Source organism: Salmonella sp. 32031103-2018-00083-FB-01-SM-01 (assembly GCF_017571995.1).
GTDB classification, from domain to species: Bacteria; Pseudomonadota; Gammaproteobacteria; order Enterobacterales; family Enterobacteriaceae; genus Salmonella; species Salmonella enterica.
The window spans coordinates 114,937-342,304 of sequence record NZ_JAGEQL010000001.1; the positions used below are offsets into that span (position 1 = coordinate 114,937).

The following is a 227,368-nucleotide window of genomic DNA, read 5'->3' on the forward strand; positions in this document are numbered from 1 at the left end:
AACAGCTACACCCGCGAGTTCGATCATCAGATGGACGAGCGCGTGGTCAAGCTGTGGCGCGAAGGCAAATTCAAGGAGTTTTGCACCATGTTGCCGGAGTACGCCGACTACTGCTACGGCGAAGGCAACATGCACGACACGGTCATGCTGCTGGGAATGCTGGGTTGGGACAAATACGACGGCAAGGTGGAGTTCATCACCGATCTGTTCGCCAGCTCCGGTACTGGCCAGGTGAACGCTGTTTTCCCGCTGCCTGCGTAAGGGGTGTTTATGCCGCACTTTATTGCTGAATGTACTGAAAATATTCGCGAGCAGGCTGATTTACCCGGCCTGTTCAGCAAGGTAAACGAGGCGCTGGCCGCCAGCGGGATTTTCCCCATCGGCGGTATCCGCAGTCGCGCCCACTGGCTGGATACCTGGCAGATGGCTGACGGTAAGCATGATTACGCGTTTGTGCATATGACGCTGAAAATCGGCGCCGGGCGCAGCCTGGAGAGCCGCCAGGAAGTTGGCGAAATGCTGTTTGGGCTGATTAAAGCCCACTTCGCCGACCTGATGGAGAACCGCTATCTGGCGCTGTCGTTTGAGATTGCCGAGTTACATCCAACGCTCAATTACAAACAAAACAACGTACACGCGTTATTTAAATAGCACACTCTTTCGCCCGGTGGCGCTGCGCTGACCGGGCCTACAAAAAAAACGATGCGCGAAGCAATACCGAACCGTAGGCCGGGTAAGACGCACCCGCGTCGCCACCCGGCGCAGCAGCACCGCATGACGTAACAGGAAGCAACTATGCTCGATAAACAGACCCATACCCTGATCGCCCAGCGACTTAATCAGGCTGAAAAACAGCGTGAACAGATTCGCGCAGTGTCGCTGGATTATCCCAACATCACTATTGAAGATGCCTATGCCGTACAGCGTGAATGGGTCAATATCAAGATCGCCGAAGGGCGCACGCTCAAAGGCCACAAAATCGGCCTGACCTCAAAAGCGATGCAGGCCAGCTCGCAAATCAGCGAACCGGATTACGGCGCGCTGCTTGACGATATGTTCTTCCATGACGGCGGCGATATCCCCACCGACCGTTTTATCGTCCCGCGTATTGAAGTGGAGCTGGCGTTCGTGCTGGCGAAACCGCTGCGCGGCCCTCACTGCACGCTGTTCGACGTCTACAACGCCACGGATTATGTGATTCCGGCGCTGGAACTGATTGACGCCCGCAGCCACAACATCGACCCGGAAACCCAGCGTCCGCGCAAAGTGTTCGACACCATTTCCGACAACGCCGCCAACGCCGGGGTGATCCTCGGTGGTCGTCCCATCAAACCAGACGAGCTGGATCTGCGCTGGATCTCCGCGCTGCTCTATCGCAACGGCGTGATCGAAGAAACCGGCGTCGCCGCAGGCGTGCTGAATCATCCGGCCAACGGCGTAGCGTGGCTGGCGAACAAGCTTGCCCCCTACGATGTCCAGCTTGAAGCCGGGCAGATCATCCTCGGCGGCTCGTTCACCCGCCCGGTGCCGGCGCGCAAGGGCGACACCTTCCATGTCGATTACGGCAACATGGGCGCGATCAGTTGCCGGTTTGTGTAAGGAAAAAACGATGAAAAATGCTTTCAAAGACGCGTTAAAAGCGGGGCGCCCGCAAATCGGTTTGTGGCTGGGGCTTGCCAACAGTTACAGCGCTGAACTGTTAGCGGGCGCCGGCTTCGACTGGCTACTGATTGACGGCGAACACGCGCCAAACAACGTGCAGACGGTGTTGACCCAGTTGCAGGCGATTGCGCCTTATCCCAGCCAGCCGGTGGTGCGTCCGTCATGGAACGATCCAGTACAGATTAAGCAACTGCTCGACGTCGGCGCGCAAACGCTGCTGATACCGATGGTGCAGAATGCCGATGAAGCGCGAAACGCCGTGGCGGCTACGCGTTATCCGCCTGCCGGTATTCGCGGCGTGGGCAGCGCGCTGGCGCGGGCATCGCGCTGGAATCGCATTCCGGACTATCTCCACCAGGCCAACGACGCCATGTGCGTACTGGTGCAGATTGAAACGCGTGAGGCGATGAGCAATCTGGCGTCAATTCTCGACGTGGATGGCATTGACGGCGTGTTTATTGGCCCGGCGGATCTTAGCGCCGATATGGGCTTTGCCGGCAATCCGCAGCACCCGGAAGTGCAGGCGGCGATTGAGAACGCCATCGTGCAGATACGCGCGGCGGGGAAAGCGCCGGGGATTCTGATGGCCAATGAAGCACTGGCGAAACGTTATCTGGAACTGGGGGCGCTATTTGTCGCCGTCGGCGTTGACACCACGCTGCTGGCGCGCGGCGCGGAGGCGCTGGCGGCGCGCTTTGGCGCAGAAAAAAAGCTGTCCGGTGCGTCCGGCGTCTATTAAGCCTGGCCCGGTAAGCGCAGCGCTACCGGGCAACCGTAGTACCCTACAAAAATTCCCATCAGAGGAAAAAAAATGAGCGACACATCATCTGCACTTCCGGAAAGCCCTGAGTCTGTCAGTTCGCACAACGCGCTCAGCACGGGTCAACAAACCGTCATAAATAAATTGTTCCGCCGACTGATCGTATTTTTATTCGTGTTGTTTATCTTCTCGTTTTTAGACCGTATCAACATCGGTTTTGCCGGGTTGACGATGGGGCAGGATCTGGGGTTAAGCGCCACCATGTTTGGCCTTGCCACGACGCTGTTTTACGCCACCTACGTCATTTTCGGCATTCCCAGCAACGTGATGTTGAGCATCGTCGGCGCCCGCCGCTGGATTGCGACCATTATGGTGCTATGGGGCATTGCATCTACCGCCACGATGTTCGCGGTGGGACCGAAAAGCCTGTATGTGCTGCGAATGCTGGTGGGCATTACTGAAGCGGGCTTTTTGCCAGGAATATTGCTCTATTTAACTTACTGGTTTCCGGCGTTTTTCCGCGCTCGCGCCAACGCATTATTTATGATTGCCATGCCGGCCACCACCGCATTGGGGTCGATTGTCTCCGGCTATATTTTATCGCTGGACGGCATATTCAATCTGCATGGATGGCAGTGGTTATTCCTGTTGGAAGGATTTCCGTCAGTTTTGTTAGGCATTATGGTGTGGTTTTACCTGGATGATACCCCGGCAAAAGCCAAATGGCTGACGGCAGAGGATAAAAAATGTTTGCAGGAGATGATGGATAATGACCGCCTGACGCTGGTTCAGCCGGAGGGGGCCATCAGCCATAACGCCATGCAGCAGCGTAGTCTGTGGCGCGAAGTATTCACGCCAATTGTACTGATGTATACGCTGGCCTATTTTTGCCTTACCAATACGCTTAGCGCCATTAGTATCTGGACGCCGCAAATCCTGAAAAGTTTTAATGAAGGCAGCAGCAATATCACCATCGGCCTGCTGGCGGCGATCCCGCAGATTTGTACTATTCTGGGCATGATTTACTGGAGCCGCCATTCGGACAAACATCAGGAGCGTAAACATCACACGGCGTTGCCGTTCCTGTTTGCCGCCGCGGGCTGGCTGCTGGCGTCGGCGACCGACCATAACCTGATCCAGCTCCTGGGGATCGTGATGGCATCCACGGGTTCCTTTAGCGCGATGGCGATCTTCTGGACCACGCCGGATCAGTCGATCAGTTTACGCGCCAGGGCGATAGGCATTGCGGTCATCAATGCCACCGGCAATATTGGCTCCGCGCTTAGCCCGTTTATGATTGGCTGGCTAAAAGATATCACCGGTAGCTTCAATAGCGGACTCTGGTTTGTCGCTTCTCTGTTAGTCGTCGGCGCTGCCATTATCTGGCTCATTCCCATGAAAGCATCGCGTCCGCGCGCCACCCCTTGAGGAGAAACTATGTGCCAACGTGCGATCGCCAATATTGATATCAGCAAAGAGTATGACGAAAGCATGGGCAGTAACGATGTGCATTATCAGTCGTTTGCTCGTATGGCGGATTTCTTTGGTCGTGATATGCAGGCGCATCGCCACGACCAGTTTTTTCAAATGCACTTTCTTGATACCGGGCAGATTGAGCTACAGCTCGACGATCATCGCTATTCGGTGCAGGCGCCGCTATTTGTGCTTACGCCGCCCTCGGTGCCGCATGCTTTTATTACCGAATCGGATAGCGATGGCCATGTTCTGACGGTACGCGAAGAGCTGGTTTGGCCGCTGCTGGAAGTGCTTTATCCCGGCACCAGAGAGGCCTTCGGCTTGCCGGGGATCTGTCTGTCGCTGGCGGATAAACCCAACGAGCTGGCGGCGCTCAAACATTACTGGCAGCTAATTGAGCGGGAGTCCACGGAACAACTGGCTGGCTGCGAACATACCCTGGTGCTACTGGCGCAGGCGGTATTTACCTTGCTGTTGCGTAATGCGAAGCTGGACGATCACGCCGCAACCGGGATGCGCGGTGAACTGAAACTTTTTCAGCGCTTTACCCTGTTAATTGACAACCACTTCCATCAGCACTGGACGGTGCCCGATTATGCCTGCGAGTTGCATATTACCGAATCTCGTTTGACCGATATTTGCCGACGTTTTGCTAATCGCCCGCCTAAACGCCTGATTTTTGATCGGCAATTACGCGAGGCGAAACGACTGCTGCTTTTTTCCGACAATGCTGTCAACGAGATCGCCTGGCAATTAGGTTTTAAAGATCCGGCTTATTTCGCCCGTTTCTTTAATCGCCTTGCTGGCTGTTCTCCTTCGCAGTTTCGCCAACGTGAAGTTCCCTCTTTTCTCAACTAAGAAGAGTAAAAACATGATGAAAAAAAGCGTCGCTATGCTGGCGGTTTGTATGCTGGCGCAAAGCCACCTTGCTATTGCTGCTGGTGCTCCTGCGCCTCAAGAGATCAACATTGTTTTACTGGGCACCAAAGGCGGGCCTTCTTTGCTCAATACAGCCAGACTACCGCAAGCGACGGCGCTCACTATCGGCGATAAAATATGGCTGATAGATGCCGGCTACGGCGCCAGTCTGCAACTGGTGAAAAACGGCATTCCACTGCGCAACATCAATACTATTTTGCTCACCCATCTGCACAGCGACCACATACTGGATTATCCTTCCTTGCTGATGAATGCCTGGGCAAGTGGTCTGAAAGACCATACCATACAGGTGTATGGCCCGCCGGGAACCCAGGCGATGACGAAGGCTAGCTGGAAGGTCTTTGACAGGGATATCACGCTACGCATGGAAGAAGAGGGGAAACCCGATCCGCGCAACCTGGTTAAGGCGACCGATATTAGCCAGGGCGTCATCTATAAAGATGAACTGGTTACAATAAGCGCGCTGAAAGTGCCTCATTCCCCTTTCCCGGACGGTGAAGCGTTTGCTTACCGTTTTGATACCCAGGGTAAGCGAATCGTCTTCTCTGGCGATACGTCCTGGTTTCCGCCGCTTGCAACGTTTGCCCAGGGGGCGGATATCCTGGTACATGAGGCGGTACATGTCCCTTCGGTAGCAAAACTGGCTAATAGTATTGGCAACGGAAAAACGCTGGCTGAAGCGATTGCGTCGCATCACACCACGATTGAAGATGTCGGTAAGATTGCTCGCGAGGCCCACGTGAAAAAACTGGTGTTAAGTCATCTGGTGCCTGCGACGGTTGCGGATGACGTCTGGCAACAGGAAGCCATGAAAAATTACCCGGGCCCTGTCATTGTCGGTCATGACAATATGACGATAAGCGTACCGTAAGTATCAGGGCAGGGGTAAACCCACGGGCTGACATGATGTCAGCCCGTTATGCTTTTGGCGATCAGCATGACACGCAGAGCTTTTGTCTAAAACATTATTTTTTCTAAACACTACTTGCTGATTTTTATGCACAATAAAGGTAAGATGATTGCTCTGGTGAAATATTACTAAATAAGAATGTCACGGATGGAATTTATACAGTGTTAAAAGCAATGCGTTTCTTTGTCTGCCGGCCATCAGTAATATCCTCTGTACCGGCTCCTCGTTGCCAAAGTGAAGGTTAGATTAAACGAATCAAAAAATATCCGAACTGTACAATTTTTATATCAAACATATTTAACTGCAAAATACTGCAAACGTGCGCGAATACACTTAATCAGTAGTATGGCTAATGCATACTTTATTTCCTAAACTTTCTTATTATCTATTTGAATATTTCTGGTTAAACCAAATGGACAAACGGATACCAGACACTCGAAAGGATAACTGCAGGCTTCTGGTTTAGGATTGCAGTTACCAGGACAGTGGCTATTTTCTTTAAGCGATTTCCATAGAACAGGATTAAACCTGGTAACGTTGTAAACAGTAACGGGATAAAGTTTATCGTTTATTAAGACCCCCTTATTAAAGGGGATGATAATGCTACCTGGAGGCATGTAAACATCTGCCTGATACCATAAGGTCAATCTAAGATTTTTTAGGCTATGTATGCATGAGAACGATACTCCGGTAGAGGGACTTATAACTGTATCAACGACCTTCCATTCCATTACAGAAACCTTTTAAGTGAAATAGTCAATGGTGTAAATTACATTTTCCGCAAGCCTATTCAGGATAGATGAAAATCTGAGAAACATAACTCGTTGAAAACGATCGTTTTTTATTGACCACTCTATTTATATTGATTTTTTAATAAGTTATTTATTTTATGCTCTTATTTTGTTTACATTCTATTACATTTTTGTATTTTATACGTGGTGTAAATATTGGGCGGCAGTGGATGTTATAACGCTCAATTATTAAACTGTAAGTGACTGTTGTATTTCTTATTTATAAATACTGCAACCTGTAAGCGCAGCGGTACATTTTACCCGGCATTGACAGGGAGAAGGTACGTATCAACCAGAGAGTACAAAACAGTGAAAGAATATATTCTTCAGGCAATAAATGATCGCTAACGTGTAAAAATAACCGACGTATCTAAAAAATGTGAACTTGTGGCTGGTCTTTATTTAAACGATGATCTTCGCAATGGCGCATTAATGGCTGACATTGGCGGTTCGTTGATCGGGTTGTGCGCGGTGAAAGGCTATATTTCTTCCGTTGGGGGAAGTATGTCAGAGGCATTCTGGTATTATACCGGGTGCATGTAAATCCGGGGCGGGCAGAAAGCCCACCCTCGGTTTATTGCCTTTATCGTGGATTAGGGATGCGAGATAAAGCGAGAAAGGCGTTGCAGCAGTAACCGGTTTTCTTCGCGCAGCCGTGAATTCTCTTCCAGCAGCGTTAACGCGACCGCGATCCCAGGCCAGTCGAGCGCCAGCTCCTCGCGTAAGCGTAGCGCGCGTTGTACCACGCTCGCTGCGCGATCGTCGAATTGCCAGTCGGCGTTATCGTCTTCGTAAGGCTCAATTACGCCAAGTCCGACGATTTCGTTTAGCTCCTCTTCCGTCACGCCGGTGTGCAAACAAAATTCGGTGATGGTAAAGGTGACAGTGATGTTAGCCATTATGCTTTCCCCCATTGCTGGCGTGGGTCAAAGGACGACTGCGCGTCCGCCAGTTGTTGCCACAGGGCAGCTGTTTTCTCGTCAGGTTTCGGCGGCATAACGATTTTGATGATGGCATAGAGATCGCCAGTGTGCTTTTTACTGGCTAATCCTTTTCCTTTGATACGCAGCCGCTGACCTGCCTGGCTGCCGGGGGGAATGGTCAGCAAAATACGCTCTTTAAGCGTTGGTACAGACACCTTAGCGCCGAGCGCCGCCTCCCATGGGGCAAGCGGAAGGACGACTTCCAGATCCTGATTGACGATATCAAAGAGCGGATGCGGGGCAATATGGATAACGAGCCATAAATCGCCATTAGGTCCGCCGTTTTCCCCCGGCGTGCCCTGGCCTTTCAGTCTGATTCGTTGCCCGTTGCTGACGCCAGCCGGGATTTTCACATTCAATGTTTTGGGAATTTCCCGCTCCACCAGACCGAACGCGTTATAAACGGGGACGGAATAGCTAATCGTACGCTGGTGCTCTTCCAGCGTTTCTTCCAGGAATACCGCCACTTCAATTTCGATATCATGACCGCGTGCGGCGTGGCGGTGGTGCGAATGGCGACCGTGCTGACCAAAAATAGACGAGAAAATATCATCAAAATCTTCGGCGTTATACGGTTGGCCTTCGTGTTGCTGGAACTGGCGATTAAATTGTGGATCGTTACGGTGTTGCCATAACTGGTCATACTCGGCGCGCCGTTGCTCATCACTCAGCACTTCCCATGCTTCAGCAACCTCTTTGAAACGGGCTTCGGCATCGGGTTCTTTGCTGACATCTGGATGGTACTTGCGGGCCAGTCGGCGATAGGCGGTCTTAATCGTCTTGAGATCGTCCGTCGGTTTCACGCCCATAATGGCGTAATAATCCTTAAGTTCCATAGCATCATCTCGCTAAATCAATACATACAGAAGGGACCCCAAAAAGGTTTCTCCACTAAGTGTAGGGTAAACCTGAAAAGTGCGTATGAAAACACCAGTTATATCATTAGTAAGAATAAATTACGCTGTTCGACTATCAGAAGGTTGCGCAGCGCGCCGACATAACTTTACAGGGGAAAGGTTGCCAAAACCGCGCCAGTGGCTAAGATAACTCGCGTTAAACAGTGAGGGCGCAATGGCGAAACAACAACGGATGGGCTGGTGGTTTCTTTGCCTTGCATGTGTCGTGGTAATGGTTTGTACCGCGCAACGCATGGCGGGCCTGCACGCCTTGCAGATGCAGGCGACGGCCTCTGCTGCGGTGGTCAGCGCTCCCTCTTCTACAGATGACGGCTCGCCGGTCACTCCCTGTGAATTAAGCGCCAAGTCGCTGCTGGCGGCGCCTCCGGTACTCTTTGAAGGCGCTATCCTTGCGCTTTGTCTACTGCTTTCCTTACTGGCGCCTGTCCGGGTCATGCGCCTGCCGTTTTCGCCTCCACGGGCTATTTCGCCGCCCACATTACGGGTACATCTACGATTTTGTGTCTTCCGTGAATGACAGACCGGTTATTGCTAACGGTTACTTACTCATTCACGGAGAAAAAATATGATGATTTTGTTCAGGCGGATACTGTTCTGCCTGTTATGGCTTTGGCTGCCCGTCTCCTGGGCGGCGGAAAGCGGCTGGCTGCGTTCGCCCGATAACGACCATGCCAGCATACGGCTACGTGCCGATACGTCCGCTAACGGTGAGACCCGGCTGTTGCTGGATGTCAAACTGGAAAACGGCTGGAAAACCTACTGGCGCGCGCCGGGGGAAGGGGGCGTGGCGCCCTCTATCGCCTGGAAAGGCGACATGCCTGAGGTAAACTGGTTCTGGCCAACCCCCTCGCGCTTTGATGTGGCGAATATCACCACCCAGGGATATCACGACGAGGTGACCTTTCCGATGATCGTGCGCGGTACGCCGCCGGCGACCTTGAGCGGCGTGTTGACGTTATCAACCTGCAGCAATGTTTGTCTGTTGACCGATTACCCCTTTTCCGTGACGCCCACTGTGCAGAATGCCGATTTTGCCCATGACTATGCGCGGGCGATGGGTAAAGTTCCGCTCCGCAGTGGGCTAACGGACTCGCTTGACGTCGGCTATCGCCCGGGAGAACTGGTGGTCACTGCTACGCGAGCGGCGGGCTGGTCATCGCCCGGGCTCTATCTTGACACCATAGATGACGTCGATTTTGCGAAGCCTCGCCTGCGCGTAGAGGGCGACAGGTTACAGGCGACGGTGCCGGTGACGGACAGTTGGGGCGAAAAGGCGCCCGATTTGCGCAACAAATCGCTGACCCTCGTGTTAGCCGATGGCGCTATCGCCCAGGAGAGCACGCAAACCATTGGCGCTGCGCCAGCGCAAACGCCGGACAATGCGGCGCTACCTTTCTGGCAAGTTGTAATGATGGCGCTGATCGGCGGACTGATTCTTAATTTAATGCCCTGCGTACTGCCGGTTCTGGGCATGAAACTTGGCTCTATTTTATTGGTAGAGGAAAAAAGCCGCTCTCACATCAGGCGACAATTTTTGGCTTCGGTCGCCGGTATCATTGCGTCATTTATGGCGCTGGCGGCGTTTATGACCCTCCTTCGCCTGTCAAACCATGCGCTGGCCTGGGGAGTTCAGTTCCAGAATGCATGGTTTATTGGTTTTATGGCGCTGGTGATGTTGTTGTTTAGCGCCAGCCTGTTCGGGCTTTTTGAGTTCAGGCTTCCCTCATCTATGACCACGAAACTGGCCACTTACGGCGGTAACGGTATGTCGGGACATTTCTGGCAGGGGGCATTCGCCACGCTGCTGGCGACGCCTTGTAGCGCGCCGTTTCTGGGCACGGCGGTCGCCGTGGCGCTCACGGCGTCGCTGCCGACGCTGTGGGGGCTGTTCCTTGCGCTTGGCCTGGGAATGAGCGCGCCGTGGCTACTGGTCGCGATACGACCAGGGCTTGCGCTACGTTTACCGCGCCCCGGGCGCTGGATGAATGTCCTGCGCAGGATCCTCGGTCTGATGATGCTGGGGTCGGCTATCTGGCTGGCGACGTTACTCCTGCCGCATTTCGGCTTCACTGCGTCAAAGAGCGCGCAAGATACTGTTCAGTGGCAACCGTTGAGTGAACAGGCAATTCAGTCGGCGCTGGCGCAGCATAAGCGGGTATTTGTCGATGTCACTGCGGACTGGTGTATTACCTGTAAAGTGAATAAATACAACGTCCTGCAAAAAGAGGATGTGCAGGCCGCCTTGCAACAGCCGGATGTTGTGGCGCTGCGGGGAGACTGGACGCTGCCGTCCGATGCCATTACAGATTTTCTGAAAACGCGTGGCCAGGTCGCCGTGCCGTTTAATCAGGTATATGGCCCCGGCTTGCCGGAAGGGGAGGCACTGCCCACTTTGCTGACCCGCGATGCGGTATTACAAACGTTGAAAAAAGCGAAAGGAATAACCCAATGAAATACATGATTGTTTTGCTGCTGGCGCTGTTTTCGACGCTGAGCATCGCGCAAGAAACCGCTCCTTTTACGCCGGATCAGGAAAAGCAGATTGAAAATCTGATCCATGCGGCGTTGTTTAACGATCCTGCCAGCCCGCGGATAGGCGCTAAACACCCTAAGCTGACGCTGGTGAACTTTACGGATTACAACTGCCCGTACTGCAAACAGCTCGATCCGATGCTGGAAAAGATTGTGCAGAAATATCCTGACGTTGCGGTCATTATTAAACCGCTACCATTCAAAGGAGAGAGTTCCGTACTGGCGGCGCGTATTGCGCTGACCACCTGGCGCGAGCATCCGCAACAGTTCCTCGCGCTACATGAAAAACTCATGCAAAAGCGCGGTTACCATACGGATGACAGTATTAAACAGGCCCAGCAGAAAGCAGGGGCTACGCCAGTGACTCTGGATGAAAAAAGCATGGAAACGATACGCACTAATTTGCAGTTGGCAAGGCTGGTCGGCGTGCAAGGAACGCCAGCGACGATCATTGGCGACGAGCTGATTCCGGGCGCGGTGCCCTGGGATACGCTGGAAGCGGTGGTGAAAGAAAAACTGGCGGCTGCCAATGGCGGGTAAACTGCGGCGTTGGCTGCGCGAAGCCGCGGTTTTTCTGGCGCTCCTCATCGCGATAATGGTGGTCATGGACGTCTGGCGCGCGCCGCAGGCGCCTCCGGCGTTTGCCGCGACACCGTTACATACGCTGACGGGAGAGTCGACAACGCTGGCGACATTGAGCGAAGAACGCCCCGTACTGCTCTATTTTTGGGCCAGCTGGTGCGGGGTATGCCGCTTTACTACGCCTGCGGTCGCTCGCCTGGCGGCGGAAGGGGAAAACGTCATGACCGTTGCGCTCCGCTCCGGCGATGACGCTGAGGTTGCCCGCTGGCTGGCGCGCAAGGGCGTTGACTTTCCGGTCGTCAATGATGCTAATGGCGCCTTATCCGCTGGCTGGGAAATCAGCGTGACGCCAACGCTGGTGGTGGTTTCACAAGGTCGGGTTGTGTTCACCACCAGCGGCTGGACCAGCTATTGGGGCATGAAGCTTCGGCTATGGTGGGCAAAAACGTTCTGAATATGCGCCGGGGTTTCCCGGCGCTAACGCGTTTACTGTAAGAAAAACCCCCGTTTTGCGAAATCGTTCCCGGAAAAATGATCCATTTCTGTCACACTCAGAACGATTTGATAACAACAAGAGGTCATAGGGATGAAAAAATCATTACTCGCTGTTGCTGTGGCAGGGGCTGTTTTGTTGTCATCCGCCGTACAGGCGCAGACAACGCCGGAGGGTTATCAATTACAACAGGTGCTGATGATGAGCCGCCATAATCTGCGGGCGCCGCTGGCGAATAATGGCAGCGTACTGGCGCAGTCGACGCCGAACGCCTGGCCGGCGTGGGACGTTCCCGGTGGGCAGCTGACGACGAAAGGCGGCGTGCTGGAAGTCTATATGGGACACTACACACGTGAATGGCTGGTCGCGCAGAGGCTGATACCGTCGGGAGAATGTCCGGCGCCCGACACGGTATATGCCTATGCGAATAGTTTGCAGCGCACCGTCGCCACCGCGCAATTTTTCATTACTGGCGCTTTCCCCGGCTGTGATATTCCTGTTCATCATCAGGAAAAAATGGGCACTATGGACCCTACCTTCAATCCAGTAATTACCGATGATTCCGCCGCGTTCCGGCAACAGGCCGTACAGGCGATGGAAAAGGCGCGTAGTCAGCTACATCTTGATGAGAGTTATAAACTGCTTGAGCAGATAACGCATTATCAGGACTCGCCGTCCTGCAAAGAGAAGCATCAGTGTTCGCTAATCGACGCGAAAGATACCTTCAGCGCGAACTATCAGCAAGAGCCTGGCGTGCAGGGGCCGCTGAAAGTAGGGAACTCGCTGGTGGATGCGTTTACCCTGCAATATTACGAAGGGTTTCCGATGGATCAGGTCGCCTGGGGCGGCATCCACACCGATCGGCAGTGGAAGGTGCTGTCAAAACTGAAAAACGGCTACCAGGACAGCCTGTTTACCTCACCCACGGTGGCGCGCAATGTCGCTGCGCCGCTGGTGAAATATATCGATAAGGTGCTGGTTGCCGATCGCGTTAGCGCGCCGAAGGTGACCGTGCTGGTGGGGCATGATTCCAATATCGCGTCGCTGCTGACGGCGCTGGATTTTAAACCCTATCAGCTCCATGACCAGTATGAGAGAACGCCGATTGGCGGTCAGCTTGTCTTCCAACGCTGGCATGACGGCAACGCCAACCGGGATTTGATGAAAATCGAGTATGTCTACCAGAGCGCCCGGCAGTTACGTAACGCGGAAGCGTTAACGCTCAAATCGCCCGCGCAAAGGGTAACCCTGGAACTGAAAGGATGTCCGGTGGATGCGAACGGCTTCTGTCCGCTGGATAAATTCGATAACGTCATGAACACTGCCGCAAAATAGCCGTATGCCCCCGCGCAGGCGGGGGCGTTTGTGTTATACGTTCTTACGTTCGATGATTTGTTCGCCCCAGAAGAGCGAGTCTTTGTCCGTTTTCTCAAAGGCTTTGATCAGCACCTCATCGCTACCTTCTTCCCATATTTTTTCTGCCAGTTTCTCGTCATAGTGAGCGACTTCAAAAATGGCTTCGGCAATTTCCGGCGACGTATTACGCAGGCTTGCCCATTCGCCGACGCGGTGCGCTTTTGCTTCTTGAGTTGGCATTCGAATCCTCCTGTTGAAGATTAGCCGTTGAGTTTGACTGCCAGACCGGCGACGTATTCCCCCTGATAGCGAGCGATAGAGAGTTCCTCCTGGCTTGGTTGACGTGAACCGTCGCCTCCGGCGATAGTCGTTGCGCCATAAGGCGTGCCGCCGCGAACCTGGGAGACGTCAAACAGTTCCTGTGCGGCATAGCCTATCGGGACAATCACCATCCCATGATGGGCAAGCGTAGTCCAGGTCGAGGTGATGGTCTGCTCCTGGCCGCCGCCCGTTCCGGTAGAACTGAACACGCTGCCGAGCTTGCCGTATAGCGCGCCGGATGCCCACAGTCCGCCGGTTTGGTCCAGGAAGGTACGCATCTGGCCTGACATATTGCCAAACCGGGTTGGCGTACCAAAAATAATGGCATCGTAATCCGCCAGCTCCTGTGGGGTGGCAACCGGTGCGTTTTGTGTTTTACCGCCAGCTTTTGCGAAGATTTCAGGCGGCATTGTTTCTGGCACACGCTTTATAATGACCTCTGCGCCGTCGACTTTCTTTGCCCCTTCCGCCACCGCATGCGCCATGGTTTCAATGTGTCCGTACATGGAATAATAGAGCACCAGAATCTTTGCCATTTGTACTACTCCTCAGATTAATCAGGTGTGTAGCGATTCGCTACGTCTATTTAAAGATATGCTCTCCTGTGAAGAGTGCAAATTTCAGCGCCATTTCTTTGATTTATAACAATAATTAATTTGGCGATCTTTGTTGCAAAATGATACATTTTTAAGCGCTTTGATTTTTCTAAATATAAGAATAACTTATTTATTTCTTATGGTTATTATTCTGCGTATTCGGCTTCCGATGTTGCAGAATATTTCGGTAAGCGGCCTACCACGGCGTTTTTCACTATGCTTAATTTTACGCGGCGTTACTGATGATATCGTTCATACGCTGCGCGAGGAGATACTCCTCATTACCTATGCAATATGATGTCTAATCTATGACGGAGGTCAGTAATGGCAAACCATCGTGGCGGTTCCGGTAATTTTGCGGAAGACCGCGAAAGAGCATCAGAAGCAGGTCGTAAAGGTGGTCAGCACAGCGGGGGCAATTTTAAGAATGACCCGCAGCGTGCATCCGAAGCAGGCAAAAAAGGGGGCAAAAGCAGTAACCGTAATAGCTAGCCTGCGTCACAACAGCAAGACGCTGAGCGTTTCGCGCTAAAAAGCGTCATGCGCCACCGCCGCCGGATTTCCGGCGGTTTTTTTGTTTATAAGCCGGATTTGGTATGCTTGCGTCTTGACAAAAAGGAGAGGGCGCATGTCGCAACGCACAGAGAAAAAAATCGGGAAACGCTCGCAGGCCACCGGTGCAAAACGGCAGCTTATCTTAACCGCCGCGCTTGCTGTTTTTTCCCAGTATGGCATTCATGGCGCGCGTCTTGAGCAGGTCGCCGAGCGGGCAGGCGTCTCCAAAACCAATCTGCTTTATTATTATCCCTCGAAAGAGGCGCTGTATGTCGCGGTAATGCGACAGATCCTGGATGTCTGGCTGGCGCCGCTCAAGGCGTTTCGCGCAGAATTTTCCCCTCTGGAGGCCATCAAAGAGTATATCCGTCTCAAGCTGGAGGTTTCGCGTGATTATCCGCAGGCGTCGCGGCTCTTCTGCATGGAGATGCTGGCGGGCGCGCCGCTCTTAATGGAGGAACTGACCGGCGATCTAAAAGCGTTGATAGATGAAAAATCCGCGCTGATTGCCGGATGGGTGCACAGCGGGAAACTGGCGCCTGTCTCCCCGCACCATTTGATCTTCATGATTTGGGCCGCCACGCAACATTACGCCGATTTTGCCCCTCAGGTTGAGGCGGTAACCGGCGCGACGCTTCGCGATGAAGCCTTTTTCAACCAAACGGTCGAAAGCGTTCAGCGCATTATTATTGAAGGGATTCGCGTGCGTTAACCGGCTGGCGGCAGTGGGCAGCTCAAATCCCCCTCTTCACATTGCAGCAGCGAGGCTAAAAACGCTTCGCGTTCGTTCGTTTTATCGGTCAGGCACTGGCTGGCGATCATGGGTTGCACGCTGCCGCCCTCCGTACCTGAGCGAATCAGAGCGCAATCGGCGTCCCGCAGGGCAATCCATGCCACCTGCGCTTTTTGCAACAGCTCGCGCTGCGGCGGTTGCGCACGCTTAAGCGCGCTTTGATAGGTTTCGTTCAGCTTTTTATCTGCCGCCTGGTATTGCGCGGCGGCGCAGCGATTCATTTCCAGCTGCGTACTGGCGCTGGCACACTCATCGGCCAACGCCTGGCTGCTGAACAACAACGCCGCGCAGGTAAGGAAAATTCGTTTCATACGCTCCTCTGACGCGAGTAAAAAGGCTCCATTGACGGAGCCTTAATTAACCACAGTATTAGCCAATTGTCATCAGGCTGGCATTACCGCCAGCGGCAGCAGTGTTTACGCTCAGCGAACGTTCAATATAGAGCCGTTCCAGCAGCATATTGCTTTCGCCGCGGGCGAACCCCTGTACCGACACTATCGCGCCTTCGCGGGCGGCGACGGCTTCGCACACGGTTCGCAGCTTGTCGGAGTCGCCGTGGAAAATCACCGCGTCAAACGGCTGCGCCATCAGCGTTTCCGCTTTCGCAAACTGGACACGCGCCGCAACGGCGGCGGGGAGACGTTTCGCCAGATCGCGGTGGAAGGCGTCGTCTGACCATAGCGCCTGACTGCCGACGGCGAGAACGGCGGCAAGCTGCGTCAGCGCGTCCTGTTCGTCATCAGCCAGGCATAATACCCGTTCACGCGGCAACAACGTCCAGGTATTGCGCTCGCCGGTCGGCCCCGGTAGCAGGCGCTGCGTGCCGGCCTGCGCCAGATCGGCGAATTGTCGGCAGAGCGTCTGTAGCGCCGGGCGATCCGCCGCCCATTGCGTCAGGGCGGTCAACGGCGCGAGTAGCGTGGTTTTAAGCTGCGCATCCACCGGGTAACGCGCATCCTGACGAGTTAGCGTCGTATTGAGCGCATTGGGCGGGCGGTGTGCCAGCAGGCGGTAGAGGTAGAGCGGCCCCCCCGCTTTTGGCCCGGTACCGGACAGGCCTTCGCCGCCAAACGGCTGGACGCCGACAACCGCGCCCACCATATTACGGTTAACGTACAGGTTGCCGACATGGGCGGAACCGGTGACTTGCGCAATGGTTTCATCAATACGGGTATGTACGCCCAGCGTTAGCCCGTAGCCGGAAGCGTTAATCTGTTCGATAAGCTCCGCCAGTTGGTTACGGTTATAACGCACGACATGCAGCACGGGCCCGAAGACCTCTTTTTCCAGTTCTGCGAAGTTTTCCAACTCAATAAGCGTGGGCATAACAAACGTACCGGTCTGCCATTCCTGCGCGTCATCGTTGTTTTCACGCGCGGCCTGGAAAACCGGGCGGCCTTTGGCGCGCATCGTCTGGATATGACGCTCGATGTTGGCTTTGGCCTCGCTATCAATCACCGGCCCGATATCGGTCGTCAGACGGCCTGGATTCCCCATCCGACACTCCGCCATCGCGCCGCGTAACATTTTCAGCGTATGTTCGGCGATATCGTCCTGCAAACACAGCACGCGGAGCGCGGAACAGCGTTGTCCGGCGCTGTCGAAAGCGGAAGCCAGCACATCCACGACCACCTGCTCGGTGAGCGCGGAAGAGTCGACAATCATAGCGTTCATACCGCCAGTTTCCGCAATCAACGGAATAGGGCGGCCCTGGGCGTCAAGACGCGTGGCGATGTTGCGCTGCAACAACGTCGCGACCTCCGTGGAACCGGTAAACATCACGCCGCGTACACGCGCATCGGCGGTAAGCTGGGCGCCGACGGTTTCTCCCCGTCCCGGCAACAGTTGCACGACGCCCGGCGGTACGCCCGCTTCCAGCAAAATGGCAATGCCCTGGGCGGCAATCAGCGATGTCTGCTCTGCCGGTTTCGCCAGAACGCTGTTACCTGCCGCCAGCGCGGCGGCGATTTGGCCGGTGAAAATGGCCAGCGGGAAGTTCCACGGACTGATACAGACCACCGGCCCTAACGGGCGATGCGTTTCGTTATCGAAATCGTCACGCACTTGACCGGCATAATAATGGAGGAAGTCTACCGCTTCGCGCACTTCGGCAATGGCGTTGCTGAACGTTTTCCCCGCTTCGCGCACCAACAGGCCAATCAACTGCTGCATTTGGTCTTCCATCAATACCGCCGCCCGCTGCAAAATGGCGGCGCGTTCTTGCGGCGGCGTCGCAAACCAAACCGGCGCCTGATTGACCGCGTTTTGCAATGCCTGTTCAACCTCGCTTTCTGTCGCTTCGCGTCCCCAGCCGACAATATCTTTCGGTTCCGCCGGGTTGATAACCGGCGTCATCTCACCGTCGGCCACCGGTTGTTCCAGCACAGGTTTGGCCTGCCATTTCTGCATGGCGTTGCTTAACAGGGCAGAAGAAAGCGAGGCGAGGCGATGTTCATTCGCTAAATCAAGTCCGGCGGAGTTTATCCGACCTTCGCCGTACAGATCGCGCGGCAGCGGAATTTTCGGATGCGGTATGCCAGCCTGACCTTCCTGCTGCGCCAGTTTTTCCACGGCCTCGACCGGGTCGGCCACCAGTTCATCGAGCGGTAGGGTGGCATCGGCGATGCGGTTGACAAAAGAGGTGTTGGCGCCGTTTTCCAGCAGGCGTCGTACCAGATAGGCCAGCAGGGTTTCGTGTGTTCCCACCGGCGCGTAAATACGGCAGGGACGGTTAAGTTTTCCGTCCGCTACTTTACCGGTGACCTGTTCATACAGCGGTTCGCCCATGCCGTGCAGGCACTGGAATTCGTACTGACCCGGATAGTAATTTTGCCCGGCCAGATGATAAATCGCCGCCAGTGTGTGTGCGTTATGGGTCGCGAACTGCGGGTAGATCAGATTAGGGACGGCGAGCAATTTTTTCGCACAGGCCAGATAAGAGACATCGGTATACACTTTGCGGGTATAAACCGGATAACCCTCCAGCCCTTCCATTTGCGCGCGTTTGATCTCGCTATCCCAGTAGGCGCCTTTCACCAGACGAATCATCAGCCGACGGCGGCTACGGGAGGCCAGATCGACTAAATAATCAATGACCAGCGGGCAGCGTTTCTGGTAAGCCTGGATCACAAAGCCAATGCCGTTCCAGCCCGCCAGTTCGGGTTCGAAGCAGAGTTTTTCCAGCAGATCGAGCGAGATCTCCAGACGATCCGCCTCTTCGGCGTCGATATTGAGACCGATATCATACTGGCGCGCCAGCAGCGTCAGGGATTTCAGGCGCGGATAAAGCTCCTCCATTACCCGATCGTATTGCGCGCGACTATAGCGTGGATGCAGGGCGGACAGCTTAATCGAGATGCCTGGCCCTTCGTAAATACCGCGACCGTTAGACGCTTTGCCGATGGCATGAATCGCTTGCTGGTAAGAAACCATATAGGCCTGCGCATCGGCGGCGGTTAACGCGGCTTCGCCCAGCATATCGTAAGAATAGCGGAACCCTTTCTCTTCCAGTTTTCGGGCATTCGCCAGCGCCTGAGCAATGGTTTCGCCAGTCACGAACTGCTCGCCCATTAAACGCATCGCCATGTCGACGCCTTTGCGGATTAACGGTTCGCCGCTCTTGCCGATAATGCGGTTCAGCGAGCGCGAAAGATTGGCTTCGTTATGCGTTGAGACCAGGCGGCCGGTAAAGAGCAGCCCCCAGGTGGCGGCGTTTACAAACAGCGACGGGCTACGGCCAATATGCGACTGCCAGTTGCCATTACTGATTTTGTCGCGAATTAACGCATCGCGCGTAGCTTTGTCGGGAATACGCAGCAGCGCTTCCGCCAGACACATCAGCGCTACGCCTTCTTGCGAAGAGAGGGAAAACTCCTGCAACAGGCCTTGCACCATACCCGCGCGACCGCTGGCGGATTTTTGATTGCGCAATTTCTCCGCCAGTTGATACGCCAGTTTATGCGCCTGCTCAGCGACAGGCGGCGACAGGCGCGCCTGTTCCATTAGCATTGACACCGCATCGGTCTCCGGGCGGCGCCAGGCGGCAGTGATGGCGGCGCGAGAGACGGATTGGGGAAGAATCTGTTCGGCAAACTCCAGAAAGGGCTGATGCGGCTCATCCTGCGGCGCGACCGGCTCCTCGCTTTCATTTGCCGCGCCGGCAAACAGCGCAGGTAGCTCCGGTAGCGTATCGCTATTTTCCAGCTTGTCCAGATAGCTAAAGATTGCCTGTTTTATTAACCAGTGCGGCGTGCGATCGATACGCGAGGCGGCCATTTTGATCCGTTCGCGCGTGGCGTCGTCCAGCTTAACCCCCATCGTGGTGGTTCCCATACCCTCTACTCCTGTTATTCGCTCTATCTGCTAACCAATAGTTAGCGGAAAATATCCACTATGTTGCAACTTTGTGCAACCGCGTTAAATGTGACCTGCGTTGCAAGCTTAAAAATGAATAAATTGTTAAAAAAAGAAAGTGGGAGTCTGACGGGGAAAACCATCTGGATTTATTTTCTCTGCGGTAGTTAACACTTTTAAAAGGTGCAACCGCAAAAAATGTGAGAGAGTGCAACCTGGAGAAAAATAGTATCCCTCTGCAATCAAATTTGATGTAAATGGTGTGTTAAATCGATTGTGAATAACCACCGCTTCCGGCAGGATACGGTCGCCCTGGTAAACATAACACCCTTGCCACGTTCCGGCAGGGTACAAAACGGCACGCTACGGTAGTGCCAATAAATAAATTTGGAGAACCTTGATGGCTATTAGCACACCGATGTTGGTGACATTCTGTGTCTATATTTTTGGCATGATATTGATTGGGTTTATCGCCTGGCGCTCAACCAAAAACTTTGATGACTATATTCTTGGCGGTCGCAGCCTGGGGCCGTTTGTTACGGCTTTATCAGCCGGCGCGTCGGATATGAGCGGCTGGCTGTTAATGGGGCTGCCTGGCGCTATCTTTCTGTCGGGGATCTCTGAAAGCTGGATCGCCATTGGCCTGACGTTAGGCGCATGGATTAACTGGAAGCTGGTGGCCGGGCGCCTGCGCGTGCATACCGAATTTAACAATAACGCGCTCACGTTGCCGGACTATTTTACCGGTCGGTTTGAGGATAAGAGCCGAGTCCTGCGTATTATTTCCGCGCTGGTCATTCTGCTGTTTTTCACTATCTATTGCGCGTCAGGTATTGTCGCTGGAGCACGACTGTTCGAAAGCACCTTCGGTATGAGCTATGAAACCGCACTGTGGGCGGGGGCCGCGGCAACCATTATTTATACCTTTATCGGCGGGTTTCTTGCCGTTAGCTGGACGGATACCGTTCAGGCCAGCCTGATGATTTTTGCGTTAATCCTGACGCCGGTGATGGTTATTGTCGGCGTAGGCGGTTTTAGCGAGTCGCTGGAGGTGATCAAGCAAAAGAGCATCGAGAATGTCGACATGCTCAAGGGGCTGAATTTTGTCGCCATTATTTCCCTGATGGGCTGGGGACTGGGTTACTTCGGTCAGCCGCATATCCTGGCGCGCTTTATGGCGGCGGACTCCCATCACAGCATTGTTCATGCGCGTCGTATCAGTATGACCTGGATGATTCTGTGTCTGGCGGGCGCGGTGGCGGTGGGCTTCTTTGGCATTGCGTACTTTAACAATAACCCCGCGCTGGCCGGGGCGGTGAACCAAAACTCAGAGCGCGTATTTATTGAACTGGCGCAGATCCTGTTTAACCCGTGGATTGCCGGTGTTCTGCTGTCTGCTATCCTGGCGGCGGTGATGTCGACGTTGAGCTGTCAGTTGCTGGTATGCTCCAGCGCGATTACGGAAGATTTATATAAGGCTTTTCTGCGTAAAAGCGCCAGCCAGCAAGAGCTGGTATGGGTAGGGCGAGTGATGGTGCTGGTGGTAGCGCTGATCGCCATTGCGCTGGCGGCGAATCCCGATAACCGTGTGCTGGGGCTGGTGAGCTACGCCTGGGCTGGATTCGGCGCGGCATTTGGACCTGTTGTCCTGTTTTCTGTGATGTGGTCGCGTATGACACGTAACGGCGCGCTGGCGGGAATGATTATTGGCGCGGTGACGGTTATCGTCTGGAAACAATATGGCTGGCTGGATCTGTATGAGATCATCCCTGGCTTCATTTTCGGCAGCCTGGGGATCGTAATCTTTAGCCTGCTTGGCAAAGCGCCGACAGCAGCGATGCAGGAACGCTTTGCAAAAGCGGACGCGCATTATCATTCCGCGCCGCCGTCGAAGCTACAGGCGGAATAACCGACATGTCCGATAGCATTATTGCCATCGGACATATTTTACCAGGCGGCGTTATACGCCCGCCTGGTCCTCTGATAAGTCCCGGACCGATTGACTGAAGATGTTCAGGTAAATGAGGACGCACTCTCAAACTATTTTTAGCCCTTGAGCGCCGTTAACGCGGGCGTAATACATCTCGAGTAATCACTAACTAGCCATATATGAAATCGCCTGTTAATGGTACCAATAGCCTTGACGCAATAGAGTAATGACAAAAATTAAAACAAGTCAGCGTTACTGGCGTAAGTATGCCGCACAAAATTTTGCATAAATAATGCCGTTTTAGCGATGGGAGAGAGGACACGTTAATTATTCCATTTTAACCTTATATATGTTCAATATTCAATGGGTTATGGATGTTTTCAGCATTAATACCCGCAGTAGCTAATGATTATCTTTTTTAGTCTCCTGCCGATGAAATAATCGTGTAATCTTTCTGTAAGAGACTGACAATGACGCAATAATGTTTGGTTAATATTTGGTGAATATATTGTTGCATTATTGATGTTTTGTGTTGTACTTAGTAGTAATAGCGGTAGTTCCCCGGCAGTGATGGTCACTCACTATGGAGATCGCGAATGGTAATGTCCGCACCAGGACACATTGTTTACAGTAGTTACAACACCCTGTACGGACATTCTCTCTCCGGTGGTGGTCTTGTCATCTTAAAAGCTCTCATCATTTCTCTTACTGTCCATACCCATGACGTCATATGTGGTGCGCGTAGCCGTGTGTGGCGTCGTTTCAAAAAGCAAGCTAAGGCTTACAAGGAAGCCAACCCTCAGATGTGTGTGCGCATAATCGCGTTCAAGAGAACGCGGGTGATGTATACCTACAACTCAAGGTGCTATCCATGGGAAGACAAAAAGCAGTGATCAAAGCTCGTCGTGAAGCAAAGCGTGTGTTGAGACGAGATTCGCGTAGTCATAAGCAACGTGAAGAAGAATCGGTCACGTCACTGGTACAGATGGGCGGAGTAGAAGCCATTGGCATGGCGCGCGATAGTCGCGATACCTCGCCTGTTAAGGCGCGAAATGAAGCACAGGCGCATTATCTGAACGCTATCGACAGTAAACAGCTTATTTTTGCGACCGGCGAAGCCGGCTGCGGGAAAACATGGATCAGTGCGGCAAAGGCGGCAGAAGCATTGATTCATAAGGACGTCGAGAGGATCATTGTGACGCGTCCGGTATTGCAAGCTGATGAAGACCTTGGTTTTTTGCCCGGTGATATCGCTGAAAAATTCGCGCCTTATTTTCGTCCCGTCTACGATGTCCTGCTTAAACGGTTGGGCGCGTCCTTTATGCAATATTGTTTGCGCCCGGAAATCGGTAAGGTAGAAATTGCCCCGTTCGCCTATATGCGTGGGCGTACTTTTGAAAATGCGGTCGTGATCCTCGATGAGGCGCAAAATGTGACTGCGGCGCAAATGAAAATGTTTTTGACGCGATTAGGCGAAAATGTCACGGTCATTGTCAATGGCGATATTACGCAATGCGACCTGCCGCGCGGCGTGCGTTCCGGGTTGAGCGATGCGTTGGAACGCTTTGAAGAAGATGAAATGGTAGGGATTGTGCATTTCAACAAAGACGACTGCGTGCGCTCGGCGCTTTGTCAGCGAACGCTTCACGCATACAGCTAATATAGCATTGACTTTCAGAGCCCGGGAAACCGGGCTTTGTTATCTATAAAGCATCCAGCAGACTCATGGACAAAAAAGGAAAATGACGCCTGTACGGGAAAGGAATTATTTTGTCATGTCCAGGGCATTCATTGTCCGTAATTTGCTTTCTCGGGCCTGTTCCGGCGAGGACTGTACAAGAAGGGTATAGAGCAGGTCAAAGACGAAAAGCTGCGCGGCTTTCGTACCGATCGAGTCACCCTGCAACATTCCTTGCCGATTACCATTGATCAGGCAAAAATCGGCCTCTTCACATAATGGAGAACCCAGATTATGGGTAATGGCGACTGTGGTGGCGCCAGCCTGTCGGGCCAATCGGAGTGAATGCACTGTTTCTGGCGATGTGCCCGAGTGACTGACACCCATCGCGACATCGCCTGCTTTTAATAGCGTAGCCTGCATGTACATAAAATGGTTATTGCTTACCGCATCGCCCCGTAAACCAATACGCATTAGCTTGTGTTTCATATCCAGCGCCGTGATCCCCGATGAGCCCACACCAAAGATATAAACTGAGTGACAGTGACGTAGGGCGTCCACGACACCGAGAACCTGTTGCATATCAAGCAGATTTAGCGTTTCAGATAATACATTACTAATGGTGTTCTGCAATTTTAAACCAATGGCGTGGGCATCGTCGGATTCGCTAACTTCGGCATCCAGTAGAGGACTACTGTCATCAGACTCGGTAGTGGCAAGTTCAATGGCCAGGTCCATTTTAAAATCCTGAAAACCTTTATAGCCCAGGGTGCGACAAAAGCGAATAACCGTGGCTTCTCCGGCCTGTGTTTCGCGCGACAAATCGGCAATAGATGACTGTGTCACCTGTCTGGGGAAGGCTAAAATATATTGCGCAATACGCTGGGAGGCACGTGTCAGGCTTTTTTGCATAGCACCCAGAGTATCAAGGATTTTTCCGGGTTTAAGACGTGGGGGTTGAGGCTCCATATAGTTCCTGCTCTTGAGGGCTGATTGCGGCACAAAGCCTGCAATATCGAACAGAGCAGAGCCTATCAAGTCTGCGGCATGAAAAAAAGCGCGATGTAAGTAAAGGAGGGGGAATATTTACATCGCGTTGCCAACTTATGACAGAACATCACTGGAGAGTAATCTGTTTGCTCTTACGGTGTTTATAGCGCGCCATTTGACGGATGGTTTATACCTGGCCCGGTATTGTCGCCCCGGGCGTTGGCGTCACCGTGTGCTGTGTCGGTATAGCGTGGTATCATGAAATCATAATGTCACCTTTGGTTCAGGTTTTTCATCCAGCGTCAATGGCGGTGCCGGGGCAAATAACGGGGCGAAAATAACGCCGCTGATCACCACGCTTAGCGAGCCAATGACCCCATAAAAGAAGAAGTTAAGGTCAGTGGCATAGCGTGCGCCCAGCACGGTAATGACGCTGATAATAATTCCTAAAACCGCACTCCCGGCATTTGCTCGTTTAAAGAAAATGCCCAGCATGAACAGACCGGTCATTGGCCCTCCCATCAGACCTATCAGACTATTAAATGCATCCCAGATTTCTGATTCATCGGCCATGACCAGCCATACCGAGGCTGCGCTACTTATCAGGCCCGCGACCAGAATAACTAACTTAGCTATTTTCATACGGTTTTCTGGCGTTCTTTTTTTATGACTCAAACGCTGATAGATATCGGAATTAAAACAACTGGAAATGCTGTTTAAGCTGCTGGAGATGCTGGACTGCGCGGCAGCGAAAATAGCGGCGATTATCAACCCTGCAATGCCGACTGGCATTTCGGTGACCACGAATAAGGGTAAAATGCCGCCAGTGTTGAATCCCGCCGGTAATAATTGTGGATGTTGCTGATAGTAGACAAACAATGCCGAGCCGATAGCAAAAAAGAAAACAGGGATCACAGCAACCAGTTTGGCATTTGTAAGTAATGTTTTCTTCGTTTCCTCTATGGAGTCAGTCACGATATAGCGTTGGACCACATCCTGACTGGCAGTAAATTGCTGAATATTGGCAAACAGAAAACCAATCATCAATACAGGTACTGTGCTTTCCGTCCAGCTCCAGTGGAACTGCGTAGCCGGAAAGAATTTATCCGCCTGCTGCGTCACCGTAAAAATTTCACCAATGCCGCCCTGGACTTTGAGACATATCACTATAAAAATCAGTATCGCGCTGCCAGAAAGTAAGAGGCCTTGAATAACATCAGTCCATATTACTCCTTCAATTCCACCCATCCAGGTATAAATGATACACATCACGCTAATCAACAGTACCAAAATCACCGGGTCTATAGCGATGAAGGGGCGCAAGGCCAGCACGGTGAGGAAAGTGATAATGGCGATACGTCCGATATGAAACAACATAAATGACATGCTGGCGAATAGACGGCAGCGCACATCGAACCGTGCTTCGAGATATTCATAGGCTGATGTGACTTTCAATTTCCGAAAAAACGGAATATAGAAATAAAAAACCAGCGGTAAAATTGCGATAGCCAGATACTGACCAATGATAAACGTCCAGTCGGAAGTAAACGCTTTGGCAGGAATTGACATAAATGTAATTGAGCTTAACGTAGTAGCAAATACACTGACCCCAGCCGCCCAACCAGGAACCCGGCCACCACCGCGAAAATAATCGTCTGCTGTTTTTTGCCGTCTGGAAAAATAGACACCGACTAACATCATGGCCAGGAGGTAGCCAAATAATACAAGATAATTAACGATGCCGAAAGAATGTGTAATCATAGTTCTTTCCTGCTTATGGTTTTGAGTAGAGTTGCGGTCATCGTCTGTGTATTTTTATCTTCCCATCATTCAGACGATACGATATTCAGATCAAGTAATAGTTTTTGTTAATCTCAATGACGGTAATCATGAGATGTAAAAGGCAGAACATTTATGCTCCACCAATGGTGATGCCCAGACGTATGTCCTGCCGGATACCTGAAATAGCAGCTATCCGATATTGCGTTCAAACAGGTTTCAGGCCTGGGTATCGTATTTGCCGATAGCATTATTAACGTCGGATCATTCTCTGAGACATAAATATCAATAGTAAGCGTGTTCATTTTCTTTTCCTGTTCAGCGTCTTACTGCATGACTGAACCACTGACAGATATGCTCGATACGGGTGATAGCGGAACCAACGGTAACTGCCCAGGCACCATGCTCAATAGCATTGGCCGCCAGTGCAGGCGTGTTATAGCGCCCCTCGGCAATAACACGACAACCTGCATGGCTCAGTTGCGTCACCATTGCCAAATCTGGCTCAACCGGCGTGATGGGGCCGGTATAGCCAGACAATGTTGTACCAATGAATTCGATTCCTTTCTGATGGCAACTTATGCCTTCATTCACGGTTGAACAGTCTGCCATCGCCAGTAATCCATGCAGGCGAATACGTGTCAGTAAACTATCAATATCAACCGGGCGAGAGCGGAATGAGGCATCAAAAGCGATAATATCGGCACCTGCCTGCGCCAGGGCGTCAACATCCTGTAAATAGGGAGTGATACGGACTGGCGACCCTGTAAGGTCACGTTTAATTATCCCAATAATTGGAACAGAAAGATGGGAACGAACAGTCCGCAGATTCTCAATGCCTTCAATGCGCACAGCGACCGCACCCGCCGAAGCCGCTGCCTGTGCCATTGCAGCCACAATTTCAGGTTTATCCATAGGGCTGCCTGGTACCGGTTGGCATGAGACAATCAGCCCACCGTTTTCGTGTACACTTTGTTCCAGCCTGGCTAATAGTGACATCCAGTTCCGCCTTATATATTTTGAAGTTTTGCTCCGTTTTATGTTATGTTGTGGAGTGTTGCTGCATCAAGCAAAAAGATAGAAAAATGTGAACACAGTCATAAGGTATGTTTGTTATTCAATTACTGCGCCAGCGGATTTGAGGCTATAACCTGAAGCTACAAGACAAATACAATTCATTCTGACGGCAGCATGCTGTATTTTATTAACTGCTTCCGGCATAAAGATAAAATGCTCAGAAGGAGCTTATACGCCACGGGATAGCCAGTATGAAATGCATCACATAATTCTTGTTGTATTTATTCAGAATGCTATCACTAATGAGTTTGGCCATAACAGGTCACCCATAATCACTTCTAACATCACCATGGGGTGCTTTTACCTCGCACATGATAACCCCATGTAATTATTTTTAGCGCTTGGTCACATTTTGTCATTATCATTGTTGAAATTATGCGCCATAAGATCACTAATGATGAAGCTTTACTCCAATTGTATTTCTTCGCATGGGGATGCAGATGAAAAACTTTAAGAAAATGATGACGCTAATGGCGCTATGTTTATCAGTCGCTATCACCACATCAGGATATGCAACGACGCTTCCTGATATACCAGAACCACTGAAAAATGGTACTGGCGCTATTGATAATAATGGCGTGATTTATGTCGGCTTAGGTACCGCAGGGACATCCTGGTATAAAATTGATCTTAAAAAGCAACATAAAGACTGGGAGCGTATAAAGTCGTTTCCTGGTGGAGCTCGTGAGCAATCCGTGTCGGTATTTTTAAATGATGAGCTTTATGTTTTTGGTGGCGTAGGGAAAAAAAACAGTGAATCACCGTTGCAGGTTTATAGCGATGTGTACAAATACTCACCGGTGAAAAATACATGGCAAAAAGTTGACACTATATCTCCAGTTGGATTAACAGGGCATACGGGAGTAAAATTAAACGAAACGATGGTACTTATTACCGGAGGGGTTAATGAGCATATCTTTGATAAGTATTTTATTGATATAGCGGCTGCGGCTGCGGATGAAAGTGAAAAAAATAAAGTCATCTATAATTATTTTAATAAACCTGCCAAAGATTATTTTTTTAATAAAATCGTATTTATCTACAATGCTAAAGAGAACACATGGAAGAATGCCGGTGAGCTGCCAGGCGCGGGGACGGCAGGATCGTCATCGGTAATGGAAAATAATTTCCTGATGCTGATTAATGGTGAGCTCAAACCGGGTTTACGTACCGATGTGATTTACCGCGCCATGTGGGATAACGACAAGCTAACATGGTTGAAGAACAGCCAGTTACCGCCATCGCCTGGAGAACAACAGCAAGAAGGGTTGGCCGGAGCATTTTCGGGCTATAGTCACGGTGTCCTGCTTGTCGGTGGTGGCGCGAATTTTCCGGGAGCAAAACAAAATTATACCAATGGAAAGTTTTATTCCCACGAAGGAATAAATAAAAAATGGCGAGATGAAGTCTATGGTTTGGTTAATGGCCATTGGCAATATATGGGTAAAATGAAACAACCTCTCGGCTATGGTGTATCAGTAAGTTATGGTGATGAAGTTTTCCTTATCGGTGGTGAAAATGCTAAAGGGAAACCTGTTTCGTCTGTAACCTCCTTTACCATGCGTGATGGTAATTTATTAATAAAATAATTTTTAAATACAAAAATAAAGTTAATTGATAAGCGGAGTATTTTATGAAAATCAACAGATATCTTCTGGGTATGGTTTCGTTTATAGCATTTTCATCATATCTACAAGCGGCAACCCTTGATTATCGGCATGAATATGCTGATAGAACCAGAATTAATAAAGACCGTATTGCTATAATTGAAAAACTTCCTAACGGCATTGGTTTTTATGTCGATGCCAGCGTTAAATCGGGAGGAGTAGATGGTGAGCAGGATAAGCATTTAAGCGATCTCGTCGCAAACGCTATAGAACTGGGCGTAAGTTATAATTATAAAGTTACGGACCATTTTGTTTTGCAGCCTGGATTTATATTTGAAAGCGGTCCAGACACTTCAATTTATAAGCCTTATTTAAGGGTGCAATATAATTTTGATTCTGGTATTTATATGGCTGGTCGTTACCGCTATGACTATGCAAGAAAGACAGCTAACTACAATGATGATGAGAAAACGAATAGATTTGATACTTATATAGGTTATGTTTTTGATGAGTTGAAATTAGAATATAACTTTACCTGGATGGATAGCGATCAAATTAAATTTGATAACAAAAAAACAAACTATGAGCATAATGTGGCTTTAGCCTGGAAACTGAATAAGTCATTTACACCATACGTTGAGGTCGGAAATGTAGCGGTGAGAAATAATACCGATGAGAGACAGACCCGTTATCGCGTTGGATTACAATACCACTTTTGAGAAAGGTTAAAGAGTTACTGTACTAATCTTTGCTTAGTATTCATATCGATAATCTTATAGCCCGTGGCTACGTTACAGAACGTTAGACTTTGTCTTGAGTATTCACGTCCTTAACGTAGCTACGAATAAGGATGATAAACAATGAATATACGCTTTACATAGCTACGATCTCAGGCGGTTGTCGGAAAGTGCCGGTTGATAGTGTCTTATTCGGCAATTGATATGACTTAAAAATTAATTCCGTAAGCATTTCAGACGGTAACAGCAAATAAGGGTTTTATTGTGATAGCAAAATTCTTCCCGTGGTATAGCGAGATAACTCGTCCACAAAAAAATGCTTTATTTTCAGCATGGCTGGGTTACGTTTTTGATGGCTTCGACTTTATGCTGATTTTCTACATTATGTATCTGATCAAGGCTGACTTAGGATTGACAGATATGGAGGGCGCATTCCTTGCCACAGCGGCCTTTATTGGGCGACCATTTGGCGGGGCGCTATTTGGTCTGCTGGCAGATAAATTTGGCCGTAAGCCGTTAATGATGTGGTCGATAGTTGCCTATTCTGTAGGTACAGGGTTAAGTGGCCTGGCTTCCGGTGTAATTATGCTGACGCTTAGTCGTTTCATTGTCGGTATGGGGATGGCGGGGGAGTATGCTTGCGCTTCTACTTATGCCGTGGAAAGTTGGCCAAAGCATTTAAAATCTAAAGCGAGCGCATTTCTGGTTTCAGGTTTCGGTATTGGTAACATCATAGCAGCCTACTTTATGCCGTCATTTGCCGAAGCGTATGGTTGGCGTGCTGCTTTTTTTGTCGGTTTGCTACCCGTTCTTTTAGTAATCTACATCCGGGCCAGGGCTCCTGAATCTAAAGAGTGGGAAGAAGCCAAACTCAGTGGTCCCGGAAAGCACTCACAAAGTGCCTGGTCAGTTTTCTCTTTGTCAATGAAAGGGCTATTTAATCGAGCTCAATTTCCACTGACATTATGTGTATTTATTGTTCTGTTCTCTATTTTCGGCGCAAACTGGCCGATCTTTGGTCTACTGCCTACATATTTGGCGGGAGAGGGCTTTGATACGGGCGTGGTCTCTAATTTAATGACGGCGGCGGCATTCGGCACTGTATTGGGAAATATCGTTTGGGGTCTGTGCGCAGATAGAATTGGTTTGAAGAAAACGTTCAGCATTGGTCTTCTCATGTCCTTTTTATTCATTTTCCCGTTATTCAGAATTCCGCAAGATAATTATTTACTGCTGGGCGCATGTTTATTCGGTTTAATGGCGACTAACGTAGGTGTTGGCGGGCTGGTTCCCAAATTTCTCTACGACTACTTTCCTCTTGAGGTTCGTGGTTTGGGTACCGGGCTGATTTACAATCTTGCTGCGACATCAGGCACATTCAATTCAATGGCGGCGACCTGGCTTGGAATAACAATGGGGCTAGGCGTTGCGCTAACGTTCATTGTTGCTTTCTGGACCGCAACAATTCTACTCATTATTGGCTTATCCATTCCGGATAGGCTAAAAGCACGTCGTGAAAGGTTTCAGTCAACAAAAGAATTTTAATAGAGGATAAATGATGACGAAATACGGTGTTGTAGGTACGGGTTATTTTGGCGCTGAACTGGCGCGATTTATGTCTAAGGTTGAAGGGGCGAAAATCACTGCGATTTACGATCCGGTAAATGCGGATCCGATAGCGAAAGAGCTGAACTGTGTCGCCACTGCAACGATGGAGGCGCTTTGTACCCATCCTGATGTGGATTGCGTAATTATTGCTTCACCAAATTACTTACATAAAGCGCCGGTCATTGCGGCGGCTAAAGCGGGTAAACACGTGTTTTGTGAAAAACCTATCGCCTTAAATTACCAGGATTGTAAGGATATGGTTGATGCCTGCAAAGAAGCTGGTGTTACCTTTATGGCGGGTCACGTTATGAACTTTTTTCATGGGGTTCGCCACGCTAAAGCGCTCATCAAAGCCGGTGAAATCGGTGAAGTTACACAAGTTCACACTAAACGTAATGGTTTTGAAGACGTGCAGGATGAGATCTCATGGAAGAAGATTCGCGCAAAGTCAGGCGGGCATCTGTACCATCACATTCACGAGCTAGATTGTACACTGTTCATCATGGATGAAACCCCATCCCTGGTTTCAATGGCGGCGGGGAATGTTGCGCACAAAGGTGAAAAATTTGGTGATGAAGATGATGTTGTCCTAATCACTCTTGAGTTCGAAAGCGGTCGTTTCGCGACACTTCAGTGGGGATCATCGTTCCACTACCCTGAGCACTATGTATTAATTGAGGGCACGACAGGTGCAATTCTCATTGATATGCAAAATACGGCTGGTTATCTAATAAAAGCGGGCAAAAAAACACACTTTCTTGTGCATGAAAGCCAGGCGGAGGATGACGATCGTCGCAACGGTAACATATCCAGCGAGATGGATGGCGCAATCGCTTATGGTAAACCCGGTAAACGTACGCCGATGTGGCTCTCATCAATTATGAAACTGGAGATGCAGTACTTGCATGATGTGATAAACGGTCTGGAGCCAGGCGAGGAGTTTGCTAAATTGCTAACAGGAGAAGCGGCGACAAATGCCATTGCTACCGCTGATGCTGCGACGCTTTCCTCAAACGAGGGGCGCAAAGTAAAACTCACTGAAATTCTTGGCTAAAATTGAAAGCCGGATGGTGGTGTTATTACCCGGTGGCGCTGCGCTTATGTAGACCGGATAAGGCGCCCGTGAACTGTGCCGCCATCCGGCAATGGACGGGGGGGCTTAATGCGAAAAAAGCCCGTACTTTCGTACGAGCTCTTTCTTGAATATGGCGGTGAGGGGGGATTGACTCGCTGCGCTCGCCCTTCGGGCAGTCTCCTCGCAGGCTCGTCGTCTGTCCAACTGGCTGCGCCGCTACTCAGCCCATCCCTGGGCCTCGCCCCTTCGGGGCCAGAGCAAGCTCTGTTCAAAAACGCTCCCGGCGTTTTTGTGTCGAACCCCGGTCGGTGGTTCTCATCCCCCCTTGGTTTGGGGGATACATATAAGCAAAAAGCCCGTACTTCTGTACAGGCTCTCAACTTAAATATGGCGGTGAGGGGGGGATTCGAACCCCCGATACGTTGCCGTATACACACTTTCCAGGCGTGCTCCTTCAGCCACTCGGACACCTCACCAAATTGTCGCTCCAGCATTACTGGAACGGGCGCTAATGTAGGGAAATATCCTTTCTACGTCAATCAACTTTTTCAAAAAAAAGCGCGTTTATACAAACTTCCACCAATCTGTGGCTTTAATAAGCGAAAACTGCTTTTTTTGCCCGCGCCGGGAAATTTGCTATGCTGCACATCCCGTTGAAAACGCTGATAACAGGCGCAATCACATTCCGCACCATACTGCTCAGGAGATAACATGGAGATAATTTTTTATCACCCGACATTTAACGCCGCCTGGTGGGTAAATGCGCTGGAGAAGGCCCTCCCACATGCGCGCGTTCGTGAATGGAAGGTCGGTGATAACAACCCCGCAGACTATGCGCTTGTATGGCAGCCCCCGGTTGAAATGCTGGCCGGAAGACGCTTAAAAGCCGTCTTTGCGCTGGGCGCGGGGGTGGATGCAATTCTGAGTAAATTAAATGCGCATCCGGAAATGCTGGACGCCTCCATTCCTCTATTCCGTCTGGAAGATACCGGAATGGGCCTGCAAATGCAGGAGTATGCCGTCAGCCAGGTATTACACTGGTTCCGTCGTTTCGATGATTATCAGGCGCTGAAGAATCAGGCGCTATGGAAACCGCTGCCGGAATATACCCGCGAAGAATTTAGCGTCGGTATCATGGGCGCAGGGGTGCTGGGCGCAAAAGTGGCAGAAAGTCTACAGGCGTGGGGGTTCCCGTTACGTTGCTGGAGTCGTAGCCGCAAATCCTGGCCTGGCGTGGAAAGTTATGTGGGGCGTGAAGAGCTGCGCGCTTTCCTGAGCCAGACGCGGGTGCTGATTAATCTGCTGCCGAATACGGCCCAAACGGTAGGAATTATTAATAGCGAATTGTTGGATCAATTGCCGGATGGCGCCTACGTGCTGAATCTCGCGCGCGGCGTTCATGTTCAGGAGGCTGATCTGCTGGCTGCGCTTGATAGCTGTAAGCTAAAAGGCGCGATGTTGGATGTCTTTAGCCAGGAACCGTTACCGCAGGAAAGTCCATTATGGCGCCATCCGCGAGTCGCCATGACGCCGCACATTGCGGCAGTCACCCGTCCGGCGGAAGCCATCGATTATATTAGCCGCACAATTACCCAGCTGGAGAAGGGAGAGCCGGTGACGGGGCAGGTGGATCGGGCGAGAGGATATTGACATCAACCCGGCGCGGGCCGGGTTTCGCTAAAAAACGCTGGCGATACCTGCTATCCTTGTCGGAAATGACTACAGGAGAGAGCAATGTATCCCGTTGACCTGCATATGCATACCGTCGCCAGCACTCATGCCTACAGTACTTTGAGCGATTATATCGCGGAAGCCAAACGCAAAGGCATTAAACTTTTTGCGATTACCGACCATGGTCCGGACATGGAAGATGCGCCGCATCACTGGCATTTTATTAACATGCGCATCTGGCCGCGTCTGGTTGACGGCGTGGGGATACTGCGTGGCATTGAGGCGAATATCAAGAACATTAACGGTGAAATTGATTGCTCCGGAAAGATGTTCGACTCGCTGGATCTGATTATCGCAGGCTTTCATGAGCCCGTTTTTGCGCCGCATGATAAAGAAACCAATACTCAGGCGATGATCGCGACCATCGCCAGCGGCAAGGTGCATATAATTAGTCACCCCGGAAATCCAAAGTATCCAGTGGAGGTTAACGCCATCGCGCAGGCGGCGGCGAAACACCATGTAGCGCTGGAAATCAACAACTCTTCTTTTCTGCATTCGCGTAAAGGAAGCGAAGATAATTGCCGCGCGGTCGCTGCCGCCGTACGCGATGCGGGAGGCTGGGTAGCGTTAGGCTCTGATTCCCATACGGCCTTTACGCTTGGCGATTTCACCGAATGCCGGAAAATTCTGGATGCGGTGAATTTCCCGGAAGATCGAATCCTGAACGTCTCGCCGCAGCGCTTACTGGCCTTTCTCGAATCACGCGGTATGGCGCCTGTACCGGAATTTGCCGAACTTTAATCGTTATTTACGGGAAGATATCAATGAATGAGTTTTCAATCCTGTGCCGTGTGCTGGGATCGTTGTATTACCGCCAACCGCAAGATCCTTTACTGGTTCCGCTGTTTACGTTAATCCGTGAAGGTAAACTGGCGGCAAACTGGCCGCTGGAGCAGGATGACATGCTGGCGCGTTTACAGAAAAGCTGCGATATCACGCAGATTTCCACTGATTACAATGCGTTATTTGTTGGGGAAGAGTGCGCGGTAGCGCCATACCGCAGTGCGTGGGTCGAAGGCGCGGAAGAGTCTGAGGTGCGCGCTTTTTTAACGTCGCGAGGGATGCCGCTGGCCGATACGCCTGCCGATCACATTGGTACTTTATTGCTCGCGGCCTCCTGGCTGGAAGATCAGTCTGCCGAAGATGAAAGTGAAGCGCTGGAAACCTTATTTGCCGATTATCTGCTTCCCTGGTGCAATACCTTCCTCGGTAAAGTTGAAGCCCATGCCGTTACGCCATTCTGGCGCACTTTGGCGCCGCTAACGCGTGATGCGATAGGGGCCATGTGGGATGAACTTCAGGAAGAAGATGAAGAATAATGTGATGTAAATCACTTTTAACTGCAACTGGTTTTACATCATTGCATAAAATGTGTGCGTGATCTCATTAATGTGCCGCTTTTCTGTTATGATGCGCGCCATGAACATACTTCTTTCTATTGCTATCACTACGGGCATCCTTTCTGGAATATGGGGATGGGTGGCCGTCTCCCTGGGGTTACTAAGCTGGGCCGGTTTTTTAGGCTGTACGGCTTATTTCGCCTGTCCGCAGGGAGGCTTTAAGGGATTGTTGATTTCCGCCTGTACGCTGTTAAGCGGTATGGTGTGGGCGCTGGTCATTATTCACGGTAGCGCGCTGGCGCCGCATCTGGAAATTGTCAGTTACGTGTTGACGGGGATCGTGGCATTCCTGATGTGTATCCAGGCAAAGCAGCTATTGCTTTCTTTTGTTCCGGGAACATTTATCGGCGCCTGCGCGACATTTGCAGGGCAGGGTGACTGGCGGTTGGTATTACCGTCGTTGGCGCTGGGGCTAATCTTTGGCTATGCCATGAAAAATAGTGGGCTATGGCTGGCATCACGCCGCGAGCAACATTCAGCGAATACGGCGGTCACAAAATAAAAAAAGCGTGGGGTCTTCCCCACGCTTTGTCGTATTCATCAGGATTCTGGCGGTACTGACAGCTCACGGTATTTCACCAGAATATCATTTTGCCTGTCCGCTTTATTCTGCAAATCCCACAGTCCACGATCGATACCATCATTAATAAGGAAGATAACGCCGGTTTCAATGGCTGACATCAGACACAGCATCACCGGTTCGTTCGAGGTATAGCCGATTTCGCCTTCCAGTAAGCGCTGGTAATCAATAAAACGGAACACGCCTGCCTGTACTTCATAGGAAAGGATCGTTTTACTGGTGTTCACCGAAGAAAGGATCTCGCCCGTACTGACGTTAACCACGCGCAGGTTGACAGCAATCTGATCCAGCTGATACTGAGTATCGGCGCCAATACCGAAATATCTTGCGCCGACCCCGCCGGATTTGACGTTACTTTCATAACCAATAATAGAACCTTCCACCATGATATTTGCCGCCGTCAGCGACTGAAGCGGGATACGGTTATTCATCGCCACGGTGCCGTTTTCCTGGGCTGCGCGAATAATTTTCCGTTCATTCAAAAGATTCTGTAAGCCTTGTCGTTCCAGCGGGATAAACCAGCGCGAATCTTTCAGCGCGGTGACCAACATAGCGGTGGCGCTCTGCGGCACAGCCGTGGAAAAGTTACTTGCCGGGTAAGGTTTAAATTGGCCCGTTTCATCCTGAATGTTATATACCGAAACAAAGATCTTACCGGTGGGAGCAGGTAAGTGCGTCAAATCTTTGTAACTTTGTGCGCGGGGCATTAATGTCGGTTTCGCAGCTTGTTTCGGCGGGGCAGTTAAGCATCCGCTCAACAATAAAACGGCAACCAAAATAAGTAAGCGCGGCATGATTTATATCCTTTAGTGACTGTAGCTTAAAAATCGGTTGACTGAGTTTGTAAACCTGACACTTCGATGGTCGAGGTTCTTCCCGTTTTTCTGTCCGTGACGTTGAGCTGGAGCTGTCCGTCGCGATTAGCGATATCGATAATAAAATCGTTGGTCACCATACGTCCTGGTTTCCCGGTATTAATATTGGTCAACAAGCCGCCCAGAATTTGCGATTGAATAGCCTGCGTAAAGTTATCCAACGCTGAGGGGGTTTCGATACCAAAATCGTTATCATAAGCGGGGTCTTTATATGAATTTTGCGCCTGGGCGCTATTCAATAAAAAGGAACCGTTATTGGGGTTTCCACCAAAGTTAGGATTACGGAACTGGAACGTCATATTTCCAGCCCAGGTTAATGGCGAAAAAAGCATGAGCAGCACTACTGCATGTTTAACACGCATGACAGCCTCCGGATAAAAATCATGTTTTAGAATTCATCACGCGCTAAATCACTCGTACTTAATAGCGTTTGATCTATTTGTCGGCGATTTAATGCTTCCTCTGTTTGCGCTAATGCGAAGACGACGGTTTTCTCGAAGTCTCTTTTCATTGGAAATAAAAAAGTCTGGAAAATAACGTCCTGATTTACCGTTATGGTGATCCAGCTTCCCCAACGCGCACTGGGTCTTTCATTAATGGTCAGATTGCCGGTGTAGTCGCTTTCCCATTTGTCGCTGAATGCACGATAGAATTCATGTCCTATCGAAGAGACGGTATGGTCGGTTAACAATCCGGGAACCTCGACTTCAACTTCATTGGCATGCAGGTTTCCGGTAGCGAACAGTAACTCTGCTGCTACAATCCAGGTCAGATAGCGTTTCATGGCCTTACCGCCTGAGATTATCGTTTGCCCATGAAACTGCCTGGGTGCGATTTTTGACAGCTATCTTTTTGAAAAGATTATAAAGATGTGTCTTAACCGTATTCTCGCTGATAAATAGCGACCTGGCGATTTCATTATTAGAGGCACCAATACGTAACTTATTGAGGATCTCTTTTTCGCGATGAGTGAGTAATGCGGACTCGGTGCTGTTGTAGCGGTAATTTCCTGAGTGCGTAATCAGGTAACTGGCTAATTTTTGTGAAAAATAGCATTCGCCGCGCAGAATACCCTGTAATCCGCTGACCACGTGTTCCTGGTCTTCAGTGGCGTAAAACACGCCGTTAATATGAGGCCAGTTTTCAATTTCACGGTAGGGATAATCGTCAGGGGTATTTAACAATAATGTTTTTATATTATTGTTTTTGCGGCTTAAATTATCCTGCCAATAGTGGATAAGCTTCTTATCCGCTTCCATCATATCCATTAAAACAATGCAAGCGGCTGAGATATCTTCCAGAGAACGTTGAATATTATGCAGTTTTCCGGTTATGGCCAGCGATTGCTTTAAATGTTGCAATAATGCCGTAGCTTGCAGAGATGGCTTTGTGATCAACAATAGTGTGTGACCATGACTACTATGGACTTCATTAAACATGATGAAACTCCACTTTTTTTAATCGCACATCTGACAGCTGCCCCCATAAAATAAAGGCACCAGAAGTACTGACAGATGTTGCACTGCTGTGGGTTGAAATAGCCCATTATCCAGAAAGAGAAAAATATTTACGAAAATACTTTTAACTGTTTTCAATCTAGCCATTACAAATCTTAAAGCAAGTGTTAAACTTGTAACAAGATGTAAAAATATATATTAAAATGTTGTTTTTGGGTTTTTTTGAAGTTTAGATTTGATAGTAAAGTTGTACATTTAGCTGTTATTGCATAGATTTAAAAAATCATACAAATTATAATAATTCATTGATTTTTAATCATTTTAATTATTGTAAGTCATGTTTTGATTTTATTTTTTCTTAAAATTTGAGACGTGGCATTAACCTGGACAGCACAAAGACAAAAAAAACGAAGTGTGTCACGTCTTGTGCGTATTGCCCCCCATGGGAAGCATAAGAACATCCCCATGGTGGCATAACACACACCAACACTTCATTTTTTGGGTGCGCGATACACTCTCTTCTGTGGCCAAAAATCAATTATAAAAAATCACATGGCTATCGTTTTATTAGCACTTTGGTATGAGCTTAAATAACAAAATACCACGCGTGGGTGAGTTATTAAAAATGTTTCCACGGACATACTCTTCATCGTAACGACGCGTTAACAAAAAACGCATGTCGCTAACAAAACAATAGATAGTTTTCGCTATGTACGACCAGGTCCAGGGTGACAGCATGAAAAACAAATTGTTATTTATGATGTTGACAATACTGGGTGCGCCTGGGATTGCAACCGCGACAAATTATGATCTGGCTCGTTCAGAATATAATTTTGCGGTAAATGAATTAAGCAAGTCTTCATTTAATCAGGCGGCCATTATTGGTCAAGTCGGCACGGATAATAGTGCCAGAGTACGCCAGGAAGGATCAAAACTATTGTCCGTTATTTCACAAGAAGGAGGAAATAATCGGGCGAAAGTCGACCAGGCAGGGAATTATAACTTTGCGTATATTGAGCAAACGGGCAATGCCAACGATGCCAGTATATCGCAAAGCGCTTACGGTAATAGTGCGGCTATTATCCAGAAAGGCTCTGGAAATAAGGCCAATATTACCCAGTACGGTACGCAGAAAACAGCAGTTGTAGTGCAGAAACAGTCGCAGATGGCTATTCGCGTCACCCAACGCTAATACCGTTACGACTTTTAAATCAATCCGATGGGGGTTTTACCATGAAACTTTTAAAAGTGGCAGCATTCGCAGCAATCGTAGTTTCTGGCAGTGCTCTGGCAGGCGTCGTTCCACAATGGGGCGGCGGCGGTAATCATAACGGCGGCGGCAATAGTTCCGGCCCGGACTCAACGTTGAGCATTTATCAGTACGGTTCCGCTAACGCTGCGCTTGCTCTGCAAAGCGATGCCCGTAAATCTGAAACGACCATTACCCAGAGCGGTTATGGTAACGGCGCCGATGTAGGCCAGGGTGCGGATAATAGTACTATTGAACTGACTCAGAATGGTTTCAGAAACAATGCCACCATCGACCAGTGGAACGCTAAAAACTCCGATATTACTGTCGGCCAATACGGCGGTAATAACGCCGCGCTGGTTAATCAGACCGCATCTGATTCCAGCGTAATGGTGCGTCAGGTTGGTTTTGGCAACAACGCCACGGCTAACCAGTATTAATTTAGCGTCTGCGCTAATAAAAAAACAGGGCGTAAGCCCTGTTTTTTTTCGGGAGGAAATTATGCATACTTTATTGCTCCTTGCCGCACTTTCAAATCAGATTACGTTTACCACAACTCAGCAAGGCGATATTTACACGGTGATCCCTCAGGTCACATTAAACGAACCCTGCGTCTGTCAGGTGCAAATTCTCTCTGTGCGCGACGGCGTCGGGGGACAAAGCCATACACAGCAAAAACAAACGCTATCTTTACCTGCTAATCAACCGATTGAGTTGTCTCGTCTTAGTGTAAATATATCTTCAGAGGACTCGGTTAAAATTATTGTTACTGTTTCGGACGGACAATCACTGCATTTATCACAACAATGGCCGCCTTCTGCACAGTAGTTTTTGATGGTGGCGGAAATGGATTGGCTGACCTGGGTATAAAGAGGCGATAAAAGCGTCTCATCGTCTCGGCATGTCGCTAAAAGGTAACGCCGAACCCTCGAGGATGACTAATCATTGAGGAGTTAACATGTCCGTAATCAAGAAAAATATCCCTGCCATAGGTCTGTGTATCTGCGCTTTTTTTATCCATTCTGCGGTAGGGCAACAAACGGTACAGGGCGGCGTTATCCATTTTCGCGGCGCGATTGTTGAGCCACTGTGCGATATTTCTACTCACGCCGAAAATATTGATTTAACCTGCCTGCGTGAAGGTAAAAAGCAAATGCACCGGATTGACCTTCGGCAGGCATCTGGATTACCGCAGGATATTCAGTCCATTGCGACGGTGCGGCTGCATTATCTCGATGCGCAAAAAAGCCTGGCGGTGATGAATATTGAGTACCGTTAACGGCGGTGTCATAGATATAAAAAGAGCGACTCTGTTGAAAGCCCTGCTGTACACTTTGCAGATAAGGTGAGACAAAGGGGGGGGGTTATGACATCACGTCTTCAGGTCATACAGGGTGATATCACTCAACTTAGTGTCGATGCGATTGTGAATGCCGCTAACGCATCATTAATGGGCGGCGGCGGCGTAGACGGCGCGATTCATCGCGCGGCGGGGCCGGCATTGCTGGACGCCTGTAAACTCATCCGCCAGCAACAGGGCGAATGTCAGACGGGACATGCGGTTATCACGCCTGCTGGCAAGCTTTCGGCAAAGGCGGTTATTCACACAGTGGGGCCCGTCTGGCGAGGCGGCGAACACCAGGAAGCTGAGCTACTCGAAGCGGCATACCGGAATTGTTTACTGCTTGCCGAGGCGAATCACTTTCGTTCCATCGCTTTTCCGGCAATCAGTACCGGCGTTTATGGCTATCCACGCGCCCAGGCCGCTGAAGTCGCCGTCAGGACGGTTTCAGATTTTATTACCCGTTACGCTCTGCCTGAACAGGTATACTTTGTCTGTTATGATGAAGAAACTGCCCGGCTTTACGCAAGATTACTTACTCAGCAAGGCGACGACCCTGCCTGATAAAACACGCCTGGAGCGTGCCGTTGAACCGCTATGCGCGCGCCATCCCGGAGAGTGCGGCATTCTGGCGCTGGATAACAGTTTGGACGCTTTTGCCGCCCGCTATCGCCTGACCGAAATGGCGGCGCGGACGCTGGATGTGCAGTATTATATTTGGGAAGACGATATGTCCGGGCGGCTGCTCTTTTCGGTACTGCTGTCGGCGGCGAAGCGTGGCGTTCATGTTCGTCTGCTGCTGGATGATAACAATACGCCTGGTCTGGATGATACGTTGCGCTTGCTGGATAGCCATCCTAATATCGAAGTTCGTCTGTTTAATCCTTTCTCTTTTCGTACGCTACGCGCGCTGGGATATTTGACGGATTTTGCGCGGCTGAATCGGCGGATGCACAATAAAAGTTACACTGCCGACGGCGTAGTGACGCTGGTCGGTGGGCGCAACATCGGCGATGCCTATTTCGGCGCTGGCGAGGAGCCGCTATTTTCCGATCTGGACGTGATGGCCATTGGCCCGGTGGTCAATGATGTCGCCAATGATTTTGAACGTTACTGGCGCTGTAGTTCAGTGTCGACATTGCAGCAAGTATTATCCCTTTCTGAGCAGGAACTGACGCAGCGTATCGAACTTCCCGAATCCTGGTATAACGATGAGATCACCCGCCGCTATCTGCATAAGCTGGAAACCAGTCAGTTTATGGCGGATCTCGATCGCGGAACATTGCCGCTGATTTGGGCAAAAACACGCTTACTTAGCGATGACCCTTCTAAAGGCGAGGGGAAGGCGCAGCGCCATTCGCTTCTTCCGCAGCGATTATTTGACGTGATGGGGTCGCCGACGGAGCGTATCGACATTATTTCCGCTTACTTTGTCCCTACGCGCGCAGGCGTGGCGCAGTTGCTTAATCTGGTCAGGAAGGGCGTGAAGATCGCCATCTTAACTAACTCTCTGGCGGCCAACGATGTGGCGGTCGTTCACGCAGGGTACGCGCGCTGGCGAAAGAAATTACTGCGCTATGGCGTGGAGCTCTACGAACTGAAACCGACCCGCGAACATGAAACCGCCGTACATGATCGCGGACTCACCGGGAACTCAGGTTCCAGCTTACATGCTAAAACGTTCAGTATTGATGGTAGTAAGGTGTTTATCGGGTCGCTTAATTTTGATCCCCGTTCAACGCTTTTAAATACCGAAATGGGCTTTGTCATTGAAAGTGAGACGCTGGCGACGCTTATTCATAAGCGTTTTACGCAGAGCCAACGCGATGCGGCCTGGCAGCTGCGGCTGGATCGCTGGGGACGAATTAACTGGATCGATCGTCAGCAAGAAGAGGAAAAGGTGTTAAAGAAAGAACCCGCTACGCGTTTCTGGCAGCGAGTTCTGGTACGGTTGGCGGCAATTTTACCTGTGGAATGGTTGCTGTGAACCCGCGCGCGGAAAACTACCCGATCGCGGCGCGGCTTTCTTGTTTTACCGGCGGTTTACCTGAAAAGAGAAATTTCAGAAGCGGGATGCGTAAATGAATTTCATACAGAATTAACGCAATACCCATAACAAATATCAGCCCGCACAAGAACCCGATCAGGTTGGAGGAGATATGCGGCGTAATATACGCGCCAAAGAAAAGCGTTAAGGGATGATGCACCAGATAGATAAACAGCGAAGCATTCACGAAATAGGTGACACGCGCGGACTGGAAGTTTAACAAGCGATGCCCCAGTGAAAATACTACGTTCACCATCCACAGCCCCATGACCATCGTAATCACGGATTCGGTTTCGTACATCCAGGCGTCGCCGCTCCCATAACGTTGATTCAGCAGATACGCGATAAAAGCAACGGCAGCGCCTAAAGTGCATCCGCGTGAGGGCGTGGTGAAGCGCGCTTTCAGATCGGGGTGAATGAAGGCCAACGCGCCGAGAATAAAAAATGGCACATAAAATAGCGTTTGCATCACAATAAAATTGAACATGCCGTCACTGAGGATTGCTGGATATACGATGAAAATAATGCGCCTGATAGCGGCGTAAGCGATCCCCAGCAGGAAAAAAATAAGCGAAAGTTTGGCCAGTGAAATAGCGGCGGGACGAGGCTTGCTTGTTTCCTGCCTTTTTTGGAACCAGGTAAAAATCCCGATGCTGACTGTGGTTAATATCACCAGCACCAGTAAAAACCACAGATGTGAAATGAGTTCCCACGCTAACGTATTATATTTTTCATAGGCAGAGAGTGTAGGCCAGTTCTCTGTTTTCTCTTTGACATATTGCAACAGGATAAATTGCGGCAAGGTAAGCAAAGGGATTGCGGTAAGCATGGGAATACCCACACGTTCTACCCGTACTTTCCACCAGCGTTTTAACGGATAACGTAAAAACAACATGTACGAAAAATAACCAGAAATAACAAAAAACACCTGCATACGAAAAGCGTGGATAAAATCGTTAAACAGGGTTAGCCACCATGATGGCGTGGTGCTATTGACATGCCAACTGTGAGTGGAATAGATCAACGAGATATGAAAGGGAATCCCTAACAACATCAGCCATGCGCGGATAGAGTCAAGAAAATATTCGCGCGGCGCGGGTACAGAGCTCATATAAGGTCACGTATTCTCAGATTTTTCACCTTATCCATAAGGCGAATTATAGTTACATTCGGTAGCAACCCTACACCAACTCCGACAACCTGTCTCCAGGATAAGCACGCAAAGTGAAAACAGGCGCGGGAGGTGCTTAATCCATGAGCCAGCGCGCTGAACAAAGCCTGGATTCAGTTGTCGTAATGCCTGATTATCCATTAAAATGGATCGGATCGATATAAGCACACAAAGGGGGAAGTGCTTACTTATTATGAAACATAAACGACAAATGATGAAAATGCGTTGGTTGGGCGCAGCTATTATGTTAACGCTCTACGCATCATCGAGCTGGGCGTTCAGTATTGATGACGTGGCAAAACAAGCTCAATCTTTAGCCGGGAAAGGCTATGAGGCGCCTAAAAGCAACTTGCCCTCCGTTTTCCGCGACATGAAATATGCGGATTATCAGCAGATCCAGTTTAACAGCGATAAAGCCTACTGGAACAACTTAAAGACCCCTTTTAAGCTCGAATTTTACCATCAGGGGATGTACTTCGATACGCCGGTCAAGATTAACGAAGTGACGGCGACGACGGTCAAAAGAATCAAATACAGCCCGGATTACTTCAATTTTGGCAATGTTCAGCATGATAAAGACACGGTAAAAGATTTAGGCTTCGCCGGGTTCAAAGTCCTGTACCCCATTAACAGTAAAGATAAGAACGACGAAATCGTCAGTATGCTTGGCGCCAGCTATTTCCGCGTGATCGGCGCAGGCCAGGTATATGGCTTATCTGCGCGCGGCCTGGCGATTGATACCGCCTTACCATCTGGTGAAGAGTTTCCCCGCTTTCGCGAGTTCTGGATTGAGCGTCCAAAACCCACCGATAAGCGTTTGACCGTCTATGCATTACTCGATTCTCCGCGCGCGACCGGCGCTTACCGTTTTGTGATCATTCCTGGCCGCGATACCGTGGTGGACGTGCAGTCAAAAGTCTATCTGCGCGATAAAGTAGGCAAGCTGGGCGTTGCGCCATTAACCAGTATGTTCCTGTTTGGGCCAAACCAGCCGTCGCCGACGACCAACTATCGTCCGGAACTGCATGACTCGAACGGCTTATCCATTCATGCGGGTAATGGCGAGTGGATTTGGCGTCCGCTGAACAATCCAAAACACCTCGCGGTGAGCAGCTATGCGATGGAAAACCCTCAGGGATTCGGCCTGTTGCAGCGCGGCCGCGAGTTCTCGCGCTTTGAAGATTTAGACGATCGCTACGACCTGCGTCCAAGCGCCTGGATTACCCCGAAAGGCGACTGGGGCAAAGGTAAGGTTGAACTGGTTGAAATTCCGACCAATGATGAAACCAACGATAACATCGTCGCTTACTGGACTCCGGATCAACTGCCGGAACCGGGTAAAGAGATGAACTTCAAGTACACTCTGACCTTCAGCCGCGATGAAGATAAACTTCATGCGCCGGATAATGCCTGGGTGCTGCAAACACGCCGCTCAACGGGCGACGTTAAACAGTCGAATCTGATTCGCCAGCCCGACGGCACTATTGCCTTTGTGGTGGATTTCGTTGGCGCCGACATGAAAAAACTGCCGCCGGATACGCCCGTCGCTGCGCAAACTAGCATTGGCGATAACGGTGAAATCGTTGACAGTAATGTACGCTATAACCCAGTCACTAAAGGCTGGCGTTTAATGCTGCGCGTGAAAGTCAAAGACGCGAAGAAAACCACGGAAATGCGTGCCGCATTGGTGAATGCCGATCAGACGCTAAGTGAAACCTGGAGCTACCAGTTACCTGCCAATGAATAAAACAACTGAGTATATTGACGCACTGCTGCTTTCTGAACGTGAGAAAGCGGCATTGCCGAAAACTGACATCCGCGCCGTGCATCAGGCGCTGGATGCCGAGCATCGGACTTACTCGCGAGAAGACGATTCACCGCAGGGTTCCGTAAAGGCCCGCCTTGAACACGCCTGGCCGGATTCATTGGCGAAGGGGCAGTTAATTAAAGATGATGAAGGGCGCGATCAGTTGCAGGCTATGCCAAAAGCGACGCGCTCTTCGATGTTTCCCGATCCCTGGCGAACCAACCCGGTTGGCCGTTTCTGGGATCGTCTGCGTGGGCGGGATGTAACGCCGCGCTATGTTTCTCGTCTGACAAAAGAAGAGCAGGCGAGCGAGCAAAAATGGCGTACCGTCGGCACTATACGCCGCTATATTTTGTTAATTTTGACTCTGGCGCAAACCGTCGTCGCGACCTGGTATATGAAGACCATTCTGCCTTATCAGGGATGGGCGCTCATCAATCCTATGGATATGGTGGGGCAGGATATTTGGGTCTCCTTTATGCAGCTCCTGCCCTACATGCTGCAAACCGGTATCCTGATTCTGTTTGCCGTGCTGTTCTGCTGGGTGTCAGCCGGATTCTGGACGGCGCTGATGGGCTTCCTGCAACTGCTTATCGGGCGCGATAAGTACAGCATCTCCGCGTCTACGGTTGGCGATGAGCCCCTCAATCCGGAACACCGGACGGCGCTGATCATGCCTATCTGTAATGAAGACGTTAGCCGCGTTTTCGCCGGTCTGCGCGCGACCTGGGAGTCCGTTAAAGCCACAGGCAACGCCGCGCATTTCGACGTCTATATCCTTAGCGACAGTTATAACCCGGATATCTGCGTGGCGGAGCAAAAGGCGTGGATGGAGCTTATTGCGGAAGTGCAGGGCGAAGGCCAAATTTTTTACCGCCGCCGCCGCCGCCGTATGAAACGCAAAAGCGGCAATATTGACGATTTTTGCCGCCGCTGGGGCAATCAGTACAGCTATATGGTGGTGCTGGATGCGGACTCAGTGATGAGCGGCGAGTGTCTGAGCGGGCTGGTGCGCCTGATGGAAGCGAATCCAAACGCCGGGATTATCCAGTCTTCGCCGAAAGCGTCGGGGATGGATACTCTGTATGCCCGCTGCCAACAGTTCGCGACCCGTGTTTATGGGCCGCTGTTTACCGCCGGGCTGCACTTCTGGCAGTTGGGAGAGTCGCACTACTGGGGGCACAATGCCATTATCCGCGTGAAACCGTTTATCGAGCACTGCGCTCTGGCGCCGCTGCCGGGAGAAGGTTCGTTCGCCGGATCGATTCTTTCTCACGACTTTGTGGAGGCGGCGCTAATGCGTCGGGCAGGGTGGGGCGTCTGGATTGCCTACGATCTCCCCGGCTCCTATGAAGAGCTGCCGCCAAACCTGCTGGATGAGCTTAAACGCGACCGCCGCTGGTGTCACGGCAACCTAATGAACTTTCGTCTGTTCCTGGTGAAAGGAATGCACCCGGTGCATCGCGCCGTGTTCCTGACGGGGGTAATGTCATATCTGTCCGCGCCGTTATGGTTTATGTTCCTCGCGCTTTCTACCGCGCTGCAGGTCGTTCATGCGTTAACAGAGCCGCAATATTTCCTTCAGCCGCGCCAGCTTTTTCCGGTCTGGCCGCAGTGGCGTCCGGAACTGGCAATCGCGCTGTTTGCGTCAACGATGGTGCTGCTGTTCCTGCCGAAGCTGCTCAGTATTATGCTGATCTGGTGTAAAGGCACCAAAGAGTATGGCGGTTTCTGGCGCGTTACGCTGTCGCTGTTGCTGGAAGTGCTGTTCTCCGTGTTGCTGGCGCCGGTGCGTATGCTGTTTCATACCGTGTTTGTGGTCAGCGCGTTTCTCGGCTGGGAAGTGGTCTGGAACTCACCGCAACGCGACGATGATTCTACGCCGTGGGGAGAAGCCTTTATGCGTCACGGCTCTCAACTGCTGCTGGGGCTGGTCTGGGCGGTGGGTATGGCGTGGCTGGATTTACGCTTTCTGTTCTGGCTGGCGCCGATTGTCTTTTCGCTGATTCTGTCGCCATTTGTTTCGGTGATCTCCAGTCGTTCAACGGTAGGATTACGCACCAAACGCTGGAAGCTGTTCCTGATCCCGGAAGAGTATTCGCCGCCTCAGGTGTTGGTCGATACCGATAAATATCTGGAGATGAATCGCCGCCGTATTCTGGGCGATGGCTTTATGCATGCGGTATTTAACCCGTCGCTGAATGCGCTGGCGACCGCGATGGCCACCGCGCGTCACCGCGCCAGTAAGGTGCTGGAAATAGCCCGCGATCGTCATGTGGAGCAGGCGCTAAACGAAACGCCGGAGAAACTGAACCGCGATCGGCGTCTGGTTTTGCTCAGCGATCCGGTGACGATGGCGCGTTTACACTATCGGGTCTGGAATGCGCCAGAGAGATACTCTTCCTGGGTAAACCATTATCAGTCTCTCGTCCTGAATCCGCAGGCGTTGCAGGGACGAGCATCGTCAGCGGGATAAGGTCTTCAGGTCTGGAGTGAGGTGAAAAATACCGGCGTGATGCCGGTATTTTTATAGTGAAATGAGGTATCAGGTGCGTATATTCGCGGTGAGCATAATGGTGATTACCCTGAGCGGCTGCGGCAGTATTATCAGCAGAACGATCCCCGGACAAGGACACGGCAACCAGTATTACCCTGGCGTGCAGTGGGATATGCGTGATTCCGCATGGCGCTATATCACGATCCTCGATCTGCCCTTCTCACTGATCTTCGATACATTGCTGCTGCCGCTCGATATTCACCACGGGCCTTATGAGTAATTAACGCTCATCCCATTCGTCTGCCGCAGTACGGCCTTCCTCGGTATCAAGCGGGGATTCAAGCTGGAATTCCCCTTCATCCCATTCATGCAAGGTATTCTCTTCCTGCCACTCCTGGCGGATCTCTATCTCATCATAATCGCCGTCAAACACGCTCTGCGCGGCTTCACCACTCAGCATCGGCAGACATTCGCCATCTTCACCTTCATCGGCGAAAAATTCGACCTGCCACATGATGTCCCCATCCTGCAGTACATATTTCTGAACGTTGAACTGCTGCACATTCGCTTCATCTTGTTCGAGGCCTGGATGGTCAGCCAGAAATTCTTCCCGGGCTGCATCGATAGCTTCTTCCAGCGTGGCATACATGGTCATCAGTGTCTCCCTTTGATTTGACGAGGTATTTAGGGAAAGAATAGCTGATTCTGTGATATTGCAAGTATGAAAGCGCAAAAATCATTCTATTGCCAGTCTGCGCCGTCGTAAGCTGTTCCATGAATAGATAGCATTGAACAACACCACGCCTGCCGTGACGCAGAATACGGCGCGGAAGCCATAGCTCGCGGAAATTGCGGCGCCCATGAGAGGGCCGGTGACGTTGCCGATATCGCGGAAAGATTGGTTGTAACTGAATATGCGCCCGGCTATCTGGTTGGTAGAGTTGTAAACCAGCAGAGTTTGAACGGCTGGCAGCAGCGCGCCATCCGCCGCGCCAAGCAGAAACCGCAATAGCGCGAGCTGCCATGGCGTTTGCACAAAAGACATTGGAATCAGCAGCAGTACGGAAATAATCAGCGCGACGATAAGGATCTTTTCCGGGCCAATTCTGTCGCCGAGCTTGCCGAGCCGGGGGGCGCTAAGTAATGCCGCCACGCCGGGAACGGACGCTATCATCCCGCTAATGAACGCAATATTACTGACATTTCCCGCGAGTTCGCGCACATAGAGTGTCAGGATGGGCGCAATAGACCCCGTCGCCACCTGAATAATCAGCGTGGTGACAAACAGGCTTAACACCAGGCGGGGATTTTTTAACGAGGCGACCACTTCCCGAACGTGAAGCATCTCTTTTTTGCTCACCGGCAGGAAATTCTCGCGAATAAAAAAGAAGGTGAGCAGAAAACAGATAAACAACACGCTGGCGGTAATAAAAAAGACCGGGCGAAGGCCGTAATGGTCGGCGAGCAGACCGCCCGCAAGTGGGCCAAGCAGAGCGCCGCTGACGCCGCCAGTAGAGAGCGTCCCTAACGCCCAGCCGCTTTTGTGGCGCGGCACCTGAGTGGCGATGAGCGCATTGGCGTTGGGAATAAATCCGCCCAGCAGGCCTAATAACGCGCGGAGGATCAGAAATTGCCAGATATTTTGCGCCATGCCCATTAACAGCATCACAATGGCCATGCCGAGAGCGGAACGCAACAGCATGATCTTACGCCCTTTACGATCCGCCAGACCGCCCCAAAAAGGGGAAGCGATAGCTGAAAAGAGGAACGTAATACTAAAGACCAGTCCGGACCACATGTTGAGCGCGCTATGGCCTGTTACGCCGAGTTGCTCAACGTAGAGAGGGAGAAAAGGCATGACCAGACTGAATGCCGCGCCGGTTAAAAAACAGCCCAGCCAGGTAACGGTTAGATTGCGTTTCCAGTTTATGGGGACATCAGAGGGTGACATAGCGTTCCACAGTATGATGCGCGGTTTGCGCTATCATCAATTTAATTATGAGCGTACTAATTATAATTATGCGCCGACCTTACCAGCCTCGCAATGTGGGGAGCTTTTAAAGCTAAAAGAGGGGAAAAATTGCAGCCTGACGGCTGCAATCCTGTCAATAGCGCGACGGTACGCCTTCAGGGCGAGTTTTAAAGCGGCGATGCAGCCACATATACTGCTCTGGCGCCATCATAATGCACTGCTCAACAATCTTATTCATCCATGCGGCAGTCGCTTCTGCGCTCTCCAGTGGAGGCGAATATTCCGCAGGAAGAATGATCAGTTCGTAGCCTTTCCCATCGGGTTTACGGCGAGGCACGAAGGGGATAATACAGGCTTTAGACATGCGCGCGAGCATCCAGGTACCGGAGGTCGTGGCAGCCTGGTCGACAGCGAATAATGGTACAAAAACGCTGGCGCGCGGGCCATAATCGTGATCCGGCGCATACCAGATCAATTCGCCGCTTTTCAATGCCTTAACCATGCCTTTCAGATCTTTGCGATCCAACATCGATTTATTGGAGCGTAAGCGTCCCCAGGTCTGTAACCAGTCGAGCAACGGATTATCATTCGGGCGATAAACTCCGATACCCGGGTTATGCATACCAAACATGCGGGCGCCAAACTCAAGGGTAAGAAAATGTATTCCTACCAGAATGAACCCCAGCCCCTGCGCCTTAACTTCACGGATATGCTCCAGACCGCTCGCTTCCATCCAGCGGTTCACTCGCCGATCGGGCCAGAACCAGGCCATGCCGGTTTCCATCACGCCCATACCGACGGATTCAAAGTTTTTGACCACCATGGTGTGGCGTTCCTGCGCGGTCATTTCCGGAAAGCATAATTCAAGGTTGCGATAGGCGATTTTCGCGCGGCGTTTCATTACGCGTCGCGCCAGGTGGCCCAATGCGCAACCCAATTTATAGATGACCGGGTAGGGGAGTTGCACGACCAACCAAAGCGCGCCTATACCCAACCAGGTTAACCAATAGCGCGGGTGCAGTAAGGCCACGGAGAACTTAGGCAACTTCGTCATTTCTATCCTGTCTTTCAACGAACAATTCCCCGTATTCTCGCATCTTTTTGCGTTGAGCAAAAATATGTAGCAGGAGAGTGGCGATTAAATCGACAATTGTTGTTAATTATTTAGTGTAAAGCAGGAAATGTAGCGCAAAATGTGTGGATGTAAATTGGCGAGACTTGCCTTATCATGCCTGCCCACTTTATTTTTTGCTGATTGCAGGATACGTACACCATGCCAGTGTTACACAACCGCATCTCTAATGACGAGCTGAAAGCCAAAATGCTGGCGGAAAGCGAGCCGCGTACGACAATTTCTTTTTATAAATATTTCACTATCGCCTCGCCGCAACAGACGCGGGACGCGTTGTATCAGGTGTTTACGGCGTTGGACGTTTTTGGTCGCGTTTACCTGGCGCATGAAGGCATCAATGCGCAAATCAGCGTGCCGCAAAGCAAGCTCGAGACGTTTCGTCAACAGCTTTATACGTTCGACCCCGCGCTGGACGGGCTGCGTTTAAATATCGCGCTGGAGGATGACGGAAAGTCATTTTGGGTGCTGCGTATGAAAGTTCGCGACCGTATCGTCGCTGACGGTATTGACGATCCGACTTTTGACGCCAGTAATGTCGGCGATTATCTGAAGGCGGCAGATGTGAATGCGATGCTGGACGATCCTGACGCGGTCTTTATTGATATGCGCAACCACTATGAGTATGAAGTCGGCCATTTCGAAAATGCTCTGGAAATCCCGGCGGATACGTTTCGTGAACAGTTGCCAAAAGCGGTTGAAATGCTGCGGGAACATGCAGATAAAAAGATAGTGATGTACTGTACCGGCGGTATTCGTTGTGAGAAAGCCAGCGCCTGGATGAAACACAACGGTTTCAATAAAGTCTGGCATATTGAGGGTGGCATCATTGAGTACGCCCGTCGCGCGCGCGAGCAGGGGCTTCCCGTTCGCTTTATCGGCAAAAACTTTGTATTTGATGAACGAATGGGCGAACGAATCTCGGATGATATTATCGCGCATTGCCATCAGTGCGGCGCGCCCTGCGATAGCCATACCAACTGCAAAAACGACGGTTGCCATCTGCTGTTTATTCAGTGTCCGCAGTGCGCCAGTAAATTTAACGGCTGCTGTAGTGAACAATGCTGTGAAGAGTTGGCCTTGCCGGAGGAAGAACCGCGCCGACGTCGCGCGGGTCGCGAGAACGGCAACAAAATTTTTAATAAATCGCGTGGTCGGCTTAATAGCAAACTGAGCATTCCCGATCCGGCTGAGTAATATTTTGCCGGATAGCAGCGTAAAGGCCGCTATCCGGCATTTCGCCAGGCGTTACTTCTGCTGAACGCCTTCTACTGAGATGATAAGCTCAACCTCTTGTGAGGCCGGGCCGAGATCGGTAGTTATATTGAAATCCTTCAGCTTAATTTTTCCTTCGGCCTCAAAGCCCGCGCGCTTACCGCCCCACGGATCGTCGCCCTGGCCCATCAGCTTCGCTTCCAGCGTCACCGGTTTAGTCACGCCATTGAGCGTCAGATTGCCGGTAATATCCAGTTCATCGCCCTCTTTTTTCACGCTGGTAGAGGTGAAGGTTGCCTGCGGGAATTTCGCAACATTAAGAAATTCCGCGCTACGCAGGTGTTTGTCACGTTCGGCATGGTTAGTGTCGACGCTATTGGTGTTAATGGTCACGTTCACTTTGTCTGCCGATGGATTTTTTTCGTCAAAAGTGAACGTGCCGTCGAAATCTTTAAAGGTGCCGTATAGCCAGCTGTAGCCCAGATGCTGAATGCGGAAATTGACGAACGCATGTTGGCCTTCTTTATCAATTTTATACTCCGCCGCCACGGCGGAACCGGTCGTGAATAACAAGGATGCGAGGGTGAATCCCAGCAGGTTTTTTTTCATTTTTGAGCTCCATAGTCAGATGACGACATTCCTGTCATACGTTTCAGTGTGTCGTCTTTATCGATGAAATGGTGTTTTAGCGCCATAACCCCATGCGAGAGCGAGATAATGACCAGCGACCAGGCAATCCACAGATGCAGCGTTCCGGCGATGTCAGCCTGCGCACCCGCGTCCGTAAGCGTGGCCGGAATCTCAAACCAGCCAAAGACGCTAATCGGTTTACCGTCGGCGGTGGAAATCAGGTAGCCGCTAATGATTATCGCAAAGAGCAGGAGATACAGGAGGAGATGACCCGCGGCGGCGCCGGCGCGCGTTAAACGGGAATAGCTGGTCAACGCAACGGGCGGCGGAGAATAAAGCCGCCAGATAATACGCACGATCAGCGCCATCATCAGTAACATGCCAATACTTTTATGTATTTCCGGCGCCTGGTGATACCAGCCGTCGTAATAACTGAGCGTGACCATCCATAAACCCAACGCAAACATGCCATAGACCACCAGGGCGGTCAGCCAGTGGAGCGCGGCGGAAACCACGCCATAACGCTGTGGAGTATTTTTAAATTGCATAAACACACCAATGAATATTTCACGAGAGAATGAAAATGGCGTGGAAAAGCGCCGAATGCAACTTATAAATAAGAATTTGAATGATATTTATTTTTATTTCAATAATTTTGATGTTGTTTGCGGTTCAGCTTCAGAAGTTTCGAGATATTTCCCCCTGATAACCGCGCAATGGCAGGAACTGGCATTATTGCCGTGCTTAACGTTATGAAATAAAAAGCGAGGAACTTTCAGAAAGTGTCAGTTAACGTCAATGAAAAGCAATCAAAAGAAAAGGAGATAAACAATATCCATCACCGCCAGCAGCGACCAAAGAATAACGTAAAGCATGAAATGTTCGCGAATATTATTCATCAGAAAATGAAAGAGACGACGCATAGCTTACCTTAATAAACAGCCCCTTTACGGGGCCGACAAATTATTGGCTAAAACGGGAAAGCCGGAACGGCGTCAGATCAAAGGAGGGCGTTTTTCCCAACGCAAAATCCGCAGCGATTTCTCCTAACACCGGGGCGAATTTAAAACCATGTCCGCTGAGTCCAGTGATGACAAGCGTATTCTCATGGCCAGGCAGCGTATCGATAATAAAATCCTCGTCCGGCGAATTATCATAGGTACATGCCGCCCCATGTAAACAACCGCCGATACCCGGCAGTACGTTACGCAGGAAAGGAAATGCTTCCGCGCCATCGCTGGCAACGGAGGCAAAGGGCTTGCGCTCTTCCGGAGCCTGTATTAGCTGTCCGCCATTGTGTTTGCCGATTTTTAACTCGTCGTTCTCCGCCGGGAAACCGTAATATTGATCGCCGTTGGGCATTTCGCCGGCAAAGGCCGGAAAGCGGTTTTTAGTGCTGTAACGCCCATCCGCCTTAAACCAGGCAAAAACTTTACGTACGGGCTGAACGGGCAGCTCCGGTACCAGCGCTTTGACCCAGGTGCCCGCGCTAATCAGCGCTTTGCTGGCGTGGTAGCAGCCTTCACTCGTCTCTATCGTCACACCGTTATCATCATGGTGAATATGGCTTACCGGGCTGTTGAATAGCTGTGCGCAGCCTGCTTCTCGGGCCAGACGAAGCCATGTGGTAATGGCTAATTCGCTGCGCAGGAAACCGGAGTCAGCTTCAAACAGCCCGATATAATTATCGGGCACGCGAATTTCCGGCCAGCGCATCATGAGGGCCGTCGCGTCCAGGCGCTCGACGTTTAATTGCCACTGTTGCGCGCTTCGTGCGACGTTGGCTAAGAAAGCGGAGTCGGCCGGGCCGAGGTTAACGACGCCGGAGCGGACAAAAATAGGCTCTTCATTGTGTGTGGAGAGTTCATCCCAAAGCGCCTGGGCGCGAAGCACCAGCGGGACATATTTTTCGCCTTCACCATAAGCGTGGCGGATAAGTCGGGTATCGCCGTGATGGCTGCCCTGTTGATGAGGCGGCATATGCGCATCGGTCATCAGGACCTTTAGCCCGGCGCGGGTGGCGTAATAACCAGCGGCGGCGCCAACCGAACCGCTGCCGATAATAATAAGGTCGTATTTCATCAGCTTCTCTCTGCTATCGCGATGATTTCAGGGTAAATAACTGCGCTGAGATATACAAGCCAGAAATAAGTGAGGCACCTTACGGTGCCTGAGAGAGGGGGAGCGCGTCACGCTAATGGCGACGATACTCGTTTTCCTGGTAATCACCTGATTCTATTTTGGCGATGCCGGCTTCTAATATTGAAATAAATTGCCTGGCTACATCTGTCGTTAACCAGAGCGTTTGACCAACTTCAGTCCCTTCCGGTTCCGGACGATTTGGGGTCTGGTAGTGCAAACGCAGCATCAGCGCATCATAGCTATCGACGGTGCTGATGTCCCATCCTACAAGCGGATGGGTCTGAATGACTTCATTATTCTTTTCCATCATGCCCCCCTGGTACGTGTTATAAGACAACGGTTCTCGAGGTTCAATGCGTGTTTTTCTTCTGAAGCAACTTCAGTATACCAATTAATAAGGCTATTCACTGCGTTTTTAAAGAGACCGGAGGATAAATTTCTCTTTTTAAGAATTATATGAACAATAAAGCGGCAGTTCATTCATATTTTTTTAGGATGTTGTGCAATTATTTTGACGGTCAGGCGAAATATTCATCAGTTGCGCAAATAAAAAAGCCGGGGCGACCCGGCAAACATACATCACTGCATATCATTTTTTATTCATTGATGAACCAGTCATCAGCGCTCTCCCAGGTCTCCTGGAGAATCTCGCTAATGCGTTCTTTGTCCTCTTTTGATGCGCCAATGACGGACAAGTTGTTGGCGGTAGCGTAACGCACGGTGACGTTACCCAAATTCTCAGGAAAATGATGGCTAATACGGCGGGAGAGTTCGCCCGCCAGCGCATCAATCGCACCGGCAGGCAGAGGTGACGTTTTGGCTATAGTGACTTCAATACGCATAATGGCCCCCTGTTGAATATACTGGATATATATACAGTTAAATCCAATATATAGCAACAAGTAAGCGCATTTTTTATTTTTTTACTGACCAGCGTACTGTTTCACCCGCTAAAAAAGGCACCAGCGAATCATCAGCCAGCGCGATATTTTCCGGTATCTGTTGTTCATCGCGAACCAGTTCCACCCACCCCGTATTCACCGGCAGGCCATAGAATTGCGGGCCATTGAGTGAACAGAACGCTTCAAAGTGCGCCAGCGCGTTCATTTCCTCAAACACGGCGGCATAACTGCCAAGGGCGGAGGGGGCGTTGAAACAACCGGCGCAGCCGCAACTGGTCTCTTTACGATGACGTGAATGCGGCGCTGAATCCGTCCCCAGGAAGGCGCGCGTAAAACCACTGGCGACCAGGTCGCGTAACGCCTGCTGGTGAATATTGCGTTTCAGAATCGGTAGACAGTACAGGTGAGGACGAATGCCGCCGACCAGCATATCATTACGGTTAAACATTAAATGTTGAGGCGTAATGGTAGCCGCCAGGTAGTCGTTGCCGTCACGGACATACTGCGCGGCATCTTTGGTCGTGATGTGCTCAAAGACCACTTTAAGCGCGGTCAGACGCTGGCGTAGCGGTTCCATTACGGTGTCGATAAAACGCGCTTCACGATCGAAGATATCAACCTCCGCATGGGTCACCTCACCGTGGACCAGCAATGGCATTCCGAGTTTTTCCATCCGCTCCAGTACCGGCATGATAGCGTCGACTGACGTTACGCCATGACTGGAGTTAGTGGTGGCATTGGCCGGGTAAAGCTTAGCCGCAGTAAACACGCCTTCATGGAAACCACGCTCCAGTTCATCGGCATCGAGCGAATCCGTTAAATAGCAGGTCATTAACGGCGTGAAATCATGCCCGGCGGGCACCGCATCGAGAATACGCTGGCGGTAGGCGATCGCTGCATCAACGGTCGTGATGGGGGACGCCAGGTTCGGCATCACGATAGCGCGACCATAAATTTCGCTGGTATAGGGTACGACCGTTTTTAACATGTCGCCATCGCGAAGGTGAACGTGCCAGTCGTCCGGGCGGCGGATCTTTAAAACCTGGGATGGTGCAGTCATTAATAAGCTCCGGCTGAGGAATAGTCTTTTTGCCGGAAACAAAGGATAAGCGGAAACGTTTTCGTTTGCACGTAAAAAAAGGGCGCGAGCGCGCCCTCGATATCAATTGGTGAAAGGAATAACGATTTCACCAGGTTTAACTTCAATGCCTTTCGCGAGTTTCTTCGCTAACGCTTCGCCTTTACTGCTGTCCTCACGCAACACGTAAGCGGGGCGCTGGTTAAAGTAGCTACGTAAAGACTGATTTAAATAAGGCAGGAGCGTTTGTAGCACCGATTGCATTTTCTCCGGCGTCACGGTGGCGTCTACTACTTCCATCTCCTGAAGATAGATGGCGCCTTTTTCTTTATCAAAGACCGGCAGGGCTTTTAGCTTGAGTTTCATCGTCGCTTTTTGACTGCCAAACAGGGAATTCATATCCAGCCTGGCATCGCCAGTAAGGGTGACTTTATTAGGCTCTTCCCGACCAATCTGGCTGACAAGGTTAGTCAATACGATATGCGCGTCGGCAATGCCGGGCAGACCAATATCTTTTGAGAAATTATTCCGTTTTTCAAGCGCTTGATTGATTTCTTGTTCGCTAATGGTGTATTGCGTAAGTTGATTACAGCCCACTAACAGGCCGCTAACTACCAGCGCAGCGGCAAAAAAAAACTTTTTCATGGCGTTCCTTAGCATGTTGCCTATGCCCTAATCTTGACACAAAGCAGCATGTCGCGCCAGCGGACATGGCGCCACTAGAAAAAGCTGAAAAAGGCGGCAAGAAAGGGTTGCCGCCTGGCGGGCGTTAGATAGCCATTGAGGAGAGTAAATTAATTTGCGTCTGCTTTGCCATATTATCGCGATAGTCCGCGACTTTTGTCGGCCAGTGGATACCGGCGACCAGCGTCAGATTACGCAGAAGCGGAAACAGATGAATATCATCTTCCGATAATTCGCCGTTAACGGCGTTAGGCTGTACGATGAGTTTATCCAGCAAACGTAAATCATCGCCGATCTTTTTAATCAGTCCGGCAGAGTGCGCAAGATGATTGTCAAAACTGCCAGATGAGGCTTCTTTTTTGCGGATAAAATACTGGCGCGCCGCAGGGGTAGAAAATTCATCGAAAGCGGATTTTGCAAATCGCGGCAGCAGTAGCTGATTAACGTAACCGTTAACTTTGCGCAACCACTCTTCAATGGCTGGATTGCGTTTCCCGGTTAACAGCGGTTTGCCGTCGAGGTTGTCGACATAATGTACAATATCCATACTTTCAGGAAGGTAGCGACTATCATCTTTTTGCAGGATGGGCACCATCTTTTGACCAATCATCCGGGTGGGCGTCGCCTCGTCGTCATTTTGTAACACGTTAAGTTCAACGGGGATGTTCTTCAGGCCGAAAATCATGCGGGCTTTAACGCAGAAAGGGCAATGATCGTAAATATAAAGCTTCACGTTTCTCCTCCATTTGACTGTCGGTTCCTGACCAGTATGGAGGAGATAGCGACAGGTATCAAATCAGGCGCCGGGTTCCAGCATCCGGCGCGGCGTGCGTTTATGACTAAATTGCCAGCCTAAAGCCAAAAAGGTGATAAAGCCGATAATACCGAGCATCATCCACGGTAGTTCAGGCTGCGCAAGCGCTTTACCCATATCAAACAACCAGCCGCCGCCGATATAACCAATCGCGCCGCCAATGGCTAATCCCAGACGGCTAAAGCCCATATAGCTTCCCCGCGCCCTCGCGTCCGCGAGCGACGCGCTGAGCGTTTCGCGCGCCGGTTCGGCGATAACCGAGCCGATGTAGAAAGCGCAAATAAGCGTAAAAAGCTGCTGTAAATTGCCCACCATCCCGATGGGGATCATGCTCAGCGACATGACGAGCAAACCAGCCATCAGCCGATGCTCCAGCCGAAAACGCTTTTCGCTCCAGCGGGCAATCGGGTAGAGCAACGTCAGCGAGAGACACGCTTCGATAGCGTACATCCATTTCACGGCAGCAGGCGAACCGGCGATATCGTTTACCATAATCGGCAGCATTAACATGACCTGTACCGCCAGCATATAATAGCCCGCCAGCGTCAGCACGTAGGTGACAAACCTTTTATCGCTCATGACGCGGCGCATTCCTTCACGCACCGGCGTTCTGACCGTTGATAGCTTCCAGGCCGGAAGCAGCCATGCGTTGAAAAGGGCGCATAATATGAACAAAATAGCGCCTGTCGCGCAGACCAGACGAAAATCGTATTGTAGCAACCAGCTTCCCAGTAGCGCGCCAATCACCGCACCCGCGCTGTCCTGCATCATCAACAGAGAGAAGAAGCGGCCCCGTTGCTCCGGACGAATTAATTTGACCACCAGCGCTGAGCGCGGCGGGTCGAAAAGCGTACCGCCGAGACCGGAAAGAAAGCAGGAAAACCACAAGAGCCAGGGCTCATGCGCGATACCCATGGTGGCAAAGCCGGCGGCGCGCATCAGCATACCGGTGACAATCATCGGTTTCGCGCCAAAGCGATCGGCGATGGCGCCGCCAAAAATGCCCAGACCTTGTTGAATAAACTGGCGCAGGCCGAGTGCGATCCCTACCATTACGGCAGCCCACCCCATTTGATCGACAAAGCGAATAGAGATGAGCGGGAATACGACGAAAAAACCCAGCACCACCAACATGTTATCGATGAGAAGAAAATATTTACCCAGGTTCCTCGCCTGCGAGACGCGCGACATTTCCCCTCCCGGGAAATAATAGATGAGCGTCTTCTATTCTGCGGCGGCGTTTCGTTTTTTCCTACCGTTAGCGGGACAATATTTTTTTATCAAAAGTCCTTTTTAATCGAGAGTTTTCATCAAAATGTGGCAGCAATTCAAAAAATGACGATTTGCGCTTTTCACAGAGCCTGGTTGCGCAGGTATAGTAATGTTACTGGCGTGCTGAAGACGTTACAGGAAGGAGTAGGTATAGAATGTTTGGCTATCGTAGTAACGTGCCAAAAGTGCGCTTAACCACCGATCGTCTGGTGGTACGTTTAGTGCATGAGCGTGATGCCTGGCGTCTGGCCGATTATTACGCGGAAAATCGTCATTTTTTAAAACCCTGGGAACCGGTCCGTGATGAAAGTCATTGTTATCCTTCAGGATGGCAGGCGCGTCTGGGAATGATCGGTGAATTTCACAAACAGGGCTCCGCCTTCTATTTCGCGCTACTTGATCCGGAAGAAAAAGAAATTATCGGCGTGGCGAATTTTTCCAATGTGGTGCGCGGTTCTTTTCATGCCTGTTATCTGGGCTATTCCATTGCGCAAAAGTGGCAGGGGCAGGGGCTGATGTTTGAAGCCTTAACCGCTGCGATTCGCTATATGCAGCGCACTCAGCATATCCACCGTATCATGGCGAACTATATGCCGCACAACAAACGTAGCGGCGCGTTGCTGGCGCGGCTTGGCTTTGAAAAAGAAGGCTATGCGAAAGATTACCTGTTGATTGATGGACAATGGCGCGACCATGTCCTGACGGCGTTAACCACGCCGTTATGGACGCCGGGGCGTTGAGCGGCTTACGGAATGAGAGGCAAAGGGAGAAAACGATGAAATATGAATTAACCGCCACTGAAGCGCGAGTGATTGGCTGTCTGCTGGAAAAGCAGGTGACAACGCCGGAACAGTATCCGCTTTCCGTCAACGGGGTGGTGACAGCCTGTAATCAGAAAACCAACCGTGAACCGGTGATGAACCTGACGGAACAAGAGGTACAAGAACAACTCGATAACCTGGTGAAACGCCACTTTTTGCGTACGGTCAGTGGGTTTGGCAATCGCGTCACCAAATATGAACAGCGTTTCTGTAATTCCGAATTTGGCGATCTGAAACTTAGCGCGGCGGAAGTGGCGCTCGTCACTACGCTGCTGCTGCGCGGCGCGCAAACGCCCGGCGAGTTGCGTAGCCGGGCGTCGCGGATGCATGAATTCAGCGATATGGCGGAAGTTGAATCCACGCTGGAACGGCTTGCCAGTCGTGAGGACGGCCCGTATGTCGTCCGTCTGGCGCGTGAACCGGGTAAGCGCGAAAGCCGTTATATGCACCTTTTTTGCGGCGACGTCGATGAACTGTCTCTCCAGACGTCTGCGCCGGAAAGTGCGTCGGGCGATCTTCAGTCGCGCGTCGAAGCGCTGGAAAGCGAAGTGGCGGAGTTAAAGCAGCGGCTGGATTCTTTGTTAGCTCACCTGGGGGAGTAATGTGAGAACATTACGGATTGGCATTGTCGGATTAGGCGGTATTGCGCAGAAGGCCTGGCTGCCGGTATTAACCAACACCGCCGGATGGACATTACAGGGCGCCTGGTCTCCTTCGCGGGATAAAGCCTTACGTATCTGCGAAAGCTGGCGCATACCGTATGTGGATTCGCTGGCGAATTTAGCGTCCGGCTGCGATGCGGTCTTCGTCCACTCCAGTACCGCAAGCCATTATGCCGTGGTCAGCGAACTTCTCAATGCCGGCGTGCATGTTTGCGTGGATAAACCGCTGGCGGAAAATCTACGTGATGCCGAACGGCTGGTGGCGCTGGCGGCGCAAAAAAAATTGACGCTGATGGTTGGCTTTAATCGCCGTTTCGCGCCGCTGTACCGCGAACTGAAGACGCGCCTCGGCACTGCGGCATCACTGCGTATGGATAAACATCGTACCGATAGCATCGGGCCGCACGACTTACGTTTTACTTTGCTCGATGACTATCTGCATGTCGTGGATACCGCTCTGTGGCTGGCGGGCGGCGAGGCGCGCCTTGCCAGCGGCATGTTGCTCACCAGCGAGTCCGGCGAAATGTGCTATGCGGAACATCATTTTTCCGCCGACAAACTACAAATTACCACCAGTATGCACCGGCGCGCCGGAAGTCAGCGTGAATCGGTCCAGGCCGTCACCGACGGCGGGCTGTATGACGTGACGGATATGCGTGAATGGCGCGAAGAGCGCGGGCAGGGTATTCTCATCAAACCCATTCCGGGTTGGCAAACGACGCTTGAACAGCGTGGTTTTGTCGGATGCGCGCGGCATTTCATTGACTGCGTACAAAATCAGACGGTTCCGGAAACGGCGGGGGAGCAGGCGATTTTGGCCCAGCGCGTCGTGGAGGCGCTGTGGCGGGACGCCATCAGCGAATAACCCTCTGTAACATCTGGCGGTAGTAATTCATCGTAATCCAGGTACTATACCCTCAATAATTCGAGTTGCAGAAAAGCTAACGCACATGCAGCTCGAAGTATGGCGGGTATATATGCCCACTCTACATAATACCTCTTTTCACAGTGAATAATGGCAAACCGTGGGGAGTCTGTAAGGCCTGATAAGACGTTTTAACGTCGCCGTCAGGCGCGGTGATACAGCCGGATACGGCAGAAGTTGCGTTATCCGGTCGATGGATCAGCCATGCAGGAGTTTTACGCCAGGGTCTGGAATACAAAAGAAATGAATTTATTGAAATCGCTGGCTGCCGTCAGCTCGATGACTATGTTTTCACGCGTGTTGGGCTTTGCCCGTGATGCGATTGTCGCCAGAATTTTTGGCGCAGGGATGGCGACCGACGCCTTTTTTGTGGCGTTTAAACTCCCCAATCTACTACGCCGGATCTTTGCCGAAGGCGCTTTTTCTCAGGCCTTTGTGCCTATCCTGGCGGAATATAAGAGCAAGCAGGGTGAAGAAGCGACGCGGATCTTTGTCGCTTACGTTTCCGGCCTGTTGACGCTGGCATTGGCCGTCGTGACGGTAGCCGGTATGCTGGCCGCCCCGTGGGTGATTATGGTAACCGCGCCGGGTTTTGCCGATACTGCGGATAAATTCGCGCTGACGACGCAACTGCTGCGGATTACGTTTCCCTATATTCTGCTGATCTCGCTGGCTTCACTGGTTGGCGCCATTCTCAACACCTGGAATCGCTTCTCTATTCCCGCTTTTGCGCCGACATTTCTTAATATCAGCATGATCGGTTTTGCATTATTCGCCGCGCCATACTTTAATCCGCCGGTGCTGGCGTTAGCCTGGGCAGTCACCGTCGGCGGCGTGCTGCAACTGGTGTATCAACTTCCGTATTTGAAAAAGATCGGTATGTTGGTGCTGCCGCGCATTAACTTTCGCGACACCGGGGCGATGCGGGTGGTCAAACAGATGGGGCCGGCGATTTTGGGCGTATCCGTCAGTCAGATCTCCCTTATCATCAATACCATTTTTGCCTCGTTTCTGGCCTCCGGCTCGGTCTCATGGATGTACTATGCCGATCGGTTGATGGAGTTCCCGTCCGGCGTGCTGGGCGTGGCATTGGGGACCATCCTGTTGCCGTCATTGTCGAAAAGCTTTGCCAGCGGCAATCATGATGAGTACTGCCGCCTGATGGACTGGGGGCTGCGTTTGTGCTTTTTACTGGCGTTGCCGAGCGCGGTAGCGTTAGGCATTCTGGCGAAGCCGCTGACGGTCTCGCTGTTTCAGTACGGTAAATTCACCGCCTTTGATGCGGCAATGACGCAGCGGGCGTTAATCGCCTATTCGGTGGGGCTGATTGGCTTGATCGTCGTAAAAGTGCTGGCCCCGGGCTTCTATTCTCGCCAGGATATTAAAACGCCGGTGAAAATCGCCATCGTGACGTTAATCATGACTCAGTTAATGAACCTGGCGTTTATTGGACCGCTGAAACACGCCGGACTGTCGCTCTCTATTGGTCTGGCGGCATGTCTCAATGCGTCGCTGCTGTACTGGCAACTGCGCAAACAGAATATCTTTACGCCACAACCGGGTTGGATGTGGTTCCTGATGCGTCTGATCATTTCCGTACTGGTGATGGCCGCCGTATTGTTCGGCGTGTTGCATATTATGCCGGAGTGGTCGCAAGGGTCGATGTTATGGCGTTTGCTACGTTTGATGGCGGTAGTGATCGCGGGTATCGCGGCCTATTTCGCCGCGCTTGCCGTGCTGGGCTTTAAAGTGAAAGAGTTTGTTCGCCGGACGGCGTAAATTCAGTGCCTGATAGCGCTGTGCTATCAGGCCTACAAGGCATTCAGGCCGGAAAGGCGCAACGTCGCCATCCGGCACTGATTAGATAGAAATTTTTTTACCGCCGCGGTGAGAGACGGAAGTCTGACCGTCAGCCCCGTACAAGGTCGGCTCCTGGTGAGGTTTCAGCACCTCCAGCGCCTGTTGATTACGCTCAATTTGCCCTTCCAGCAGCCAGCCGTTGTGCTGGTTGAGGTCGCGAAGATGCTGCGTTTTTTCGGTAATCGCCTGCCAGCGCTCTGCAATGTCATCGTTTGCGCTACGCTGCGCGTTCTGCTCCAGACGGCGCTGTTGTTCCAGATAATCCAGCGTCGCCAGCAACGAGCTTTTTTCTTCTGTAATACGCTGTAGCTGGCTGCCGTTAATCTGGCCTACGGAAAGCTGTTGTTGCTCGGCGTCCATCACCGTCTTCAGGTCATTCAGGACGGTGGTCATCTGGTCAAGTATTTCTGACAAACGAGTCATACGCTTATTTACTCTGTAAGTAGCTCTGCGCCTCGCGAATGAGCGAGTCTGCTATTTTTCCCGTATCCATTTTTAACTCACCGTTACGGATAGCTGTTTTTAATGCTTCGACGCGTTCCATATTAATGTCGCTGACGCCTGGCTGCATGAGCTTCGCTTGCGCGTCGCTTAACGTTACGCTGGCGCTCGTCGCGGCGGACGTTTTTTCCTGACGCGTTTTTTGTACCGGCGTATCGCTGGTTTCGCGCGTCTGGACAGTGCTAACGGGTTTCAAAGGTGAGGTACGGTCAATGCTCATTTATTTATCCTCATCGAGGGTTACGTTGTAGCGGCCAGCTACCATCATGGTTGAATATCTCATCGGCAGCCGCGACAAAATCTTTACACAATTATAGGTTAATAAGAATATTCCCATCAGAATCGACGGTTCCACTCACGATTTGACCCGATGTCATGCGCACGCGCGCATTTTGCGCGACGGCGGCATTATTCATCGCCTGACCTTCCGCATTGACGCTAAACCCCTCGCCATTGGCGATGACCTGTACTCGTTGCCCCGCTTTGACGCGCCAGGCCTGACGTATCATCGTAAGCTGTACCGGCTGCCCAGGAGCGAGATCGCGCAAACTGACGGCATCCTGAATCTGACGGATATCCAGTACCGTCCGCGGCGGTAACTGATCCAGCCTGCCACGTTTTAGCGTGACGTTGGCCGGCGTCAATTTTCCGCCGCGCGCGACGGGCGCGGCAACGGCGACATAATTGCCGGTCGCTTGCACATTCACCTGCAAATAACGTTTTTCATTGGCGCAGCGCGCCACCACATTGACGTTGCCCCACAGCTTCGCGCTGCCCGTCATGCTGAAGGCTGGCTGCTCGCAGCTCGGTAGCAGATTGGGCGATGAACGGAGCGTGACAACCACCTCGTCGCTGAAGCCAGACAGACGCTGGGAAAACCACGTGGTCAGCTGGGCGTTGATGTCCTGCGCCATTGTCAGGGGGCTGAACAGCAAAGCCGCCACGGCGAATCCTCGTTTTAACGTTTGCATGGTACTTCCCCCTGGTTGATGTCATGACAGGATTCTACCCGTGTGAAGCAAGCATCAACGCAATAAATAGCGACGCATTTTGCGTTTATTCCGGCGATAACGCGCGCGTGAAGGCATTTAAGCTGTCGGCTGAATTTTGCCATTTGCGGAGGAGATATGCTCGACAGGCTCGATGCCGCCTTACGATTTCAGCAGGAAGCGCTAAATCTGCGCGCGCAACGTCAGGAAATATTAGCGGCGAATATCGCCAATGCCGATACGCCGGGGTATCAGGCGCGCGATATTGATTTTGCCAGTGAGTTAAAAAAGGTGATGGTGCGTGGACGGGAAGAAACCGGCGGCGTCGCGTTAACGTTGACTTCCTCTCACCATATTCCCGCCCAGGCGGTCTCTTCTCCCGCAGTGGATCTGCTTTACCGCGTACCCGATCAGCCTTCTTTGGATGGTAACACCGTAGATATGGACAGGGAACGTACGCAGTTTGCGGATAACAGTCTCAAATATCAGATGGGGCTTACCGTTCTGGGTAGCCAACTCAAAGGCATGATGAATGTGCTACAGGGAGGAAACTAATTCGTGGCGCTGTTAAACATTTTTGATATTGCCGGATCGGCGCTTGCCGCACAGTCCAAGCGGTTGAACGTTGCGGCCAGTAACCTGGCGAATGCGGATAGCGTCACCGGCCCGGACGGACAGCCTTATCGCGCCAAACAGGTGGTTTTTCAGGTGGACGCCGCGCCGGGTCAAGCCACTGGCGGGGTAAAGGTCGCCAGCGTGATTGAAAGTCAGGCACCGGAAAAGCTGGTTTATGAGCCAGGCAATCCGCTGGCGGACGCTAATGGTTACGTCAAAATGCCCAACGTCGATGTGGTCGGCGAAATGGTCAACACGATGTCAGCCTCGCGCAGCTATCAGGCAAATATCGAAGTCCTGAATACCGTAAAAAGCATGATGCTTAAAACGCTGACATTAGGCCAGTAAAGGAGGCGCGTATGTCTATTGCCGTAAATATGAATGACCCGACCAACACGGGCGTCAAAACGACGACCGGCAGCGGGTCGATGACCGGAAGCAACGCTGCCGATCTGCAAAGCAGTTTCCTGACCTTACTGGTCGCGCAATTGAAGAACCAGGACCCGACTAACCCATTACAAAATAATGAGTTAACGACACAGTTGGCGCAAATCAGTACCGTGAGCGGCATTGAAAAACTGAATACGACGCTGGGGGCTATTTCCGGGCAAATCGATAATAGTCAGTCCCTACAGGCGACCACGCTGATTGGGCATGGCGTTATGGTGCCTGGCACCACAATTCTGGCGGGTAAAGGCGCGGAAGAAGGGGCCGTGACGTCCACGACGCCGTTTGGCGTGGAATTGCAACAGCCTGCGGACAAAGTGACGGCAACCATTACCGATAAAGATGGCCGGGTGGTACGGACGCTGGAGATCGGTGAGTTGCGAGCCGGGGTACACACCTTTACCTGGGATGGTAAGCAAACGGACGGAACAACGGTACCGAATGGTTCTTACAACATTGCGATTACCGCCAGCAATGGCGGGACGCAACTGGTGGCGCAGCCGCTGCAATTCGCTCTGGTACAGGGCGTGACGAAGGGCAGTAACGGCAACCTGTTGGATCTGGGTACCTACGGCACCACCACACTCGACGAAGTTCGGCAAATAATCTAAGCCCTTACACTTATCAGGAGTCAGTCATGTCTTTTTCTCAAGCGGTTAGCGGCCTGAACGCTGCGGCCACCAACCTTGATGTTATCGGTAATAACATCGCCAACTCCGCCACCTATGGCTTTAAGTCCGGTACGGCATCATTTGCCGATATGTTTGCCGGTTCCAAAGTGGGGCTGGGCGTAAAAGTGGCGGGGATTACCCAGGATTTTACCGACGGTACGACAACGAACACCGGGCGCGGGCTGGATGTCGCGATTAGCCAGAACGGTTTTTTCCGCCTGGTAGACAGCAACGGTTCCGTGTTCTATAGCCGCAACGGCCAGTTCAAACTGGACGAGAACCGTAACCTGGTCAATATGCAGGGGATGCAGTTGACCGGCTATCCGGCCACCGGTACGCCGCCGACCATTCAGCAGGGGGCGAATCCTGCGCCGATCACCATTCCGAACACGCTGATGGCGGCGAAATCGACCACCACCGCGTCAATGCAGATCAACCTGAACTCAACGGACCCTGTACCGTCTAAAACGCCCTTTAGCGTGAGTGATGCGGATTCGTATAACAAAAAAGGCACCGTCACCGTTTATGACAGCCAGGGTAATGCCCATGACATGAACGTCTATTTTGTGAAAACCAAAGATAATGAATGGGCCGTGTACACCCATGACAGTAGCGATCCTGCAGCCACAGCGCCGGCGGCACCATCAACCACTCTGGTATTTAACGCAAACGGGACACTGCAATCCGGCGGTACGGTGAACATCACCACCGGTACGATTAATGGCGCGACAGCGGCCACCTTCTCCCTCAGCTTCCTTAACTCCATGCAGCAGAACACCGGGGCTAACAACATCGTCGCCACCAATCAGAACGGCTATAAGCCGGGCGACCTGGTGAGCTACCAGATTAACAACGACGGCACCGTAGTTGGCAACTATTCCAACGAGCAGGAGCAGGTGCTGGGGCAGATAGTGCTGGCTAACTTCGCCAACAACGAAGGTCTGGCATCCCAGGGCGATAACGTCTGGGCGGCGACGCAGGCCTCCGGGGTAGCGCTGCTGGGGACTGCCGGTTCCGGCAACTTCGGTAAGCTGACGAACGGCGCGCTGGAAGCCTCTAACGTGGATTTGAGTAAAGAGCTGGTGAATATGATCGTCGCGCAGCGTAACTACCAGTCGAATGCGCAGACCATCAAAACCCAGGACCAGATCCTCAATACGCTGGTTAACCTGCGCTAAGCGCCTGACGGGATAGCTTAATGGATCACGCAATTTATACCGCCATGGGGGCGGCCAGTCAGACGCTTAACCAGCAGGCGGTAACGGCCAGCAACCTGGCTAATGCCTCAACGCCGGGCTTTCGCGCGCAGCTTAACGCGCTACGCGCGGTGCCCGTTGATGGCCTCTCTTTAGCGACGCGCACGCTGGTTACGGCGTCGACGCCGGGGGCGGATATGACCCCGGGTCAGTTGGACTACACCTCCCGCCCACTGGATGTCGCGTTACAGCAGGACGGCTGGCTGGTGGTGCAAGCGGCGGATGGCGCTGAAGGATATACCCGTAACGGGAATATCCAGGTGGGGCCGACCGGGCAGTTAACCATTCAGGGACATCCGGTTATCGGCGAAGGCGGCCCGATCACCGTTCCTGAAGGGTCGGAAATCACCATCGCGGCAGACGGCACGATCTCCGCGCTCAATCCCGGCGACCCGCCAAACACGGTGGCGCCCGTTGGGCGACTGAAGCTGGTCAAAGCGGAAGGCAATGAGGTGCAGCGGAGCGATGACGGTTTATTCCGCCTTACCGCCGAGGCACAGGCTGAACGCGGGGCGGTACTGGCCGCCGACCCGTCAATTCGCATTATGTCGGGCGTGCTGGAGGGCAGTAACGTCAAGCCGGTTGAAGCCATGACCGACATGATCGCCAACGCACGTCGTTTTGAAATGCAGATGAAGGTTATCACCAGCGTAGATGAGAACGAAGGGCGAGCTAACCAACTGCTGTCGATGAGTTAATACAGGACATTTTATGATCAGTTCATTATGGATCGCCAAAACCGGTCTGGACGCGCAGCAAACCAATATGGATGTGATTGCCAATAACCTGGCAAACGTCAGCACCAATGGTTTTAAGCGTCAGCGCGCGGTATTTGAAGATCTGTTGTATCAGACCATCCGCCAGCCGGGCGCGCAGTCGTCCGAGCAGACGACGCTGCCTTCCGGGCTGCAAATCGGTACCGGCGTGCGTCCGGTCGCCACGGAGCGTCTGCACAGTCAGGGGAACCTGTCGCAGACCAACAACAGTAAAGATGTGGCGATTAAAGGGCAGGGCTTTTTCCAGGTCATGCTGCCGGATGGTACGTCTGCCTATACCCGCGACGGCTCTTTCCAGGTGGATCAGAATGGTCAACTGGTGACGGCGGGCGGTTTTCAGGTGCAGCCGGCAATCACCATTCCGGCCAACGCGTTAAGCATCACCATTGGCCGCGACGGCGTGGTCAGCGTGACCCAGCAGGGGCAGGCCGCGCCGGTTCAGGTCGGGCAGCTTAACCTGACCACCTTTATGAACGACACCGGGCTGGAAAGCATCGGCGAGAACCTCTATATCGAAACGCAATCGTCCGGCGCGCCGAACGAAAGCACGCCGGGGCTCAACGGCGCGGGGTTGTTGTATCAAGGGTATGTCGAAACGTCGAACGTTAACGTGGCGGAAGAGCTGGTGAACATGATTCAGGTTCAACGCGCCTATGAAATTAACAGTAAAGCAGTATCGACGACCGATCAGATGCTGCAGAAACTGACGCAACTCTAAGGGGCCGCCGGTGGGGATACGCCACCGGCTCCCTGATTTTGAAGATGAAGGTAATGCAAAAATACGCGCTTCACGCTTACCCAGTTATGGCCCTGATGGTCGCGACGCTGACAGGATGCGCCTGGATACCCGCTAAACCGCTCGTGCAGGGGGCGACCACGGCGCAGCCGATACCTGGCCCGGTACCGGTGGCGAATGGCTCCATATTTCAGTCTGCGCAGCCGATTAATTATGGCTATCAGCCGCTTTTTGAAGATCGTCGACCGCGTAATATCGGCGATACGCTCACGATTGTGTTACAGGAAAACGTCAGCGCCAGTAAAAGCTCGTCGGCAAATGCCAGTCGCGACGGCAAAACCAGTTTTGGTTTTGATACGGTACCGCGTTATCTGCAGGGATTATTCGGTAATTCCCGCGCGGATATGGAGGCCTCCGGCGGCAACTCTTTTAACGGCAAAGGCGGCGCGAATGCCAGCAATACCTTTAGCGGCACGCTGACCGTGACCGTCGATCAGGTTCTGGCCAATGGCAATTTACACGTCGTGGGGGAAAAACAGATCGCGATTAATCAGGGAACGGAATTCATCCGCTTCTCCGGCGTGGTAAATCCACGCACCATCAGCGGCAGCAACTCCGTTCCCTCGACACAAGTGGCGGATGCGCGGATTGAATATGTCGGGAACGGCTATATTAACGAAGCGCAAAATATGGGCTGGCTGCAACGTTTCTTCCTTAATTTGTCGCCGATGTAAGCGAGGTGTATGTGTTTAAAGCTCTTGCAGGAATCGTTCTGGCACTGGTTGCCACTCTGGCGCACGCCGAGCGTATCCGGGATCTGACCAGTGTCCAGGGGGTACGGGAAAACTCGCTGATCGGCTACGGGCTGGTGGTCGGGCTGGACGGTACGGGCGACCAGACGACCCAGACGCCATTTACCACCCAGACGCTGAATAACATGCTGTCACAACTGGGGATTACGGTCCCCACTGGCACCAACATGCAGTTGAAAAACGTGGCGGCGGTGATGGTGACGGCGTCGTATCCGCCTTTTGCGCGACAGGGACAAACGATCGATGTCGTCGTTTCCTCAATGGGGAACGCTAAAAGTCTGCGTGGCGGGACGTTATTAATGACGCCGTTAAAAGGGGTGGACAGCCAGGTGTATGCTCTGGCGCAGGGCAATATTCTGGTCGGCGGCGCGGGCGCTTCCGCAGGCGGCAGTAGCGTGCAGGTTAACCAGCTTAATGGCGGGCGCATCACTAATGGCGCGATTATCGAACGCGAGTTGCCGACTCAGTTCGGCGCTGGCAACACCATTAATCTGCAATTGAACGACGAAGATTTTACGATGGCGCAGCAAATTACCGATGCCATCAACCGCGCCCGCGGTTACGGCAGCGCCACTGCGCTTGATGCGCGAACGGTACAGGTACGTGTGCCCAGCGGCAACAGCTCGCAGGTGCGTTTTCTGGCGGACATTCAAAATATGGAAGTCAACGTGACGCCGCAGGATGCAAAAGTCGTGATCAACTCGCGTACCGGTTCGGTGGTCATGAATCGGGAAGTCACGCTGGATAGCTGCGCTGTGGCGCAGGGCAATTTGTCAGTGACAGTCAATCGCCAGCTCAACGTCAACCAGCCGAATACGCCATTTGGCGGCGGGCAGACCGTGGTGACGCCACAGACTCAGATAGATTTGCGTCAGAGCGGCGGATCGCTACAGAGCGTGCGTTCCAGCGCCAATCTGAACAGCGTAGTGCGCGCGCTGAATGCGCTTGGCGCGACGCCGATGGACCTGATGTCGATTTTGCAGTCCATGCAGAGCGCGGGCTGTCTACGCGCCAAACTGGAAATCATCTGATGATCGGAGACGGTAAATTGCTGGCCAGCGCGGCCTGGGATGCGCAATCTCTGAACGAACTGAAAGCGAAAGCGGGCCAGGACCCGGCGGCGAATATCCGTCCTGTGGCCCGTCAGGTGGAAGGGATGTTTGTGCAGATGATGCTGAAAAGTATGCGCGAGGCTTTACCCAAAGATGGTTTATTCAGCAGCGATCAGACGCGTCTGTATACCAGCATGTATGACCAGCAGATCGCCCAGCAGATGACCGCCGGCAAGGGACTGGGGCTGGCGGATATGATGGTTAAACAGATGACCAGCGGGCAGACGATGCCTGCGGATGACGCGCCGCAAGTACCGCTTAAATTCTCCCTGGAGACGGTAAACAGCTATCAAAATCAGGCGCTGACCCAACTGGTGCGCAAAGCCATCCCGAAAACGCCGGAGAGCAGCGATGCGCCGCTCTCCGGCGACAGTAAAGACTTTCTGGCCCAGCTTTCGCTCCCGGCGAGGCTGGCCAGCGAACAAAGCGGGGTGCCGCATCATCTGATTCTGGCGCAGGCGGCGCTGGAGTCCGGCTGGGGGCAACGGCAAATCCTGCGGGAGAATGGCGAACCCAGCTATAACGTATTTGGCGTGAAAGCGACCGCCAGTTGGAAAGGGCCGGTGACGGAAATCACCACCACTGAATACGAAAATGGCGAAGCGAAAAAAGTGAAAGCGAAATTCCGCGTCTATAGCTCGTATCTGGAGGCGTTATCGGATTATGTCGCGCTGTTAACGCGTAACCCACGCTACGCTGCCGTGACCACTGCCGCCACGGCAGAGCAGGGCGCAGTGGCTCTGCAAAACGCCGGATACGCCACTGACCCGAATTACGCGCGTAAATTGACCAGCATGATTCAGCAGTTGAAAGCGATGAGTGAAAAGGTCAGCAAAACCTACAGCGCGAATCTCGACAATCTCTTTTAAATTGCTCAAGTCCACGTAGTCGCTGCCGATAACAACGAGTATTGAAGGATTAAAAGGAACCATCATGTCCAGCTTGATTAATCACGCCATGAGCGGACTTAACGCCGCGCAGGCCGCGTTAAATACGGTCAGTAATAACATCAACAATTATAACGTTGCGGGTTATACCCGGCAGACAACTATTCTGGCGCAGGCAAACAGTACGTTAGGGGCTGGCGGCTGGATAGGTAATGGCGTTTACGTTTCAGGCGTACAGCGCGAATATGATGCGTTTATCACTAATCAGCTACGCGGCGCGCAAAACCAGAGCAGCGGCTTGACCACGCGCTATGAACAGATGTCGAAAATCGACAACCTGCTGGCTGATAAATCCAGCTCGCTGTCTGGTTCGTTGCAGAGTTTTTTTACCAGCCTGCAAACGTTAGTCAGTAACGCGGAAGATCCTGCGGCGCGTCAGGCGCTGATTGGTAAAGCGGAAGGGCTGGTAAACCAGTTCAAAACCACCGATCAGTATCTGCGCGATCAGGATAAACAGGTCAATATCGCGATTGGCTCCAGCGTGGCGCAAATCAACAATTACGCGAAGCAGATAGCTAACCTGAACGATCAAATCTCCCGTATGACGGGCGTAGGCGCGGGCGCATCGCCGAACGACCTGCTCGATCAGCGTGATCAGTTGGTCAGCGAGCTTAACAAGATCGTTGGCGTCGAGGTGAGTGTACAGGACGGCGGCACCTATAACCTGACGATGGCCAATGGCTATACGCTGGTGCAGGGGTCGACGGCGCGTCAGTTGGCGGCGGTTCCCTCCAGCGCCGACCCGACGCGAACGACTGTCGCTTATGTCGATGAGGCCGCCGGTAACATCGAAATTCCGGAAAAGTTGCTGAACACCGGTTCGCTCGGCGGATTACTGACATTCCGTTCTCAGGATCTGGATCAGACTCGTAATACGCTGGGCCAGTTGGCGTTGGCGTTTGCCGATGCGTTTAACGCGCAGCATACCAAAGGTTATGACGCCGACGGCAATAAAGGGAAAGACTTCTTTAGCATTGGCTCGCCGGTGGTATATAGCAACAGTAATAATGCCGATAAAACGGTATCGCTAACCGCTAAGGTGGTCGACAGCACGAAGGTTCAGGCGACGGATTATAAGATTGTTTTTGACGGTACAGACTGGCAGGTTACTCGCACTGCGGATAACACCACCTTCACGGCGACAAAAGATGCTGACGGAAAACTGGAGATTGACGGTCTGAAAGTGACGGTAGGGACCGGCGCACAGAAAAACGACAGTTTTCTTCTCAAGCCGGTCAGCAATGCTATCGTCGACATGAACGTTAAAGTGACAAATGAAGCCGAGATTGCGATGGCGTCTGAGTCAAAACTCGATCCTGATGTGGATACCGGCGACAGCGATAACCGCAATGGTCAGGCATTGCTGGACTTACAAAACAGCAATGTAGTGGGCGGCAACAAAACCTTTAACGATGCTTACGCCACGTTGGTCAGCGATGTGGGTAACAAAACGTCAACGCTGAAAACCAGCAGCACCACGCAGGCGAATGTGGTTAAACAGCTTTATAAACAGCAACAGTCGGTTTCCGGCGTTAACCTCGACGAAGAGTACGGCAATTTGCAGCGTTATCAGCAGTATTATCTGGCGAATGCGCAAGTATTGCAGACCGCGAATGCGCTGTTTGATGCGTTACTGAATATTCGCTAAAGGAGAAGGATGACATGCGTATCAGTACCCAGATGATGTACGAACAAAATATGAGCGGCATCACTAATTCTCAGGCCGAATGGATGAAGCTGGGCGAGCAGATGTCTACCGGTAAGCGCGTTACCAACCCATCTGACGATCCGATCGCCGCGTCGCAGGCGGTAGTACTCTCTCAGGCGCAGGCGCAGAATAGCCAGTACGCCCTGGCGCGTACGTTTGCCACCCAAAAAGTGTCGCTGGAAGAAAGCGTACTCAGTCAGGTGACGACGGCGATTCAAACCGCGCAGGAAAAAATCGTCTATGCCGGAAACGGCACGTTAAGCGACGATGACCGCGCGTCGCTGGCGACGGATTTACAGGGGATCCGCGATCAGCTGATGAACCTGGCAAACAGCACTGACGGCAATGGTCGCTATATCTTTGCCGGGTATAAAACGGAAGCGGCGCCATTCGACCAGGCGACAGGTGGTTATCATGGCGGCGAGAAAAGTGTTACCCAGCAGGTGGATTCCGCACGTACGATGGTAATTGGCCATACGGGAGCGCAAATTTTTAATAGCATCACCAGCAATGCGGTGCCGGAACCGGATGGCTCGGACTCCGAAAAGAATCTGTTTGTCATGCTCGATACGGCAATTGCCGCACTCAAGACCCCGGTGGAAGGCAATGACGTGGAAAAAGAAAAGGCCGCTGCCGCCATTGATAAAACCAATCGCGGCTTAAAAAATTCGCTTAATAACGTCCTGACCGTTCGTGCGGAACTGGGAACGCAACTGAGCGAACTCAGTACGCTGGATTCACTGGGAAGCGACCGTGCGCTGGGACAGAAGCTGCAGATGAGCAACCTGGTAGATGTGGACTGGAACTCGGTCATCTCCTCCTACGTCATGCAACAGGCGGCATTACAGGCGTCCTATAAAACGTTTACCGACATGCAGGGAATGTCGCTTTTCCAGTTGAACCGGTAACGCCTCTTTTTGAAACATATCACGAAACTGGATATGTTTTGTCTGCCCGCGCCATCCACCCCGGCGCGGGCATTTTTTTTAGTCGTCATTGAGTTAGTGGTCATATTGTCGCGCCCGTAGCGACGCCATCCGTACGTATTATCCCGCCCGATCTCATAAACGCCTGGAGTGACTAAAAGACGCCATGGGGTGAAGCATCGCCCTGTAAGGGGCATAAAAAAGCCGACCTGGCGGTCGGCTTTGTATCAGCATTTACATCATTCTACCAGCTGTGGGCGTGTCGCCGGGGCGCTGGCGACACGTGTGGCGCTGTGTCCGCCTGCTGCGCCTTTACCTTCAAAGTGGAAGGAAGGACGCTGCCAGTCGCTATGGTGCGGGGTTTCCGGCACATATTCCGGCGCTGGCGCACGCGTCATCGGCGCGCTGGCGTGGTTGTGATCGTCAACACAGACAACGTCCTGCGGCTTTTCCACCACCTGGGCCGGTGCGATAACGGTTTCTTCTGCCGTGTGCTCCACAACAGCCGCTTCCGCTTTTGTCTCTTCTTCTGGCTCGACAACGACAACATCAGCTACGTTTTCAGCCACCGTAATGGACGCGTCGGCGGTTTCTGCTACCGGTTCGGCGTCAGCAATAACCTCTTGCGCTTCCGGCGTATCGCTTTCGGCAATCAGTTGCGGCTGTTCATCAACCGGCGCGGCAATCACTTCCGGATGCGTTGTCTCGACCTCGACGACTTCCGGCGCCTGTGGTTCGGCGACGGTCTGCGGCTCAACGGCAACGTTTTCTACTGCCTGTACCGACGCTTGTGGTTCTAACGCTACGGTCGCAGCGATAACCTGCGGTTCAGCGACAACCGGTTGTGGCAGCGCCAGATCTGCTTCACGCTGCTCTTCAACAACCTGCGTTTCCTGAGGACGGACAATCGGGTAGCGGATCCAGACTTTACCGGACGCCATTTCCGGCGACGCGCAGGCGACGGTTAACGGCATCGGCGATTGTGTCGGGTAGCGCTCGTCACGATAGCGACGACGACGCTGACCGCTAACGCGCAGGTGGCGCGGAGAACGGCGGGAGCGACGCGGCATACCAGTATTATCGCGAGGTTCTACGCTATCATCCTGCTCCGGCGCGATATCGGCAACGACAGGTAAATCAACTTTCGCCAATTCGGTACGCGGCGCTGGAACGGGCTGTTCAACGTTTTCAACCGGGCGCGGTTCGTCGACGACGACCGGCGTGTCAACCGTTTCAACCACTGCGCTGTTGGTAAAGCGGACTTTCTGATTAAGCTGACGCTGCTTGCGGCGCGGCTGAACCTGCTGAACGCGTTCTTCCTGCTCGGTCTCCTGGACAGGCAGTTCTTCGCGGTTAAGCGCTTTTACTTCCTGCTGCGCCTGGCGTTTGTCATCATTGCGGCGGCGGCTGCGTTCGCGACGCGGCGTCTGTTGCTGCTCATCGCCGGTTTTCACTTTTTCCGCCGTTTCCTGCTGGCGGGTATCGCGCGCTTCCGCATTTTGCTGCTGCGCCTGGCGACGGTTACGACGATTATCGTCGCGGCTCTCGCCGCCGTCACGTCCGGCACGGTTATCACGGGTGTCGCGGCGTTCGTTACGATCGCGACGGTTGTTCTGCCGTGGCTTGCGACGATCCTGCTGACGCTCCGCTTTTTCTTCCGCTTTCGGCGCGGCTGTTTCGACGGTTTTCGTTTCTTCACCGCTGAACAGTTGTTTCAGCGCGTTAAGGAAGCGGCTAAACAGACCCGGCTGGGCAGGCTGCGCGGCGGCAACATTATCCTTTTTCGCCGTGGCGACGCTAACCGCCGGTTCGACAGGCGTCGGCGCCGGAGGCACATCTGGCATAGCGAATGTCGCCAGCGCAGGCTGTTCCGGGCGTTTACGCTCGGCGTACTCTTCTTCAGAAGGCAGCGCCATCGCTTCTTCGTGCAGCTTCGGCAGCATGTAGCTCAGGGTCGGCGTTTCTTCCCCTTTGCGTACGCGCAGCACGGAATAGTGCGGCGTTTCCATCTGATCGTTCGGGACGATGACACAGCGGACGCCATCCTGACGCGTCTCAATAGCGTTAACTGCCGTCCGTTTTTCGTTAAGCAGATAAGAGGCGATCGGCACCGGAACAATGGCATGGACTTCCTGCGTATTCTCTTTCAGCGCTTCTTCTTCAATCAGGCGCAGAATGGACAGCGACAGAGATTCGTTATCGCGCACGGTGCCGGTACCGCTACAGCGCGGACACACGTGATGACTGGATTCGCCCAGCGACGGGCTCAGGCGCTGACGCGACATTTCGAGCAGGCCGAAGCGGGAAATATGGCTAATCTGAATACGCGCCCGGTCCTGACGCACCGCTTCACGCAGGCGGTTTTCTACCGCGCGCTGGTGACGTACCGGCGTCATATCGATAAAGTCGATAACGATCAGGCCGCCCAGGTCGCGCAGACGCAGCTGGCGGGCAATTTCATCGGCTGCTTCCAGGTTGGTATTAAACGCGGTTTCTTCGATATCGCCGCCGCGAGTCGCGCGGGCGGAGTTGATATCAATGGCGGTTAACGCTTCGGTACTGTCAATGACGATGGAGCCGCCGGAGGGCAGGCGCACTTCACGCTGGAACGCTGACTCGATCTGCGATTCGATCTGGTAATGGCTGAACAACGGGATTTCACCGGTGTACAGCTTAATTTTGCTGCTAAAATCCGGGCGGCCCAACGCGGCGATATGCTGACGCGCCATTTCCATCACTTTTGGATTGTCGATCAGGATTTCACCGATATCCTGACGCAGATAGTCGCGAAACGCGCGTACGATGACGTTGCTTTCCTGATGGATCAGGAACGGCGCGGGACGGCTTTCAGCGGCTTTCTGAATGGCTTCCCAGTGTTTCAGGCGGAAGCTTAAATCCCACTGCAACGCTTCGGCGGATTTACCCACGCCTGCGGTACGCACGATAAGCCCCATTCCTTCAGGAAGTTCCAGGCTGGCCAGCGCTTCTTTTAACTCGGTACGATCGTCGCCTTCAATGCGACGGGAAATACCACCCGCGCGCGGGTTATTCGGCATCAGCACCAGGTAGCTGCCCGCCAGACTGATAAAGGTGGTTAACGCCGCGCCTTTGTTGCCGCGCTCTTCTTTATCGATTTGAACAATGACTTCCTGGCCTTCGCGTAACACGTCTTTAATGTTCGGGCGACCATGAGCGCTGTAGTTAGCGGGGAAATATTCGCGGGCAATTTCTTTTAACGGGAGGAAACCGTGGCGTTCTGCGCCGTAATCAACAAAAGCCGCTTCCAGGCTCGGTTCAATACGGGTAATTTTGCCTTTATAGATGTTCGCTTTTTTCTGCTCGTGTCCGGGGCTTTCTATATCCAGATCGTACAGACGCTGCCCATCTACAAGGGCGACGCGCAACTCTTCCTGCTGAGTCGCGTTGATTAACATTCTTTTCATCGTAACTTACTCATTATTCTTACGTTGACGACTAAGCTGCGGGCATGGTGACGCCTTACCGGGCATGAACCGATGGCCTCGTGACTATTTCGCGTCGCCAACCTCACGGTTATCGTCAGCTCAAAGAGGCGCAGAGTGTCGGTTGCCTGTATTTCATACGGAAACACAGCGCAATTATCAGGGAAGCAGCCTGGGCATTACTCTCCAGAGAAGATCCTATCTACCGGTAAGGACTGCAACCCGCAGCCCGCTAACTGTCTGAAAAATCAATACGTCTTACGCCATTGCTGCGTTGATGATCGGTCAGACAAAATGGGTTATTCCGCTAAACTTTTTGTTTTAACAAGTTTCGGTGCGGAAACCGCATCATTATTCCACTGCTAACCTTGTTATAGCAAGATGACTTTTACCATTTATCACCCGCTTACTCACAGTTTTTTCACCAGCGTGAGCCAATCGCTTTAATAACCAGCAAAACCGCAGTGAAAAATGTTCATCCACTGGCGTAGACGTCTCTATAAGCATAGAAAAATGTGTGGCGCGAATCTCACAGGCTATTTAGAATCGCCCCCCATGAAAACAGAAACGCCATCCGTAAAAATTGTTGCCATCGCCGCTGACGAAGCGGGGCAACGCATTGATAACTTTTTGCGCACCCAACTGAAAGGGGTACCAAAAAGTATGATTTATCGCATCTTGCGTAAAGGCGAGGTGCGGGTGAACAAAAAACGCATTAAACCGGAATACAAACTGGAAGCGGGCGATGAAGTCCGCATTCCGCCGGTTCGCGTTGCTGAACGCGAAGAAGAGGCCGTGTCGCCGCATTTGCAAAAAGTGGCGGCGTTGGCGGACGTCATTTTGTATGAAGACGACCATATTCTGGTGCTGAATAAGCCTTCCGGCACCGCCGTACACGGCGGGAGCGGGTTAAGTTTTGGCGTCATCGAAGGGCTGCGGGCGTTGCGTCCGGAAGCGCGATTCCTGGAACTGGTGCATCGTCTTGACCGCGATACCTCCGGCGTGCTGTTGGTGGCGAAAAAACGCTCCGCGCTGCGTTCGCTGCATGAGCAACTGCGCGAAAAGGGAATGCAGAAAGATTATCTGGCGCTGGTGCGCGGCCAGTGGCAATCGCACGTTAAAACCGTACAGGCGCCATTATTAAAGAACATTCTGCAAAGCGGCGAACGCATTGTTCGCGTGAGCCAGGAAGGCAAACCGTCAGAAACGCGCTTCAAGGTGGAAGAGCGTTATGCCTTCGCCACGCTGGTGCGCTGTAGCCCGGTCACGGGCCGTACGCATCAGATTCGCGTACATACCCAATATGCCGGTCACCCTATTGCGTTCGACGATCGCTACGGCGACCGTGAGTTTGATCAACAGCTTACCGAAGCGGGAACCGGTCTTAAACGTCTCTTTCTGCACGCCGCGGCGCTGAAGTTCACACATCCGGGAACGGGCGAAGTCATGCGCATTGAAGCGCCAATGGATAACGCCCTGAAGCGCTGTCTGCAGGTGCTGCGTAACGCAAAATAGTTCCTCTTTCGGGCAGGTTATCTGCCCGAATCTCACTTTTCTCATAATATTTTTGTTTTGCTGTATCCGACGCATTTTTACCGTTGTGTACTGTTTATTCTTGCGATCCGGATTTCAGCGTGTTTAAGGACGAACAGATGGCCAATACTAGCTGGATGCGCTCATTTACTCAGCGTTGGGGAAAATACGTTATCGTGCCGCTCGTGATCGCGATGCTGACCGGTTGCGAAGGAAAGGGCGATAGTTCACGACGGGCTTTCGTTGAGTATTTGAATACGCAAATCATTACGTCTCCCGTGGTGGGCGTCTGTGAGTTGACGCCAGCCCAACGTCAGGCTTTTGGTCATTACGCCGATGACTACGATGTACTATTAGCTGCCTACGGGCAAATCTTTGCTGTGGTGTATGAGACCGGCCAGGAGGATAAGATCACCGGTGTTATTCAGTCTGAGCGTGATAATCTGGTTTTCCTGAACGAGCTACGTGTGGCTCGCGACGTAAACAATCGATTTATCCTTCGGTTGAAAAATGTGAGTAGTGAAAACAGAAAAAAACATTCTGCTTTAAAATTCCCCTCTGATGTGAAGCCTGTCTTTGACGCTGCGTGGAATAAAACCGTAACACCGCTGGATGAGACGATGACTCGCTATTATTTTCTGCGCGGAAAGCGGCTCGACCAACTGGTCGCAATGGGCGAGTTTCTGCAAAAACAGGGAAATAAAGTCCGCTTTGAAACGAATGGAAAAGCGGTTTTTGCCGACCTGGCAGCAAAAGAACACTTTCAGGATCAAAAATTTAATTTTTTCATTACGCAGAATGATATAAACCATCTTACTCAGCAGATGGTTGAATTTATACATAGTCAACAAGATGCGGCTGATGCTGACGGCGTTAATTAAAGGAATGTGTTGTGAGGTGAAGCAATGTTAGGGGGGCGTAAACTCATCGCGAGATGGAATTTAACGAGTCGCAAGGGGAAGGTTTCAGGGCAGTAAACGTACTGAGAGTTGCTCGCGAGAAGAAGTTCGTAAGCCGCTTTTGACGCCGTAGAGCGCGTCAGGCGAGTATTGAGAACATGTGTTTTTACAAAACTGAACTGAGATGGGGAATTCATTAACGCGCACGTATACCGCTGTTGATACCCTATGGGATAAAACGCACCGTACATCGGTTCGTAATGCCAATGCTTTTTTTCTGGTCGGTGAATGGATTGACCAAGAAACGGGCCCGCACGAAGAGAGTGAAGATCGGCAGGCGCTAAATTGTTCACAACAAGCGCTTTCCAGTTGGTTAGAACTGGAAGCGGTCGAAACTGCTCCCCAATAAACGGGAGATAACTACCAACACGTGCAGAAACGGCTTTTAGCGGTATTTGAAAAGCCTACAGAATATCCGTTTACTGCAGTAGCGGGTTGAAGCCTTCCCGTCGCAGCATCTGGCACAGAGCAATAAGCGGCAAGCCGATCAGCGTGTTCGGATCGCGACCCTCCAGGCGCTCAAATAATGCAATGCCTAAACCTTCGCTTTTAAAACTTCCCGCGCAGTGCAGCGGATGCTCTTTACGGACATAGTCGTCTATTTCCGCTTCGCTTAAATGGCGAAAATGAACGTCAAAAGGCTCCACTTCGGTTTGTAAGTGCCCGGAGGCGGAGTTATACAGTGCCAGTCCGGTATAAAACGTCACAATATTTCCGCTGGCTTTGGCTAATTGCTGACGCGCTTTTTCTTCCGTCAGCGGTTTGCCGGTGATTTCGCCGTCCAGAACACAAATTTGGTCGGAGCCAATAATCAAATGATTCGGGAAACGCGCGGCGAGCGATTGCGCCTTAGCCTGCGCCAGCCGCAGCACCAACTGACGCGGCGCTTCGCCCGGCATGGGGGTTTCATCAACATCCGGCGCGGCGCATTCGAAAGGAATCGTCAGCTTTTCCAGCAGCGCGCGACGCCAGGGAGAGGTAGACGCAAGGATGAGACGGGGCATATTTTTTCCCTCAGATATAGCGTAATGATGAGAGCCATCTTAAACTATGCTCTTCGGTCTTCAAGCCTGTCATACTGACTCGTCTTGAGCGAAAATAAGTCTGTAACCCGCAATGTGTGCGAATTATTGGCAAAAGGCAACCGCAGGCTGCCTTTTTCTTTGACTATATGACGTTACGAAGTTAATATGCGCGCCCTATGCAAAAGGTAAAATTACCCCTGACTCTTGATCCGGTTCGTACCGCTCAAAAACGCCTTGATTACCAGGGTATCTATACCCCCGATCAGGTTGAGCGCGTTGCCGAATCTGTAGTCAGTGTGGACAGTGATGTGGAATGCTCCATGTCGTTCGCTATCGATAACCAGCGTCTCGCCGTTTTGACCGGCGATGCGGTCGTTACGGTGTCGCTCGAATGCCAGCGTTGCGGGAAACCGTTTACCCATCAGGTTCACACAACGTATTGTTTTAGCCCTGTCCGTTCCGACGAGCAGGCTGAAGCACTGCCGGAAGCGTATGAGCCGATTGAGGTAAACGAATTCGGCGAAATCGATCTGCTGGCGACGGTTGAAGATGAAATCATCCTCGCCTTGCCGGTAGTTCCGGTGCATGATTCTGAACACTGTGAAGTGTCCGAGGCGGACATGGTCTTTGGCGAACTGCCTGATGAAGCGCAAAAGCCAAACCCATTTGCCGTATTAGCCAGCTTAAAGCGTAAGTAATAGGTCTTCCCCGCGGACGCAGGGATAAACCGTAATTGAGGAGTAAGGTCCATGGCCGTACAACAGAATAAACCAACCCGTTCCAAACGTGGCATGCGTCGTTCCCATGACGCTCTGACCGCAGTCACCAGCCTGTCTGTAGACAAAACTTCTGGTGAAAAACACCTGCGTCACCACATCACTGCCGACGGTTACTACCGCGGCCGTAAGGTCATCGCTAAGTAATCGCGCGATACTCGATGCCTTTTGCATCACAGGCGTGCCTGTGGTGTAAAAGCCGAAGAGTACAAGCGTGATAAAGCTTAGTGAGGATTTCTCCGCGTAAGCGGAGAACACCGAACCAGGCAGCGACGATACCTTGACACGTCTAACCCTGGCGTTAGATGTCATGGGGGGCGATTTTGGTCCTTCCGTGACGGTGCCTGCAGCATTGCAGGCACTGAACGCTAATTCGCAGCTCACTCTTCTTTTAGTCGGGAATCCCGATATTATCACGCCATTACTTGCCAAAGCTGACTTTGAACAACGTTCGCGTCTGCAGATTATCCCTGCACAGTCAGTTATTGCCAGTGATGCCCGGCCTTCGCAGGCGATCCGCGCCAGTCGCGGGACATCCATGCGTGTGGCCCTGGAGCTTGTGAAAGAAGGCCGAGCCGAAGCTTGCGTTAGCGCTGGTAATACCGGGGCGCTGATGGGGCTGGCGAAATTATTGCTCAAGCCTCTTGAGGGGATTGAGCGTCCGGCGTTGGTGACGGTATTACCGCACCAGCAAAAGGGCAAAACGGTAGTGCTTGATTTGGGGGCCAACGTCGACTGCGACAGTACCATGCTGGTGCAGTTTGCCGTGATGGGCGCCGTTTTGGCGGAAGAGGTCGTCGGGATCAAAAATCCCCGCGTGGCGCTACTCAATATCGGGGAAGAAGAAACCAAAGGCCTCGACAGTATTCGCGAAGCCTCTTTAATGTTAAAAACAGTTCCAACCATCAATTACATCGGCTACCTTGAGGCGAATGAGTTACTGACGGGAAAAACCGATGTACTGGTGTGTGACGGCTTTACAGGCAATGTCACACTTAAAACGATGGAGGGGGTTGTCAGAATGTTCCTTTCACTGCTGAAATCACAGGGCGAAGGGAAAAAACGGTCGTGGTGGCTGCTGTTATTAAAACGTTGGTTGCAAAAAAGCCTGACGAGGCGATTCAGTCACCTCAACCCCGACCAGTATAATGGCGCCTGTCTGTTAGGATTGCGCGGCACGGTGATAAAAAGTCATGGTGCGGCCAATCAGCGAGCATTTGCAGTCGCGATTGAACAGGCAGTGCAGGCGGTGCAGCGACAAGTTCCTCAGCGAATTGCCGCTCGCCTGGAATCTGTATACCCAGCCGGATTTGAACCGCTGGACGATGGCAAAGGCGTAAACCTGAGGGCGCACAGATAATATCGCTGTCTCCCCGGCGCCGCCAGCGTGCCAGACGTTTACAGGTAACGGTATATAACCGAAAAGTGACTGAGCGTACATGTATACGAAGATTATTGGTACTGGCAGCTATCTGCCCGAACAAGTGCGGACTAACGCCGATCTGGAAAAAATGGTTGAGACCTCTGACGAGTGGATTGTCACTCGTACAGGTATTCGTGAACGCCATATCGCCGCGCCGAATGAAACTGTCGCGACGATGGGCTTTACCGCTGCGAATCGCGCGATTGAGATGGCGGGGATCGATAAAGACCAAATTGGCTTGATTGTGGTGGCTACCACATCAGCAACGCATGCATTTCCAAGCGCGGCATGTCAGATTCAAAGTATGCTCGGTATTAAAGGTTGCCCGGCGTTTGATGTCGCGGCAGCGTGCGCAGGTTTCACCTACGCGTTAAGCATCGCCGACCAGTACGTTAAATCCGGCGCGGTTAAACACGCGCTGGTGGTCGGTTCCGATGTATTAGCCCGCACTTGCGATCCTGGCGATCGCGGTACGATCATTATTTTCGGCGATGGCGCAGGCGCGGCCGTACTGAGCGCTTCTGAAGAACCGGGTATTATCTCCACTCATCTTCATGCCGATGGCCGTTACGGTGAATTACTGACCCTGCCGAATGCCGATCGCGTAAATCCGGATAACCCGATTTACCTGACGATGGCGGGCAATGAAGTCTTTAAAGTGGCGGTCACTGAACTGGCGCATATTGTCGATGAGACGCTGGCGGCTAATAACCTGGATCGCTCAGAACTCGATTGGCTGGTGCCGCATCAGGCTAACCTGCGTATCATTAGCGCGACAGCGAAAAAACTCGGCATGTCGATGGACAATGTCGTCGTCACGCTGGACAGGCACGGCAATACCTCCGCGGCTTCTGTGCCGTGCGCGCTGGATGAAGCCGTGCGTGACGGGCGAATTAAAGCCGGTCAGCTGGTATTGCTTGAAGCCTTCGGGGGTGGATTCACCTGGGGCTCCGCGCTGATTCGTTTCTAGTATAAGGATTTAAACATGACGCAATTTGCATTTGTGTTCCCCGGTCAGGGTTCTCAGAGCGTTGGGATGTTGGCCGAGATGGCGGCAAATTACCCTATCGTAGAAGAAACGTTTGCTGAAGCTTCTGCGGCTCTGGGATATGATCTGTGGGCGCTCACCCAGCAAGGTCCAGCGGAAGAACTGAATAAAACCTGGCAGACGCAGCCGGCGTTATTAACCGCTTCCGTCGCGCTTTGGCGCGTTTGGCAGCAGCAGGGCGGTAAAATGCCTGCGTTAATGGCAGGTCACAGCCTGGGCGAATATTCCGCGCTGGTTTGCGCTGGCGTCATCAACTTTGCTGATGCCGTTCGTCTGGTGGAAATGCGTGGTAAATTCATGCAGGAAGCGGTTCCGGAAGGTACTGGCGGCATGTCTGCGATCATCGGGCTGGATGATGCCTCTATTGCTAAAGCCTGTGAAGAATCTGCCGAAGGGCAGGTTGTTTCGCCGGTTAACTTTAACTCGCCGGGACAGGTGGTTATCGCCGGGCATAAAGAGGCGGTAGAACGCGCGGGCGCAGCCTGTAAAGCCGCTGGCGCGAAACGCGCGCTGCCGCTGCCGGTGAGCGTACCGTCGCACTGCGCGCTGATGAAACCAGCGGCAGATAAGCTGGCGGTTGAATTAGCCAAAATTACCTTTAACGCGCCAACGGTGCCGGTAGTAAACAACGTTGACGTGAAATGTGAAACCGATGCCGCCGCTATCCGCGATGCGCTGGTTCGCCAGTTGTACAATCCGGTACAGTGGACGAAGAGCGTGGAATTTATCGCGGCGCAGGGCGTTGAACATCTTTATGAAGTGGGTCCAGGTAAAGTCCTCACTGGTCTGACGAAACGTATTGTCGACACCCTGACAGCGTCGGCGCTGAACGAGCCGGCGGCGCTGTCTGCGGCACTTACGCAATAAAAGAGGAAAACCATGAGCTTTGAAGGAAAGATTGCGCTGGTGACTGGTGCAAGCCGTGGCATAGGCCGCGCAATTGCAGAGACTCTCGTTGCCCGCGGCGCGAAAGTTATCGGGACTGCGACCAGTGAAAATGGTGCGAAGAACATTAGCGACTATTTAGGTGCTAACGGGAAAGGTTTGATGTTGAATGTGACCGATCCTGCATCTATTGAATCTGTTCTGGAAAATATTCGCGCAGAATTTGGTGAAGTGGATATCCTGGTTAATAATGCCGGTATCACTCGTGATAATCTGTTGATGCGAATGAAAGATGATGAGTGGAACGATATTATCGAAACCAATTTATCATCCGTTTTCCGCCTGTCAAAAGCGGTAATGCGCGCTATGATGAAAAAGCGTTGTGGTCGCATTATCACTATTGGTTCTGTGGTTGGTACCATGGGAAATGCAGGTCAGGCAAACTACGCTGCGGCGAAAGCGGGCCTGATCGGTTTCAGTAAATCACTGGCGCGTGAAGTTGCGTCCCGTGGTATTACTGTCAATGTTGTGGCTCCGGGTTTTATTGAAACGGACATGACGCGTGCGCTGTCTGACGATCAGCGTGCGGGTATCCTGGCGCAGGTGCCTGCGGGTCGCCTCGGCGGCGCTCAGGAAATCGCCAGTGCGGTTGCATTTTTAGCTTCTGACGAAGCGAGTTACATCACTGGTGAGACTCTGCACGTCAACGGCGGAATGTACATGGTTTAATCACGATTGAAAAATATTTGCGTTATTAGGGCGAAAGGCCGCAAAATAACGTAAAATCGTGGTAAGACCTGCCGGGATTTAGTTGCAAATTTTTCAACATTTTATACACTACGAAAACCATCGCGAAAGCGAGTTTTGATAGGAAATTTAAGAGTATGAGCACTATCGAAGAACGCGTTAAGAAAATTATCGGCGAACAGCTGGGCGTTAAGCAGGAAGAAGTAACCAACAATGCTTCTTTCGTTGAAGACCTGGGCGCAGATTCTCTTGACACCGTTGAGCTGGTAATGGCTCTGGAAGAAGAGTTTGATACTGAGATTCCGGACGAAGAAGCTGAGAAAATCACCACCGTTCAGGCTGCCATTGATTACATCAACGGCCACCAGGCGTAAGTGAACATCTCCAGGCGGTCATTCGACCGCCTGAGTTTTATCTTTTTGTCCCACTAGAATCATTTTCCCTCCCTGGAGGACAACCGTGTCTAAGCGTCGTGTAGTTGTGACCGGACTGGGCATGTTGTCTCCTGTCGGCAATACCGTAGAGTCTACCTGGAAAGCTCTCCTTGCCGGTCAGAGTGGCATCAGCCTGATCGACCATTTCGATACTAGCGCCTATGCAACGAAATTTGCTGGCTTAGTAAAGGATTTTAACTGTGATGACATTATCTCGCGCAAAGAACAGCGCAAGATGGATGCCTTCATTCAATATGGAATTGTCGCTGGCGTACAGGCCATGCAGGATTCTGGCCTTGAAGTGACGGAAGAGAACGCAAGCCGTATTGGCGCCGCTATCGGCTCCGGTATCGGTGGTCTCGGTCTGATCGAAGAAAACCACAGTTCGCTGGTAAAAGGCGGACCGCGTAAGATTAGCCCGTTCTTTGTCCCGTCGACGATTGTTAACATGGTAGCAGGCCATCTGACTATCATGTATGGCCTGCGTGGGCCAAGCATCTCTATTGCGACTGCCTGTACTTCAGGCGTGCATAACATCGGCCATGCCGCGCGTATCATCGCCTATGGCGATGCGGACGCGATGGTGGCAGGTGGCGCAGAAAAAGCCAGTACGCCGCTGGGCGTAGGTGGTTTTGGCGCAGCGCGCGCGCTGTCGACCCGCAACGATAACCCACAGGCGGCGAGCCGTCCGTGGGATAAAGAACGCGATGGTTTTGTACTGGGCGACGGTGCCGGTATGTTGGTGCTTGAAGAGTACGAACATGCAAAAGCGCGTGGTGCGAAAATCTATGCTGAAATCGTCGGCTTTGGTATGAGCAGCGATGCTTACCATATGACGTCGCCGCCGGAAAATGGCGCAGGCGCTGCGCTGGCGATGGTTAACGCGTTGCGTGATGCCGCGATTGAGCCTGCTCAGATTGGCTACGTCAACGCACACGGCACGTCGACGCCTGCCGGCGACAAAGCTGAGACGCAGGCGGTTAAGTCAGTCTTTGGCGATGCCGCAAGCCGAGTGATGGTGAGCTCGACCAAATCGATGACCGGCCATCTGTTGGGCGCCGCAGGCGCAGTAGAGTCTATTTTCTCTATTCTGGCGCTGCGCGATCAGGCCATTCCGCCAACCATTAATCTGGATAACCCGGATGAAGGTTGCGATCTGGACTTCGTGCCGCATGAAGCGCGCCAGGTCAGCGATCTGGAGTACGCTCTGTGTAACTCCTTTGGCTTTGGCGGTACTAACGGTTCGTTGATTTTCAAACGTATCTAGTCAGTACTGTTATGAATAAAAAAGCGGAGCGCCTGGCGCTCCGCTTTTTTATGTATTCTTGATCTGAAGGCTACTGGTACGTAAAGTTCAGTTGAACGACAGTCTTGAATTCCCCTGGCGTTACGCGACCCGTCGGTGTGTACATGCGCGCAGAGAGCGGGAAAACGGCCCGGTGGTCATTGCCGTTCACTTTCACGGCCAGCGTATCCGCCGGTGAGATTTCCGTCTGATGATCGCGGGTCATAATTTCCAGTGCCATACCGGTAGCGCTGCCCTGGCTGTTAGCGAATTTGGTGGCATCGTCAGTGTCGGCATCACCGCTGAACAGGGCAGTCACCTGAGTAGTTGATGGCGGGCAGGAGGAGAGGGTCAGTTCAAAATCCTGCCACTCACTGGTATCGCCCACCTTAAGGTAATCAACGGCGCGTGCCTGCTGGAACGTGACCGTCTGTTCCTTTGTGCCCGTATCCACGATGCAGGCAGAAGCAATTACTATACCGCTCAGGTTAATATCGGTTGCCTGCACGGAATAAATACTGCTTACCGCCCATAGACAGGCCAACGTGGGGAGCAGTTTATTTATCTGTTGCGCCATTGTCCCGTCCTGGATTACTGGTAGGTGAAGGTTGCCTGTACTTGGCCCTCGATGGTGCCTGGCATCACGAGGCCTGTTGCCACTGCACGGGAGCGCAGTTTCAGGTCATAGGCATGCGTGTCGGATGGGATTGCGATGTCCTTCAGAGCAGCGCCATTTTTATAGGCGTGCTCGCTTTTGTCATCCGTTAACTCAAGCTTCAGGTTGGTGGCAGTGCCGGTATTTTTGTAGAAGTCTGTATCCGTGTCGGCGGTGCCAGCAAAGGCTACGCTAAATGAGGTGGTGGAGGCCGGGCAATCGGTGAGCGTCAATGTCTTTTCAACCCATGGGGTAGTGCTGCCACTTGTTTCCAGAGTATTGGCCTGAATCCCGGTCCCCAGATTAATAGCGAGAGACTCATCGCCGCCGTTAACCACACAAGGTGAGGCGATAACGGTACCGCTAATATCAATATTGACAGCCTGACTGGATGAGGAAAATAACCAACCAAGCGCAATGATGAATGCCACTGTCTTTTTCCTGTTTGTAACAATCATATATAATCCCTATTAGTTGTAAGTAACTTTAAGCTCAATGGCTGTTTTGACATTACCCGCAGTTACGCTTTCAGCATCATCTATAAAATAAGACACTTTAAAGTCAGGCAACACATAATCCCCGGAGCCGTTATAATTCTGGAGCGCGATCGCTGAATTAATTGTATGAGGCGTACCATCGGTATTCTGTATCTGCACATAAACATTTTTCGCGTAAGTATCACCCGTCACAGTATTAAGAACCCCATTGGCCTCGTCGTGGGCTCCATAGACTGCGGAAAAATTATAAGAGATACCATTGATGGCCCCCGGGCAGTTTGTGAGCGTTATCGTCGGCGCCTGAATACTATTTTGTGCGCCCGTTTTTAGGCTATTCCCATAAAGTGGGTTGAGTTTAATTTCTGTTGGTGCGTTAATTCCACAAGCCGTATACTTTGGCTGACTAGCCACACCAGAACGGGCCACGAAAGTCACATCTCCATACCCGCTATCCGCTGGGTTATGATAAGAAACAGTAACGCTTGGCACCTCAGTAATGGGGCCCGCCGGTAGTTCATCCGTTAAACGCACCAGCATGTAGCGAATAATCAGGTCGCCGGATGCGTTGACATTACTATCGACGTCTAAACGAAATGGAGCCGTATAATCTTTATCCGGGGTTACTACGCCCGCTGGGGTGTAAGTCATTTGATAGGCAATGCCTACACCCGGGTTATTGGTTTTATACACCGTTGCGTCATTAGTAGTCGTTCCCCCTGTCGGTTCGCCATTCACAGTAAAATCAATATAACCTTTTTGGCTGCTAGCTATTATTGGCAATTTCCAGTGTTCCCCCCAGTCGTCAAACCAGGTTGTCCCTCCGGCCGAACTCGGCATAGTAAAGGAGCTGAATTTATAAGGTAAAGTTGATGTATTCGCACTGCTTGTATTTATGATACCTGCAAGAGCATCAACGGACGTTATCAACGGGCACACAGATATTAACAACGCAAGGCCGACTGTTTTTTTCACGAATACGTTTTCCTTATGACGATTATGGTCATCGTTATTAACGACAAGATTCTTGCGTTTCCATCACACCATCAGTCGCATTCAATTCTGTTAAATTGAATGTTACGTGACAGGTGTCATTCGCTGTACGGCCCCACGTTACCTTTAAGGTTCCGCGTTCGGGCGCACCGGTAAGATAGACTTGCCCGTGGTCACCCACGATGAAGCTCTTATCCGCAGGTTGACCTTCTATCGTTGCCAGCGCCCCAAATGGCACCATCCCCGTAGGGGTACGCGACAAATTCATGAGTACCCTTTTACCGATACGGGTATCAAAATGTGCGCGTACAATTGCGCCGCGCGTGGGAGTAATCATCTGGCTGGTCAGGTCGACGTCAGCACCATCAGGCAGCGTTTCGGTATCCAGTGAGACGGCGGTTTCACGGTACGGCGTTACGTAAGGCACCACGGTGTAACCGCGGAAGTCGGTTTTTACACCCGTCTGGTTGCTTATCGTAACACCATTCGCCCCGGGGGCTTCTACCAGTGCTGAGGTTTCGCCCAACGACTGGCTGAGCGTGACACCATGCGCGTGCGCGACAATGCCGCCTTCCATGCCGTAGTTAACGCGTTTCTGGTCGTTGTCATAGCTGTAGGCACCATTCATTCGTGCGTAGGCCCCCTGATAATCGAGGCTGGCGTAACCGCCATTCCCTTCGCCGTGATTCGTTTCGCTCTGCTGGAGACTCCAGTTCAGGTTATTGTCTTCTAATGCTGACCCGTTTAGCCCGACGGTATGGTTGGTATTGCCCCGTTTGCTGGTATTCAGGTTGTAGGTGGCGTAACTGTGACTTAACCAGCGGTCGAGCGGGATGTTTATGCTCAGTGAGAAGACCTGATCTTCATCGTAGATTTTGTCGCTATTGTCACTGTCGGTGGTATTGCGGTTATAGCTGTAATTGATGTTGTACGTCACGCCGCCCCAGCTATTACTGTAACCCACACCGAGAGAGCGCATCTTCCGGTCACTGTTCCAGTAATCTTCGCTAATAGCATTGAGCGACAGTGACCCCAGGTTCTCACCGATACTCTGGTTAAGCTGAAGTTCAGCACGGTTGCGGCGGCGGTCGTTATTATTTTGCGACTCGTCGTCACGCCAGGTATCCAGTACTTCCGGGAGAGTGTAATAACCTGATGTTGAATACCTATAACCGGAAATGGATATATTGGTGCCGGTTTCGAGAATATTTTTACTGTAACGGATGCGCCAGGACTGGCCGCTCTCTTTATCCTGATCTTTTTGCGTTGACCATGCCTGAGTGCCATCCACCGAGACGGCACCCAACTCGCCGAGGTTTTTTCCAAGCCCGGTGAGCAGGGACTTGTAGTGCTGTGAGAACTGGCCCCCGCTATATACCGTAAACCCGGCTGGCAGGCCATAAATCAAGGTGGCCTGGGTAAACATTTTTTTGTCAATATCGCTCTCATAGGGGCGATACTGGCCGCTGGTCACGCTGTACTTCAGCCGCCCTTCGCGCTGCAGAATAGGCAGAGAGGCGAAGGCCACCGTCTGATGCTGTTCGCTACCGTCGGCCTCTTTAATTGTGACGTCAAGATCGCCGCTGCTGCCGGTTGGGTACATATCGGTAATCTCAAATGCGCCCGGCGAAACATAGCTTTGATAAATGGTGTAACCATTCTGTTTGATAATTACCTGCGCGTTAGTACGGGCGATGCCGCGCACCACCGGCGCGTAGCCACGCAGGCTATCGGGCAACATATCATCGTCGGAGGCCAGCTGTGCGCCGCGGAACGGCACACTATCAAACAGCTCGGAGGGCGCGGTGCTGTCGCCGAATGTTAGCTGACTTTTCAGCGCGATAATATTGCGTTGGGCGTAGGTGTAGAGCGAATCCCAGCTTTCATTGGCGCTATCGCCGTTGACGTTGCGATTCCAGGTGCTGTAGTTGCGAATGCGCCAGGGGCCAATATTCAGGCCCGGACGCAGGCTCAGATAATAGCTGTCGGAGTCGGTCATATCGCCGCGGCGCGCTTCGGTGTTGGCGCCGGAAAAGCTATAGTTGAGCAGCAGGGCGTTAATGCCCTCATCGAGCCGTTCCGGGGCGACGTAGCCGCGGGCATGGCTGTCTACGGCGGCCTGCGGAATAGACAGCCGTAGCTGCTGGCGTTCAAAGGCGAACTCGGCGCTGGCCTGCGGGATCGCCGCCAGGTTAGCGCAGTCGCCGTGACCAGCAAGATTTGGAAACGCGTCGGTACGAATACCGAACTCGCGCAGCGAGTCAACGCTGAAGCAGGGCTGCAGAGTGGTGTTGCCTGCCGTATCTTTTTGCATAACAAAATTAACGTCATGCACGCCAGCGGACGATTTATTCACAATGACGTCAACGCGATAGGTGCCAGGCATTTGGCCGATGCCTTCTTCAAAAGCGGAAAGATCGGTAAGCTCTTTTCCCGGCCCGTCGATCCCCAGCAGCGCTGGGTTAAAATATTCGCGGGCAAACGCAGTGTTACCGGCTGGCAGTGCGCACTGCAGGGCGATAAAGCAGGCGATTCGACTGAGCGTCATTATTTTTTTGTATGCGTCTGCATTCATCCCGATATCCTTTCGGTGTGGTCTTACAGGCGTGTGTGGTGTTCAGACCCGATAGAGCCGAAATCGTTAATAAGTGTCCAGGTTACGTCGCCGCTGGCTTCGGCGGGCGCGGTAAAGCTGGCGGAACTCATCGGCGCGACATAGGTAGCGTCTTTCACGGTGCTGGTTCCTATCTTCACCGTGCTGAAGTTCATGTAGTAGGCTGTGGGATTGGTCACGGTAAGACGGTTACCGCTGTGCTGCCAGGTCAGCTTCGCGGTGACGTTTTCCGGTTGCTCCGTCAACGCCTGCGGACGGTAAATTAATTTAATGCGGGTTTTCACCGCAATTTGCAGAGTGTTAACGTTATCCTGCTTTTCTGCCGTCGATGGGATCGACTTAATATTCATCCAGTAGAGGGACTCACGATCTTCCGGCAAATTGCCGCCAGTACGGAGAATTCGCAGATTATTTTCCTGCCCTGCGCCTAAACGAAAAAGCGGCGGCGTGACCATAAACGGCGATTTATCGCTGCTTTTTTCCCCGGCGTCACTCCATGACTGAATGAGATAAGAAGATTGGTCCGGATTTTTAACGCTAATCGACGTTTCTTTTTTATCGCCGTTATAAATAATACGGGTTCCGCCGATAATAACACCGGCCTGTACGGTTGCCGTAGTGAATATAAGCGTGGCGGCAGTGAGTAAACTATATTTATTCATGGAGTATCTCCAAAGCAAAGCCGGGTCCATCCGGCTTTATTGGTTTACTAAAACGAGAGAATAAATTCCGCGCGATTAGTTGTAGGTCAGGGTAAAGTTAACGACGCCGTTGGCATCGCCGCCTGATACGCTATCTTCTGTCGCGATATAACGGGCGAAAAAGTCGAGGTTCGTTTCTTCTGCCGCATCGGAGGCAATGGTAACGGATTTAGACTCAGTACCCAGCGGCAGTTCGCTGGTATCGCTATTCAACAACTGGATAGCGACACCTTTAGCGACGCCGGTAGTACCGTAACCGGTAATTTGCAGATAGTCGTTATTCAGGGTGTCCGGCATACCGTCATATTTTACGGAAACCGGTTTCCCCAGCAGATCTGCAGGGCAGGCGGTTAATACCAATGAAAACTTGGTGGTTGCTGCCGTTGAGCCAGCGGCGGTAAACGCTGTTTTAGAGACCTCGCCCAGCTTGACATCCTGAGAGCTGGTAACACTGCCGTTAATTTTGCAACCTGCTTCGATGATTTTGCCGGTAAAATTAACCTGGCCATCCTGAGCCATTGCAGTCGAAGCAAGCCCCATTGCGGTGAATAATACGGCAGCGGCAAATTTTCCTTTCATTAAAAATGTCCTTTCATGGTCGACTCGATACGTAGATATTACTCAGCGCACGATAAATAGGCTTTGAGTAATAAATATATTAATTATGACTTTCTAATTACAGTATTAAATATGATAGGGTAACGTCAGACGATACCCAATTACATTTTGACCATATGTGAAAGTTATGACTATAAATAATATCTAATTAATGTTTTTTGTTTTACTAAATATATTCGCTCAATAAATCAATTTCGTCATTTAAGATGCTGTGATTAATATTATTGCTATAATTTATTTGTTATGGTTGACATAAATATGCCTTTTCTTATTAAAATAAGGAAAACCTGAAAAATAACGTGTTATCTTGCTGGCAAAGTCCTTGCGCGCAGGCCATTCCCCTGACACTCTGATGGGCGGTTATCTGGAGGATGAATGTATCTGATTAACGGCCAATCCACTGAACGACTCGCGGTGAATGACCGGGGGGTGCAGTTCGGAGACGGTTGCTTTACCACTGCGCGGATCGCGGCGGGGGAGATTGCCTTGTTTTCCCGTCATCTGGCTCGCCTGGAAGAAACGTGCTCTCGTTTGGCGATCCCCTTTAACGATTGGGATGTATTAGTAAAAGAGATGCGCTGCCTGGCACAACCGCATCGGGAAGGCGTGCTGAAAGTGATGATTACCCGCGGCGCAGGCGGACGCGGTTACAGCGCCGCCAGTTGTCAATTACCCACACGGATTCTTAGCGTGTCGCCTTATCCTGCCCACTACGCCCGCTGGAAAGACGAGGGCATCACTCTTACCCTTAGTCCCATACCGCTTGGGCGCAATCCTTATCTTGCCGGATTAAAACATCTGAACCGCCTCGAACAGGTGTTGATTCGCTCTCATCTTGAGCAGACGGACGCCGATGAGGCGCTGGTTCTTGACAGCGAGGGATGGGTTACGGAATGCTGTGCGGCTAATTTGTTCTGGCGTACAGGCGACATTGTTTTTACGCCGCGTCTGGATCAGGCCGGGGTGAACGGCATTATGCGACAATTTTGTTTACGCCAACTGGCGCAATCTCCTTTCCAGGTTCTTGAAGTACAGGCGAGAGAGGAGGCAGTCAGGCAGGCGGATGAGGTTATCATCTGCAACGCGCTAATGCCGATTATTCCCATACGCGCCTATCACGGGACGTCGTATTCTTCGCGAACACTGTTTCAATTTTTAGCCCCATTTTGTGAGCATCCGAATTAGTTATGAAAAAATTGTCAGGCGTTTTCCTTCTGCTGTTGGTTGTGCTGGGTATTGCCGCGGGCGTGGGGATGTGGAAAGTTCGCCATCTGGCGAACAGCACATTACTTATTAAAAACGAGACTATCTTTACGCTCAAGGCGGGAACGGGGCGGCTGGCGCTTGGCGACCAGCTTTATGATGAAAAAATCATTAATCGCCCCCGGGTATTTCAGTGGCTGCTGCGCGTGGAGCCTGAGTTATCGCACTTTAAAGCGGGAACTTACCGTCTTACGCCGGGGATGACCGTAAGGGAGATGCTTGAGTTGCTGGAGAGCGGCAAAGAAGCGCAATTCCCGTTGCGGTTTGTGGAAGGGATGCGCCTTAGCGATTACCTGAAACAGCTACGAGAGGCGCCGTATATTCGCCATACATTGCCGGATGATGACTACGCCACTGTCGCTCAGGCTTTAAAGCTTGCGCACCCGGAATGGGTAGAAGGGTGGTTCTGGCCCGATACCTGGATGTATACCGCCAACACCAGCGATGTCGCTATTCTCAAGCGAGCGCACCAAAAGATGGTGAAAACTGTCGATACTGTCTGGAAAGGCCGGGCCGAGGGGCTGCCTTATAAAGATCAGAACCAACTGGTGACAATGGCCTCGATTATTGAAAAAGAGACGGCTGTCGCCAGCGAACGCGATCAGGTGGCCTCAGTCTTTATTAATCGCCTGAGAATCGGTATGCGCCTTCAGACCGATCCCACCGTGATTTACGGGATGGGGACGAGTTATAATGGTAACTTGTCGCGTGCGGATCTGGAAAAGCCGACGGCTTATAACACGTATACCATAACCGGGCTGCCGCCAGGACCGATTGCATCGCCCAGCGAAGCGTCATTGCAGGCGGCGGCGCATCCGGCGAAAACGCCGTATCTCTATTTTGTGGCCGACGGCAAAGGCGGTCACACGTTTAACACCAATCTTGCCAGCCATAATCGGTCAGTGCAGGAGTACCTGAAAGTGCTTAAGGAAAAAAATGGGCAGTAATTATATCGTCATCGAGGGCCTGGAAGGCGCCGGAAAAACCACTGCGCGCGACGTGGTGGTGGAGACCCTTGAGCAACTGGGTATTCGTAACATGATTTTTACCCGTGAGCCGGGCGGTACGCAGCTTGCCGAAAAACTAAGAAGTCTGGTGCTGGATATTCGAGCGGTAGGCGACGAAGTGATTACCGATAAAGCGGAAGTACTGATGTTTTATGCCGCTCGCGTACAGCTCGTCGAAACGGTAATCAAACCCGCGCTGGCGCAAGGCATATGGGTGATCGGCGATCGACACGATCTCTCGACCCAGGCGTATCAGGGGGGAGGGCGCGGCATTGATCAAACCATGCTGGCGACACTACGCGATGCCGTGCTGGGCGATTTTCGCCCTGACCTGACGCTGTATCTGGATGTCACGCCGGAAGTCGGGCTAAAACGCGCCAGAGCGCGCGGCGATTTGGATCGCATTGAGCAGGAATCTTTTGATTTCTTTAACCGGACTCGCGCGCGCTATCTGGAACTGGCGGCGCAAGACTCGCGTATCCGCACCATTGACGCGACCCAGCCGCTGGATGCCGTCATGCGCGACATTCGCGCCACGGTGACGAAGTGGGTGCAGGAGCAAGCGGCATGAAATGGTATCCATGGTTACGGCCCGCCTATGAAAAACTGGTAGAAAGTTACCAGGCGGGACGTGGGCACCATGCGCTACTGATTCAGGCCTTACCTGGCATGGGCGACGAGGCGCTGTGCTATGCGCTGAGCCGTTATCTGTTATGCCAGCAGCCTGAGGGCCACAAAAGCTGTGGGCATTGCCGAGGCTGTCAGCTTATGCAGGCTGGCACGCATCCGGACTATTACACGCTGACGCCGGATAAAGGCAAAAGCAGCCTCGGCGTAGATGCGGTACGCGAGGTCAGCGAGAAATTGTACGAGCACTCCCGTCTGGGCGGCGCGAAGGTGGTGTGGATTGCGGATGCGGCGCTATTAACCGACGCCGCTGCCAATGCGTTGCTCAAAACGCTGGAAGAGCCGCCGGAGCAAACCTGGTTTTTCCTTGCCAGCCCGGAGCCTGCTCGTCTGTTGGCGACATTACGCAGCCGCTGCCGGCTGCATCATCTGGCGCCGCCGTCCGAATCGTATGCGATGTCATGGCTGTCGCGAGAAGTGACGGCGTCACAAGAGGCATTGCTCACGGCGCTACGCCTGAATGCGGGGTCGCCCGGCGCAGCGCTGGCGCTGTTGCAGTCTGAACGCTGGGCGCTGCGTGAGGCGCTGTGTCAGGCGTTAATGGACAGTTTACATACGGGCGACTGGTATGCGTTATTAACGGCGCTCAATCATGAGCAAGCCCCGGCGCGCCTGCACTGGCTGGCGACGCTGCTGGTTGATGCTCTTAAACGTCAGCACGGCGCGTCGTACCTGACAAACGTTGATGCGGACGCGGTTGTTGCCGCGCTGGCGGGGCCGCTATCCCCGGCGCGTATTCAGGCAATCCTGAACGATGTTTGCCATTGTCGTGATCAATTACTTCATGTGACCGGATTAAACCGCGAACTGGTATTAACCGATCTCATTCTCCGCATCGAGCATTACCTGCAACCAGGCACCTTGTTGCCTGTTCCTCATCTTTGAGAGAGACATTATGTTTTTAGTCGACTCACACTGCCATCTTGATGGTCTGGATTATCAATCTTTGCATAAGGACGTGGACGATGTGCTGGCGAAAGCCGCCGCGCGCGATGTGAAGTTCTGTTTAGCGGTGGCGACGACGCTGCCGGGGTATCGCCATATGCGCGAGCTGGTGGGCAAGCGCGATAATGTGGTCTTTTCCTGCGGCGTGCATCCGTTAAATCAGGATGAAGCGTATGACGTAGAAGAACTGCGCCTCCTTGCTGCAGAAGACGATGTGGTGGCGATGGGCGAGACCGGGCTTGATTATTTTTACACGCCTGAGACCAAAATCCGCCAGCAGGCGTCTTTTATTCATCATATCCAGATTGGCCGCGAATTGCATAAACCGGTGATTGTCCATACTCGCGACGCGCGTGCCGATACGCTGGCTATCCTGCGTGAAGAAAAAGTGACGGATTGCGGCGGCGTACTACACTGTTTTACAGAAGACAGAGAAACGGCCGGCAAATTGTTGGATCTGGGGTTTTATATCTCTTTTTCCGGCATCGTAACGTTCCGTAACGCTGAACAGTTGCGTGATGCGGCGCGCTATGTGCCGCTGGATCGGTTGTTAGTCGAGACCGATTCTCCTTATCTGGCGCCGGTGCCGCATCGCGGTAAAGAGAACCAGCCTGCGATGGTACGTGACGTCGCAGAATATATGGCGGTATTGAAAGGGGTTGCCGTTGAAGAACTGGCGCAGATCACCACCGATAACTTTGCTCGCCTGTTCCATATTGACGCGTCTCGCCTGTCATCAATCCGTTAAACGAGTTTTTTTAAAGCTCGTAATTAATAAGCAAAGCGCGTAAAGTTCACCGCCACAAAAGGGGCGGTGAGCGAGCTTATGGAAACATTCGGAAACTCATTTTGGCAGAATGTGATACTTTTTAGGCTATCTGGCGCTGAAACGTGATAGCCGTCAAACAAAATCAGACGTATTTATTTTACTCTGTGTAATAAATAAAAGGGCACTTAGATGTCCTGTCCACGGCGGGGTTCTCCCCCCTCGCCAATGCGTGAGAACGTAGAAAAGCACAAATACTCAGGAGCACTCTCAATTATGTTTAAGAATGCATTTGCTAACCTGCAAAAGGTCGGTAAATCGCTGATGCTGCCGGTATCCGTACTCCCTATCGCAGGTATCCTGCTGGGTGTCGGTTCCGCTAACTTCAGCTGGCTGCCAGCCGTTGTATCGCACGTTATGGCAGAAGCGGGCGGATCTGTTTTTGCCAATATGCCGCTGATTTTCGCTATCGGCGTGGCGTTGGGCTTTACCAACAACGACGGCGTTTCGGCTCTGGCGGCGGTAGTAGCGTATGGCATCATGGTGAAAACCATGGCTGTGGTTGCGCCGCTGGTTCTGCATTTACCTGCTGAAGAGATCGCCGCTAAACACCTTGCTGATACGGGTGTTCTCGGGGGGATTATCTCCGGTGCGATCGCAGCGTATATGTTTAACCGCTTCTACCGTATCAAACTGCCTGAGTATCTGGGCTTCTTTGCGGGCAAACGCTTCGTGCCGATCATTTCGGGTCTGGCCGCTATTTTTACCGGTGTGGTGCTGTCTTTCGTATGGCCGCCAATCGGTACGGCTATCCAGGCGTTCTCGCAGTGGGCGGCTTATCAGAACCCGGTTGTCGCGTTTGGCATTTACGGTTTCATCGAGCGTTGCCTGGTGCCGTTTGGTCTGCATCATATCTGGAACGTTCCTTTCCAGATGCAGATCGGCGAATACACCAACGCAGCGGGTCAGGTATTCCACGGCGACATTCCGCGCTATATGGCGGGCGATCCGACGGCGGGTATGTTGTCTGGCGGCTTCCTGTTCAAAATGTACGGTCTGCCGGCTGCGGCCATTGCTATCTGGCACTCTGCTAAACCGGAAAACCGCGCAAAAGTGGGCGGTATCATGATTTCCGCCGCGCTGACCTCGTTTTTGACGGGTATTACCGAGCCTATCGAGTTCTCCTTCATGTTCGTGGCGCCGATCCTGTACATTATTCACGCGATTCTGGCAGGTCTGGCATTCCCGATCTGTATCCTGCTGGGGATGCGTGACGGTACGTCATTCTCCCACGGTCTGATCGACTTTATCGTGCTGTCCGGTAACAGCAGCAAATTGTGGCTGTTCCCGATTGTTGGCGCCGGTTATGCGATTGTGTACTACACCGTGTTCCGCGTGCTGATCAAAGCGCTGGATCTGAAAACGCCGGGTCGTGAAGACACTACTGATGACGCAAAAGCGGGCGCGACCAGCGAAATGGCGCCGGCTTTGGTTGCGGCGTTTGGCGGTAAAGAGAACATCACTAACCTGGATGCCTGTATCACGCGTCTGCGCGTGAGCGTAGCCGATGTAGCGAAAGTGGATCAGGCTGGCCTGAAGAAACTGGGCGCGGCAGGCGTTGTCGTCGCGGGTTCCGGCGTTCAGGCTATTTTCGGTACGAAATCCGATAACCTGAAAACGGAAATGGATGAGTACATCCGTAACAGCTAAGCAGTAATGATGTTGGGGAGAATTAAGGCAGCCATTCGGCTGCCTTTTTTAATGGCGCTTTATATGCCGCTCTCCGACAGTCTGTCAGAACTGATAATTGGCGGTGAGGCTGACGTTACGCGGCGCGCCGTAAACAATGGAACCATCAATATTGGTGTCGTAGGTTTTATCGAACAGGTTGTTGATGTTTCCCTGTACGGAGAAATTTTTCGTCACCTGATAGCGGGTAAACAGATCGACCAGCGCATAGCTGCCCTGTTCGGCGCGAAAAGTGCCGTACGGCGTCGTGGTATCTTTGTAAACCCGATTCTGCCAGTTCACACCGCCGCCGACCGTCAGCTCCGGTATCGCCGGCAGACGATAGCGGGTGAATAACTTCACGCTGGTGCGCGGGAGATTAGGGTTCACGGCGTTACCTTCATTGTCCTCGGCAACATATCGGGTAGCCCCGAAAGTCATCTGCCAGTTATCGGTAATTGCGCCGTTCACTTCGAATTCGACGCCTTTGCTCACCGTTCCGTCAGTAGACTTCCAGGCAAACTCCCCATTATTGCCAGGGATGGGAATAGTGGTTGCCTGAGCGACGTTATTCTGCTCAATGCGGAACACGGACAACGTGGTGGTGAGGCGGCTGTTCATCCAGTCGGACTTCAGGCCCGCTTCATAGTTATTACCGGTAATCGGAGCCAGATATTGACCCGCTTTGTCGCGTTTATTCTGCGGCTGAAAGATAGAGGTATAACTGGCATAAGCGGACCAGTTGTCGTTGATATCATAAATCAGCCCGGCATACGGCGTGGTATGGTTTTTCTCCATGCTGTAGGTCAGTGTATCAACACGCCAGTTGGTATAACGAGCGCCAAGAATCAGATGCAGCGGGTCGGCCAGCGAAATGCGCGTAGCGGCATACAGCGATTTCATATGCGTGGTATCGTCCTGCGCCAGATTTTGTGGCGCCCAGTGGGTTTGGGGGAAATTACCGTTAAAGGCGCTGAAGTTGCCAATGTCGTCCGGAAAGACGTTCGCCCAGGCGCTAAAATAGCGGTTATTCTGTTTACTATAACTGCCGCCAAACATCATATTGTGCTGACGGCCAAACAGCTCATAAGCGCCATCGGCAAAGAGATCTATGGCATCTACTTTGCGCTTGCCGCTGTTCCAGCCCGTACCGCCGACCACGGGGTAGCTTGCGCCATAAGGACTCACCAGCGTACCTGTCTCTTTATCGACTAACGCATCGATATACATCATTTTACTGTCGAATTTGACCTCAGTATGGGTCGCATTCAGGGTCGCCTGCCAGCTTTCGGCAAAACGCTGCTTAAGCGTGACGAAGAATTTATTTATCTCTTTGTTGTTATAAGCCCAGTCCGGGGCGGTACTACGCGCGCGGTCATAGCTATTTTTGCTGCCATCGGTGTTCCAGCGCGGCAGACCGCCCCAGGTCGGGCTATTGACATCAATTTTTTGATATTCATAACCGGCTGAAAGGCCAGTGGTTGCACCCAGATCGGCATCGACAATTCCGGAAAAGAACGCTTTCTCACTGTTATAGCGGTCCAGCCAGGAATCATTATTCTGATAACCCGCCACGATGCGCCCACGGACATTGCCGTCTGCGGTGAGCGGACTTTGCAGATCCATGACGTAACGCTGCTTATTCCAGCTACCGTATTCTGTGGAGACGTTACCTTTGAACTCCCGACTGGTGGCGTGTTTACGAATCATATTAATTGAGGCAGAAGGATTGCCGGTTCCGGTCATCAGCCCATTCGCGCCGCGAACCACCTCCACGCGCTCATACAGCGCGGTATCCGTTAGCGCATCGCCCAGATTCCAGCGGGACTCAAAATACGTTGGAATACCGTCAACCATATAGTTGTCAATTTCAAACCCGCGCGAGTAATAGCTGATGCGATCGGAGTCAGCCTGACTTCCGCTGATCCCCAGCGTATTGGTCATCACCTCGCCCAGGGTTTGCAACTGCTGGTCTTCCATACGCTGTTGGCTGACAATACTGACCGACTGCGGGATATCGCGCTGAGTCATCGTCATTTTGGTGCCCGCAGCGGTCGTTTTCACGCTGTAATCCTGTTCTTCGCGGTTTACGGCGTCAGCGGTCGTCGCGCCCTCGACAATAACGGTATCCTCAGCCGCGAAGGCGGCAGGCATAAATGCCATCGCCATACCCATAGCTAACAGCGACGGTGCGGCGGTGGACTGAAGGTGTTTGTCCCGGCGGTATTGAATGAAAGACATCTGAAAATCCTTGCTTGTTATTGGGGTAAGTTCAGGACGTATGACGTTGAACCTTTTCATTCTTTGCTAGTTAATGCGCATAAAAATGCAAATGAGAAATATACGCATTTGTATTAAATGTGTAAAACGGTATAAACAGGCAAACTAAAAATATTTTTTAAGCGTACAAAGGCGTCATGGCAGGGGGATATGGCGGTAAGTCCAGCATGTAGTCATTTTTCGCTTAATAAATCGTGGGTTAAAGTTGAAAGAGCGTCGGTAACTCGCTCATACTCTATACTCGCAGTATGGCTCGGCGTAGCATGTGCGCTGCAAGGGCTATTATGAAAAAGGAAAACGTCGTGGCAGAAGAAACTATATTCAGCAAAATTATTCGTCGTGAAATCCCTTCGGATATCGTTTATCAGGATGAGCTGGTCACCGCCTTTCGTGATATTTCACCGCAGGCGCCGACGCATATCTTGATTATTCCCAATATCCTGATCCCAACCGTCAATGACGTGACGGCGGAACATGAACAGGCGTTAGGTCGGATGATCACCGTGGCGGCGAAAATCGCCGAACAGGAAGGCATTGCCGAAGATGGGTATCGTTTAATCATGAATACCAACCGTCATGGGGGCCAGGAGGTTTATCATATCCATATGCACCTACTGGGCGGCCGCCCGCTAGGCCCGATGCTGGCGCATAAAGGCTTGTAAGTATGATCAAAGGATGCATCGCGGTTTCTCTGGGCTTGCTGCTTCTTACCGGTTGCCGGTCACACCCTGAAATTCCGGTAAGCGACGCGCAGTCGCTGGTGATGGAGTCCACGGTTCTGGCGGCGGGCGTGACCGCAGAGCCGCCTGAGCTGACGGCGTCTGATATCCAGCCATCAGCCTCTTCCCGCGTCTATAACGAAAGGCAAGAGCCCATAACCGTTCATTATCGGTTTTACTGGTATGACGCGCGGGGGCTGGAGATGCATCCGTTGGAGGCGCCGCGTAGCGTAACCATACCCGCGCGTTCGTCGGTAACGCTATTTGGCAGCGCCAATTATCTGGGGGCGCATAAGGTCAGGCTTTATCTTTATTTGTGAGGAGTGAATTTTGATGACAAAAATGCATCGCTACGCTGCCATTGCTGCGCTGGCGATATTTCTCTCCGGGTGTATGGCGCAACGTCAACCTGCGCCAGTTGAAGAGGTAAAACCAGCGCCAGAACAACCCGCGCAGCCACCACAGCCTCCTGTTGTGCCGTCTGTGCCAACCATTCCACAGCAACCGGGGCCGATCGAACATGAAGATCAAACGGGCCAGCCAGCGCCTAAGGTGCGCCACTATGACTGGAACGGCGCGATGCAACCGCTGGTCAGCAAAATGTTGCAGGCTGATGGCGTGACGGCCGGAAGCGTATTGCTTGTCGACAGCGTGAATAACCGGACGAATGGGTCGTTAAATGCGAACGAGGCAACGGAAACGTTACGTAATGCGCTGGCGAACAACGGTAAATTTACGCTGGTCTCCGTACAGCAACTCTCGATGGCAAAACAGCAGTTAGGGTTGTCTCCGCAGGATAGTCTGGGAACGCGCAGTAAAGCTATTGGCATTGCGCGCAATGTCGGGGCGCAATATGTACTTTACTCCAGCGCATCCGGTAACGTTAACGCGCCTGCATTACAGATGCAGTTAATGCTGGTGCAAACGGGCGAGATAATCTGGTCAGGTAAAGGTGCGGTCCAACAACAATAATCCCTTAACGCGCGACGAGATCCTGTCGCGCTATTTTCCCCAGTATCGTCCCGCCGTCGCCGCATCGCAGGGGCTAAGCGGCGGGAGCTGTATTATTGCTCACGATACTCACCGTATCGTGCTGCGCCGTCATCAAGACCCCGAGGCTCCACCAGCCCATCTTTTACGTCATTACCGCGCCTTATCCCAATTGCCGGTCAGTCTTGCGCCGCGAGCGCTTTTTTATACGCCGGGCTGGATGGCGGTAGAATATCTGCATGGTGTGGTAAATTCCGCTCTGCCAGATGCCGACGAACTGGCGGCCTTACTGTATCATTTGCATCAACAGCCGCGTTTTGGCTGGCGTATCGCGCTATCGCCACTATTGGCGCAGTACTGGTCGTGTTGCGATCCGGCGAGGCGTACGCCGTTTTGGTTGCGGCGGCTCAAACAGTTGCAAAAAAACGGTGAACCTCGCCCGCTGCGGCTAGCGCCTTTGCATATGGATGTCCATGGCGACAATATAGTATTAACGTCCGCCGGGTTGAGACTGATTGACTGGGAGTATGCCGGCGACGGCGATATTGCGTTGGAGCTGGCGGCAGTATGGGTTGAGGATGAACGCCAGCACCGGCAACTGGCAGACGCTTATGCCGCGCGCGCGCGAATCAACGCCCGGCAGCTATGGCGACAGATACGATTATGGCACCCCTGGGTCATTATGCTAAAAGCAGGGTGGTTCGAATATCGCTGGCGACAAACCGGCGAGCAACAATTTATCAGGCTGGCCGATGAAACCTGGCGCCAGCTACGTATGAAAGGATAAGGAGAGCAGTGTGGGCCCAGTAATGTTGAATGTCGAAGGATGTGAGCTGGATGCGGAGGAGCGCGAGATACTGGCGCATCCGCTGGTTGGCGGGCTTATTCTGTTCACGCGTAATTACCATGACCCGGAACAGCTGCGCGAATTAGTGCGCCAGATTCGGGCGGCATCGCGTAACCATCTGGTGGTGGCCGTCGATCAGGAAGGCGGGCGCGTACAGCGTTTCCGTGACGGGTTTACCCGCCTGCCCGCGGCGCAATCTTTTTTTGCGCTGCATGGGCTGGAAGAGGGGGGACGACTGGCGCAGGAGGCAGGGTGGCTGATGGCCAGCGAAATGATCGCGATGGATATTGATATCAGTTTTGCGCCAGTGCTGGACGTCGGGCATATCAGCGCGGCAATTGGCGAGCGCTCCTATCATGCCGATCCCGCAAAAGCGTTGGCAATGGCAACGCGCTTTATTGACGGCATGCATGACGCCGGGATGAAAACGACCGGTAAGCATTTCCCCGGCCACGGCGCGGTCACGGCGGACTCCCACAAAGAGACGCCGTGCGATCCACGTCCTGAAACGGATATCCGTGGCAAAGATATGTCGGTGTTCCGCACGCTGATTAGCGAGAATAAACTGGATGCGATTATGCCTGCCCACGTGATCTACCGCGCTATCGATCCACGCCCGGCAAGCGGTTCGCCGTACTGGCTGAAAACGGTGCTGCGTCAGGAGTTAGGCTTTGACGGCGTCATTTTCTCCGACGATCTGTCGATGGAGGGCGCGGCGATTATGGGCAGCTATGCTGAGCGCGCTCAGGCGTCGCTGGATGCGGGTTGCGATATGATTCTGGTCTGCAATAATCGTAAAGGCGCAGTCAGCGTGTTGGATAATCTGTCGCCGATCAAAGCAGAACGTGTTACACGTTTGTATCATAAAGGTTCATTTTCACGCCGGGAGCTCATGGACTCAGCACGCTGGAAAACAGCCAGCGCCCAGCTCAACCAGTTACATGAACGCTGGCAGGAAGAAAAAGCAGGTCATTAACTCGAGTTTTCGTGAGGGTGCCAGATGATTATTTATTTACACGGTTTTGATTCAAATAGTCCGGGCAACCATGAAAAAGTGTTGCAATTACAGTTTATCGACCCGGATGTTCGGCTGGTAAGCTACAGTACGCGGCATCCTAAGCACGATATGCAGCATCTGCTGAAAGAAGTGGACAAAATGTTGCAGTTGAATGTGGACGAGCGCCCTTTAATCTGTGGCGTGGGGCTGGGCGGTTACTGGGCGGAGCGGATTGGCTTTTTGTGCGATATCCGTCAGGTGGTTTTTAACCCGAACCTGTTCCCCTATGAAAACATGGAGGGGAAAATCGATCGCCCGGAAGAATATGCGGACATCGCCACAAAGTGCGTGACCAACTTTCGCGAAAAAAATCGCGATCGTTGTCTGGTGATCCTCTCGCGTCATGACGAAGCGCTGGACAGCCAACGCTCAGCGCAAGCTCTTCACCCGTATTATGAAATTGTGTGGGATGAGGAACAGACTCACAAATTCAAAAATATTTCGCCGCATTTGCAACGTATCAAAGCGTTTAAAACGCTGGGGTAACGCCCCCGGCAATATGGCGTTATCAGTGACCGGATAACCAGCCTTGCGGCTGGTTTTTTTATGCTCAATTCTCGCAAGCTGTCTATCTTTTCAGCATGAAAACTTGATGCACATCAATTTTGGTATGACCAATGCACCGTTCATGCTATTCTCATATCAGAAGCTTATTCTCATTAACGTAACTTGTTGTTAATTAAAGGCTATACTAATAACGTTTAATTAACAATTGGTTAATAAATTTAAGGGGGTCACGTTGACTACACCATTAAAAAAGATCGTGATTGTCGGCGGCGGCGCTGGCGGGCTGGAAATGGCGACGCAGTTAGGCCATAAACTGGGGCGCAAGAAAAAAGCGAAAATCACGCTGGTAGACAGAAATCACAGCCATCTGTGGAAACCATTGCTGCACGAAGTGGCGACTGGCTCTCTGGACGAAGGCGTGGATGCGCTGAGCTATCTGGCTCATGCGCGTAATCATGGTTTCCAGTTCCAACTGGGGTCGGTGATGGATATCGATCGCGAAGCGAAAACCATCACCATTGCCGAGTTGCGTGATGAAAAGGGCGAACTGCTGGTGCCGGAGCGCAAAATCGCGTATGACACGCTGGTGATGGCGCTGGGCAGCACCTCTAATGATTTCAACACGCCGGGCGTGAAAGAGCACTGTATCTTCCTCGATAACCCGCATCAGGCGCGCCGTTTTCACCAGGAGATGCTGAACCTGTTCCTCAAGTATTCGGCTAATCTGGGCGCGAACGGTAAGGTCAATATCGCCATCGTTGGCGGCGGTGCGACGGGGGTTGAGCTGTCGGCTGAACTGCATAATGCGGTAAAACAGCTGCATAGCTATGGTTATAAGGGGCTGACCAACGACGCGCTGAACGTGACATTGGTTGAGGCTGGCGAGCGTATTCTGCCTGCGTTGCCGCCGCGTATCTCCAGCGCCGCGCATAATGAACTGACCAAACTGGGCGTTCGCGTGCTGACGCAAACTATGGTCACCAGCGCCGACGAAGGCGGTCTGCATACGAAAGAAGGTGAATATATTCAGGCCGATCTGATGGTGTGGGCGGCGGGTATCAAAGCGCCAGATTTTATGAAAGAGATTGGTGGTCTGGAAACGAACCGCATTAACCAACTGGTGGTGGAACCGACGCTGCAAACCACGCGCGATCCTGATATTTATGCGATTGGCGACTGCGCTTCCTGCGCACGTCCGGAGGGAGGTTTTGTGCCGCCTCGCGCTCAGGCGGCGCATCAGATGGCTACCTGCGCGATGAATAACATTCTGGCGCAGATGAATGGCAAACCGCTGAAAGCTTACCAGTATAAAGATCATGGTTCGCTGGTCTCTCTGTCCAACTTCTCTACCGTGGGTAGTCTGATGGGGAACCTGACCCGCGGTTCAATGATGATTGAAGGACGTATCGCCCGCTTCGTGTATATCTCGCTATACCGTATGCACCAGATAGCGCTGCATGGATACTTTAAAACTGGCCTGATGATGCTGGTGGGCAGTATTAACCGCGTCATTCGTCCGCGCCTGAAACTGCATTAATTTCTCTGCGCCTCACCGGCTGCTCGCGCCGGTGAGCGCTTCTCCATCACTCGCTTCGGAGTTGTCCGAATCCTTCAGCTTTACCGCCTCATCCCGCATTTTTCATCCTCATTCCGATTGGCTTTGTTCGCATACTGGTTGCAAAATTGTTACCAATAGCAACGAAGGAGGAACTCCCGTGAATAAATCAATGTTGGCGGGTATAGGGATTGGCGTAGCGGCTGCGCTGGGTGTGGCGGCAGTGGCCAGTCTCAACGTATTTGATCGTGGTCCGCAATATGCGCAGGTGATATCGGCTAAACCGATTAAAGAGACGGTAAAAACGCCGCGTCAGGAGTGCCGTAATGTCACGGTCACGCATCGCAGACCGGTTCAGGACGAAAACCGTATTGCCGGCTCGGTGCTTGGCGCAGTAGCAGGCGGCGTGATTGGACATCAATTTGGCGGCGGTCGTGGTAAAGATGTGGCGACGGTCGTCGGGGCACTGGGCGGCGGTTATGCTGGCAATCAAATCCAGGGATCAATGCAGGAAAGTGATACTTATACTACCACGCAGCAACGCTGTAAGACGGTGTATGACAAATCTGAAAAGATGCTTGGCTACGACGTGACCTATAAAATTGGCGATCAGCAGGGCAAAATCCGCATGGATAAAGACCCCGGAACGCAAATTCCCCTCGACGGCAATGGTCAACTGGTTCTGAATAACAAAGCATAAAAAAGCTGTACTCTGCAAGTTAGCCCCTCATTCGCTCAGGCTGAGGGGCTTTTTTTATCCGAAGCTGCGTCGTTCAGGACTTGAGCAGTTCAGGCCAGATGCGCAGGGTCGTACGCGTAATTTGCATCAGTTGTTCGAAGGTGGCTCCCTCGCGGGCGCTGATCGACATTCCCTGTAAAATACAGTTGATATATTCCGCGAGCGCCTGCGGGTTACAGTGCGCCGGAATTTCACCGCGCTCCTGACGTTGGCGCAAAAACTGGATGAGCGTCTGTTCCTGCATGGCGTGGCGTGATTTTACCGTGCGAGCGATATCGCGCGAGGAGGCGGCGAGGGTGGCGGACGTATTAATCATAAAGCAGCCAGCCGGCGTGTCCGTACTGGTAAAGCAGGCGGCAATTTCTGTGAAGTAATCTTCCAGCGCCGATTCCACGCTTTTCTCTTCACAAAAGAGCTGGGCTTCGTGCTTTGAGGCAAAGCGAGTGATGTAGCGATCCAGGACAGCGCGAAATAATCCTTCTTTGTTAGTGAATTCCGCATAGAGAGTAGGCGCTTTCGCCCCGGTAGCCTCTACGAGATCGGCAAGCGAAGTTGCTTCATAGCCGTGCTGCCAGAAGAGAGTCATGGCCTTATCAAGCGCAGCTTCCCTGTCGAACACTTTTGGTCGGCCACGGCTTTTCTTCGCGCAACTCGTGGTATCCGTTGTCATGATGCCGTTGTACCTGTTTAAAGAGCGGTCTCTCTATTATAAAAACAAACCACTTCTGGCTCCAGAGTATTCATTAGAAAAATAAATCAATTCTATTCACATGAAAAATAACATCTTTATAAATTATATAACGATCATTATAAAAAGAAGTTGACGTGTGATGTAGATCACATCTATGATTAACTTATCGATCGTTAAGTTAATGCTTACGACACCCATTCATCTGCTAAAGGTCATCACTATGAAAAACGTAAAAACCCTCATCGCTGCTGTGGTACTGAGTTCGCTCTCATTCGCCAGCTTCGCCGCCGTTGAAGTTCAGGCAACGCCAGAAGGTCAACAGAAGTTTGGCACCATTTCCGCGAATGGCGGCACGAATCTGGGCTCGCTGGAAGATCAGCTGGCGCAAAAAGCGCAGGAGATGGGGGCGAAGTCTTTCCGTATTACCTCTGTTACCGGCCCGAATACCCTTCACGGTACGGCGGTAATCTATAAGTAAGCATTAACCCTCATTAATGCCGCTGCGATTGCCACAATAAAAAGAGAAAGCCTCGCGATGCATCGCGAGGCTTTTTTGTCGGTCAGCTATTCACGCTTACAGCGACTGCGGTTTCGCCTCTGATTGACGGGTTACATCCACCGGCATTCCGGAGCGCACTTCCATAACATGTTCCATCACCGCGGCGTCGGTCTGCGGCGCGTCCTTAAAGGTCTGCATCGGGCCATTCAGCACAATCGGCAGCACCTGCGGATCGTCGCCTATGTTTTTAGACAGCGGCTGATGAACTTCCACCAGTCGCACGCCGCCTGGCTCCACCGAGGCTTTAATCGGCGTATTGATAATATTCACTTTGGTTCCCGGCGTGACCTGACGGAACAATGTCTCTATATCACCGTCGCGCAGACGGATACAGCCGGAACTGACGCGCATACCAATGCCAAAATCGGCATTCGTGCCATGTAACAGATAGACGCCGCCGTAGGCCGCTAAACGAATCGCGTGATGCCCCATTGGGTTATCGGGACCGGCAGGCACCACGGCGGGGAGATCGATGCCTTGCGCTTTATAACGGGCGCGAATATTGGCGGTCGGCGTCCAGGTTGGATTGGCGCGTTTATCCGAAATGGTCGTCACCATCGTTGGCGTCAGGGTATCGCCGCCCAGTTGGCCAATCCCGATAGGGTAGACCGTGACCGTATTTTTCCCCGGTTGATAATAGTAAAGCCGTAATTCCGCGAGGTTAATGACGATACCTTCACGTGGCGCGTCCGGTAGCAGCGTTTGCAGCGGAATCGTCAGCACGCTGCCTGCGCGTGGCACGTAAGGATCAATGCCGGGGTTGGCCTGTAACAGGGCTAAAAAGCCCACGTTATATTTTTTGGCGATCGCCTCCAGCGAGCCGCCGTCGTCTTCAACGACATGGAATTTATTTTCTCCCACCAGTCGACTGCCGGGGGGCGGAAGAGGCCACGTATTTGCCTGCGCGGGAAGGGCAAGCATGATGGTCGCGGTAAGCGCAAACAACGCCCACCAGCGAGAGAGTCGCGTATTGTTGAACATTATAATAAACCCATGATTATTATGTGGTTATTTTTATAAAAGAGGAAATAAGAATTATGGCGGCTGGCTGTGTCTGGAACTGCAGGGAAGTGCAAAGAATTTGTAAAGATTAGGCCGGACGCAGGGTAATGACGCCCGGCCTGACGCTTATGCAATAGCGTTTTCTTCCAGTTGCTGCATGAACTGGCGTACCCAGTCTATACGCGTTTTACGTTCGCTTAAATCCTGAATAAACTTGAGGCGCGTCGGGCCATCCAGACGGAAATGCTGCGGTTGTTTTTGCAGCAACCCGATAAGCCAGGCAGGGTCAACGTGGTTTTTCTCGGCGAACTCAATCGTTCCGCCTTTCTCGTTACCCTCCAGTTTTCGGATGCCGAGCTTTTGCGCCTGTTGGCGCAGGCGGGCGATATCCAGCAGATTACGCGCTGGATCGGGCAGCAGGCCGAAGCGATCGATCAATTCCACTTTGATCTCTTCCAGCTCGTTTTCGTTCTTCGCGCTGGCAATGCGTTTATAGAATGACAGTCGGGTATTAACATCCGGAATAAAATCATCCGGCAGTAACGACGGCATTCGCAGCTCGACTTCCGTTTGTTGACTGGTGAGATCTTCCAGCGAGGGTTCGCGGCCTGCTTTCAGCGCATCGACGGCGTTTTCCAGCAGTTCCATGTAGAGTGAGAAGCCGATGGTTTCCATTGAGCCGCTTTGCTCTTCGCCAAGCAGTTCGCCTGCGCCGCGGATCTCCAGATCGTGGGTCGCCAGCGCAAACCCGGCGCCTAAATCCTCCAGCGACGCAATCGCCTCCAGCCGTTTTTGCGCATCGGTGGTCATGGCCTTAGGATGTGGCGTCAATAGCCAGGCGTAGGCCTGGTGGTGCGAGCGCCCTACGCGGCCACGCAACTGGTGCAACTGCGCGAGGCCGAAATGATCCGCGCGTTCAATGATGATCGTGTTAGCGGTGGGAATGTCGATCCCCGTTTCGATAATGGTAGTACACACCAGCACGTTAAAACGTTGATGGTGGAAATCGTTCATGACCCGTTCCAGCTCACGTTCGCGCATCTGCCCGTGGCCTATAGCGATTCGCGCTTCCGGCACCAGTTCCGCCAGCCGCTCTGCGGCTTTCTGAATATTTTCGACGTCATTGTACAAATAGTAAACCTGACCGCCGCGCAGGATTTCACGCAGAATCGCTTCCCTTACTACCAGGCTATCATACTCACGGACAAAGGTTTTTACCGCCAGACGACGGGCAGGGGGGGTGGCGATAATGGAGAGATCGCGCATACCGCTCATCGCCATATTCAGCGTCCGCGGGATCGGCGTCGCCGTGAGCGTCAGAATATCGACATCGGCGCGCATCGCCTTGATTCGCTCTTTGTGGCGCACGCCGAAACGGTGCTCTTCATCGACAATCAGCAGGCCGAGGTCGCGCAGCTTCACATCGCTTTGTAGCAGTTTATGCGTACCGATCAGAATATCGATCTTACCCTCGGCGGCTTCCGCCAGGATTTGCGTCTGCTCTTTGGCGCTGCGAAAGCGGGACAGCATCTCAATGCGTACCGGCCAGTTGGCGAAACGGTCGCGGAAGTTGTCATAGTGTTGCTGCGCCAGCAGCGTAGTCGGCACCAGTACCGCCACCTGTTTATGGTTTTCCACCGCCAGGAACGCGGCGCGCATCGCCACTTCGGTTTTGCCGAAGCCGACGTCGCCGCACACCAGCCTGTCCATCGCCAGCGGTTGGCACATATCGCTCAATACGGCGTTAATCGCCTGTGCTTGATCGGGCGTCGTTTCAAACGGGAAGCTGTCGCAGAATAACTGATATTGCTCACGATCATGCTTAAAGGCAAAACCCTCTTTTGCCGCCCGTTGCGCATAAATATCCAACAGTTCCGCTGCGACATCGCGCACTTTTTCCGCCGCTTTCTGCCGGGCGCGCGACCAGGCGTCGCCGCCCAGTTTATGCAGCGGCGCACTTTCTTCCGCGCCGCCAGCATAGCGGCTAATCAGATGCAATGAGGAGACCGGCACATACAGTTTGGCGTCATTGGCGTAAGTGAGCATCAGATACTCACCCTTGATGCCGCCAGCCTCCAGCGTGGTCATGCCGGCATAACGCCCGACGCCGTGCTCCAGATGCACTACCGGTTGACCGACGTGGAGCTCCGCCAGGTTACGAATCAACGTATCCGGGTTGATCGTACGACGGGAATCCAGGCGGCGACGCGCGACCCGCTCACCCAGGAGATCGCTTTCACAAATCAGCGCCAGATTGCGTTGGGTGTCAATAAAACCATGTTCTGCGGCGCCAATCATCAGATAGCGCCCCGCATCCTGCGCCTCGTCCAGGCGTAATATCCGCTTCGGCGCGATTTTTATGCGAGCCAGGAGCTCTCCCAGCGCTTCGCGGCGTCCTTCGCTTTCCACCGAAAAAATCACCGGGCCGCTGAAAGATTCGAGGAACTTACGCAGCGCGTCCAGCGGCGCTTTCTGCTGCGCCTGGATAGCCAAATCCGGTAATTTCTGGAAACCGAGATTGGTATTGGCGGCTTTTTCCGGCAGATGGTCGGTTTTAAGCTGGAGGCGAGGCCAGCGTTTAAGCTCGGAAAAGAGCTCATCTACCCGTAGCCAGAGGGCTTCCGGCGGCAAAAGCGGGCGCATAGGATCGACGCCGCGATTTTCAAAACGCGCCAGCGTATCGGCCTGAAAGCGTTCGGCGCTGGTTTCCAGCGAGCCGGTATTCACCACCAGAGTATTGGCGGGGAAGTAGCTAAATAATGGCGGTAACGGTTCGCTGAAAAAGAGCGGCTGCCAGTATTCGATCCCGGCGGGCAGGGTGCCTTTGCTGACCTGCTGATAGATGTGCTCGGCGTCGCGTTTTACCTCAAAGGTATCGCGCCACTGGCTACGGAAAAGCTCAATAGCGGCTTTGTCGGTAGGAAATTCGTGCGCGGGCAACAAATTGATGGCCTCGACCTCCTCCAGCGTACGCTGGGTATCCGCGTCAAACAGACGCAGGCTGTCGATTTCATCATCAAAAAAGTCGAGGCGATAAGGCTGTTCGCTGCCCATCGGAAAGAGATCCAACAGCGCGCCGCGCGTCGCGTATTCGCCATGCTCCATCACCTGATCGACATGCCGATAACCGGCGCTGTCAAGCTGCGCGCGCAGAGCGTCGCGGGACAGCCGCTGGCCTTTTTTCATCACCAGCGCATGACCATGCAGATAGCTATGCGGACAAACGCGCTGCATCAGGGTGTTTACCGGTACAATCAAGACGCCGCGCTGCATCGACGGCAACTGGTAGAGTGTGGACAGGCGCGAAGAGATAATTTCCTGATGCGGGGAGAAGCTGTCATACGGTAGCGTTTCCCAGTCCGCCAGGTTCATGACCATCTGATCGGTAAACTGGCGGATTTCATCATGCAATCGCAGAGCATTTTGCATGTCAGGCGCTATGAGTACCACCGGACCGGCATGGCGTTCGGCTATCTCCGCCACCAGCGTAGCGCAGGCGGCGCCGGTAAGTTCGCCCAACTGGCGCTGATCGCCCGCTTTTGTCGGCAGCGTGTAACGTTGTTTTTCAGGCATAACGGTTGTCAGTATCTCTTTTTGTTTTACGCCGCACTCTACGCGTCACCCTTCAGGCTGCTTCATGGTTGGCTGCGCGCCGGGACAGCATGAAGGACTCAGGTATTCAGGGGCATATGACTGATAAGCAATGTTCTTTATTATCCGCGATCGTTGTTTATTAGCAAATTGAATCCGCCGGATAACACGTCGAACAGGTAAAGTATGAACATGTAAGTGACTTGATTTGTCGGCCTTTTTCAGAATAGCGCTGACGAACTCTTACGGTTCAGACATTTACGCATTCCGCTTTCGCTTATATACTCGGGACTTTGCTAACAGCAACCAGACGGATTACATGTATCAACCTGTCGCTCTATTCATCGGCCTGCGTTACATGCGCGGGCGTGCAGCAGATCGCTTCGGTCGCTTCGTTTCCTGGCTTTCCACCATCGGCATTACCCTGGGGGTGATGGCGCTGGTCACGGTATTGTCGGTGATGAACGGTTTTGAGCGCGAACTGCAAAATAACATTCTTGGTTTGATGCCTCAGGCCATCCTCTCTGCTGAACATGGTTCTCTTAACCCGAATCAGATGCCGGAAAAAGCGGTGAATCTGCAAGGCGTTAACCGTATTGCGCCGCTGACGACGGGCGATGTCGTACTGCAAAGCGCGCGTAGCGTTGCGGTTGGCGTGATGTTGGGTATCGATCCGGCGCAAAAAGATCCATTAACGCCGTATCTGGTCAATGTGAAGCAAAGCGAATTACAGCCGGGTAAGTATAATGTCATCCTCGGCGAGCAGCTCGCCGGACAGTTAGGGGTCAACCGCGGCGATCAGATTCGGCTAATGGTGCCATCTGCCAGCCAGTTTACGCCAATGGGACGTCTGCCCAGCCAGCGTCTGTTTACGGTGATTGGCACATTTGCCGCCAATAGCGAGGTCGATGGCTATGAAATGCTGGTCAATATTCAGGACGCGTCGCGTTTAATGCGCTATCCGGCAGGCAATATTACCGGCTGGCGTCTGTGGCTGGATGAACCGCTGCAAGTCGATACCCTCAGCCAACAGACGCTGCCGCAAGGCACGAAGTGGCAGGACTGGCGCGAACGCAAAGGCGAGTTGTTCCAGGCTGTGCGCATGGAAAAGAACATGATGGGATTGTTGCTGAGTCTCATCGTGGCGGTCGCGGCTTTTAACATTATTACTTCGTTGGGCCTGATGGTCATGGAGAAGCAGGGCGAAGTGGCGATTTTACAAACTCAAGGGCTGACGCCGCGACAAATTATGATGGTCTTTATGGTGCAGGGGGCCAGCGCCGGGATTATCGGCGCGCTGTTGGGCGCCGCGCTGGGCGCATTGCTTGCCAGCCAACTAAATAACCTGATGCCGATCATCGGCGCGTTTCTGGATGGCGCTGCGTTGCCCGTGGCGATAGAGCCATTACAGGTGATCGTTATCGCGCTGGTGGCAATGGCCATCGCGCTGCTTTCTACGCTTTATCCTTCCTGGCGCGCTGCCGCCACTCAACCCGCTGAGGCTTTACGTTATGAATAAGATCCTGTTGCAATGCGACAACCTGTGCAAACGCTATCAGGAAGGCACCGTACAAACCGACGTGTTGCACGATGTCAGCTTCAGTATCGGCGAAGGCGAAATGATGGCGATCGTCGGCAGTTCCGGTTCGGGTAAAAGTACGTTGCTGCATCTGTTAGGCGGGCTGGATACGCCTACCTCTGGCGATGTGATTTTTAGCGGCCAGCCGATGAGCAAACTCTCTTCTGCGGCAAAAGCGGAATTACGTAACCAGAAACTGGGGTTTATCTATCAGTTTCATCATCTCCTGCCGGATTTTACGGCGCTGGAAAACGTGGCGATGCCATTATTAATTGGCAAAAAGAAACCGGCGGAGATTGACGCTCGGGCGCGAGAAATGCTGCACGCCGTAGGGCTGGAGCATCGCGCAACCCATCGACCTTCGGAACTTTCCGGCGGTGAGCGCCAGCGTGTCGCGATAGCGCGCGCGTTGGTGAATAACCCGCGTCTGGTACTGGCGGATGAGCCGACCGGTAATCTGGATGCGCGTAATGCCGACAGTATTTTTGAGCTTCTGGGCGAGTTAAATCGTCTGCAGGGAACCGCGTTTCTGGTGGTGACTCACGATTTGCAACTGGCGAAACGTATGAGCCGCCAGCTTGAGATGCGCGATGGTCGCCTGACGGCGGAACTGAGCCTGATGGGGGCTGAGTAATGGCGTCGCCTTTATCATTATTAATTGGGTTGCGCTTCAGCCGTGGGCGGCGGCGCGGCGGTATGGTTTCGCTCATTTCCGTCATTTCTACCATCGGTATCGCGCTGGGCGTGGCGGTATTGATTGTCGGTTTAAGCGCGATGAACGGTTTCGAACGCGAGTTGAACAACCGTATTTTGGCGGTGGTTCCACACGGGGAGATTGAAGCGGTCAATCAGCCGTGGACTAACTGGCGTGAAGCGCTGGCAAAAGTGCAGAAGGTGCCGGGCATTGCCGCCGCCGCGCCGTATATCAATTTTACCGGCCTGGTAGAGAGCGGGGCGAATTTGCGCGCCATTCAGGTTAAAGGCGTCGACCCTAAGCAAGAGCAGCAGCTTAGCGCGTTACCGTCATTTGTGCAAAATCACGCCTGGGATCATTTCAAAGCGGGCGAACAGCAGATCATTATCGGCAAAGGTGTCGCCGATGCGCTGAACGTGAAACAGGGCGACTGGGTGTCCATCATGATCCCCAATGCGAATGCCGACCATAAGCTGCTCCAGCCCAAACGCGTGCGTTTGCATGTCATCGGGATTCTGCAACTGAGCGGCCAGCTCGATCACAGCTTCGCCATGATCCCGCTTGAGGATGCGCAGCAGTATCTGGATATGGGGTCCAGCGTTTCCGGTATCGCGCTTAAAGTCCATGACGTGTTTAATGCGAACAAACTGGTGCGTGACGCGGGTGAGGTGACTAACAGCTATGTCTACATTAAGAGCTGGATCGGCACCTACGGCTATATGTATCGCGATATCCAGATGATTCGCGCCATTATGTATCTGGCGATGATTCTGGTGATCGGCGTGGCCTGTTTTAATATCGTTTCCACCTTAGTGATGGCGGTAAAAGACAAAAGCGGCGACATTGCGGTATTAAGAACGCTGGGGGCGAAAGATGGTTTGATTCGTGCCATTTTCGTCTGGTACGGACTACTGGCGGGCTTGCTGGGCAGTTTGATTGGCGTGGCGATCGGCGTTGTTGTTTCGCTTCAGCTTACCGCCATTATTAATGGGATTGAAAAGGCGATCGGGCATCAGTTTTTGTCCGGCGATATCTATTTTATCGACTTCCTGCCATCCGAATTACATTGGCTGGACGTTGTTTACGTACTGGTCACGGCGTTGTTGTTAAGCTTACTGGCGAGCTGGTATCCGGCGCGGCGGGCGAGCAACATTGACCCTGCGCGAGTATTGAGCGGCCAGTAATCGCGGAATATAAAAACAAGGAGCGGTGATGTATTACGGGTTTGACATTGGCGGAACAAAGATTGCGTTAGGCGTATTTGACTCAACGCGGCAGCTGCAGTGGGAAAAACGGGTTCCCACGCCCCATACCAGCTATAGCGCCTTTTTAGACGCCGTGTGCGAACTGGTCGCGGAAGCCGACCAGCGATTTGGCGTAAAAGGGTCGGTAGGGATTGGCATACCCGGTATGCCGGAAACCGAAGACGGCACGCTGTACGCCGCGAATGTCCCGGCAGCCAGCGGTAAGCCGTTGCGCGCCGATCTCAGCGCCCGACTGGATCGCGATGTGCGTCTGGACAATGACGCTAACTGTTTTGCCTTGTCCGAAGCCTGGGATGATGAATTCACGCAATATCCTTTGGTTATGGGGCTTATCCTCGGCACCGGCGTCGGCGGTGGCCTGGTGCTAAACGGGAAGCCGATTACCGGTCAGAGCTATATCACCGGCGAGTTTGGCCATATGCGTTTGCCGGTTGACGCGCTAACGTTGATGGGGTTTGATTTTCCTCTCCGCCGTTGTGGATGCGGTCAGATGGGCTGCATTGAGAATTATCTGTCCGGGCGCGGGTTTGCGTGGCTATATCAGCATTATTATCATCAATCGCTGCAGGCGCCGGAGATTATCGCGTTGTGGGAGCAGGGCGATGAGCAGGCGCACGCGCATGTTGAGCGCTATCTGGATTTACTGGCGGTTTGTCTGGGGAATATACTGACGATTGTCGATCCCGATTTATTAGTGATCGGCGGCGGACTATCGAACTTTACGGCAATAACAACGCAACTGGCGGAAAGACTGCCGCGCCATCTCCTCCCTGTTGCCCGCGCGCCGCGCATTGAGCGTGCGCGGCATGGGGATGCAGGTGGGATGCGCGGTGCTGCTTTTTTACATCTTACCGACTAATCAAAAAAAGAGGTTGTTATGCAGTCGCGTCGGTTTCATCGATTAAGCCGCTTTCGTAAAAATAAACGTCTGTTGCGTGAACGTCTGCGCCAGCGGATCTTTTTCAGAGACAGAGTGGTGCCGGAAATGATGGAAAACCCAAGAGTATTAGTCCTTACAGGTGCAGGAATTTCTGCAGAGTCTGGTATTCGTACGTTTCGCGCGGCGGATGGCCTTTGGGAAGAGCATCGGGTTGAAGATGTGGCGACGCCGGAAGGATTCGCCCGTAATCCGGGTCTGGTGCAGACATTTTATAATGCCCGCCGTCAGCAGCTTCAACAGCCGGAAATACAACCCAATGCGGCGCATCTGGCGTTAGCGAAGCTTGAAGAAGCGCTTGGCGATCGCTTTTTGCTGGTGACGCAAAACATCGACAATTTGCATGAACGCGCGGGCAATCGCAACATCATTCATATGCATGGCGAGCTGTTGAAGGTGCGCTGTTCGCAAAGCGGCCAGATTCTGGAATGGAACGGCGATGTGATGCCGGAAGATAAATGTCACTGCTGCCAGTTCCCAGCGCCGCTACGTCCGCACGTGGTGTGGTTTGGCGAGATGCCGCTTGGCATGGATGAAATTTATATGGCGCTGTCGATGGCGGATATTTTTATCGCCATTGGCACATCCGGTCATGTCTATCCGGCTGCGGGTTTTGTGCATGAAGCAAAACTGCACGGCGCACATACGGTGGAACTGAATCTTGAGCCAAGCCAGGTCGGCAGCGAGTTTGAAGAGAAGCACTACGGCCCGGCAAGCCAGGTTGTGCCGGAATTTGTTGATAAATTCCTGAAAGGGCTGTAGTGCTGTTTGCCCGGTAACGCCTTATCCGGCCTACATTTCACGTTACGTTCATCTGTAGGCCCGACAGGCGCTTTGGCTGAATTAGCGTCCTGCTTTTAGCTTTTGATAATACTCTTCATAAATGGCGCTGGCGTCGCCGACATCGTTTTGCCACTCGCCTTTGCTGATGGTTTGCGCATCCGGATAGAGCGACTTATCATTGGCGACCTCCGGGCTTAACAGCTTACGCGCCGCCAGGTTGGGGGTAGGGTAGCCGATGGTTTCTGCCACCTCTTTCGCGACGTCAGGACGCAGCAGGAAGTTGATTAGCTTCAGCGCGCCCTCTTTATTTTTCGCGTTCGCCGGAATAGCCAGGCTATCCATCCAGAAAATACCGCCTTCTTTCGGCCAGACGACCTCCAGCGGCGTGCCAGCCTGACGAGCAACGAAGGCCGAACCGTTCCACACCATCCCCAGGTTGACTTCCCCTTCCATATACGGATTCGCCGGATTATCGGAGTTGAAGGCCGCTACGTTCGGCATCAGTTTTTTCAACTCTTCATATGCCGCTTCGATCTCTTTCGGATCGGTAGTGTTACCGGAATAACCTAGCTTGCGCAGCGCCATCTGGAAGACTTCTCGCGCATCGTCGGTTAAAAGCAGGCTGTTTTTATATTCCGGTTTCCACAAGTCAGCCCAGCTGGTAATGGTTTTTGGATCGATAGCATCGCTGTTCACGCCAATCGCCGTTGCGCCCCAGATATACGGAACAGAATAATCGTTGTTGGGGTCAAACGGTTTGTTGAGCATTTCCGGATCGAGGTTGTGGAAATTGGTTAATTTCGACTTATCGATCTTCTGGATCATGCCTTCTTTGCGCATTTTGTCGACATAGTATGTAGAAGGAACAACCAGGTCATACGCGCCATCTTTATAGGTTTTGAGTTTGGCATACATGGTTTCGTTCGACTCGTAGGTCGAATAAATCACCTTAATGCCGGTCTCTTTAGTGAACTGTTCCAGCAGGCCCGGCGGCACATACTCAGTCCAGTTATAGAAATAGAGCGTGTCGTTGTCGGAGGCATGAGCGGCACTCATACCCAGCGCCAGGGCGCCCGCCGCGAGCAGGTGGCGTGACCATTTTTTCATTTAACGTCCCCTGAATTACGGGCCTTATCGGCCCTTGGTTTTATCACGAGCAATAAGCTGGCTGGCAATGACCATTACCAGAGACAGCACCAATAAAACGGTCGCCAGCGCGTTCACTTCTGGTGAAACGCCGACTTTTACCATGGAATAAATCTTTAAGGGTAAAATTTCATAACCCGGCCCGGTGACAAACGACGAGACCACGACATCGTCCATCGACAACGTAAAGCTCAGCAACCAGCCCGCCGCCACCGCCGGCATCGCCAGCGGCAGAATGATTTTGCGTAAAATCGTTACCTCACTGGCCCCCAGGTCTTTTGCGGCTTCCAGCATTCTGACATCAAAGCCTTTCAGGCGCGAATAGACCGTGACGACCACAAACGGCAGGCTAAAGGTGATGTGCGAGAACAGCAACGACCAAAAGCCCAGTTGAATGCCGAGTAACATAAACAGCACCAGCAGGGAGATCGCCATCACGATATCCGGCGACATCATTACTACAAACAGCATCCCGCTGACGAATGGCTTCCCGCGAAAGCGGTAGCGATAAAGCGCCACCGCGGTTAACGAGCCAATCAACGTGGCGAAGGTCGCTGAAAAAATCGCCATCGTCAGTGAATGTTGAGCGGCCTGCAACAGACTGTCGTTATTGACCAGGAGTTCGTACCATTTAGTGGTAAAGCCCTGCCAGTTAATGCCGAACCGCGAACTGTTGAAGGAGTTCACAATCAGAATAATGATGGGAATATACAGATACGCATAGATGGCAGTCATGAAACCGCCACGGAGCAGCCGACCGATCATTCAAGTTCCACCTTCTTATTCAGAGGATGGGGTGCTTTTAGAGTATTGAAAATGATCAATTTTTTCTCTTCTCCAAAATCTCTCCAAAACGTCTCGCGGTTATCAGCAGCCAGGAAGAAGCAAGCTGCCGCTTGAAGCCGCGAATTTTACAACAAATTGCCAGACGAGCGGGAAAAAAAGGCCATTTAAATGACTATTCTCATCCGATCCGGTCATATGCGGCATTATTGCACCAGGCAAGAGGTTACTCTGTAGGCAAACATGGAGTACGTGAGTAAACCCTGAACGTGACGTTTGAGAAAGCGTCGTCTGATTTTATAAAAAACAACATAAACAGCCGCTTTGTTGTTCTGAGCGAACGTGTAGCGTGGTTAACTGTTCTTCCGCCATTTTTTGTATAGCCTGGGGGTTTATTCTAAAAATGGCGTGAAAAACCTGATCAGAGATGGCTTCGATTATCTCAGCTAACATGCTTAGGCTGGCGCTGGGATCCGTTACGAGGAACGCCTGAAACGTCTTATCCGCCAGTAAAACCTCTTCTACCATTTTTTCAATAGGTATGTGGGTATGCGGTGGTGGTATTTCAAGCTGTTTTAAGCCACACATCGTCATTGTTTCTAAAAATGCGTTTTGCTGAGTACTTTCGGATATATTCGCATGCTGTAAAATGCGCGTTGTCTTTTCAATCCCAGACTGAATTTTCGCTGCCAGGTAGGTTACCTTTTCTTGCGTTTTCCACTCATCTAAATTTCCTTTTCTCCATTCAGAATATAAATACCCCTTTATGTTGTCTAATGGAACCGATAATGTCGGCGCGCCAGCAGGATTGAGACATAATGTCGAAGGGAGGGGGTAATCTACGATTTCGCTATATCTTCTATTAATCATGGCCGTCATTTGTGGATGCGGTTTTAAAATATCGGGGCGATCTTTTATTAAAAAATAAGCATTCCCCATGACTTCACAGGTAAAGGCATCGGTATTTTGAGTGATACGTAACAATTCGTTCTCTTCGTTTTGATCCATGATGCGAAGAATAATAGTGTCATCATTTTCATTAGGATTATAAACCTGAAATCTATCTCTTTGTGATGCGCAGGCTAACTCTTTTAACTCAAAAAAAATCTCTGTAAGCCGCTCTCGTGTGGGGGTGCGATCGGCAAACAACATCTCATGTAGACAACTGTCCGCTTTTGCTTTGCCAGTAGAAAAAAAGAAGTCTTTAATTTTTTCCCATAAAACTTTCCACCATGCTTCTTTCGTATTCCTTGGGGAGTTGGTAAGGATTTCACTTTTTAAAAAACCATTCCCTATAGTAATCGGCATATTAATCTCACTTATACTGGAGTAAAAATGACTACATAATTGATTAAATCGGCCCTTTCTATCTCCACTGCGGGCGCATCGGATGTAATATAATTTTTAAAAGAGACTGGCAATCAGTATAAAACCTGAGAGCTTCGCGTATAAACGCATTACTGTCTGTGATAGCGTCGCTACAGGTAAAAATAAAAGAAGGCCTGGCGCGGATGATGCTGTAGATTTGCAATACTGGCGGCAACTGCTTTCATGCGTTTTTTATGCCGGAGGCATGAAGTTTACCCTTGAATAAACTTCATGCCTGAATGCGTATGGATTTGTTAGCGTTGCGCAATTAATCGCTTATATCACTCACCTTCTTATTCAATAAGCGGGAAGCCCGCCAGTAAATCAACAGCATGAGTCCCATCACAATGGTCAGCGTAATGCTGGTAGCCGCGCCAAACGGCCAGTCGCGAATATTCAGGAACTGTACCTTAATGACGTTACCAATCAGCAGGTTTTTCGCGCCACCCATTAAATCGGAGACGTAGAACAGGCCCATTGCCGGTAGCATCACGAGCAGGCAACCGGCGACAATGCCCGGCATGGTTAATGGAATAATGATGCGGATGAACGTTTGCATTTTACTGGCGCCGAGATCGCGTGCGGCCTCCAGTAGTGGTTTGTCGAGCTTCTCAATGCTGGAGTAGAGCGGCATGACCATAAACGGCAGCAAAATGTAAACCAGGCCGATAATAACGGCGCTCGGGGTGAACATGATGCGAATCGGCGTATCAATCACGCCCAGCCACAGCAGGAATTCATTGAGATAACCTTTAGTGCTCAGGAATATTTTCAACCCATAGATGCGGATCAGTGAGTTGGTCCAGAAAGGAACGATCAGCAAAAACAGCAATAACGGACGTATCTTTTCCGGTAACTTCGCCAGAAACCAGGCAAAAGGATAGCCTAGCACCAGGCAGGAGAGGGTGGCGATCAGCGCCATATTCAGAGAGTGCAGGAGCACTTCAAAATAGAGCGGATCGAGCAGGCGTGCGTAGTTATCCAGCGTAAAGACCATCTTAACGAAACTGGCGTCGTCACGGGTCAGAAAGCTGGTGCCAATGATCATCAGGTTGGGCAGAAAAACAAACAACACAAGCCAACCGACGATAGTGACAATCACTACATTCTGGAATTTACTTGTGTTCTTCATCAGCCAGTACGACCTCCCAGCTTTCTACCCAACTAATGGCCATTTTTTGGTCAAGTGAATGGTCGAAGTCAGGATCGTCTTCGTTGAAGAATTCGCTGACCATCACCATTTTGCCATTTTCCAGTTCAACCACCGACTCCAGCGTCATACCTTTATAATTGCGCTCGCGCACGTAGCCGATAAGCCCTTCGATGTGGTTATCATCGTTGATCTCTTCGACGCGTAGATCTTCCGGTCGCAGCAGGACGTTCAGTTTTTGGCCTGGTTCGACAGCGAAATTGACGTATATATTGCACTCCCGACCTTCTACGCTGGCGCGGACGCGCTGTTCATCAAGCCGTTCAATGACGGTTGCGTCAAAGCGGTTAATTTCGCCGATAAAACCGGCGACAAACAGGTTTTTTGGCTCTTCATAGATTTCACGCGGCGTGCCGTCTTGCTCAATCACGCCATTACGCATTACCACGATACGATCGGACATGGTGAGCGCTTCTTCCTGATCGTGAGTGACAAAAACAAACGTGATACCGAGTTTACGCTGTAATGCTTTAAGCTCGTTCTGCATTTGTTTGCGCAATTTATAGTCCAGCGCGGAGAGCGATTCATCCAGTAATAACAGGCGAGGTTTATTCACCACCGCGCGGGCGATAGCCACACGCTGCTGCTGTCCGCCGGAAAGCTGGTGCGGTTTACGTTGTGCAAACTCTTCAAGCTGCACCATACGCAGCGCATCGGTCACGCGGGGCGCAATCTCGGTGGCTGGCGTTTTTTGCATCCGTAAGCCAAACGCGACATTTTCAAACACCGTCATATGCGGAAATAAAGCGTAGCTTTGAAATACGGTGTTCACATAACGATTTTCGGCGGGAACGTGGGTGATATCCTGGTTATCCAACATGATATGCCCGGCATCAACGGTTTCCAGGCCGGCAATCAGGCGAAGAACGGTTGTTTTACCGCAGCCGGAAGGGCCAAGCAGCGTGAGGAATTCGCCATTGTTAATGGTCAAATCCAGTTGTGAAATGACCTCTTTGCCATCGAAACTTTTGCTAATTCCCGACAAAAGCACCAGCGGTGAAAGCGAACGCGGTTGTTTATTCAATTTCTTACTCTGTCCCATGTAAACGCAACGGATGGCTGACCGCTGCGGGGTTTGTGGTTAACCACCTTAATCACTCTTAATGAGGGCGGTCATTCTACGGCAAACCACTGTGATCGCCAATCCTTGTTGCGAATTACTGACTTAGCTTTATAGTCAGAAAGCGTGTCAAAGTGAAATATTCTTGTTTGCAGGGATAAAAGTGACCTGACGCAATATTTGTCTTTTCTTGCTTATTAATAATGTTGTCACGAAAAGTGAGGGTGACTGCATGGATAAACTACTTGAGCGTTTTTTACACTACGTATCGCTGGATACCCAATCAAAGTCGGGTGTTCGGCAGGTTCCCAGCACTGAGGGGCAGTGGAAGTTACTACGTTTGCTCAAACAGCAGCTCGAAGAGATGGGGCTGGTTAACATTACATTAAGCGAAAAAGGGACGTTGATGGCGACGCTCCCGGCCAATGTTGAGGGGGATATTCCCGCCATTGGTTTTATCTCCCATGTGGATACCTCTCCGGATTTCAGCGGTAAAAACGTTAACCCGCAGATTGTTGAGAATTATCGCGGCGGCGATATAGCATTAGGGATTGGCGATGAGGTGTTGTCACCCGTGATGTTCCCGGTACTGCATCAATTACTGGGACAGACGCTGATTACTACCGATGGTAAGACATTGCTGGGCGCGGACGATAAAGCCGGCGTTGCGGAGATCATGACCGCGCTGGCGGTGCTGAAAGGTAATCCTATTCCCCACGGCGACATTAAAGTGGCGTTTACGCCTGACGAAGAGGTAGGGAAAGGCGCGAAGCACTTCGATGTTGAGGCCTTTGGCGCGCAGTGGGCCTATACGGTCGACGGCGGCGGCGTGGGCGAACTGGAGTTTGAAAACTTCAATGCCGCCTCGGTGAATATCAAAATCGTCGGCAATAACGTGCATCCTGGTACGGCGAAAGGCGTCATGGTCAATGCGCTGTCGTTGGCGGCGAGGATTCACGCGGAAGTGCCGGCGGATGAAGCGCCTGAAACCACCGAAGGTTACGAAGGGTTTTATCATCTGGCCAGCATGAAAGGCACCGTTGATCGGGCCGAAATGCACTACATCATTCGCGATTTCGACCGTAAGCAGTTTGAAGCGCGTAAACGCAAAATGATGGAGATTGCCAAAAAAGTCGGTAAGGGACTGCATCCGGACTGCTATATCGAGCTGGTGATAGAAGACAGTTATTACAATATGCGCGAAAAAGTGGTTGAACATCCGCATATTCTCGATATCGCCCAGCAGGCCATGCGCGACTGTCATATTACGCCGGAGATGAAACCGATTCGCGGCGGTACAGACGGAGCGCAACTGTCGTTTATGGGCCTGCCGTGTCCTAATCTCTTTACCGGCGGATATAACTATCATGGTAAACATGAGTTTGTGACGCTGGAGGGGATGGAAAAAGCGGTACAGGTAATTGTACGTATCGCGGAGTTGACGGCGAAGTGCGGCCAGTAGCGAATGTTACGCATTGTGGTGAAGCGTTTTATTATTTATGGCGGGATATTTTCCGCCATAAATTTTTCTGCCTGGAGCGCCGAATATCCGCCTTCCTGGTCTCAGCGCCAGCAACAATCTGCAGCATGTTTTATGACCGGCGATGAAACCTGCATAACGTTTATTGATGATGCGGTGAGGCTGGCCTCGCGGCAATATGGCAAACGCTCAATACAGCTTGTTCGTAGCCTGCTATTACAAAGCGATATTTATCAATGGCTGGGTAAACCGGAGTTAACGCCGCAAATGCTGCTGCGAGCGCGGGCAATCATGAAAACATTTCCGGCGGGCGCTTATCCGGGCGATCGGGCCGATATGTTTGAACACCTGGCGGCCTTTAATGTTTACAGTAACGATCGTTATATAGAGTATTCACCGACAGAGAAGTGGCGATACGAGATCAAGGTTGATTACCGTCAGCAGATAGCCTGGCAAGAGCAGGCATTAACGTGGCGGCTTAAAGACAAAAAGACATCGACGGAGGCATTGGTTTATACCTTAAACAGGATGCGCGACGCTTATTCTGAGGCGCTGGAAGAGTGGGATGTCGAATGTGATAGTGCGCGTAAAGCCTATTATTTGGCGAAGATAGACGCAACGGAGCAGCAGTGGCTGGGCGTTATTTTACGAGATAAAACCTGGGATAATCGTGAGCGCGTCGCCTCTTTTTTGCAGCAGAAAGCAAATATTGCTTATAATGCAGGGCATATTAGCGAGGCGATTAATGCGCTAAGTCAGGCGCTAAAAATTGAGCAAACGCTTTATGGCGCCGAATTCGGCGAAATGACGGTTGACAGCAATAATCTTGCTGGCTTTTATGCACAGGGCCATCATTATAAGGAAGCGAAAGATCTCTACCTTAAACTTATCGCGTATTACCAGAGCCGTTTAACGCCAATGGCGACGGTAATATCACGATTACGCTTTTATTTGCCCGAAAACATCGACCTGGACAGTACTTCCTTCTATCTCCCATTGCTGGAAGAATATAAACGTCGGCAGTCTGACGTATCAATGGTGTTGCATGGTATTTCGCTGCTTTATCAGAATAATCAACAGCTTGAACAAGCAAAATACTTTGCGGAACGCGCCTTTACGCTTGATGCCGTAGCTTATCCAGCAAAGATGCAGTATGAACGATTACAGCAATTGGCTAATATTGCCGAAGGTCTTGGCGATAACGTACTGGCGCGACGTTACCGACAATTGTCATTTCGCCATCGAATGGCCCACTCGATTTACCCAAGCGATCCGCAATATAACGATTTCGCCAAACCTGGCGGCGATCGTTGTGGATAGTTTGCGTCAGCCCGGCGGTCGCCGGGCATTGCGATGTTCTTATCCTTCGAAGAACCAGTACCCGCTATTCACCAGCGCCGCCAGCATGGCGAGGAAGGACGGGTCTTCCAGCGCATCGCCGAAGTTTTCAGCGGTTAGTGCAATATGACTGGCGAGCGCCTCCAGAGCGGGGCGATGCGGGGAGTCTATTTTTTCGCCATTCGCATAGACCTCATCGCCGATACGCAATACGCGAAGCCCGCCGAGACGTACTAATACCTCGCCTTGCTTTAAGGCATCGTAAATCTCATCAGGCTGATACGGCGGCTCCGGCGGCGCAATATCCAGTTCGTGGCGTGACTGAGAGAGAAACTCGCCAAGCCACTGTTGGAAATGCGCGGGTTGATTGATCAAATCGAGCATCATATTACGCAGTTTATCCATCTCCTGCGGCAGGATATCCGCCGGATGCTTGCGGGACGGCATATCCGGATCGCTGTAGTATGTATTGCCCAACTCCCGTTGCAGGACGTAATCGGCAAAACCGCTGATCAGCTCACGGCTATTGGGCGCGCGAAAACCGACCGAATAGTTCATGGCGTTTTCCAGCGCATAGCCTTCATGCGGGAATCCTGGCGGAATATACAGAATGTCGCCCGGCTCCAGCTCTTCATCAATAATGGCCTCGAACGGATCGACTTGTAACAGGTCGGGATGCGGGCAGTGCTGACGCATTTGCAGCTTTTCGCCCACGCGCCAGCGACGGCGACCAGTTCCCTGGATAATAAACACATCATACTGATCCAGATGCGGGCCAACGCCGCCGCCGGGAACGGAAAAGGAGATCATCAAATCGTCGATACGCCAGTCCGGCAGAGCGCGGAACGGGCGCATCAAGGCGGCGGTTGGTTCATGCCAGTGGTTTACCGCCTGTACCAGCAGCGACCAGTTGCTCTCACCCAGATGATCGTAGCTTTCGAAAGGGCCATGGCTGACCTGCCATTTGCCATCCTGATGGCTAACGAGACGACTGTCGATTTCGCTTTCCATCGCCAGCCCCGCCAGCTCATCCGGCGAGAGCGGATCGATAAAGTTGCTAAACCCACGTTTTAACACCACCGGGCGTTTTTGCCAGTGGCGTTCAAGAAAGTCGGGCCAGTTAAGAGTTAATTGGTATTCCATGTTAAGTATCCGCAGGCTGGTATCTGACACCGATTATAACGGATGCTTAACGAGATGCGTGGAAGAACGCATAGAAATGTTTATTCCTCTTTCTGAGTGGGATGCTGTCGGCCAAAAACGACCTCCATACGGGCGCCGCCGAGCAGACTGTCGCTGGCAATGATCTGCCCGGCGTATTGTTCCGTAATCTCGCGCGCGACAGCCAGCCCCACGCCTTGCCCTGGTCGCAGGGTATCGGCGCGCTGACCGCGATCAAACACCAGGGAACGTTTGCTGTGGGGTATGCCTGGGCCGTCATCTTCGACGAAAATATGCAAATGATCGTCGGTCTGGCGAGCCGAAATCTCGACAAACTCCAGGCAATATTTACAAGCGTTGTCCAGTACGTTGCCCATTACTTCGACAAAGTCGTTTTGCTCGCCGACAAAACTGATCTCTGGTGAAATATCCATACTGATATTCACCCCTTTACGCTGATAAACTTTATTTAGCGCAGAAATCAGGTTATCTAACAACGGCGCGACGGGATGCAGTTCGCGGCTTAACAACACGCCGCTACCGCGCATACTGGCGCGATGCAGATAATAGCCGATCTGTTGGGAAATCCGGCTGATCTGTTCCAGCATCACCGGTTCAGCTTTGCTGACGCTCATCTTTTCGTTGCGTAAAGAGCGTAACGTACTCTGCAAAACCGCGAGCGGCGTTTTTAAACTGTGCGTCAGGTCGGTCAGGGTCGTGCGGTATTTGTTATAACGTTCGCGCTCGCTTTTGAGCAGTTGATTAAGGTTGCGCACAAGGCTGGTCAGCTCACGCGTCGTCTCCGGATTGAGCATTTCGCGATGATGATCTTCAAGCTCGCGCACCTCCCGCGCCAGCGCCTCGATAGGGCGTAAGCTCCACCAGGCGGCGATCCACAGTAAAGGAATGACTAACAGTAAATTGGCGGCCAGCACGTATACGAACCAGCTCCACACCATATAGGAGCGTTTTAGCTCTATCGGAATGGTATCGACCACCACGATGGTTAACTGCGGCATCCGCGCTGTGGCAGGATAAATATTTACCGCTACCGAGTGGGTCATCTCCGCATCATCGTCATCTTCACGTACTTCTTTGAGTTTTTCCTGCGCGGAATGGTCTTCGCTCAACAGCGTGCTGGTGGCGTCTACGTTGGTTTCAATTTCATGGAAGCCGTTCGTTTTTAACCATTCCGGTTGAATGCTTTTAATCAACCAGGGGATGTTGCGCTGCGTCCATAATAATTTGCCCGTTTCATCGTAAATAAGGGTCATGGTCGGGCTTTGCATGTCCAGATTTTCAGGCAGCTCAACGCTGATTTTATTATTTTCCCATTTGGCGAGGGTATAAAACAGGTTGCTTTCGCCGCGCAGTAGACGAAAGGTGGTTTTATCAAAACTTACGCTATAGCCGACCAGCGCCACTATGCCATATGCCAGAGAAAGCACCAGCACGACGCCGGCTGTCGCCAGCAAAAAACGAACCCGCAGCGACAGCGGCAGAAAATGGCGAGCAAATTTATTCATTAGCGCAATTCAAAAAGATATCCTTGTCCGCGTACGGTGGTAATGACATCGTGCGGATACTGGGCCTGTATTTTTTTCCGCAGACGCCCCATGAGAACATCAATGGTATGACTTTCCCGCAGTTCCGCATCCGGATACAGCTGAAGCATCAGCGAATCTTTGCTGACCACTTTACCGTTGTTACGGATAAGCGTTTCCATAATGGTGTATTCGAACGCCGTGAGTTTGATGACCTCTTCATTGACGGATAATTCCCGGCGTGAGAGATCCACCTGGAAAGGCGGGATGTTGATCACCTGGGAGGCCAGACCGCTATTACGGCGCATTAACGCCTGCATACGCGCCATTACCTCTTCGATGTGGAATGGCTTCGTCACGTAGTCATCTGCCCCGGAGCTGAGAACCTCGACTTTATCCTGCCAGCCTTCGCGCGCGGTTAACACCAGAACCGGCAGTGAAACATCACTGCTGCGCCAGCGGCGTATTAAGGAAAGGCCGTCTTCATCCGGCAGACCTAAATCGACAATAGCGATATCCGGAAGGTGTTCATTAAGGTAGTAATCAGCTTCCCTGGCATCTTCTGCGGCATCGACCTGGTGACCTGAATCCTGGAGCTGAACCTTCAGGTGGTGGCGTAATAATGCATTATCCTCTACAACCAGTACGCGCATCATCTCTTCTCCCTTGTGTTAACAATAAGAACAGTCTAGCGTTGATTATGGTGCTTTGGGGATAAACAGTTAATAAACCAGACAAATAGTCACCCTCTTTCTGAAGAAAAGAGGGTGAGGCAGGCATTATTTAAGTTCGTCGACCAGAGTCACCGCGCGACCGATATAATTTGCCGGCGTCATGGCTTTAAGGCGCGTTTTTTCTGCTTCCGGCAGGGCCAGACTATCAATAAACTGTTTCATTCCTTCGGCATCGACACGCTTGCCACGGGTCAACTCTTTCAGTTTTTCATATGGTTTTTCAATACCATAGCGGCGCATGACGGTCTGGATCGGTTCGGCTAATACTTCCCAGTTGTGATCCAGTTCGTCAAGCAGATGATCGCGGTTTACTTCCAGCTTGCTGACGCCCTTCAGGGTGGACTGATAAGCGATAAGCGCATAGCCGATGCCGACACCCAGGTTACGCAGAACGGTTGAGTCGGTCAGATCGCGCTGCCAGCGGGAAACCGGCAGTTTGTTTGCCAGATGGTGCAACACTGCATTAGACAGACCGAGGTTGCCTTCTGAGTTTTCAAAGTCAATGGGGTTAACTTTGTGCGGCATGGTAGAAGAACCGATCTCCCCGGCGATGGTTTTCTGTTTGAAATGGTTCAACGCAATATAGCCCCAGACATCGCGATCGAAATCGATCAGGATGGTGTTAAAGCGCGCGATACAGTCAAACAGTTCCGCAATATAATCATGCGGTTCAATCTGGGTGGTGTAAGGGTTCCACTGGATGCCCAGTGAGGTGACGAACTCTTCGCTGAACTGATGCCAGTCAACTTCCGGATAGGCGGCGATATGCGCGTTATAGTTGCCTACGGCGCCGTTGATTTTACCGAGGATCTCCACCTGGTTGAGCTGGCGGAACTGACGCTCCATACGATACGCCACGTTCGCCATCTCTTTACCCAGAGTGGAAGGCGTTGCCGGCTGGCCGTGGGTGCGGGAGAGCAGAGGAATGTCGCGATACTGCGTGGCGAGATCTTTAACCGCGTTAATCACCTGACGCCAGTAAGGCAGGATCACTTCATCGCGCGCGGTTTTGAGCATTAACGCGTGCGACAGGTTGTTAATGTCCTCAGAAGTGCAGGCAAAGTGGATAAACTCGGAAACGTCATGTAGCGCCGGGATCGCGGCGACTTTTTCTTTCAGAAAATACTCAACCGCTTTCACATCGTGATTCGTGGTGCGCTCAATGGTTTTAATGCGCGCGGCATCTTCTTCATTGAAGTTTGCAACAAGCGTATCCAGGTAACCGTTTGCGTCGGCAGCAAAAGCAGGAACTTCCTTGATCGCTGCGTGCGCGGCTAATTTCTGCAGCCAACGTACTTCGACTTGTACACGAAATTTCAGCAAACCGTATTCGCTAAAAATTCCGCGCAGCGCGCTGACTTTATCGCCGTAGCGTCCATCGACAGGGGAAACGGCGGTCAGTGAGGATAATTCCATAGATCATAACTCCGGGGTTAAATGAGCAAGAATTTGTTTTGCCTGAGTCGTCAGGCGATGACGAGAAAACATAAGCTGTAGGCGACCACCGCCTACCTGATGCCAGAGCACGGCTGCACGGATGCCTGCCAGTAGCGAAGCGCGGACTTTGGCCTGAACCTGCGGACTTTGCAGAACGGCCGGGGAGCCCGTCACCTGAATGCGCGGGCCCAATGGGCTAATCACATCCACGTAGATGCCCGCCATGGCGCTCATTAACGTGTCTGACTGTAAATCAAAATGGTCAAGCTGGCGCTGCAGGCCGTTAATTCGATCGCCTAACGTATTCAACGCGCCTTTGGCGGATGACAGCTTGCGCTCCAGCACCATCAGGCTAAGCGTATAACGCGTCAGTTCGGCGTTAAGTCCTTGTCGGCTGCTGGCATTCAGCACGCCGAGCAGTGTTTCCAGACCAAGACGCAGGTTAGCTTCGCTGCCGCCGAACACGCCCAGAGTAGAACTGGGATTCATATCAATGACACTGTTGAGTGAAACGTGCAACGCGTCGGCATCACAGTGCCCCTGGTGCGCCAGTTGTTGCACCAGGCGTGCCGACTGGCAAATGCCAGACAGCGCGAGGGTGATGTCATAATAATTCTTTGCCACAATCACTGCTTCCTTGTATCAAATAAAATACACTTCATCTTTTAAGCCGCTTTGAGGCGACTTGAATGATGTTGTGTATTGAATAATCAGACCGTCAGCGGCAGTCGCTGCTCGATAATGCCGCCGCCCAGGCAGACTTCGCCGCTGTAAAAGACAGCGGACTGGCCCGGCGTAACGGCGGCAACCGGCTCGTCAAAAATGACCTCGATACGATCGTCATCCAGCGCGTTAATCGTGCACGGAATATCGGTCTGGCGGTAGCGGGTTTTTACCGTACAGCGCAGGGTGCCGGTGAACGGTTCGCGATCGACCCAATGTAGCTGCTGGGCGATGAGGCCTACCGACATCAGGCGTGGGTGCTCATGCCCCTGGGCGACAATTAACACATTGTTTTCAACGTCTTTATCCACCACATACCAGGGGTCTTCGCTACCGTCTTTGGTGCCGCCAATTCCCAGCCCTTTACGCTGACCGAGCGTATGATACATCAGACCCTGATGCTCGCCGATTTCATCGCCGTCAACGGTAATAATTTTCCCCGGCTGCGCAGGCAGATAGCGCCCTAAAAAGTCGCGGAACTTGCGCTCGCCGATAAAGCAGATACCGGTAGAATCTTTTTTCTTGGCGGTTACCAGCCCCAGATCTTCGGCGATTTTACGCACCTGCGGTTTTTCCAGCTCGCCAACCGGGAACAGACTTTGCGCAATCTGCTCATGGCCAAGCGTATAGAGGAAGTAGCTCTGATCTTTGTTGCCGTCGAGCCCGCGCAACAAACGGCTTTTGCCGTTTACATCCGCGCGTCGGACGTAGTGACCGGTGGCGATATAGTCGGCGCCTAAATCTTCTGCGGCAAATTCAAGGAAGGCTTTAAATTTGATCTCTTTATTGCACAGAATATCCGGGTTCGGCGTACGGCCCGCTTTGTACTCTTCAAGGAACAGTTCAAAGACGTTATCCCAATATTCTGCGGCAAAATTGACGGTATGCAGTTCAATGCCAAGCTTGTCGCACACGGCCTGCGCGTCAGCCAGATCGGCTGCCGCGGTACAGTATTCCTCACCATCGTCCTCTTCCCAGTTCTTCATGAACAGGCCTTCTACCTGATAACCCTGTTGTTGCAACAGCCAGGCGGAAACGGAGGAATCGACACCGCCGGACATGCCGACGATCACTTTTTTTGGGCTTTCTGACATTGGAATACTCGCGACATTGAACTTCAAGGCGGCGTATTCTATCACGCAGCCCTTTACTTGACACCCTCTGTAAACGGCCAGTTAAATTCGCCCACTATAGATAAGGGGTAACATTGTCCCGTTTGATAACTGCGAATGCTTTCAGCCACCAGCGGAGAACGTAAATTCGGCGCGTTCAGAATCTCGTCGGCGCTCACCCAATGGCAGCAATCGATGTCATTGTCATGGGGGTTGGTCGCGCAAATATGATCAAGCTTGATAGCGAATAAAAAGCGCAGGAACGGGGTTTTATCCGGCGCAATCCACTGATGCATACGGATAAAATACTGTGGTTGCGCCGTGATGCCAGTCTCTTCCCACAGTTCTCGCGTGGCGGCCTGCGCCAGCGTTTCATCTGCCTCCAGGTGTCCGGCAGGTTGATTCCATAACGATTTACCGTTGATGGTCTCTTCCACCACCAGAAATTTATCTTCGGCATGTACGATGCAGGCAACGGTCACGTGCGGCTTGAACATAGGCATCCTTATTAAAGCGGTTTATCAATGTGGTCATAGATCGCGTCAAGCTGTTTCAGACGCTCGTTATAAGCTTTTGTCAGGCAGGTGACGTCGGCCTTGCACTGCTGACGCTGTTTAAGCCAGCTCTGCTGGGCGTCCTGCAGCGCGCCGCGACTGCTCATCGCGAACAACCCTTTCAGAAACTGATATTTGGTGTGCATTTCCACGTCTTTATCATTCAGCGTCAGGTGCGCGCAGATAGCCTTTTCATCCGCAGCCTGCGCTTTCTGGCAGTCGAAGCTGGCCGCATTAACGGATAACGGTGTTAATAAAGCAAAAGCAATGAGAAGCCGTTTCATCTGTCTTTCTCCTGTGCGATCTCGCGCCACTGTCCATTATCGAGGCCGTTGAGCGTGTAGTCGCCCATGCTGTAACGAATTAATCGTAGAGTGGGATGACCGACATGCGCTGTCATGCGTCTTACCTGGCGGTTGCGGCCTTCATATAAGGTGACTTTTAGCCAACTGGTGGGAATATTCTTCCGCTCGCGAATCGGCGGGGTGCGCGGCCACAGCCAGTCAGGCTCCGCGACAATCTCAATACCGGCGGGCAGGGTAGGGCCATCGTTGAGCGTGACGCCAGTACGAAGCGCCTGTAGCGCTTCATTATCCGGGATGCCTTCTACCTGAACATAGTAAATCTTGCCGGTGCGCTTGCCCGGTTGCGTGAGGCGCGCCTGCAGCGCGCCGTCATTAGTCAGCACCAAAAGCCCTTCGCTGTCGCGGTCCAGGCGGCCTGCGGCATAAACGCCTTGCACAGGAATAAAATCTTTTAACGTGCGGCGACCTGCTTCATCCGTGAACTGCGGCAACACATCGTAAGGTTTATTGAACAAAACCACGCGTTTTGGCTGGTTTTCTTTCCGTGATTTAGATGCTTGTCGTGAGCTGAATCGCTTAACGTAGTGATTTCTAAAAGAAGTTTTTTGCATGGTGTTTTCAGAACTTATTAATTGCCGCATTATAGCGCAATAATGAGTGTCTTTCATGGCGGCAAACAATAGGGTAGTATTGACATGCTCATTACAAAACGTTAACAAAAAATTGCTCTAACGCAGTCGTGCAGCAGGACGCCATTGCACATGCAGCGCGATGACAGACGAGCAAACCAGAAGCGCTCGAAGGAGAGGTGAATGGAAAGCAAAGTAGTTGTTCCGGTGGAAGGTAAGAAGATCACCCTGCAAAACGGCAAACTCAACGTTCCTGAGAATCCGATTATCCCGTTTATTGAAGGCGATGGTATCGGTGTTGATGTCACTCCAGCCATGCTTAAAGTGGTCGATGCCGCCGTCGAGAAAGCCTATAAAGGCGAGCGTAAAATTTCCTGGATGGAAATTTACACCGGAGAAAAATCCACACAGGTTTACGGCCAGGATGTCTGGCTTCCCGCTGAAACCCTTGATTTAATTCGTGATTACCGCGTAGCGATTAAAGGTCCGTTGACCACGCCGGTTGGCGGCGGTATCCGCTCTCTGAACGTTGCCCTGCGTCAGGAGCTTGACCTGTACGTTTGTCTGCGTCCCGTTCGTTACTATCAGGGCACGCCAAGTCCGGTGAAACATCCGGAGCTGACCGATATGGTCATCTTCCGTGAAAACTCTGAAGATATCTACGCCGGAATTGAATGGAAAGCTGACTCTGCAGACGCTGAGAAAGTGATCAAGTTCCTGCGCGAAGAGATGGGCGTGAAGAAAATTCGCTTCCCGGAGCACTGCGGTATCGGTATCAAACCGTGTTCTGAAGAAGGCACTAAACGTCTGGTTCGCGCGGCGATTGAATACGCTATTACTAACGATCGCGATTCCGTTACGCTGGTACATAAAGGCAATATCATGAAGTTCACCGAAGGCGCGTTTAAAGACTGGGGCTACCAGTTGGCGCGCGACGAGTTCGGCGGTGAGCTTATTGACGGCGGTCCGTGGCTGAAAATTAAGAACCCGAACACGGGTAAAGAGATCGTGGTTAAAGACGTTATCGCCGATGCGTTCCTGCAACAGATCCTGTTGCGTCCGGCGGAATACGATGTTATCGCCTGTATGAACCTGAACGGTGACTATATTTCCGATGCCCTGGCGGCTCAGGTTGGCGGTATCGGTATTGCACCGGGTGCGAATATCGGCGACGAATGCGCGTTGTTTGAAGCCACTCACGGGACTGCGCCGAAATATGCGGGCCAGGATAAAGTCAACCCAGGCTCCATTATTCTGTCTGCGGAGATGATGCTGCGTCACATGCAGTGGTTCGAAGCGGCGGATCTGATTGTTAAAGGTATGGAAGGCGCGATTGCCGCGAAGACCGTGACCTATGACTTTGAACGCTTGATGGAAGGCGCTAAGCTGCTGAAATGTAGTGAGTTTGGCGACGCGATTATCGCAAATATGTAATATCGATAATTGTTAAAAACAAAAACGGGGACTTAACGTTCCCGTTTTTATTATTAGCATTCGAACGGTTATCAAAATAATTTATCAAAACTCCCTCAATTCAGACCGCAATAGTAATCTATCCTTTACCCCGATCGTCGTGGTAACCTGAGCCCCCCTGAAAGTTGATAGTTACCGGTTTTGATTGTAGTGGTTTTCTTTATGATGTGTGGTTTGGCTATTTTTTGAAAGTGCCTTATCAGATTTGTTGTTATTATCAGGATAATATTTCAATAAAAGGTGATAATTTATAGACTGCAATAGTGGGTAGATTAAGTATTTTATGAAATTATTAGTATGCTTTATTTGCACTTCTACAAGGCGGCTAAGAAGTGTTGAAATATCAGCCTGATAAAGAATACATCAGCGAAAGTGAATACTATTAGTCGTAAAAATTCAGGAGACATATGCTCAAACCTATCTGCTATAGTGGAAGTGTAAAGGTTCCGGAATATCTGGAAACAGATAAGGAAAAAAATGTCGGACATACTCCTCTGTCTTCAGACATTCAGCAAGTTAAAAATGTTGTTGAAGATGTTCCGCCATTTCCAGAAAGCAGAGCGGCGAGAGGTTCTGTAAGCGCAGCGTACAGGCTTTCTTTTGACGAAGTGTTTTGCGGTATCAGCAATGAAGAGCGTAAAAAGGCGTATGGTCGCCTTTTTGGAAAACAAGTACTTGCGCATATTCATTCCAGGTGTCAGCGCGACGCTGACATAATAAGAGAAAAAGCGCTCAGGCGGATAAGCCGTGAGTGTGGTGCCGAAATAGATTGCACTCTTTTGCTAAATAAGATGGTGGATGTTTTACAAAATGCCCGGTTGACAATAAATTTTAATGCAGCAAAAATTGACTTTGTCTCTCTCTTAAAAAATAAAGAATATCTGAACTCTTATGCATTAGGTTGCAGACCAGGCGATTTACCTGCTTATAATGTCGGACGTGATTCAGTTGAAACTAAAGCATTTGAACTGGAGAAGCTTGCAGATTCACCTTATGCCCCATATGGTCAGACAGGCGGTTTTTCCGTAGCATATACTCCCAATAGTAGAACCTTTAGCCCTACAAGCAGACCAATTTATGCTGCACTGGACTTTCTGAACGGTAAAAATGGAGGTGCCAGCGCCTATGGGAAATCATTTTTTGAATTAAATGATAATGTAAAAACAAATTGTACATTCTCACCTTTTGATACCTACGGCCACAGATTTGGTCTGGATACGAGTAAATTATCTACATTTTGGCATATGGAGAACCTGATTGCATCCTGTCAAAATGATTTTTTTGGTTATAATTGCTTTAAGAGTTTGGTTAAAATGGCTAAGGGCGAAAAGTTTTTAGCTCACTCTAATTATGGTACAGGCTATGAAGGGAATTATATAGAGGCTCATATCCATGGTGATGTATGCTTATTTAGAGATATAAAACACGTTTATTTGTCTTTGCAAGAAAATTCTTACTCGAAAAGTCAACTATATGATTATGCAAAACAAATAAACCAGGCGCTTAATAGAGACTGCATAATATTATATTGACAAGCTTATTATCAGGCTCTTTAAAAGAGCTTTAAATGATCATGAGTGCATACTCCTTGAGGTAGGCAGTAGCTGCTATCTGTTTATATTTATTAGCTTAGGAACAATCTGGCAGATACCTGGGTGGCACTCCAGTATGGCCTGGCAAAATAGAGGAATATGGACCAGCAGAAGCGCCTGCTGGCTACTTTTCACTTAAATCGCTGAACTTCACCGGCGCTACAGATGAAGCTACCTTCACAGTCATCAGGTGGCCTGCATTACCACAGGAGTGATTTACTGGCTATCGATATTCCTGCTCATATCAATGACAGTATTGCGCTCTTTCCCGTACATTCCTCTCCCGACCTGTCGCATGGTCCAGTACATGGCAGTCCTCTTCCACTTCGCTACGTCTAATTTTTTGTTTTTAAGTTGCTCTGTTTTATTACGCTGAATTTGTACCTCAAAACAATAATTTCAAATACTTATTTGAATATTTTTTTATGATTTTTTCACGAAATGAGTAAAAAACAAAATGAAGAATGAGATACATAATTAATGCAATAAAAAAGGATATCACACCAATTGATGGTCCTGTTTTGTATACGAATAACATGCATAAAAATATAGCAAATAGATCAAGGGAAATATTCGTGATGAAATCAGTAATTATTTTGAAAAAATTCTTCATATTGCCTCTTTAAACTATCTATCTTATTCGTCATTTTTAGGCCGGGCAGTGCTCGAAATTCTCACGTACAACGTATACGCTCCGGTTTCTGCGCGCTGCCCGGCCTTACACTGGCTCCAACAAGTACGCCCACTGGACTAGGTTCCTGGCGTCACATAACTTCACCTGGTTATCCAAAAAAGACTCAATAAATAAACATCTTGAGTACGAAAAATTACAGTGTCAGAGAATGAAATGGCGATTCGCTGTCTTCAGGCAGTGCTTTAGTACCTGGCACGTGTTCTTTCGCGCTATAATTTTTATCAATGTTTGTATCGCCTACTATTTTTTAAATGTCTGCTGTATTTCGTTCATCTTTTCAGCTGCTTTTTTACGCTGACTTTCAATGTCTTTTCTCGATTGTTCAACAAGTTGCTGTGCTTTTTCGGCTTCTTTTTTGGGGTCGAAAGGTTCTTTGGTCTCATATCCGGCAATAGAACCATCCTTATTTAAGGTCATTACCGCACGTGCTGTATTTTTAGCAGTAATGGTAATGTCATAGACGAATTCGCCATTATGAGCTATCTCTGCTCGTACAATGATATCGCTATCTTCCGTAACGGAAATGATGCCACTGGCGTTAGCGCGTTTAATTGTTTCCTTAATACGCTCTGGTATAATGCTGAAATTGATCGAGTCGAATTTGAATAAAGCTTCTTTTAGTGCTTCTTGTTTTTGCTCCTCGGTTATAGTGCCAAAGATGGTTAAGTTGACAGGCGAAGGTCCCCCCCAGTAGCCGTTGTTAAATTTAAACATCTCTACTTTAGCAGGGGTGTTAACGCTTTGTCGAATGAATGAATACCCGCCCTTGAAGAAACGGACTTCAATAATCGCAAGATTGGCTCCACCTTTTGCGTTGATATTGGCAATAGCTTTTTGCATTTCGGCTTTATCGTAAAAGAACATTGATTGCTGGTGCTCTTTTTGCTGGATTTCTTGCATGTATTTTTCTTGATTTTTTTCAGCTTCCACCATGGCATCTTTATCGTTATCACAGGCGCTAATTAGAGTTGCTGCGATGAAGGTAATCGGAAGTAAGAGATTTTTATATGTAACATGTATTTTATTCATGTGAAGTATTTTCATTATTTATATAAAATAGATGCCTTAACTAGTCAAGGCTATCCTGGAAACATAGTAATAATACGTATGCATCTCTGCAGTAAGTTTTAGTCATGCTGGTTTTATTTCAGATTTTTACCTGTTACTTTTTGTTCGTAAATAGATATTTTACGTATTGATGATCAACTTAGAACCTATCCCAGTAGGCGTAATCGTTAAAGCCAGTTTGGCGAATAAAAGTGACCTTGGCCCAAATTCAGTAAGTGCTAAATCAGAGATCTTCGTCTTTCCGGAGACTTCGGATAAATTCAGCCGGAGTCATGTCATTTAATGATGAATGCGTTCTCTCATGATTGTATTCCCTGCGCCAGTTGCCGAGTTTTTCCTGCGCATCTTCCAGTGACAGGAACCAGTGATTGTTCAGGCATTCATCCCGCAGACTGCCATTAAATGATTCAATAAACGGGTTATCTGTCGGCTTTCCGGAGCGCGAGAAGTCCATTGTGACGCCGTGTTCATACGCCCATTTATCCAGACTTTTTGAGATAAACTCGCTGCCGTTATCCGTCTGGATTCGTACCGGCAGCCGCTTATCCGGCACCCGCAGTGCCTCCATTATTCTGGCAACATCCTCGCCTTTTAACGATTTTCCGGCATGGATCGCCAGGCATTCCCGACTAAAATTATCCACTACAGTCAGCGCCCGAAAACGCCGCCCGTTAAACAGATTATCTGGCACAAAATCCATACTCCAGCACTGATCGACATGCGTCAGGACCAGGCGCTGCTGACGGCGTGCTGCACTGACATGTCTGCGGGGGCGTTTTCTGCGCAGATTCAGGCCTTCCGGACAATAAATCCGGTGGGTTTTCTTGTGGTTAACAGGCCATCCCTCCCGGCGCAACTGAATATGAATACGCGGGCAACCGTAGCGTATCCGGGTTTCCGCTATTTCCCGGATACGCAGGGTTATCGCCCGATCGTCACGACGGCTCTGCCAGTGGTAAACGGTTCTGCTCTGCATCAGCAACCAGCATCCCCGCCGGACGCTGATTCTCATCCTCCAGTTGCCGCAGACGCCGCAGCTCCGTCACGCCCGGCCCGGCAAATTTTTTCTTCCAGTTGTAAAATGTGGCTTCAGAAATTCCCATCTTTCTGCAGACTTCCCCGACGCGGGTGCCAGTTTCAGCCTGTTTCAGGGCAAATACAATTTGTTCTTCGGTATAACGGGTCTTTTTCATGACAATGCGCCTTTCTGTGAGATGGAAGAAAGCCCGGAAACTTCAGTTTAGACTGGTACTGTTTACAGGGGGAAGGTCAACAATAGGGTGACTAAATTGCCTGACACTTTACCTGGAGGGTACAGACTGATTACGCGGGTAGGATCACTACACTGGAAAAAGATTGCCAGTTAATAAGATGTCGTCCATGATTCAGTTGGATGATAATGATTTATTCCCCACTCTTTGATCCTATAATAGTGATCTGATAGTTATCCAGAACGTTCTTGCAAAGAGCGGACTTGTTAAATTATCGTCAATTTCTTAATGAGTTATGTCCTGCTTTGCTGAAAATGAAAACCAGTAGACAGACGACGGCGATCAATATGAGCCGGAAGTACCTGTGTTATTACCGTGGCAGGAATTCTGTAACTGATAAAACAGGTGTGCTTATTATCAGTGATGAAATTTTTATATATGTATCAATTGCTATTCACAAGTAATTTGAGTGTTTGTTGTGGTTGGTAACATTGTGTTGAAGTAAATCATGATAGACTGGATTTAGATGTGATGAGATATAATAAATTTGTGCTTTGTTAATTATTTTAAATGTACAGGAGAGTAGTATGTATATAAATAAGTTTGTGCCTGTTTATACATTATTAATTCTCATTTATTCTTTTAATGCCAGCGCTGAGTGGACAGGAGATAAAACGAACGCCTATTACTCAGACGAAGTTATCAGTGAATTACATGTTGGTCAGATAGATACTGGTCTTTATTTTTGCATAAAAACGGTTAAAGCTAACGGTAGTGGTATACCTGTTGTTGCATGTGCGGTATCAAAGCAGAGCATATGGGCACCCTCCTTTAAAGAACTTCTTGACCAGGCAAGATATTTTTATAGTACAGGGCAATCCGTAAGGATTCATGTTCAAAAAAATATCTGGACCTATCCGCTTTTTGTAAATACCTTTTCAGCAAATGCTCTTGTGGGACTATCATCGTGCAGTGCGACACAATGCTTTGGACCCAAGTAAGAGGGGGGAAGAAATAATGAAAAAGTTAATACTCTTAACCTTATCTATAGTTAGCTTTAATAACTATGCAGTAGATTTTGTGTATCGTGTGGACTCAACCCCGCCGGACGTTATTTTTCGCGATGGGTTTTCACTACTTGGGTATAACCGTAACTTTCAGCAATTTATCAGTGGAAGGTCATGTAGTGGTGGAAGTAGTGACAGTCGCTATATTGCAACAACCTCAAGTGTTAATCAAACATATGCTATAGCCAGAGCGTACTATTCTCGCTCAACATTCAAAGGTAATTTATACAGATATCAGATTCGTGCAGATAATAATTTCTACAGCTTGCTCCCATCCATCTCCTATCTGGAAACGCAAGGTGGTCACTTTAATGCTTATGAAAAAACGATGATGCGATTGCAAAGAGAGTATGTTTCCACATTATCTATTTTACCCGAGAATATTCAAAAGGCCGTGGCGCTTGTTTATGATAGCGCAACAGGTCTGGTAAAGGATGGTGTAAGCACAATGAATTCCAGTTATTTAGGTTTAAGCACTACGTCTAATCCTGGCGTGATACCTTTTCTTCCGGAACCGCAGACGTATACCCAACAACGAATTGATGCATTCGGCCCATTAATAAGTTCATGCTTTTCAATAGGTAGCGTATGTCAATCACATCGAGGGCAAAGAGCTGACGTATACAACATGTCTTTTTATGATGCAAGACCTGTAATAGAACTTATATTTTCTAAATAAATGAAACTTACCTATGTTGCCTATTAAATTAAACAGACCGTTTATTAGTGGTCTGGTTAATATTGTTTATTAAGTTGGCTATCCACTTAAATATAAATTGTTTATATACTTCAATAAGTTTTTTATCAGATTCATTGCATTATCAATCATAGCATTCAGGTACGTATTTTATTAATATTAGAAGGAGTCATTATGACTAAAGATGAAATCTTTGCAGCTATCCTTAGTAGAGAAGGTGGTTACGTTGATCACCCTGACGACAGGGGGGGACCAACGCATTGGGGTATAACCCTGACGACGGCCCGGGCTAATGGCTATATGGGGGATATGCGGAATCTTACCCGTAATCAAGCATTAAAAATCCTTGAGGCAGATTATTGGTATGGTCCACGACTTGATCAGGTTGCCATTATCTCTCACTCTATCGCAGCTGAGCTTTGTGATACTGGTGTGAACATGGGACCCTCAATCCCGATTAAGTACTTCCAGCGTTGGCTTAATGTTTTTAATGATCAGCAAAAAATTTATCCGGATTTGATAGCAGATGGTCAGATTGGGCCACGGACGCTTTCGGCACTAACATTTTTTCTCTCTCACCGGAGAGATGAGGGCGAAATGATACTTATCCGGGCATTGAATTGTAGTCAGGGACAACGCTATCTGGAGTTAGCTGAAAAGCGCCAGGCGAATGAGTCATTTGTTTATGGATGGATAAAGGAACGGGTAAGGTTGTAATCCCCTTACTTACCACTATGGCGGTTTGTGATGATAGCATATAATGATATATTCATACAGAGAACTGGTGAAAGCCACTAAGTCTCATTATTACTATATTAAGGCGTCAGGTTTTTCTATAGTTCTTTGTGTGTTAAAAACGAGAAATTAATCATGTTGTATGGTATGAGAATGATAGTATTTCCAGCCAAATATTCTTACGGCTAAATACATTATTATCCTTTTCCATTTTGGCACGCCCAGAACTTTCATTCCATCCAGGAATATGAGATCGGACTCTTTTCTGTTACGTAATGGATAATGATACAGGTAGTCATGAATGATTGCCGCTTTGGCATATTCACCATCCGGTGGTAATAATGACCAGAAAATACGCGGAACAGTGGCAAGGTCGGTAACGAATCCTACCGGTACTTCAATGACATCATTTTTATCTTCACTGAGATAAAACCTGAATGGCTCATAAACACGCCATTTATAATGACCTAACATTTCCATAATTGCTGGACTGGTAAAACAACTCATAATTTTACCTTATAATAAATATATATTCTGCACCTTACGCTCAAAGTACATGTCGTCAACGCTATTTACTCATTAACAGCTTCGTGCCAAAAAGGCTACGGGATAATGATCAGAAGCGAGTTGTGGATTACGTAATGCTTCAACCCTTTGTGAATAAGGTGCTCGATCGACAATGACCCCATAATCTAAAATACCACCGCCAATTTGCGTGGGTTCTGTAGGTGCGAGTACGGCTACAACTCGTTCCAGATGCTCAGTCATCAGGTCATTTTCAAGTCTGTCTGGGCTGCGATTAAAATCCCCGGCAAGAAACCAGGATAAATGCCGCATCTGAGGTTGTCTAAAAAAATTAATGGTAACCCTGACAATAGCTGCAGCATCCGGACCTCCACTAGCCAGTGCGTGCGCTGTCAGAAAAACATCATTACCCAGTCCGATGCCAATGACGGGGCGAGATGCGACAGTTGTCGGACGCAAGACATAAACATTATCCGCTCTTTGTCTGGAAACTATTGCCAGATTAACACGGCGTGCTCCAACATCAATAGCCGAGTGGTAGATATATCTTATATCCTGACGGCTGGTGGTTCCGAGATTCCAGGTGTATTCATCAATGGGAATACCCACTCCAAAAGGCTGAATATGTCGTCCGGTAGGAACCGCTGAGGTGGGAACAGTACCGGCCTCCTGTACCATAAGAATATCCACACCGGCAGTACCACTTAAAAGCTGTCTGACATTGACATTCCATTTACTTTCTGTAGATGCTGAAGAGCCCTGAAGATTCCAGGTCATAACTTTGTAGTCACTGATATTAGCGCAGGCAAAAGAAATATAGCTGCAGATGATCATGGTCAGAAGGAAAAAAACAGGTTTTTTCATGATATCTACTCTCCCGATTATTACTTTTTTATCTGAATGATATATGTGTTCATAACCCATTGTTTCATGACGTTGATTTTATTCTGGCAATGCCTGACTTGTTTCTGGTTCTATGTCTTATGCAGATAGTAAGATACATAGCCTAACGTCAATAAAACTAAAATAGATGTCTATTACAGAGGTAAAATGATAGTTTATTCAGTACAATCAATTAATTATTGTTAATACCAAAGAAACAACTATAGATAAACAACTAACTGAATTTAAAACTACATTCACTTATCTCATTGTAACTGTATTGGGTTGATTTATATGCGGAAATAGAGATTCGATATCATTAGTACTTTATAAGTAAACATAAATTTTTAATTACCAGGATTATTATATCCCTGTGTGGAAGGTAACATTTCATCTATTCTCATTCTTGTAGTGACACAGTAAATTTGGTCACCTGATTAAAGGTGATATTCTCACCTCAACACAAAACAGGTGACTTAATGAACAAGAAAACCGGACAAATTAATGGATACATCTTGAACGACTACAATAGCGTCAGGCCTCACCATTATAACGGTGCACTGATGCCGGAAGAACCTGAGAACAGGTACCGTTTTTACTGTAAAACCGTGACCAATATTATCGATGCGCAGCAAAACGTATAATTCGTTGATAGGGCTTACAGGCGTGGCACTGGGCAAAACGTTCAGTGGCAAGGACCGGCGCTGGAGCAGTCGGCATTTGGCAAATAGCATATTGACCACGCGATAAACGCCAACTTCCGCTACATGTTCTGAGTGGTGGCGTTTGCGTTATATCGTCACAGACAGCGCCTCAGGGCGCTGTTTTCGATCGGATATGTCGCTTTCGCAGGAGGGGACGTTATTCGGCGACCAGCCACATATCAGCCTCTTCAAACATCTCTTCCAGCATACGGTGCAGCCGTTCTTTCTCGGTTTTTGTACAGTCACTGTTTAATGCGTTCGCCTGCATTGGCTTAACTTTCACTTGCGCATCGGGAAAAAGTTGATGTACACGTTTTGTGAGTTCATTGAGGATGATTTCGCGTGCGCCTGGCAAACCTTCAACATTTCGCTTGTCATAAACGAGTTCGACGAACATCGCCATTTCCTTTTTACTGGTTGGATGACCAGTATTTAAGCTGGGTATATAACCTGTGTCAAGGTTTAGCCGCCGTTTTGTCATCCTGACGTTGCGGGCGTAAAGTAAATTGACCGCACGTGGAAGTAAAGGTCGCTAACCTGTTGTCGTGTCATGAGGTTAGCGGCTCTCTCTTCACAGCGGTGTCCTGCTACCTGATGGTAAATTCCAGGGCACGACTAAAATCGCAATCGGCCAATACAACAGGGTCGCCTTTTCTGACAATAATGCTATTTGTGCCCAGGCATTTTCGGCTCTGTTTCCCCTTAATTTTGTTATCATCAGTGAGCCAGCGCTGGTTATCATTACCCGTGCATGAATAAAGAATGATTGGCGTGCCTTCTTTCGTACCCTGTCCTGCAGCATCCAGACATTTCTCACCCTGCATGATTCTGTCTCGGTGAAATGAGAAAAGCTGAGATTGCACATGCTTACACTCCCGCAGCGTCAAACGATTCTGTTGATCTGGGCCTGTATCAAGGCACAGACCATCAGTTGTCCGAATTTGTTCCGCGTCATTTATGTAATAACCACCGGAATTAATTTGGTTTTGTGTAATGACCGGGAACGACAAATTAATACTATAAGGTGCGGGTAAGCCGTTCGTCGTACATCCAGATAAAATAGAGGAGAGGCAGAGAACCAGTGTAGTTTTTCCTGAAAGCAAAGTCATTCAATTATTACCCTAAAAATAAATAGCGTTACAACTATATTGGCGATTTATACCCACTGAATATGACGTAGCATTGAGCGGCAATAGAGATAATTCCGATAGAATCACATAAATACTTCGGTTAAATGCGCGCAGCCAGCCACTCCTGTGACGATGGGTATATAGCGTTAAATACTTTTGCAATATTAGATGCTATCACAGTGAAAAACGGCTGTACATTTCTTCACGTTAAACAAAGTGAGAAGGGGGCTGACACCCGATATATGATAAGAGAGGTCACGGGAGTCATCAGCAAAATAAATCCTTTAGATTTTCGCCACTGAAAACATTCTGCAGCCTTTCAGGCAAAGCCTCATAGCAGACTGTGGAGGTATACGGGCTCGCTAAATTTTTCTGAAAAAATGCCGAGGGACGAATTATGAAAGATAAACGTTGGCGGCGGTAGGTCCGCGGAGGCCATTAATACGACAAAACTCAACGCGTATACCGGGGATAAGCGCTTCTGTTTCGTGTTGGCGACATGCTGAAATGTGGACCTGAACATCTTTGCGTCCATCGGAGGGGGTGATGAGACCTTTACCGCTCTTACAATCAAAGGTTTTGACAATTCCTGTCATTTTACGAGACAAATAAATTCCTTAATGGGGATAACGAGGCGCACTATACACGTCAGGATAAATAATGCCAGCTATATTTGATGGCAATCAAGATTTCCGGACGGCTAAAAGTAGTCGTTCGGCACCATTGTAGATAAAGAACATTATGTTCTGGAGAAAGTATTCCCTTTCCTGGCGTCATTGACTGGTGCGGACATCATGGGTTTTGCCGTCGGGCAGGATGGTGAACTAATCTGCCTGGCTTGCTTTTTATCGGTACTTGCAGGCGGCTGCGGGGTTTTACTACCAAAATCGTAGATAAAAATTTCCCATGATGCCTGTTGTAAACCAGGATAATGGCCTGAACTGGCCAAAACATGGAATGAAAAAATAAGTAATGACCAAAGTATAAAAGCATGATGTTTCATAACGCCTCCTGTTATACGCAATGACTTGTGAAGTGCATCTCCAGAATTATGGAACGTCATTGGCATTTTTTATTCAACGAAGAGTTAACCATTCTTAATAATAATGGGTTTTATAGAGAAATAGACTTTTTTATCGGGTTTTCAATATTTGCGTCCGTTATTATTTTTCTGGAATGTAAATTCTCTCTCAACACAGGTGATATTTATATTGTAATTGTGGTATTGATTCTATTCTTATAACAAGAAATGTTGTAACTGATAGATATATTAAAAAGGTTAAATCGGAGCGGGAATAAAGCGTGCTGAGCATCATAGTGAATATGGTTACGGCACCAGCGATGGCATATAACGGTATTTCGGCTGGAGCGTCAAGTGAGGGCTGTGAAGCACAATGAGATATGTTCTGGTTATATGGCGAGTTTGCTTACTGATATGTTTCTAGTCGCGCGGCGTCAGTGCTCTTAGCATGGTTGTTGGATTTTTCTTTAAATATCAAAAGGTTACGTGGTGAATTTATTGTTCCATAGTGGCTAAATACTTTATGGTTTCTGTTAAATATATATGCGTGAGAAAAATTAGCATTCAAATCTATAAAAGTGAGATGACATTGTAGAACCGGTTACCTTAAGGAGCGATAGAGAACTTCGGTAGTAAAAATCTCTTTCAGGAAGTAAACGTATCAGGAGCGATAGTGGTGAATTATTCGTGGTTTTGTCGATTCGGCATAGTGGCGATAACTGAATGCCGGATCGGTACCGCAGGTGTTTAAACACACCGTAAATAATAAGTAGTATTAAGGAGTTGTTATGAAAAATATTATTTTATCCACTTTAGTTATTACTACAGGCGTTTTGGTTGTAAATGTTGCACAGGCCGATACTAACGCCTTTTCCGTGGGGTATGCACAAAGTAAAGTTCAGGATTTCAAAAATATCCGAGGGGTAAATGTGAAATATCGTTATGAGGATGACTCTCCGGTAAGTTTTATTTCCTCGCTAAGTTACTTATATGGAGACAGCCAGGCTTCCGGGTCTGTTGAGTCTGAAGGTATTCATTACCATGACAAGTTTGAGGTGAAGTACGGCTCTTTTATGGTTGGGCCAGCCTATCGATTGTCTGACAATTTTTCGTTATACGCGCTGGCAGGTGTCGGCACGGTAAAGGCGACGTTTAAAGAACATTCCACTCAGGATGGCGATTCTTTTTCTAACAAAATTTCCTCAAGGAAAACGGGATTTGCCTGGGGCGCAGGTGTACAGATGAATCCGCTGGAGAATATCGTCGTCGATGTTGGGTATGAAGGAAGCAACATCTCCTCTACAAAAATAAACGGCTTCAACGTCGGGGTTGGATACCGTTTCTGAAAAGCATAAGCTATGCGGAAGGTTCGCCTTCCGCACCGCCAGTCAATAAAACAGGGCTTCTTTACCAGTGACACGTACCTGCCTGACTTTTCTCTCTTCGTCATACTCTCTTCGTCATAGTGACGCTGTACATAACATCTCACCAGCATAAGCACAGATAAAGGATTGTGGTAAGCAATCAAGGTTGCTCAGGTAGGTGATAAGCAGGAAGGACAATCTGGTGTAAATAACGCCAGATCTCACAAGATTCACTCTGAAAAATTTTCCTGGAATTAATCACAATGTCATCAAGATTTTGTGACCGCCTTCGCATATTGTACCTGCCGTTGAACGACTACTGAAAAGTAGCAAGGTATGTATCTTATCCAGGAGAGCACCTTTTTTGCGCCTGGCAGAAGTCCCCAGCCGCCACTAGCTCAGCTGGATAGAGCATCAACCTCCTAAGTTGATGGTGCGAGGTTCGAGGCCTCGGTGGCGGTCCAATGTGGTTATCGTATAATGTTATTACCTCAGTGTCAGGCTGATGATGTGGGTTCGACTCCCACTGACCACTTCAGTTTTGAATAAGTATTGTCCTGCAATACTGTTACAGAATAATTTCATTTATTACGTGACAAGATAGTCATTTATAAAAAATGCACAAAAATGTTATTGTCTTTTATTACTTGTGAGTTGTAGATTTTTCTTATGCGGTGAATCCCCCTTTGCGGCGGGGCGTCCAGTCAAATAGTTAATGTTCCTCGCGAGCCATATTGACTGTGGTATGGTTCACCGGGAGGCACCCGGCACCGCAATTTTTTATAAAATGAAATTCACACCCTATGGTTCAGAGCGGTGTTTTTCTACATCAGGTGGGCAAGCATAATGCAGGTTAACGTGAAAGATATGAGCAATAGCAGAAACCTGTGATTTCGTTTATGGCCTGGGGATTTAACCGCGCCAGAGCGTATGCAAGACCCTGGCGCGGTTGGCTGGTAATCGTTCAATAGTGCGAATATGAATGGTTACCAGCCGCTGTGAATTCTACCTGGGCCACTTAATAAAGCAAAACATTTAAACGCTCAACAACGACAATTAAGACAGTTCGAACTTTTCTTTAAAAATAGGATTAGCCATGTTTAAAAGTGGTTACTAATTAGCCATTATTTTATTGTAGTGATTCACATATTTTTTAACGTTACGTTACAGGAAGGTTGAAGTGGAAATGCCTGATGAGCCTTCAGGCATTTCTGAAGGTTAGTTAGCTAAGGAACAGTTACTGAGAACAGGTTTATCATCACCTTCCACTAGTTCAGCCGTTTTGCCTTTGGTATAAAGTTTATAAGTATAATTTTTGTCTATGGCTTCGTAATTTGCTCCGGAGGCCATTTTCATTAACCGCATCGGGATCATCTCGTTTACCTGACTGATAATCGCATAGGCGTTTCCAGCCTCAGTGTTGACGTAAATCACCTCCATAACCTGGTTATCATTACAGGTGTATATAGATTTAGAAATCTCCTGCGAAGCTGCTATAGAGGTGGTACTGGCGCTAAGCGCAGCGAGAAAGAGGGTAAATGGGATCAATTTACGTTTCATCATTAGTATCCTTTGTGCATAAAATTGTCGTTAATTCCCTGAAGAACGGGAGATAAAGCGGCATCAATACGATGAATGCTGTAGTATTCCTGTTACTGACGAAAAGTGCGCCAGAAAAGCGTATTATAATTTATCCATCACTGACATATGTGATGAGTAGACAAATCTTAAAATCATAAACTATAGGCTGCAAATCATTATGGCGCGATAGAAAATGATTGTCACCACTGCTCAATACTATGGCATAAAAACCGAAGAAAACGGTACTGTTCACTGTCTCGTTTCATACGGTATCTGTCAGTGAAACTATTTCTTCAAATGATGGTCTTTTTATTATCGATCAGATAATGGCATCAACAGGGGTTATTCAGGAGTATATGTGAAAAAGTGGCTTATAGGAGGGATATTGATCGCAAGTTTTCTGACCGGTTGTCTGATGTGGCACAACATTGATAAATGGTTTAATAAAGATATCGAATTTTTCTACGCCGGAGACGATGACTAAAATTCCTGTCAGCTGGCAACGGGTGTCATATCTTCAGGTATGGCGCCCGGAGTAGCCGGGCGCAAATTGTAGATGTATAAATGTCATTTCAAATGTCATTTCATTAAAATTTTAGCGACAACATGGACAGCCACTATCGCGTGCTAACGACCCTCTGAAGTCACAAGATGAATAAGCCAGTTTTTTGTTTCAGCGGTGACTGAAACATATTTTGTTCCTGGTGGGCTTACCGCCAGTTGCTGAAAAAGACAACGATGATGTAACTGTTGCAGAGACTGACGAATACGACGACCGTGAATTTTATTTTTGGCGACCATATTTCCTCCCAAAAGGCCGCCCGAAGGCGGCGCTGGGTTTGATAATGGAGAAGGGCGTTGGTCACTGCCATAACCAACCTGTATACATTAATGCAATTGATAATCATTATCAATTGGACTGGTGAAGAAAAATTGTAAAGATGAAGGGACTGCGGAAATGGCAATGAACGGGATGAGATTTTTCGTTAACCACTTAAATTTGTGACTAAAAAAAGGCTTTTATAGGCTTGAAAATGTTTTTTCCGTCCCTATGTAGTCAGTGGACAAGCAATGCTTGCCTTGATGTTGAACTTTTGAATAGTGATTCAGGAGGTTAATGATGGCACTCAGAACCTTGTCAGCACTTCCCGTGTTTGCTGATTCTCTTTTCTCTGACCGTTTCAACCGTATTGATAGACTTTTCAGTCAATTAACAGGAGATACGCCAGTCGCTGCGACGCCAGCTTACGATCTGCAAAAGCGCGATGCGAATAACTATCTGCTTACCGTGAGCGTTCCTGGCTGGAAAGAGGAAGAGCTTGAAATTGAAACGGTTGGCGGCAACCTGAATATTACGGGTAAACACACTGAAGATACGGTAGAGGATCAGACGCACTGGATTTATCGGGGTATTCGTAAGGCGGATTTCCAGTTGAGTTTTTCTTTGCCTGAACATGCTAAGGTGAATAATGCGAAACTGGAACAGGGCCTCTTGTTGGTAGAGATTTACCAGGAGATCCCTGAAAGCGAGAAACCGAAAAAAATTGCCATAGAAAGTAAACCAAAGGCGATTGAACACAAATCATAATCGCGTTAATGGAGGCCCGTTTAGACGGGCCTTCATTGCCTGTAGCGAAAAGTATCCCGTCATGCTTGTAGGCACAGATCGCTAAATATTATAACCCTGACCTCTATATTATCCCGTGCCACTGACCTCGTCGCCATTGGACGGCGGTAAGTTGGAATTATCCGCGAGGTCAGTCCAATTTTTGTCCACTCTCGACATTCTGCCTGTTATGGGCGCGATATCTGAACATAAATTCGTATAGCGGTTCATCGTTTTCACCGCGTTGATGCTATTTCTGCTAACACTACTTTCATACGTAAAAAAGCTGATGCTTTTTACCTTATTTAATCGAGGCAGGTATGAAATTAGCGCTCGTCAATCGGCAGGTCATTTTACCGGAAAGCAGAACCGAGTCCTTCCAGTGCCATGCCTCTACGCTTGTTCGCTTACCGTGCGGTACGCTCGTGGCCGCATGGTTCGCGGGGTTGCGCGAGGGAAGCGAAGATACAGCCATCTGGCTATCTCGCTATGAACATAATATCTGGACAACACCGCAGCGAGTGGCGGCACGCGAGGGGGAAGCGCACTGGAATCCGGTGTTATTTTACCCGTCGGATAAATTGTGGTTATTTTATAAAGTAGGCAGTGACGTACACGTGTGGAAAACCTGGTTTATCATCTCCAGCGATCGAGGATTTACCTGGAGTACGCCAGCTCCGTTGGTTAACGATGATATTTTGCCGCGCGGTCCCGTAAAAAATAAACTCCTGCTGGCATCAAATGGCGCCTGGATTGCGCCAGGGTCGATTGAAAGTCCTGAACGGTGGAGGGCATTTGTGGATCGATCCTCTGACGAAGGAAAACACTGGAATATCTCTTTTGTTCCGCTGGAGCCTGATAACGCTATTTCCGGGACAAACGTAGCGTTGTGGGATGGTGTAAAAAAGGGGATGTTGTGGGAATGTTGTCTGGAAAACCTCCTGCGCTGGGATGGCGTTATTCAGCCTACGCTGTGGGAGTCTTCTCCGGGGCATATCCATATGTTGTTACGAAGCACACGCGGGGCAATTTTTCGCAGTGATTCAATCGACTATGGCGCTACCTGGTCTGTTGCCCGCGCGACATCTTTACCGAATAATAATAGTGGTATCGATCTGGTTAGTATGCAGGACGGTACGCTGATTCTTGCGTTAAATCCGGTCAACGGCAACTGGGGAAAGCGCTATCCGCTTTCACTGATTGCTTCCCAGGATAATGGCGAATCATGGCTACCGCTACTGGACCTGGAAAGTGACCACGGTGAGTATTCTTATCCCGCTATTATTAGCGAGGGCGGCGTCGTACATATCACCTACACGTGGAACCGGAAAAATATCGTATATTGTCGATTACAAACGGTATAAGGCGCTATCAGTCGAAACCGATAGCGCTGGAATAATAATGCCTTGCCCGGCATGCTCTCTCACGCCGGGATGGCCGAAATAGTCATGATTTACCGGGTAACATCCTTGAAAATGTATCGTCTTTTTGTATGTAATGGTGAAACAACGCCGCTGCTGCATGCATGGCAATCAGGAAATAGCCGATATTGGCCAGCATTTCATGAATACGCTTTATATCCGATTTTAGGGTGCTATCTGGCGTCAAAAATACCGGTACAGTAAAACCAAAAAAGCTCCAGCTTTTCCCGCCTGACGCCATCATCGCGACGCCCAGCAGCGGTAAGGCGAGAAAAGTGAAATAAAGCGCGATATGCATTAATTTAGCGGCTACGTGCTGCCAGTGAGGAGGGGGAGGCGTAATGACCGGATCCGGGTATTTGTGTTTAAGATATAACCGTAAAAACATCAGCGCCCAGACCAGAACGCCCATATCATAGTGCATGTCTTTCATAAACAGGTAAACGCTGGAGCCTTTTGGCGCCCACCCCCGTAACTCAATAGCAGCATATGCGATGCCTGTCAGGAGCAGTGTTAACCAGTGAAGCGTTATTTGCAGTCTTGAGAAATGTGCCATTATTATTATCCTTTATTAACAACTGCTTGTAGGGTATGCGTAAAATCTTAACAGAACCTTAAAGCGGGGGCTGAGTCGCAAGGAACAGACAGAGATAGCGGCACGTAAAATGGGATAAAAAGCCGGCGGCATCGCCGGCTTACTGTTGTTATTGTCCTCTTACGACAACACAGGTTTTACCATAAAATGGATATGAGCCCGTAGTTTCATAATCAACACTCGACACTAAAGAAATATCGCCCGCTTTTTTCGCTGAATCAATAGATGCGTCGCCGGTATTTACAATACCCAATACCGTTTGCGCACACGCTTTACCGGTTTTGGTTGCCGGGAGACTCGTGGCAGTAATTGGCCCTTTAACATCCGTATATAAGCCAATCCCTGTCGGTGATGGTCCTGTAGCACACCCCGTTAAAAGAGAACCAATAAAGATAATTGAAAAAATGTGTTTTTTATTTGTCATGGGATTAGTCCATTATAAATTAATAGAAAACTTACCGTCCGAAAATGTCCGGACAGTCATTTAAAAAGTGGTGTATATTAAATATGCGATATTACTCTTTGCACCCTCCTGTTGATGTCGTACCTGATGGACAAATATCCGTTGAAGCCGGATATATTCCCCACGCCATGTTTTTATAACTTGCGCATCCTGTCAGTAATGAGAACAGTACGGCTAAAAAAATCATCACGAGCCCTGGCGGCGTTAACATTTTTCGGTTGGACTCCATAGCATGTCATTTCATCGGGTTGCCATATGACTGGCGTTCTGCCGGTAAGTTTCATTAACGCCCGGTTCGTTTAATATTGGTTTAGGTTTAAAGCCAGGAGGCGCTAATTACGATACCTTCTTACGTTTCAGCACTGACTAATAACGTTGAGAAAATGAACAGCGTCGGATGGGAAGACGTAATACAGAATAGAAAGGAAATAAGAGAATAAGATGGCGTTAATTAACCCGGTATTCCTGGCATCATTTCTCTTGCGTTTTATCCCCATCAAAAGCGGCCTTTAGCCCACGTTGGCGCTCCCGGCGTTTGTGCGTATGATGTTTTTAAAAGATCGTCATACTTTCTGTTCTGCATCAATTTTTTCATTACAAATGCTCGCCATAATGCCGTCCTCAGGAGGCCTCCCGACGTTTATGCTGCGCCGGGAGGAACAAAAACAACGTATAATCTGGGGTAAACTGATGATTAAAGGCAAACTGGCGCTCATAACGTGCGCGATGGCTCTGGCATTCACCTCGCCGCTTTTCGCCGCGTCGGACACGGCAGATGGCCATACCTTAAAGCTGGCCATTGGCCCTGAGCCAACGGAAGGCTTTGATCCTATGCTGGGCTGGAGCCACGGCAGTTACTTATTGCTTCATGCGCCGTTGCTCAAGCAAAACGCCGATATGAGTTGGGGTAATTTACTGACGGAAAAAGTGGACACCAGCCCCGATGGTAAAACCTGGATACTGACCTTAAAACCCGATCTGAAATTCTCCGATGGCTCGCCATTAACTGCCGAAGATGTCGTTTTTACATATAACAAAGCGGCGAAGAGCGGCGGTAAAATTGACATGGGCAACTTTAGTCATGCGCGAGCGCTGGATGCGCGCCGAATTGAGATGACGCTGAGCCATCCGCAGAGTACCTTTGTGAATGTACTCGGGTCGTTAGGGATTGTTCCGGCCAGCCGTTATGATGAAAAAACGTTTGCCCGCGAACCGATAGGCGCCGGTCCGTACCGACTGGTCAGTTTCCAGCCTGGTCAGCAACTGATTGTTGAAGCCAACCCCTGGTATGCAGGTAAAAAGAATGACTTTAACCGGCTGGTTTTTGTCTTCCTGGATGAAGATAATGCTTATGCCGCCGCGCGCAGCGGACAGTTGGGACTGGTGCGCATTGCCCCTTCTATGGCGGTGGCCCCGCAGCAGGATAATCTTAAACTCTGGGTACGCGATAGCGTTGAAAACCGGGGCATAGTCTTCCCGATGGTGCCAGCCGGTAAAAAGGATGCTAACGGTTATCCTGTCGGCAACGATGTGACCGCTGATGTCGCTATCAGACGCGCAATTAACTATGCCATTAATCGTAAGCAACTAGCGGAACAGGTGATGGAAGGCCATGCGATACCCGCCTATAGCGCGGTGCAGGGATTGCCGTGGCAAAATCCTTCAGTGGTATTCAGCGATGGCGATATTGCAAAAGCGCGCGCCATCCTGGAAGAGGCTGGCTGGAAGATAAACAGTGCGGGCGTGCGTGAAAAAGCAGGTAAAGAAGCGCGTCTGACCTTATGGTATGCCAGTGGCGACAGCACCCGGCGGGATCTGGCCGAGGCGGTGCGCGCCATGTTGCAGCCTTTAGGCATTGTCGTCTCGTTGCAATCGGGAAGCTGGGAAACCGTAGAGCGCCATATGCACGCTAACCCTACGCTGTTTGGCTGGGGAAGTCTGGACCCGATGGAACTCTTCCATCACTACAGCGGAAAAGCCGCTGGTGTGGAATATTATAACCCGGGCTATTACAGCAACCCTGCGGTAGAAGCACATCTGAAACAGGCTATAGATGCGCCTGACTGGCAAAAGGCGATTCCTTTCTGGCAGCAGGTTGAGTGGGATGGAAAGCAGGGCGCGGGCGTCCAGGGCGATGCGGCATGGGCATGGCTGCTTAATATTCAGCATACCTATTTGGCCAACCCTTGTATTGATCTGGGAAAAGGCGCGCCAGAAATCCACGGTAGCTGGTCGGTGTTAAACAATCTTGATGACTGGACCTGGACCTGTCGGTGATGAAATTGTTCTTCAGTCATTTTTTGCGGCTGATTATTCTGTTGGTGCTGGTGGCTGCCGGCACCTTCATTTTGCTTAGCTTTTCGCCCGTTGATCCTATCCGCGCTTATATTGGCAACGATCTGCTCCATGTTCCGCCAGAACAATATGCGCGGATTGCGGCGCGCTGGGGGCTTGACCAGCCGCTGTGGGAGCGTTTCGGTCACTGGTTTTGGCGTCTGCTCCAGGGTGACATGGGGTATTCCATGCTGTTTAACATGCCTGTCGCCAGCGTGATCCGGGAACGTTTTGCGACGTCATTCGCGCTGCTGGCAGGCGCCTGGCTATTGTCTGGTGTGTTGGGCGTGACATTGGGTTTTCTGGCCGGACGTTTTCTCCACCGTTGGCCGGATAAGATGATTTGCCGTATCAGCTACTTATTGTCATCGTTGCCCACTTTCTGGATAGCAATGCTGCTGCTGGCGCTGTTTGCCGTCCGCTGGCCGGTATTACCTGTTTGTTGCGCCTGGGACCCCGGAAATAATGCAGGAACAGCTCTTTTATCGGAACGTTTACGCCATCTTGTGTTGCCGGTATGTGCGTTAAGTCTGTTGGGCATGGGGCAAATTGCGCTGCATACGCGAGAAAAAATAGCCAGCGTAATGAAGAGCGAATTTATTCGTTTTGCGCGCGCTCAGGGGGATAAAGGATGGTCGCTGTTACGTCACCAGGTGTTACGTCATGCGATTACCCCAGCACTCTGTTTACAGTTTGCTTCTCTGGGCGAACTGATGGGGGGGGCGTTACTGGCAGAAAAAGTCTTTGCGTATCCGGGGCTGGGACAGGCCACTATCGATGCCGGCCTGCGTGGCGATGTCCCGCTACTCATGGGGATCGTTTTATTCTGTACGCTATTAGTGTTTGCCGGAAATACGATTTCAGCCTGGCTTGTGGTGGTGCTTAATCGATCGCTGGAGCGTCCCGATGCTCTATAATCCTGCCCCGACATTGCTTCGTCTGATCCTCTCCGTTACCTGCCTGCTGTTTATTGCCGGATACGGTTATGCCACGTTGAGCCAGCCGCCAGAGGTTAATCTGCTTGCCCGGCATCTGTCGCCTGATATCCAGCACTGGTTTGGCACCGATAATCTGGGGCGCGATGTATGGCTTCGTTGCTTTCAGGGGGCCTTCACCAGTTTACAAATTGGCGTTGGCGCCGCGTTGTGCAGCGGCGTTATTGCGCTAGTGATGGCGGCAGCGGCGCGTATTCATCCCCGGCTGGACCTCCTGATGCGGCTGATAACCGATGCCATGCTCGCCATGCCGCATTTACTTTTGCTGATCCTTATCTGTTTTACGCTCGGCGGCGGTAAAAGCGGCGTCATTGCGGCCGTGGCGTTAACGCACTGGCCCCGTCTGGCGCTGATTCTGCGCGCCGACGCGGAGCGGGTAGCGCAGAGTGACTACCTGACATTGACCTATCGTCTGGGGCATGGACACCTTTATTGCTGGCGATATCACTATTTTCCGGCGCTATTGCCGCAATGGTTGACGGGAACGTTATTGATGTTTCCTCATGCGGTATTGCACAGCGCGGCGTTAAGTTTTCTGGGGTTTGGGCTGGCGCCGCATGAGCCTTCGCTGGGACTGTTGCTGGCGGATGCGTTACGGTTTATTAGCCATGGAAACTGGTGGCTGGTGCTGTTTCCCGGCCTAATGTTATTCACGCTGGTGATGCTCTTCGATCAGTTTGCGCGCGCCATTCAGCGGCTGTGGCTAAGGAGTGACGTATGCTGAGTTTACAACAGGTTACGCTGGAAAGCGCGCGTTATCGCTGGTATGGCGCGAGACGCTGGTCGCCGTTATTACAGAATGTCTCTTTTGATATCGCGCCCGGCGAAATGGTGGCATTGGTTGGCGGCAGCGGGGAGGGAAAAAGTCTGCTGCTGCAATGCCTGCTCGATCTGCTGCCGGAAAACTTACGCTTTCGGGGGGAAATTACGCTTGATGGCAACCGGCTGGACAGACATACCATCAGGCAGCTTAGGGGCAATACGTTTAGCTACGTGCCGCAGGGGGTACAGGCGCTTAATCCCATGCTGAATATCAGAAAACATTTGAACAGAGCATGTCATCTGACCGGACGCGCCTGGGATGAGACGCAGATGGTACAGCTATTGCAGCAAAGCGATCTTGAACCGACAGTCCTGGAACGCTTTCCTCGCCAGCTCTCCGGCGGGATGGCTAAACGAATTCTGGCGTGCCACGCCTCGCTCAGCCAGGCACGTTATATCCTCGCGGATGAGATCACCGCCTGGCTTGATACGGCACTGGCAAACCAGTTGCTTGAGCACTTGCGAGGTCTCTGCGAGCGGGGATGCGGCGTGCTGTGGGTGACTCATGACCTGTTGCTGGCGGCGCGGTATGCCGATCGCATTGTGGCGCTGCATCATGGTTATATCACGGACAATATTCGCTGTGAACGATTACAGCCGGAAGAGATGAGTGAGCCGTTAAAACGACAATGGCAAGCATTGCCTGAACTAAACCCGTTATTTATGCCGACCGGAGAGGGAATAGAATGCTAAGTTGCCGCGACCTCGTTATTCGTCAGGGTGGGAAAGTCTTATGGCAGAACCTGACGTTTACGATTTCTGCCGGTGAACGGGTAGGAATTCATGCGCCAAGCGGAACGGGGAAAACAACGTTGGGGCGCGTCCTGGCCGGATGGCAAAAACCGACGGCGGGCGACGTTCTGCTGGACGGTAGCCCGTTACCCCTGCATCAGTATTGTCCGGTACAGCTTGTCCCCCAGCATCCTGAACTGACGTTTAATCCCTGGCGAAGCGCCGGAGACGCTGTGCGTGATGCCTGGCAGCCTGACCCGGAAACGATGAGGCGTTTGCATGTGCAGCCCGAGTGGCTGACGCGTCGGCCAATGCAGCTCTCAGGCGGGGAGTTGGCGCGAATTGCGATACTGCGCGCGCTTGACCCGCGAACGCGTTTTCTGATTGCCGACGAAATGACGGCGCAACTCGATCCGTCTATTCAAAAAGCGATATGGGTATACGTGCTTGAGGTGTGTCGCAGCCGTTCATTAGGGATGTTGGTGATTAGTCATCAGTCTGCGCTACTTGATCAAGTCTGTACCCGCCATTTACAGGTGGAATAGCCGCAAGTCGTTTCTCCGCATTGCCGTGTCGCCGTTAACGCACCGGGAGCCCATGGGTTCCCGGTATTGCCGGCAGAGATTTTACTGCATGACGCGTTTATCTGCGTTTTTTGCATCAGCGGTATTACTGTAGTCCCTGGCCTCTTCAACCTGTACAGGGGCTCTGACGACCAGACTTGGCAGCGCCAGTTCGATATCATTCTCAATGAGTTTTTCAATAATACGGATATTTATCTCTTGCTGAATATCCATGTATTTATTGTAATCCGCGGTATTGACGATATGCACCACCTCATAGGTCAGCCGATCCTGACCAAAGGCCAGTAGATGGGCGCGGTCGAATTGTGTTTCGCCGACATCGGTAATAATCTTTTTCACCATATCGCCGATGAGGCGTAACTTTTCCGGCGGTGTCGCAGTGGCGACGCCAAAAGTAAACACGATACGACGCGTTTGCATCCGCTTATAGTTGTGTATGGTTTGCTGCAACAACTGCGCGTTTGCACAAACGATCTGTTCGCCGCTGAGGCTACGGATGCGGGTGGTTTTCAAACCGATATGTTCAATCGTACCGGCTACATCATTAAAGACGACGAAATCGCCGATCTCGAAGGGCTTATCGAAACCAATCGACAGCGAAGCGAAGACATCGCTCAGAACGGTTTGTACCGCCAGGGCAATAGCAATACCGCCCACGCCGAGGCTTGCTACCAGTGCAGTAATATCCACGCCGACGTTCGCCAGGATGGAGAGCAGCATCATAGACCAGACGAGCACGCGCAAAATCATACCAAGAATGACTAACGTCACCGGGTTTTTATTGGAGCCTGGGGCATACAGTAAATGACGCATCCATGACTGTACGCCCTGATCAAGCCAAATCGCCATTTGAATCGCAACCACTAAAAACCAGGCGTGAGAGAGGGTAGAGAATAACCGGTCGGGCAGGGCGACAAAGCGCAGACTAAAGAGAAATGCGGCAAAAAAGATTAGCATTTTACTGGTCTTTTTCAGCATCTCGAAAACAATAGGCCGCAGCCGCCCATGAGCATCATCCTTTTTATCCGGGCGTTGTAGCGCTTTATAGACCACATTAAGTAGCCAGTTGATGAGCCAGTAAGTAATGAGGGTGACGAAAAAAACGACCGCCAGATTGATCCAGAACGTCGTTGACATCAGCATCGCAACGATATTTAGTCGTGCTAAATACTCCATTTTACCTCCGATGAAAAGCAGATGAACATTACAGTATAGACGTCACATCACCGAGGCCGATTTCCGGCTTTACTATTGCTGTTTTATTCAGCACTTTTGTTCAAAAAGTATGAAAAAGAGGGGTAGCCGTTTGGCTATCCCGGCGTTTCTGTGCAGACTTATCTACTCCTCTTAATAAAATAAGGAGTCATTTATGCAACAAGAACATCGTGAGTGTATTGAGCAGTGTTATGAATGCGCGGCGGCGTGTGATATCTGCGCCTCTTCTTGTCTGCGTGAAGATAACGTCGAAATGATGAAGCACTGCATCCAGTTAGATATGCAATGTGCGGCCATTTGTCGCCTGGCGGCGCAATTTATGGCGTTGGAAAGCGAGTACTCACAAAAATTATGCCGCCTGTGCGCGGATATCTGCAAAGCCTGCGCCGAAGAGTGTGCAAGGCACGATCACGACCATTGCCAGAATTGCGCGCGGGCATGCAGCCAATGCGCAGACGCCTGCCTTAAAATGGCCGCGTAATTTTTCTTCCGCCATTAGCTCAACCGGATAGAGCATAGAGCTTCTACCTCTAAGGTTCGGGGTTCAATTCCTCGATGGCGGACCAGTTGATATCAAAAAAGGCCACCTGCGCGGTGGCCGCTGAGTTTTTGTTGAAATAATTGTAATGTTATAATATAACAATCATCTTTCTAAGAAAGATGAGGGTAACGTTTTGGTGATTCATTTAAAAAAACTGACAATGCTTCTGGGAATGCTGTTGGTAAATAGTCCTGCCTTCGCGCATGGTCATCATGCTCATGACGCGCCGATGACGGAGGTTGAGCAAAAAGCGGCAGCGGGCGTGTTTGATGACGCTAATGTACGCGATCGCGCGCTCACCGACTGGGATGGTATGTGGCAATCCGTCTATCCTTATCTGGTCAGCGGCGAGCTGGACCCTGTCTTCAGACAAAAGGCGAAGAAAGACCCGGAGAAAACGTTTGAGGATATTAAAGCGTATTATCGCAAAGGATACGCGACGAATGTTGAGACTATTGGCATTGAAAATGGCGTTATAGAATTCCATCGCGACAATAACGTTGCATCCTGTAAATACAATTATGCCGGCTATAAAATTCTGACTTACGCATCGGGTAAAAAAGGGGTGCGCTACCTGTTCGAATGTAAAGATGCGAATAGCAAAGCGCCTAAATATGTTCAGTTTAGCGATCATATTATTGCCCCGCGAAAATCGGCGCACTTCCATATCTTTATGGGAAATACCTCGCAGCAGGCATTGCTGCAAGAGATGGAAAACTGGCCTACCTATTATCCTTATCAGTTAAAGGCGAATGAGGTCGTTGACGAAATGCTACATCATTAAGTCTGATTGCAATGTTAAAAGCTCGCTATGAATAGCGAGCTTTTTTTCTGCCGTTATGCCATATTTCTGGCAATCAATATAAAAAATACCTGCGCCCCCGGAGCAATGATGACGCCGTCGATACCGCCCTCGATTCAATGCCAAACGGATGCGGCATGTCGCCTGATTACTCGTGTCACAGGCGATACGTTGCGTGCTATTCATTTATATGGTTCCGCTGTCGCGGGCAGTCTGAAGCCAAACAGCGACATTGATCTGCTGGTGACAATATGCCAGCCGCTGACGGAGACCCAACGCGCAACGCTGATGCAGGAATTGCTGGCGCTTTCATCGCCGCCGGGGGCGTCGGCAGAAAAACGCGCTCTGGAGGTCACTGTCGTGCTTTATTCGCAGCTGGTTCCCTGGTGTTTTCCACCTTCCAGGGAAATGCAATTTGGCGAGTGGCTAAGAGAGGACATTTGTCAGGGGATTTATGAACCAGCGCAGCAGGACTGGGACATGGTGTTACTGATAACCCAAATTCTGGAAACCAGTATACCGCTAAAGGGCGAACGCGCGGAACGGCTGTTCACGCCAGCCCCTGCGGCGCAGTTGCTGAAGGCCTTGCGTTATCCCCTCGACCTTTGGCAATCCACGGCAGATGTGCAGGGAGATGAGTATCATATCGTTTTAACCCTGGCGCGTATCTGGTACACCCTTTCTACCGGGAGATTTACCTCTAAGGATGCGGCGGCTGACTGGCTGTTACCTCAGTTGCCAGAAGAGTATGCTGCTACGTTGCGTGCGGCGCAGCGTGAATATTTAGGTCTGGAGCAACAGGACTGGCATATTTTGCTGCCTGCGGTCGTACGCTTTGTGGATTTTGCGAAAGCGTACATTCCCACGCAGTTCACATAAGATGCCCCAGGACGTCTGTCAGGTTGCGCAAACGGCGTTCCTCAACTACTACTTAATAGGTTCTCATCGCTGAAGTAAGCAGATGATCTTATGCGGGCCATCGAATGGATATTTCCACATGGCTCTCGTTTTGTTGAGGTGGATATGACTGGTTCCGCATCATCTGTTTTAAAGACAGATACAAGACTATTGAGCGAAAACCTGTTTCTTAATTATGGTCTGGAGTCCTTATTTAAGGACGTCGCAATAATAGCTGGTAACGTAAATTATATTATTTTTGATATCGACGATTACTACACCGTACAGCAGTCTATTACTTCCACATTTAAAACGGTACTCATTGGAATTGTTACCCATAATGAATATAACTTTATTGATGAACATAATGCCATATATCGAATAAAGGTCGATGCCTCTATTGCTGAGTGGCGCGAATTACTGATTTTGGCCGCTGCTGGTCAATTTTTTCCCAGGTCAGAGAAAGTCAGATTAACGGCGAATGAAAGAAATGTTTTGGCGATGCTTGTTAAAGGAATGGATATCCGACAAATAAGCTGTGAGCTGAATGTACATTTAAAAACTATTTACTCAGTACGCTACCATGTTCTGACTAAATTAGGTTGTAGAACAGTTCTGGATTATCAAATACTGTCCGTCTCTAAAGCCTTTACGCACTGGCTGACAATAAATAATGTCGATAATGTAATTTCACGTGTAAATAGTAAGGTCATTGCTTAATAATGATTTGCTTCTGATGGCGTTTAGGTTCACTATGCTTTCTTACATCATCATGAGGCCAGACAGGCATGGCTACTTTTAGTATTAGCGCAATGGCGGCGCAGTGTGGTGTCACAACAGCAAATATCAGGTCCTGGGAACGCTATGGCCTGCTTCAACCTACCAAAGATGAAGTTGGCAATCGTTTTTATTGCATAGAAGATGCTATCAGAATACAGCATATTATCGACGCGTTAAGCAAAGGCTTCTCATTAAAAGAGATTAAACCTGCCCTCTATGGTGAAGAAACGCATTGCCGCTCGGGATGGTTATTCTACCAGGAAGAGATTTTAGCGCAGTGTAGAAAATTCGAACCCGCCAAATTGCGAAAATTACTCTGGCGTTATGGTCGGGAAATTCCGCCGTGTATCGTAATTGAGTCAATACTGCGTCCTTTACGGCTGTGGTTGTCCGCAGGCGATGATGATGCACGCCGATTTGAAAAGGCATTACTGGATACTGCGATTATTGAATACGCCACGTTCCAGCTAAGTAGCGTACGAAAGGCGCCAGCAGGCACAATGCTTATTGCTGCGTTTTCGCTGAACGACCCCATTGAGCTATGGCTGGAAACGATTAAATATTGTAGTGAAGGTATGCGAGTTGAAGTCATCCCCTGGCAGGCGCCGATGCCCGATCTTTTATCAACGTCTTTCGAGCATATTGTTCTGTGGCATGATGAGACATTAACTCCCGCCCAGGAAAATCTTATTCAGGCGTTAAAAGAATCGGGTAAATTTAGTCTTCATGTGAAAAATGGCTCAGGCTTAACATTACTGCCAGCCGTATACCGGCAGCATGAGATGCCAGAAAGCATGCAGCATGTTGCACCGCAAATCCATGCAAACGGCTACGAAAAATCAGGTACCGCACGTTGAGGCATCTGCATTATTAACGAACAGGGGAGGAGTAACCCCCTCCCTTGTTTATACCCTTCATACTTCAAGTTGCTTATGTGTTGGCTACGGATTACTCGGCCCATCCATGGGCCTCGCCCTGACGGGCCGTCGCACGCGACGTTCAAATCTGCTCCCGGCAGATTTGTCGTTCACCCCAGTCACATAGTTATCTATGCTCCTGGGGACTCACTCCCTTGCCGCCTTTAAGCAACTCGAATTATTTTGGGTATATATTAGATGTCGTCAGGTGTCTGAAACAAAACGGCTTCTAAGGCATTACGGTAAATATCAAGCTGCACTACGTCTTTTTCTGTTTCCAGTTTTTCAATAAGTTTGGCGATGATATCCTTATTTGAGACATGCTGCTGCGATTGCAATAGTTCGTAAGTAATTTCCTGAATAGCTCGCTGTTCACATAACATATGTGCAGAAAAAGGATTGCCAGTACTATTTTGTTCGTTGACTAGTGTAATGGTAGTCATATTTCACCATATTCGATGTAAATTGAAGCCGATCTCCCTGAGCGGGGGAGAGAAATTAGTGACCTATTAAAATTAGACCTATATCATAAAACCGTAATAAAAAATCATAAAAACGTGATGTGCATCACATTTGTGTGATTTGTTGTATATTTTATGCACTTTAAGTGAAGGTGAAGATTCCGCAGAATCAACGGCCTGTTCTTTTTATCACTCCAGTTTAAACGAATAAGCATTAATACCAATCTGTAATAATTACTTAATGTTATCTTAATAAAGGTAAATTACTGTCAGGCCTCCGTAAAAGGAGGTTGATTAATGATTCGTCATATCGCCATTTTTCTTTGTTCTTTATTGATGTGCAGCACCACTTTTGCCGATTCGGTAACGTCGGTATCGCTTGGCGCACTCTTAACCGCGCTCAATGAACGCATGTTATTAATGAAAGATGTGGCTGCTTATAAAATGAAGCACCATCTGCCGATAGAGGATTTCACGCGTGAACAAAATGTTTTTGCCGAGGCTGAAGAAGAAGCGAAAAATAACGGTCTGGACCCGCATTCGATAACCCCTTTTATTCGTTCGCTAATGGATGCCAGTAAAGCGATACAGTACCGCTATTTAGCGCAGTGGCGAACCGGCCCAGAACCCTCCTTTCCTATACAAACCTTGTCGGTCACCCGGCAACGTATTCGACAACTTGATAATCAAATGTTGATCATCATCAGCCAGCGCTTGATGGTCGGCGCTTTCAGCCACGAGGATATGGTGTGGCTGAGAGCGAAGTTTAATGCGCCGAATCTGAATGAGAGCGATATCAGTGATGTGTTGGCAGCCCTGTCTTTGGTGCGACGCGCGCGTTAATACACCATGAGGAAACGTGGGCCAATACCTGGTGATTGCCTGCGGGGGTTGCGATACAAGAACGTTTTTGGGTGATGTGGATATAAGCGTGGCGGAATAGCGGCTGGAGAGACGTGGTTTCGCTTCCCATCTTCCGGTGCATTCGTTAGCATACTGTTTCGCAGCTAAGCGTAAATGTTTTCAGGAAGAGGTTAATGTGTTCGCGGAGTATGGTGTTCTGAATTATTGGACGTACCTGGTTGGGGCGATTTTTATCGTTCTGGTGCCGGGGCCGAATACGCTTTTTGTGCTTAAAAACAGCGTGGGACGCGGGGTTAAAGGAGGATATCTTGCCGCATGCGGCGTGTTTATCGGCGATGCGATATTAATGTTTCTGGCGTATGCGGGCGTGGCGACGCTGATCAAAACAACGCCGGTTCTGTTTAATATTGTTCGCTATCTCGGCGCGTTTTATCTGCTCTACCTTGGCGCAAAAATCCTTTACGCCACGCTGACCTCAAAGGGGCGTGCGGCGACGGAAACGGTAGTTCCTTTTGGCGCTATTTTTAAGCGTGCTTTAATTCTTAGCCTGACGAATCCTAAAGCCATACTTTTTTATGTTTCCTTTTTTGTGCAATTTATTGACGTTACTGCGCCGCATACTGGGGTGTCATTTTTTATTTTGGCTACCACCCTTGAAATCGTCAGTTTTTGCTATCTGAGCTTTTTAATTCTTTCTGGCGCTTTTGTAACCCACTATATTGGTACCAAAAAGAAACTGGCAAAAGTGGGCAATTCGTTGATTGGCCTTCTTTTCGTCGGGTTTGCCGCCCGGCTGGCAACGCTCCAGTCTTAACCCCCTGGACCCGTCGACAACGGCGGGTCATTGCACTCCTTTCGGTTTTATTGCGTGGAAAACAGCAAAATAGTAACCAATAAATGGTATTTAAAATGCTGTTTTTGGAGCGTAACCTTTTTACGACAGCGATGAGACTATCGCTGAGTAACCTGCGGGAAGAGGGAAGCAAATGCGGCAAATTCCACAAAATCATATCCATACACGTTCCACGCCATTCTGGAACAAAGAGACGGCGCCTGCCGGAATTTTCGAACGCCACCTTGATAAGGGAACGCGACCCGGCGTTTATCCTCGCCTCTCGGTGATGCAGGGGGCGGTCAAATATCTCGGATACGCTGATGAACATTGCTCTGAGCCGGAAGAAATCATGGTGATCAATGCCGGCGAGTTTGGCGTGTTTCCTCCGGAAAAGTGGCACAATATTGAGGTCATGACGGATGATACCTATTTTAACATCGACTTTTTTGTCGCGCCGGAAGTACTGATGGAAGGGGCGACCTCACGAAAAGTCATTCATGCCGGGAGAGAATAATAATGGGAAAAGCTACTTATACCGTCACGGTCACGAATAATAGCAACGGCGTCTCTGTGGACTATGAAACGGAAGCACCGATGACGTTGCTGGTACCTGAAGTTGCAGCAGAAGTTGTGAAGGATTTGGTCAATACCGTGCGTTCCTACGATACCGAAAACGAACACGACGTTTGCGGTTGGTAAGGATCTTGTAGTATCTATTTGATATGAAGTGATTTTTTAAATGAGAAACCGCATCACGCGTCGCCAGCGTGATGCGGTTTTTGCGTATTGAAAAGCGCTGTTTATTTACATCAGACATGGGTTGAAAAGAAACATTAAGAAAACATTAAGAATAGCGCATTGTTTGCTAATGAGAGCGTATTCATAAAACTTATGATTGGGTATTAAAAACCAGAAGAGTCTTATGATCATGAAACTCGATACCCGATTAACTTCGTCAGCACTTACTCTTGCGCTTGCCGCTGTGGTCATCCCGTTTACGGCGGACTGGCAATTGCCTTTGCTTAACGGCGTGGTGGTCCGATGGATTGAAAACGGACAAGCGTTATGGTTACTGTTTGGGGCGCTATTTACCGCCTGGTATATACGGCCATTTTCCCGTCCCGAAGGGGCAAAGCAGTTTTGGCTATGGGCTGTTGTCTGGTGGCTGGTACTGCTGGGTAGAAGCACCAGTTGGGGGCGTGACTATTTCCCTGACGAGCCGCGTATATTGTTCAGAATGATTTCAGTGCTATTAATTGCTGCGTTAGTCTTGCCAGTCCTGTTTTCTGCCGGGCTACGTAAGGAGATTGTTCGTCGTCTGCGGGACGTTTCTCTGCCATTGTGGCTGTTTGCCGTGACGGCATGTTCATATCTGATTTCCGACACTGTCGAGCATCATCGGTGGTTGTCGCCGATATTCCTGCATAACGCGCGTTACACAGATTTGATTGAAGAGCTTTATGAAGTGCCATTTATGATCGGTTTGTTTATGGTGACCATGGGGTTTATGCAGCAGGACAAGCAGGATGAATGTACGGCGCTGGAGATGACCCCGTATCACGCAAAATAGCGCGGCTGAAAAAGACCATGAATTCGACATGGGATAGATAGCGGTTAGCAAAAAAAGCCCGCACTCGGTGAGGCGGGCAAATAATACTGGAAGCAATGTGAGCAATGTCGTACCGAACAGGTGGGTTATAAACTCAACCACTCGGTGTTGATAAAGATAATCGTTATCATTAATGATTGCAACCCTGATATTTATGCGCTTTTATCCACGACGCTAAAAGGTGATGGATATCACAAACTTCACTTTCCTGACGATGTGCTATTCTTTTTAACGGCAAATAAACCGCTAACGTTAAGACATAAGTGAGGAAAAAATGGGCATTCTTTCATGGATTATTTTTGGACTTATTGCGGGTATTTTGGCTAAGTGGATCATGCCAGGTAAAGATGGCGGCGGATTCTTTATGACGATCATTCTGGGGATCGTTGGTGCGGTAGTCGGAGGATGGATCAGTACGTTCTTTGGCTTTGGCAAAGTGGATGGTTTCAACTTCGGCAGCTTTGCAGTCGCGGTGATCGGCGCGATTGTCGTGCTGTTAATCTACAGAAAAATCAAAAGCTAAACGCAGAACTTTCAGAGATAATAAAGGCTACGACAGGTAGCCTTTATTATTCAAAATGAATTTACCACCAGCCCAGTTTGGTACCCGCCACCGCAACTAGCGCGATGCCCATCAACACCAGCGTTGTTTTCCTCATGGTTATGCTCCCGGCGCGGCGTAACCGCCAATAAAAAACCATGCCAAAAATAATATTGCCGTAATGAAAATGACGACAGGGAAGAGGATACCCACTCTCATGCTATTACCTTCACTGTTCAGGGGGCGCCAGAATAGCAGGGTTTTCTCAGCGACAAAAGGTCGGTTACTTTGTGACAGGGCGTGGCTATTACTGACTTAACCCGGGATAAACACCCGCTAAAGCGCTGACAGAAAGTATGGAAATAGCGTACCCGCCAGGTTATCCTGGACAAAATATCGCTTTAAGGAGTCGTTATGAAATTTACGTGGATTGCGTTGCCAGGCGTATTGCTGCTGAGCGCTTGTTCATCGTCGCAACCCAACGCCCCCAGGCCGCCGCGCATTGGGATGCCTAATCCGGCAGCCGTCTACTGTGAGCAACAGGGCGGTACGCTGATGCCGGTGCAGACCCCACAAGGCGTGCGTTCCGATTGCAAATTGCCCAATGGCGAAATCATTGATGAGTGGACATTATGGCGCAGAGAGCACCCTGATACGAAAAAGTGACAACCTGCGGTCCGACGGGATATGATTAAGAACAATCTGATAATGAGTTTCATGCGGCGCAAGAAAATATGTTTCAGTTAAAGCCGGGCGCGTTGGCAATAGTTATTGGCGCTAAAACACCCGCCGGACGGCGGAATATTGGTAAGTCGGTTGAGCTATTTTGCCTGTGCCAACCTGGGGATGAATTCATTAACCCGGTAAATGGACACGTCACCTTACTGCCGAAAGAAGCGCCTCGGGCGCTGTGGCTGGTTACGGGCGATGTAGCCTCCGCCGATGGTCAGCACGGTTTTGCCTGGGTGCGGGCAGAACATTTGATGCCGTTGTCCCCGGACAGACAACCAGGCCAGGCAGCGGCACGACAATCACAGCTCTCGTAGCCACTCCGCCAGCACAATGGCATGGTTCTGGCGAGTATCTTTAGCGGCGTATAGCAACGTTAGCGGTTGGTGTCGGGCAATATCCGCCAGCCGTTTGCCTGCTTGATGCTGTTGCGCAAGTTCTGCCCGGTATTGCTGCGCGAAGTGGTTAAAATCAATCAGTTCGCTATGAAAGGCTTTGCGCAATTCGGTGGAGGGCGTAATGGCCTTATTCCATTCATCATAGACCAGCGCTGCTTTTTTAATGCCGCGCGGCCATAGCCTGTCAACCAATACCCGATAACCATCGTCTTTTTCCGCCGGGAAATAGACGCGCTTACACTGGATTCGCATTTTTCCCTCCTGTGATGGTGTCGCTTACGGTACTTTTGTCGGATAGCGGTAATGATTTTAATGGATCAGGCCTGATAAACGAAGCGTCATCAGGCATTCAGATGTGGGTATCAGGTTTATTTATGACGCTATCTCTCGATCGCGTCCGGCGTAGAGGCCGAAAATCGCCATGATGATAGCCAGAACCGTCACGCCTGATAGCGGCAGATACCAGCTACCGCTGGCATCATGAAGTTTTCCCATGACGGGCGGCCCACATGCCGCCAGTAAATACCCGACCGACTGCGCCATGCCGGAAAGCGCCGCTGCCTGATGCGCCGAACTGGCGCGCAGGCCAATAAACGTCAGGCCGAGGATCATCGTCGCGCCTGAACCGAAGCCGAACAGTAGCGTCCAGATGACCGCCTGGCCCGGCACAAACCAAAGTCCCGCCGCGCCCACCGCGCACAATAGTGAGACCAGCGCGGCAATCCAGCGTTGATCGTTAAAGCGATGCAAAATAAGCGGAATGGCTAACCCAGGCGCCGCGGTCGCCAGTTGCAGCAGGCCATGTAGCGATCCTGCCTGTGCTTCGCTATAACCGTGGCTGATGAGTATTGTCGGTAACCAGCCGATAATCACATAATAAATCAGTGAGTTAAGCCCCAGAAACAACGTAACTTGCCAGGCTAAAGGCGAACGCCAGATACCGCGTTCATGTAATGCCCGGGAGCTACTCAGGTTAGCTGAGCGGGTAGTGCGCCACTGCGGCAACCAGATAAGAAGCGCCAACAGCGGAAACAGCATTAGCATTAACAGCGCGCCGCGCCAGCCAAAACCGTGCAACGCCAGCGGAACCACCAGCGCGGACCCCAACGCGGCGGCGGCGCCCATCGTCAATGAATACGCGCCCGTCAGCCTGGCGACATGTTGTGAAAAATCGCGCTTAATCAATCCTGGTAGCAGCACATTACCCAGCGCGATCCCGCACCCAATAATGGCAGTTCCGGCAAACAATAATGTAGCGGAGGGCAGGGAGCGGAGGGCAATACCTGCGCAAATCAGCAGCATTGCGGCAAACAGACTGCGTTCCATCCCGAACCGGCGGGCAATACCGGCCGCCAGTGGTGAAACCAGTGCAAACGCCAGAAGCGGCAAGGTTGTTAGCAGGCCCGTCTGGGCGGTGGAAAGACCGTAATCCGAACGGATTGTCTCCAGCAACGGCGCAGCGCCGGTAAATGTTACGCGCAGCGTAGTGGCTATCATCAAAATACCGGCAATCAGTAAAGCGCCCTGTTTGCCGCGTGGTGAAAGGGCTGTCGTCATCGTTTTCTCATCTCGTCAGGCGAGGCGATACCTTAACAGCTTTTACTGTTTGGATGAATCAAGCTAAAATGACAATTTATCGCTAAAATCGGACAATATAATGATTGGCCTGAGACTGGACGGTTACGATCCCGACCTTCACCACGATGCCGCTGTGGCCTTTTGTATTCGCGCCAGGGATGATGAACTGTTTAGCCCTCGCCATCAGCATCGCAAGGGACAGTTGATTCTCGCTCTGCACGGCGCGATTACCTGCGAGGTGGAAAATGCGATGTGGATGGTTCCGCCCCAGTATGCCGTCTGGCTCCCCGGCTCGCTGCCGCACAGTAATCATGTGACCGCAGGGGCGGAGCTGTGCTTTTTATTTATTGAACCTGCGGCGGTCGTCATGCCGGAGCGTTGCTGTACGCTGAAAATTTCGCCGTTATGCCGGGAGTTGATTTTGTCGCTGGCGCGCAGAACCGATCCCGAAAGAGCGCAAATGCCAACGCAGCGCCTTATTCAGGTGTTGTTTGATGAACTGCCGCAGCAGCCGCAGGAACAATTGCAATTACCGGTATCGGGGCATCCGAAAATTCGCCAAATGGTTGAGACAATGGCGCAGGAGCCCGCGCGATGGAATACGTTAGGGCAGTGGGCCAGCGTATTCGCGATGAGCGAGCGTAACCTTGCCCGGCTGGTCGTCAAAGAGACGGGGCTAAGCTTTCGTCGCTGGCGTCATCAGTTGCAATTAATTCTGGCGCTACAAGCGCTAATCGCGGGACGTAATGTACAGCAGACGGCGCAAATGCTGGGTTATGATTCCACCACGGCATTCATTACGATGTTTAAAAAAGGCCTGGGGCAGACCCCAGGCCAGTATCTGACGGGCGAGTTACTGCTTCCCCACAATTAAAGAGACCAGCCCCGCCGCAATCAGTGGGCCGACCGGCACGCCGCGAAACAGCGCGACGCCAAGTACCGTACCGACCAGCAGCCCGGCGACGAGCTGCGGTTGGTTTCCCATCAGCGTAATGCCGCGACCGCCCAGCCAGGAGACGAAAACGCCGACGGCAATCGCGACCAGCGATTTCCAGTTCACAAAAGAGTGGATCAATGTGGAGGGCGGTAGGGTTCCGCTGGCGATGGGGGCCATCACGCCGATGGTCAGAATGATAATCCCGACGGTGAGTCCCTGTTTTTCAATCCAGGGAAAAAAGGTATTCAACGGGGTTACGCGGACAATAATCAGCACCAGAATTGAGACGGCGACAGTGGTGTTGTGGCTGATAAATCCCAGAGCTGCCAGTCCGAGCAGGATCAGCAGAGTGACATCAAACATTATGGTTTCCTTGCCAAAAAGTAAGCCTGACTACTTTACGCCCAAACGGGAAAGCGCACAGGCCTTTTTAACGATTGATGCGGATTTCAGGCAACTGCCTGAAAGACAATCTTTACATGAAAAACGGCGTTGTCATTAAATTGCCATCAACGCCGCGTATTGCTAACAGGTGAACCGTCATTGTTGTCTTCCTGAGGATACAATTATGTACGATCCACCATTTCTTGAAGCGCTGATGATAACGGCGTCGTTTTTCGCCATTATTATCATTATCGTTGTGTCTGTATTGCTCCTTGAAGGGGATAGGCTCTAAGCCGTTGGCGATGACTGTAAGCGGCGGAAGACTGCCAGTTCTGGTCGGGCGATGCGCAGATAGTCCTGTGTATTCATAATGACTGATTTTTCCAGCAGGCCGGCATTAAAAGCAATTTCATCGAAACGCTCAAACAGGAGCGGATCGGCGACCAGTTTCAGATTGGGGTGAAAACTGAAAGGCGGGATCGCGCCAAAAACGCAGCCGGTCAGCATATCGACTTCCGCCGGGCTGGCAAGGGAAGCGCGTAAGCCGCCCAGATGTGAAGCAAGCTGAGAGAGGTCGGCTTGCTGATCGGCCGCCAGAATAGCAAGAACGTGCTGGTTGACGCCGTTGCCTTTGACTTTACAGACCAACGCTTTTGCGCCCTGGCCCAGCGCAGTACCGCGTATTTCAGATACCGCTTCGCATTTCCCTACCGCTTCATGGCTAACCACACGATAGCGCGCGTTCTCCTGCGTTAATAAAGCCACTAAACGTTGGTGTGTAGCGACACCCTTCGCGACTTCAATCATTTCGGCCATTTCTTACTCCTGGTGCAATATGAACATTTACTGCGAAGCACTATGATGAACGATGTTGTTTTTGTTGTTTGTTCAGATAGAGCTGCGCATCGGAAGCCTGGTAGGCATCATTAATCGTATCATTGGGCTGCATATTATAAATCCCGGCGGAAAAATGGACTGTCTTATCCGGTGCGATAATTTGCAGGTTACGAATAATACGCTCCGGCAGATGGATAGCCAAATCCGCCGCGTAATCAACAAGAATAATACAGAACTCATCGCCGCCGAGGCGGATGGCGTAATCGCTTTTACGAATCGATGTTTTAATCGCTTTCGCCAACAGGGTAATAATTCGGTCGCCTTCCTGGTGCCCCTGGGTATCGTTGATCAGTTTTAACCTATCGCAATCAATAGCGACAAATGTCACCGGCGTCCCGGTATTGACCAGGCGTTGCAGTCGCTGTTCCAGCTCCGGTGTTAATATTTTACGGTTGTAAAGCCCGGTCATGGCATCGCTAATATTTTCGCGTGTGACGTTGCGATAAAGCCGAAAGTGCATCCGTACCATATTAAGCAGGATCGCCGTTGCCAGTAAGTAAAAGGCCAGCGCTTTCCAGGACGAGACAAGGAAATAGGTTAAATCAAGGGACAACGAAACGCGCAGTCCACCAGGGATATCATGGCTATAATTCACATATTGAAACAGATTATTTTTGCTTTGATTAATAATAATTTCTTTTCCGGAGTCCATATCCTTTAGTGTTACGTTAAGATAACGCCAAACCAGCGGACGGTCCTGGGTATAAAAAATATTTTTTAAATTATCCTGGTTAACATCCACCATCACGATACCTTTTAACGTTCCCGCCAGATAGACTGGCGTTAAAAAGCTCATGACGTTTTCCTGGGTAATATCATCCATGTAAATACTTGAAATAACCGTACGGCCGGTAAAAAGTTTATCTATATCTTTTCTGTTAATACCCATTGTGCCTTTTTGTAAAAAAGTCCAACGATGCATGGCGAAGCGCCGTGAGTTGATTAAATCATAGAAATAGACATAATGTTTATTTAAATCAACGTAATAACGGAATTTAAGCTCCAGTGTGCCCAGCCCGTGACTGTGGTCGTCCTGCGAACGGTTGATGCTTACCGCCTGATCAAATGCAGGCAGTAAAAGGGCGTCATCAAGATTATCGGTACACTGTGTAGCGGCGGTTTGCAGGGTACCATGTAGCGCCGGATAATTATGCCGGGTCAGGTTGACACCGTGCGTACCGTTAATAGCCTCAAAGGCGTCGCAAAACGCGCGGCGTTTTTCTGCGGTGACGGGGTCTCCCGGCGCTTCAAAAGTTCGCATCAAATGTGCGGCGATGCTCTGATTCTGGTACTTATCGTACAAAAACGACGAATCGGCTCTCTCCATGATATAACGCATATAGGCATTCATTGCCCTGTCGCTGGCAATAAGTTCGTAAATCAGGAAGGACGATGTCAAAACGATGACGCTTGCCGAGATAAAGTGCCTGAGCGCTTTATGATGCAAATTCATGATGAACTACAGCCCTGAAAGTCGGATGCGTTAGTTTACCATAGCGATGAGAATTCCTCTAATAGACTGTTTAAAAATAAAACGTGTTGATGTTATGAAATAAAAATCATTCTCGATTTAATAAACCAATTAATACGCTGTGTTTATATTTTCAGGTGTGATTATTGTCGCAAAAAGTAAATTGTTAATTAACGGCATCGATTTAACACTAACGAAAATAGAATAGCCTTTATTATTACGCGAAAGGAGTGTGAAGTGGTAAGGATAATAATGTACTTCCGTTCGGAGGCACTATGAAACGATTTAAAGAAATGGCAACAATTTTTCTTTTTGCATTGCTGGCTGCGGGGTTCACGTCGTCTGCTATGGCAGCGTCGGGTAGTGATAGTCCGTGGGATTTTGATTTTTCGGGTCCATGGCTTTTTTGTAAGCTGCAAAAACCTGATTCTCTGCAATTACCGCCACCTTTTGGTGAGTATTGCTGGCATTAATAAATCCATAGTATTTCAGTGATAAGTCGGCGCATGTAAGGTTAATCCAGTCAGGAGATATACAGGTTTACGGCTATTGTAGTGGTAGTATGTATAATTGCCTTGTTAGTGATAAATCAGCCCGTGACGCATTACGGGCTGATTTAGGGTTATGCACTTTGATGGGCGCTCTGTTTCTGAAACAATTCGCGGAATACCGGATAAATATCCTCCTGATCGCGAATATGCTGCATGGCGAAGTTATCGAACGTCGCCTGCAGATGTTCATACTCGCGCCATAAGGTCTGGTGGGCGCGGCGGGTAATCTCGATATAGCTGTAATAGCGCACTACCGGCAGCAGCTTTTTCGCCAGAATCTCATGACACAGCGGTGAATCGTCGGCCCAGTTATCACCGTCTGACGCTTGCGCCGCATAGATGTTCCACTGACCGGGGTCGTAGCGCTCTTTAACTACTTCGTCCATGAGTTTAAGCGCGCTGGAGACAATCGTCCCCCCGGTCTCTTGCGAATAAAAGAACTCATGTTCATCCACTTCCTTCGCCTGGGTATGGTGGCGGATATAAACCACTTCTACGTTCTTATACGTTCGGCTCAAAAACAGATAAAGCAGAATGTAAAAACGCTTGGCCATATCTTTGGTTGCCTGGTCCATCGAACCCGAGACGTCCATCAGACAGAACATCACCGCCTGGCTGGAGGGCTCAGGCCGTTTTTCATAATTTTTATAGCGTAAATCAAAAGTGTCGATAAACGGCACTCGCTCGATTTTAGCCCGTAGTTCGGCAATCTCCCGACGTAACCGCTCCTCTTCAAGCAGTTGCGCTGGTTCGCTTTTGCTGATGGTCTCCAGTTCCGTTTCCAGCGCGTGCAGTTCGCGGCGTTTTCCTGCCGTCATTGCTGTACGGCGCGCCAGAGAGTTTTGTAGCGAACGTACCACGCTGATATTGGCCGGCACGCCGTTTGAGGTGAAACCGGCGCGGTGAGTTTTATACTCGTTAAGCTGGCGATGCTGGTTTTTTTTCAGATTAGGCAGCGCTAAATCTTCAAAGAGCAGATCCAGATACTCATCTTTTGAAATCTGAAAAACAAACTCATCCTGGCCTTCGCCGTCCTGGCTGGCCTGACCTTGACCGCTGCCGGAACCGCCGCCACCGCCTTGCGGACGCTCAATGCGATCATTCTGGATAAAGTGATCGTTACCCGGATGGACGCGATGGCGCAGACCGCCGCGCCCCTGATGAAACATCGGTTCGCTAATATCATCGGTTGGAATAGAGACGGACTCTCCGCTGTCGACATCGGTCACTGAGCGTTTATTAATCGCTTCGGAAATCGACTGCTTAATTTGTGCTTTATAACGACGCAAAAAGCGCTGGCGATTCACCGTGCTTTTATTTTTGCCGTTAAGACGTCGGTCTATGAACCAGGTCATATGCCCCCCGTACTGCCAACTGAGCGCCTGTTCTGTCAGTGCCGGATAGCGCTAACGCTTAGCCAGTCTACAGAACATTACTTTGTAGGCCCGGTAAGCGCAAGCGCCACCGGGCATTAATATCACGACGATTTACGCACGCGCAGGTACCACTCGCACAGCAAACGAACCTGCTTACGGGTATACCCTTTCTCCATCATCCGATCGACAAAGTCGTCATGCTTTTTCTGCTCGTCAGTCGACGTTTTGGCGTTAAAAGAAATGACCGGCAACAGCTCTTCAGTATTAGAGAACATTTTTTTCTCAATCACCGTGCGCAGCTTCTCGTAACTGGTCCAGTTTGGATTACGGCCGCTATTGTTGGCTCTGGCGCGCAGGACAAAGTTTACTATCTCATTACGGAAATCTTTCGGGTTACTGATACCCGCTGGCTTTTCAATTTTTTCCAGTTCGGCGTTCAGCGACTCGCGATCGAACAGTTGACCGGTATCCGGGTCGCGATACTCCTGATCCTGAATCCAGAAATCCGCATAAGTCACGTAACGATCAAAAATGTTCTGCCCGTACTCAGAATAAGATTCGAGATAGGCCGTCTGGATCTCCTTGCCGATAAATTCGGCGTATTTCGGGATCAGATAGCCTTTCAGGAACTCCAGATAACGTTCAGCCTGCTCCTGCGGGAACTGCTCACGCTCGATTTGTTGTTCCAGAACGTAGAACAGATGTACCGGGTTTGCCGCCACTTCCGCATGGTCGAAGTTGAATACGCGGGAGAGGATCTTAAAGGCGAATCGGGTGGAGAGACCGTTCATCCCTTCATCCACACCCGCATAGTCGCGATACTCCTGGTACGATTTAGCTTTGGGGTCGGTATCTTTCAGGCTTTCACCGTCATAAACGCGCATTTTCGAGTAAATACTGGAATTTTCCGGCTCTTTCAGGCGGGAAAGAATCGAGAAACGCGAAAGCGTTTCCAACGTGCCCGGCGCGCAGGGCGCATGAGCCAGCTCGCTATGATTAAGTAGTTTCTCGTAGATTTTGATCTCTTCGGAGATTCGCAGGCAATAAGGCACCTTCACAATATAGACACGGTCAAGGAACGCTTCGTTATTTTTATTGTTACGGAAAGTCACCCATTCAGATTCGTTTGAGTGGGCAAGTATGATGCCATTAAAGGGCAGAGCAGAAATACCTTCCGTACCATTGTAGTTACCTTCCTGAGTTGCGGTCAGCAAGGGGTGCAGCACCTTAATAGGCGCTTTAAACATCTCGACGAACTCCATGATCCCCTGGTTAGCGCGGCACAGCGCGCCAGAGTAACCATACGCATCCGGATCGTTCTGGGCGTGATGTTCGAGTTTACGAATATCCACCTTGCCGACCAGCGCCGAAATATCCTGGTTGTTTTCATCGCCGGGTTCCGTTTTGGCGATGGCAATCTGCTCCAGAATGGAGGGCCAGACTTTCACCACGCGGAATTTAGTAATATCGCCGCCAAACTCATGCAGGCGTTTGGCCGCCCACGGGGACATAATCGTACCGAGATAGCGGCGCGGAATACCGTACTCTTTTTCCAGAATCTGCGCGTCTTCCTGCGGATTAAACAGGCATAACGGATGATCGTTGACTGGACTACGCTCGCCGTTGGCGCTTAAAACATAAATTGGCACGCGCTGCATTAGCGATTTCAGCCGTTCAGCGAGCGATGATTTGCCACCCCCCACAGGTCCCAGCAAATAGAGAATTTGTTTCTTCTCTTCCAGCCCTTGCGCCGCATGTTTCAGATAAGAGACAATCTGTTCAATCGCGTCTTCCATGCCGTAAAACTCTTCAAACGCAGGATAGCGAGCAATAACCCGGTTGGAGAAGAGTCGGGAAAGTCGGGGTTCCTGGGCAGTGTCGACCATATTAGGCTCGCCGATAGCCATTAATAGCCGCTCTGCCGCGTTGGCATAAGCACTGCGATCTTGCCGACAAATGGTAAGAAAATCCTGCAGTGTGAACTCTTCGTCCTTGGCAGCTTCGTAACGCTGGCGATAGTGATCGAATATATTCATGATATGCCATCCTTTCGTTTTTTCGCACATGTTAAGAGCCGTTCATATGAATAGTAGAGGCTCCCGGAAGAGGTAGACTGAACGCCGTCTCTGCTAAGGAAAAAAAGCAACTCTCATGCCATTTTATTGGCCAGAAGATCAACGTGTCCGGTGATACACCTTCTTAACATTAAGCGTAGATGGCATTTGCAAAACTTGCCTGTACGCGTCAGTGGATTTCGATGACATATCAATAACTCATCAGGTAGAAAAGGCTGGTGGATATCAGAAAAAGCGTTCCCGGTCACATAACGATCATCAGCCGATCATCTGAAAATAATCGGTGATGGTGATATTAAACGGTTACATTGTGTAAAATAGTTGGGCTTACAGGTATTGGCGGTTACACTTTTGCCGCAGAACATTTGAATAAGGAATTATGGATTGTGACCAAACTTAAACTTCTGGCTCTTGGCGTGTTTATTGCAACATCCGCCAGCGTCGCGCACGCTGAAAGCAACCTGACGTTGGGCGCAGGCGTTGGTGTGGTTGAACACCCTTATAAAGATTACGATAGCGATGTTTATCCGATACCGGTCATCGCTTATGAAAGCGAAAACTTCTGGTTCCGTGGTCTGGGCGGCGGGTACTACTTGTGGAATGACAATGCCGATAAGTTGTCAATCATGGCATACTGGTCCCCGATGTACTTCAAACCGGGCGACAGCGATGACCATCAGTTGCGTCGTCTGGACAGGCGTAAAAGTACTATGATGGCGGGCGTTTCTTACGCGCATCACACCCAGTATGGATTCCTGCGTACCTCACTGGCAGGGGATACGTTGGATAACAGTAACGGTATTGTCTGGGATCTGGCCTGGCTTTATCGGTATACCAATGGCGGGCTGACCTTAACGCCAGGTATCGGGGTTGAATGGAATAGCGAGAACCAGAACGATTACTATTACGGCGTATCACGTAAAGAATCTTCGCGTAGCGGCCTGCGCGGCTATAACCCGAACGATAGCTGGAACCCGTATCTTGAACTGAGCGCTAACTATAATTTCGCCGGTAACTGGAGCGTATATGGTACTGCGCGCTACACCCGTCTGTCGGATGAAATTACCGATAGCCCGATGGTGGATAAATCCTGGACCGGTATCCTTTCTACTGGCGTGACCTATAGATTCTGATTGATTGAATTTGCCAGAAAAACCATGACAAAGCCTGCGTTATGCAGGCTTTGTGCTGTCTGAAACGCGAACATGGCGGCTTGCATAAATGCGCTGTTGACCGGGTATGGCGCAGCCTTATGTGATTTATACTTTGTTACATCAATTTAAAAAACTAGCCTTTTATATGAAAAATCCAGGTGATTACAACTGCGCTAACAATTAGCGTAATAATTGTTGCAATGCTGGCTGATATCGCCCTGTCACGTCCCGCTTATGCTATACCCATTCTTCACAGCGAGTAAGACGAATGAGCATAGTATTCAATACCGTAGCCAAGCCCAGCGGCAGTCTGTGTAACTTATCCTGCAAGTACTGTTTCTATCTTGATAAACCCCGGGGCCAGCGCGTCATGTCTGACGATGTGCTGGAGACGTATATCCGCCGGGTAATTGATGATACGCCATCCTCAGAGGTCTCGTTTTGTTGGCAGGGGGGAGAGCCGACGCTATGCGGTCTTTCTTTTTACCAAAAAGTGGTGCGCTTGCAGCAACGCTATGCCAACGGCAAAACTATTTACAACAGTCTGCAAACCAATGGCGTATTAATCAATGAAGAATGGGCGGCTTTCTTTGCGCAGCACCAGTTCCTGATTGGTATATCGATTGATGGGCCGCAAGTCGTTCATGATAATTACCGGAAAACGCCGTCAGGGCGGGCGTCTTTTTCCCGTGTCGTTAATGCTATCCGCCTTCTGCAGGCAAATGATGTCGAGTTCAACACGCTCACTGTCGTGAATGATGTGTCATGCCGTCATGGCAACGCTATTTATCATTTTTTGACGCAGGAACTGGAAAGTAAACACCTGCAATTTATTCCCATTGTTGAGCCGCTCGCGCAAAAAGCGCAGCGTTCTTTGACGTTATCTGACAATGAGGATTCGCCTTCGCTGATGCCCTTTTCCGTCACGCCTGAAGGGTGGGGCGCCTTTATGTGCGATGTTTTTGATCAATGGATACGTCACGATGTCGGACGCATATTCGTACAGCTTTTTGACAACTTACTTGGCGTCTGGATGGGGGAGCCCGCCACGCTTTGTACGATGCAGTCGACCTGCGGGCAAAGTTTGCTGGTGGAGCAGAATGGCGACGTGTTTAGCTGTGACCATTTTGTTTTTCCCGCCTATAAACTGGGCAATCTGCAGCAACACTCTTTAGAAGAAATGGCGGCTTCTTCTTTTCAGCAGCAGTTTGGCGCGGCTAAAGCAAACCTTTCCTCACGCTGCCAGAACTGTACGTGGCGCTTTGCCTGTCACGGCGGTTGTCCGAAACATCGAATTTGCATGGACGGCGGCGAACGGCAAAATTATCTCTGTAAAGGATATCTGGAGTTCTTTCAACATGTGACGCCCTATATGAATGTGATGCGTCAATTATTACTGAATCAGCGACCCGCCGCGCATATTACCCGCATCGTCGACATGATTGCGGATGACGTTCGTCAGTGACAAGAAAACCGCCCCCTTGCGCGGTATGATGCCGGACATTACCGTAGGGTCTAAGAGTCCTGTATTGTTTTACCGTCGGGTGACCTTGAAAAGGAAATGAAATCAGTGAAAAACGTAACGTTTTGCGGGCAGGTGACGCTTCCTGCCATCGGACAGGGAACATGGTATATGGGCGAGCGCGCGGATCAACGTCAGCGCGAGGTTTCGGCGCTGCGCGCGGGGCTGGATTTGGGGTTACGCCTTATTGATACGGCGGAAATGTATGCCGACGGCGGGGCGGAAAAGGTCGTGGGCGAGGCGTTAGCAGGGCGACGCGATGAGGCATTTCTGGTGTCAAAAGTGTACCCGTGGAACGCTGGCGGCCAGAAGATAGTTGCCGCCTGTGAGGAAAGCCTGCGTCGTCTGAAAACAGATTATCTCGATCTCTATCTATTGCACTGGGCCGGAAACTTTTCATTCGAAGAGACCGTTGAAGGTATGGAGCGGCTAATCGCGCAGGGGAAAATTCGCCGTTGGGGAGTCTCTAATCTTGATTATGACGATATGCAGGCGCTGTGGCGCATCCCCGGGGGACAGCAATGCGCGACAAATCAGGTGCTCTATCATCTGGCGTCACGCGGTATTGAGTATGATTTATTGCCGTGGTGTCAACAACAGCGAATGCCAGTGATGGCCTATAGCCCGCTGGCGCAGGCTGGCCGGTTACGTAGCGGTTTACTGAATCATCCGGTGGTGAATGAAATTGCGCAAGCGCATAACGTTACGGCGGCGCAAATCTTACTGACGTGGGTGATTGCGCATCCGGGCGTGATGGCGATCCCGAAAGCCGGAAGTACAGAACACGTGAAGCAAAATGCGGCGGCGCTTGAGATCGCCTTGTCAGCAAACGAACTTGCCTTACTGGACAACGCCTGGCCTGCGCCAAAAGGGAAAACCGCGTTGGATATGGTGTGACGCCGGATAAAATGCGTAAGCGCCGCCATCCGGCAGGTCATGCCTGATGGCGGCTGACGCCTTCCAGAGCCTATAGCAACGCCGTTATCCATTCACTTTTAGCGTTTTGCGACGCATATAGTCTGCGCCAGACGAGAGGGTTTTTCTTCTGTGGCTTGTTGCGGCGCAGTAGCATAAGCCGTTTCAACGCAGACAAACGTTTTATAGCCGTCATCCGGCATGTCGCCCATGCTGACGGACAACGCCGGGCCAGGGTTCCAGCCTACGACGTTAAGATGATGGTGGTGGACCACATCAATCGTGCGGTTTAATGTCGCATCGTGGATCACGCTACATGCTTCAGGATTGAGGTAAACGCGATCGGTACGGTCCGGAAAGGTTTGCATACCGTCGGTCAGGACACCTTCTTTAGCGTCGTTAACTTTATCAATAAACCGATCGCCGAGTCCGCTGACCTTAACGTTGGCGATGTCGCCAACGTTAAAATAGCTGTGGAGCGCGGATGTGGTTGCAAACTCGCCATGCGCTTCCAGTTCAATTTCACAGGTTTTGCCCACTTTAAAACGTGCCAGCAGCGTGAAATCGTGCGGCCAGTATTTCCGGGTGGCCTCACTGCTTTGCAGCTCAAATGTCAGCATTACGCCATTATCATCTTCATTATGCGCTTTTAGCGCCCACGGTAGATTACGCGCAAAGCCGTGTGACGGCAGACCCTGTTGAGCCGCAGGTCCAAACCAGGGCCAGCAGATCGGTACGCCGCCGCGTAGCGCCACGCCGGTTTTGAAAGGCGTATTATTACTGAGCCACAATACCTCTTCCTCGCCAATGGGTTTCCAGGAGAGAAGGTGCGCGCCCTGTAATGCAAAAGAGGCTTTAACCTGCGGATGGTCAACGACGATCAGATCCAGGTCATCAAGCTGACGACGGGAAAGGACAGGGGTAAGCTGTTCGATAACCGGGAGGGCAAAAATTTTATTAATCATTACGCAATCCTCTTAACCCTAAATAATTCGAGTTGCATGACAAGGCGCTTGTGCCTTGACCAGTGCTTGCGCTGGCCCGTAGAGGCGAGGCCGCAGGCCGAGTAACGCGGCAAGTGAACGACAAATTCATCGGGAACGAATTTGAACAACCGTAGGTAACCTTCGGTCAGGGGCATCCCTGATTCATCCCGATAAGTTCGACTTCCGTCAGTGATTCGGGTGAGAAAGCATAGCCAACACACCTGCAACTTGAAGTATGACGGGTATATCTTTAAGCAAAAAAAAGAGCGACCTGAGTCGCTCTTACCAATGACTGTGTCATCTCAACTTATTTGGAGATGTGAGCAATCAGGTCCAGTACTTTGTTGGAGTAACCGGTTTCGTTATCGTACCAGGAGACCAGTTTCACGAAGTTGTCGTTCAGCGCGATGCCTGCTTTAGCATCGAACACGGAAGTGCATACTTCGCCGTTGAAATCGGTAGATACAACGTCGTCTTCGGTGTAACCCAGCACGCCTTTCATTTCGCCTTCGGCAGCAGCTTTAACAGCAGCTTTGATCTGCTCGTAGGTAGCCGCTTTTTCCAGACGAACGGTCAGGTCAACAACGGATACGTTCGGAGTCGGAACGCGGAACGCCATACCAGTCAGTTTGCCATTCAGTTCCGGCAGTACTTTACCTACCGCTTTAGCAGCGCCAGTAGAGGACGGGATGATGTTCTGAGATGCGCCGCGGCCGCCGCGCCAGTCTTTGTGAGACGGGCCGTCAACGGTTTTCTGGGTTGCGGTAGTCGCGTGAACAGTAGTCATCAGACCTTCGATGATGCCGAAGTTGTCGTTGATAACTTTAGCCAGCGGCGCCAGGCAGTTGGTGGTGCAGGAAGCGTTGGAAACGATGTCCTGGCCTTCGTATTTGTCAAAGTTAGCGCCTTTAACAAACATTGGGGTGTTGTCTTTAGACGGACCCGTCAGAACCACTTTTTTCGCGCCAGCGGTGATGTGTTTACGCGCGGTTTCGTCAGTCAGGAAGATACCGGTAGCTTCAGCCACTACGTCAACACCAACTTCGTCCCATTTCAGGTTAGCCGGATCGCGTTCAGCGGTAACACGGATTTTTTTACCGTTAACGATCAGATGACCGTCTTTCACTTCAACAGTACCGTCGAAACGGCCGTGAGTGGAGTCATATTTCAGCATGTATGCCATGTACTCTGCGTCTAACAGGTCGTTGATTGCAACGATCTCGATGTCAGAACGTTTCTGAGCAGCACGGAAAACAATGCGACCGATACGGCCAAAACCGTTGATACCTACTTTGATAGTCATATATTCCACCAGCTATTTGTTAGTGAATAAAAGGTTGCCTGTAAAATTACAAAAACCTTACGCAGCGTCAAGCGGAATCGTGTCAATCATTGCGACAAATCAATCCTCTGCACAACCTTTGCGCGGCTGATTCGCCTCACTCTTCCTTTCGGCTTGAAACCACATGGGGGCGCCGCCCCGAATTTTAAAGGGCAACCGAGATAATAATGTGACATCAGTCACGATTCGTGAGCCGCCATTTCGCAATGATCAAGTTTAGAACAAAAGTTGGTACTGAGGTGTTAATGTTTTGTTAGAATCGGTCAGGCAATGTGAGCACGTTTAAAGTGAGATGTGAGCAAATGGCTAACCAACCTTCAGCAGAAGAACTCAAGAAAAAATTGTCCGAAATGCAATTCTACGTGACGCAGGATCGTGGCACAGAACCGCCATTTACCGGACGCCTGCTACATAATAAACGCGATGGGGTTTATCACTGCCTGGTCTGTGATACGCCGCTTTTTCACTCCCACACCAAATACGATTCAGGCTGCGGCTGGCCTAGCTTTTACCAGCCTGTCAGCGAAGAGGCGATTCGTTACATAGACGATTTTTCTCATGGCATGCAGCGTGTCGAAATTCGTTGCGGAAACTGCGATGCGCATCTCGGACACGTTTTCCCGGACGGGCCGCAGCCAACCGGTGAGCGCTATTGCGTTAACTCGGCCTCGCTGGCCTTTTCTGACGAGAAAAACGGCGATCAACTGAAAGGCTGAAAAAACGATTCAGCAAATTATTCCACAGGAGCGGACACATCATGAATCTTGATGAGATCATTAACAGCATGACGCCGGAAGTGTATCAACGTTTATCCACCGCCGTTGAGCTGGGTAAATGGCCGGATGGCGTGGCGTTGACGCCGGAACAGAAAGAAAACAGCCTACAGCTGGTGATGCTATGGCAGGCGCGGCACAATACCGAAGCGCAACATATGACGATCGATACTCACGGTCAGATGGTGATGAAAAGCAAGCAGCAGCTCAAAGCGGATTTCGGTATTACGTCAAAGCCGATTGCGACATTGAAAATGCAGTAACGGGGAGCCGGATAAGAGGTAGTCGCCATCCGGTGGTTTAATTGCCAGTGCGTTGTGCTTACCGGGCCTGCTCATTGCTGTCAGGCACAGGCCCGCCATATTTTTACGAATAACGCTTAATGTCCAGCGAGTCCGCCAGCTGTGTCGCTAACTGATTATTGTCATCGGCGGCCTATTCCCGGAACATTGTGCCGGCCAGCCCGCGCTTTTTAATCTGGTCCGCGTTGATCGCCACCGAGCGCGGATTTTCATAAGGGAGGGCAAACAGCGCTTTCCCCCGGCAGACTTTACTGTCAGCAGCAGGCCAGGCGTTTGAGTCATACGGATTGGCGTTGAAATACTGCGTGCCATAAGGCCATGTCGTAAGTCATCAGATTGATAAAGTCGAGCTACGGGGCTATAGCTTTCACGTCCAGCCAGCTTTTCGGATTTTCCGCATTCGTGCCGACGGCGAGGGTGACCCGCTTTTGGGGCTCATTAGCTGACGAAGCGCTTTTAAATGCGACGTTAACCGAATATTCCCAGTCAAGAGCGATCCCATCGAGACCATATTTGTCGACAATCTTCTGCGCCGGTTTAATAAACACCGCGCGGGCTTCTTTAACGATCCTTTTTGACATTTAACACAGAAACACGCCACAGAATTGGGTGGCGAAAAAATAACCGCAGCAGATTAGCGTCTTCATCCATGGAAACCTGCGCAGGCGTTCACGCCGTCTTTCGCGATACGGCTTCCATCTTTTTGGTTTTATCGCCGTTTGTTTCGTTGAGTTTGTGATCTTGGTTGGCAAATACAGATCATTATCTGTGTTTTAAAGATTTATCGTTGACCTTAAAGATTTTATGGATAAGTATGATGAGCATTGATGCACACCAAACACAAAGGAAGATGCAATGAAAGCACTGGCGAGATTTGGCAAGGCCTTTGGCGGCTACAAAATGATTGATGTCCCGGAGCCGGTATGCGGTCCGGAAGACGTGATTATCGAAATCAAAGCGGCGGCGATCTGCGGCGCGGATATGAAGCACTATAACGTTGATAGCGGGTCCGACGAATTTAACTCCGTTCGCGGTCATGAATTCGCCGGACGTATCGCGCGGGTGGGCGAAAAAGTGAAATACTGGAAAGTCGGCCAGCGCGTGGTTTCTGACAACAGCGGACACGTTTGCGGCGTTTGCCCTGCCTGTGAACAAGGCGATTTTCTGTGTTGTACAGAAAAAGTGAATCTGGGTCTGGATAACAACACCTGGGGCGGTGGATTCTCCAAATACTGCCTGGTTCCGGGAGAAATCCTGAAAATCCATCGCCATGCCCTGTGGGAGATCCCGGAAGGCGTGGATTACGAGGAAGCCGCAGTTCTGGACCCTATCTGCAACGCCTATAAATCTATCGCCCAGCAATCCAAATTTTTACCCGGCCAGGACGTGGTAGTCATCGGCACCGGTCCGTTAGGTCTGTTTTCGGTCCAAATGGCCCGCATTATGGGGGCGGTAAATATCGTGGTGGTTGGTCTGGATGAGGATGTTCCTGTCCGTTTCCCTGTGGCCAAAGAACTCGGCGCGACGGCGTTTGTTAACGGCTCCACGGAAGATGTCGTCGCACGCTGCCGGGAGATTTGCGGCAAAGACAACCTCGGTCTGGTGATCGAATGCTCCGGTGCCAACATTGCGCTTAAACAGGCCATCGACATGCTACGGCCAAATGGTGAAGTGGTTCGCGTCGGTATGGGATTTAAGCCGCTCGATTTCTCCATCAACGACATTACTTCCTGGAACAAAAGCATCATTGGGCATATGGCCTATGACTCCACATCCTGGCGCAATGCGATTCGCCTGCTTGCCAGCGGCGCTATCAAAGTAAAACCGATGATCACCCATCGTATCGGTCTTTCTCAGTGGCGCGAAGGGTTTGACGCAATGGTCGATAAGACAGCCATTAAAGTGATCATGACCTACGACTTTGATGAATAACCCTTCTGCTAAAGGAACGTTATCGCATGGAACAGATAACAAAACCGCACTGCGGCGCCCGGCTGGATCGCCTGCCGGATTGCCGCTGGCATTCATCAATGTTTGCCGTCGTCGCCTTTGGTCTGCTTGTTTGCTGGAGTAATGCCGTCGGCGGATTAATTCTTGCCCAGCTCAAGGAGTTAGGCTGGACCGATAATTCCACGACAGCCACCTTCTCCGCCATTACCACAGCGGGGATGTTTCTCGGCGCGCTGGTGGGCGGCATTATCGGCGATAAAACCGGGCGCAGGAACGCCTTTATTCTTTATGAGGCAATCCATATCGCCGCGATGGTGGTTGGCGCATTCTCACCGAATATGAGCTTTCTGATCGCCTGTCGTTTTGTGATGGGCGTGGGATTAGGGGCACTACTGGTCACCCTGTTTGCTGGTTTTACCGAATATATGCCGGGCAGAAATCGGGGAACCTGGTCGAGTCGTGTTTCGTTTATTGGCAACTGGTCATATCCATTGTGTTCCCTGATTGCAATGGGGCTGACGCCGCTAATTAGCGCGGAATGGAACTGGCGCGTGCAGTTACTGATCCCGGCTGTACTGTCGCTGATTGCTACCGCGCTTGCCTGGCGATACTTCCCTGAATCTCCCCGCTGGCTGGAATCGCGCGGGCGTTATCAGGAAGCCGAAAAGGTCATGCAGGCCATTGAAGCAGGCATCGAACGTCAGACAGGAAAACCGCTGCCGCCGGTTGTTATTGAAAGCAGCGGCAAGCCTCCGCGTTCCGTACCTTATTCAGCGTTGCTCACTGGCGTATTACTGAAACGCGTTATTTTGGGTTCCTGCGTGCTGATTGCCATGAACGTTGTGCAATACACGTTAATTAACTGGCTGCCCACCATCTTTATGACGCAGGGCATCAACCTCAAAGATTCGATCGTTTTAAATACCATGAGTATGTTCGGCGCACCGTTTGGCATATTTATCGCTATGCTGGTAATGGATAAAATTCCGCGCAAAACCATGGGTGTCGGTTTATTAATTCTGATTGCCGTGCTGGGATATATTTATTCACTGCAAACCAGCATGTTGCTTATCACCTTAATTGGCTTTTTCCTGATTACCTTTGTCTATATGTATGTCTGTTATGCCTCGGCGGTCTATGTGCCGGAGATCTGGCCAACAGAAGCGAAACTTCGCGGTTCCGGCCTGGCGAACGCTGTCGGCAGAATCAGCGGTATCGCTGCCCCCTATGCAGTGGCGGTATTACTCAACGGCTATGGCGTGACGGGCGTTTTCGTCCTGCTGGGCGCTGTCTCGATTATCGTCGCTGTTGCAATAGCGACTATCGGAATCGAGACCAGGGGTGTTTCGGTCGAAAGTCTGGGCATTGATAAGGTCACGAGTAAATAAAGGAATAAAAATGAAAAATTCAAAAGCGATATTAAAAACGCCTGGCACCATGACAATTATGGCGGCTGATATTCCAGTACCAAAAGAAAACGAAGTATTGATCAAAGTGGAATATGTCGGTATTTGCGGTTCAGATGTTCACGGTTTTGAATCCGGGCCATTCATTCCGCCGAAGGTTCCAAATCAGGAAATTGGTCTCGGTCATGAGTGTGCCGGAACGGTCATTGCGGTCGGCAAGCGGGTAAGCAAATTTAAGCCAGGCGATCGGGTTAATATCGAGCCGGGCGTGCCGTGCGGCCACTGCCGCTATTGTCTGGAAGGAAAATACAATATTTGTCCGGATGTTGATTTTATGGCGACGCAGCCGAATTATCGCGGGGCCTTAACTCACTATCTGTGCCATCCGGAAAGTTTTACGTACAAGCTTCCGGACAATATGGACACTATGGAAGGTGCGCTGGTGGAACCTGCTGCTGTTGGAATGCACGCGGCAATGCTGGCGGATGTTAAACCGGGTAAGAAAATCGTCATTCTCGGCGCGGGCTGCATTGGTTTAATGACCCTGCAAGCGTGTAAGTGTCTGGGGGCGACCAATATCGCGGTAGTAGATGTACTGGAAAAACGGCTGGCAATGGCTGAACGACTGGGAGCGACAACCGTTATCAATGGGGCGAAAGAAGATACTGTCTCGCGCTGCCAGCAGTTCACCGACGATATGGGCGCCGATATTGTGTTTGAAACCGCCGGTTCCGCCGTCACAACTCAGCAAGCGCCGTATCTGGTCATGCGCGGCGGGAAGATCATGATTGTCGGCACTGTCGCGGGAGATTCAGCAATTAATTTCCTCAAAATTAACCGTGAAGTCTCCATCCAGACGGTATTCCGCTATGCCAACCGCTATCCGGTGACTATTGATGCCATCTCCTCCGGGCGTTTCGATGTGAAATCAATGGTGACGCATATTTACGATTACAAAGACGTACAACGTGCATTTGAAGAGTCGGTGAATAACAAACGCGACATTATTAAAGGCGTTATTAAAGTTTGCGATTAATAAAAAACGGGAGAAACAGCGATGTTGGCAGATATAAAATATTGGGAAAATGATGCACAAAATAAACATTACGCGATTGCGCACTTTAACGTGTGGAATGCGGAAATGTTGATGGGAGTGATTGATGCGGCGGAAGAGGCAAATTCGCCGGTTATTATCTCCTTTGGTACCGGATTTGTGGGCAATACTTCATTTGAAGACTTCTCTCATATGATGGTTTCCATGGCTAAAAAAGCCTCTGTGCCGGTAATTACCCACTGGGATCATGGACGTAGCATGGACATTATCCATAATGCCTGGACGCACGGCATGAACTCGCTGATGCGTGACGCTTCATCCTTTGACTTTGAAGAAAATATTCGCCTGACCAAAGAAGCCGTTGATTTCTTTCATCCGCTGGGTATTCCGGTAGAGGCGGAGTTAGGGCACGTAGGGAACGAAACGGTGTATGAAGAGGCGTTGGCGGGGTATCACTATACCGACCCGGATCAGGCGGCGGAATTTGTAGCACGCACCGGTTGTGACTCGCTGGCGGTCGCCATCGGCAACCAGCATGGCGTGTACACCTCTGAACCAAAACTGAATTTTGAGGTCGTGGAGCGCGTGCGCCAGGCAGTTTCCGTACCGCTAGTGTTACACGGCGCTTCCGGTATTAGCGACGCGGATATCAAAAAAGCCATTTCGCTGGGCATCTCGAAAATCAATATCCACACCGAACTGTGTCAGGCCGCGATGGTAGCGGTAAAAGAGAATCAGGATCAGCCGTTCCTGCATCTGGAACGCGAAGTACGCAAAGCGGTAAAAGCCCGCGCGCTGGAAAAAATCAAACTGTTTGGTTCAGATGGTAAAGCGGAATGATGATATGGACGAAATCGAAGTTCTTTGCATAGGGGCGGCCATTGTTGACATTCCTTTGCAACCGGTTAGTAAAAATATCTTTGATGTCGATTCGTATCCATTAGAACGAATTGCCATGACCACAGGGGGAGATGCGATTAATGAAGCCACGATTATTTCGCGTCTCGGGCATCGCACTGCGCTAATGAGTCGCGTTGGCGACGATGCGGCAGGATATTTTATTCTCGACCACTGTCGGAAGGAGAATATCGATATTCAGAGCCTGAAGCAGGATGCTGATATTGATACCTCAATTAATGTTGGGCTGGTGACTGATGATGGTGAGCGCACCTTTGTCACTAACCGTAACGGCAGCCTGTGGAAGCTAAATATTAACGATGTCGATTTTGACCGTTTTTCTCAGGCCAGGCTGTTATCACTGGCAAGTATCTTTAACAGCCCGCTGCTGGATGGCAAAGCATTAACGGCTATTTTTACGCAGGCGAAAGCGCATCAACTGATTATCTGCGCTGACATGATCAAACCGCGGCTGAATGAAACTCTGGACGATATTCGCGAAGCGCTAAGTTTTGTCGATTATCTGTTTCCTAATATTGATGAAGCCAAAAAACTGACCGGGAAAGAGACGCTGGATGATATTGCCGATTGTTTTTTGCAATGTGGCGTAAAAACGGTGGTGATTAAAACTGGCAAGAAAGGCTGCTTTATCAAACGTGCCGATATAAAAATGGAAGTGCCTGCGGTGTCAGGCATTACCGCCATCGACACTATTGGCGCCGGCGATAATTTTGCATCGGGATTTATCGCCGCGCTGCTGGAGGGAAAAACGCTGCGTGAATGCGCACGGTTCGCCAATGCGACGGCCGCGATATCGGTACTCAGCGTGGGCGCCACAACGGGCGTGAAAAACAGAATGCTAGTGGAACAACTCCTGAATGAATACGAAGGGTAATAGCGGCAGATGAAAATGATACCTTTAGGTAATACAGATATAGCGCTTTCCCGTATGGGACTCGGCACCTGGGCTATCGGCGGCGGTCCGGCATGGAATGGCAACCTCGATATGCAGGTCTGCATCGATACTATCGTTGAGGCGCACCGTTGCGGTATTAACCTGATTGATACGGCGCCGGGCTATAACTTTGGCAATAGCGAAGTGATTGTCGGCCAGGCGCTGAAGAAATTACCGCGTAACGAGATGGTGGTGGAGACCAAATGCGGGATCGTCTGGGAGCGGGAAGGGAGTCTGTTCAATAAAGTCGGCGATCGCCAGCTCTATAAAAATCTTTCTCCGGACTCTATTCGTAAAGAAGTCGATGCCAGTCTCCAGCGACTAGGGATTGATTATATCGATATCTATATGACCCACTGGCAGTCGGTACCGCCGTTTTTTACGCCGATTGCGGAAACCGTTGGCGTGCTCAATGAGCTGAAAGCAGCGGGGAAAATCCGTTCTATCGGGGCGGCCAATGTAGATGTCAGCCATATCCGCGAATACCTTAAACATGGCGAGCTGGACATCATACAGGCGAAATACAGCATTCTTGACCGGGCGCTGGAAACGGAGCTGCTGCCGCTATGCCGCGAGCACGGCATCGTGGTACAGGTTTATTCGCCACTGGAGCAGGGATTGTTAACCGGCACCATTACCCGTGACTATGTTCCCGGCGGGGCGCGAGCGAATAAACTCTGGTTCCAGCGTGAGAATATGTTGCGGGTCATTGATATGCTGGAGCAGTGGCAGCCATTGTGTGACAAATACCATTGCTCTGTCCCGACGTTGGCTCTGGCGTGGATATTGCGACAAAGCGAACTGATTTCGATACTTAGCGGCGCCACGTCGCCGGAGCAGGTACGAGAGAATATCGCTGCGCTGTCCATCACCTTAACAGATGACGATGCGTTATTGATGAGACAAATGGCGGAAGCACTGGACAATCCATAAGCAATACATTACACCTCTTTTTTGGCGAAATGCAGATAAAATCTGTTATTCAAACGGCTTATTTTGAAAGTAAACATAGTCTGTGAGATACTCAACGTTTATCATGACGTCGAAAACAGAGGTGTAATCGTGGCGGCGAAAGACAGGATTCAGGCGATCAAACAGATGGTCGCTAATGATAAAAAAGTAACAGTCTCTAACTTGAGTTCAATTTTTCAGGTAACCGAAGAGACAATTCGACGCGATCTGGAAAAACTCGAAGATGAAGGCTTTTTGACTCGAACTTATGGCGGTGCGGTATTAAATTCGGCAGTGCTGGCTGACAATATCCATTTTTATAAGCGTGCAAAATCGTTCTATGAAGAGAAGCAAATTATAGCCCGTAATACGCTTCCGTTTATTAAAAACAAAACAACGATGGCCGCCGATTCCAGCAGTACGGTAATGGAATTGCTAAAACTTCTGAAAGACCGAAATGATCTTACTTTGTTAACTAATTCAGCGGAAGCTTTCCATGAACTGGCGCAATCGGACATTAATCTTGTTTCTACGGGCGGTGAGTTAAATAAAAATACGCTATCGCTGCAGGGGCGTATCACTAAAGAAATAATCAGCCGTTATCATGTTGATATTATGGTAATGAGTTGTAAAGGGCTGGATATGGCGAGCGGGGCGCTTGATTCTAACGAGGCGGAAGCTGAAATCAAAAAAACGATGATTCGCCAGGCCACAGAGGTGGCGTTATTGGTGGACCACTCAAAATTTGATCGTAAAGCGTTCGTGCGGTTGGTCGATTTTAGTCATATCCATTACCTGATAACGAATAAAACGCCAGGTGATGAATGGATCGCATTTTGCGATAAAAATAATATCCAGCTTGTCTATTAATCGATAGATTATCCTTGCCTGGATTGTTTTCGCCTGGACTATGCCAAAAAAAACGGCAGATGATAGCAAGTGCGGCAAATACCCCTTTGCCGCGAGACAATAATTTATTATTTTGCTGCGTTAGAGGCCATCCAGATGGAAGACAATGATCATATCGGCGCCAGACTAGACCGCTTACCTTTATCCCGGTTTCATTTTCGTATTTTTGGAATAATTAGTTTTGGCCTGCTATTAACGGGGTTTTTGAGTTATTCAGGAAATGTGGTTCTGGCCAAATTGATAAACAATGGCTGGTCGAATAATTATCTTAATGCCGCGTTCACATCGGCACTGATGCTTGGCTATTTTATTGGTTCGCTTACCGGCGGTTTTATTGGGGATTACCTGGGGCGTCGAAAAGCGTTTCGCATTAATTTGTTGCTTGTGGGCATCTCCGCAACGGCTGCCGCATTTGTTCCCAATATGTACTGGCTGATTTTCTTTCGTTGTCTGATGGGGACAGGCATGGGGGCATTGATTATGGTTGGATATGCTTCTTTTACCGAGTTTATCCCTCCCGTTGTACGAGGAAAATGGTCCGCGCGTCTCTCTTTTGTAGGGAACTGGTCACCGCTGCTGTCTGCGGGGATTGGCGTAGTGGTCATTGCGTTTTTAAGCTGGCGGATGATGTTTCTTCTTGGCGGGATCGGGATGTTGCTGGCGTGGTCTCTTTCAGGAAAGTACTTTATCGAATCACCCAGGTGGTTAGCAGGTAAAGGGCGGCAACGCGAGGCTGAACAGCAGCTTCTCATGATTGAATCGCAAATAGAAAAAGAAAAAAGTATTATTTTGCAGCCGCATCAGGAAAGCAATAAATCCATGGAATCGCGCTTTGAAAACGGTACATTCTGGCTATTATTCAAAGGACAAATGCTGCGGCGCACGTTAGTGGCGATCACTGTATTGATTGCGATGAACATTTCGCTTTATACCATTACGGTATGGATCCCGACAATTTTTGTTAATTCAGGAATTGATGTTACAAAATCCATTTTCATGACCGCCATCATTATGATTGGCGCGCCGGTGGGCATATTTATCGCTGCGCTCATTATTGACCATTTCCCCAGACGGTTATTTGGTTCGCTGTTGCTTATCGTTATTGCGGTAGTAGGATATTTTTACTCAATACAGACTGAGGAATGGGCCATTCTGGTTTATGGACTGGTAATGATTTCCTTTCTGTATATGTACGTCTGCTTCGCCTCGGCGGTTTACGTTCCCGAATTATGGCCTACGCACCTTAGATTACGTGGATCGGGTTTTGTGAATGCGGTAGGGCGGATCGTCGCTGTCTTTACCCCCTACGGTGTGGCGGTTTTGCTGACCCGCTATGGATCTGTCACCGTTTTTGTTGTGCTGGGTATGCTGCTGGCGGCGTGCGCGCTGATATTATTTTGTTTTGGCATTGAAACGAGAAGAGTTTCGTTAGAAGCGCTCTCCAGCCTGCGTTGAGCTTTGCCTGGTAGCGATGCTGGCGTGACGTATCCGGCCCAAAGATCTATGCAATGGTCTCACCGTTGCGTGATGTAGTGACCGGATACGATACCTGCTCCGCTACCTGGCGACAGCCTGGCCCTGCGTCTCTTCCCAGTCTGCCAGCGTATACAGCGTCGCGCCTGCCGCCGCCATCTCCATAAACGCGTGTGCGCTATCCTGCGGGTGAATATTCACGCCGCGACAGCCATCGGTGATAACGTTAACGGCATAGCCCAACTTTAGCGCATCCAGCACCGTAAATTTTACGCAGTAATCGGTCGCCAACCCCATCACGATAAGCTCGGTAACGTCATGCTCGCGAAGCCAGGTATCAAGGGTAGTTTTCTGCCGATGTTCGTTGTCAAAAAACGCGCTGTAGCTATCAATCAGCGGGTTTTCACCCTTATAGATGCAGGCGTCAATCGCATGTTGGTTAAGCAGGGGATGTAACGCCGCGCCGTCGGTATGTTGAACGCAGTGATCCGGCCAGAGCGTTTGCGGCAGCCCGTCCAGCTTTCCCTGACTATAGGGTTCCGCCTGATGCTGGCTGGCGAAGCTGCCATGCTGCGCGGGATGCCAGTCCTGGCTGGCCAGCACCGGAATCTGCCGGGGCTGGCACCAGTCAATAAGAGCGTTGGCGATGTCGATGGTGCTGTCGCCTTCCGCTACAGCCAGCGCGCCGCCGGCGCAAAAGTCATTTTGCAAGTCGACCAGTAATAAGGCCCGGTTTGTCATTATCTTCTCCTTGTCGTCGGGATTTTTTAATCATCCGGCGTCAATTCACCACGCAAGTTTTGCGCCATCGCGCTACGAATCGCCTGAGTGTCCAGACCCTGGCTTAACAAATAATGCAGTTTGGTTAAGGTGGCTTCGACGGTCATATCGGCACCGCCAATCACGCCAGCGTGCGCCAGCGCATTACCGGTAGCGTACCCGCCCATATTGACTCGCCCTGACATGCATTGGGTCAGGTTAACCACCACGATGCCGCGCGAACTGGCCTCTTTCAGCTCCTGTAAAAACGCTTTATTTTGCGGCGCGTTGCCTACGCCATAAGAGCGCAGAATCAGCGCTTTTACCGGCTGACGCAGAAAGTTACGTACTACCTCGGCGGAAATCCCCGGATAAATGGTCACTACGCCTATTGGCTGCGGTGTAATAGGGTGAACGATTAATTCACCAGAACCGTAGGGCGCGGGAGGCGTATTTAAACGGCGAATGTGAATTCCTGCTTCCAGCAAGGGCGGCAGATTAGGAGAGGCAAAAGCGTCAAAACCATCCGCATGGGCTTTGGTCGTGCGATTGCCGCGGAACAGACGATTATTAAAAAACAGCGTTACTTCATTAACAGGATAGTTGGCGGCGACATAAAGCGCATTCAGCAAATTAATTTGCCCGTCGGAGCGCAGCTCAGCCAGCGGAATTTGTGACCCTGTCACAATAACCGGTTTACCCAGATTTTCCAGCATGAAAGAGAGCGCCGATGCGGTAAACGCCATCGTGTCGGTGCCGTGCAGAATAACAAAACCGTCATACTCATCGTAGTGCGCTTTGATATCTGCAGCGATATGCTGCCAGTCTTCCGGCGTCATATCTGATGAATCCATCAGCGGGGCATATTCATGGATGGTAAAATCCGGCATCTCCGGGCGGTGGAATTCCGGCATCAGCGCCAGCTGGCGCTGAAGGTGCCCGGACACCGGGATATACCCTTTATCTGAGCGCTGCATACCGATAGTACCGCCGGTATAGGCAACGTAAATTGATTTCTTTTGCATGATAATGTTCAGTCGTGTCGCGAAGGACGTATTAATGATTATCGGATGGCGGCTATGAGCAGACGCCGCCATCCGGTATGGCTATTGATGAAGCATTAGCGAACGTTCGCGCAAGTCAAACAGAACGCATAACGGTTTTGCGGATCGTTAAATGCCGCCAGTTTATCCCCCTCGGCCTTCACCGTGTTGGCGGCGGAAACGAGCGGCGCCGGGAGCATCGCCTGAATGGCCTCCGGCAGCATGGCGCGTACTGATCCGGTCATACTGTCCATGACCATATCAAGGACCGTCGGTTCGTCCTGATAGTAATCAAGATGCCACTGTTTCAGTTTCGCCAGCTCCGCCGCTTTGGCGACGGCGTCGTCAAAGTCGCCGAGACTGTCCACCAGACCATTGGCTTTCGCGTCTTCTCCGGTCCAGACATGGCCCTGTGCGATTTTATCAATCTGCTCCGGCGTACGTTTACGCGCGTCTGCCACCAGCGTAATAAAGCGTTTGTAGCCGTACTCAATACTGAGTTGCATCATCTGCTGCACTTCCGGTGACAGCGCTTTGGTCATCGAAATATCCGCCAGCGGCGAGGTGGAAACGCCGTCGCTGTGTACGCCAATCGACGACAGGCTGTTTTCTACCGTATTGATGACGCCGAAGATGCCAATTGAACCCGTCAGCGTGCTGGGGCTGGCCACGATATAGTTTGCCGGCGTAGAGATCCAGTAACCGCCGGAGGCCGCCATGCCGCCCATTGAGACCACCACCGGTTTGCCGGCCGCTCTTGCCGCCGCCAGTTCGGCGCGGATAACTTCGGAGGCGTTGACGCTCCCGCCTGGGCTATTGACGCGCAGCACAATCGCTTTCACTTTAGGATCAAGACGTGCGTCGCGGATCTGCGATGCCGTAGTGTCGCCGCCGACATTCCCTGGCGTTTCTTCGCCATCCATAATCGCGCCATTGGCGAAAATAACCGCAATAGTACCGCCGGTATCCGCAGGCGTTTTCAGCGAATAATCGTAATAACTGATCGCGCGATAGTTATTTTCGGTTTTACTCCAGCCAAACTGCTTCGTCAGCGCTTTTTCAACATCTGCGCTGGAGGCGAGGGCGTCCACCAGTTTATGGTCGAGCGCATATTTGGCGGTGTCACCGCCCACGCTGGTTAACCCGTCGATAATAGCCTGGGCGCCGGGGAAGAGTTGTTGCGGCGAAATCTGGCGATTGGCGGAAACGGTATGCAGGTAGTTCTGCCACAGTTCGCCTATCCAGCGGTTGTCGGCCTCGCGGGCGGCGGGCGACATATCGTCGCGGATAAACGGCTCGACGGCGGATTTATAGGTGCCGACCCGGAAAACGTGGGTAGAGACTTTCAGCTTATCCAGCAGCGTTTTGTAGTACAGGCCATTCGTAGCGAAGCCGTGAAGATCTACCTGACCCTGTGGGGAAAGCCAAATTTTATTGGCGAAACTGGCGAGGTAATACTGACCCTGGCTGTAGTTTTCACCCACGGCAAAAATCGGTTTGCCGCTGTCGCGGAATTCGCGCAGCGCTTTACCGATATAGCGCATTGACGGCTGATCGGCGCCGGTGAAGTTTTTCAGATCCAGAACGATACCAGTGATGTTACGGTCATCTTTCGCCTGACGAATAGCGTTGACGATGTCAAACAGGGAGTTTTCCTGCAGACGGTCGGAGCTGGCGCCAAATAACTGGCGACCCAGCGCGCCCAGACGGTGATTGGTGGAGGGTTTATCCACAATGACGCCGGAAATATCCAGCAGCAGAGCGCCGCGCGCGGTTTGCTCACTGTTGCTGCCGTTACCGATCTGCATCCAGATCCCAACGCCCACCAGAACCAAAAAAATAAAGAACAGGTTGAGTACCATTTCACGGACGAAGTTCAACACTCGCCACGTCCATTTAAAAAATCCGGCAATAAATCGCCACAGGGTTCGCATGTATTCTCCCTATCTGAGTAACAACGCTTATACCTTGGTGAGGATAAAGCATTAAGATGTGGCTATCGTAATGACCCATCAGGCAGTTGTCAGCAGGAATCACTGCCTGCGCTGTAACAAAATCCGCTCTCGTGTTAATTTTGTGAATAAATATCATTGCTGGAGTTAATCAAATGGATGCACTAGAACTGCTGGTCAACCGTCGTAGCGCCTCTCGTCTCGCAGAACCGGCGCCTGTCGGAGAGCAATTACAGAACATTCTGCGGTCGGGAATGCGTGTTCCCGATCATAAATCTCTACAGCCGTGGCGTTTTTTTGTGATTGAAGGAGAGGGGCGCGACCGCTTCAGCGCCGTGCTTGAACAAGGCGCTGTCGCTGCCGGGGGCGATGAGAAAGCGATCGAAAAAGCGCGTAATGCGCCGTTTCGCGCGCCGCTGATCATTACCGTGGTGGCGAAATGCGAAGAAAACCATAAGGTTCCGGTGTGGGAACAGGAGATGTCTGCCGGATGTGCGGTAATGGCGATGCAAATGGCGGCGATTGCGCAAGGGTTTAATGGTATCTGGCGTAGCGGTGCATTAACGGAGAGCGCTATCGTGCGGGAAGCCTTTGAGTGCCGCCCTCAGGATAAAATTGTTGGTTTTCTCTATCTCGGCACGCCGCAGCTCAAAGCGTCAACGACGATCAGTACCCCCGACCCCACGCCGTTTGTGCGTTATTTCTGACGCTGAGGGATAAAACTGTCTGGATTCTGAGCAAAGGCGCGGTAATTCAGACAGTGATACTTACCACATCAGGGAATGAGCGCTACCATAGCGCGAATGCAATGACAGGAGATGTCCATGAGCGAGCAAGCCATTCGTTTAACGCAATACAGCCACGGCGCTGGTTGCGGTTGTAAAATTTCCCCTAAAGTGCTGGAGACTATCCTGCATAGCGAGCAGGCGAAGTTCGTCGACCCGAACCTGCTGGTGGGTAATGAAACCCGCGATGATGCGGCGGTTTACGATCTGGGTAATGGCACCAGTATTATCAGCACCACCGACTTCTTTATGCCGATAGTCGACAACCCGTTCGATTTTGGCCGCATTGCGGCAACAAACGCCATCAGCGATATTTTTGCGATGGGCGGCAAACCGATTATGGCGATCGCGATCCTTGGCTGGCCGATTAATACCCTGTCGCCCGATATTGCGCGTGAAGTGACCGAGGGGGGGCGCTTTGCCTGCCGTCAGGCCGGTATCGCGCTGGCGGGCGGACACTCTATTGACGCCCCGGAGCCGATCTTTGGTCTCGCGGTCACAGGCGTAGTGCCGACCGAACGGGTGAAGAAAAACAGTACCGCGCAGGCGGGATGCAAACTCTTTCTGACCAAACCGTTGGGGATTGGCGTGTTGACCACCGCCGAAAAAAAATCGCTGCTTAAGCCTGAACATCAGGGGCTGGCGACGGAAGTCATGTGTCGGATGAACATTGCTGGCGCGGCGTTTGCCAATATCGACGGCGTAAAAGCTATGACTGACGTTACCGGTTTTGGCCTGCTGGGGCACCTGAGCGAGATGTGCCAGGGCGCAGGTGTGCAGGCGCTGCTTTGCTATCAGGACATCCCTAAACTGCCGGGCGTGGAAGAGTATATTGCTCTGGGCGCCGTACCGGGCGGCACAGAGCGCAACTTCGCCAGCTATGGTCATCTGATGGGCGACATGTCGCGTGAAGTTCGTAGCCTGCTGTGCGATCCGCAAACGTCAGGCGGTCTGTTGTTGGCGGTAACGCCGGACGCCGAAGACGATGTTAAAGCCACCGCGGCGGAATTTGGTATCGATCTGACCGCGATTGGCGAACTGGTCGAGGCCCGTGGCGGTCGCGCTATGGTTGAGATTCGTTAACCTGATGCGGTTGTTTATTGCCGAAAAACCGAGTCTGGGGCGCGCCATTGCGGATGTGCTGCCAAAACCGCACCGTAAAGGCGATGGTTTTATTGAGTGCGGAAACGGGCAGGTCGTCACCTGGTGTATTGGTCATTTGCTGGAACAGGCGCAGCCGGATGCGTATGACAGCCGTTATGCGCGCTGGAATCTGGCTGACCTGCCTATCGTGCCGGAAAAATGGCAGCTTCAGCCTCGTCCTTCCGTCACCAAACAGCTCAATGTGATTAAGCGCTTTTTGCATCAAGCCGGTGAAATTATTCACGCCGGCGACCCGGATCGCGAAGGACAGCTTCTGGTTGATGAAGTGCTGGATTATCTCCAGCTTCCTGCCGAAAAGCGCCAGCAGGTACGGCGTTGTCTGATAAACGACCTTAACCCGCAGGCGGTCGAGCGTGCTATTGACAGGCTGCGGGCGAACAGCGACTTCGTGCCGCTGTGCGTCTCCGCGCTGGCGCGAGCGCGAGCGGACTGGCTGTATGGCATTAATATGACCCGCGCTTACACGATCCTGGGCCGTAATGCCGGCTATCAGGGTGTGTTATCCGTGGGACGCGTACAGACGCCGGTACTGGGGCTGGTGGTGCGGCGAGATGAAGAGATTGAGAACTTCGTCGCCAAAGACTTCTTTGAAGTGAAGGCGCACATCGTTACGCCTGCCGACGAGCGTTTTACCGCTATCTGGCAGCCGAGCGAGGCGTGCGAACCTTATCAGGATGAAGAGGGGCGCTTGCTTCATCGTCCGCTGGCGGAGCATGTGGTGAACCGAATCAACGGTCAGCCCGCGCTGGTAACCAGTTATAATGATAAACGGGAATCAGAATCCGCGCCGCTGCCGTTTTCGCTCTCGACGCTACAGATTGAAGCCGCCAAACGCTTTGGCCTGAGTGCGCAAAACGTGCTTGATATTTGTCAGAAGCTCTATGAAACCCACAAACTGATTACCTATCCGCGTTCCGACTGCCGTTATCTGCCGGAAGAACACTTTGCCGGACGGCAGGCGGTCATGAACGCGATTAGCGTCCACGCCCCGGATTTACTGCCGCAGCCTGTGGTTAATCCTGATACGCGCAATCGCTGCTGGGATGACAAAAAAGTGGATGCGCACCACGCGATTATCCCGACGGCGCGCAGTTCTTCTGTCCATCTGACGGAAAACGAAGCGAAAGTGTACACCCTGATTGCGCGTCAGTATCTGATGCAGTTCTGCCCGGACGCGGTGTTTCGTAAATGCGTTATTGAACTGGAAATCGCCAAAGGAAAATTTGTCGCCAAAGCGCGTTTTCTGGCGGAGGCCGGTTGGCGGACGTTACTGGGCAGTAAAGAGCGCGACGAGGAAAACGACGGTACGCCGCTGCCGGTTGTCGCCAAAGGTGATGAGTTGCTGTGTGAAAAGGGGGAAGTGGTCGAACGCCAAACCCAGCCGCCGCGTCATTTCACCGATGCGACATTGCTTTCCGCGATGACCGGAATTGCCCGCTTCGTGCAGGATAAAGATCTGAAAAAGATCCTGCGCGCGACCGATGGGCTGGGGACGGAAGCCACGCGCGCCGGGATTATCGAACTGCTGTTCAAACGTAGCTTCCTGACCAAAAAAGGGCGCTACATTCATTCTACCGATGCTGGCAAAGCGTTAATACATTCGCTGCCGGAAATGGCGGCCCGTCCAGATATGACCGCGCACTGGGAATCTGTTTTGACGCAAATCAGCGAAAAGCAGTGCCGTTATCAGGATTTTATGCAACCGCTGGTCGGCACGTTATATCAGCTGATCGATCAGGCTAAGCGCACGCCGGTGAAGCGCTTCAGAGGGATAGTCGCGCCAGGCGGTGGAGAAAAGAAAAAGAGCGCGCCGCGTAAGCGAGCGGGCAAAAAAAGCCCGCCTGCTGAGGAGACAGGCCGTCAGACCGAATAAGCGTAAAGCCATCTGGCCTGACGACGGGATTAAATGACGCCCTGCGCCAGCATGGCGTCGGCGACTTTCACGAAACCGGCGATGTTGGCGCCCTGAACGTAGTTGGTATGCTTATTATCGCCGCCGTACTCGACACAGGCGTGGTGGATATCCAGCATAATGTGATGCAGACGGGCATCCACTTTCTCGGCTTTCCAGCTCAACCGCGCGGCGTTCTGCGCCATTTCCAGCCCTGATGTCGCCACGCCGCCCGCGTTGGCGGCTTTACCCGGCGCAAACAGTACGCCCGCCTCAAGGAAGAGATCGGTCGCTTCAATCGTGGTTGGCATATTTGCCCCTTCCGCCACGGCTTTTACGCCATTGGCAATCAGTACGCGCGCGGCGTCAACGTCCAGTTCGTTCTGCGTCGCGCATGGCAGGGCGATATCCACCGGTACGCTCCAGGGCTGCTGGCCTTCCAGATAGGTTAAGCCAAACTCACGGGCGTAGTCAGCGACGCGACCGTCACGGCTGGCTTTAATTTCACACAGACGCGCCAGCTTCTCTGGCGTGAAGCCACTTTCATCGACCACCGTCCCGCTCGAATCCGACGCGGTAACCACGCGCGCGCCAAAGGCCATCGCTTTCTCAATGGCGTATTGCGCTACGTTGCCGGAGCCGGACACGGCGACGCGCATCCCTTCGAAACCGAGACCATGACGTTTAAGCATTGCTTCGGTAAAGTAGACCAGGCCATAGCCCGTCGCCTCCGGGCGAATCAGGCTGCCGCCGAAGGAAAGCCCTTTGCCGGTGAAGACGCAGGCGCTGTTATTGGAAAGCTTGCGCATCATTCCCGCCATAAAGCCCACTTCGCGCCCGCCCACGCCGATATCCCCGGCAGGCACGTCGGTATCCGGCCCTAAATGGCGATACAGTTCAGTCATTAGCGCCTGGCAGAAACGCATCACTTCGCCTTCGCTTTTCCCTTTCGGATCGAAATCGCTGCCGCCTTTACCGCCGCCCATCGGCAACGTGGTGAGGGCATTTTTAAAGGTTTGCTCAAAGCCGAGGAACTTAAGGATGGAAAGGTTTACCGAAGGATGGAAGCGCATACCGCCTTTATAGGGGCCGATAGCAGAGTTGAACTGCACGCGCCAGGCGCGATTTACCTGCACCTGGTTTTTGTCGTCCAGCCACACTACGCGAAACTGAATTACGCGCTCTGGTTCAACCAAACGTTCCAGTAAAGACATGTGGCGGTAACGGGGGTTTTGTTCAAGAAACGGCCACAGGGTGGTCATGACTTCACGGACGGCTTGCGCGAACTCGGTTTGATGCGGGTCGCGCTTTTGTACATGGTTGAGGAACGATTCCAGAGAACATGTCTGATCCATAGATATAAAAACCTCTTATATATTAATGTGGTTGTATTTGCGTTTTATCAGAATATGTATTTGCAGTTTTCGACTATACCATCAGCAATGTGACGGTAAGCAAGAAAAAAATGACGCTGCTAAGTAAATTCATAACGGGGCGAGGGTCATAACTAAAAGCGATGACAAAAGAGGATTAAAGTTTTCACGGCGGCTTACCGTTATACTGAGAATATATTTAGAAAAATAAGGAACTCCTATGTGCCGAAGCCTCGTGGTCGCCGTGATGGCTATAATGCCAATGGTCGGGCTGGCAAACCAGAACAGTCGTCCTGATATTCAGGTGAATGTCCCGCCGGAAGTTTTCAGCACGCGCGGTCAGTCGTCCCAGCCCTGCATTCAGTGCTGCGTTTACCAGGATCAGAATTACTCCGAAGGCGCGGTAATAAAAGTGGAAGGCGTCTTGCTCCAGTGCCAGCGTGACGAAAAAACCATCAGCACGAATCCGTTAGTCTGGCGTCGCGTAAAGCCATAAACGCCTGCAATAGCGGAATATCCGCCGGGGCGAGGGGGTACTCCAGCGCCTCTTCCGGCGTACACCAGGCTAATGCCTGATGTTCCAGCGCACGTATCAGACCGTTAAACGCAGGCACATGCCAGGCGTGCAAATGAATTCGTCGGCCAGACACGTCGCGTTGATGGCTGGCGATATAGACGCCGGGCGTGGCGTCAATCCCTAACTCTTCGCGTAGCTCGCGGACAAGCGCCTGCGGCTGGGTTTCGCCGGGTTCGACTTTACCGCCGGCAAACTCCCATAAACCGGCTTGATCCGCATGAGCTGGGCGCTGGGCCAGCAGAATTTTGCCGTCGCGTTCAATGATGGCGGCAACAACATCGAGTTTTTTTATCATTGTCGTTAAGGTCGTTATTCCTGCCGGGAAGCGTCGCGCTATCCCGGCCTTACGGTTAATCAGAAAGCGGAATCAAACACGAAACGTCGCCCAGACCGGCGCATGGTCGGAGGGTTTTTCCATACTGCGAATGTCATAGTCTATACCGGTTTCTGCGCAACGTTCCGCCAGCGGAGCGCTTGCCAGCAAGAGGTCGATACGCAGCCCGCGATTATCCACGAAACCTTTTGAGCGGTAATCAAACCACGAAAATTTATCCATCGTTTGCGGATTCGCCTGACGGAACGTGTCCACTAATCCCCACTTCAGTAACCGTGACATCCATTCACGCTCCTCCGGCAGGAAGGAGCATTTACCGGTACGCAGCCAGCGTTTGCGGTTCTCTTCGCCGATGCCAATATCCAGATCGGTCGGGCTGATATTCATGTCGCCCATAATTAATACCGGATTATCGCACTTGAGTTCCGTTTCAAGATAGTTTTGCAAGTTCTGATAAAACTGCGCTTTCGCGGGGAACTTCAACGGATGATCCCGGCTTTCCCCCTGCGGGAAATAGCCGTTAATGACGGTAATATTACCCAGCGGCGAGGGGATTTCCGCCATGATAATGCGGCGTTGCGCCTCTTCGCCATCATCCGGGAAACCGCGTCTGACGGAAATGGGCGTGGCTTTTGTTAGCAGCGCGACGCCGTAATGGCCTTTTTGTCCATGATAGAAAACGTTATAGCCCAGCTTCGCGACCTCTTCGAGCGGGAACATTTCGTCGTGGACTTTTGTCTCCTGTAGGCCGATCACATCGGGCTGGTGTTTTTCGACAATCGCTTCAAGCTGATGGGGACGGGCGCGCAGGCCGTTGATATTAAAAGAGACAAATTTCATAGTCACTGCCACTTTGCAAGGTGAATCGTGTTGGGATGGTAACAGAAATTTTACCGGGTGACTGCCACTCATCGTCAGATTCGGCCAATGGAAGCGTATGGTGTTTTCTATAGCGCGAAAATGGCACGGTTTGCGTGCAGATGCGCCAGAACGGGGCGGTAATTTCCAGTAAATTTCGTATAAGATCACAATTCCAGAATTATATTTGGCAACTGAATAATATTTCGCTTTTTCCTCTTTTTAGCCACCGATTATGCGGAAATATTCACTTTTCATGCAGTAAAAGTGAATATCGCTACGCTGTAACCCATTGATTTACCGTCTATCACTTCTGTTTATGCAATTTTAACGCTGGCTGGCACGAATGCTGCAATCTACATTTACAGCGCAAACACTCATATTAATTAACATATAAATAACTTTATTTTTACCAAAAGAGGTCGCTATGTCTCTGTCAGTTACGCGCGAAAACTTTGATGAATGGATGGTGCCGGTATATGTTCCCGCGCCTTTTATTCCTGTACGCGGAGAAGGCTCACGCCTGTGGGATCAGCAGGAGAAAGAGTACATTGATTTTGCTGGCGGGATCGCGGTCAACGCATTGGGACATGCGCATCCGGCGCTGCGCGAGGCGTTAAATGAACAGGCGAATCGCTTCTGGCATACCGGGAACGGTTACACCAATGAGCCGGCGCTGCGACTGGCGAAAAAACTGATCGACGCGACCTTCGCCGAACGCGTTTTCTTTTGTAATTCAGGCGCTGAAGCAAATGAAGCAGCATTAAAACTGGCGCGCAAATATGCCCACGATCGTGCCGGCAACCATAAAAGCGGCATTGTGGCCTTTAAAAACGCGTTCCATGGTCGCACGCTCTTTACCGTCAGCGCTGGCGGTCAACCCTCCTATTCACAGGACTTTGCGCCGCTGCCGCCGGATATTCGTCATGCAGCCTATAACGATCTGAACTCCGCCAGCGCGCTAATTGATGACAATACCTGCGCCGTGATCGTAGAGCCTGTGCAGGGCGAGGGCGGCGTGATCCCCGCCACGAAAGCTTTTTTGCAGGGGCTGCGTGAATTGTGCGACCGGCATCAGGCGTTACTGATTTTTGATGAGGTGCAGACGGGCGTCGGACGTACCGGCGAACTGTATGCATATATGCATTATGGCGTTACGCCCGATATCCTGACGACCGCTAAAGCGTTGGGTGGCGGCTTCCCGATCGGCGCGATGCTGACCACGCAAGACTATGCCAGCGTTATGACGCCAGGCACGCATGGCACCACCTACGGCGGTAATCCGCTGGCGACGGCAGTTGCCGGAAAAGTACTGGATATCATCAATACGCCGGAGATGCAAAACGGCGTCAGACAGCGCCACGATGCGTTTATTGAACGTCTAAATACCATTAATGTACGTTTTGGCATGTTCAGTGAAATTCGCGGGCTGGGGCTACTGCTTGGCTGTGTGCTACAGACGGAGTTTGCCGGAAAAGCCAAACTCATCGCCCAGGAAGCGGCAAAAGCAGGCGTGATGGTGCTCATCGCCGGCGGCGACGTGGTGCGTTTTGCGCCAGCGTTAAATGTGAGCGACGAGGAGATAGCCACCGGGCTTGATCGTTTTGCCCTGGCGTGCGAACGCCTTCAGACGGGAGGCGCATCATGCGGGTGATTCGTCCTGTCGAACATGCGGATATCGCCGCGCTGATGCAGCTTGCAGGCAAAACGGGCGGCGGCTTAACCTCGCTACCGGCAAATGAAGCGACGCTGGCGGCCCGCATTGAACGCGCGCTAAAAACCTGGTCCGACGAGCTGCCAAAAGGCGAACAAGGGTATGTATTCGTTCTCGAGGACAGTGAAACGGGTGAGGTCGGCGGGATCTGCGCCATTGAGGTCGCGGTCGGTCTTAACGACCCCTGGTATAACTATCGTGTCGGTACGCTGGTTCATGCCTCCAAAGAGCTGAATGTATATAACGCGTTGCCAACATTATTCCTGAGTAATGATCATACCGGCAGCAGTGAGCTTTGCACGCTGTTTCTCGATCCCGAATGGCGTAAAGAGGGTAACGGCTACCTGTTGTCAAAATCGCGCTTTATGTTTATGGCCGCGTTTCGCGATAAATTCAATGAGAAAGTGGTGGCGGAAATGCGCGGCGTCATTGACGAGCACGGTTATTCTCCCTTCTGGCAAAGTCTCGGCAAACGCTTTTTTTCTATGGATTTCAGCCGGGCGGATTTTTTATGCGGTACCGGGCAAAAAGCGTTTATCGCCGAGCTGATGCCCAAACATCCTATTTATACCCACTTCTTATCTGAAGAGGCACAGGCCGTAATTGGCGAAGTCCACCCGCAAACGGCGCCAGCCCGCGCGGTGCTGGAAAAGGAAGGCTTTCGCTATCGCCACTATATCGACATCTTCGACGGCGGGCCGACGCTGGAGTGTGATATTGATCGCGTGCGGGCTATTCGTAAAAGCCGACTGGTGGAAGTCGCGGAAGGGCAACCCGCGCCTGGCGACTATCCGGCATGTCTGGTCGCCAATGAAAACTATCACCACTTTCGGGCCGCGCTGGTGCGCGCCGATCCGCAGACTTCACGACTTGTACTGACCGCCGCGCAGTTGGATGCGCTGAAATGTCGCGCGGGCGACCACGTTCGGCTGGTACGCCTTTGCGCTGAGGAGAAAACCGTATGACGCTATGGATAAACGGCGACTGGATAACCGGTCAGGGCGAACGCCGCCGCAAAACGAACCCGGTGAGCGCGGAGATACTTTGGCAGGGGAATGACGCTAATGCGGCACAGGTCGCCGAGGCCTGTCAGGCGGCGCGCGCGGCGTTTCCTCGCTGGGCCAGAGAGCCTTTTGCGGCACGACAGGCTATCGTAGAGAAATTTGCCGCCCTGCTGGAGGCGCATAAAGCCGATCTCACGGAGGTCATCGCGCGTGAAACCGGTAAACCGCGCTGGGAGGCGGCGACGGAAGTGACGACGATGATCAATAAGATTGCCATCTCGATTAAGGCTTACCATGCCAGAACAGGCGAACAAAAAAGCGAACTTGTCGATGGCGCCGCGACGTTGCGCCATCGCCCTCACGGTGTGCTGGCGGTATTCGGCCCTTATAACTTTCCCGGCCATTTACCGAATGGCCATATTGTGCCCGCGTTGCTGGCAGGCAATACGCTGATCTTCAAACCTAGCGAGCTAACGCCATGGACCGGGGAAACGGTAATAAAACTCTGGGAACGGGCGGGGCTACCGGCAGGCGTTCTTAATCTGGTGCAGGGCGGTCGGGAGACCGGACAAGCGCTAAGTTCGCTCGACGATCTCGACGGGCTGCTGTTTACCGGCAGCGCCAGTACCGGATATCAGCTTCATCGCCAGCTATCCGGCCAGCCGGAAAAAATCCTGGCTCTTGAAATGGGCGGAAACAACCCGCTCATTATTGAGGATGTGGCAAATATAGATGCGGCGGTACATCTGACGCTGCAATCGGCGTTTATTACCGCCGGACAGCGCTGTACCTGCGCGCGACGCCTTCTGGTAAAACAGGGTGCGCAGGGAGATGCATTTCTGACGCGGCTGGTTGACGTCGCCGGACGTCTGCAGCCCGGCAGATGGGACGACGATCCGCAGCCGTTTATCGGCGGACTGATTTCAGCGCAGGCGGCACAGCATGTGATGGAGGCCTGGCGTCAACGAGAGGCATTAGGCGGTCGCACGCTACTGGCGCCGCGGAAGGTCAAAGAGGGAACCTCTCTGCTGACGCCTGGCATCATTGAGCTGACGGGCGTCGCGGATGTGCCGGATGAAGAGGTGTTTGGTCCGCTGCTGAACGTCTGGCGTTATGCGCATTTCGATGAGGCGATTCGTCTGGCGAATAATACCCGTTTTGGTCTGTCGTGTGGGCTGGTGTCGACGGATCGCGCGCAGTTCGAACAGCTCTTGCTGGAGGCACGGGCAGGGATCGTTAACTGGAATAAACCGCTCACCGGGGCAGCGAGTACTGCGCCGTTTGGTGGTGTCGGCGCGTCTGGCAACCATCGGCCCAGCGCCTGGTATGCCGCCGATTATTGCGCCTGGCCGATGGCCAGTCTGGAATCTCCCGAACTGACGTTGCCTGCGACATTAAGCCCCGGCCTCGACTTTTCTCGCAGGGAGGCGGTATGACGGCGCATGAAGTTAATTTTGACGGGCTGGTGGGGCTTACGCACCATTATGCCGGGCTATCCTTCGGCAATGAGGCATCGACCCGCCACCGTTTTCAGGTGTCGAATCCTCGTCTGGCGGTAAAGCAGGGGCTGCTAAAGATGAAGGCTTTGGCGGATGCCGGCTTTCCCCAGGCGGTGATCCCGCCGCATGAGCGGCCTTTTATTCCGGCGTTGCGTCAGCTCGGCTTCACGGGTAGCGATGAGCAGATTCTGGATAAGGTTGCGCGTCAGGCGCCACGCTGGCTTTCCAGCGTGAGTTCCGCGTCGCCAATGTGGGTTGCGAATGCGGCGACGGTTTGCCCATCGGCAGACGCGCTGGATGGGAAAGTTCACCTGACGGTGGCGAATTTAAACAATAAATTTCATCGCGCTCTTGAGGCGCCTGTTACCGAAGCGCTGCTACGCGCCATATTTCGCGATGAAAACCAGTTTTCAGTGCATAGCGCGTTACCGCAGGTCGCATTATTGGGAGATGAAGGCGCGGCGAATCATAACCGTCTGGGCGGCGAGTATGGTTCGGCAGGCGTGCAGCTTTTTGTCTATGGGCGCGAAGAGGAGAATGAAATACGACCCGCTCGTTATCCGGCGCGCCAGAGCCGCGAAGCCAGCGAGGCCGTGGCGCGTCTTAACCAGGTGAATCCGCAACAGGTTATCTTCGCTCAGCAAAACCCGGAGGTCATCGATCAAGGCGTATTCCATAATGATGTCATTGCCGTCTCGAATCGACAGGTATTGTTTTGTCACGAAGCGGCGTTTGCCCGGCAGAAAGTGCTCATTAATCAGTTGCGTACGTGCGTTGACGGTTTTATGGCGATAGAGGTGCCCGCCGGAGAGGTTTCTGTATCAGATGCTGTGGCGACCTACCTGTTTAATAGTCAGTTGTTAAGCCGTGACGACGGCTCAATGCTGTTAGTGTTGCCGCGGGAATGTCAGGACCATGTCGGCGTCTGGCGCTATCTGAATAAGCTGGTGGCGGAGGATAACCCCATCAGCGCGATGCAGGTGTTTGATTTGCGAGAAAGTATGGCCAACGGCGGCGGCCCGGCCTGTCTGCGATTACGCGTGGTGTTAACAAAAGAAGAACGACGGGCGGTGAATCCAGCGGTAATGATGAATGACGCTCTGTTTACGGCCCTTAACGCGTGGGCGGATCGTTATTATCGCGATCGCCTGACCGCCGCCGATCTGGCCGATCCGTTATTATTGCGAGAAGGCCGGGAGGCGCTGGATGTGTTAACGCATCTGCTGGATTTGGGGTCGGTTTATCCTTTCCAGCAAACGGGGGCGGCTGATGGATAACTTTCTGGCGTTGACGCTAAGCGGCACGACACCACGGGTGACGCAGGGGAAGGGCGCGGGTTTTCGCTGGCGCTGGTTAGGCCATGGTCTGCTTGAATTCACGCCCGATGCGCCGGTCGACCGCGCGTTAATTCTTTCTGCGGGGATACACGGCAATGAAACCGCGCCGGTAGAGATGCTGGATAAGCTGCTGTCGGCGCTGTTCTCAGGCAGCTTGATGTTAACGTGGCGAGTGCTGGTGGTGCTCGGCAATCCGCAGGCGCTGGCGGCGGGAATACGCTATTGTCACAGCGATATGAACCGTATGTTTGGCGGGCGTTGGCAGTCCTTTGCCGAAAGCGATGAAACGCGGCGGGCGCGTGAGCTGGAGCTAAGTCTGGAGACCTTCTTTTCATCTGGCCAGGCGCGGGTACGCTGGCATCTGGATCTGCATACCGCCATTCGTGGCTCGCATCATTTGCGTTTTGGCGTATTGCCGCAGCGCGACCGCCCGTGGGAGGCGGATTTTCTGGCGTGGCTGGGCGCGGCAGGACTGGAGGCGTTGGTATTTCATCAGGCGCCCGGCGGTACGTTTACGCACTTTAGCTCTGAACATTTCGGCGCGCTTTCCTGTACCCTGGAGTTGGGAAAGGCGTTGCCGTTTGGGCAAAACGATCTGACGCAGTTCAGCGTAACCTCGCAGGCGTTGTCGGCGCTGCTGAGCGGTATCGAAACGTCAAGCTCATCTTCGCCGCCGCTACGCTATCGGGTGGTGTCGCAAATCACGCGTCACAGCGACAAGTTCGCGCTTTATATGGATGCGCAAACGCTGAATTTTACTGCCTTTGCGAAGGGAACGTTGCTGGCCGAGGAGGGGGATAAGCGCGTGACGGTGACGCATGACGTTGAATATGTTCTCTTTCCTAATCCCTCTGTCGCCTGCGGATTGCGGGCTGGATTAATGCTGGAAAGACTTCCCTGATAAATGTCCCTGTAAGCTCACGTTAGGGTTACAGGGATGATTTGGGATACAGTTTCATGCTATTACGGATTATTCCTGGAGAATTGCTTTATTAATAAGCGTTGCTGCGTTATAGTTCTGCATAATTTCTGCTATATCATGCTGTTGTATATTTCTCTTTCAACTCTGCGCAATTTATTCTTTTTTTCTTCACAATTGGCGAAAAAGTGTTTTTTATACTTTCATTGTTTTACCGTTGTTATGACTAATTGACGCTAAGACGGTTAAAGTTAATCACGACAACACGGCGCTGTTTTAAATATGCCGTAAAAATAACTGAAAGGAAGGATGGAAATATGCGTAAACTGACTGCTCTATTTGTTGCCTCTACCCTGGCGATGGGTGCTGCGAATCTGGCTCATGCCGCTGAGACTACCACCGCCGCGCCAGCGGATGCGAAGCCAATGATGCAGCATAAAGGTAAATTTGGCCCACATCACGATATGATGTTTAAAAACCTGAACCTGACAGACGCACAGAAGCAACAAATTCGCGACATTATGAAAGCGCAGCGCGAGCAAATGAAACGTCCGCTGCTGGAAGAGCGTCGCGCCATGCATGATATTATTGCCAGCGATACCTTCGATAAAGCCAAAGCCGAAGCGCAAATTACGAAAATGGAAGCGCAGCGCAAGGCCAATATGCTGGCGCATATGGAAACCCAGAATAAAATTTATAACGTTCTGACGCCGGAGCAGAAAAAGCAATATAACGCTAATTTTGAGAAGCGTCTGACAGAACGCCCGGCGCAAGAAGGTAAAATGCCTGCTGCGGCAGAATAACTTTCCGCATAATTTAAGACCGCCGGTCTTGTCGACAACACAATCGTTGAGGTGGACAGGATCGGCGGTTTTCTTTATGACTGGCGACAGTCGGTGTGCAGTTCAATGATCTCATATTGACCTGACATTAGTGGTTTACAGAGAATTTTATAGCCATCCTGATCAAAGCCCGCAGGGGTACGCACCAGGGTGGCAGCCTCATCCAGCGAGGGTACCGCCCCCAGCCATAACCAGTTGTTGATAATGTGGAACTGGGTCATTTGTGGGCGGCTCTCTTTTAACGCGATAGCGCCTTTCCAGGGCCAGCAAACCACACGTAACCGTTCCAGCGAGGCCTGCAGACGAAGAAAATGCGCCTGCGGGGTTTCTTGCCCACAGCACGCGCCAGCGCAGCGCTTCAGAGCGAAACGAAAACAGGCGCGCCCACGGCTTACCGGTTCAAGCCCCAGCAGGCCATAACACAATTTTTGTTCATCGGCGAGGTTCTGTAAGCTTTGCAGCGCTGCCCGACGGTTGGCGAAGAGCCCAAACAAGTTCGGCTCATGGGAAAAATCGACGCTGCGGGCGGAAACGACCTCAATCTTTTGTTCGCTCAACTGTAGAGAGCAAAGCTGGCGATTACGCCGTAACCGCTTGTTAAACAGCGGCTGTTGTTCTTTGATCAGCCGCGCCTCCAGCAGCAACGCGCCCATTTCCCCAGCGGTGCAGATCCAGCTTATCCGCCGCGCCTGTCGCAGCATAGCGGCCTCGTCAGGCGTTCGCAGATGTGAGAGCACCCGGCTGCGAATATTTACGCTTTTACCGATATAAAGCGGCAGCGTATCGCTTTCGCTATGAAATATATAGACGCCCGGTAAGGCTGGCGCTTCGCTGAGGAAAGGACGTAAATGTTCTGGATATTCGTAAATGGCCGCCGCTTCAAACTCAAGGCGGGGGGCTGATTGACGCCGTACCACAGTGATCTCCGTTAACTGGTTATTCATCCAGTATAACAGCGGATGGGTGATTAAAAAAGAGGCTGAGAAGAGAGGAGGCCGGATAGACGAGCGATATCCGGCGCAACAGTAGAAGTACGCTTACTTTTTCCAAAAGTCGTCGAATACCGTAATCGGTAAACGGCGCTTATGTTCAGTTTTTACATACCAGCCTTCGATAGTTTTAGCGATGGCGGGGTCCAGCGTTTTGCCTTCCAGGTAATCGTCAATATTGTCATACGTTACGCCCAGCGCGGCTTCATCAGGCAGTGAAGGGCGGTCGTCTTCCAAATCGGCGGTGGGGACTTTTTTATACAGATGCTCAGGACAGCCCAGCGCTGCGAGAAGCTGTTTGCCCTGGCGTTTGTTAAGGCGATGAAGCGGGTTAATGTCGGTACCGCCATCGCCATATTTGGTGAAGAACCCGGTTATCGCTTCCGCCGCATGGTCGGTGCCCACCACGACGCCGTGAGTCATACCGGCGATGCTATATTGCGCTTTCATTCGCTCACGCGCTTTTTCATTGCCGCGAACAAAATCGCTCAGCTCAATTCCCGCTTCGCGCAGCGCCTGTTCGCTGGCGAGGACGGCGCCTTTAATATTGACGGTGAGTACTCTGTCCGGCTGAATAAAAGCAATGGCGTCCTGGCAATCCTGTTCATCGGCCTGCACACCATAAGGCAGACGAACGGCGATAAACTGCAGCGCATTATCACCAGTCTCTTCCCGCAATTCGGCGATAGCCATCTGGCTGAGTTTCCCGGCCAGCGTCGAATCCTGCCCGCCGCTGATGCCTAACACCAGTGATTTCAAAAAGGGATAGGTTTTCAGGTACGCTTTAAGAAAATCCACGCTGCGGCGAATTTCTTCTTCAGGGTTGATATGTGGTTTCGCGCCAAGCGCCTGGATTATCTCTTGCTGCAGAGTCATTTAACCCCCTTCGACATTAAAAAAATGAATCTTTACCCTGTTAAAGCTAACCCTTCGCCGCTGAAACGACAAGGTTTGGCGGGCTAAGCGGTGTTTAAAACAACATATCGTTGCGTTAGAGAATTTTCCGAAAGGCTTTTTGTGGCGGGTCGCGGCTTGAAAAATGTTCTGATGTATTCCAGGCTTACATAACACGCTGATAAACAAGAGGACGGAAAATGAACAAGAACGTAGCAGGAATTTTAAGCGCAGCGGCGGTAATGACTATGCTGGCAGGCTGTACGGCTTATGATCGTACAAAAGACCAATTTGTTGAGCCTGTCGTTAAAGATGTTAAAAAAGGAATGAGCAGGGCACAGGTTGCGCAGATTGCGGGCAAACCGTCATCTGAAGTGAGCATGATTCATGCGCGCGGTACCTGTCAGACCTACATCCTGGGTCAACGTGATGGTAAAGCGGAAACCTACTTTGTTGCGCTGGATGATACCGGGCACGTGATTAACTCCGGCTACCAGACCTGTGCGGAGTACGACACTGACCCACAGGCGCCGAAGCAGTAACAACTGTACATTGCCTGAACATTCAAGGAAACCGGCCTGCGAGCCGGTTTTTTTGTGCCTGCAATAACCTTATTTATTATCGCGAATTATTTACCCGAAATGTGAGGGGGGTCATAACGCCAGGTCAATGAGAGACAATTTAGTGGGTCAAGGAAATACCATCCGGCGGTCCGATCCCGTATACTCATTTCAGCCACCTAAAAAAGTAAATCCGGTTACGCAAGTCGCCCAGAGTATGGATGCAGGTTGAGGCTTGCGGCGTATCTGGTTGACAGATAATCGCACATGAGGAAGGTTTTTATGGAAAAGAAACACATTTATCTGTTTTGTTCTGCGGGCATGTCAACATCGTTACTGGTATCAAAAATGCGCGCTCAGGCTGAAAAATATGAAGTGCCGGTGATTATTGAAGCATTCCCTGAAACCCTGGCCGGTGAAAAAGGCCCGGCAGCGGACGTCGTGTTATTAGGCCCGCAAATTGCTTATATGCTCCCCGAAATTCAGCGTTTATTACCCGGTAAACCGGTAGAAGTCATTGATTCAATGTTGTACGGCAAGGTAGATGGTTTAGGCGTGCTTAAAGCTGCGGTAGCGGCAATTAAAAAAGCCGCCGCGAATTAATTATTTTTTAATTTTTCCCGTCAAAGAGTTATTTCATACACTAACCGCAATATTTTATTGCGGTATTTAAGGGTATTTTTCTATGAGTAACGTCATTGCTTCACTTGAAAAGGTACTCCTTCCTTTTGCTGTAAAAATAGGAAAGCAGCCACACGTTAATGCAATCAAGAACGGCTTTATTCGTTTAATGCCATTAACCCTTGCGGGGGCGATGTTTGTATTAATTAATAACGTTTTCCTGAGCTTTGGGGAGGGGTCGTTTTTTTATTCCATGGGCATTCGGCTTGATGCCTCAACCATTGAAACACTTAATGGATTGAAAGGCATCGGCGGGAACGTCTATAACGGCACATTGGGCATTATGTCGCTCATGGCGCCATTTTTTATCGGCATGGCGCTGGCGGAAGAGCGCAAGGTTGATGCGCTGGCCGCCGGATTGCTCTCCGTGGCGGCATTTATGACCGTAACGCCGTATAGTGTCGGCGAGGCCTATGCCGTAGGCGCTAACTGGCTGGGCGGCGCGAATATTATCTCCGGTATTATTATTGGCCTGGTGGTCGCGGAGATGTTTACATTTATTGTCCGGCGCAACTGGGTGATTAAACTACCGGACAGCGTACCGGCTTCGGTGTCTCGTTCATTCTCAGCATTAATTCCCGGCTTTATTATTCTCTCTATTATGGGGATTATTTCCTGGGCGCTGTCTAATTACGGTTCTAACTTCCATCAGATTATTATGGACACTATCTCTACGCCGCTGGCATCGCTGGGTAGCGTGGTAGGGTGGGCATATGTCATTTTTGTACCGCTGCTGTGGTTCTTTGGTATTCATGGTTCGCTGGCGCTGACCGCGCTGGACAGCGGCATCATGACGCCCTGGGCGCTGGAAAACATCTCTATTTACCAGCAGTATGGCTCCGTCGATGCGGCGCTGGAAGCCGGTAAAACGTTCCATATCTGGGCGAAACCGATGCTGGATTCTTATATCTTCCTCGGTGGTAGCGGCGCAACGCTGGGTCTGATCATCGCTATCTTCCTCGCATCTCGTCGCGCGGACTATCGCCAGGTGGCAAAACTGGCGCTGCCGTCAGGTATCTTCCAGATTAACGAACCCATCCTGTTTGGTCTGCCGATTATTATGAACCCGGTGATGTTTATCCCCTTTATTCTGGTACAACCGATTCTGGCGGCGATTACGCTGGTGGCTTACTATTTGGGTATTATTCCGCCGATTACCAATATTGCGCCGTGGACCATGCCAACCGGGTTGGGGGCGTTCTTTAACACCAACGGCAGTGTCGCCGCGTTGCTGGTTGCGCTATTTAACCTGGCGGTCGCTACCCTGATTTATCTCCCCTTCGTGGTGGTGGCTAACAAAGCGCAGAACGCCATCGAGCAGGAAGAAAGCGAAGAAGATATCGCTAACGCACTGAAATTCTAAACTCCGCGCCGGCATGGGATGCCATGCCGGGCTGAATCAGAGGAAAGACTATGTTTGATCTTGAAAATGTTGTAGATAACCAGACAGCGGCTGAGGAACTCGAAGAAGTCGTTATGGGGCTTATCATCAATTCTGGTCAGGCGCGCAGCCTGGCATATGGCGCGCTCAGAAAAGCGAAAGAAGGCGATTTTGAGGCGGCGAAAGCGATGATGGACCAGTCGCGCATAGCGCTCAATGAAGCGCATCTTGTGCAGACAAAACTCATCGAAGGCGATCAGGGCGAAGGCAAAATGAAAGTCAGTCTGGTCCTGGTTCACGCTCAGGATCATTTGATGACCTCAATGCTGGCTCGTGAACTGATCGCTGAGTTGATTGAGCTCCATGAGAAACTGAAATAACAGGGGGCGGATGATGCAGCTACAGGTTAACGCAACGGAAATCAAAACGGTTTATGAGCAGCAGCTCTTCAATGGCAAAAATTTCCATGTGTTTATCTATAACAAGACGGAAAGCGTCACCGGGCTGCATCAGCACGACTATTATGAATTTACCCTGGTATTAACCGGACGTTATTACCAGGAGATTAACGGGAAGCGTGTGCTGCTGGAACGTGGAGATTTTGTTTTTATCCCGGTGGGTTCGAATCACCAAAGTTTCTATGAGTTTGGCGCAACGCGTATTCTGAACGTAGGAATTAGTAAACGTTTTTTTGAACAGCATTATCTTCCGTTACTGCCGTTTTGTTTTGTGGCATCGCAGGTATACAGGGCGAATAGCACCTTCCTTACCTATATTGAAACGGTGATTGCGTCGTTGAACTTTCGCGGTAATGGGCTCGACGAATTTATTGAAGTGGTGACATTTTATATTATAAACCGCTTACGTCATTACCGCGAAGAGCAGGTTTATGATGATATTCCACAATGGCTGAAAGCAACCGTGGAGATAATGCATGATAAAACGCAGTTTGGCGAACATGCGCTGGAAAATATGGTGCGCCTGTCGGCAAAATCCCAGGAGTATCTGACGCGCGCCACCCGACGTTATTACAGCAAAACGCCGATGCAAATCATTAATGAGATTCGCATTAATTTTGCCAAGAAACAGTTGGAAATGACCAACTATTCGGTTACGGATATTGCTTATGAAGCCGGGTATAGCAGTCCAAGTCTGTTTATTAAAACGTTTAAGAAGATGACCTCATTCACGCCGAATAGTTATCGGAAGCGATTGACGGAAATTAATGAGTAACGGTTTGCATTGCTCGATTAATTACATTTCACGCTTGCCCCAATAGCGCGGGGAACGTCACGCTATTTCTTACGAGCGGGCATAGCGTAATACATATCAGTGTCATACACTGAAGGGAGATATTATGAGCCAGAAATTAAAAGTCGTCACTATTGGTGGCGGGAGCAGCTACACCCCTGAATTACTTGAAGGCTTTATTAAACGCTACCATGAATTACCTGTCACTGAATTATGGCTGGTTGACGTTGAAGACGGGAAAGAGAAGCTGGACATTATTTATGATCTCTGCCAGCGAATGATTGATAAAGCAGGCGTTCCGCTAAAATTGTATAAAACGCTGGATCGTCGGGAAGCGCTGAAAGACGCTAATTTTGTTACTACCCAGCTGCGCGTTGGTCAACTCAAAGCCCGTGAACTGGACGAGCGTATCCCGCTTAGCCACGGCTATCTGGGGCAAGAAACCAACGGCGCTGGCGGTTTATTTAAAGGGTTGCGTACCATTCCGGTTATTTTTGACATCATTAAGGATGTTGAGGAATTATGTCCGAATGCGTGGGTCATTAACTTTACTAATCCGGCGGGGATGGTGACAGAAGCGGTTTATCGCCATACCAACTTTAAAAAATTCATCGGCGTATGTAATATTCCTGTCGGCATGAAAATGTTTATTCATGACGTGCTGGCGCTGAATGAGAATGACGATCTTTCCATTGACCTGTTTGGTCTAAACCATATGGTCTTTATTAAAGATGTGCTGGTGAATGGCACCTCACGATTCGCAGAATTACTGGATGGCGTGGCGTCCGGTCAGTTGAAAGCGTCAACCGTAAAAAATATCTTTGATCTGCCGTTTAGTGAAGGATTGATTCGCTCGCTGAACATGCTGCCGTGCTCTTATTTGTTGTATTACTTCAAGCAAAAAGAGATGCTGGCGATTGAAATGGGCGAATATTACAAAGGCGGCGCGCGCGCTCAGGTCGTACAAAAAGTGGAGAAACAACTCTTCGACTTGTACAAAAATCCTGAGCTAAACGTGAAGCCGAAAGAGCTTGAACAACGCGGCGGCGCTTATTATTCCGATGCCGCTTGTGAAGTCATTAACGCTATTTATAATGACAAGCAGACTGAGCATTACGTTAATATTCCACATCATGGGCATGTCGAGAATATCCCGGCGGACTGGGCGGTGGAAATGACCTGCATTCTGGGACGCAATGGCGCGACGCCGCACCCGCGTATCACCCGTTTTGACGAAAAAGTGCTGGGGCTTATCCACACTATTAAAGGATTTGAGGTCGCGGCCAGCAATGCGGCGCTGAGCGGAAACTTTAATGATGTGCTGCTGGCGCTTAACCTGAGTCCGCTGGTGCATTCCGACCGCGACGCAGAAGTCCTGGCGCGTGAGCTCATTCTGGCGCATGAAAAATGGCTGCCTAATTTTGCCGCTTGCATCGAAGCGCTGAAAGGTAAGCACCACTGACAGAGGTAGGCTATGGAACGCGTGTTGATTGTGAATGCCGATGATTTTGGCCTGAGTAAAGGGCAAAATTACGGCATTGTTGAAGCATATCGCAACGGCGTTGTGACCTCCACGACGGCGCTGGTCAATGGCGAGGCTATTGACCATGCGGCGCAGCTTAGCCGCGAGCTGCCTGCGCTTGGGGTGGGAATGCATTTTGTTTTGACGTTAGGCAAACCGGTGTCAGAGATGCCGGGCCTGACGCGAGACGGCCTGTTGGGGAAATGGATCTGGCAAATGGCGGAGGAGGATACGCTTCCGCTGGATGAAATTGCGCATGAACTGGCGTGTCAGTATCAGCGTTTCATCGACGTATTTGGCCGCGAGCCAACGCATCTCGACAGCCACCATCATGTGCATATGTTCCCGCAAATTTTCCCCATCGTCGCCCGCTTTGCGGCGCAGCGCGGGATTGCGTTACGTATTGACCGCCAGACGGAGTTGAACGCAGACGATCTGCCATCGGATTTGCGCAGCACTCAAGGATTTAGTAGTGAATTTTACGGCGAGGAGATCACCGAAGCGTGCTTTTTACGCATTCTGGATGCCTCGGCGCATCGAGGAGAAGCCTCTCTGGAGGTGATGTGTCATCCGGCGTTTGTGGACAACATTATTCGCCAGAGCGCCTATTGTTACCCCCGCTTAACTGAACTGGAGGTGTTGACGTCTGCGTCACTCAAGGCAGCGATTGCGGAACGTGGATATCGTCCTGGCAGTTTTCTTGATATTTAGCTCCTGAGTTTGCGGCGCAAGAATGCGCCGCATTTTTTGCCGTTTATGCAGGAATCGCGTTAATTTTCCCCGCACGCGACCAGACACGGTGTGCCGCCATCAGCGTCAGCAGAGTGTCCATAAAGTGGTGGTCAACGTTATCTGCCTCAACAAGTCCTTCTTCCCCCTGGCTATCAATGTTTAAAAGCGCCTTAAACCGTCGGGCGTCGCCTGCCAGTGCGATGGGCTTCAGATGTTTGTAGGCTTCCAGAAGGTAGTAACGGGCATCGCCGCAACTTTCGATATCGGCAATATTGCCGCACGGTACTATTACCGCATCGACCGTTAGCGACGGCGCGCCGGCAAAGGTTGCCGCAATAGTTAATGTTGAACCGTCATCAGCCGTTACTTCACCCATCCGTGAATAGAGCAGTTTTGCGTGGACGCCTTTAGCTTTTAAAGCCTGCAAAATGGTCAGCAGATCGGCGGCGTTAACCTTGTCGTTCAGCAGGATAGCGACCACGCGGCCTTTAACATCGCCGTCCGGCACCGCATACAGGCTGAGCGCCGGATCTTTTTTCAGACCGTTGACATCAGGAGGCGGGGCAATTTGCGTTTGCTCATGGGTGAGTGCAAAACCGAGGTTATGCGCGACGCCCTGAGCCAGCGTGACATCAATATGCGCTAACTGATCGACCACCCGCTCCCGAATATACGCGCGGGCGACTTTACCCAGTTCAAAGCTGAACGCGTCAATAATATGCTGCTGTTCTATCGGCGTCTGACTGAGCCAGAACAGGCGAGGATGCGCGTAATATTCACCGAAAGAGGGGCTGCGTTCGCGGATTTTATTGCCATCCACGCGTTCCTGGTATGATTCGAAGCCGCCGCGTTTTGGCGCTGGCGGTGTTTCGCGCGGCCA

General features: G+C 50.9%; 233 protein-coding genes, 3 tRNA genes and 3 pseudogenes (2 of these 239 running past the window's edge). 146 read left to right on the forward strand and 93 right to left on the reverse strand.

Translation table 11 applies throughout. The features are described 5' to 3' along the window. The 7 genes from hpaD to J4614_RS00520 all read left to right on the forward strand — a co-directional run. Positions 1–261, forward strand: partial view of a 3,4-dihydroxyphenylacetate 2,3-dioxygenase gene (gene hpaD, locus J4614_RS00490; protein WP_000516978.1) — the 3' portion only. 591 nt of this gene lie to the left of the window's left edge; the window shows 261 of its 852 coding nt (coding positions 592–852); the start codon falls outside the window, past its left edge; the stop codon is at positions 259–261. A 9-nt stretch (positions 262–270) separates the two neighbouring features. Beyond that, positions 271–651 (forward strand): 5-carboxymethyl-2-hydroxymuconate Delta-isomerase, encoded by a 381-nt coding sequence (locus J4614_RS00495; protein WP_001119849.1) that lies wholly within the window; start codon positions 271–273, stop codon positions 649–651. Between the two features lie 144 nt (positions 652–795). Continuing rightward, a complete protein-coding gene (hpaH, locus tag J4614_RS00500) occupies positions 796–1,599 on the forward strand; it encodes a 2-oxo-hept-4-ene-1,7-dioate hydratase (RefSeq protein ID WP_000884795.1) in 804 nt (267 codons plus the stop codon). A gap of 10 nt (positions 1,600–1,609) precedes the next feature. Next, positions 1,610–2,401 (forward strand): 4-hydroxy-2-oxoheptanedioate aldolase, encoded by a 792-nt coding sequence (gene hpaI, locus J4614_RS00505; RefSeq protein ID WP_000785061.1) that lies wholly within the window; start codon positions 1,610–1,612, stop codon positions 2,399–2,401. A 72-nt stretch (positions 2,402–2,473) separates the two neighbouring features. Further along, the gene (gene hpaX, locus J4614_RS00510) at positions 2,474–3,850 is read left to right on the forward strand and encodes a 4-hydroxyphenylacetate permease (RefSeq protein WP_001285803.1); all 1,377 of its coding nucleotides are present in this window, start codon (positions 2,474–2,476) and stop codon (positions 3,848–3,850) included. Positions 3,851–3,859: 9 nt separating this feature from the next. Next, a complete protein-coding gene (gene hpaA, locus J4614_RS00515; RefSeq protein WP_000336602.1) occupies positions 3,860–4,756 on the forward strand; it encodes a 4-hydroxyphenylacetate catabolism regulatory protein HpaA in 897 nt (298 codons plus the stop codon). Between the two features lie 13 nt (positions 4,757–4,769). Further along, entirely contained in the window at positions 4,770–5,708 is a 939-nt protein-coding gene (locus tag J4614_RS00520) for an MBL fold metallo-hydrolase (RefSeq protein ID WP_000976558.1), read from the forward strand. 407 nt (positions 5,709–6,115) lie between these two features. On the opposite strand, the gene J4614_RS00525 is transcribed toward J4614_RS00520, so the two are convergent. From J4614_RS00525 to cbpA, 3 genes are all read right to left on the reverse strand, one after another. Further along, the gene (locus J4614_RS00525) at positions 6,116–6,478 is read right to left on the reverse strand and encodes an anti-adapter protein IraM (RefSeq protein ID WP_001537781.1); all 363 of its coding nucleotides are present in this window, start codon (positions 6,476–6,478) and stop codon (positions 6,116–6,118) included. Positions 6,479–7,131: 653 nt separating this feature from the next. Then, the gene (gene cbpM, locus J4614_RS00530; protein ID WP_001284251.1) at positions 7,132–7,437 is read right to left on the reverse strand and encodes a chaperone modulator CbpM; all 306 of its coding nucleotides are present in this window, start codon (positions 7,435–7,437) and stop codon (positions 7,132–7,134) included. Further along, positions 7,437–8,357, reverse strand: coding sequence for a curved DNA-binding protein (gene cbpA, locus J4614_RS00535; protein WP_000420603.1), 921 nt, complete (start codon positions 8,355–8,357; stop codon positions 7,437–7,439). Before cbpA ends, cbpM begins: the two co-directional genes overlap by 1 nt. 235 nt (positions 8,358–8,592) lie before the next feature. On the opposite strand from cbpA, the gene J4614_RS00540 reads away from it, so the two are divergent. The 5 genes from J4614_RS00540 to agp all read left to right on the forward strand — a co-directional run bounded on the left by J4614_RS00540 (position 8,593) and on the right by agp (position 13,380). After that, positions 8,593–8,955: a copper resistance protein gene (locus J4614_RS00540; protein ID WP_001118902.1), complete on the forward strand. Its 363-nt coding sequence runs from the start codon at positions 8,593–8,595 to the stop codon at positions 8,953–8,955. 48 nt (positions 8,956–9,003) lie between these two features. After that, positions 9,004–10,890, forward strand: coding sequence for a protein-disulfide reductase DsbD domain-containing protein (locus J4614_RS00545; protein WP_023214759.1), 1,887 nt, complete (start codon positions 9,004–9,006; stop codon positions 10,888–10,890). Beyond that, positions 10,887–11,510 carry a DsbA family protein gene (locus J4614_RS00550; RefSeq protein WP_000876690.1) on the forward strand — a complete coding sequence of 208 codons (624 nt, stop codon included), beginning with the start codon at positions 10,887–10,889 and terminating at the stop codon, positions 11,508–11,510. Before J4614_RS00545 ends, J4614_RS00550 begins: the two co-directional genes overlap by 4 nt. Then, on the forward strand, positions 11,500–12,006 hold the full coding sequence (locus J4614_RS00555; protein WP_000907523.1) for a protein disulfide oxidoreductase: 507 nt from the start codon (positions 11,500–11,502) through the stop codon (positions 12,004–12,006). The genes J4614_RS00550 and J4614_RS00555 overlap by 11 nt, the downstream gene beginning before the upstream one ends. A gap of 132 nt (positions 12,007–12,138) precedes the next feature. Continuing rightward, positions 12,139–13,380, forward strand: coding sequence for a bifunctional glucose-1-phosphatase/inositol phosphatase (gene agp / locus J4614_RS00560; protein WP_017440948.1), 1,242 nt, complete (start codon positions 12,139–12,141; stop codon positions 13,378–13,380). A 33-nt stretch (positions 13,381–13,413) separates the two neighbouring features. Here the strand turns inward: agp and J4614_RS00565 are convergent, their stop codons facing one another. Together J4614_RS00565 and wrbA are read right to left on the reverse strand one after the other, a co-directional pair. Next, on the reverse strand, positions 13,414–13,641 hold the full coding sequence (locus J4614_RS00565) for a YccJ family protein (RefSeq protein ID WP_001143125.1): 228 nt from the start codon (positions 13,639–13,641) through the stop codon (positions 13,414–13,416). 20 nt (positions 13,642–13,661) lie between these two features. Beyond that, positions 13,662–14,258: an NAD(P)H:quinone oxidoreductase gene (gene wrbA, locus J4614_RS00570; protein ID WP_001062898.1), complete on the reverse strand. Its 597-nt coding sequence runs from the start codon at positions 14,256–14,258 to the stop codon at positions 13,662–13,664. 384 nt (positions 14,259–14,642) lie between these two features. Here wrbA and J4614_RS00575 point away from each other — a divergent pair, with 384 nt between their 5' ends. Both J4614_RS00575 and rutR read left to right on the forward strand, forming a co-directional pair. Further along, the gene (locus tag J4614_RS00575; protein WP_001273663.1) at positions 14,643–14,810 is read left to right on the forward strand and encodes a general stress protein; all 168 of its coding nucleotides are present in this window, start codon (positions 14,643–14,645) and stop codon (positions 14,808–14,810) included. A gap of 136 nt (positions 14,811–14,946) precedes the next feature. Then, a complete protein-coding gene (gene rutR / locus J4614_RS00580; protein WP_000083128.1) occupies positions 14,947–15,585 on the forward strand; it encodes an HTH-type transcriptional regulator RutR in 639 nt (212 codons plus the stop codon). Here rutR and J4614_RS00585 read toward each other — a convergent pair. Next, complete coding sequence (locus J4614_RS00585) at positions 15,582–15,977, reverse strand: lysozyme inhibitor LprI family protein (RefSeq protein ID WP_000821064.1); 396 nt, start codon at positions 15,975–15,977, stop codon at positions 15,582–15,584. The two genes, rutR and J4614_RS00585, sit on opposite strands and share 4 nt — an antisense overlap. Before the next feature lie 58 nt (positions 15,978–16,035). Next, entirely contained in the window at positions 16,036–19,998 is a 3,963-nt protein-coding gene (putA, locus tag J4614_RS00590) for a trifunctional transcriptional regulator/proline dehydrogenase/L-glutamate gamma-semialdehyde dehydrogenase (RefSeq protein WP_023204328.1), read from the reverse strand. Between the two features lie 421 nt (positions 19,999–20,419). On the opposite strand from putA, the gene putP reads away from it, so the two are divergent. Both putP and phoH read left to right on the forward strand, forming a co-directional pair. Beyond that, entirely contained in the window at positions 20,420–21,928 is a 1,509-nt protein-coding gene (putP, locus tag J4614_RS00595; RefSeq protein ID WP_001018467.1) for a sodium/proline symporter PutP, read from the forward strand. 892 nt (positions 21,929–22,820) lie between these two features. Then, on the forward strand, positions 22,821–23,609 hold the full coding sequence (gene phoH, locus J4614_RS00600; protein ID WP_000533527.1) for a phosphate starvation-inducible protein PhoH: 789 nt from the start codon (positions 22,821–22,823) through the stop codon (positions 23,607–23,609). A 105-nt stretch (positions 23,610–23,714) separates the two neighbouring features. Here phoH and J4614_RS00605 read toward each other — a convergent pair whose 3' ends face one another. The 3 genes from J4614_RS00605 to J4614_RS00615 form a co-directional block, all read right to left on the reverse strand. Then, positions 23,715–24,596 carry a MurR/RpiR family transcriptional regulator gene (locus J4614_RS00605; protein ID WP_000433674.1) on the reverse strand — a complete coding sequence of 294 codons (882 nt, stop codon included), beginning with the start codon at positions 24,594–24,596 and terminating at the stop codon, positions 23,715–23,717. A gap of 285 nt (positions 24,597–24,881) precedes the next feature. After that, positions 24,882–26,378 (reverse strand): sodium:solute symporter, encoded by a 1,497-nt coding sequence (locus tag J4614_RS00610; RefSeq protein ID WP_000628085.1) that lies wholly within the window; start codon positions 26,376–26,378, stop codon positions 24,882–24,884. Positions 26,379–26,714: 336 nt separating this feature from the next. Beyond that, entirely contained in the window at positions 26,715–27,395 is a 681-nt protein-coding gene (locus tag J4614_RS00615; RefSeq protein WP_023214761.1) for an N-acetylmannosamine-6-phosphate 2-epimerase, read from the reverse strand. Positions 27,396–27,901: 506 nt separating this feature from the next. On the opposite strand from J4614_RS00615, the gene J4614_RS00620 reads away from it, so the two are divergent. The 4 genes from J4614_RS00620 to J4614_RS00635 all read left to right on the forward strand — a co-directional run bounded on the left by J4614_RS00620 (position 27,902) and on the right by J4614_RS00635 (position 32,479). Then, positions 27,902–29,062 carry an N-acetylneuraminate epimerase gene (locus tag J4614_RS00620; protein WP_000525757.1) on the forward strand — a complete coding sequence of 387 codons (1,161 nt, stop codon included), beginning with the start codon at positions 27,902–27,904 and terminating at the stop codon, positions 29,060–29,062. A gap of 44 nt (positions 29,063–29,106) precedes the next feature. Continuing rightward, positions 29,107–29,799 (forward strand): oligogalacturonate-specific porin KdgM family protein, encoded by a 693-nt coding sequence (locus J4614_RS00625; protein ID WP_000700859.1) that lies wholly within the window; start codon positions 29,107–29,109, stop codon positions 29,797–29,799. Positions 29,800–30,081: 282 nt separating this feature from the next. Further along, positions 30,082–31,362, forward strand: coding sequence for an MFS transporter (locus J4614_RS00630; RefSeq protein ID WP_063917191.1), 1,281 nt, complete (start codon positions 30,082–30,084; stop codon positions 31,360–31,362). 10 nt (positions 31,363–31,372) lie between these two features. Beyond that, on the forward strand, positions 31,373–32,479 hold the full coding sequence (locus J4614_RS00635; RefSeq protein ID WP_000988594.1) for a Gfo/Idh/MocA family oxidoreductase: 1,107 nt from the start codon (positions 31,373–31,375) through the stop codon (positions 32,477–32,479). A gap of 409 nt (positions 32,480–32,888) precedes the next feature. Here J4614_RS00635 and J4614_RS00640 read toward each other — a convergent pair. Then, a tRNA-Ser gene (locus J4614_RS00640) sits at positions 32,889–32,976 on the reverse strand. 235 nt (positions 32,977–33,211) lie between these two features. On the opposite strand from J4614_RS00640, the gene ghrA reads away from it, so the two are divergent. From ghrA to J4614_RS00660, 4 genes are all read left to right on the forward strand, one after another. Beyond that, positions 33,212–34,150 carry a glyoxylate/hydroxypyruvate reductase GhrA gene (ghrA, locus tag J4614_RS00645; RefSeq protein WP_000402553.1) on the forward strand — a complete coding sequence of 313 codons (939 nt, stop codon included), beginning with the start codon at positions 33,212–33,214 and terminating at the stop codon, positions 34,148–34,150. Between the two features lie 84 nt (positions 34,151–34,234). Next, entirely contained in the window at positions 34,235–34,972 is a 738-nt protein-coding gene (locus J4614_RS00650) for a phosphatase (protein WP_000283646.1), read from the forward strand. Positions 34,973–34,995: 23 nt separating this feature from the next. After that, entirely contained in the window at positions 34,996–35,550 is a 555-nt protein-coding gene (locus J4614_RS00655; RefSeq protein WP_001001890.1) for a molecular chaperone, read from the forward strand. A 100-nt stretch (positions 35,551–35,650) separates the two neighbouring features. After that, complete coding sequence (locus J4614_RS00660; protein WP_001546652.1) at positions 35,651–36,133, forward strand: DUF1097 domain-containing protein; 483 nt, start codon at positions 35,651–35,653, stop codon at positions 36,131–36,133. Between the two features lie 38 nt (positions 36,134–36,171). On the opposite strand, the gene csgG is transcribed toward J4614_RS00660, so the two are convergent. Genes csgG through csgD form a run of 4 tightly spaced genes read right to left on the reverse strand, consistent with a single transcriptional unit; the run spans position 36,172 to position 38,525 of the window. Next, a complete protein-coding gene (gene csgG / locus J4614_RS00665; RefSeq protein ID WP_001137620.1) occupies positions 36,172–37,005 on the reverse strand; it encodes a curli production assembly/transport protein CsgG in 834 nt (277 codons plus the stop codon). Between the two features lie 26 nt (positions 37,006–37,031). Beyond that, positions 37,032–37,448 carry a curli production assembly/transport protein CsgF gene (gene csgF, locus J4614_RS00670; protein ID WP_001264073.1) on the reverse strand — a complete coding sequence of 139 codons (417 nt, stop codon included), beginning with the start codon at positions 37,446–37,448 and terminating at the stop codon, positions 37,032–37,034. Between the two features lie 26 nt (positions 37,449–37,474). Beyond that, positions 37,475–37,870, reverse strand: a complete 396-nt coding sequence (gene csgE, locus J4614_RS00675) for a curli production assembly/transport protein CsgE (protein ID WP_000833305.1) — start codon at positions 37,868–37,870, stop codon at positions 37,475–37,477. Between the two features lie 4 nt (positions 37,871–37,874). Continuing rightward, a complete protein-coding gene (gene csgD, locus J4614_RS00680; RefSeq protein WP_023213196.1) occupies positions 37,875–38,525 on the reverse strand; it encodes a biofilm master transcriptional regulator CsgD in 651 nt (216 codons plus the stop codon). A gap of 754 nt (positions 38,526–39,279) precedes the next feature. Between csgD and csgB the strand changes: the two genes are divergently transcribed. The 6 genes from csgB (at position 39,280) to J4614_RS00710 (ending at position 43,121) form a co-directional block, all read left to right on the forward strand. After that, entirely contained in the window at positions 39,280–39,735 is a 456-nt protein-coding gene (gene csgB, locus J4614_RS00685; RefSeq protein ID WP_000791656.1) for a curli minor subunit CsgB, read from the forward strand. A 41-nt stretch (positions 39,736–39,776) separates the two neighbouring features. Then, positions 39,777–40,232, forward strand: a complete 456-nt coding sequence (csgA, locus tag J4614_RS00690) for a curli major subunit CsgA (protein ID WP_000771416.1) — start codon at positions 39,777–39,779, stop codon at positions 40,230–40,232. Positions 40,233–40,293: 61 nt separating this feature from the next. Next, a complete protein-coding gene (csgC, locus tag J4614_RS00695) occupies positions 40,294–40,620 on the forward strand; it encodes a curli assembly chaperone CsgC (RefSeq protein WP_000557256.1) in 327 nt (108 codons plus the stop codon). A 130-nt stretch (positions 40,621–40,750) separates the two neighbouring features. Then, complete coding sequence (locus tag J4614_RS00700; RefSeq protein ID WP_000111254.1) at positions 40,751–41,071, forward strand: type 1 fimbrial protein; 321 nt, start codon at positions 40,751–40,753, stop codon at positions 41,069–41,071. Positions 41,072–41,158: 87 nt separating this feature from the next. After that, positions 41,159–41,698 (forward strand): O-acetyl-ADP-ribose deacetylase, encoded by a 540-nt coding sequence (ymdB, locus tag J4614_RS00705; RefSeq protein ID WP_000203939.1) that lies wholly within the window; start codon positions 41,159–41,161, stop codon positions 41,696–41,698. Then, the gene (locus J4614_RS00710) at positions 41,634–43,121 is read left to right on the forward strand and encodes a phospholipase D family protein (RefSeq protein ID WP_000976323.1); all 1,488 of its coding nucleotides are present in this window, start codon (positions 41,634–41,636) and stop codon (positions 43,119–43,121) included. Before ymdB ends, J4614_RS00710 begins: the two co-directional genes overlap by 65 nt. 16 nt (positions 43,122–43,137) lie before the next feature. Here J4614_RS00710 and mdoC read toward each other — a convergent pair whose 3' ends face one another. Then, the gene (gene mdoC, locus J4614_RS00715; RefSeq protein WP_000100072.1) at positions 43,138–44,292 is read right to left on the reverse strand and encodes a glucans biosynthesis protein MdoC; all 1,155 of its coding nucleotides are present in this window, start codon (positions 44,290–44,292) and stop codon (positions 43,138–43,140) included. Between the two features lie 271 nt (positions 44,293–44,563). Here mdoC and mdoG point away from each other — a divergent pair, with 271 nt between their 5' ends. From mdoG to J4614_RS00730, 3 genes are all read left to right on the forward strand, one after another. Further along, positions 44,564–46,099 (forward strand): glucans biosynthesis protein MdoG, encoded by a 1,536-nt coding sequence (gene mdoG, locus J4614_RS00720; RefSeq protein WP_001562609.1) that lies wholly within the window; start codon positions 44,564–44,566, stop codon positions 46,097–46,099. Continuing rightward, positions 46,092–48,635: a glucans biosynthesis glucosyltransferase MdoH gene (mdoH, locus tag J4614_RS00725; RefSeq protein ID WP_061376513.1), complete on the forward strand. Its 2,544-nt coding sequence runs from the start codon at positions 46,092–46,094 to the stop codon at positions 48,633–48,635. The genes mdoG and mdoH overlap by 8 nt, the downstream gene beginning before the upstream one ends. A 73-nt stretch (positions 48,636–48,708) precedes the next feature. Next, positions 48,709–48,936, forward strand: coding sequence for a YceK/YidQ family lipoprotein (locus tag J4614_RS00730; RefSeq protein WP_001217832.1), 228 nt, complete (start codon positions 48,709–48,711; stop codon positions 48,934–48,936). On the opposite strand, the gene J4614_RS00735 is transcribed toward J4614_RS00730, so the two are convergent. From J4614_RS00735 to J4614_RS00745, 3 genes are all read right to left on the reverse strand, one after another. Further along, positions 48,937–49,311 carry a MysB family protein gene (locus J4614_RS00735; RefSeq protein ID WP_208293022.1) on the reverse strand — a complete coding sequence of 125 codons (375 nt, stop codon included), beginning with the start codon at positions 49,309–49,311 and terminating at the stop codon, positions 48,937–48,939. An 81-nt stretch (positions 49,312–49,392) separates the two neighbouring features. Continuing rightward, on the reverse strand, positions 49,393–50,607 hold the full coding sequence (gene mdtG / locus J4614_RS00740) for a multidrug efflux MFS transporter MdtG (RefSeq protein WP_000075053.1): 1,215 nt from the start codon (positions 50,605–50,607) through the stop codon (positions 49,393–49,395). Positions 50,608–50,761: 154 nt separating this feature from the next. Further along, positions 50,762–51,682, reverse strand: a complete 921-nt coding sequence (locus J4614_RS00745; protein ID WP_000163977.1) for a Kdo(2)-lipid IV(A) acyltransferase — start codon at positions 51,680–51,682, stop codon at positions 50,762–50,764. A gap of 219 nt (positions 51,683–51,901) precedes the next feature. On the opposite strand from J4614_RS00745, the gene J4614_RS00750 reads away from it, so the two are divergent. After that, on the forward strand, positions 51,902–52,954 hold the full coding sequence (locus J4614_RS00750) for a rhodanese-related sulfurtransferase (RefSeq protein ID WP_208293023.1): 1,053 nt from the start codon (positions 51,902–51,904) through the stop codon (positions 52,952–52,954). A gap of 51 nt (positions 52,955–53,005) precedes the next feature. On the opposite strand, the gene J4614_RS00755 is transcribed toward J4614_RS00750, so the two are convergent. The 10 genes from J4614_RS00755 to mdtH all read right to left on the reverse strand — a co-directional run bounded on the left by J4614_RS00755 (position 53,006) and on the right by mdtH (position 60,413). Beyond that, complete coding sequence (locus J4614_RS00755; protein WP_000739886.1) at positions 53,006–53,581, reverse strand: YceI family protein; 576 nt, start codon at positions 53,579–53,581, stop codon at positions 53,006–53,008. After that, a complete protein-coding gene (locus J4614_RS00760) occupies positions 53,578–54,150 on the reverse strand; it encodes a cytochrome b (RefSeq protein ID WP_208293024.1) in 573 nt (190 codons plus the stop codon). Before J4614_RS00760 ends, J4614_RS00755 begins: the two co-directional genes overlap by 4 nt. 261 nt (positions 54,151–54,411) lie before the next feature. Next, positions 54,412–54,525 (reverse strand): YceO family protein, encoded by a 114-nt coding sequence (locus J4614_RS00765; RefSeq protein ID WP_001253282.1) that lies wholly within the window; start codon positions 54,523–54,525, stop codon positions 54,412–54,414. Positions 54,526–54,565: 40 nt separating this feature from the next. After that, a complete protein-coding gene (gene solA / locus J4614_RS00770; RefSeq protein WP_001529132.1) occupies positions 54,566–55,684 on the reverse strand; it encodes an N-methyl-L-tryptophan oxidase in 1,119 nt (372 codons plus the stop codon). A 112-nt stretch (positions 55,685–55,796) separates the two neighbouring features. Next, entirely contained in the window at positions 55,797–56,051 is a 255-nt protein-coding gene (gene bssS / locus J4614_RS00775; RefSeq protein WP_000414441.1) for a biofilm formation regulator BssS, read from the reverse strand. A gap of 289 nt (positions 56,052–56,340) precedes the next feature. After that, the gene (gene dinI, locus J4614_RS00780; RefSeq protein ID WP_001217763.1) at positions 56,341–56,586 is read right to left on the reverse strand and encodes a DNA damage-inducible protein I; all 246 of its coding nucleotides are present in this window, start codon (positions 56,584–56,586) and stop codon (positions 56,341–56,343) included. 73 nt (positions 56,587–56,659) lie between these two features. Then, positions 56,660–57,706, reverse strand: coding sequence for a dihydroorotase (gene pyrC, locus J4614_RS00785; protein ID WP_000126600.1), 1,047 nt, complete (start codon positions 57,704–57,706; stop codon positions 56,660–56,662). A 102-nt stretch (positions 57,707–57,808) separates the two neighbouring features. Then, on the reverse strand, positions 57,809–58,369 hold the full coding sequence (locus tag J4614_RS00790; protein WP_000713057.1) for a lipoprotein: 561 nt from the start codon (positions 58,367–58,369) through the stop codon (positions 57,809–57,811). A 124-nt stretch (positions 58,370–58,493) separates the two neighbouring features. Next, entirely contained in the window at positions 58,494–59,141 is a 648-nt protein-coding gene (grxB, locus tag J4614_RS00795) for a glutaredoxin 2 (RefSeq protein ID WP_000780893.1), read from the reverse strand. A gap of 63 nt (positions 59,142–59,204) precedes the next feature. Further along, entirely contained in the window at positions 59,205–60,413 is a 1,209-nt protein-coding gene (gene mdtH / locus J4614_RS00800; protein WP_000092174.1) for a multidrug efflux MFS transporter MdtH, read from the reverse strand. 236 nt (positions 60,414–60,649) lie between these two features. Here mdtH and rimJ point away from each other — a divergent pair, with 236 nt between their 5' ends. The 4 genes from rimJ to murJ all read left to right on the forward strand — a co-directional run bounded on the left by rimJ (position 60,650) and on the right by murJ (position 64,681). Beyond that, positions 60,650–61,234 (forward strand): ribosomal protein S5-alanine N-acetyltransferase, encoded by a 585-nt coding sequence (gene rimJ, locus J4614_RS00805; RefSeq protein ID WP_000468204.1) that lies wholly within the window; start codon positions 60,650–60,652, stop codon positions 61,232–61,234. Positions 61,235–61,269: 35 nt separating this feature from the next. Continuing rightward, positions 61,270–61,917, forward strand: a complete 648-nt coding sequence (locus tag J4614_RS00810) for a YceH family protein (protein ID WP_000873047.1) — start codon at positions 61,270–61,272, stop codon at positions 61,915–61,917. 1 nt (position 61,918) lies between these two features. Beyond that, the gene (locus tag J4614_RS00815) at positions 61,919–62,842 is read left to right on the forward strand and encodes a Gfo/Idh/MocA family oxidoreductase (protein ID WP_001259724.1); all 924 of its coding nucleotides are present in this window, start codon (positions 61,919–61,921) and stop codon (positions 62,840–62,842) included. Between the two features lie 303 nt (positions 62,843–63,145). Next, positions 63,146–64,681 (forward strand): murein biosynthesis integral membrane protein MurJ, encoded by a 1,536-nt coding sequence (gene murJ, locus J4614_RS00820; protein WP_001537775.1) that lies wholly within the window; start codon positions 63,146–63,148, stop codon positions 64,679–64,681. Between the two features lie 81 nt (positions 64,682–64,762). On the opposite strand, the gene flgN is transcribed toward murJ, so the two are convergent. The 3 genes from flgN to flgA form a co-directional block, all read right to left on the reverse strand. Beyond that, entirely contained in the window at positions 64,763–65,185 is a 423-nt protein-coding gene (gene flgN / locus J4614_RS00825; RefSeq protein ID WP_000197547.1) for a flagella biosynthesis chaperone FlgN, read from the reverse strand. Positions 65,186–65,189: 4 nt separating this feature from the next. Then, positions 65,190–65,483 (reverse strand): flagellar biosynthesis anti-sigma factor FlgM, encoded by a 294-nt coding sequence (gene flgM, locus J4614_RS00830; RefSeq protein ID WP_000020893.1) that lies wholly within the window; start codon positions 65,481–65,483, stop codon positions 65,190–65,192. Positions 65,484–65,574: 91 nt separating this feature from the next. Continuing rightward, positions 65,575–66,234 (reverse strand): flagellar basal body P-ring formation chaperone FlgA, encoded by a 660-nt coding sequence (gene flgA, locus J4614_RS00835; RefSeq protein ID WP_001194091.1) that lies wholly within the window; start codon positions 66,232–66,234, stop codon positions 65,575–65,577. 156 nt (positions 66,235–66,390) lie between these two features. Between flgA and flgB the strand changes: the two genes are divergently transcribed. From flgB to flgL, 11 genes are all read left to right on the forward strand, one after another. Continuing rightward, positions 66,391–66,807, forward strand: coding sequence for a flagellar basal body rod protein FlgB (flgB, locus tag J4614_RS00840; protein ID WP_000887043.1), 417 nt, complete (start codon positions 66,391–66,393; stop codon positions 66,805–66,807). Between the two features lie 3 nt (positions 66,808–66,810). Then, positions 66,811–67,215: a flagellar basal body rod protein FlgC gene (flgC, locus tag J4614_RS00845; protein WP_001196448.1), complete on the forward strand. Its 405-nt coding sequence runs from the start codon at positions 66,811–66,813 to the stop codon at positions 67,213–67,215. An 11-nt stretch (positions 67,216–67,226) separates the two neighbouring features. Beyond that, complete coding sequence (gene flgD, locus J4614_RS00850) at positions 67,227–67,925, forward strand: flagellar hook assembly protein FlgD (protein ID WP_000020450.1); 699 nt, start codon at positions 67,227–67,229, stop codon at positions 67,923–67,925. A 26-nt stretch (positions 67,926–67,951) separates the two neighbouring features. Then, positions 67,952–69,163, forward strand: a complete 1,212-nt coding sequence (gene flgE, locus J4614_RS00855; protein WP_000010562.1) for a flagellar hook protein FlgE — start codon at positions 67,952–67,954, stop codon at positions 69,161–69,163. Positions 69,164–69,183: 20 nt separating this feature from the next. Further along, positions 69,184–69,939: a flagellar basal body rod protein FlgF gene (locus J4614_RS00860; RefSeq protein ID WP_000349278.1), complete on the forward strand. Its 756-nt coding sequence runs from the start codon at positions 69,184–69,186 to the stop codon at positions 69,937–69,939. Between the two features lie 13 nt (positions 69,940–69,952). Then, complete coding sequence (gene flgG, locus J4614_RS00865; RefSeq protein ID WP_000625851.1) at positions 69,953–70,735, forward strand: flagellar basal-body rod protein FlgG; 783 nt, start codon at positions 69,953–69,955, stop codon at positions 70,733–70,735. 53 nt (positions 70,736–70,788) lie between these two features. Continuing rightward, positions 70,789–71,487, forward strand: coding sequence for a flagellar basal body L-ring protein FlgH (gene flgH / locus J4614_RS00870; protein WP_001174897.1), 699 nt, complete (start codon positions 70,789–70,791; stop codon positions 71,485–71,487). A gap of 11 nt (positions 71,488–71,498) precedes the next feature. After that, a complete protein-coding gene (locus tag J4614_RS00875; RefSeq protein ID WP_001518955.1) occupies positions 71,499–72,596 on the forward strand; it encodes a flagellar basal body P-ring protein FlgI in 1,098 nt (365 codons plus the stop codon). Further along, complete coding sequence (gene flgJ / locus J4614_RS00880) at positions 72,596–73,546, forward strand: flagellar assembly peptidoglycan hydrolase FlgJ (RefSeq protein ID WP_000578693.1); 951 nt, start codon at positions 72,596–72,598, stop codon at positions 73,544–73,546. The genes J4614_RS00875 and flgJ overlap by 1 nt, the downstream gene beginning before the upstream one ends. Positions 73,547–73,610: 64 nt before the next feature. Further along, on the forward strand, positions 73,611–75,272 hold the full coding sequence (flgK, locus tag J4614_RS00885; RefSeq protein WP_000096425.1) for a flagellar hook-associated protein FlgK: 1,662 nt from the start codon (positions 73,611–73,613) through the stop codon (positions 75,270–75,272). Between the two features lie 14 nt (positions 75,273–75,286). Then, positions 75,287–76,240, forward strand: coding sequence for a flagellar hook-associated protein FlgL (flgL, locus tag J4614_RS00890; RefSeq protein ID WP_001223032.1), 954 nt, complete (start codon positions 75,287–75,289; stop codon positions 76,238–76,240). 257 nt (positions 76,241–76,497) lie between these two features. Here flgL and rne read toward each other — a convergent pair whose 3' ends face one another. Then, positions 76,498–79,701, reverse strand: coding sequence for a ribonuclease E (rne, locus tag J4614_RS00895; protein WP_208293025.1), 3,204 nt, complete (start codon positions 79,699–79,701; stop codon positions 76,498–76,500). Positions 79,702–80,274: 573 nt separating this feature from the next. Here rne and rluC point away from each other — a divergent pair. The 3 genes from rluC to J4614_RS00910 all read left to right on the forward strand — a co-directional run bounded on the left by rluC (position 80,275) and on the right by J4614_RS00910 (position 82,560). Next, the gene (rluC, locus tag J4614_RS00900) at positions 80,275–81,234 is read left to right on the forward strand and encodes a 23S rRNA pseudouridine(955/2504/2580) synthase RluC (protein ID WP_000846319.1); all 960 of its coding nucleotides are present in this window, start codon (positions 80,275–80,277) and stop codon (positions 81,232–81,234) included. A gap of 155 nt (positions 81,235–81,389) precedes the next feature. Continuing rightward, positions 81,390–82,133 carry a DUF3053 domain-containing protein gene (locus tag J4614_RS00905; protein ID WP_208293094.1) on the forward strand — a complete coding sequence of 248 codons (744 nt, stop codon included), beginning with the start codon at positions 81,390–81,392 and terminating at the stop codon, positions 82,131–82,133. A gap of 202 nt (positions 82,134–82,335) precedes the next feature. Beyond that, on the forward strand, positions 82,336–82,560 hold the full coding sequence (locus J4614_RS00910) for a hypothetical protein (protein WP_000528428.1): 225 nt from the start codon (positions 82,336–82,338) through the stop codon (positions 82,558–82,560). A 70-nt stretch (positions 82,561–82,630) separates the two neighbouring features. Here J4614_RS00910 and J4614_RS00915 read toward each other — a convergent pair whose 3' ends face one another. Beyond that, on the reverse strand, positions 82,631–83,215 hold the full coding sequence (locus J4614_RS00915) for a nucleoside triphosphate pyrophosphatase (protein WP_001137604.1): 585 nt from the start codon (positions 83,213–83,215) through the stop codon (positions 82,631–82,633). Between the two features lie 197 nt (positions 83,216–83,412). On the opposite strand from J4614_RS00915, the gene yceD reads away from it, so the two are divergent. The 8 genes from yceD (at position 83,413) to fabF (ending at position 89,816) form a co-directional block, all read left to right on the forward strand. Next, positions 83,413–83,934, forward strand: a complete 522-nt coding sequence (gene yceD / locus J4614_RS00920) for a 23S rRNA accumulation protein YceD (protein ID WP_001174492.1) — start codon at positions 83,413–83,415, stop codon at positions 83,932–83,934. Between the two features lie 51 nt (positions 83,935–83,985). Continuing rightward, positions 83,986–84,159, forward strand: a complete 174-nt coding sequence (gene rpmF, locus J4614_RS00925; RefSeq protein WP_000290727.1) for a 50S ribosomal protein L32 — start codon at positions 83,986–83,988, stop codon at positions 84,157–84,159. Positions 84,160–84,292: 133 nt separating this feature from the next. Beyond that, positions 84,293–85,372 carry a phosphate acyltransferase PlsX gene (gene plsX / locus J4614_RS00930; RefSeq protein ID WP_001518286.1) on the forward strand — a complete coding sequence of 360 codons (1,080 nt, stop codon included), beginning with the start codon at positions 84,293–84,295 and terminating at the stop codon, positions 85,370–85,372. Between the two features lie 79 nt (positions 85,373–85,451). Next, positions 85,452–86,405 carry a beta-ketoacyl-ACP synthase III gene (fabH, locus tag J4614_RS00935; protein WP_000288148.1) on the forward strand — a complete coding sequence of 318 codons (954 nt, stop codon included), beginning with the start codon at positions 85,452–85,454 and terminating at the stop codon, positions 86,403–86,405. A gap of 15 nt (positions 86,406–86,420) precedes the next feature. Next, the gene (gene fabD, locus J4614_RS00940) at positions 86,421–87,350 is read left to right on the forward strand and encodes an ACP S-malonyltransferase (RefSeq protein ID WP_001529843.1); all 930 of its coding nucleotides are present in this window, start codon (positions 86,421–86,423) and stop codon (positions 87,348–87,350) included. Positions 87,351–87,362: 12 nt separating this feature from the next. Then, positions 87,363–88,097 carry a 3-oxoacyl-ACP reductase FabG gene (fabG, locus tag J4614_RS00945; protein WP_000007236.1) on the forward strand — a complete coding sequence of 245 codons (735 nt, stop codon included), beginning with the start codon at positions 87,363–87,365 and terminating at the stop codon, positions 88,095–88,097. 155 nt (positions 88,098–88,252) lie between these two features. Further along, entirely contained in the window at positions 88,253–88,489 is a 237-nt protein-coding gene (gene acpP / locus J4614_RS00950; protein WP_000103754.1) for an acyl carrier protein, read from the forward strand. 85 nt (positions 88,490–88,574) lie between these two features. Further along, positions 88,575–89,816, forward strand: a complete 1,242-nt coding sequence (fabF, locus tag J4614_RS00955) for a beta-ketoacyl-ACP synthase II (RefSeq protein WP_000044666.1) — start codon at positions 88,575–88,577, stop codon at positions 89,814–89,816. 70 nt (positions 89,817–89,886) lie between these two features. On the opposite strand, the gene J4614_RS00960 is transcribed toward fabF, so the two are convergent. The 6 genes from J4614_RS00960 to J4614_RS00985 form a co-directional block, all read right to left on the reverse strand. Next, positions 89,887–90,411, reverse strand: a complete 525-nt coding sequence (locus J4614_RS00960; RefSeq protein ID WP_079964510.1) for a fimbrial protein — start codon at positions 90,409–90,411, stop codon at positions 89,887–89,889. 14 nt (positions 90,412–90,425) lie between these two features. Then, on the reverse strand, positions 90,426–90,947 hold the full coding sequence (locus tag J4614_RS00965; RefSeq protein ID WP_012513009.1) for a fimbrial protein: 522 nt from the start codon (positions 90,945–90,947) through the stop codon (positions 90,426–90,428). A 12-nt stretch (positions 90,948–90,959) separates the two neighbouring features. Then, positions 90,960–91,958: a fimbrial protein gene (locus tag J4614_RS00970; protein WP_000754357.1), complete on the reverse strand. Its 999-nt coding sequence runs from the start codon at positions 91,956–91,958 to the stop codon at positions 90,960–90,962. Positions 91,959–91,995: 37 nt separating this feature from the next. Beyond that, on the reverse strand, positions 91,996–94,551 hold the full coding sequence (locus J4614_RS00975; RefSeq protein WP_208293026.1) for a fimbria/pilus outer membrane usher protein: 2,556 nt from the start codon (positions 94,549–94,551) through the stop codon (positions 91,996–91,998). A gap of 23 nt (positions 94,552–94,574) precedes the next feature. Then, entirely contained in the window at positions 94,575–95,252 is a 678-nt protein-coding gene (locus J4614_RS00980; RefSeq protein WP_208293027.1) for a molecular chaperone, read from the reverse strand. 75 nt (positions 95,253–95,327) lie between these two features. Further along, a complete protein-coding gene (locus J4614_RS00985) occupies positions 95,328–95,870 on the reverse strand; it encodes a fimbrial protein (protein WP_000676517.1) in 543 nt (180 codons plus the stop codon). A gap of 414 nt (positions 95,871–96,284) precedes the next feature. On the opposite strand from J4614_RS00985, the gene pabC reads away from it, so the two are divergent. The 6 genes from pabC to ptsG all read left to right on the forward strand — a co-directional run bounded on the left by pabC (position 96,285) and on the right by ptsG (position 102,287). Then, positions 96,285–97,094, forward strand: a complete 810-nt coding sequence (pabC, locus tag J4614_RS00990) for an aminodeoxychorismate lyase (protein ID WP_000280842.1) — start codon at positions 96,285–96,287, stop codon at positions 97,092–97,094. A 2-nt stretch (positions 97,095–97,096) separates the two neighbouring features. Continuing rightward, positions 97,097–98,119, forward strand: coding sequence for a cell division protein YceG (yceG, locus tag J4614_RS00995; protein ID WP_023136613.1), 1,023 nt, complete (start codon positions 97,097–97,099; stop codon positions 98,117–98,119). Next, positions 98,109–98,750: a dTMP kinase gene (gene tmk / locus J4614_RS01000; protein WP_023220296.1), complete on the forward strand. Its 642-nt coding sequence runs from the start codon at positions 98,109–98,111 to the stop codon at positions 98,748–98,750. Before yceG ends, tmk begins: the two co-directional genes overlap by 11 nt. Next, positions 98,747–99,751: a DNA polymerase III subunit delta' gene (gene holB, locus J4614_RS01005; protein WP_079962996.1), complete on the forward strand. Its 1,005-nt coding sequence runs from the start codon at positions 98,747–98,749 to the stop codon at positions 99,749–99,751. The genes tmk and holB overlap by 4 nt, the downstream gene beginning before the upstream one ends. A 10-nt stretch (positions 99,752–99,761) precedes the next feature. Then, the gene (locus J4614_RS01010) at positions 99,762–100,559 is read left to right on the forward strand and encodes a metal-dependent hydrolase (RefSeq protein WP_000480268.1); all 798 of its coding nucleotides are present in this window, start codon (positions 99,762–99,764) and stop codon (positions 100,557–100,559) included. A 294-nt stretch (positions 100,560–100,853) separates the two neighbouring features. Then, entirely contained in the window at positions 100,854–102,287 is a 1,434-nt protein-coding gene (gene ptsG / locus J4614_RS01015) for a PTS glucose transporter subunit IIBC (RefSeq protein WP_000475705.1), read from the forward strand. Between the two features lie 84 nt (positions 102,288–102,371). Here the strand turns inward: ptsG and fhuE are convergent, their stop codons facing one another. Further along, on the reverse strand, positions 102,372–104,546 hold the full coding sequence (gene fhuE / locus J4614_RS01020; RefSeq protein WP_111769360.1) for a ferric-rhodotorulic acid/ferric-coprogen receptor FhuE: 2,175 nt from the start codon (positions 104,544–104,546) through the stop codon (positions 102,372–102,374). Between the two features lie 341 nt (positions 104,547–104,887). On the opposite strand from fhuE, the gene hinT reads away from it, so the two are divergent. The 8 genes from hinT to J4614_RS01060 all read left to right on the forward strand — a co-directional run bounded on the left by hinT (position 104,888) and on the right by J4614_RS01060 (position 110,960). Then, positions 104,888–105,247, forward strand: coding sequence for a purine nucleoside phosphoramidase (hinT, locus tag J4614_RS01025; protein ID WP_001532068.1), 360 nt, complete (start codon positions 104,888–104,890; stop codon positions 105,245–105,247). Positions 105,248–105,249: 2 nt separating this feature from the next. Beyond that, the gene (locus tag J4614_RS01030; protein ID WP_000589563.1) at positions 105,250–105,624 is read left to right on the forward strand and encodes a YcfL family protein; all 375 of its coding nucleotides are present in this window, start codon (positions 105,250–105,252) and stop codon (positions 105,622–105,624) included. A 13-nt stretch (positions 105,625–105,637) separates the two neighbouring features. Next, on the forward strand, positions 105,638–106,276 hold the full coding sequence (gene lpoB / locus J4614_RS01035) for a penicillin-binding protein activator LpoB (protein WP_000164359.1): 639 nt from the start codon (positions 105,638–105,640) through the stop codon (positions 106,274–106,276). Beyond that, positions 106,257–107,081 (forward strand): thiamine kinase, encoded by an 825-nt coding sequence (gene thiK, locus J4614_RS01040; protein ID WP_079900477.1) that lies wholly within the window; start codon positions 106,257–106,259, stop codon positions 107,079–107,081. The genes lpoB and thiK overlap by 20 nt, the downstream gene beginning before the upstream one ends. Before the next feature lie 10 nt (positions 107,082–107,091). Continuing rightward, positions 107,092–108,117 (forward strand): beta-N-acetylhexosaminidase, encoded by a 1,026-nt coding sequence (nagZ, locus tag J4614_RS01045; protein WP_079900476.1) that lies wholly within the window; start codon positions 107,092–107,094, stop codon positions 108,115–108,117. Between the two features lie 24 nt (positions 108,118–108,141). Beyond that, complete coding sequence (gene ycfP / locus J4614_RS01050; RefSeq protein WP_000587945.1) at positions 108,142–108,684, forward strand: alpha/beta hydrolase YcfP; 543 nt, start codon at positions 108,142–108,144, stop codon at positions 108,682–108,684. Between the two features lie 253 nt (positions 108,685–108,937). Continuing rightward, positions 108,938–110,242, forward strand: coding sequence for an NADH-quinone dehydrogenase (ndh, locus tag J4614_RS01055; protein WP_000211053.1), 1,305 nt, complete (start codon positions 108,938–108,940; stop codon positions 110,240–110,242). A 178-nt stretch (positions 110,243–110,420) separates the two neighbouring features. Further along, positions 110,421–110,960, forward strand: a complete 540-nt coding sequence (locus J4614_RS01060) for a glycine zipper 2TM domain-containing protein (protein ID WP_001043449.1) — start codon at positions 110,421–110,423, stop codon at positions 110,958–110,960. Between the two features lie 73 nt (positions 110,961–111,033). Here the strand turns inward: J4614_RS01060 and comR are convergent, their stop codons facing one another. After that, entirely contained in the window at positions 111,034–111,669 is a 636-nt protein-coding gene (gene comR / locus J4614_RS01065; RefSeq protein WP_000205986.1) for a TetR family copper-responsive transcriptional repressor ComR, read from the reverse strand. A 241-nt stretch (positions 111,670–111,910) separates the two neighbouring features. Between comR and bhsA the strand changes: the two genes are divergently transcribed. Further along, positions 111,911–112,168, forward strand: a complete 258-nt coding sequence (bhsA, locus tag J4614_RS01070) for a multiple stress resistance protein BhsA (RefSeq protein ID WP_000800161.1) — start codon at positions 111,911–111,913, stop codon at positions 112,166–112,168. Between the two features lie 96 nt (positions 112,169–112,264). Here bhsA and J4614_RS01075 read toward each other — a convergent pair whose 3' ends face one another. Then, a complete protein-coding gene (locus J4614_RS01075) occupies positions 112,265–113,230 on the reverse strand; it encodes a L,D-transpeptidase family protein (RefSeq protein WP_000482962.1) in 966 nt (321 codons plus the stop codon). 147 nt (positions 113,231–113,377) lie between these two features. After that, entirely contained in the window at positions 113,378–116,824 is a 3,447-nt protein-coding gene (gene mfd / locus J4614_RS01080) for a transcription-repair coupling factor (RefSeq protein ID WP_001114323.1), read from the reverse strand. 337 nt (positions 116,825–117,161) lie between these two features. On the opposite strand from mfd, the gene lolC reads away from it, so the two are divergent. From lolC to cobB, 5 genes are read left to right on the forward strand one after another with little or no spacing between them, the layout of a single operon-like run. Then, the gene (gene lolC, locus J4614_RS01085; protein WP_001518787.1) at positions 117,162–118,361 is read left to right on the forward strand and encodes a lipoprotein-releasing ABC transporter permease subunit LolC; all 1,200 of its coding nucleotides are present in this window, start codon (positions 117,162–117,164) and stop codon (positions 118,359–118,361) included. After that, a complete protein-coding gene (gene lolD / locus J4614_RS01090) occupies positions 118,354–119,055 on the forward strand; it encodes a lipoprotein-releasing ABC transporter ATP-binding protein LolD (RefSeq protein WP_001033714.1) in 702 nt (233 codons plus the stop codon). Before lolC ends, lolD begins: the two co-directional genes overlap by 8 nt. Beyond that, positions 119,055–120,299 carry a lipoprotein-releasing ABC transporter permease subunit LolE gene (gene lolE, locus J4614_RS01095; RefSeq protein WP_000168091.1) on the forward strand — a complete coding sequence of 415 codons (1,245 nt, stop codon included), beginning with the start codon at positions 119,055–119,057 and terminating at the stop codon, positions 120,297–120,299. Before lolD ends, lolE begins: the two co-directional genes overlap by 1 nt. A gap of 28 nt (positions 120,300–120,327) precedes the next feature. Beyond that, positions 120,328–121,239, forward strand: coding sequence for an N-acetylglucosamine kinase (gene nagK / locus J4614_RS01100; RefSeq protein WP_208293028.1), 912 nt, complete (start codon positions 120,328–120,330; stop codon positions 121,237–121,239). Positions 121,240–121,257: 18 nt separating this feature from the next. Then, a complete protein-coding gene (gene cobB / locus J4614_RS01105; RefSeq protein WP_001191856.1) occupies positions 121,258–122,079 on the forward strand; it encodes a Sir2 family NAD+-dependent deacetylase in 822 nt (273 codons plus the stop codon). 81 nt (positions 122,080–122,160) lie between these two features. Here the strand turns inward: cobB and potD are convergent, their stop codons facing one another. From potD to potA, 5 genes are all read right to left on the reverse strand, one after another. Then, positions 122,161–123,207, reverse strand: coding sequence for a spermidine/putrescine ABC transporter substrate-binding protein PotD (gene potD, locus J4614_RS01110; RefSeq protein ID WP_000759329.1), 1,047 nt, complete (start codon positions 123,205–123,207; stop codon positions 122,161–122,163). A gap of 24 nt (positions 123,208–123,231) precedes the next feature. Further along, positions 123,232–124,011: a spermidine/putrescine ABC transporter permease PotC gene (gene potC, locus J4614_RS01115; protein ID WP_000580299.1), complete on the reverse strand. Its 780-nt coding sequence runs from the start codon at positions 124,009–124,011 to the stop codon at positions 123,232–123,234. A 315-nt stretch (positions 124,012–124,326) separates the two neighbouring features. After that, positions 124,327–125,337, reverse strand: a complete 1,011-nt coding sequence (gene sifA, locus J4614_RS01120) for an SPI-2 type III secretion system effector SifA (RefSeq protein ID WP_001644649.1) — start codon at positions 125,335–125,337, stop codon at positions 124,327–124,329. 328 nt (positions 125,338–125,665) lie between these two features. Then, a complete protein-coding gene (potB, locus tag J4614_RS01125) occupies positions 125,666–126,529 on the reverse strand; it encodes a spermidine/putrescine ABC transporter permease PotB (RefSeq protein ID WP_000799391.1) in 864 nt (287 codons plus the stop codon). Further along, complete coding sequence (gene potA, locus J4614_RS01130; RefSeq protein WP_000531583.1) at positions 126,513–127,649, reverse strand: spermidine/putrescine ABC transporter ATP-binding protein PotA; 1,137 nt, start codon at positions 127,647–127,649, stop codon at positions 126,513–126,515. Before potA ends, potB begins: the two co-directional genes overlap by 17 nt. A 250-nt stretch (positions 127,650–127,899) precedes the next feature. Between potA and pepT the strand changes: the two genes are divergently transcribed. After that, positions 127,900–129,129 (forward strand): peptidase T, encoded by a 1,230-nt coding sequence (gene pepT / locus J4614_RS01135; RefSeq protein ID WP_208293029.1) that lies wholly within the window; start codon positions 127,900–127,902, stop codon positions 129,127–129,129. Positions 129,130–129,132: 3 nt separating this feature from the next. Next, on the forward strand, positions 129,133–130,467 hold the full coding sequence (locus J4614_RS01140; protein WP_058215136.1) for a hypothetical protein: 1,335 nt from the start codon (positions 129,133–129,135) through the stop codon (positions 130,465–130,467). Positions 130,468–130,506: 39 nt separating this feature from the next. Here the strand turns inward: J4614_RS01140 and roxA are convergent, their stop codons facing one another. The 9 genes from roxA to rluE all read right to left on the reverse strand — a co-directional run bounded on the left by roxA (position 130,507) and on the right by rluE (position 138,696). Beyond that, positions 130,507–131,628: a [50S ribosomal protein L16]-arginine 3-hydroxylase gene (roxA, locus tag J4614_RS01145; protein WP_000456514.1), complete on the reverse strand. Its 1,122-nt coding sequence runs from the start codon at positions 131,626–131,628 to the stop codon at positions 130,507–130,509. 80 nt (positions 131,629–131,708) lie between these two features. Continuing rightward, positions 131,709–133,172 (reverse strand): two-component system sensor histidine kinase PhoQ, encoded by a 1,464-nt coding sequence (phoQ, locus tag J4614_RS01150; RefSeq protein ID WP_001031687.1) that lies wholly within the window; start codon positions 133,170–133,172, stop codon positions 131,709–131,711. Beyond that, positions 133,172–133,843 (reverse strand): two-component system response regulator PhoP, encoded by a 672-nt coding sequence (gene phoP / locus J4614_RS01155; protein ID WP_001537766.1) that lies wholly within the window; start codon positions 133,841–133,843, stop codon positions 133,172–133,174. The genes phoQ and phoP overlap by 1 nt, the downstream gene beginning before the upstream one ends. A gap of 126 nt (positions 133,844–133,969) precedes the next feature. Next, positions 133,970–135,340: an adenylosuccinate lyase gene (gene purB / locus J4614_RS01160; protein WP_000423763.1), complete on the reverse strand. Its 1,371-nt coding sequence runs from the start codon at positions 135,338–135,340 to the stop codon at positions 133,970–133,972. 3 nt (positions 135,341–135,343) lie between these two features. Then, a complete protein-coding gene (gene hflD, locus J4614_RS01165; RefSeq protein ID WP_001519653.1) occupies positions 135,344–135,985 on the reverse strand; it encodes a high frequency lysogenization protein HflD in 642 nt (213 codons plus the stop codon). Positions 135,986–136,071: 86 nt separating this feature from the next. Next, entirely contained in the window at positions 136,072–137,178 is a 1,107-nt protein-coding gene (gene mnmA / locus J4614_RS01170) for a tRNA 2-thiouridine(34) synthase MnmA (RefSeq protein WP_000004540.1), read from the reverse strand. Positions 137,179–137,231: 53 nt separating this feature from the next. Further along, positions 137,232–137,693 carry an NUDIX hydrolase gene (locus J4614_RS01175; protein ID WP_001589139.1) on the reverse strand — a complete coding sequence of 154 codons (462 nt, stop codon included), beginning with the start codon at positions 137,691–137,693 and terminating at the stop codon, positions 137,232–137,234. An 11-nt stretch (positions 137,694–137,704) separates the two neighbouring features. Further along, positions 137,705–138,034 carry a lysozyme inhibitor LprI family protein gene (locus J4614_RS01180; protein ID WP_138019800.1) on the reverse strand — a complete coding sequence of 110 codons (330 nt, stop codon included), beginning with the start codon at positions 138,032–138,034 and terminating at the stop codon, positions 137,705–137,707. Beyond that, positions 138,031–138,696, reverse strand: coding sequence for a 23S rRNA pseudouridine(2457) synthase RluE (gene rluE, locus J4614_RS01185; protein WP_001249415.1), 666 nt, complete (start codon positions 138,694–138,696; stop codon positions 138,031–138,033). The genes J4614_RS01180 and rluE overlap by 4 nt, the downstream gene beginning before the upstream one ends. 171 nt (positions 138,697–138,867) lie before the next feature. Here rluE and icd point away from each other — a divergent pair, with 171 nt between their 5' ends. Both icd and sopF read left to right on the forward strand, forming a co-directional pair. Further along, on the forward strand, positions 138,868–140,118 hold the full coding sequence (icd, locus tag J4614_RS01190) for an NADP-dependent isocitrate dehydrogenase (RefSeq protein ID WP_000444508.1): 1,251 nt from the start codon (positions 138,868–138,870) through the stop codon (positions 140,116–140,118). A gap of 446 nt (positions 140,119–140,564) precedes the next feature. Continuing rightward, positions 140,565–141,689 (forward strand): type III secretion system effector SopF, encoded by a 1,125-nt coding sequence (gene sopF, locus J4614_RS01195; protein WP_023196912.1) that lies wholly within the window; start codon positions 140,565–140,567, stop codon positions 141,687–141,689. Between the two features lie 445 nt (positions 141,690–142,134). On the opposite strand, the gene J4614_RS21960 is transcribed toward sopF, so the two are convergent. From J4614_RS21960 to J4614_RS01205, 3 genes and pseudogenes are all read right to left on the reverse strand, one after another. Then, on the reverse strand, positions 142,135–142,362 hold the full coding sequence (locus J4614_RS21960) for a hypothetical protein (RefSeq protein ID WP_138019799.1): 228 nt from the start codon (positions 142,360–142,362) through the stop codon (positions 142,135–142,137). A gap of 321 nt (positions 142,363–142,683) precedes the next feature. Beyond that, a complete protein-coding gene (locus J4614_RS01200) occupies positions 142,684–143,472 on the reverse strand; it encodes a hypothetical protein (RefSeq protein ID WP_001628911.1) in 789 nt (262 codons plus the stop codon). A 262-nt stretch (positions 143,473–143,734) separates the two neighbouring features. Next, positions 143,735–144,704, reverse strand: a pseudogene (locus J4614_RS01205) (IS3 family transposase). Between the two features lie 605 nt (positions 144,705–145,309). Here J4614_RS01205 and pltB point away from each other — a divergent pair. From pltB to J4614_RS01220, 3 genes are all read left to right on the forward strand, one after another. After that, the gene (pltB, locus tag J4614_RS01210) at positions 145,310–145,723 is read left to right on the forward strand and encodes a typhoid-like toxin S-CDT binding subunit PltB (protein WP_138019798.1); all 414 of its coding nucleotides are present in this window, start codon (positions 145,310–145,312) and stop codon (positions 145,721–145,723) included. Between the two features lie 16 nt (positions 145,724–145,739). Then, positions 145,740–146,468: a typhoid-like toxin S-CDT ADP-ribosylating subunit PltA gene (gene pltA, locus J4614_RS01215; protein ID WP_138019797.1), complete on the forward strand. Its 729-nt coding sequence runs from the start codon at positions 145,740–145,742 to the stop codon at positions 146,466–146,468. A gap of 192 nt (positions 146,469–146,660) precedes the next feature. After that, entirely contained in the window at positions 146,661–147,203 is a 543-nt protein-coding gene (locus J4614_RS01220; protein WP_000158843.1) for a glycosyl hydrolase 108 family protein, read from the forward strand. Positions 147,204–147,350: 147 nt separating this feature from the next. Here the strand turns inward: J4614_RS01220 and J4614_RS01225 are convergent, their stop codons facing one another. Beyond that, the gene (locus J4614_RS01225) at positions 147,351–147,728 is read right to left on the reverse strand and encodes a DUF1353 domain-containing protein (protein WP_208293030.1); all 378 of its coding nucleotides are present in this window, start codon (positions 147,726–147,728) and stop codon (positions 147,351–147,353) included. A 72-nt stretch (positions 147,729–147,800) separates the two neighbouring features. Beyond that, positions 147,801–148,610, reverse strand: coding sequence for a cytolethal distending toxin S-CDT (cdtB, locus tag J4614_RS01230; protein WP_138019795.1), 810 nt, complete (start codon positions 148,608–148,610; stop codon positions 147,801–147,803). Positions 148,611–149,107: 497 nt separating this feature from the next. Between cdtB and J4614_RS01235 the strand changes: the two genes are divergently transcribed. Then, a complete protein-coding gene (locus J4614_RS01235; protein WP_001036547.1) occupies positions 149,108–149,272 on the forward strand; it encodes a hypothetical protein in 165 nt (54 codons plus the stop codon). A 217-nt stretch (positions 149,273–149,489) separates the two neighbouring features. Here J4614_RS01235 and msgA read toward each other — a convergent pair whose 3' ends face one another. The 4 genes from msgA to pagD form a co-directional block, all read right to left on the reverse strand. Beyond that, positions 149,490–149,729 (reverse strand): virulence protein MsgA, encoded by a 240-nt coding sequence (gene msgA, locus J4614_RS01240; protein ID WP_000497451.1) that lies wholly within the window; start codon positions 149,727–149,729, stop codon positions 149,490–149,492. A 190-nt stretch (positions 149,730–149,919) separates the two neighbouring features. Further along, the gene (locus J4614_RS01245; RefSeq protein WP_024134268.1) at positions 149,920–150,441 is read right to left on the reverse strand and encodes an RICIN domain-containing protein; all 522 of its coding nucleotides are present in this window, start codon (positions 150,439–150,441) and stop codon (positions 149,920–149,922) included. 416 nt (positions 150,442–150,857) lie between these two features. Beyond that, a complete protein-coding gene (gene cspF / locus J4614_RS01250) occupies positions 150,858–151,070 on the reverse strand; it encodes a cold shock-like protein CspF (RefSeq protein WP_001537306.1) in 213 nt (70 codons plus the stop codon). A gap of 131 nt (positions 151,071–151,201) precedes the next feature. Continuing rightward, positions 151,202–151,465, reverse strand: coding sequence for a virulence protein PagD (pagD, locus tag J4614_RS01255; RefSeq protein WP_001605721.1), 264 nt, complete (start codon positions 151,463–151,465; stop codon positions 151,202–151,204). 806 nt (positions 151,466–152,271) lie between these two features. On the opposite strand from pagD, the gene pagC reads away from it, so the two are divergent. Together pagC and J4614_RS01265 are read left to right on the forward strand one after the other, a co-directional pair. Further along, on the forward strand, positions 152,272–152,829 hold the full coding sequence (gene pagC, locus J4614_RS01260; RefSeq protein WP_000789469.1) for a virulence membrane protein PagC: 558 nt from the start codon (positions 152,272–152,274) through the stop codon (positions 152,827–152,829). A gap of 405 nt (positions 152,830–153,234) precedes the next feature. Then, positions 153,235–153,311 (forward strand) — tRNA-Arg (locus tag J4614_RS01265). Between the two features lie 754 nt (positions 153,312–154,065). Here J4614_RS01265 and J4614_RS01270 read toward each other — a convergent pair. Then, on the reverse strand, positions 154,066–154,410 hold the full coding sequence (locus J4614_RS01270; protein WP_000977725.1) for a c-type lysozyme inhibitor: 345 nt from the start codon (positions 154,408–154,410) through the stop codon (positions 154,066–154,068). Positions 154,411–154,786: 376 nt separating this feature from the next. Here J4614_RS01270 and J4614_RS22235 point away from each other — a divergent pair, with 376 nt between their 5' ends. The 4 genes from J4614_RS22235 (at position 154,787) to J4614_RS01285 (ending at position 157,398) form a co-directional block, all read left to right on the forward strand. Beyond that, the gene (locus J4614_RS22235; protein WP_000758944.1) at positions 154,787–154,912 is read left to right on the forward strand and encodes a hypothetical protein; all 126 of its coding nucleotides are present in this window, start codon (positions 154,787–154,789) and stop codon (positions 154,910–154,912) included. A gap of 211 nt (positions 154,913–155,123) precedes the next feature. Then, positions 155,124–155,354 carry a hypothetical protein gene (locus tag J4614_RS01275; protein WP_077908890.1) on the forward strand — a complete coding sequence of 77 codons (231 nt, stop codon included), beginning with the start codon at positions 155,124–155,126 and terminating at the stop codon, positions 155,352–155,354. Positions 155,355–155,548: 194 nt separating this feature from the next. Beyond that, positions 155,549–156,016: an Hsp20 family protein gene (locus J4614_RS01280; RefSeq protein WP_001218117.1), complete on the forward strand. Its 468-nt coding sequence runs from the start codon at positions 155,549–155,551 to the stop codon at positions 156,014–156,016. A gap of 338 nt (positions 156,017–156,354) precedes the next feature. Beyond that, positions 156,355–157,398: an exo-alpha-sialidase gene (locus tag J4614_RS01285; RefSeq protein WP_000761750.1), complete on the forward strand. Its 1,044-nt coding sequence runs from the start codon at positions 156,355–156,357 to the stop codon at positions 157,396–157,398. 82 nt (positions 157,399–157,480) lie between these two features. Here the strand turns inward: J4614_RS01285 and J4614_RS01290 are convergent, their stop codons facing one another. Beyond that, positions 157,481–158,011, reverse strand: a complete 531-nt coding sequence (locus tag J4614_RS01290) for a cytochrome b (RefSeq protein WP_000929971.1) — start codon at positions 158,009–158,011, stop codon at positions 157,481–157,483. 148 nt (positions 158,012–158,159) lie between these two features. Beyond that, a complete protein-coding gene (locus J4614_RS01295; protein ID WP_000182479.1) occupies positions 158,160–158,474 on the reverse strand; it encodes a TRL-like family protein in 315 nt (104 codons plus the stop codon). A gap of 681 nt (positions 158,475–159,155) precedes the next feature. Here J4614_RS01295 and J4614_RS01300 point away from each other — a divergent pair. From J4614_RS01300 to J4614_RS01320, 5 genes are read left to right on the forward strand one after another with little or no spacing between them, the layout of a single operon-like run. Beyond that, the gene (locus tag J4614_RS01300; RefSeq protein WP_000946070.1) at positions 159,156–160,790 is read left to right on the forward strand and encodes an ABC transporter substrate-binding protein; all 1,635 of its coding nucleotides are present in this window, start codon (positions 159,156–159,158) and stop codon (positions 160,788–160,790) included. Then, positions 160,790–161,764, forward strand: a complete 975-nt coding sequence (locus tag J4614_RS01305) for an ABC transporter permease (RefSeq protein WP_001520270.1) — start codon at positions 160,790–160,792, stop codon at positions 161,762–161,764. The genes J4614_RS01300 and J4614_RS01305 overlap by 1 nt, the downstream gene beginning before the upstream one ends. Then, the gene (locus J4614_RS01310; protein ID WP_000966647.1) at positions 161,754–162,566 is read left to right on the forward strand and encodes an ABC transporter permease; all 813 of its coding nucleotides are present in this window, start codon (positions 161,754–161,756) and stop codon (positions 162,564–162,566) included. Before J4614_RS01305 ends, J4614_RS01310 begins: the two co-directional genes overlap by 11 nt. Continuing rightward, positions 162,560–163,357, forward strand: coding sequence for an ATP-binding cassette domain-containing protein (locus tag J4614_RS01315; RefSeq protein ID WP_079964497.1), 798 nt, complete (start codon positions 162,560–162,562; stop codon positions 163,355–163,357). The genes J4614_RS01310 and J4614_RS01315 overlap by 7 nt, the downstream gene beginning before the upstream one ends. Continuing rightward, positions 163,351–163,941 (forward strand): ATP-binding cassette domain-containing protein, encoded by a 591-nt coding sequence (locus J4614_RS01320; protein WP_000947460.1) that lies wholly within the window; start codon positions 163,351–163,353, stop codon positions 163,939–163,941. The genes J4614_RS01315 and J4614_RS01320 overlap by 7 nt, the downstream gene beginning before the upstream one ends. Positions 163,942–164,022: 81 nt before the next feature. Here J4614_RS01320 and J4614_RS01325 read toward each other — a convergent pair whose 3' ends face one another. Further along, positions 164,023–165,156 (reverse strand): mechanosensitive ion channel family protein, encoded by a 1,134-nt coding sequence (locus tag J4614_RS01325; RefSeq protein WP_023217442.1) that lies wholly within the window; start codon positions 165,154–165,156, stop codon positions 164,023–164,025. Between the two features lie 193 nt (positions 165,157–165,349). Between J4614_RS01325 and J4614_RS01330 the strand changes: the two genes are divergently transcribed. The 6 genes from J4614_RS01330 (at position 165,350) to J4614_RS01355 (ending at position 169,072) form a co-directional block, all read left to right on the forward strand. After that, positions 165,350–165,676, forward strand: coding sequence for a four-helix bundle copper-binding protein (locus J4614_RS01330; protein ID WP_001183699.1), 327 nt, complete (start codon positions 165,350–165,352; stop codon positions 165,674–165,676). Between the two features lie 8 nt (positions 165,677–165,684). Next, positions 165,685–165,761, forward strand: a tRNA-Arg gene (locus J4614_RS01335). Positions 165,762–165,872: 111 nt separating this feature from the next. After that, on the forward strand, positions 165,873–166,520 hold the full coding sequence (gene zinT / locus J4614_RS01340) for a metal-binding protein ZinT (protein WP_208293095.1): 648 nt from the start codon (positions 165,873–165,875) through the stop codon (positions 166,518–166,520). A gap of 108 nt (positions 166,521–166,628) precedes the next feature. Next, complete coding sequence (gene aadA, locus J4614_RS01345; protein WP_023136870.1) at positions 166,629–167,417, forward strand: cryptic aminoglycoside nucleotidyltransferase ANT(3'')/ANT(9); 789 nt, start codon at positions 166,629–166,631, stop codon at positions 167,415–167,417. A gap of 144 nt (positions 167,418–167,561) precedes the next feature. Next, positions 167,562–168,155 carry a helix-turn-helix transcriptional regulator gene (locus tag J4614_RS01350; RefSeq protein WP_072275082.1) on the forward strand — a complete coding sequence of 198 codons (594 nt, stop codon included), beginning with the start codon at positions 167,562–167,564 and terminating at the stop codon, positions 168,153–168,155. A 68-nt stretch (positions 168,156–168,223) separates the two neighbouring features. Next, complete coding sequence (locus tag J4614_RS01355; protein ID WP_000190269.1) at positions 168,224–169,072, forward strand: MerR family transcriptional regulator; 849 nt, start codon at positions 168,224–168,226, stop codon at positions 169,070–169,072. A gap of 254 nt (positions 169,073–169,326) precedes the next feature. On the opposite strand, the gene J4614_RS01360 is transcribed toward J4614_RS01355, so the two are convergent. Beyond that, positions 169,327–169,575 (reverse strand): biofilm/acid-resistance regulator YmgB/AriR, encoded by a 249-nt coding sequence (locus tag J4614_RS01360; protein ID WP_000208086.1) that lies wholly within the window; start codon positions 169,573–169,575, stop codon positions 169,327–169,329. Positions 169,576–169,653: 78 nt separating this feature from the next. Continuing rightward, positions 169,654–169,808, reverse strand: a pseudogene (locus J4614_RS21965) (hypothetical protein). Between the two features lie 82 nt (positions 169,809–169,890). On the opposite strand from J4614_RS21965, the gene J4614_RS01365 reads away from it, so the two are divergent. The 6 genes from J4614_RS01365 (at position 169,891) to J4614_RS01390 (ending at position 173,424) form a co-directional block, all read left to right on the forward strand. Beyond that, positions 169,891–170,436, forward strand: a complete 546-nt coding sequence (locus J4614_RS01365) for a chorismate mutase (RefSeq protein ID WP_000617982.1) — start codon at positions 169,891–169,893, stop codon at positions 170,434–170,436. A gap of 196 nt (positions 170,437–170,632) precedes the next feature. Further along, positions 170,633–171,271: a leucine efflux protein LeuE gene (leuE, locus tag J4614_RS01370; protein ID WP_000457190.1), complete on the forward strand. Its 639-nt coding sequence runs from the start codon at positions 170,633–170,635 to the stop codon at positions 171,269–171,271. 172 nt (positions 171,272–171,443) lie between these two features. Then, on the forward strand, positions 171,444–171,806 hold the full coding sequence (yeaR, locus tag J4614_RS01375) for a DUF1971 domain-containing protein YeaR (RefSeq protein ID WP_001248993.1): 363 nt from the start codon (positions 171,444–171,446) through the stop codon (positions 171,804–171,806). Positions 171,807–171,808: 2 nt separating this feature from the next. Further along, complete coding sequence (locus J4614_RS01380; protein ID WP_000513733.1) at positions 171,809–171,991, forward strand: DUF1869 domain-containing protein; 183 nt, start codon at positions 171,809–171,811, stop codon at positions 171,989–171,991. 229 nt (positions 171,992–172,220) lie between these two features. Beyond that, complete coding sequence (locus tag J4614_RS01385) at positions 172,221–172,862, forward strand: hypothetical protein (RefSeq protein ID WP_000762774.1); 642 nt, start codon at positions 172,221–172,223, stop codon at positions 172,860–172,862. Positions 172,863–173,175: 313 nt separating this feature from the next. Next, on the forward strand, positions 173,176–173,424 hold the full coding sequence (locus tag J4614_RS01390) for a GlsB/YeaQ/YmgE family stress response membrane protein (protein WP_000512149.1): 249 nt from the start codon (positions 173,176–173,178) through the stop codon (positions 173,422–173,424). A 138-nt stretch (positions 173,425–173,562) separates the two neighbouring features. Here J4614_RS01390 and J4614_RS01395 read toward each other — a convergent pair whose 3' ends face one another. After that, on the reverse strand, positions 173,563–173,661 hold the full coding sequence (locus J4614_RS01395; RefSeq protein ID WP_001589065.1) for a YoaK family small membrane protein: 99 nt from the start codon (positions 173,659–173,661) through the stop codon (positions 173,563–173,565). A gap of 195 nt (positions 173,662–173,856) precedes the next feature. On the opposite strand from J4614_RS01395, the gene J4614_RS01400 reads away from it, so the two are divergent. Both J4614_RS01400 and J4614_RS01405 read left to right on the forward strand, forming a co-directional pair. Next, positions 173,857–174,108: a DUF333 domain-containing protein gene (locus J4614_RS01400; protein ID WP_000673492.1), complete on the forward strand. Its 252-nt coding sequence runs from the start codon at positions 173,857–173,859 to the stop codon at positions 174,106–174,108. Positions 174,109–174,176: 68 nt separating this feature from the next. Further along, the gene (locus J4614_RS01405) at positions 174,177–174,488 is read left to right on the forward strand and encodes a hypothetical protein (protein ID WP_000487129.1); all 312 of its coding nucleotides are present in this window, start codon (positions 174,177–174,179) and stop codon (positions 174,486–174,488) included. Here the strand turns inward: J4614_RS01405 and J4614_RS01410 are convergent. After that, positions 174,474–174,821 carry a DUF488 domain-containing protein gene (locus J4614_RS01410; protein ID WP_023136867.1) on the reverse strand — a complete coding sequence of 116 codons (348 nt, stop codon included), beginning with the start codon at positions 174,819–174,821 and terminating at the stop codon, positions 174,474–174,476. The two genes, J4614_RS01405 and J4614_RS01410, sit on opposite strands and share 15 nt — an antisense overlap. A 120-nt stretch (positions 174,822–174,941) precedes the next feature. After that, positions 174,942–176,126: a CynX/NimT family MFS transporter gene (locus tag J4614_RS01415; RefSeq protein ID WP_023136866.1), complete on the reverse strand. Its 1,185-nt coding sequence runs from the start codon at positions 176,124–176,126 to the stop codon at positions 174,942–174,944. Between the two features lie 100 nt (positions 176,127–176,226). Here J4614_RS01415 and J4614_RS01420 point away from each other — a divergent pair, with 100 nt between their 5' ends. Continuing rightward, positions 176,227–177,021, forward strand: a complete 795-nt coding sequence (locus J4614_RS01420) for a helix-turn-helix transcriptional regulator (RefSeq protein ID WP_000579793.1) — start codon at positions 176,227–176,229, stop codon at positions 177,019–177,021. On the opposite strand, the gene J4614_RS01425 is transcribed toward J4614_RS01420, so the two are convergent. Further along, a complete protein-coding gene (locus tag J4614_RS01425; RefSeq protein WP_000460698.1) occupies positions 177,001–177,447 on the reverse strand; it encodes a DUF441 domain-containing protein in 447 nt (148 codons plus the stop codon). The two genes, J4614_RS01420 and J4614_RS01425, sit on opposite strands and share 21 nt — an antisense overlap. Before the next feature lie 205 nt (positions 177,448–177,652). On the opposite strand from J4614_RS01425, the gene yoaI reads away from it, so the two are divergent. Next, the gene (gene yoaI, locus J4614_RS01430) at positions 177,653–177,760 is read left to right on the forward strand and encodes a small membrane protein YoaI (RefSeq protein ID WP_000272242.1); all 108 of its coding nucleotides are present in this window, start codon (positions 177,653–177,655) and stop codon (positions 177,758–177,760) included. Here yoaI and J4614_RS01435 read toward each other — a convergent pair. After that, on the reverse strand, positions 177,757–178,275 hold the full coding sequence (locus J4614_RS01435) for a YbaK/prolyl-tRNA synthetase associated domain-containing protein (protein WP_162264639.1): 519 nt from the start codon (positions 178,273–178,275) through the stop codon (positions 177,757–177,759). The genes yoaI and J4614_RS01435 overlap by 4 nt on opposite strands. A gap of 49 nt (positions 178,276–178,324) precedes the next feature. Next, positions 178,325–179,818: a diguanylate cyclase DgcJ gene (gene dgcJ / locus J4614_RS01440; protein ID WP_023892116.1), complete on the reverse strand. Its 1,494-nt coding sequence runs from the start codon at positions 179,816–179,818 to the stop codon at positions 178,325–178,327. A gap of 293 nt (positions 179,819–180,111) precedes the next feature. Between dgcJ and J4614_RS01445 the strand changes: the two genes are divergently transcribed. Then, complete coding sequence (locus J4614_RS01445; RefSeq protein WP_001805136.1) at positions 180,112–180,309, forward strand: hypothetical protein; 198 nt, start codon at positions 180,112–180,114, stop codon at positions 180,307–180,309. A gap of 149 nt (positions 180,310–180,458) precedes the next feature. Here J4614_RS01445 and J4614_RS01450 read toward each other — a convergent pair whose 3' ends face one another. Further along, the gene (locus tag J4614_RS01450; RefSeq protein WP_080188592.1) at positions 180,459–181,742 is read right to left on the reverse strand and encodes a YeaH/YhbH family protein; all 1,284 of its coding nucleotides are present in this window, start codon (positions 181,740–181,742) and stop codon (positions 180,459–180,461) included. A gap of 122 nt (positions 181,743–181,864) precedes the next feature. Further along, a complete protein-coding gene (gene yeaG / locus J4614_RS01455) occupies positions 181,865–183,799 on the reverse strand; it encodes a protein kinase YeaG (RefSeq protein WP_001518010.1) in 1,935 nt (644 codons plus the stop codon). Positions 183,800–184,224: 425 nt separating this feature from the next. Here yeaG and J4614_RS01460 point away from each other — a divergent pair, with 425 nt between their 5' ends. The 3 genes from J4614_RS01460 to J4614_RS01470 all read left to right on the forward strand — a co-directional run bounded on the left by J4614_RS01460 (position 184,225) and on the right by J4614_RS01470 (position 187,411). Beyond that, positions 184,225–184,971, forward strand: coding sequence for a MipA/OmpV family protein (locus J4614_RS01460; RefSeq protein WP_000163762.1), 747 nt, complete (start codon positions 184,225–184,227; stop codon positions 184,969–184,971). 289 nt (positions 184,972–185,260) lie between these two features. Next, the gene (locus J4614_RS01465) at positions 185,261–186,457 is read left to right on the forward strand and encodes an anaerobic sulfatase maturase (protein ID WP_000029248.1); all 1,197 of its coding nucleotides are present in this window, start codon (positions 185,261–185,263) and stop codon (positions 186,455–186,457) included. Positions 186,458–186,553: 96 nt separating this feature from the next. Further along, positions 186,554–187,411 carry an aldo/keto reductase gene (locus tag J4614_RS01470; protein WP_000843746.1) on the forward strand — a complete coding sequence of 286 codons (858 nt, stop codon included), beginning with the start codon at positions 186,554–186,556 and terminating at the stop codon, positions 187,409–187,411. A 98-nt stretch (positions 187,412–187,509) separates the two neighbouring features. On the opposite strand, the gene J4614_RS01475 is transcribed toward J4614_RS01470, so the two are convergent. Together J4614_RS01475 and gapA are read right to left on the reverse strand one after the other, a co-directional pair. Next, complete coding sequence (locus J4614_RS01475; RefSeq protein ID WP_000608654.1) at positions 187,510–188,394, reverse strand: D-hexose-6-phosphate mutarotase; 885 nt, start codon at positions 188,392–188,394, stop codon at positions 187,510–187,512. A gap of 328 nt (positions 188,395–188,722) precedes the next feature. Further along, positions 188,723–189,718, reverse strand: a complete 996-nt coding sequence (gapA, locus tag J4614_RS01480) for a glyceraldehyde-3-phosphate dehydrogenase (RefSeq protein ID WP_000153505.1) — start codon at positions 189,716–189,718, stop codon at positions 188,723–188,725. A gap of 341 nt (positions 189,719–190,059) precedes the next feature. Between gapA and msrB the strand changes: the two genes are divergently transcribed. Both msrB and J4614_RS01490 read left to right on the forward strand, forming a co-directional pair. Further along, positions 190,060–190,473 (forward strand): peptide-methionine (R)-S-oxide reductase MsrB, encoded by a 414-nt coding sequence (msrB, locus tag J4614_RS01485; protein WP_001519539.1) that lies wholly within the window; start codon positions 190,060–190,062, stop codon positions 190,471–190,473. A gap of 41 nt (positions 190,474–190,514) precedes the next feature. Next, positions 190,515–190,793, forward strand: a complete 279-nt coding sequence (locus tag J4614_RS01490; protein ID WP_001046864.1) for a YeaC family protein — start codon at positions 190,515–190,517, stop codon at positions 190,791–190,793. 175 nt (positions 190,794–190,968) lie between these two features. Here the strand turns inward: J4614_RS01490 and J4614_RS21970 are convergent. Continuing rightward, a pseudogene (locus tag J4614_RS21970) lies at positions 190,969–191,392 on the reverse strand (glycosyl hydrolase family 18 protein); the annotation flags it as partial. 295 nt (positions 191,393–191,687) lie between these two features. On the opposite strand from J4614_RS21970, the gene J4614_RS01500 reads away from it, so the two are divergent. The 8 genes from J4614_RS01500 (at position 191,688) to J4614_RS01535 (ending at position 200,409) form a co-directional block, all read left to right on the forward strand. Beyond that, positions 191,688–192,764, forward strand: coding sequence for a zinc-binding dehydrogenase (locus J4614_RS01500; protein WP_208293031.1), 1,077 nt, complete (start codon positions 191,688–191,690; stop codon positions 192,762–192,764). Between the two features lie 26 nt (positions 192,765–192,790). Beyond that, on the forward strand, positions 192,791–194,170 hold the full coding sequence (locus tag J4614_RS01505) for an MFS transporter (RefSeq protein ID WP_208293032.1): 1,380 nt from the start codon (positions 192,791–192,793) through the stop codon (positions 194,168–194,170). A gap of 10 nt (positions 194,171–194,180) precedes the next feature. Next, the gene (locus J4614_RS01510) at positions 194,181–195,224 is read left to right on the forward strand and encodes an NAD(P)-dependent alcohol dehydrogenase (protein WP_208293033.1); all 1,044 of its coding nucleotides are present in this window, start codon (positions 194,181–194,183) and stop codon (positions 195,222–195,224) included. Positions 195,225–195,245: 21 nt separating this feature from the next. Continuing rightward, a complete protein-coding gene (locus tag J4614_RS01515; protein ID WP_000878870.1) occupies positions 195,246–196,082 on the forward strand; it encodes a ketose-bisphosphate aldolase in 837 nt (278 codons plus the stop codon). Positions 196,083–196,086: 4 nt separating this feature from the next. Continuing rightward, a complete protein-coding gene (locus tag J4614_RS01520) occupies positions 196,087–197,034 on the forward strand; it encodes a sugar kinase (protein WP_023136858.1) in 948 nt (315 codons plus the stop codon). 9 nt (positions 197,035–197,043) lie between these two features. Beyond that, positions 197,044–198,027, forward strand: a complete 984-nt coding sequence (locus J4614_RS01525; RefSeq protein WP_208293034.1) for an aldo/keto reductase — start codon at positions 197,044–197,046, stop codon at positions 198,025–198,027. A gap of 129 nt (positions 198,028–198,156) precedes the next feature. Beyond that, complete coding sequence (locus J4614_RS01530; RefSeq protein ID WP_000719104.1) at positions 198,157–198,915, forward strand: DeoR/GlpR family DNA-binding transcription regulator; 759 nt, start codon at positions 198,157–198,159, stop codon at positions 198,913–198,915. Between the two features lie 135 nt (positions 198,916–199,050). Further along, entirely contained in the window at positions 199,051–200,409 is a 1,359-nt protein-coding gene (locus J4614_RS01535) for an MFS transporter (protein ID WP_208293035.1), read from the forward strand. 102 nt (positions 200,410–200,511) lie between these two features. On the opposite strand, the gene pncA is transcribed toward J4614_RS01535, so the two are convergent. The 3 genes from pncA to sppA form a co-directional block, all read right to left on the reverse strand. Then, positions 200,512–201,168 (reverse strand): bifunctional nicotinamidase/pyrazinamidase, encoded by a 657-nt coding sequence (pncA, locus tag J4614_RS01540; RefSeq protein ID WP_208293036.1) that lies wholly within the window; start codon positions 201,166–201,168, stop codon positions 200,512–200,514. 26 nt (positions 201,169–201,194) lie between these two features. Further along, positions 201,195–202,211: an asparaginase gene (ansA, locus tag J4614_RS01545; protein ID WP_001170136.1), complete on the reverse strand. Its 1,017-nt coding sequence runs from the start codon at positions 202,209–202,211 to the stop codon at positions 201,195–201,197. A 95-nt stretch (positions 202,212–202,306) separates the two neighbouring features. After that, positions 202,307–204,163 (reverse strand): signal peptide peptidase SppA, encoded by a 1,857-nt coding sequence (gene sppA / locus J4614_RS01550; protein ID WP_001259864.1) that lies wholly within the window; start codon positions 204,161–204,163, stop codon positions 202,307–202,309. Positions 204,164–204,336: 173 nt separating this feature from the next. On the opposite strand from sppA, the gene J4614_RS01555 reads away from it, so the two are divergent. From J4614_RS01555 to topB, 3 genes are all read left to right on the forward strand, one after another. Next, positions 204,337–204,888 (forward strand): NAD(P)H nitroreductase, encoded by a 552-nt coding sequence (locus J4614_RS01555; protein WP_208293037.1) that lies wholly within the window; start codon positions 204,337–204,339, stop codon positions 204,886–204,888. 117 nt (positions 204,889–205,005) lie between these two features. Continuing rightward, on the forward strand, positions 205,006–206,049 hold the full coding sequence (gene selD, locus J4614_RS01560) for a selenide, water dikinase SelD (RefSeq protein ID WP_001294888.1): 1,044 nt from the start codon (positions 205,006–205,008) through the stop codon (positions 206,047–206,049). Between the two features lie 4 nt (positions 206,050–206,053). Then, entirely contained in the window at positions 206,054–208,003 is a 1,950-nt protein-coding gene (gene topB, locus J4614_RS01565) for a DNA topoisomerase III (protein ID WP_001235863.1), read from the forward strand. A 29-nt stretch (positions 208,004–208,032) separates the two neighbouring features. Here topB and gdhA read toward each other — a convergent pair whose 3' ends face one another. Continuing rightward, on the reverse strand, positions 208,033–209,376 hold the full coding sequence (gene gdhA / locus J4614_RS01570) for an NADP-specific glutamate dehydrogenase (protein WP_000372865.1): 1,344 nt from the start codon (positions 209,374–209,376) through the stop codon (positions 208,033–208,035). A gap of 238 nt (positions 209,377–209,614) precedes the next feature. Here gdhA and J4614_RS01575 point away from each other — a divergent pair, with 238 nt between their 5' ends. After that, the gene (locus J4614_RS01575) at positions 209,615–209,890 is read left to right on the forward strand and encodes a YnjH family protein (RefSeq protein ID WP_000336847.1); all 276 of its coding nucleotides are present in this window, start codon (positions 209,615–209,617) and stop codon (positions 209,888–209,890) included. On the opposite strand, the gene J4614_RS01580 is transcribed toward J4614_RS01575, so the two are convergent. Then, a complete protein-coding gene (locus J4614_RS01580) occupies positions 209,850–210,266 on the reverse strand; it encodes a pyrimidine (deoxy)nucleoside triphosphate diphosphatase (protein ID WP_000592137.1) in 417 nt (138 codons plus the stop codon). The genes J4614_RS01575 and J4614_RS01580 overlap by 41 nt on opposite strands. Before the next feature lie 72 nt (positions 210,267–210,338). Further along, positions 210,339–211,145 (reverse strand): exodeoxyribonuclease III, encoded by an 807-nt coding sequence (gene xthA / locus J4614_RS01585; protein ID WP_000673954.1) that lies wholly within the window; start codon positions 211,143–211,145, stop codon positions 210,339–210,341. Positions 211,146–211,590: 445 nt separating this feature from the next. Between xthA and J4614_RS01590 the strand changes: the two genes are divergently transcribed. From J4614_RS01590 to spy, 6 genes are all read left to right on the forward strand, one after another. Then, positions 211,591–212,817 (forward strand): aspartate aminotransferase family protein, encoded by a 1,227-nt coding sequence (locus J4614_RS01590; RefSeq protein ID WP_000059492.1) that lies wholly within the window; start codon positions 211,591–211,593, stop codon positions 212,815–212,817. Then, on the forward strand, positions 212,808–213,842 hold the full coding sequence (gene astA, locus J4614_RS01595) for an arginine N-succinyltransferase (RefSeq protein ID WP_001263885.1): 1,035 nt from the start codon (positions 212,808–212,810) through the stop codon (positions 213,840–213,842). The genes J4614_RS01590 and astA overlap by 10 nt, the downstream gene beginning before the upstream one ends. Then, positions 213,839–215,317 carry a succinylglutamate-semialdehyde dehydrogenase gene (astD, locus tag J4614_RS01600; protein WP_001644580.1) on the forward strand — a complete coding sequence of 493 codons (1,479 nt, stop codon included), beginning with the start codon at positions 213,839–213,841 and terminating at the stop codon, positions 215,315–215,317. The genes astA and astD overlap by 4 nt, the downstream gene beginning before the upstream one ends. Continuing rightward, positions 215,314–216,657 carry an N-succinylarginine dihydrolase gene (astB, locus tag J4614_RS01605; RefSeq protein ID WP_208293038.1) on the forward strand — a complete coding sequence of 448 codons (1,344 nt, stop codon included), beginning with the start codon at positions 215,314–215,316 and terminating at the stop codon, positions 216,655–216,657. Before astD ends, astB begins: the two co-directional genes overlap by 4 nt. Continuing rightward, positions 216,650–217,618 (forward strand): succinylglutamate desuccinylase, encoded by a 969-nt coding sequence (gene astE / locus J4614_RS01610; protein WP_023212246.1) that lies wholly within the window; start codon positions 216,650–216,652, stop codon positions 217,616–217,618. Before astB ends, astE begins: the two co-directional genes overlap by 8 nt. A gap of 335 nt (positions 217,619–217,953) precedes the next feature. Further along, on the forward strand, positions 217,954–218,439 hold the full coding sequence (spy, locus tag J4614_RS01615) for an ATP-independent periplasmic protein-refolding chaperone Spy (RefSeq protein ID WP_001228998.1): 486 nt from the start codon (positions 217,954–217,956) through the stop codon (positions 218,437–218,439). A gap of 74 nt (positions 218,440–218,513) precedes the next feature. On the opposite strand, the gene cho is transcribed toward spy, so the two are convergent. Then, entirely contained in the window at positions 218,514–219,395 is an 882-nt protein-coding gene (gene cho / locus J4614_RS01620; RefSeq protein ID WP_001518228.1) for an excinuclease Cho, read from the reverse strand. 120 nt (positions 219,396–219,515) lie between these two features. Beyond that, complete coding sequence (nadE, locus tag J4614_RS01625) at positions 219,516–220,343, reverse strand: ammonia-dependent NAD(+) synthetase (protein WP_000174980.1); 828 nt, start codon at positions 220,341–220,343, stop codon at positions 219,516–219,518. A gap of 218 nt (positions 220,344–220,561) precedes the next feature. Here nadE and osmE point away from each other — a divergent pair, with 218 nt between their 5' ends. From osmE to chbG, 7 genes are all read left to right on the forward strand, one after another. Next, a complete protein-coding gene (gene osmE / locus J4614_RS01630; RefSeq protein ID WP_001039301.1) occupies positions 220,562–220,903 on the forward strand; it encodes an osmotically-inducible lipoprotein OsmE in 342 nt (113 codons plus the stop codon). Between the two features lie 300 nt (positions 220,904–221,203). Continuing rightward, the gene (gene chbB, locus J4614_RS01635) at positions 221,204–221,524 is read left to right on the forward strand and encodes a PTS N,N'-diacetylchitobiose transporter subunit IIB (RefSeq protein WP_000412161.1); all 321 of its coding nucleotides are present in this window, start codon (positions 221,204–221,206) and stop codon (positions 221,522–221,524) included. 82 nt (positions 221,525–221,606) lie between these two features. Beyond that, the gene (chbC, locus tag J4614_RS01640; RefSeq protein WP_000073064.1) at positions 221,607–222,965 is read left to right on the forward strand and encodes a PTS N,N'-diacetylchitobiose transporter subunit IIC; all 1,359 of its coding nucleotides are present in this window, start codon (positions 221,607–221,609) and stop codon (positions 222,963–222,965) included. A 50-nt stretch (positions 222,966–223,015) separates the two neighbouring features. Further along, positions 223,016–223,363, forward strand: a complete 348-nt coding sequence (gene chbA, locus J4614_RS01645; protein ID WP_000459883.1) for a PTS N,N'-diacetylchitobiose transporter subunit IIA — start codon at positions 223,016–223,018, stop codon at positions 223,361–223,363. Between the two features lie 10 nt (positions 223,364–223,373). Then, the gene (gene chbR / locus J4614_RS01650; RefSeq protein WP_000983393.1) at positions 223,374–224,216 is read left to right on the forward strand and encodes a transcriptional regulator ChbR; all 843 of its coding nucleotides are present in this window, start codon (positions 223,374–223,376) and stop codon (positions 224,214–224,216) included. Between the two features lie 124 nt (positions 224,217–224,340). Further along, entirely contained in the window at positions 224,341–225,696 is a 1,356-nt protein-coding gene (locus J4614_RS01655) for a 6-phospho-beta-glucosidase (protein WP_000078772.1), read from the forward strand. A 12-nt stretch (positions 225,697–225,708) separates the two neighbouring features. Then, positions 225,709–226,467 (forward strand): chitin disaccharide deacetylase, encoded by a 759-nt coding sequence (chbG, locus tag J4614_RS01660; protein ID WP_208293039.1) that lies wholly within the window; start codon positions 225,709–225,711, stop codon positions 226,465–226,467. A gap of 43 nt (positions 226,468–226,510) precedes the next feature. Here the strand turns inward: chbG and katE are convergent, their stop codons facing one another. After that, positions 226,511–227,368: the 3' portion of a catalase HPII gene (gene katE, locus J4614_RS01665; RefSeq protein WP_000019114.1), read on the reverse strand. Its footprint extends 1,395 nt past the window's final position; only the last 858 of its 2,253 coding nucleotides appear in the window; the start codon falls outside the window, past its right edge; its stop codon occupies positions 226,511–226,513.

Excerpts from the sequence above, each read along its gene's own strand:
- holB (WP_079962996.1), top strand. The coding sequence starts at position 98,747 with ATGAAATGGTATCCATGGTTACGGCCCGCCTATGAAAAACTGGTAGAA.
- J4614_RS01030 (WP_000589563.1), top strand. The coding sequence starts at position 105,250 with ATGATCAAAGGATGCATCGCGGTTTCTCTGGGCTTGCTGCTTCTTACC.
- J4614_RS01465 (WP_000029248.1), top strand. The coding sequence starts at position 185,261 with ATGAGCATAGTATTCAATACCGTAGCCAAGCCCAGCGGCAGTCTGTGT.
- flgN (WP_000197547.1), bottom strand. The coding sequence starts at position 65,185 with ATGACTCGTTTGTCAGAAATACTTGACCAGATGACCACCGTCCTGAAT.
- J4614_RS01180 (WP_138019800.1), bottom strand. The coding sequence starts at position 138,034 with ATGAAACGGCTTCTCATTGCTTTTGCTTTATTAACACCGTTATCCGTT.
- mdtH (WP_000092174.1), bottom strand. The coding sequence starts at position 60,413 with ATGTCGCGCGTCTCGCAGGCGAGGAACCTGGGTAAATATTTTCTTCTC.
- chbR (WP_000983393.1), top strand. The coding sequence starts at position 223,374 with ATGATGCAGCTACAGGTTAACGCAACGGAAATCAAAACGGTTTATGAG.
- flgG (WP_000625851.1), top strand. The coding sequence starts at position 69,953 with ATGATCAGTTCATTATGGATCGCCAAAACCGGTCTGGACGCGCAGCAA.
- J4614_RS00915 (WP_001137604.1), bottom strand. The coding sequence starts at position 83,215 with ATGCCCCGTCTCATCCTTGCGTCTACCTCTCCCTGGCGTCGCGCGCTG.
- J4614_RS01140 (WP_058215136.1), top strand. The coding sequence starts at position 129,133 with ATGTTACGCATTGTGGTGAAGCGTTTTATTATTTATGGCGGGATATTT.
- J4614_RS01200 (WP_001628911.1), bottom strand. The coding sequence starts at position 143,472 with ATGAATAAAATACATGTTACATATAAAAATCTCTTACTTCCGATTACC.
- phoQ (WP_001031687.1), bottom strand. The coding sequence starts at position 133,172 with ATGAATAAATTTGCTCGCCATTTTCTGCCGCTGTCGCTGCGGGTTCGT.
- fabG (WP_000007236.1), top strand. The coding sequence starts at position 87,363 with ATGAGCTTTGAAGGAAAGATTGCGCTGGTGACTGGTGCAAGCCGTGGC.
- J4614_RS01655 (WP_000078772.1), top strand. The coding sequence starts at position 224,341 with ATGAGCCAGAAATTAAAAGTCGTCACTATTGGTGGCGGGAGCAGCTAC.
- ghrA (WP_000402553.1), top strand. The coding sequence starts at position 33,212 with ATGGAGATAATTTTTTATCACCCGACATTTAACGCCGCCTGGTGGGTA.
- csgE (WP_000833305.1), bottom strand. The coding sequence starts at position 37,870 with ATGAAACGCTATCTGACCTGGATTGTAGCAGCAGAGTTACTGTTCGCT.
- J4614_RS00710 (WP_000976323.1), top strand. The coding sequence starts at position 41,634 with ATGATGAAGAAACTGCCCGGCTTTACGCAAGATTACTTACTCAGCAAG.
- flgJ (WP_000578693.1), top strand. The coding sequence starts at position 72,596 with ATGATCGGAGACGGTAAATTGCTGGCCAGCGCGGCCTGGGATGCGCAA.
- J4614_RS01075 (WP_000482962.1), bottom strand. The coding sequence starts at position 113,230 with ATGTTCAACAATACGCGACTCTCTCGCTGGTGGGCGTTGTTTGCGCTT.
- selD (WP_001294888.1), top strand. The coding sequence starts at position 205,006 with ATGAGCGAGCAAGCCATTCGTTTAACGCAATACAGCCACGGCGCTGGT.
- J4614_RS01290 (WP_000929971.1), bottom strand. The coding sequence starts at position 158,011 with ATGGCACATTTCTCAAGACTGCAAATAACGCTTCACTGGTTAACACTG.
- hpaA (WP_000336602.1), top strand. The coding sequence starts at position 3,860 with ATGTGCCAACGTGCGATCGCCAATATTGATATCAGCAAAGAGTATGAC.
- pabC (WP_000280842.1), top strand. The coding sequence starts at position 96,285 with ATGTATCTGATTAACGGCCAATCCACTGAACGACTCGCGGTGAATGAC.
- J4614_RS01580 (WP_000592137.1), bottom strand. The coding sequence starts at position 210,266 with ATGATAAAAAAACTCGATGTTGTTGCCGCCATCATTGAACGCGACGGC.
- cdtB (WP_138019795.1), bottom strand. The coding sequence starts at position 148,610 with ATGAAAAAACCTGTTTTTTTCCTTCTGACCATGATCATCTGCAGCTAT.
- pncA (WP_208293036.1), bottom strand. The coding sequence starts at position 201,168 with ATGACAAACCGGGCCTTATTACTGGTCGACTTGCAAAATGACTTTTGC.
- J4614_RS01300 (WP_000946070.1), top strand. The coding sequence starts at position 159,156 with ATGCTGCGCCGGGAGGAACAAAAACAACGTATAATCTGGGGTAAACTG.
- bssS (WP_000414441.1), bottom strand. The coding sequence starts at position 56,051 with ATGGAAAAGAATAATGAAGTCATTCAGACCCATCCGCTTGTAGGATGG.
- J4614_RS00905 (WP_208293094.1), top strand. The coding sequence starts at position 81,390 with ATGCGCTCATTTACTCAGCGTTGGGGAAAATACGTTATCGTGCCGCTC.
- acpP (WP_000103754.1), top strand. The coding sequence starts at position 88,253 with ATGAGCACTATCGAAGAACGCGTTAAGAAAATTATCGGCGAACAGCTG.
- lolC (WP_001518787.1), top strand. The coding sequence starts at position 117,162 with ATGTATCAACCTGTCGCTCTATTCATCGGCCTGCGTTACATGCGCGGG.
- flgM (WP_000020893.1), bottom strand. The coding sequence starts at position 65,483 with ATGAGCATTGACCGTACCTCACCTTTGAAACCCGTTAGCACTGTCCAG.
- rutR (WP_000083128.1), top strand. The coding sequence starts at position 14,947 with ATGTCGCAACGCACAGAGAAAAAAATCGGGAAACGCTCGCAGGCCACC.
- spy (WP_001228998.1), top strand. The coding sequence starts at position 217,954 with ATGCGTAAACTGACTGCTCTATTTGTTGCCTCTACCCTGGCGATGGGT.
- hpaX (WP_001285803.1), top strand. The coding sequence starts at position 2,474 with ATGAGCGACACATCATCTGCACTTCCGGAAAGCCCTGAGTCTGTCAGT.
- J4614_RS01285 (WP_000761750.1), top strand. The coding sequence starts at position 156,355 with ATGAAATTAGCGCTCGTCAATCGGCAGGTCATTTTACCGGAAAGCAGA.
- ansA (WP_001170136.1), bottom strand. The coding sequence starts at position 202,211 with ATGCAAAAGAAATCAATTTACGTTGCCTATACCGGCGGTACTATCGGT.
- putA (WP_023204328.1), bottom strand. The coding sequence starts at position 19,998 with ATGGGAACCACCACGATGGGGGTTAAGCTGGACGACGCCACGCGCGAA.
- hpaH (WP_000884795.1), top strand. The coding sequence starts at position 796 with ATGCTCGATAAACAGACCCATACCCTGATCGCCCAGCGACTTAATCAG.
- J4614_RS00495 (WP_001119849.1), top strand. The coding sequence starts at position 271 with ATGCCGCACTTTATTGCTGAATGTACTGAAAATATTCGCGAGCAGGCT.
- flgB (WP_000887043.1), top strand. The coding sequence starts at position 66,391 with ATGCTCGACAGGCTCGATGCCGCCTTACGATTTCAGCAGGAAGCGCTA.
- pltB (WP_138019798.1), top strand. The coding sequence starts at position 145,310 with ATGTATATAAATAAGTTTGTGCCTGTTTATACATTATTAATTCTCATT.
- J4614_RS00575 (WP_001273663.1), top strand. The coding sequence starts at position 14,643 with ATGGCAAACCATCGTGGCGGTTCCGGTAATTTTGCGGAAGACCGCGAA.
- J4614_RS01330 (WP_001183699.1), top strand. The coding sequence starts at position 165,350 with ATGCAACAAGAACATCGTGAGTGTATTGAGCAGTGTTATGAATGCGCG.
- gdhA (WP_000372865.1), bottom strand. The coding sequence starts at position 209,376 with ATGGATCAGACATGTTCTCTGGAATCGTTCCTCAACCATGTACAAAAG.
- J4614_RS01280 (WP_001218117.1), top strand. The coding sequence starts at position 155,549 with ATGGCACTCAGAACCTTGTCAGCACTTCCCGTGTTTGCTGATTCTCTT.
- mfd (WP_001114323.1), bottom strand. The coding sequence starts at position 116,824 with ATGCCTGAAAAACAACGTTACACGCTGCCGACAAAAGCGGGCGATCAG.
- csgA (WP_000771416.1), top strand. The coding sequence starts at position 39,777 with ATGAAACTTTTAAAAGTGGCAGCATTCGCAGCAATCGTAGTTTCTGGC.
- hpaI (WP_000785061.1), top strand. The coding sequence starts at position 1,610 with ATGAAAAATGCTTTCAAAGACGCGTTAAAAGCGGGGCGCCCGCAAATC.
- J4614_RS00605 (WP_000433674.1), bottom strand. The coding sequence starts at position 24,596 with ATGGAGCCTCAACCCCCACGTCTTAAACCCGGAAAAATCCTTGATACT.
- yceG (WP_023136613.1), top strand. The coding sequence starts at position 97,097 with ATGAAAAAATTGTCAGGCGTTTTCCTTCTGCTGTTGGTTGTGCTGGGT.
- lpoB (WP_000164359.1), top strand. The coding sequence starts at position 105,638 with ATGACAAAAATGCATCGCTACGCTGCCATTGCTGCGCTGGCGATATTT.
- cbpA (WP_000420603.1), bottom strand. The coding sequence starts at position 8,357 with ATGGAACTTAAGGATTATTACGCCATTATGGGCGTGAAACCGACGGAC.
- pagD (WP_001605721.1), bottom strand. The coding sequence starts at position 151,465 with ATGAAACATCATGCTTTTATACTTTGGTCATTACTTATTTTTTCATTC.
- J4614_RS00960 (WP_079964510.1), bottom strand. The coding sequence starts at position 90,411 with ATGGCGCAACAGATAAATAAACTGCTCCCCACGTTGGCCTGTCTATGG.
- J4614_RS00760 (WP_208293024.1), bottom strand. The coding sequence starts at position 54,150 with ATGCAATTTAAAAATACTCCACAGCGTTATGGCGTGGTTTCCGCCGCG.
- msgA (WP_000497451.1), bottom strand. The coding sequence starts at position 149,729 with ATGTTCGTCGAACTCGTTTATGACAAGCGAAATGTTGAAGGTTTGCCA.
- ycfP (WP_000587945.1), top strand. The coding sequence starts at position 108,142 with ATGATTATTTATTTACACGGTTTTGATTCAAATAGTCCGGGCAACCAT.
- J4614_RS01415 (WP_023136866.1), bottom strand. The coding sequence starts at position 176,126 with ATGACGACAGCCCTTTCACCACGCGGCAAACAGGGCGCTTTACTGATT.
- agp (WP_017440948.1), top strand. The coding sequence starts at position 12,139 with ATGAAAAAATCATTACTCGCTGTTGCTGTGGCAGGGGCTGTTTTGTTG.
- lolD (WP_001033714.1), top strand. The coding sequence starts at position 118,354 with ATGAATAAGATCCTGTTGCAATGCGACAACCTGTGCAAACGCTATCAG.
- J4614_RS00750 (WP_208293023.1), top strand. The coding sequence starts at position 51,902 with ATGCCAGTGTTACACAACCGCATCTCTAATGACGAGCTGAAAGCCAAA.
- yeaR (WP_001248993.1), top strand. The coding sequence starts at position 171,444 with ATGCGGCAAATTCCACAAAATCATATCCATACACGTTCCACGCCATTC.
- bhsA (WP_000800161.1), top strand. The coding sequence starts at position 111,911 with ATGAAAAACGTAAAAACCCTCATCGCTGCTGTGGTACTGAGTTCGCTC.
- J4614_RS01360 (WP_000208086.1), bottom strand. The coding sequence starts at position 169,575 with ATGACTACCATTACACTAGTCAACGAACAAAATAGTACTGGCAATCCT.
- chbA (WP_000459883.1), top strand. The coding sequence starts at position 223,016 with ATGTTTGATCTTGAAAATGTTGTAGATAACCAGACAGCGGCTGAGGAA.
- J4614_RS00550 (WP_000876690.1), top strand. The coding sequence starts at position 10,887 with ATGAAATACATGATTGTTTTGCTGCTGGCGCTGTTTTCGACGCTGAGC.
- flgH (WP_001174897.1), top strand. The coding sequence starts at position 70,789 with ATGCAAAAATACGCGCTTCACGCTTACCCAGTTATGGCCCTGATGGTC.
- J4614_RS01420 (WP_000579793.1), top strand. The coding sequence starts at position 176,227 with ATGATTGGCCTGAGACTGGACGGTTACGATCCCGACCTTCACCACGAT.
- J4614_RS00650 (WP_000283646.1), top strand. The coding sequence starts at position 34,235 with ATGTATCCCGTTGACCTGCATATGCATACCGTCGCCAGCACTCATGCC.
- comR (WP_000205986.1), bottom strand. The coding sequence starts at position 111,669 with ATGACAACGGATACCACGAGTTGCGCGAAGAAAAGCCGTGGCCGACCA.
- astE (WP_023212246.1), top strand. The coding sequence starts at position 216,650 with ATGGATAACTTTCTGGCGTTGACGCTAAGCGGCACGACACCACGGGTG.
- J4614_RS00910 (WP_000528428.1), top strand. The coding sequence starts at position 82,336 with ATGGGGAATTCATTAACGCGCACGTATACCGCTGTTGATACCCTATGG.
- mdtG (WP_000075053.1), bottom strand. The coding sequence starts at position 50,607 with ATGTCACCCTCTGATGTCCCCATAAACTGGAAACGCAATCTAACCGTT.
- murJ (WP_001537775.1), top strand. The coding sequence starts at position 63,146 with ATGAATTTATTGAAATCGCTGGCTGCCGTCAGCTCGATGACTATGTTT.
- J4614_RS01425 (WP_000460698.1), bottom strand. The coding sequence starts at position 177,447 with ATGTTTGATGTCACTCTGCTGATCCTGCTCGGACTGGCAGCTCTGGGA.
- mdoC (WP_000100072.1), bottom strand. The coding sequence starts at position 44,292 with ATGAGCTCTGTACCCGCGCCGCGCGAATATTTTCTTGACTCTATCCGC.
- sppA (WP_001259864.1), bottom strand. The coding sequence starts at position 204,163 with ATGCGAACCCTGTGGCGATTTATTGCCGGATTTTTTAAATGGACGTGG.
- J4614_RS00555 (WP_000907523.1), top strand. The coding sequence starts at position 11,500 with ATGGCGGGTAAACTGCGGCGTTGGCTGCGCGAAGCCGCGGTTTTTCTG.
- fhuE (WP_111769360.1), bottom strand. The coding sequence starts at position 104,546 with ATGTCTTTCATTCAATACCGCCGGGACAAACACCTTCAGTCCACCGCC.
- J4614_RS01395 (WP_001589065.1), bottom strand. The coding sequence starts at position 173,661 with ATGAGAGTGGGTATCCTCTTCCCTGTCGTCATTTTCATTACGGCAATA.
- J4614_RS01270 (WP_000977725.1), bottom strand. The coding sequence starts at position 154,410 with ATGATGAAACGTAAATTGATCCCATTTACCCTCTTTCTCGCTGCGCTT.
- J4614_RS01555 (WP_208293037.1), top strand. The coding sequence starts at position 204,337 with ATGGATGCACTAGAACTGCTGGTCAACCGTCGTAGCGCCTCTCGTCTC.
- J4614_RS00700 (WP_000111254.1), top strand. The coding sequence starts at position 40,751 with ATGTCCGTAATCAAGAAAAATATCCCTGCCATAGGTCTGTGTATCTGC.
- J4614_RS00615 (WP_023214761.1), bottom strand. The coding sequence starts at position 27,395 with ATGTCACTATTAGCCAGGCTGGAACAAAGTGTACACGAAAACGGTGGG.
- csgD (WP_023213196.1), bottom strand. The coding sequence starts at position 38,525 with ATGTTTAATGAAGTCCATAGTAGTCATGGTCACACACTATTGTTGATC.
- J4614_RS00625 (WP_000700859.1), top strand. The coding sequence starts at position 29,107 with ATGAAAATCAACAGATATCTTCTGGGTATGGTTTCGTTTATAGCATTT.
- roxA (WP_000456514.1), bottom strand. The coding sequence starts at position 131,628 with ATGGAATACCAATTAACTCTTAACTGGCCCGACTTTCTTGAACGCCAC.
- rpmF (WP_000290727.1), top strand. The coding sequence starts at position 83,986 with ATGGCCGTACAACAGAATAAACCAACCCGTTCCAAACGTGGCATGCGT.
- mdoH (WP_061376513.1), top strand. The coding sequence starts at position 46,092 with ATGAATAAAACAACTGAGTATATTGACGCACTGCTGCTTTCTGAACGT.
- J4614_RS00810 (WP_000873047.1), top strand. The coding sequence starts at position 61,270 with ATGAAATATGAATTAACCGCCACTGAAGCGCGAGTGATTGGCTGTCTG.
- J4614_RS00525 (WP_001537781.1), bottom strand. The coding sequence starts at position 6,478 with ATGGAATGGAAGGTCGTTGATACAGTTATAAGTCCCTCTACCGGAGTA.
- J4614_RS01390 (WP_000512149.1), top strand. The coding sequence starts at position 173,176 with ATGGGCATTCTTTCATGGATTATTTTTGGACTTATTGCGGGTATTTTG.
- flgK (WP_000096425.1), top strand. The coding sequence starts at position 73,611 with ATGTCCAGCTTGATTAATCACGCCATGAGCGGACTTAACGCCGCGCAG.
- J4614_RS00660 (WP_001546652.1), top strand. The coding sequence starts at position 35,651 with ATGAACATACTTCTTTCTATTGCTATCACTACGGGCATCCTTTCTGGA.
- J4614_RS01245 (WP_024134268.1), bottom strand. The coding sequence starts at position 150,441 with ATGACTTTGCTTTCAGGAAAAACTACACTGGTTCTCTGCCTCTCCTCT.
- J4614_RS01525 (WP_208293034.1), top strand. The coding sequence starts at position 197,044 with ATGAAAATGATACCTTTAGGTAATACAGATATAGCGCTTTCCCGTATG.
- rluE (WP_001249415.1), bottom strand. The coding sequence starts at position 138,696 with ATGCGGCAATTAATAAGTTCTGAAAACACCATGCAAAAAACTTCTTTT.
- wrbA (WP_001062898.1), bottom strand. The coding sequence starts at position 14,258 with ATGGCAAAGATTCTGGTGCTCTATTATTCCATGTACGGACACATTGAA.
- J4614_RS00545 (WP_023214759.1), top strand. The coding sequence starts at position 9,004 with ATGATGATTTTGTTCAGGCGGATACTGTTCTGCCTGTTATGGCTTTGG.
- cobB (WP_001191856.1), top strand. The coding sequence starts at position 121,258 with ATGCAGTCGCGTCGGTTTCATCGATTAAGCCGCTTTCGTAAAAATAAA.
- J4614_RS01490 (WP_001046864.1), top strand. The coding sequence starts at position 190,515 with ATGAATCTTGATGAGATCATTAACAGCATGACGCCGGAAGTGTATCAA.
- msrB (WP_001519539.1), top strand. The coding sequence starts at position 190,060 with ATGGCTAACCAACCTTCAGCAGAAGAACTCAAGAAAAAATTGTCCGAA.
- J4614_RS00540 (WP_001118902.1), top strand. The coding sequence starts at position 8,593 with ATGGCGAAACAACAACGGATGGGCTGGTGGTTTCTTTGCCTTGCATGT.
- J4614_RS01295 (WP_000182479.1), bottom strand. The coding sequence starts at position 158,474 with ATGACAAATAAAAAACACATTTTTTCAATTATCTTTATTGGTTCTCTT.
- tmk (WP_023220296.1), top strand. The coding sequence starts at position 98,109 with ATGGGCAGTAATTATATCGTCATCGAGGGCCTGGAAGGCGCCGGAAAA.
- J4614_RS00565 (WP_001143125.1), bottom strand. The coding sequence starts at position 13,641 with ATGCCAACTCAAGAAGCAAAAGCGCACCGCGTCGGCGAATGGGCAAGC.
- lolE (WP_000168091.1), top strand. The coding sequence starts at position 119,055 with ATGGCGTCGCCTTTATCATTATTAATTGGGTTGCGCTTCAGCCGTGGG.
- J4614_RS00975 (WP_208293026.1), bottom strand. The coding sequence starts at position 94,551 with ATGAATGCAGACGCATACAAAAAAATAATGACGCTCAGTCGAATCGCC.
- rluC (WP_000846319.1), top strand. The coding sequence starts at position 80,275 with ATGAAAACAGAAACGCCATCCGTAAAAATTGTTGCCATCGCCGCTGAC.
- chbC (WP_000073064.1), top strand. The coding sequence starts at position 221,607 with ATGAGTAACGTCATTGCTTCACTTGAAAAGGTACTCCTTCCTTTTGCT.
- csgF (WP_001264073.1), bottom strand. The coding sequence starts at position 37,448 with ATGCGTGTTAAACATGCAGTAGTGCTGCTCATGCTTTTTTCGCCATTA.
- J4614_RS21960 (WP_138019799.1), bottom strand. The coding sequence starts at position 142,362 with ATGAAGAATTTTTTCAAAATAATTACTGATTTCATCACGAATATTTCC.
- fabD (WP_001529843.1), top strand. The coding sequence starts at position 86,421 with ATGACGCAATTTGCATTTGTGTTCCCCGGTCAGGGTTCTCAGAGCGTT.
- chbB (WP_000412161.1), top strand. The coding sequence starts at position 221,204 with ATGGAAAAGAAACACATTTATCTGTTTTGTTCTGCGGGCATGTCAACA.
- pagC (WP_000789469.1), top strand. The coding sequence starts at position 152,272 with ATGAAAAATATTATTTTATCCACTTTAGTTATTACTACAGGCGTTTTG.
- J4614_RS01010 (WP_000480268.1), top strand. The coding sequence starts at position 99,762 with ATGTTTTTAGTCGACTCACACTGCCATCTTGATGGTCTGGATTATCAA.
- flgL (WP_001223032.1), top strand. The coding sequence starts at position 75,287 with ATGCGTATCAGTACCCAGATGATGTACGAACAAAATATGAGCGGCATC.
- J4614_RS00620 (WP_000525757.1), top strand. The coding sequence starts at position 27,902 with ATGGGGATGCAGATGAAAAACTTTAAGAAAATGATGACGCTAATGGCG.
- J4614_RS01435 (WP_162264639.1), bottom strand. The coding sequence starts at position 178,275 with ATGATTGAAGTCGCGAAGGGTGTCGCTACACACCAACGTTTAGTGGCT.
- dinI (WP_001217763.1), bottom strand. The coding sequence starts at position 56,586 with ATGCGTATTGAAGTCACTATAGCCAAAACGTCACCTCTGCCTGCCGGT.
- csgG (WP_001137620.1), bottom strand. The coding sequence starts at position 37,005 with ATGCCGCGCTTACTTATTTTGGTTGCCGTTTTATTGTTGAGCGGATGC.
- J4614_RS01365 (WP_000617982.1), top strand. The coding sequence starts at position 169,891 with ATGATTCGTCATATCGCCATTTTTCTTTGTTCTTTATTGATGTGCAGC.
- purB (WP_000423763.1), bottom strand. The coding sequence starts at position 135,340 with ATGGAATTATCCTCACTGACCGCCGTTTCCCCTGTCGATGGACGCTAC.
- J4614_RS01320 (WP_000947460.1), top strand. The coding sequence starts at position 163,351 with ATGCTAAGTTGCCGCGACCTCGTTATTCGTCAGGGTGGGAAAGTCTTA.
- J4614_RS00655 (WP_001001890.1), top strand. The coding sequence starts at position 34,996 with ATGAATGAGTTTTCAATCCTGTGCCGTGTGCTGGGATCGTTGTATTAC.
- csgB (WP_000791656.1), top strand. The coding sequence starts at position 39,280 with ATGAAAAACAAATTGTTATTTATGATGTTGACAATACTGGGTGCGCCT.
- astA (WP_001263885.1), top strand. The coding sequence starts at position 212,808 with ATGCGGGTGATTCGTCCTGTCGAACATGCGGATATCGCCGCGCTGATG.
- gapA (WP_000153505.1), bottom strand. The coding sequence starts at position 189,718 with ATGACTATCAAAGTAGGTATCAACGGTTTTGGCCGTATCGGTCGCATT.
- J4614_RS00790 (WP_000713057.1), bottom strand. The coding sequence starts at position 58,369 with ATGAAAAAGTTTTTTTTTGCCGCTGCGCTGGTAGTTAGCGGCCTGTTA.
- J4614_RS00610 (WP_000628085.1), bottom strand. The coding sequence starts at position 26,378 with ATGATTACACATTCTTTCGGCATCGTTAATTATCTTGTATTATTTGGC.
- J4614_RS01405 (WP_000487129.1), top strand. The coding sequence starts at position 174,177 with ATGTTTCAGTTAAAGCCGGGCGCGTTGGCAATAGTTATTGGCGCTAAA.
- J4614_RS00735 (WP_208293022.1), bottom strand. The coding sequence starts at position 49,311 with ATGACCATGTATGCCACGCTGGAAGAAGCTATCGATGCAGCCCGGGAA.
- J4614_RS01520 (WP_023136858.1), top strand. The coding sequence starts at position 196,087 with ATGGACGAAATCGAAGTTCTTTGCATAGGGGCGGCCATTGTTGACATT.
- J4614_RS01310 (WP_000966647.1), top strand. The coding sequence starts at position 161,754 with ATGCTCTATAATCCTGCCCCGACATTGCTTCGTCTGATCCTCTCCGTT.
- J4614_RS01385 (WP_000762774.1), top strand. The coding sequence starts at position 172,221 with ATGAAACTCGATACCCGATTAACTTCGTCAGCACTTACTCTTGCGCTT.
- J4614_RS01575 (WP_000336847.1), top strand. The coding sequence starts at position 209,615 with ATGTGCCGAAGCCTCGTGGTCGCCGTGATGGCTATAATGCCAATGGTC.
- topB (WP_001235863.1), top strand. The coding sequence starts at position 206,054 with ATGCGGTTGTTTATTGCCGAAAAACCGAGTCTGGGGCGCGCCATTGCG.
- flgD (WP_000020450.1), top strand. The coding sequence starts at position 67,227 with ATGTCTATTGCCGTAAATATGAATGACCCGACCAACACGGGCGTCAAA.
- J4614_RS01400 (WP_000673492.1), top strand. The coding sequence starts at position 173,857 with ATGAAATTTACGTGGATTGCGTTGCCAGGCGTATTGCTGCTGAGCGCT.
- chbG (WP_208293039.1), top strand. The coding sequence starts at position 225,709 with ATGGAACGCGTGTTGATTGTGAATGCCGATGATTTTGGCCTGAGTAAA.
- J4614_RS01410 (WP_023136867.1), bottom strand. The coding sequence starts at position 174,821 with ATGCGAATCCAGTGTAAGCGCGTCTATTTCCCGGCGGAAAAAGACGAT.
- ymdB (WP_000203939.1), top strand. The coding sequence starts at position 41,159 with ATGACATCACGTCTTCAGGTCATACAGGGTGATATCACTCAACTTAGT.
- astB (WP_208293038.1), top strand. The coding sequence starts at position 215,314 with ATGACGGCGCATGAAGTTAATTTTGACGGGCTGGTGGGGCTTACGCAC.
- J4614_RS00980 (WP_208293027.1), bottom strand. The coding sequence starts at position 95,252 with ATGAATAAATATAGTTTACTCACTGCCGCCACGCTTATATTCACTACG.
- J4614_RS01350 (WP_072275082.1), top strand. The coding sequence starts at position 167,562 with ATGACTGGTTCCGCATCATCTGTTTTAAAGACAGATACAAGACTATTG.
- mnmA (WP_000004540.1), bottom strand. The coding sequence starts at position 137,178 with ATGTCAGAAAGCCCAAAAAAAGTGATCGTCGGCATGTCCGGCGGTGTC.
- J4614_RS00585 (WP_000821064.1), bottom strand. The coding sequence starts at position 15,977 with ATGAAACGAATTTTCCTTACCTGCGCGGCGTTGTTGTTCAGCAGCCAG.
- phoP (WP_001537766.1), bottom strand. The coding sequence starts at position 133,843 with ATGCGCGTACTGGTTGTAGAGGATAATGCATTATTACGCCACCACCTG.
- rimJ (WP_000468204.1), top strand. The coding sequence starts at position 60,650 with ATGTTTGGCTATCGTAGTAACGTGCCAAAAGTGCGCTTAACCACCGAT.
- potD (WP_000759329.1), bottom strand. The coding sequence starts at position 123,207 with ATGAAAAAATGGTCACGCCACCTGCTCGCGGCGGGCGCCCTGGCGCTG.
- J4614_RS00965 (WP_012513009.1), bottom strand. The coding sequence starts at position 90,947 with ATGATTGTTACAAACAGGAAAAAGACAGTGGCATTCATCATTGCGCTT.
- icd (WP_000444508.1), top strand. The coding sequence starts at position 138,868 with ATGGAAAGCAAAGTAGTTGTTCCGGTGGAAGGTAAGAAGATCACCCTG.
- J4614_RS00765 (WP_001253282.1), bottom strand. The coding sequence starts at position 54,525 with ATGCGTCGTCTCTTTCATTTTCTGATGAATAATATTCGCGAACATTTC.
- potA (WP_000531583.1), bottom strand. The coding sequence starts at position 127,649 with ATGGGACAGAGTAAGAAATTGAATAAACAACCGCGTTCGCTTTCACCG.
- solA (WP_001529132.1), bottom strand. The coding sequence starts at position 55,684 with ATGAAATACGACCTTATTATTATCGGCAGCGGTTCGGTTGGCGCCGCC.
- osmE (WP_001039301.1), top strand. The coding sequence starts at position 220,562 with ATGAACAAGAACGTAGCAGGAATTTTAAGCGCAGCGGCGGTAATGACT.
- putP (WP_001018467.1), top strand. The coding sequence starts at position 20,420 with ATGGCTATTAGCACACCGATGTTGGTGACATTCTGTGTCTATATTTTT.
- J4614_RS01305 (WP_001520270.1), top strand. The coding sequence starts at position 160,790 with ATGAAATTGTTCTTCAGTCATTTTTTGCGGCTGATTATTCTGTTGGTG.
- J4614_RS01325 (WP_023217442.1), bottom strand. The coding sequence starts at position 165,156 with ATGGAGTATTTAGCACGACTAAATATCGTTGCGATGCTGATGTCAACG.
- nadE (WP_000174980.1), bottom strand. The coding sequence starts at position 220,343 with ATGACTCTGCAGCAAGAGATAATCCAGGCGCTTGGCGCGAAACCACAT.
- pyrC (WP_000126600.1), bottom strand. The coding sequence starts at position 57,706 with ATGACTGCACCATCCCAGGTTTTAAAGATCCGCCGCCCGGACGACTGG.
- fabH (WP_000288148.1), top strand. The coding sequence starts at position 85,452 with ATGTATACGAAGATTATTGGTACTGGCAGCTATCTGCCCGAACAAGTG.
- J4614_RS01235 (WP_001036547.1), top strand. The coding sequence starts at position 149,108 with ATGAACAAGAAAACCGGACAAATTAATGGATACATCTTGAACGACTAC.
- J4614_RS00635 (WP_000988594.1), top strand. The coding sequence starts at position 31,373 with ATGATGACGAAATACGGTGTTGTAGGTACGGGTTATTTTGGCGCTGAA.
- nagK (WP_208293028.1), top strand. The coding sequence starts at position 120,328 with ATGTATTACGGGTTTGACATTGGCGGAACAAAGATTGCGTTAGGCGTA.
- yceD (WP_001174492.1), top strand. The coding sequence starts at position 83,413 with ATGCAAAAGGTAAAATTACCCCTGACTCTTGATCCGGTTCGTACCGCT.
- J4614_RS00755 (WP_000739886.1), bottom strand. The coding sequence starts at position 53,581 with ATGAAAAAAAACCTGCTGGGATTCACCCTCGCATCCTTGTTATTCACG.
- J4614_RS00520 (WP_000976558.1), top strand. The coding sequence starts at position 4,770 with ATGATGAAAAAAAGCGTCGCTATGCTGGCGGTTTGTATGCTGGCGCAA.
- csgC (WP_000557256.1), top strand. The coding sequence starts at position 40,294 with ATGCATACTTTATTGCTCCTTGCCGCACTTTCAAATCAGATTACGTTT.
- pepT (WP_208293029.1), top strand. The coding sequence starts at position 127,900 with ATGGATAAACTACTTGAGCGTTTTTTACACTACGTATCGCTGGATACC.
- mdoG (WP_001562609.1), top strand. The coding sequence starts at position 44,564 with ATGATGAAAATGCGTTGGTTGGGCGCAGCTATTATGTTAACGCTCTAC.
- rne (WP_208293025.1), bottom strand. The coding sequence starts at position 79,701 with ATGAAAAGAATGTTAATCAACGCGACTCAGCAGGAAGAGTTGCGCGTC.
- yoaI (WP_000272242.1), top strand. The coding sequence starts at position 177,653 with ATGTACGATCCACCATTTCTTGAAGCGCTGATGATAACGGCGTCGTTT.
- J4614_RS00860 (WP_000349278.1), top strand. The coding sequence starts at position 69,184 with ATGGATCACGCAATTTATACCGCCATGGGGGCGGCCAGTCAGACGCTT.
- sopF (WP_023196912.1), top strand. The coding sequence starts at position 140,565 with ATGCTCAAACCTATCTGCTATAGTGGAAGTGTAAAGGTTCCGGAATAT.
- J4614_RS00745 (WP_000163977.1), bottom strand. The coding sequence starts at position 51,682 with ATGACGAAGTTGCCTAAGTTCTCCGTGGCCTTACTGCACCCGCGCTAT.
- J4614_RS01225 (WP_208293030.1), bottom strand. The coding sequence starts at position 147,728 with ATGAGTTGTTTTACCAGTCCAGCAATTATGGAAATGTTAGGTCATTAT.
- J4614_RS01445 (WP_001805136.1), top strand. The coding sequence starts at position 180,112 with ATGAAACGATTTAAAGAAATGGCAACAATTTTTCTTTTTGCATTGCTG.
- flgE (WP_000010562.1), top strand. The coding sequence starts at position 67,952 with ATGTCTTTTTCTCAAGCGGTTAGCGGCCTGAACGCTGCGGCCACCAAC.
- J4614_RS00985 (WP_000676517.1), bottom strand. The coding sequence starts at position 95,870 with ATGAAAGGAAAATTTGCCGCTGCCGTATTATTCACCGCAATGGGGCTT.
- yeaG (WP_001518010.1), bottom strand. The coding sequence starts at position 183,799 with ATGAATATATTCGATCACTATCGCCAGCGTTACGAAGCTGCCAAGGAC.
- sifA (WP_001644649.1), bottom strand. The coding sequence starts at position 125,337 with ATGCCGATTACTATAGGGAATGGTTTTTTAAAAAGTGAAATCCTTACC.
- flgA (WP_001194091.1), bottom strand. The coding sequence starts at position 66,234 with ATGCAAACGTTAAAACGAGGATTCGCCGTGGCGGCTTTGCTGTTCAGC.
- ptsG (WP_000475705.1), top strand. The coding sequence starts at position 100,854 with ATGTTTAAGAATGCATTTGCTAACCTGCAAAAGGTCGGTAAATCGCTG.
- dgcJ (WP_023892116.1), bottom strand. The coding sequence starts at position 179,818 with ATGAATTTGCATCATAAAGCGCTCAGGCACTTTATCTCGGCAAGCGTC.
- J4614_RS01535 (WP_208293035.1), top strand. The coding sequence starts at position 199,051 with ATGGAAGACAATGATCATATCGGCGCCAGACTAGACCGCTTACCTTTA.
- J4614_RS01220 (WP_000158843.1), top strand. The coding sequence starts at position 146,661 with ATGACTAAAGATGAAATCTTTGCAGCTATCCTTAGTAGAGAAGGTGGT.
- potB (WP_000799391.1), bottom strand. The coding sequence starts at position 126,529 with ATGAAGAACACAAGTAAATTCCAGAATGTAGTGATTGTCACTATCGTC.
- pltA (WP_138019797.1), top strand. The coding sequence starts at position 145,740 with ATGAAAAAGTTAATACTCTTAACCTTATCTATAGTTAGCTTTAATAAC.
- J4614_RS01505 (WP_208293032.1), top strand. The coding sequence starts at position 192,791 with ATGGAACAGATAACAAAACCGCACTGCGGCGCCCGGCTGGATCGCCTG.
- xthA (WP_000673954.1), bottom strand. The coding sequence starts at position 211,145 with ATGAAATTTGTCTCTTTTAATATCAACGGCCTGCGCGCCCGTCCCCAT.
- aadA (WP_023136870.1), top strand. The coding sequence starts at position 166,629 with ATGACGCCGTCGATACCGCCCTCGATTCAATGCCAAACGGATGCGGCA.
- J4614_RS01500 (WP_208293031.1), top strand. The coding sequence starts at position 191,688 with ATGAAAGCACTGGCGAGATTTGGCAAGGCCTTTGGCGGCTACAAAATG.
- J4614_RS01510 (WP_208293033.1), top strand. The coding sequence starts at position 194,181 with ATGAAAAATTCAAAAGCGATATTAAAAACGCCTGGCACCATGACAATT.
- J4614_RS01590 (WP_000059492.1), top strand. The coding sequence starts at position 211,591 with ATGTCTCTGTCAGTTACGCGCGAAAACTTTGATGAATGGATGGTGCCG.
- J4614_RS01450 (WP_080188592.1), bottom strand. The coding sequence starts at position 181,742 with ATGACCTGGTTCATAGACCGACGTCTTAACGGCAAAAATAAAAGCACG.
- J4614_RS01470 (WP_000843746.1), top strand. The coding sequence starts at position 186,554 with ATGAAATCAGTGAAAAACGTAACGTTTTGCGGGCAGGTGACGCTTCCT.
- J4614_RS01475 (WP_000608654.1), bottom strand. The coding sequence starts at position 188,394 with ATGATTAATAAAATTTTTGCCCTCCCGGTTATCGAACAGCTTACCCCT.
- potC (WP_000580299.1), bottom strand. The coding sequence starts at position 124,011 with ATGATCGGTCGGCTGCTCCGTGGCGGTTTCATGACTGCCATCTATGCG.
- astD (WP_001644580.1), top strand. The coding sequence starts at position 213,839 with ATGACGCTATGGATAAACGGCGACTGGATAACCGGTCAGGGCGAACGC.
- J4614_RS01175 (WP_001589139.1), bottom strand. The coding sequence starts at position 137,693 with ATGTTCAAGCCGCACGTGACCGTTGCCTGCATCGTACATGCCGAAGAT.
- cbpM (WP_001284251.1), bottom strand. The coding sequence starts at position 7,437 with ATGGCTAACATCACTGTCACCTTTACCATCACCGAATTTTGTTTGCAC.
- J4614_RS01315 (WP_079964497.1), top strand. The coding sequence starts at position 162,560 with ATGCTGAGTTTACAACAGGTTACGCTGGAAAGCGCGCGTTATCGCTGG.
- J4614_RS01355 (WP_000190269.1), top strand. The coding sequence starts at position 168,224 with ATGGCTACTTTTAGTATTAGCGCAATGGCGGCGCAGTGTGGTGTCACA.
- J4614_RS01380 (WP_000513733.1), top strand. The coding sequence starts at position 171,809 with ATGGGAAAAGCTACTTATACCGTCACGGTCACGAATAATAGCAACGGC.
- J4614_RS01515 (WP_000878870.1), top strand. The coding sequence starts at position 195,246 with ATGTTGGCAGATATAAAATATTGGGAAAATGATGCACAAAATAAACAT.
- phoH (WP_000533527.1), top strand. The coding sequence starts at position 22,821 with ATGGGAAGACAAAAAGCAGTGATCAAAGCTCGTCGTGAAGCAAAGCGT.